At 34.1% G+C, this 230,686-nt stretch carries 234 protein-coding genes, 5 tRNA genes, 1 other RNA gene, 2 pseudogenes, 3 riboswitches and 1 other annotated feature (2 of these 246 cut by a window edge); of the genes and pseudogenes, 51 read left to right on the plus strand and 191 right to left on the minus strand.

The window, feature by feature from the left end:
- From ILYOP_RS07240 to ILYOP_RS07360, 26 genes are all read right to left on the minus strand, one after another.
- On the minus strand, positions 1–448 hold the 5' portion of the coding sequence (locus ILYOP_RS07240) for a polyprenyl synthetase family protein (RefSeq protein WP_013387885.1). Its footprint begins 437 nt before the window's first position; only the first 448 of its 885 coding nucleotides appear in the window; the start codon lies at positions 446–448; its stop codon lies off the left edge, out of view.
- A gap of 12 nt (positions 449–460) precedes the next feature.
- Entirely contained in the window at positions 461–676 is a 216-nt protein-coding gene (gene xseB / locus ILYOP_RS07245) for an exodeoxyribonuclease VII small subunit (RefSeq protein WP_013387886.1), read from the minus strand.
- Positions 677–1,265: 589 nt separating this feature from the next.
- Positions 1,266–1,814 carry a 16S rRNA (guanine(966)-N(2))-methyltransferase RsmD gene (gene rsmD / locus ILYOP_RS07250; protein WP_013387887.1) on the minus strand — a complete coding sequence of 183 codons (549 nt, stop codon included), beginning with the start codon at positions 1,812–1,814 and terminating at the stop codon, positions 1,266–1,268.
- A gap of 10 nt (positions 1,815–1,824) precedes the next feature.
- Positions 1,825–2,856 (minus strand): tRNA preQ1(34) S-adenosylmethionine ribosyltransferase-isomerase QueA, encoded by a 1,032-nt coding sequence (queA, locus tag ILYOP_RS07255; RefSeq protein WP_013387888.1) that lies wholly within the window; start codon positions 2,854–2,856, stop codon positions 1,825–1,827.
- A gap of 10 nt (positions 2,857–2,866) precedes the next feature.
- Positions 2,867–3,997, minus strand: coding sequence for a peptide chain release factor N(5)-glutamine methyltransferase (gene prmC, locus ILYOP_RS07260; RefSeq protein WP_013387889.1), 1,131 nt, complete (start codon positions 3,995–3,997; stop codon positions 2,867–2,869).
- The gene (gene prfA / locus ILYOP_RS07265) at positions 3,997–5,070 is read right to left on the minus strand and encodes a peptide chain release factor 1 (protein ID WP_013387890.1); all 1,074 of its coding nucleotides are present in this window, start codon (positions 5,068–5,070) and stop codon (positions 3,997–3,999) included. The genes prmC and prfA overlap by 1 nt, the downstream gene beginning before the upstream one ends.
- Before the next feature lie 134 nt (positions 5,071–5,204).
- Positions 5,205–5,636 (minus strand): hypothetical protein, encoded by a 432-nt coding sequence (locus tag ILYOP_RS07270; protein WP_013387891.1) that lies wholly within the window; start codon positions 5,634–5,636, stop codon positions 5,205–5,207.
- Positions 5,637–5,648: 12 nt separating this feature from the next.
- Complete coding sequence (locus tag ILYOP_RS07275) at positions 5,649–5,975, minus strand: hypothetical protein (RefSeq protein ID WP_013387892.1); 327 nt, start codon at positions 5,973–5,975, stop codon at positions 5,649–5,651.
- Complete coding sequence (locus ILYOP_RS07280; RefSeq protein WP_013387893.1) at positions 5,975–6,427, minus strand: RNA polymerase sigma factor; 453 nt, start codon at positions 6,425–6,427, stop codon at positions 5,975–5,977. Before ILYOP_RS07280 ends, ILYOP_RS07275 begins: the two co-directional genes overlap by 1 nt.
- Before the next feature lie 56 nt (positions 6,428–6,483).
- Complete coding sequence (locus tag ILYOP_RS07285) at positions 6,484–7,590, minus strand: hypothetical protein (protein WP_013387894.1); 1,107 nt, start codon at positions 7,588–7,590, stop codon at positions 6,484–6,486.
- Positions 7,591–7,603: 13 nt separating this feature from the next.
- Positions 7,604–8,014, minus strand: coding sequence for a hypothetical protein (locus tag ILYOP_RS07290; RefSeq protein WP_013387895.1), 411 nt, complete (start codon positions 8,012–8,014; stop codon positions 7,604–7,606).
- Complete coding sequence (ispG, locus tag ILYOP_RS07295) at positions 7,998–9,062, minus strand: flavodoxin-dependent (E)-4-hydroxy-3-methylbut-2-enyl-diphosphate synthase (protein WP_041921215.1); 1,065 nt, start codon at positions 9,060–9,062, stop codon at positions 7,998–8,000. The genes ILYOP_RS07290 and ispG overlap by 17 nt, the downstream gene beginning before the upstream one ends.
- Before the next feature lie 51 nt (positions 9,063–9,113).
- A complete protein-coding gene (locus ILYOP_RS07300; RefSeq protein ID WP_013387897.1) occupies positions 9,114–9,602 on the minus strand; it encodes a GDYXXLXY domain-containing protein in 489 nt (162 codons plus the stop codon).
- Positions 9,592–10,767, minus strand: a complete 1,176-nt coding sequence (locus tag ILYOP_RS07305) for a DUF2157 domain-containing protein (RefSeq protein WP_013387898.1) — start codon at positions 10,765–10,767, stop codon at positions 9,592–9,594. The genes ILYOP_RS07300 and ILYOP_RS07305 overlap by 11 nt, the downstream gene beginning before the upstream one ends.
- Positions 10,768–10,886: 119 nt before the next feature.
- Complete coding sequence (locus ILYOP_RS07310) at positions 10,887–11,864, minus strand: peptidoglycan DD-metalloendopeptidase family protein (RefSeq protein WP_013387899.1); 978 nt, start codon at positions 11,862–11,864, stop codon at positions 10,887–10,889.
- A gap of 3 nt (positions 11,865–11,867) precedes the next feature.
- Entirely contained in the window at positions 11,868–13,106 is a 1,239-nt protein-coding gene (gene rho / locus ILYOP_RS07315) for a transcription termination factor Rho (protein ID WP_013387900.1), read from the minus strand.
- A gap of 17 nt (positions 13,107–13,123) precedes the next feature.
- Entirely contained in the window at positions 13,124–14,113 is a 990-nt protein-coding gene (locus ILYOP_RS07320) for a sodium:calcium antiporter (RefSeq protein ID WP_013387901.1), read from the minus strand.
- A 21-nt stretch (positions 14,114–14,134) separates the two neighbouring features.
- A complete protein-coding gene (miaB, locus tag ILYOP_RS07325; RefSeq protein ID WP_013387902.1) occupies positions 14,135–15,448 on the minus strand; it encodes a tRNA (N6-isopentenyl adenosine(37)-C2)-methylthiotransferase MiaB in 1,314 nt (437 codons plus the stop codon).
- A 246-nt stretch (positions 15,449–15,694) separates the two neighbouring features.
- Positions 15,695–15,859 carry a hypothetical protein gene (locus ILYOP_RS15795; protein ID WP_013387903.1) on the minus strand — a complete coding sequence of 55 codons (165 nt, stop codon included), beginning with the start codon at positions 15,857–15,859 and terminating at the stop codon, positions 15,695–15,697.
- Positions 15,860–15,911: 52 nt separating this feature from the next.
- Positions 15,912–16,565, minus strand: coding sequence for an N-glycosylase/DNA lyase (locus tag ILYOP_RS07330; RefSeq protein ID WP_013387904.1), 654 nt, complete (start codon positions 16,563–16,565; stop codon positions 15,912–15,914).
- Positions 16,566–16,646: 81 nt separating this feature from the next.
- Positions 16,647–17,390 (minus strand): TSUP family transporter, encoded by a 744-nt coding sequence (locus ILYOP_RS07335; protein WP_013387905.1) that lies wholly within the window; start codon positions 17,388–17,390, stop codon positions 16,647–16,649.
- 147 nt (positions 17,391–17,537) lie between these two features.
- Positions 17,538–17,936: a cytidine deaminase gene (gene cdd, locus ILYOP_RS07340; protein ID WP_013387906.1), complete on the minus strand. Its 399-nt coding sequence runs from the start codon at positions 17,934–17,936 to the stop codon at positions 17,538–17,540.
- A 52-nt stretch (positions 17,937–17,988) separates the two neighbouring features.
- Positions 17,989–18,693 carry a purine-nucleoside phosphorylase gene (gene deoD, locus ILYOP_RS07345; protein ID WP_013387907.1) on the minus strand — a complete coding sequence of 235 codons (705 nt, stop codon included), beginning with the start codon at positions 18,691–18,693 and terminating at the stop codon, positions 17,989–17,991.
- Between the two features lie 69 nt (positions 18,694–18,762).
- Positions 18,763–19,938: a phosphopentomutase gene (locus tag ILYOP_RS07350; RefSeq protein WP_013387908.1), complete on the minus strand. Its 1,176-nt coding sequence runs from the start codon at positions 19,936–19,938 to the stop codon at positions 18,763–18,765.
- Between the two features lie 540 nt (positions 19,939–20,478).
- Positions 20,479–21,144, minus strand: a complete 666-nt coding sequence (deoC, locus tag ILYOP_RS07355; protein WP_013387909.1) for a deoxyribose-phosphate aldolase — start codon at positions 21,142–21,144, stop codon at positions 20,479–20,481.
- Positions 21,145–21,147: 3 nt separating this feature from the next.
- Positions 21,148–22,452, minus strand: a complete 1,305-nt coding sequence (locus ILYOP_RS07360; protein ID WP_013387910.1) for a thymidine phosphorylase — start codon at positions 22,450–22,452, stop codon at positions 21,148–21,150.
- Positions 22,453–22,584: 132 nt separating this feature from the next.
- On the opposite strand from ILYOP_RS07360, the gene ILYOP_RS07365 reads away from it, so the two are divergent.
- Positions 22,585–23,241 carry a Crp/Fnr family transcriptional regulator gene (locus tag ILYOP_RS07365; protein ID WP_013387911.1) on the plus strand — a complete coding sequence of 219 codons (657 nt, stop codon included), beginning with the start codon at positions 22,585–22,587 and terminating at the stop codon, positions 23,239–23,241.
- A 42-nt stretch (positions 23,242–23,283) separates the two neighbouring features.
- Here the strand turns inward: ILYOP_RS07365 and bioF are convergent, their stop codons facing one another.
- The 29 genes from bioF to ILYOP_RS07510 form a co-directional block, all read right to left on the minus strand.
- Complete coding sequence (bioF, locus tag ILYOP_RS07370; RefSeq protein WP_013387912.1) at positions 23,284–24,531, minus strand: 8-amino-7-oxononanoate synthase; 1,248 nt, start codon at positions 24,529–24,531, stop codon at positions 23,284–23,286.
- Between the two features lie 137 nt (positions 24,532–24,668).
- Positions 24,669–25,067: a transcription antitermination factor NusB gene (gene nusB / locus ILYOP_RS07375; protein WP_013387913.1), complete on the minus strand. Its 399-nt coding sequence runs from the start codon at positions 25,065–25,067 to the stop codon at positions 24,669–24,671.
- Between the two features lie 12 nt (positions 25,068–25,079).
- Positions 25,080–25,292: a DUF2273 domain-containing protein gene (locus ILYOP_RS07380; RefSeq protein WP_013387914.1), complete on the minus strand. Its 213-nt coding sequence runs from the start codon at positions 25,290–25,292 to the stop codon at positions 25,080–25,082.
- Positions 25,292–25,825: an alkaline shock response membrane anchor protein AmaP gene (gene amaP / locus ILYOP_RS07385; RefSeq protein WP_013387915.1), complete on the minus strand. Its 534-nt coding sequence runs from the start codon at positions 25,823–25,825 to the stop codon at positions 25,292–25,294. The genes ILYOP_RS07380 and amaP overlap by 1 nt, the downstream gene beginning before the upstream one ends.
- Positions 25,826–25,873: 48 nt before the next feature.
- Positions 25,874–26,245, minus strand: coding sequence for an Asp23/Gls24 family envelope stress response protein (locus tag ILYOP_RS07390; protein WP_013387916.1), 372 nt, complete (start codon positions 26,243–26,245; stop codon positions 25,874–25,876).
- Positions 26,246–26,311: 66 nt separating this feature from the next.
- Entirely contained in the window at positions 26,312–27,664 is a 1,353-nt protein-coding gene (gene accC / locus ILYOP_RS07395) for an acetyl-CoA carboxylase biotin carboxylase subunit (protein ID WP_013387917.1), read from the minus strand.
- A 26-nt stretch (positions 27,665–27,690) separates the two neighbouring features.
- Entirely contained in the window at positions 27,691–28,110 is a 420-nt protein-coding gene (locus ILYOP_RS07400; RefSeq protein WP_013387918.1) for an acetyl-CoA carboxylase biotin carboxyl carrier protein, read from the minus strand.
- Between the two features lie 97 nt (positions 28,111–28,207).
- A complete protein-coding gene (locus tag ILYOP_RS07405; protein ID WP_013387919.1) occupies positions 28,208–31,624 on the minus strand; it encodes a DNA polymerase III subunit alpha in 3,417 nt (1,138 codons plus the stop codon).
- 157 nt (positions 31,625–31,781) lie between these two features.
- Positions 31,782–33,542, minus strand: a complete 1,761-nt coding sequence (locus tag ILYOP_RS07410; protein ID WP_013387920.1) for a hypothetical protein — start codon at positions 33,540–33,542, stop codon at positions 31,782–31,784.
- A gap of 76 nt (positions 33,543–33,618) precedes the next feature.
- A complete protein-coding gene (locus ILYOP_RS07415) occupies positions 33,619–36,381 on the minus strand; it encodes a DEAD/DEAH box helicase (RefSeq protein ID WP_013387921.1) in 2,763 nt (920 codons plus the stop codon).
- 136 nt (positions 36,382–36,517) lie between these two features.
- Positions 36,518–37,321 (minus strand): Cof-type HAD-IIB family hydrolase, encoded by an 804-nt coding sequence (locus ILYOP_RS07420; protein WP_013387922.1) that lies wholly within the window; start codon positions 37,319–37,321, stop codon positions 36,518–36,520.
- 17 nt (positions 37,322–37,338) lie between these two features.
- Positions 37,339–38,235, minus strand: coding sequence for a GTPase Era (gene era / locus ILYOP_RS07425; protein ID WP_013387923.1), 897 nt, complete (start codon positions 38,233–38,235; stop codon positions 37,339–37,341).
- Between the two features lie 13 nt (positions 38,236–38,248).
- Positions 38,249–39,100 carry a tyrosine-type recombinase/integrase gene (locus ILYOP_RS07430; protein WP_013387924.1) on the minus strand — a complete coding sequence of 284 codons (852 nt, stop codon included), beginning with the start codon at positions 39,098–39,100 and terminating at the stop codon, positions 38,249–38,251.
- 9 nt (positions 39,101–39,109) lie between these two features.
- Positions 39,110–40,771 carry a DNA repair protein RecN gene (gene recN / locus ILYOP_RS07435; protein ID WP_013387925.1) on the minus strand — a complete coding sequence of 554 codons (1,662 nt, stop codon included), beginning with the start codon at positions 40,769–40,771 and terminating at the stop codon, positions 39,110–39,112.
- Positions 40,765–41,568 (minus strand): NAD(+)/NADH kinase, encoded by an 804-nt coding sequence (locus ILYOP_RS07440; RefSeq protein WP_013387926.1) that lies wholly within the window; start codon positions 41,566–41,568, stop codon positions 40,765–40,767. Before ILYOP_RS07440 ends, recN begins: the two co-directional genes overlap by 7 nt.
- 19 nt (positions 41,569–41,587) lie before the next feature.
- On the minus strand, positions 41,588–42,679 hold the full coding sequence (locus ILYOP_RS07445) for a murein hydrolase activator EnvC family protein (RefSeq protein WP_013387927.1): 1,092 nt from the start codon (positions 42,677–42,679) through the stop codon (positions 41,588–41,590).
- The gene (locus ILYOP_RS07450; RefSeq protein ID WP_013387928.1) at positions 42,676–43,548 is read right to left on the minus strand and encodes a cell division protein FtsX; all 873 of its coding nucleotides are present in this window, start codon (positions 43,546–43,548) and stop codon (positions 42,676–42,678) included. Before ILYOP_RS07450 ends, ILYOP_RS07445 begins: the two co-directional genes overlap by 4 nt.
- Positions 43,541–44,176 (minus strand): ATP-binding cassette domain-containing protein, encoded by a 636-nt coding sequence (locus ILYOP_RS07455; RefSeq protein WP_013387929.1) that lies wholly within the window; start codon positions 44,174–44,176, stop codon positions 43,541–43,543. The genes ILYOP_RS07450 and ILYOP_RS07455 overlap by 8 nt, the downstream gene beginning before the upstream one ends.
- A gap of 170 nt (positions 44,177–44,346) precedes the next feature.
- Positions 44,347–45,276 (minus strand): transketolase family protein, encoded by a 930-nt coding sequence (locus ILYOP_RS07460; protein ID WP_013387930.1) that lies wholly within the window; start codon positions 45,274–45,276, stop codon positions 44,347–44,349.
- 30 nt (positions 45,277–45,306) lie between these two features.
- Positions 45,307–46,140, minus strand: coding sequence for a transketolase (locus ILYOP_RS07465; protein WP_013387931.1), 834 nt, complete (start codon positions 46,138–46,140; stop codon positions 45,307–45,309).
- 75 nt (positions 46,141–46,215) lie between these two features.
- Entirely contained in the window at positions 46,216–46,809 is a 594-nt protein-coding gene (locus ILYOP_RS07470; RefSeq protein ID WP_013387932.1) for a hypothetical protein, read from the minus strand.
- 353 nt (positions 46,810–47,162) lie between these two features.
- Positions 47,163–48,347 (minus strand): elongation factor Tu, encoded by a 1,185-nt coding sequence (tuf, locus tag ILYOP_RS07475; RefSeq protein WP_013387933.1) that lies wholly within the window; start codon positions 48,345–48,347, stop codon positions 47,163–47,165.
- Positions 48,348–48,459: 112 nt separating this feature from the next.
- Positions 48,460–48,544, minus strand: a tRNA-Tyr gene (locus tag ILYOP_RS07480).
- A gap of 25 nt (positions 48,545–48,569) precedes the next feature.
- Positions 48,570–48,644, minus strand: a tRNA-Glu gene (locus ILYOP_RS07485).
- A 4-nt stretch (positions 48,645–48,648) separates the two neighbouring features.
- A tRNA-Thr gene (locus tag ILYOP_RS07490) sits at positions 48,649–48,724 on the minus strand.
- Positions 48,725–48,773: 49 nt separating this feature from the next.
- Positions 48,774–49,709: a radical SAM protein gene (locus tag ILYOP_RS07495; protein WP_013387934.1), complete on the minus strand. Its 936-nt coding sequence runs from the start codon at positions 49,707–49,709 to the stop codon at positions 48,774–48,776.
- A gap of 11 nt (positions 49,710–49,720) precedes the next feature.
- A complete protein-coding gene (locus ILYOP_RS07500) occupies positions 49,721–50,674 on the minus strand; it encodes a gluconeogenesis factor YvcK family protein (protein ID WP_013387935.1) in 954 nt (317 codons plus the stop codon).
- Between the two features lie 153 nt (positions 50,675–50,827).
- The gene (locus ILYOP_RS07505) at positions 50,828–51,265 is read right to left on the minus strand and encodes a hypothetical protein (protein ID WP_013387936.1); all 438 of its coding nucleotides are present in this window, start codon (positions 51,263–51,265) and stop codon (positions 50,828–50,830) included.
- Positions 51,266–51,302: 37 nt separating this feature from the next.
- Positions 51,303–51,932, minus strand: a complete 630-nt coding sequence (locus ILYOP_RS07510; RefSeq protein WP_013387937.1) for an L-threonylcarbamoyladenylate synthase — start codon at positions 51,930–51,932, stop codon at positions 51,303–51,305.
- 316 nt (positions 51,933–52,248) lie between these two features.
- Here ILYOP_RS07510 and ILYOP_RS07515 point away from each other — a divergent pair, with 316 nt between their 5' ends.
- Positions 52,249–53,256 (plus strand): omptin family outer membrane protease, encoded by a 1,008-nt coding sequence (locus tag ILYOP_RS07515; protein ID WP_013387938.1) that lies wholly within the window; start codon positions 52,249–52,251, stop codon positions 53,254–53,256.
- A gap of 30 nt (positions 53,257–53,286) precedes the next feature.
- Here ILYOP_RS07515 and ILYOP_RS07520 read toward each other — a convergent pair whose 3' ends face one another.
- From ILYOP_RS07520 to ILYOP_RS07540, 6 genes are all read right to left on the minus strand, one after another.
- Entirely contained in the window at positions 53,287–54,675 is a 1,389-nt protein-coding gene (locus ILYOP_RS07520) for a sensor histidine kinase (RefSeq protein WP_013387939.1), read from the minus strand.
- On the minus strand, positions 54,675–55,328 hold the full coding sequence (locus ILYOP_RS07525) for a response regulator transcription factor (protein ID WP_013387940.1): 654 nt from the start codon (positions 55,326–55,328) through the stop codon (positions 54,675–54,677). The genes ILYOP_RS07520 and ILYOP_RS07525 overlap by 1 nt, the downstream gene beginning before the upstream one ends.
- A 75-nt stretch (positions 55,329–55,403) precedes the next feature.
- Positions 55,404–55,535, minus strand: coding sequence for a hypothetical protein (locus ILYOP_RS16135; RefSeq protein ID WP_013387941.1), 132 nt, complete (start codon positions 55,533–55,535; stop codon positions 55,404–55,406).
- A gap of 53 nt (positions 55,536–55,588) precedes the next feature.
- Entirely contained in the window at positions 55,589–55,891 is a 303-nt protein-coding gene (locus tag ILYOP_RS07530) for a metal-sensitive transcriptional regulator (protein ID WP_013387942.1), read from the minus strand.
- A gap of 13 nt (positions 55,892–55,904) precedes the next feature.
- Positions 55,905–58,595, minus strand: a complete 2,691-nt coding sequence (locus ILYOP_RS07535) for a heavy metal translocating P-type ATPase (protein WP_013387943.1) — start codon at positions 58,593–58,595, stop codon at positions 55,905–55,907.
- Between the two features lie 103 nt (positions 58,596–58,698).
- Positions 58,699–59,070 (minus strand): DUF1622 domain-containing protein, encoded by a 372-nt coding sequence (locus ILYOP_RS07540; protein WP_013387944.1) that lies wholly within the window; start codon positions 59,068–59,070, stop codon positions 58,699–58,701.
- Positions 59,071–59,277: 207 nt separating this feature from the next.
- Between ILYOP_RS07540 and ILYOP_RS15800 the strand changes: the two genes are divergently transcribed.
- Positions 59,278–59,433: a hypothetical protein gene (locus tag ILYOP_RS15800; protein WP_013387945.1), complete on the plus strand. Its 156-nt coding sequence runs from the start codon at positions 59,278–59,280 to the stop codon at positions 59,431–59,433.
- A gap of 67 nt (positions 59,434–59,500) precedes the next feature.
- Here the strand turns inward: ILYOP_RS15800 and hflC are convergent, their stop codons facing one another.
- The 25 genes from hflC to ILYOP_RS07665 form a co-directional block, all read right to left on the minus strand.
- Complete coding sequence (gene hflC / locus ILYOP_RS07545) at positions 59,501–60,355, minus strand: protease modulator HflC (RefSeq protein WP_013387946.1); 855 nt, start codon at positions 60,353–60,355, stop codon at positions 59,501–59,503.
- Positions 60,339–61,328 carry an FtsH protease activity modulator HflK gene (gene hflK / locus ILYOP_RS07550; RefSeq protein ID WP_013387947.1) on the minus strand — a complete coding sequence of 330 codons (990 nt, stop codon included), beginning with the start codon at positions 61,326–61,328 and terminating at the stop codon, positions 60,339–60,341. The genes hflC and hflK overlap by 17 nt, the downstream gene beginning before the upstream one ends.
- A gap of 30 nt (positions 61,329–61,358) precedes the next feature.
- The gene (disA, locus tag ILYOP_RS07555; RefSeq protein WP_013387948.1) at positions 61,359–62,423 is read right to left on the minus strand and encodes a DNA integrity scanning diadenylate cyclase DisA; all 1,065 of its coding nucleotides are present in this window, start codon (positions 62,421–62,423) and stop codon (positions 61,359–61,361) included.
- Between the two features lies 1 nt (position 62,424).
- On the minus strand, positions 62,425–63,798 hold the full coding sequence (gene radA, locus ILYOP_RS07560; RefSeq protein WP_013387949.1) for a DNA repair protein RadA: 1,374 nt from the start codon (positions 63,796–63,798) through the stop codon (positions 62,425–62,427).
- Entirely contained in the window at positions 63,799–64,299 is a 501-nt protein-coding gene (gene coaD / locus ILYOP_RS07565; RefSeq protein ID WP_013387950.1) for a pantetheine-phosphate adenylyltransferase, read from the minus strand.
- 12 nt (positions 64,300–64,311) lie between these two features.
- A complete protein-coding gene (locus tag ILYOP_RS07570) occupies positions 64,312–65,778 on the minus strand; it encodes an Rne/Rng family ribonuclease (RefSeq protein ID WP_013387951.1) in 1,467 nt (488 codons plus the stop codon).
- On the minus strand, positions 65,775–66,803 hold the full coding sequence (locus ILYOP_RS07575) for an elongator complex protein 3 (protein ID WP_013387952.1): 1,029 nt from the start codon (positions 66,801–66,803) through the stop codon (positions 65,775–65,777). Before ILYOP_RS07575 ends, ILYOP_RS07570 begins: the two co-directional genes overlap by 4 nt.
- A complete protein-coding gene (gene rnc, locus ILYOP_RS07580; protein ID WP_013387953.1) occupies positions 66,790–67,503 on the minus strand; it encodes a ribonuclease III in 714 nt (237 codons plus the stop codon). Before rnc ends, ILYOP_RS07575 begins: the two co-directional genes overlap by 14 nt.
- Before the next feature lie 15 nt (positions 67,504–67,518).
- Positions 67,519–68,757, minus strand: coding sequence for a beta-ketoacyl-ACP synthase II (gene fabF / locus ILYOP_RS07585; RefSeq protein WP_013387954.1), 1,239 nt, complete (start codon positions 68,755–68,757; stop codon positions 67,519–67,521).
- Positions 68,758–68,890: 133 nt separating this feature from the next.
- A complete protein-coding gene (locus ILYOP_RS07590; RefSeq protein ID WP_013387955.1) occupies positions 68,891–69,115 on the minus strand; it encodes an acyl carrier protein in 225 nt (74 codons plus the stop codon).
- Between the two features lie 94 nt (positions 69,116–69,209).
- Positions 69,210–69,959, minus strand: coding sequence for a 3-oxoacyl-[acyl-carrier-protein] reductase (gene fabG / locus ILYOP_RS07595; RefSeq protein ID WP_013387956.1), 750 nt, complete (start codon positions 69,957–69,959; stop codon positions 69,210–69,212).
- 55 nt (positions 69,960–70,014) lie between these two features.
- Positions 70,015–70,920 carry an ACP S-malonyltransferase gene (fabD, locus tag ILYOP_RS07600; protein ID WP_013387957.1) on the minus strand — a complete coding sequence of 302 codons (906 nt, stop codon included), beginning with the start codon at positions 70,918–70,920 and terminating at the stop codon, positions 70,015–70,017.
- 83 nt (positions 70,921–71,003) lie between these two features.
- Complete coding sequence (locus ILYOP_RS07605; RefSeq protein ID WP_013387958.1) at positions 71,004–71,996, minus strand: beta-ketoacyl-ACP synthase III; 993 nt, start codon at positions 71,994–71,996, stop codon at positions 71,004–71,006.
- A 1-nt stretch (position 71,997) separates the two neighbouring features.
- Positions 71,998–73,002, minus strand: coding sequence for a phosphate acyltransferase PlsX (gene plsX, locus ILYOP_RS07610; protein ID WP_013387959.1), 1,005 nt, complete (start codon positions 73,000–73,002; stop codon positions 71,998–72,000).
- An 86-nt stretch (positions 73,003–73,088) separates the two neighbouring features.
- Positions 73,089–73,271 carry a 50S ribosomal protein L32 gene (gene rpmF / locus ILYOP_RS07615; protein WP_013387960.1) on the minus strand — a complete coding sequence of 61 codons (183 nt, stop codon included), beginning with the start codon at positions 73,269–73,271 and terminating at the stop codon, positions 73,089–73,091.
- Positions 73,272–73,304: 33 nt separating this feature from the next.
- Complete coding sequence (locus tag ILYOP_RS07620; protein WP_013387961.1) at positions 73,305–73,793, minus strand: YceD family protein; 489 nt, start codon at positions 73,791–73,793, stop codon at positions 73,305–73,307.
- Between the two features lie 189 nt (positions 73,794–73,982).
- On the minus strand, positions 73,983–75,077 hold the full coding sequence (gene ychF, locus ILYOP_RS07625) for a redox-regulated ATPase YchF (protein ID WP_013387962.1): 1,095 nt from the start codon (positions 75,075–75,077) through the stop codon (positions 73,983–73,985).
- 270 nt (positions 75,078–75,347) lie between these two features.
- Complete coding sequence (gpmI, locus tag ILYOP_RS07630; RefSeq protein ID WP_013387963.1) at positions 75,348–76,871, minus strand: 2,3-bisphosphoglycerate-independent phosphoglycerate mutase; 1,524 nt, start codon at positions 76,869–76,871, stop codon at positions 75,348–75,350.
- Positions 76,872–76,948: 77 nt separating this feature from the next.
- Positions 76,949–77,707 carry a triose-phosphate isomerase gene (tpiA, locus tag ILYOP_RS07635; protein ID WP_013387964.1) on the minus strand — a complete coding sequence of 253 codons (759 nt, stop codon included), beginning with the start codon at positions 77,705–77,707 and terminating at the stop codon, positions 76,949–76,951.
- A 270-nt stretch (positions 77,708–77,977) separates the two neighbouring features.
- Positions 77,978–78,589 (minus strand): hypothetical protein, encoded by a 612-nt coding sequence (locus tag ILYOP_RS07640; protein ID WP_013387965.1) that lies wholly within the window; start codon positions 78,587–78,589, stop codon positions 77,978–77,980.
- Between the two features lie 15 nt (positions 78,590–78,604).
- The gene (locus ILYOP_RS07645; protein ID WP_013387966.1) at positions 78,605–79,255 is read right to left on the minus strand and encodes a ComF family protein; all 651 of its coding nucleotides are present in this window, start codon (positions 79,253–79,255) and stop codon (positions 78,605–78,607) included.
- Positions 79,230–79,421: a zinc ribbon domain-containing protein gene (locus ILYOP_RS07650; RefSeq protein ID WP_013387967.1), complete on the minus strand. Its 192-nt coding sequence runs from the start codon at positions 79,419–79,421 to the stop codon at positions 79,230–79,232. Before ILYOP_RS07650 ends, ILYOP_RS07645 begins: the two co-directional genes overlap by 26 nt.
- Positions 79,411–79,770: a YraN family protein gene (locus ILYOP_RS07655; protein ID WP_013387968.1), complete on the minus strand. Its 360-nt coding sequence runs from the start codon at positions 79,768–79,770 to the stop codon at positions 79,411–79,413. Before ILYOP_RS07655 ends, ILYOP_RS07650 begins: the two co-directional genes overlap by 11 nt.
- Positions 79,771–79,849: 79 nt before the next feature.
- Positions 79,850–80,452: a ribonuclease HII gene (locus ILYOP_RS07660; protein WP_041921219.1), complete on the minus strand. Its 603-nt coding sequence runs from the start codon at positions 80,450–80,452 to the stop codon at positions 79,850–79,852.
- A gap of 20 nt (positions 80,453–80,472) precedes the next feature.
- Positions 80,473–81,414: an RluA family pseudouridine synthase gene (locus ILYOP_RS07665; RefSeq protein WP_013387970.1), complete on the minus strand. Its 942-nt coding sequence runs from the start codon at positions 81,412–81,414 to the stop codon at positions 80,473–80,475.
- Positions 81,415–81,523: 109 nt separating this feature from the next.
- Between ILYOP_RS07665 and ILYOP_RS07670 the strand changes: the two genes are divergently transcribed.
- The gene (locus tag ILYOP_RS07670; protein WP_013387971.1) at positions 81,524–82,240 is read left to right on the plus strand and encodes a protein kinase family protein; all 717 of its coding nucleotides are present in this window, start codon (positions 81,524–81,526) and stop codon (positions 82,238–82,240) included.
- A gap of 120 nt (positions 82,241–82,360) precedes the next feature.
- Here the strand turns inward: ILYOP_RS07670 and ILYOP_RS07675 are convergent, their stop codons facing one another.
- From ILYOP_RS07675 to ILYOP_RS07685, 3 genes are all read right to left on the minus strand, one after another.
- The gene (locus tag ILYOP_RS07675; protein WP_013387972.1) at positions 82,361–82,912 is read right to left on the minus strand and encodes a ferritin family protein; all 552 of its coding nucleotides are present in this window, start codon (positions 82,910–82,912) and stop codon (positions 82,361–82,363) included.
- Between the two features lie 144 nt (positions 82,913–83,056).
- Complete coding sequence (locus tag ILYOP_RS07680) at positions 83,057–84,853, minus strand: PTS sugar transporter subunit IIA (protein WP_013387973.1); 1,797 nt, start codon at positions 84,851–84,853, stop codon at positions 83,057–83,059.
- Positions 84,854–85,198: 345 nt separating this feature from the next.
- Complete coding sequence (locus ILYOP_RS07685; RefSeq protein ID WP_013387974.1) at positions 85,199–85,483, minus strand: DUF1294 domain-containing protein; 285 nt, start codon at positions 85,481–85,483, stop codon at positions 85,199–85,201.
- A gap of 449 nt (positions 85,484–85,932) precedes the next feature.
- On the opposite strand from ILYOP_RS07685, the gene ILYOP_RS07690 reads away from it, so the two are divergent.
- On the plus strand, positions 85,933–87,297 hold the full coding sequence (locus ILYOP_RS07690) for an aspartate-alanine antiporter-like transporter (RefSeq protein ID WP_013387975.1): 1,365 nt from the start codon (positions 85,933–85,935) through the stop codon (positions 87,295–87,297).
- Positions 87,298–87,363: 66 nt separating this feature from the next.
- Here ILYOP_RS07690 and ILYOP_RS07695 read toward each other — a convergent pair whose 3' ends face one another.
- Entirely contained in the window at positions 87,364–88,869 is a 1,506-nt protein-coding gene (locus ILYOP_RS07695) for a YifB family Mg chelatase-like AAA ATPase (protein WP_013387976.1), read from the minus strand.
- A 264-nt stretch (positions 88,870–89,133) separates the two neighbouring features.
- Here ILYOP_RS07695 and ILYOP_RS07700 point away from each other — a divergent pair, with 264 nt between their 5' ends.
- Entirely contained in the window at positions 89,134–90,114 is a 981-nt protein-coding gene (locus tag ILYOP_RS07700; protein WP_013387977.1) for a BMP family lipoprotein, read from the plus strand.
- 302 nt (positions 90,115–90,416) lie between these two features.
- On the opposite strand, the gene ILYOP_RS16045 is transcribed toward ILYOP_RS07700, so the two are convergent.
- The 20 genes from ILYOP_RS16045 to ILYOP_RS07790 all read right to left on the minus strand — a co-directional run bounded on the left by ILYOP_RS16045 (position 90,417) and on the right by ILYOP_RS07790 (position 105,023).
- Positions 90,417–90,539, minus strand: a complete 123-nt coding sequence (locus tag ILYOP_RS16045; protein ID WP_245546499.1) for a rhodanese-like domain-containing protein — start codon at positions 90,537–90,539, stop codon at positions 90,417–90,419.
- Between the two features lie 172 nt (positions 90,540–90,711).
- Positions 90,712–90,879, minus strand: a complete 168-nt coding sequence (locus tag ILYOP_RS15805) for a hypothetical protein (RefSeq protein ID WP_187288102.1) — start codon at positions 90,877–90,879, stop codon at positions 90,712–90,714.
- A gap of 48 nt (positions 90,880–90,927) precedes the next feature.
- The gene (locus tag ILYOP_RS15810; RefSeq protein ID WP_187288103.1) at positions 90,928–91,083 is read right to left on the minus strand and encodes a hypothetical protein; all 156 of its coding nucleotides are present in this window, start codon (positions 91,081–91,083) and stop codon (positions 90,928–90,930) included.
- Between the two features lie 282 nt (positions 91,084–91,365).
- Positions 91,366–92,325: a ribose-phosphate diphosphokinase gene (locus ILYOP_RS07710; RefSeq protein WP_013387978.1), complete on the minus strand. Its 960-nt coding sequence runs from the start codon at positions 92,323–92,325 to the stop codon at positions 91,366–91,368.
- Positions 92,325–93,674 (minus strand): bifunctional UDP-N-acetylglucosamine diphosphorylase/glucosamine-1-phosphate N-acetyltransferase GlmU, encoded by a 1,350-nt coding sequence (glmU, locus tag ILYOP_RS07715; RefSeq protein ID WP_013387979.1) that lies wholly within the window; start codon positions 93,672–93,674, stop codon positions 92,325–92,327. Before glmU ends, ILYOP_RS07710 begins: the two co-directional genes overlap by 1 nt.
- A gap of 118 nt (positions 93,675–93,792) precedes the next feature.
- Positions 93,793–94,677 carry a selenium metabolism-associated LysR family transcriptional regulator gene (locus ILYOP_RS07720; RefSeq protein ID WP_013387980.1) on the minus strand — a complete coding sequence of 295 codons (885 nt, stop codon included), beginning with the start codon at positions 94,675–94,677 and terminating at the stop codon, positions 93,793–93,795.
- 66 nt (positions 94,678–94,743) lie between these two features.
- Positions 94,744–95,211 (minus strand): DUF2721 domain-containing protein, encoded by a 468-nt coding sequence (locus ILYOP_RS07725; RefSeq protein WP_013387981.1) that lies wholly within the window; start codon positions 95,209–95,211, stop codon positions 94,744–94,746.
- A 10-nt stretch (positions 95,212–95,221) separates the two neighbouring features.
- Positions 95,222–95,743, minus strand: a complete 522-nt coding sequence (locus tag ILYOP_RS07730; RefSeq protein ID WP_222838849.1) for a J domain-containing protein — start codon at positions 95,741–95,743, stop codon at positions 95,222–95,224.
- Positions 95,744–95,910: 167 nt separating this feature from the next.
- Positions 95,911–96,471, minus strand: coding sequence for a tetratricopeptide repeat protein (locus ILYOP_RS07735; RefSeq protein ID WP_013387983.1), 561 nt, complete (start codon positions 96,469–96,471; stop codon positions 95,911–95,913).
- Between the two features lie 338 nt (positions 96,472–96,809).
- Positions 96,810–97,160 (minus strand): 50S ribosomal protein L20, encoded by a 351-nt coding sequence (rplT, locus tag ILYOP_RS07740; RefSeq protein ID WP_013387984.1) that lies wholly within the window; start codon positions 97,158–97,160, stop codon positions 96,810–96,812.
- A 62-nt stretch (positions 97,161–97,222) separates the two neighbouring features.
- On the minus strand, positions 97,223–97,429 hold the full coding sequence (gene rpmI, locus ILYOP_RS07745; protein WP_013387985.1) for a 50S ribosomal protein L35: 207 nt from the start codon (positions 97,427–97,429) through the stop codon (positions 97,223–97,225).
- Positions 97,430–97,458: 29 nt separating this feature from the next.
- Positions 97,459–97,971 (minus strand): translation initiation factor IF-3, encoded by a 513-nt coding sequence (gene infC / locus ILYOP_RS07750; RefSeq protein ID WP_013387986.1) that lies wholly within the window; start codon positions 97,969–97,971, stop codon positions 97,459–97,461.
- A gap of 14 nt (positions 97,972–97,985) precedes the next feature.
- Positions 97,986–98,127 (minus strand) — a sequence feature (ribosomal protein L20 leader region).
- Positions 98,128–98,201: 74 nt separating this feature from the next.
- Positions 98,202–98,278: transfer RNA gene (locus ILYOP_RS07755), tRNA-Arg, on the minus strand.
- Between the two features lie 56 nt (positions 98,279–98,334).
- Positions 98,335–98,424: transfer RNA gene (locus tag ILYOP_RS07760), tRNA-Ser, on the minus strand.
- 218 nt (positions 98,425–98,642) lie between these two features.
- Entirely contained in the window at positions 98,643–98,843 is a 201-nt protein-coding gene (locus ILYOP_RS07765; RefSeq protein ID WP_013387987.1) for a DUF1858 domain-containing protein, read from the minus strand.
- Between the two features lie 199 nt (positions 98,844–99,042).
- On the minus strand, positions 99,043–100,002 hold the full coding sequence (locus ILYOP_RS07770; protein ID WP_013387988.1) for a KpsF/GutQ family sugar-phosphate isomerase: 960 nt from the start codon (positions 100,000–100,002) through the stop codon (positions 99,043–99,045).
- Between the two features lie 103 nt (positions 100,003–100,105).
- Positions 100,106–100,948 carry a 3-deoxy-8-phosphooctulonate synthase gene (kdsA, locus tag ILYOP_RS07775; protein WP_013387989.1) on the minus strand — a complete coding sequence of 281 codons (843 nt, stop codon included), beginning with the start codon at positions 100,946–100,948 and terminating at the stop codon, positions 100,106–100,108.
- A 30-nt stretch (positions 100,949–100,978) separates the two neighbouring features.
- Complete coding sequence (locus tag ILYOP_RS07780; protein WP_013387990.1) at positions 100,979–102,415, minus strand: UDP-N-acetylmuramoyl-L-alanyl-D-glutamate--2,6-diaminopimelate ligase; 1,437 nt, start codon at positions 102,413–102,415, stop codon at positions 100,979–100,981.
- 153 nt (positions 102,416–102,568) lie between these two features.
- On the minus strand, positions 102,569–103,519 hold the full coding sequence (locus ILYOP_RS07785) for an ROK family protein (RefSeq protein WP_013387991.1): 951 nt from the start codon (positions 103,517–103,519) through the stop codon (positions 102,569–102,571).
- 10 nt (positions 103,520–103,529) lie between these two features.
- Positions 103,530–105,023 carry a carboxypeptidase M32 gene (locus tag ILYOP_RS07790; RefSeq protein WP_013387992.1) on the minus strand — a complete coding sequence of 498 codons (1,494 nt, stop codon included), beginning with the start codon at positions 105,021–105,023 and terminating at the stop codon, positions 103,530–103,532.
- Positions 105,024–105,422: 399 nt separating this feature from the next.
- On the opposite strand from ILYOP_RS07790, the gene trpS reads away from it, so the two are divergent.
- Positions 105,423–106,406 carry a tryptophan--tRNA ligase gene (gene trpS, locus ILYOP_RS07795; RefSeq protein ID WP_013387993.1) on the plus strand — a complete coding sequence of 328 codons (984 nt, stop codon included), beginning with the start codon at positions 105,423–105,425 and terminating at the stop codon, positions 106,404–106,406.
- Between the two features lie 81 nt (positions 106,407–106,487).
- On the opposite strand, the gene ILYOP_RS07800 is transcribed toward trpS, so the two are convergent.
- The 6 genes from ILYOP_RS07800 to ILYOP_RS07825 all read right to left on the minus strand — a co-directional run bounded on the left by ILYOP_RS07800 (position 106,488) and on the right by ILYOP_RS07825 (position 113,083).
- Positions 106,488–106,682 carry a hypothetical protein gene (locus ILYOP_RS07800; protein WP_013387994.1) on the minus strand — a complete coding sequence of 65 codons (195 nt, stop codon included), beginning with the start codon at positions 106,680–106,682 and terminating at the stop codon, positions 106,488–106,490.
- A gap of 134 nt (positions 106,683–106,816) precedes the next feature.
- Positions 106,817–108,583 (minus strand): TIGR03960 family B12-binding radical SAM protein, encoded by a 1,767-nt coding sequence (locus tag ILYOP_RS07805; protein ID WP_013387995.1) that lies wholly within the window; start codon positions 108,581–108,583, stop codon positions 106,817–106,819.
- 25 nt (positions 108,584–108,608) lie between these two features.
- Entirely contained in the window at positions 108,609–109,031 is a 423-nt protein-coding gene (locus ILYOP_RS07810; RefSeq protein ID WP_013387996.1) for an HD domain-containing protein, read from the minus strand.
- Positions 109,021–109,893, minus strand: coding sequence for a pseudouridine synthase family protein (locus tag ILYOP_RS07815; protein ID WP_245546500.1), 873 nt, complete (start codon positions 109,891–109,893; stop codon positions 109,021–109,023). Before ILYOP_RS07815 ends, ILYOP_RS07810 begins: the two co-directional genes overlap by 11 nt.
- The gene (locus ILYOP_RS15500; RefSeq protein ID WP_013387998.1) at positions 109,883–111,115 is read right to left on the minus strand and encodes a thymidine kinase; all 1,233 of its coding nucleotides are present in this window, start codon (positions 111,113–111,115) and stop codon (positions 109,883–109,885) included. The genes ILYOP_RS07815 and ILYOP_RS15500 overlap by 11 nt, the downstream gene beginning before the upstream one ends.
- Before the next feature lie 675 nt (positions 111,116–111,790).
- Positions 111,791–113,083, minus strand: a complete 1,293-nt coding sequence (locus ILYOP_RS07825) for an L-cysteine desulfidase family protein (RefSeq protein WP_013387999.1) — start codon at positions 113,081–113,083, stop codon at positions 111,791–111,793.
- Between the two features lie 150 nt (positions 113,084–113,233).
- Here ILYOP_RS07825 and pdxR point away from each other — a divergent pair, with 150 nt between their 5' ends.
- A complete protein-coding gene (gene pdxR / locus ILYOP_RS07830; RefSeq protein ID WP_013388000.1) occupies positions 113,234–114,700 on the plus strand; it encodes a MocR-like pyridoxine biosynthesis transcription factor PdxR in 1,467 nt (488 codons plus the stop codon).
- Positions 114,701–115,276: 576 nt separating this feature from the next.
- Here pdxR and ILYOP_RS07835 read toward each other — a convergent pair.
- The 7 genes from ILYOP_RS07835 to ILYOP_RS07865 all read right to left on the minus strand — a co-directional run bounded on the left by ILYOP_RS07835 (position 115,277) and on the right by ILYOP_RS07865 (position 122,614).
- Positions 115,277–116,257: an ABC transporter ATP-binding protein gene (locus ILYOP_RS07835; protein ID WP_013388001.1), complete on the minus strand. Its 981-nt coding sequence runs from the start codon at positions 116,255–116,257 to the stop codon at positions 115,277–115,279.
- A 12-nt stretch (positions 116,258–116,269) separates the two neighbouring features.
- Positions 116,270–117,265 (minus strand): ABC transporter ATP-binding protein, encoded by a 996-nt coding sequence (locus ILYOP_RS07840; protein WP_013388002.1) that lies wholly within the window; start codon positions 117,263–117,265, stop codon positions 116,270–116,272.
- Between the two features lie 42 nt (positions 117,266–117,307).
- The gene (locus ILYOP_RS07845) at positions 117,308–118,177 is read right to left on the minus strand and encodes an ABC transporter permease (RefSeq protein WP_222838850.1); all 870 of its coding nucleotides are present in this window, start codon (positions 118,175–118,177) and stop codon (positions 117,308–117,310) included.
- 183 nt (positions 118,178–118,360) lie between these two features.
- Positions 118,361–119,296, minus strand: coding sequence for an ABC transporter permease (locus ILYOP_RS07850; RefSeq protein ID WP_013388004.1), 936 nt, complete (start codon positions 119,294–119,296; stop codon positions 118,361–118,363).
- An 83-nt stretch (positions 119,297–119,379) separates the two neighbouring features.
- The gene (locus ILYOP_RS07855) at positions 119,380–120,960 is read right to left on the minus strand and encodes an ABC transporter substrate-binding protein (protein WP_013388005.1); all 1,581 of its coding nucleotides are present in this window, start codon (positions 120,958–120,960) and stop codon (positions 119,380–119,382) included.
- Positions 120,961–121,094: 134 nt separating this feature from the next.
- On the minus strand, positions 121,095–121,814 hold the full coding sequence (locus ILYOP_RS07860) for a gamma-glutamyl-gamma-aminobutyrate hydrolase family protein (RefSeq protein ID WP_013388006.1): 720 nt from the start codon (positions 121,812–121,814) through the stop codon (positions 121,095–121,097).
- Between the two features lie 512 nt (positions 121,815–122,326).
- Positions 122,327–122,614 carry a hypothetical protein gene (locus tag ILYOP_RS07865; protein ID WP_013388007.1) on the minus strand — a complete coding sequence of 96 codons (288 nt, stop codon included), beginning with the start codon at positions 122,612–122,614 and terminating at the stop codon, positions 122,327–122,329.
- Positions 122,615–122,790: 176 nt separating this feature from the next.
- Between ILYOP_RS07865 and ILYOP_RS07870 the strand changes: the two genes are divergently transcribed.
- Positions 122,791–123,318 carry a type 1 glutamine amidotransferase domain-containing protein gene (locus ILYOP_RS07870; protein WP_013388008.1) on the plus strand — a complete coding sequence of 176 codons (528 nt, stop codon included), beginning with the start codon at positions 122,791–122,793 and terminating at the stop codon, positions 123,316–123,318.
- A gap of 55 nt (positions 123,319–123,373) precedes the next feature.
- Here the strand turns inward: ILYOP_RS07870 and ILYOP_RS15175 are convergent, their stop codons facing one another.
- The 21 genes from ILYOP_RS15175 to ILYOP_RS07970 form a co-directional block, all read right to left on the minus strand.
- Complete coding sequence (locus ILYOP_RS15175; RefSeq protein ID WP_013388009.1) at positions 123,374–124,165, minus strand: GIY-YIG nuclease family protein; 792 nt, start codon at positions 124,163–124,165, stop codon at positions 123,374–123,376.
- 116 nt (positions 124,166–124,281) lie between these two features.
- Positions 124,282–125,022, minus strand: a complete 741-nt coding sequence (locus ILYOP_RS07880) for a sulfite exporter TauE/SafE family protein (RefSeq protein ID WP_013388010.1) — start codon at positions 125,020–125,022, stop codon at positions 124,282–124,284.
- A gap of 428 nt (positions 125,023–125,450) precedes the next feature.
- Positions 125,451–126,320, minus strand: coding sequence for a zinc transporter ZupT (gene zupT, locus ILYOP_RS07885; protein ID WP_013388011.1), 870 nt, complete (start codon positions 126,318–126,320; stop codon positions 125,451–125,453).
- Between the two features lie 86 nt (positions 126,321–126,406).
- Complete coding sequence (gene rbr / locus ILYOP_RS07890) at positions 126,407–126,943, minus strand: rubrerythrin (protein WP_013388012.1); 537 nt, start codon at positions 126,941–126,943, stop codon at positions 126,407–126,409.
- 113 nt (positions 126,944–127,056) lie between these two features.
- Entirely contained in the window at positions 127,057–128,847 is a 1,791-nt protein-coding gene (recQ, locus tag ILYOP_RS07895) for a DNA helicase RecQ (RefSeq protein WP_013388013.1), read from the minus strand.
- Positions 128,848–129,015: 168 nt separating this feature from the next.
- The gene (locus ILYOP_RS07900; protein WP_013388014.1) at positions 129,016–129,774 is read right to left on the minus strand and encodes a transporter substrate-binding domain-containing protein; all 759 of its coding nucleotides are present in this window, start codon (positions 129,772–129,774) and stop codon (positions 129,016–129,018) included.
- A gap of 234 nt (positions 129,775–130,008) precedes the next feature.
- The gene (locus ILYOP_RS07905; protein ID WP_013388015.1) at positions 130,009–130,347 is read right to left on the minus strand and encodes a zinc ribbon domain-containing protein YjdM; all 339 of its coding nucleotides are present in this window, start codon (positions 130,345–130,347) and stop codon (positions 130,009–130,011) included.
- 87 nt (positions 130,348–130,434) lie between these two features.
- On the minus strand, positions 130,435–130,719 hold the full coding sequence (locus ILYOP_RS07910) for a hypothetical protein (RefSeq protein WP_013388016.1): 285 nt from the start codon (positions 130,717–130,719) through the stop codon (positions 130,435–130,437).
- 215 nt (positions 130,720–130,934) lie between these two features.
- Positions 130,935–132,587 (minus strand): phosphoenolpyruvate carboxykinase (ATP), encoded by a 1,653-nt coding sequence (locus ILYOP_RS07915; protein ID WP_013388017.1) that lies wholly within the window; start codon positions 132,585–132,587, stop codon positions 130,935–130,937.
- Between the two features lie 234 nt (positions 132,588–132,821).
- Positions 132,822–133,835, minus strand: a complete 1,014-nt coding sequence (locus tag ILYOP_RS07920; protein ID WP_013388018.1) for a nuclear transport factor 2 family protein — start codon at positions 133,833–133,835, stop codon at positions 132,822–132,824.
- A gap of 26 nt (positions 133,836–133,861) precedes the next feature.
- Entirely contained in the window at positions 133,862–134,989 is a 1,128-nt protein-coding gene (locus ILYOP_RS07925; RefSeq protein ID WP_013388019.1) for an ester cyclase, read from the minus strand.
- A 61-nt stretch (positions 134,990–135,050) separates the two neighbouring features.
- Positions 135,051–135,728, minus strand: coding sequence for a YczE/YyaS/YitT family protein (locus ILYOP_RS07930; protein ID WP_013388020.1), 678 nt, complete (start codon positions 135,726–135,728; stop codon positions 135,051–135,053).
- Positions 135,729–135,810: 82 nt separating this feature from the next.
- Positions 135,811–136,836, minus strand: a complete 1,026-nt coding sequence (locus ILYOP_RS07935; RefSeq protein WP_049774858.1) for a LacI family DNA-binding transcriptional regulator — start codon at positions 136,834–136,836, stop codon at positions 135,811–135,813.
- A gap of 136 nt (positions 136,837–136,972) precedes the next feature.
- Entirely contained in the window at positions 136,973–138,514 is a 1,542-nt protein-coding gene (locus ILYOP_RS07940) for a sodium:solute symporter family protein (protein WP_013388022.1), read from the minus strand.
- A gap of 360 nt (positions 138,515–138,874) precedes the next feature.
- The gene (locus ILYOP_RS07945; protein ID WP_013388023.1) at positions 138,875–140,587 is read right to left on the minus strand and encodes a flavocytochrome c; all 1,713 of its coding nucleotides are present in this window, start codon (positions 140,585–140,587) and stop codon (positions 138,875–138,877) included.
- 153 nt (positions 140,588–140,740) lie between these two features.
- Positions 140,741–142,219: a potassium/proton antiporter gene (locus ILYOP_RS07950; protein WP_013388024.1), complete on the minus strand. Its 1,479-nt coding sequence runs from the start codon at positions 142,217–142,219 to the stop codon at positions 140,741–140,743.
- Positions 142,220–142,491: 272 nt separating this feature from the next.
- Positions 142,492–143,022: a permease gene (locus tag ILYOP_RS07955; protein WP_013388025.1), complete on the minus strand. Its 531-nt coding sequence runs from the start codon at positions 143,020–143,022 to the stop codon at positions 142,492–142,494.
- A gap of 1 nt (position 143,023) precedes the next feature.
- Positions 143,024–143,185, minus strand: coding sequence for a hypothetical protein (locus tag ILYOP_RS15985; RefSeq protein WP_222838851.1), 162 nt, complete (start codon positions 143,183–143,185; stop codon positions 143,024–143,026).
- Positions 143,152–143,487 carry a hypothetical protein gene (locus ILYOP_RS07960; RefSeq protein WP_222838852.1) on the minus strand — a complete coding sequence of 112 codons (336 nt, stop codon included), beginning with the start codon at positions 143,485–143,487 and terminating at the stop codon, positions 143,152–143,154. Before ILYOP_RS07960 ends, ILYOP_RS15985 begins: the two co-directional genes overlap by 34 nt.
- Positions 143,488–143,533: 46 nt before the next feature.
- The gene (locus tag ILYOP_RS07965) at positions 143,534–144,040 is read right to left on the minus strand and encodes a 4Fe-4S binding protein (protein WP_013388026.1); all 507 of its coding nucleotides are present in this window, start codon (positions 144,038–144,040) and stop codon (positions 143,534–143,536) included.
- A gap of 168 nt (positions 144,041–144,208) precedes the next feature.
- Positions 144,209–145,648, minus strand: coding sequence for a flavocytochrome c (locus ILYOP_RS07970; RefSeq protein ID WP_013388027.1), 1,440 nt, complete (start codon positions 145,646–145,648; stop codon positions 144,209–144,211).
- A 355-nt stretch (positions 145,649–146,003) separates the two neighbouring features.
- Between ILYOP_RS07970 and ILYOP_RS07975 the strand changes: the two genes are divergently transcribed.
- The gene (locus ILYOP_RS07975; RefSeq protein ID WP_013388028.1) at positions 146,004–147,314 is read left to right on the plus strand and encodes a CitMHS family transporter; all 1,311 of its coding nucleotides are present in this window, start codon (positions 146,004–146,006) and stop codon (positions 147,312–147,314) included.
- Positions 147,315–147,480: 166 nt separating this feature from the next.
- On the opposite strand, the gene ILYOP_RS07980 is transcribed toward ILYOP_RS07975, so the two are convergent.
- Complete coding sequence (locus ILYOP_RS07980; protein WP_013388029.1) at positions 147,481–149,703, minus strand: ATP-binding protein; 2,223 nt, start codon at positions 149,701–149,703, stop codon at positions 147,481–147,483.
- 130 nt (positions 149,704–149,833) lie between these two features.
- On the opposite strand from ILYOP_RS07980, the gene ILYOP_RS07985 reads away from it, so the two are divergent.
- The 11 genes from ILYOP_RS07985 (at position 149,834) to ILYOP_RS08035 (ending at position 157,751) form a co-directional block, all read left to right on the plus strand.
- Positions 149,834–150,526, plus strand: coding sequence for a response regulator transcription factor (locus tag ILYOP_RS07985; RefSeq protein ID WP_013388030.1), 693 nt, complete (start codon positions 149,834–149,836; stop codon positions 150,524–150,526).
- 198 nt (positions 150,527–150,724) lie between these two features.
- Positions 150,725–151,033, plus strand: coding sequence for a DUF134 domain-containing protein (locus ILYOP_RS07990; RefSeq protein ID WP_013388031.1), 309 nt, complete (start codon positions 150,725–150,727; stop codon positions 151,031–151,033).
- Between the two features lie 2 nt (positions 151,034–151,035).
- Complete coding sequence (locus ILYOP_RS07995) at positions 151,036–152,229, plus strand: iron-sulfur cluster carrier protein MrpORP (protein WP_013388032.1); 1,194 nt, start codon at positions 151,036–151,038, stop codon at positions 152,227–152,229.
- Positions 152,230–152,313: 84 nt separating this feature from the next.
- Positions 152,314–152,547: a DUF5320 domain-containing protein gene (locus ILYOP_RS08000; protein WP_013388033.1), complete on the plus strand. Its 234-nt coding sequence runs from the start codon at positions 152,314–152,316 to the stop codon at positions 152,545–152,547.
- A 67-nt stretch (positions 152,548–152,614) separates the two neighbouring features.
- The gene (locus ILYOP_RS08005) at positions 152,615–152,989 is read left to right on the plus strand and encodes a NifB/NifX family molybdenum-iron cluster-binding protein (RefSeq protein WP_013388034.1); all 375 of its coding nucleotides are present in this window, start codon (positions 152,615–152,617) and stop codon (positions 152,987–152,989) included.
- 2 nt (positions 152,990–152,991) lie between these two features.
- Entirely contained in the window at positions 152,992–153,849 is an 858-nt protein-coding gene (locus ILYOP_RS08010) for an ATP-binding protein (protein WP_013388035.1), read from the plus strand.
- Positions 153,846–154,706 carry an ATP-binding protein gene (locus tag ILYOP_RS08015; RefSeq protein WP_013388036.1) on the plus strand — a complete coding sequence of 287 codons (861 nt, stop codon included), beginning with the start codon at positions 153,846–153,848 and terminating at the stop codon, positions 154,704–154,706. The genes ILYOP_RS08010 and ILYOP_RS08015 overlap by 4 nt, the downstream gene beginning before the upstream one ends.
- 11 nt (positions 154,707–154,717) lie before the next feature.
- Positions 154,718–154,924, plus strand: coding sequence for a DUF1858 domain-containing protein (locus ILYOP_RS08020; RefSeq protein ID WP_013388037.1), 207 nt, complete (start codon positions 154,718–154,720; stop codon positions 154,922–154,924).
- A 48-nt stretch (positions 154,925–154,972) separates the two neighbouring features.
- Positions 154,973–155,488: a cob(I)yrinic acid a,c-diamide adenosyltransferase gene (locus ILYOP_RS08025; RefSeq protein ID WP_013388038.1), complete on the plus strand. Its 516-nt coding sequence runs from the start codon at positions 154,973–154,975 to the stop codon at positions 155,486–155,488.
- A 33-nt stretch (positions 155,489–155,521) separates the two neighbouring features.
- Positions 155,522–157,216: an FAD-dependent oxidoreductase gene (locus ILYOP_RS08030; protein WP_013388039.1), complete on the plus strand. Its 1,695-nt coding sequence runs from the start codon at positions 155,522–155,524 to the stop codon at positions 157,214–157,216.
- Between the two features lie 43 nt (positions 157,217–157,259).
- Positions 157,260–157,751: a GDSL-type esterase/lipase family protein gene (locus ILYOP_RS08035; RefSeq protein ID WP_013388040.1), complete on the plus strand. Its 492-nt coding sequence runs from the start codon at positions 157,260–157,262 to the stop codon at positions 157,749–157,751.
- Between the two features lie 97 nt (positions 157,752–157,848).
- Here the strand turns inward: ILYOP_RS08035 and sstT are convergent, their stop codons facing one another.
- The 3 genes from sstT to ILYOP_RS08050 all read right to left on the minus strand — a co-directional run bounded on the left by sstT (position 157,849) and on the right by ILYOP_RS08050 (position 161,567).
- Positions 157,849–159,087: a serine/threonine transporter SstT gene (gene sstT, locus ILYOP_RS08040; RefSeq protein WP_013388041.1), complete on the minus strand. Its 1,239-nt coding sequence runs from the start codon at positions 159,085–159,087 to the stop codon at positions 157,849–157,851.
- 364 nt (positions 159,088–159,451) lie between these two features.
- Positions 159,452–160,141 (minus strand): DUF554 domain-containing protein, encoded by a 690-nt coding sequence (locus ILYOP_RS08045; RefSeq protein ID WP_013388042.1) that lies wholly within the window; start codon positions 160,139–160,141, stop codon positions 159,452–159,454.
- Between the two features lie 181 nt (positions 160,142–160,322).
- Positions 160,323–161,567, minus strand: a complete 1,245-nt coding sequence (locus ILYOP_RS08050) for an NAD(P)-dependent oxidoreductase (protein ID WP_013388043.1) — start codon at positions 161,565–161,567, stop codon at positions 160,323–160,325.
- 375 nt (positions 161,568–161,942) lie between these two features.
- Here ILYOP_RS08050 and ILYOP_RS08055 point away from each other — a divergent pair, with 375 nt between their 5' ends.
- Positions 161,943–162,560 (plus strand): DUF6448 family protein, encoded by a 618-nt coding sequence (locus tag ILYOP_RS08055; protein ID WP_013388044.1) that lies wholly within the window; start codon positions 161,943–161,945, stop codon positions 162,558–162,560.
- A 148-nt stretch (positions 162,561–162,708) separates the two neighbouring features.
- Entirely contained in the window at positions 162,709–163,365 is a 657-nt protein-coding gene (locus ILYOP_RS08060) for an NAD(P)H-dependent oxidoreductase (protein ID WP_013388045.1), read from the plus strand.
- A gap of 126 nt (positions 163,366–163,491) precedes the next feature.
- Here the strand turns inward: ILYOP_RS08060 and ILYOP_RS08065 are convergent, their stop codons facing one another.
- Complete coding sequence (locus tag ILYOP_RS08065) at positions 163,492–163,785, minus strand: ATP-binding protein (RefSeq protein ID WP_013388046.1); 294 nt, start codon at positions 163,783–163,785, stop codon at positions 163,492–163,494.
- 44 nt (positions 163,786–163,829) lie between these two features.
- A complete protein-coding gene (locus ILYOP_RS08070) occupies positions 163,830–164,096 on the minus strand; it encodes a hypothetical protein (protein WP_013388047.1) in 267 nt (88 codons plus the stop codon).
- Positions 164,097–164,445: 349 nt separating this feature from the next.
- On the opposite strand from ILYOP_RS08070, the gene ILYOP_RS08075 reads away from it, so the two are divergent.
- The 4 genes from ILYOP_RS08075 (at position 164,446) to ILYOP_RS08090 (ending at position 168,593) form a co-directional block, all read left to right on the plus strand.
- Positions 164,446–164,727, plus strand: coding sequence for a putative quinol monooxygenase (locus ILYOP_RS08075; protein WP_013388048.1), 282 nt, complete (start codon positions 164,446–164,448; stop codon positions 164,725–164,727).
- 385 nt (positions 164,728–165,112) lie between these two features.
- The gene (locus ILYOP_RS08080; protein ID WP_013388049.1) at positions 165,113–166,582 is read left to right on the plus strand and encodes a bifunctional diguanylate cyclase/phosphohydrolase; all 1,470 of its coding nucleotides are present in this window, start codon (positions 165,113–165,115) and stop codon (positions 166,580–166,582) included.
- A 225-nt stretch (positions 166,583–166,807) separates the two neighbouring features.
- The gene (locus ILYOP_RS15180) at positions 166,808–167,758 is read left to right on the plus strand and encodes a CorA family divalent cation transporter (RefSeq protein ID WP_013388050.1); all 951 of its coding nucleotides are present in this window, start codon (positions 166,808–166,810) and stop codon (positions 167,756–167,758) included.
- 157 nt (positions 167,759–167,915) lie between these two features.
- On the plus strand, positions 167,916–168,593 hold the full coding sequence (locus ILYOP_RS08090; protein ID WP_013388051.1) for a YczE/YyaS/YitT family protein: 678 nt from the start codon (positions 167,916–167,918) through the stop codon (positions 168,591–168,593).
- Between the two features lie 52 nt (positions 168,594–168,645).
- On the opposite strand, the gene ILYOP_RS08095 is transcribed toward ILYOP_RS08090, so the two are convergent.
- A complete protein-coding gene (locus ILYOP_RS08095; protein WP_013388052.1) occupies positions 168,646–169,275 on the minus strand; it encodes a LysE/ArgO family amino acid transporter in 630 nt (209 codons plus the stop codon).
- A gap of 91 nt (positions 169,276–169,366) precedes the next feature.
- Between ILYOP_RS08095 and ILYOP_RS15185 the strand changes: the two genes are divergently transcribed.
- Entirely contained in the window at positions 169,367–170,185 is an 819-nt protein-coding gene (locus ILYOP_RS15185; RefSeq protein ID WP_013388053.1) for a MerR family transcriptional regulator, read from the plus strand.
- A gap of 164 nt (positions 170,186–170,349) precedes the next feature.
- Here ILYOP_RS15185 and ILYOP_RS08105 read toward each other — a convergent pair whose 3' ends face one another.
- Together ILYOP_RS08105 and ILYOP_RS08110 are read right to left on the minus strand one after the other, a co-directional pair.
- Positions 170,350–171,180, minus strand: coding sequence for a hypothetical protein (locus ILYOP_RS08105; RefSeq protein WP_013388054.1), 831 nt, complete (start codon positions 171,178–171,180; stop codon positions 170,350–170,352).
- 158 nt (positions 171,181–171,338) lie between these two features.
- Entirely contained in the window at positions 171,339–172,475 is a 1,137-nt protein-coding gene (locus tag ILYOP_RS08110) for an alcohol dehydrogenase family protein (RefSeq protein ID WP_013388055.1), read from the minus strand.
- Between the two features lie 239 nt (positions 172,476–172,714).
- On the opposite strand from ILYOP_RS08110, the gene ILYOP_RS08115 reads away from it, so the two are divergent.
- Positions 172,715–174,064, plus strand: a complete 1,350-nt coding sequence (locus tag ILYOP_RS08115; RefSeq protein WP_013388056.1) for an MATE family efflux transporter — start codon at positions 172,715–172,717, stop codon at positions 174,062–174,064.
- Positions 174,065–174,744: 680 nt separating this feature from the next.
- Here ILYOP_RS08115 and ILYOP_RS08120 read toward each other — a convergent pair.
- Complete coding sequence (locus ILYOP_RS08120) at positions 174,745–176,148, minus strand: CHAD domain-containing protein (protein WP_013388057.1); 1,404 nt, start codon at positions 176,146–176,148, stop codon at positions 174,745–174,747.
- Positions 176,149–176,388: 240 nt separating this feature from the next.
- Between ILYOP_RS08120 and ILYOP_RS08125 the strand changes: the two genes are divergently transcribed.
- Positions 176,389–177,909, plus strand: coding sequence for a Ppx/GppA phosphatase family protein (locus ILYOP_RS08125; protein WP_013388058.1), 1,521 nt, complete (start codon positions 176,389–176,391; stop codon positions 177,907–177,909).
- Positions 177,899–179,929, plus strand: coding sequence for a polyphosphate kinase 1 (gene ppk1, locus ILYOP_RS08130; RefSeq protein WP_013388059.1), 2,031 nt, complete (start codon positions 177,899–177,901; stop codon positions 179,927–179,929). Before ILYOP_RS08125 ends, ppk1 begins: the two co-directional genes overlap by 11 nt.
- Positions 179,930–179,996: 67 nt before the next feature.
- On the opposite strand, the gene ILYOP_RS15190 is transcribed toward ppk1, so the two are convergent.
- The 6 genes from ILYOP_RS15190 to ILYOP_RS08160 form a co-directional block, all read right to left on the minus strand.
- Positions 179,997–180,773, minus strand: coding sequence for an energy-coupling factor transporter transmembrane component T family protein (locus tag ILYOP_RS15190; RefSeq protein ID WP_013388060.1), 777 nt, complete (start codon positions 180,771–180,773; stop codon positions 179,997–179,999).
- Positions 180,754–182,427, minus strand: coding sequence for an ABC transporter ATP-binding protein (locus ILYOP_RS08140; protein WP_013388061.1), 1,674 nt, complete (start codon positions 182,425–182,427; stop codon positions 180,754–180,756). The genes ILYOP_RS15190 and ILYOP_RS08140 overlap by 20 nt, the downstream gene beginning before the upstream one ends.
- The gene (locus tag ILYOP_RS08145; RefSeq protein ID WP_013388062.1) at positions 182,427–183,017 is read right to left on the minus strand and encodes an ECF transporter S component; all 591 of its coding nucleotides are present in this window, start codon (positions 183,015–183,017) and stop codon (positions 182,427–182,429) included. The genes ILYOP_RS08140 and ILYOP_RS08145 overlap by 1 nt, the downstream gene beginning before the upstream one ends.
- Before the next feature lie 78 nt (positions 183,018–183,095).
- Positions 183,096–183,695 carry a YkoF family thiamine/hydroxymethylpyrimidine-binding protein gene (locus tag ILYOP_RS08150; RefSeq protein ID WP_013388063.1) on the minus strand — a complete coding sequence of 200 codons (600 nt, stop codon included), beginning with the start codon at positions 183,693–183,695 and terminating at the stop codon, positions 183,096–183,098.
- 138 nt (positions 183,696–183,833) lie between these two features.
- A riboswitch (TPP riboswitch) is annotated at positions 183,834–183,946 on the minus strand.
- A 288-nt stretch (positions 183,947–184,234) separates the two neighbouring features.
- A complete protein-coding gene (locus ILYOP_RS08155; RefSeq protein ID WP_013388064.1) occupies positions 184,235–184,822 on the minus strand; it encodes a nitroreductase family protein in 588 nt (195 codons plus the stop codon).
- Between the two features lie 260 nt (positions 184,823–185,082).
- Positions 185,083–186,327 (minus strand): amidohydrolase family protein, encoded by a 1,245-nt coding sequence (locus ILYOP_RS08160; protein WP_013388065.1) that lies wholly within the window; start codon positions 186,325–186,327, stop codon positions 185,083–185,085.
- Positions 186,328–186,633: 306 nt separating this feature from the next.
- Here ILYOP_RS08160 and ILYOP_RS08165 point away from each other — a divergent pair, with 306 nt between their 5' ends.
- Complete coding sequence (locus tag ILYOP_RS08165; protein ID WP_013388066.1) at positions 186,634–187,071, plus strand: MarR family winged helix-turn-helix transcriptional regulator; 438 nt, start codon at positions 186,634–186,636, stop codon at positions 187,069–187,071.
- A 358-nt stretch (positions 187,072–187,429) separates the two neighbouring features.
- Here ILYOP_RS08165 and ILYOP_RS08170 read toward each other — a convergent pair whose 3' ends face one another.
- Complete coding sequence (locus ILYOP_RS08170; protein WP_013388067.1) at positions 187,430–188,269, minus strand: LysM peptidoglycan-binding domain-containing protein; 840 nt, start codon at positions 188,267–188,269, stop codon at positions 187,430–187,432.
- 602 nt (positions 188,270–188,871) lie between these two features.
- On the opposite strand from ILYOP_RS08170, the gene ILYOP_RS08175 reads away from it, so the two are divergent.
- Positions 188,872–190,080: an MFS transporter gene (locus ILYOP_RS08175; protein WP_148223686.1), complete on the plus strand. Its 1,209-nt coding sequence runs from the start codon at positions 188,872–188,874 to the stop codon at positions 190,078–190,080.
- Positions 190,081–190,174: 94 nt separating this feature from the next.
- A riboswitch (SAM riboswitch) is annotated at positions 190,175–190,255 on the plus strand.
- A 96-nt stretch (positions 190,256–190,351) separates the two neighbouring features.
- Positions 190,352–190,498, plus strand: a complete 147-nt coding sequence (locus ILYOP_RS15635) for a hypothetical protein (protein WP_222838853.1) — start codon at positions 190,352–190,354, stop codon at positions 190,496–190,498.
- A 138-nt stretch (positions 190,499–190,636) separates the two neighbouring features.
- On the opposite strand, the pseudogene ILYOP_RS16300 reads toward ILYOP_RS15635, so the two are convergent.
- Together ILYOP_RS16300 and ILYOP_RS08180 are read right to left on the minus strand one after the other, a co-directional pair.
- Positions 190,637–190,864 (minus strand): annotated as a pseudogene (locus ILYOP_RS16300) (hypothetical protein); the annotation flags it as partial.
- Positions 190,864–191,304, minus strand: a complete 441-nt coding sequence (locus ILYOP_RS08180; protein WP_041921029.1) for a hypothetical protein — start codon at positions 191,302–191,304, stop codon at positions 190,864–190,866. The pseudogene ILYOP_RS16300 and the gene ILYOP_RS08180, both read right to left, overlap by 1 nt.
- Before the next feature lie 401 nt (positions 191,305–191,705).
- On the opposite strand from ILYOP_RS08180, the gene ILYOP_RS08185 reads away from it, so the two are divergent.
- From ILYOP_RS08185 to ILYOP_RS08195, 3 genes are all read left to right on the plus strand, one after another.
- Positions 191,706–191,984, plus strand: a complete 279-nt coding sequence (locus tag ILYOP_RS08185) for an ACT domain-containing protein (RefSeq protein ID WP_013388069.1) — start codon at positions 191,706–191,708, stop codon at positions 191,982–191,984.
- A 95-nt stretch (positions 191,985–192,079) separates the two neighbouring features.
- Positions 192,080–193,444, plus strand: a complete 1,365-nt coding sequence (locus tag ILYOP_RS08190) for a PFL family protein (RefSeq protein ID WP_013388070.1) — start codon at positions 192,080–192,082, stop codon at positions 193,442–193,444.
- Positions 193,445–194,408: 964 nt separating this feature from the next.
- Positions 194,409–194,489, plus strand: a riboswitch (SAM riboswitch).
- Between the two features lie 97 nt (positions 194,490–194,586).
- Complete coding sequence (locus ILYOP_RS08195; RefSeq protein ID WP_013388071.1) at positions 194,587–195,864, plus strand: O-acetylhomoserine aminocarboxypropyltransferase/cysteine synthase family protein; 1,278 nt, start codon at positions 194,587–194,589, stop codon at positions 195,862–195,864.
- A 181-nt stretch (positions 195,865–196,045) separates the two neighbouring features.
- On the opposite strand, the gene ILYOP_RS08200 is transcribed toward ILYOP_RS08195, so the two are convergent.
- From ILYOP_RS08200 to ILYOP_RS08210, 3 genes are all read right to left on the minus strand, one after another.
- Positions 196,046–196,609: a non-canonical purine NTP pyrophosphatase gene (locus ILYOP_RS08200; RefSeq protein ID WP_013388072.1), complete on the minus strand. Its 564-nt coding sequence runs from the start codon at positions 196,607–196,609 to the stop codon at positions 196,046–196,048.
- A 503-nt stretch (positions 196,610–197,112) separates the two neighbouring features.
- Positions 197,113–197,364, minus strand: a complete 252-nt coding sequence (locus tag ILYOP_RS08205; protein WP_013388073.1) for a hypothetical protein — start codon at positions 197,362–197,364, stop codon at positions 197,113–197,115.
- Between the two features lie 145 nt (positions 197,365–197,509).
- Positions 197,510–197,857: an MBL fold metallo-hydrolase gene (locus tag ILYOP_RS08210; protein ID WP_049774859.1), complete on the minus strand. Its 348-nt coding sequence runs from the start codon at positions 197,855–197,857 to the stop codon at positions 197,510–197,512.
- A 146-nt stretch (positions 197,858–198,003) separates the two neighbouring features.
- Between ILYOP_RS08210 and ILYOP_RS08220 the strand changes: the two are divergent.
- Positions 198,004–199,130 (plus strand): annotated as a pseudogene (locus ILYOP_RS08220) (IS3 family transposase).
- On the opposite strand, the gene ILYOP_RS15815 reads toward ILYOP_RS08220, so the two are convergent.
- Complete coding sequence (locus ILYOP_RS15815; protein WP_187288120.1) at positions 199,082–199,258, minus strand: hypothetical protein; 177 nt, start codon at positions 199,256–199,258, stop codon at positions 199,082–199,084. The pseudogene ILYOP_RS08220 and the gene ILYOP_RS15815 sit on opposite strands and share 49 nt — an antisense overlap.
- 170 nt (positions 199,259–199,428) lie before the next feature.
- Here ILYOP_RS15815 and ILYOP_RS16270 point away from each other — a divergent pair, with 170 nt between their 5' ends.
- Positions 199,429–199,569, plus strand: a complete 141-nt coding sequence (locus ILYOP_RS16270) for an integrase core domain-containing protein (protein WP_425364871.1) — start codon at positions 199,429–199,431, stop codon at positions 199,567–199,569.
- A gap of 358 nt (positions 199,570–199,927) precedes the next feature.
- A complete protein-coding gene (locus ILYOP_RS08225; protein WP_013388075.1) occupies positions 199,928–200,998 on the plus strand; it encodes a Fic family protein in 1,071 nt (356 codons plus the stop codon).
- A gap of 170 nt (positions 200,999–201,168) precedes the next feature.
- On the opposite strand, the gene ILYOP_RS08230 is transcribed toward ILYOP_RS08225, so the two are convergent.
- The 3 genes from ILYOP_RS08230 to ILYOP_RS08240 all read right to left on the minus strand — a co-directional run bounded on the left by ILYOP_RS08230 (position 201,169) and on the right by ILYOP_RS08240 (position 204,068).
- The gene (locus ILYOP_RS08230) at positions 201,169–201,642 is read right to left on the minus strand and encodes a malonate transporter subunit MadL (protein WP_013388076.1); all 474 of its coding nucleotides are present in this window, start codon (positions 201,640–201,642) and stop codon (positions 201,169–201,171) included.
- A 489-nt stretch (positions 201,643–202,131) separates the two neighbouring features.
- A complete protein-coding gene (locus ILYOP_RS08235) occupies positions 202,132–203,211 on the minus strand; it encodes an FUSC family protein (protein ID WP_013388077.1) in 1,080 nt (359 codons plus the stop codon).
- A gap of 293 nt (positions 203,212–203,504) precedes the next feature.
- Positions 203,505–204,068 (minus strand): PadR family transcriptional regulator, encoded by a 564-nt coding sequence (locus ILYOP_RS08240; protein WP_013388078.1) that lies wholly within the window; start codon positions 204,066–204,068, stop codon positions 203,505–203,507.
- A gap of 177 nt (positions 204,069–204,245) precedes the next feature.
- Here ILYOP_RS08240 and ILYOP_RS08245 point away from each other — a divergent pair, with 177 nt between their 5' ends.
- The 7 genes from ILYOP_RS08245 to ILYOP_RS08275 all read left to right on the plus strand — a co-directional run bounded on the left by ILYOP_RS08245 (position 204,246) and on the right by ILYOP_RS08275 (position 211,242).
- A complete protein-coding gene (locus ILYOP_RS08245) occupies positions 204,246–205,502 on the plus strand; it encodes an L-lactate MFS transporter (protein ID WP_013388079.1) in 1,257 nt (418 codons plus the stop codon).
- Between the two features lie 16 nt (positions 205,503–205,518).
- A complete protein-coding gene (locus tag ILYOP_RS08250) occupies positions 205,519–207,468 on the plus strand; it encodes an NAD(P)/FAD-dependent oxidoreductase (protein ID WP_013388080.1) in 1,950 nt (649 codons plus the stop codon).
- Between the two features lie 257 nt (positions 207,469–207,725).
- A complete protein-coding gene (locus ILYOP_RS08255; RefSeq protein WP_013388081.1) occupies positions 207,726–208,601 on the plus strand; it encodes an MBL fold metallo-hydrolase in 876 nt (291 codons plus the stop codon).
- A 193-nt stretch (positions 208,602–208,794) separates the two neighbouring features.
- Positions 208,795–209,199, plus strand: a complete 405-nt coding sequence (locus tag ILYOP_RS08260) for a helix-turn-helix domain-containing protein (protein WP_013388082.1) — start codon at positions 208,795–208,797, stop codon at positions 209,197–209,199.
- 208 nt (positions 209,200–209,407) lie between these two features.
- Positions 209,408–209,836, plus strand: coding sequence for a MarR family winged helix-turn-helix transcriptional regulator (locus ILYOP_RS08265; RefSeq protein WP_013388083.1), 429 nt, complete (start codon positions 209,408–209,410; stop codon positions 209,834–209,836).
- A 52-nt stretch (positions 209,837–209,888) separates the two neighbouring features.
- Positions 209,889–210,812: an AEC family transporter gene (locus ILYOP_RS08270; RefSeq protein WP_013388084.1), complete on the plus strand. Its 924-nt coding sequence runs from the start codon at positions 209,889–209,891 to the stop codon at positions 210,810–210,812.
- A gap of 22 nt (positions 210,813–210,834) precedes the next feature.
- The gene (locus ILYOP_RS08275; protein ID WP_013388085.1) at positions 210,835–211,242 is read left to right on the plus strand and encodes a GNAT family N-acetyltransferase; all 408 of its coding nucleotides are present in this window, start codon (positions 210,835–210,837) and stop codon (positions 211,240–211,242) included.
- Between the two features lie 503 nt (positions 211,243–211,745).
- Here the strand turns inward: ILYOP_RS08275 and ILYOP_RS08280 are convergent.
- The 11 genes from ILYOP_RS08280 to ILYOP_RS16140 form a co-directional block, all read right to left on the minus strand.
- The gene (locus tag ILYOP_RS08280) at positions 211,746–212,093 is read right to left on the minus strand and encodes a HepT-like ribonuclease domain-containing protein (protein ID WP_013388086.1); all 348 of its coding nucleotides are present in this window, start codon (positions 212,091–212,093) and stop codon (positions 211,746–211,748) included.
- On the minus strand, positions 212,083–212,376 hold the full coding sequence (locus ILYOP_RS08285) for a nucleotidyltransferase family protein (protein ID WP_013388087.1): 294 nt from the start codon (positions 212,374–212,376) through the stop codon (positions 212,083–212,085). Before ILYOP_RS08285 ends, ILYOP_RS08280 begins: the two co-directional genes overlap by 11 nt.
- A gap of 130 nt (positions 212,377–212,506) precedes the next feature.
- Positions 212,507–212,680 (minus strand): hypothetical protein, encoded by a 174-nt coding sequence (locus ILYOP_RS15820; protein ID WP_013388088.1) that lies wholly within the window; start codon positions 212,678–212,680, stop codon positions 212,507–212,509.
- 116 nt (positions 212,681–212,796) lie between these two features.
- Positions 212,797–214,446 carry a recombinase family protein gene (locus tag ILYOP_RS08295; protein WP_013388089.1) on the minus strand — a complete coding sequence of 550 codons (1,650 nt, stop codon included), beginning with the start codon at positions 214,444–214,446 and terminating at the stop codon, positions 212,797–212,799.
- 63 nt (positions 214,447–214,509) lie between these two features.
- Entirely contained in the window at positions 214,510–214,653 is a 144-nt protein-coding gene (locus ILYOP_RS15825; protein ID WP_013388090.1) for a hypothetical protein, read from the minus strand.
- 138 nt (positions 214,654–214,791) lie between these two features.
- Positions 214,792–215,061: a hypothetical protein gene (locus ILYOP_RS08300; protein ID WP_013388091.1), complete on the minus strand. Its 270-nt coding sequence runs from the start codon at positions 215,059–215,061 to the stop codon at positions 214,792–214,794.
- A gap of 58 nt (positions 215,062–215,119) precedes the next feature.
- Positions 215,120–217,450 carry a DEAD/DEAH box helicase gene (locus ILYOP_RS08305; protein ID WP_041921031.1) on the minus strand — a complete coding sequence of 777 codons (2,331 nt, stop codon included), beginning with the start codon at positions 217,448–217,450 and terminating at the stop codon, positions 215,120–215,122.
- A gap of 166 nt (positions 217,451–217,616) precedes the next feature.
- Positions 217,617–218,633: a hypothetical protein gene (locus ILYOP_RS08310; RefSeq protein WP_013388093.1), complete on the minus strand. Its 1,017-nt coding sequence runs from the start codon at positions 218,631–218,633 to the stop codon at positions 217,617–217,619.
- Between the two features lie 279 nt (positions 218,634–218,912).
- Complete coding sequence (locus ILYOP_RS08315) at positions 218,913–219,281, minus strand: hypothetical protein (protein ID WP_013388094.1); 369 nt, start codon at positions 219,279–219,281, stop codon at positions 218,913–218,915.
- Between the two features lie 162 nt (positions 219,282–219,443).
- Positions 219,444–219,716 carry a DUF960 domain-containing protein gene (locus ILYOP_RS08320; protein WP_222838854.1) on the minus strand — a complete coding sequence of 91 codons (273 nt, stop codon included), beginning with the start codon at positions 219,714–219,716 and terminating at the stop codon, positions 219,444–219,446.
- A 122-nt stretch (positions 219,717–219,838) separates the two neighbouring features.
- A complete protein-coding gene (locus ILYOP_RS16140; protein ID WP_280985334.1) occupies positions 219,839–219,973 on the minus strand; it encodes a hypothetical protein in 135 nt (44 codons plus the stop codon).
- On the opposite strand from ILYOP_RS16140, the gene ILYOP_RS15995 reads away from it, so the two are divergent.
- Complete coding sequence (locus ILYOP_RS15995; RefSeq protein ID WP_222838855.1) at positions 219,972–220,133, plus strand: hypothetical protein; 162 nt, start codon at positions 219,972–219,974, stop codon at positions 220,131–220,133. The two genes, ILYOP_RS16140 and ILYOP_RS15995, sit on opposite strands and share 2 nt — an antisense overlap.
- Before the next feature lie 87 nt (positions 220,134–220,220).
- Here ILYOP_RS15995 and ILYOP_RS08325 read toward each other — a convergent pair whose 3' ends face one another.
- From ILYOP_RS08325 to ILYOP_RS08340, 4 genes are read right to left on the minus strand one after another with little or no spacing between them, the layout of a single operon-like run.
- The gene (locus ILYOP_RS08325; protein ID WP_013388096.1) at positions 220,221–220,550 is read right to left on the minus strand and encodes a hypothetical protein; all 330 of its coding nucleotides are present in this window, start codon (positions 220,548–220,550) and stop codon (positions 220,221–220,223) included.
- A 1-nt stretch (position 220,551) separates the two neighbouring features.
- Complete coding sequence (locus ILYOP_RS08330; protein WP_013388097.1) at positions 220,552–220,779, minus strand: hypothetical protein; 228 nt, start codon at positions 220,777–220,779, stop codon at positions 220,552–220,554.
- Positions 220,776–221,048: a hypothetical protein gene (locus ILYOP_RS08335; protein ID WP_013388098.1), complete on the minus strand. Its 273-nt coding sequence runs from the start codon at positions 221,046–221,048 to the stop codon at positions 220,776–220,778. The genes ILYOP_RS08330 and ILYOP_RS08335 overlap by 4 nt, the downstream gene beginning before the upstream one ends.
- Positions 221,049–221,094: 46 nt before the next feature.
- Positions 221,095–221,601: a DUF1643 domain-containing protein gene (locus ILYOP_RS08340; protein ID WP_222838856.1), complete on the minus strand. Its 507-nt coding sequence runs from the start codon at positions 221,599–221,601 to the stop codon at positions 221,095–221,097.
- A gap of 239 nt (positions 221,602–221,840) precedes the next feature.
- Between ILYOP_RS08340 and ILYOP_RS08345 the strand changes: the two genes are divergently transcribed.
- Together ILYOP_RS08345 and ILYOP_RS08350 are read left to right on the plus strand one after the other, a co-directional pair.
- Positions 221,841–222,029, plus strand: coding sequence for a hypothetical protein (locus ILYOP_RS08345; protein ID WP_013388100.1), 189 nt, complete (start codon positions 221,841–221,843; stop codon positions 222,027–222,029).
- Positions 222,010–222,807: a phage antirepressor KilAC domain-containing protein gene (locus ILYOP_RS08350; protein WP_013388101.1), complete on the plus strand. Its 798-nt coding sequence runs from the start codon at positions 222,010–222,012 to the stop codon at positions 222,805–222,807. Before ILYOP_RS08345 ends, ILYOP_RS08350 begins: the two co-directional genes overlap by 20 nt.
- An 87-nt stretch (positions 222,808–222,894) precedes the next feature.
- Here the strand turns inward: ILYOP_RS08350 and ILYOP_RS08355 are convergent, their stop codons facing one another.
- The 5 genes from ILYOP_RS08355 to ILYOP_RS15195 form a co-directional block, all read right to left on the minus strand.
- A complete protein-coding gene (locus ILYOP_RS08355; protein WP_013388102.1) occupies positions 222,895–223,146 on the minus strand; it encodes a hypothetical protein in 252 nt (83 codons plus the stop codon).
- Positions 223,147–223,364: 218 nt separating this feature from the next.
- Entirely contained in the window at positions 223,365–225,650 is a 2,286-nt protein-coding gene (locus tag ILYOP_RS08360; protein WP_049774860.1) for a type I restriction endonuclease subunit R, read from the minus strand.
- A 193-nt stretch (positions 225,651–225,843) separates the two neighbouring features.
- Positions 225,844–227,523 (minus strand): BCCT family transporter, encoded by a 1,680-nt coding sequence (locus ILYOP_RS08365; protein WP_013388103.1) that lies wholly within the window; start codon positions 227,521–227,523, stop codon positions 225,844–225,846.
- A gap of 581 nt (positions 227,524–228,104) precedes the next feature.
- Positions 228,105–228,448: a transfer-messenger RNA gene (gene ssrA, locus ILYOP_RS15515) on the minus strand.
- Positions 228,449–228,541: 93 nt separating this feature from the next.
- On the minus strand, positions 228,542–228,949 hold the full coding sequence (locus tag ILYOP_RS15195) for a DUF2141 domain-containing protein (RefSeq protein ID WP_013388104.1): 408 nt from the start codon (positions 228,947–228,949) through the stop codon (positions 228,542–228,544).
- A 318-nt stretch (positions 228,950–229,267) separates the two neighbouring features.
- On the opposite strand from ILYOP_RS15195, the gene ILYOP_RS08375 reads away from it, so the two are divergent.
- Positions 229,268–230,266, plus strand: coding sequence for a PTS sugar transporter subunit IIC (locus tag ILYOP_RS08375; protein WP_013388105.1), 999 nt, complete (start codon positions 229,268–229,270; stop codon positions 230,264–230,266).
- Positions 230,267–230,331: 65 nt separating this feature from the next.
- On the opposite strand, the gene smpB is transcribed toward ILYOP_RS08375, so the two are convergent.
- Positions 230,332–230,686, minus strand: partial view of an SsrA-binding protein SmpB gene (gene smpB / locus ILYOP_RS08380; RefSeq protein ID WP_013388106.1) — the 3' portion only. The gene runs 89 nt beyond the window's last position; 355 of the gene's 444 nt are visible here — the last part of the coding sequence; its start codon lies beyond the right edge, outside the window — the gene reads right to left on this strand; it ends in the stop codon at positions 230,332–230,334.

Here is a 230,686-nt window from a genome sequence, read left to right on the forward strand (position 1 = left end):
CATTTACACCTGCATACTGAGATGTAAGCCTTACTATATCTACGATCTTTTGAGCATCTATCTCTTGATCTTTAGATGTTAGTACATTAAAGGCATGAGTCAAAAGAGCATCACCTATAAGTATCCCCTGAGCCTCTCCATATTTTTTATGTGTAGTGAGCTTTCCTCTTCTGTAGTCGTCATCATCAAGAGCAGGCAGATCGTCATGTACAAGAGAATAAGAGTGTATCATCTCTATAGCCACTGCAGCTGGTATCCCCTTTTCTTCCCTTTCTCCCAATAGCTTCAAGGTCATCAGGAGCAGAATAGGTCTAAGCCTCTTACCGCCGTTTAACACTGCATATTTCATCCCGTCTGCTATCACCTTGGGATATTTCAGGTCATCCAGGTAATTTTTTACACTTTCATCTATGATTTCTCTTTTTTCTTTCAAATAGTTTTTAAGCATAATTATCTCCTATTAAAACTCCTCTAATTTAATTTCTCCGTTTTCCTCTATAACTTTCATTATCTTCCCCTCTGCTTTTTCAAGCATATCTGAAGATTTTTTCAAAAGTTTCATGGCTTTTTCATATTCCTTGATAGAAGCAGAAAGTTCCATGTCTCCACTTTCAAGCTTGGATATTACTTCATCTACCTCAACTAAATTTTCTTCAAAAGTTTTTACCTTTGCCATATTATCACCTCATAGAAAATTATACTATATCAAAGGGCTCTTCACAAGTTAATAAAGTACTGAATTTACAAGAATATTAGAGTCAAAAGATTTTGTCACGAATGAAAACCAATAAAAGTCAAAAAAATTAACACGAATAAATACAAAACCTTTTGCCACAGAGGACACAGAGAAAAAGAGAGAGTTTCACAGAGTTAAAACCGAAACTATAAACACTCTCTTTTGCGAAAAGGGTTTTTTTATCCTTTTTCCCTTGCCATTGACAAAATCAGCGTTAAGAATAACTGCAGTGAAATCCTTAGAAAAAATCGACTGTCTGAGCGTAGCGAGTGACCAGAAAATAACGAGTTACACGAGTATATTTTCTGGTTCTCAGAAACTCGTTTTCTGAGTTTCCTTATTGCTGTTGGATTTTCAAGGTTATTTAGCTGATTTTTCACAGGCTTGAACTTTTGGTTATGCCCTGACCGAAGGGAGGAAATGCCCTTGGGGTGCTTTTCTTTCAAGAGAAAAGTAACGAATCCCGATAAATTCAATAATTCCTCACAAAAAATTTAAAAGCCGCCTGAAATAAACAGGCGGCTGATTATTATTTTGTATAAAAAGTAAGAGTTTTCTTTCCGTAGCTTTTTTCATCTACTTTTTTATATCCCACTATCTCCTGGTCAAGTCTCTCATGAAGATGATGTTCACATATAATAAGACCACCATCAGATAGGATACCGTTTTTTTCTATCTTTTTAATAACCTCTGTACATACATTTTCTCTGTAAGGAGGATCCATAAATATTATGTCGAATTTTTCTCCTTTTCTACCCAAGATTTCTATTGCTCTAGAAACCTCATTTTTATAAGCTCTGCATTTATTCTCAAAGCCAAGACTGTTTACATTTTCAATTATTACTTTGAGGGCTTCCTGATCTTTTTCTATCATTATAGCTCTCTTTGCACCTCTGCTTATAGCTTCTAGGGCTATATTCCCAGTTCCGCTAAAAAGATCTAAGATACTGCAATCTTCTACATAGGGCTGTATTTTTGAAAACAATGCCTCCTTTACTCTGTCTAAAGTAGGTCTTGTTTCTGTCCCTTTTCTGCATTTTATACTTTTGTTTTTAGCTGTTCCGGCTATTATTCTCATATCTCACCTCCTAATAAATGAACATCGCATCTCCAAAACTGAAAAATTGATATTTCTTTATAACCGCTTTTTCGTAAACATCCATAATCAATTCCCTGCTAGAAAATGCAGACACGAGCATTAAAAGGGTAGATTTCGGAAGGTGGAAATTTGTTATCAAGGCATCTACAATCTTAAATTTATATCCAGGATAAATAAATATATCTGTCGTTCCTTTTCCTGCTACAAGTTTCCCATTTTCATCTACCGAGGACTCTAAGGTACGTATAGAGGTTGTCCCAACCGCTATGATCCTTCTTCCTTCCTCTTTGGCTCTGTTTATTATCTCAACTGATTTTTCTGGAACCTCATAAGTTTCCTCATGCATCTTATGATCTAGCACATCTTCTGTCTGGACAGGTCTAAAAGTTCCTAGTCCCACCTCTAAAAAAAGATCAGCTATCTCCACACCTTTTTCTCTAATTTTTTCTAAAAGATCTTCTGTAAAATGAAGTCCAGCTGTTGGAGCAGCTACAGACTCACCTTTTATAGCATATACTGTCTGATACCTTTCTTTTTCTGAAAGTTTTTCACTTATATATGGAGGAAGAGGCATCTGTCCCAGCTTGTCTAATATCTCTTCGAAAACTCCCTCATAATCGAAAGTAAGTATTCTATTACCGTCTTCTTTTATCTCTTTAAGTTCAGCTACCAGCTCATTATTTTCACCGATAAATACCTTTTGACCTATTTTAAGTCTCTTAGCATTTCCAATAAGACACTCCCAGGTATTTATATCTTTTCTTTTCAGAAGAAATACCTCGAGAATAGCCCCTGTATCTTTTCTCCCCATAAGTCTTGCAGGTATTACCCTAGTAGAATTCCTTACGAGGACATCTCCCTCTTTAAGAGAATCTATTATATTATAAAATCTTTTATGCTCTATATCCCCAGTTTTCTTATTTACCAGCATTAACCTAGAGTGGTCTCTTGGTTCTGCAGGAGTTTGTCCGATCAGTTCTTCTGGAAGATTATAGTCATAGTCAGACAATCTTGTTGACATAATTTTCTCCTTACTTCTTTTTTCCTATTACTATTCTTTCTATCTGATGGTAATCTTTGACAATTACTATATTTTCAAATTCATTGTCTTCCATCATATTTTTTACTTTTTGAGCCTGATTATACCCAACTTCAAAGGCCAAAACTCCACCGTTTTTGAGATAATCCGAAGCTTTTTTCGTTATAAGTTTATAAAAATACAGCCCCTCATCCTCTGCTGTAAGTGCTAATTTAGGTTCATATTTTTTTACCTCGTGCATGAGAATCTTGTACTCTTTTTCTGGAATATAAGGAGGATTAGATACTATCATATCAAATTCCTTATAGCTTACATTCTCAAAAACATCAGATTTTATGAATTTTACATTTTTTACATTATTTAGTTCTTTATTCTGATTGGCTACTTCTAAGGCACCATCACTTATATCCACTCCAAGAACTTTTGATGTTGGGATCTTTTTTCCAAGAGTTACGGATATTGCTCCGCTTCCAACACCTATATCTAAAATAAATGGTGTTTTTACATCTGACATCAAAACAATGCACTGCTCTACAAGAAGTTCTGTTTCAGGTCTAGGTATAAGAACTCGCTCATCCACCTTAAATTTATAACCAAAAAATTCTTCTTCACCCAAAATATACTGAAGAGGTTTTTTGTCTCTTGCTCTTTTTATTATCATCTCTTTTATTAGCTTTTTTTCTTCTTCACTTATCTTTCTTGTAAAATCAAGAGTCAGAGTCAGTCTATTGGTTTTCAAAACGTGAGAAAATATATATTCTGCCTCAAGTTTGGGATTTTCTATGCCATTTTTCTCTATATACTCTACAGAGTGTTTGAGAAGTTGAAGGTTTTCTTTTTTATGATTTTCTTTCTCAACTGTTATCTCATCTACGTTTTTGTTTTCCAATTTTTCAAGGACTTTTCCAAAATCCATCCTGTTCCTTGCCATCTCTTTTAAAAAATTTTTAATCTGTACTTTTTCATCTTCGCTGAGATCCCTGTCAAAATATGCATAAAGGCTTATTCTGTCAAGCTTTAACACATAGGCAACCACTTTTTCTGCCTGAAGCCGGGGTTTGGAAAAGGAGTATTTTTTCAAATACTCCTCACTAAATTTAAGTATATTAATTAACTTTTCCATTATCCTGCTAAATTCGTAAGCATATCAGCTTGGTCAAATGTGATAAGGGCATCTATCATCTCAGTCAAATCGCCATCTAAAAAAGCATCTAGCTTATGAAGCGTCAATTTTATTCTGTGGTCTGTGATTCTTCCCTGAGGATAGTTGTAAGTCCTTATTTTTTCAGATCTAGAACCTGTTCCTACCTGAAGTTTTCTAGTACTCTCTACTTCTGATCTTTGCTTTTCAATTTCCATTTCAAAGAGCTTCGTTGCAAGTACTTTCATGGCCTTTTCTCTGTTTTTCAACTGAGATCTTTCATCTTGACACTCTACTATAACCCCACTAGGAAGGTGAGTTATTCTAACTGCAGAATCAGTGGTATTTACATGCTGACCCCCTGCTCCTGATGATCTAAAAGTATCTATTTTCAATTCTGATGGCTTTATTTCTACCTGTTCTACATCATCTACTTCAGGTAAAACAGCTACAGTTGCTGTAGATGTATGTATTCTTCCAGAAGACTCAGTCTCAGGAACTCTCTGTACTCTATGTACTCCAGACTCAAATTTAAGCTTAGAATATGCTCCCTGACCTTGAATAGAAAAAACTATCTCTTTTAGTCCACCAACTCCTACTTCACTCTTACTCATTACCTCTGTCTTCCATTTGTTTCTCTCTGCATATCTGCAGTACATTCTATAAAGATTGGCTGCAAATAAAGCTGCCTCATCTCCACCTGTTCCACCTCTGATCTCTATAATAACATTTTTATCATCATTGGGATCTTTAGGAAGAAGAAGTATCCTGAGCTCTTGCTCTAACCCTGGCAAAACCTCTTCTATATCTCTCATCTCTTCAAGAAGCATCTCTTTCATCTCGTGGTCTTTTTCAACTTTGAGACTCTCTTTGGTAAATTCCAAATCATCTGAGTATCTTTTATACTCTTTGTATTTTTCCACAACTGGAGTAATTTCATTAAGTGCTTTGTTGTATTCTATAAGTTTTTTGGGATCTTTTATAACCTCACTGCTACCTAGCAGTCCTGTAAGTTCCTCATGTTTTTTTACTACTTCCTCAAGCTTTCCAAACATGCTTTCTCATTCCTTTCGTCTCTTTTACTCTAACTTAGAAAGTATATCACACTATGAAATAAAAATCAATTTCACACTTTTAGGTTGATTTTTAATCTGAAAAATAAAAAATAGGGTAATTAATCCCCTATTTTTTATTGGTTCTCGTTCTTTTTTTTCTTATTTTCTTCAATTCTTTTTACTGCAATAGCTCTGGCATTATTGTATTCCTCTGGGTTTATATATTTTCTTACCTCTATCTGACTTTTAAGTTTATTCTTTAATATCTCAGCTTCTATTTTACCTACCTCATCAAAAACAAGGCTTATTTTGTTCCAGTTTTTCTCTGGGCTCTCCAAAAGATATTTATTTATTTCTAGCTCACGCTGCCTTCTGTCCAACAAAAGAAGTTTATGCTTCGTACTGGCATTTGATATTATTTCCTTAGCTTTAATTATATCCTTTTCAGGTACTCCGACACTTCGAAAATCTTCTTCATAAATTATTCCTATATTATCCACATTAGAAGCTCCAAAAGATATTACACATACAAGTAAACCAAGTAGTAATATTATTTTCTTTCTCATCTATTCCCTCCGTTAGATACCAAGGTCACTTACAAAAAGTTCCTCTGGATTCATTTCTATATCTCTTTCTTTAAATATATTATTTTCATAAAAGTTTTCCCATACAAGACCTTCTTTTTCATTTGATTTATTAAAATCAAAATGTTGCTCTAAAGCTACACTGTTTTTTAAAATATCATTTCCATTTACCTTATTAACCGCACTTTGGTATACAGTATCAGTAAAAATACCCATCACAAAAAGCGAAGCTCCCATTACAACTAGTTTCCTGTTTTTTTTCTTCTCCTCCTCGAGCAGAGATTTATAAACATTGAGCTTAACCCGGTCCTTTGGTGTCATTATCCTGTACCTCCCATATCTTTAATACCCTTGTAATAGATTGATTTAACTGTAGAAAGATTCATATTTTTTAACTTAGATATTTCACGAAACTTGTATCCATATATATCCTTTAATAAAACTATTTCACGTTCTCTGGAATTTATTTTTTTTAGTCTCTCTTCCAGTATCATAGTTGTGTGAGCATTGGTGTCGTCTTCTATTTCAAGGATTTCCTCATTTAGTTCAAAGGTAGTTTTGTTTTTTCTAAAAAAATCATAGGTCTTATTTATCGCTATCCTATATATCCAAGTATAAATATTACTCTCGTTTCTAAATTTTTTAAGGTTCTTATATACACTTACAAAAACTTCTTGAGCTATATCTTCAGCATCTTCCGGATTTTTAACCATCCCTAGGATTTTGTTGTAAACTCGTTCAAAGTATGTATCAAAAATTTTGTCAAAATCCATCTTACTCCCTTTCTTGTTTTCCTTGCCAATTTTGACGATAAAATAAGAAAAAAAGTCTAGTTTTTTTCTTCAATAAAAGAAAACTTTATATTTTTCCTAGAATTCCCAGGGATTTTTAGAGTGAATACAGCATTTCTTTCTTTCATTTCGTAGCTTTCTTCACTTCTAAGTTCATTCCATTTTTCGGGAAATTTATCATAGAAAATCTTTAATATTATATATTCCTTTTTATAATTTTTTACAGAATAACTTACTTTTCTTTGTTTTAATCTCGTACCTAGATTCTTCTCCACCTCAGAGGAAACTATATTTACATCCTGATCCAAAAGTCCCTTTATCTGAAGTTCTCCGTTTTTATTTACACCTGTAAATTCTCCCCTATACCCTTTTTCATCAAAAACTTTAACTTTATCAGAAGAAGATATGTCGACTCCTGCCACTGCCAGACTGAGTTCCGGGTTTTTTTTCTCTTTGCTTTCTAGATAAATATAATTTTTTGAAATACTAGCCTTTTTATAAAATATATTTTTATTTATACCTGCAAAAGTTTTTAAATTCAATTTACCTAATGGCTCGGTTCCTCTAGGAAGAATAAGAGAGATATTCTCAAATTTTCTGTCTGAATCATTCTTAATGAAAATATTTTTTTTCACACTATTCTTATTTAGGTAGACTTGATATTCCTCAGACCATGTGAGCCCTTCTAAACTATAATTTATTTTTGCAGATGAAATTTCTTTATTCCCGTGAAGAATCAAAGAATTCCCTTTATCCTTTACTCTAATCTCTTCAGAAGGATTTATTATCAATTCTCCACTCTTTATATTTTCTATGGTCAACGGCTCGTTAGAAATAAGCCTGTACTTCTCTCCCCTATAGGAAACTTCTTCACCTTGTGATAAGTAATAACTATTTTTAGAGTCCCCGTCCAAAATAAACTCCTCTATACCTTCACTTTCAACTATAAGTGAATCTCTGTCTACAGACCTTGAGAAATTAGTTATTACTATCTCTTTCTCGGCCTCAGGGATTATAAAATTCTCTCTAATTCTGATTTTACCTTCTGGCTGAAGTAACAACTCACCATCAACTCCCTTTGTAAAATCTATTTCAGAGCAATAAGCTGATGCTGCTACAAGCAAATAAATCATTATCTTTTTCATTATCCCTCCAAAATCAGTTGCCAGTTGTTCCTTCAATAAAAACTTCTATATTTTTTTCATCTAGAGTCATCTCTGTATCTTCATAAACAGCTATTAATTCTTTTTCCTTATCATCAATATATCTCTTGTCACGATTTTTATTATTTGTTTTATTGTTATAATTCACTGTCATATTAAAGGAAACTTTCGGTGCATACTCATAGGTTAAAATATAGTCACCAGGCTCTACATAATAGCTGCTTCCAGATTCCACAGGAACTCCCTGAAGTTTTACATTTTTTAGGGTACTTCCGTAATTAACTCTAAATAAATTATAATCTTTTCTATAAGAATCAACTATTCTAAAATCATCTACAATTTGTGTCTTCGAACATCCTGTAAAAACGAGAAGCATTACAACCAAAAGTTTAAATATCTTCTTCATCTTTAAAATCCTCCATTATCATTTTTTTCAGTTCATCCAATATATCTATTTCTTTAACCTGTTTAACAACTTTACCTTTTTTAAAGAGAACCCCTATACCCTTTCCACCAGCCACACCGTAGTCAGCTTCCCGAGCTTCTCCCGGACCGTTTACCACACAGCCCATCACAGCTATCTTGACCTTTTTTTCAAAGGTGCTAAACTCCTGTTCCACTTTTTTTGCAAGATCTATAAGATCTATCTCAGTCCTTCCACAGGTAGGACAGGATATTATCTCTGTTCCCTCTTCTCTCAGACCAAGTACCTTTAGTATCTCTTTGGCAACCTTGATCTCTTCCACAGGGTTTTCAGTCAGTGATACCCTTATGGTATCCCCTATATCATCTACAAGAAGTCCCCCTATACCTATTGAGGATTTCACAGTCCCCTGAAATGCAGTTCCTGCCTCTGTTACACCTAGATGAAGAGGATAGTCTACTATCTCCCTCATCATCCTGTAGGCTCTGACCATCATCTTCACGTTGCTAGATTTAAGTGATATTATTATATCCTCAAATCCGAACTTTTCCAGAAGCCTCACATGGTAAAGACCACTTTCAACCATGGCCTCAGGGGTAGGTCTTCCGTATTTTTCAAGTATACTCTTTTCCAGTGATCCTGCATTTACACCTATTCTTATGGGTATGTTGTATTCTTTGGCCTTTTCCACAACCATGGCAACTTTATCGTCGTTCCCTATGTTTCCAGGATTTATTCTCAGCTTATCTACGCCATTTTCCATAGCTGATATAGCGAGCCTGTAGTCAAAATGAATATCTGCTGCCAAAGGTATGCTTATCTGTTTTTTTATCTCTTTTATTGCTTCGGCTGCCTCTGTGTCATTTACTGTTACCCTTACAAGTTGGCATCCTGCATTTTCAAGTTCCTTTATCTGTTTCACAGTGGCCTTTATATCTGAAGTTTTAGTATTAGTCATCGACTGGATTATAACCTCGCTGTCTCCGCCAATATATATGTTCCCCACCTTTATCTTTCTAGAACCCGTCATTTTATTTCCACTCCATCCTTGTCTGTCTTCGCTAATTAAATTATACAAAATTTACTCCTCAATTTCAATGGACTCCAGCACATATCTTCCCTTATATATTTTCACCACAATATAAGATCTGTCTCCTTCAGCTATTTTCTTTTCTGTTTCTTTCGCCTTGCCTTCCTCCATGTAGAATCTTTTAAAGGGGTTTTCAAAATAGGTTTTGTTGTTATAAGTATTTCTTATTTTACCCTTTATATATTCCATATTTTCAGGTTTTCCATTGGAAAATTCAGTTATTTTGCTCCACTCTCCATCTTTTTTTAAGATGAGATAGCCATTTTTATTTTCAACATTTTCATAGTCTCCTGCAAGCTCTCTGTGATCTAGATTTATACTTAGATAATTCCCCCTCATATAGTCATAAGGATCCCTTGGGGCAACTCGAAATTTATGGGTGTTTCCCTTCTTAATTATAATCTCTTTATTTACAACCATAAGTAAAAATACTCCCAACTGAAAAAATACCATAACTGCAAAAATAATTTTATTTCTCAACAGAACCACCTCTTTTTCTGCTCATATATAGATTACCGGCTATAAGTGCTCCTCCGAGAAGAATAAAGACAAGTCCCCTTGTGAGGGTTGATATTTTGTAATCGAAAAACCTTGTTGCAATAAGCCCTCCTACTATTAAGCTTCCATTATTAAAGCTTCTTACATCTCCTCTTTTGAAACCCTCGTATATAAAATTACCTCCTATGATCAGAAAATATATATTATATACTATAAATCCCCAACTGAAAAATAAGGGTAATATAATAAGTGGCATGTTCCACAGAATAATATTTTTAAAGTCTTCTTTTCTTATAAAAAGTAAAACTAATACTATAATATAAAATAGGGCAGAAACCCAAAATACCTTGTCATAAACCAGTTCACTGCTGAATATATAGTCTTTTTTGAAGGTTAAAAAATAAGCCATTATTATAGTCAGCTGCTCCCCAATTTTTTTTAAGCCCAGTGGAAAGGTATAGACCCCTGCAAAAAGAGCACTGTATAAAAGCAGTCCCGCCTTGGAGTTATGAGAAAACTGACCATACCACGCCATAAGTCCTATCAAAAACAAAACTTTTGAAGATGCTTCAACTAATGCACCTATTCCCTCTTTTTTTCTGGAAAATAAAAATATAGGCAAACCTAGTAGCATATAAATCAGTATATATCCATCGGAACTCTGGTACCTGTATAAAACAAAACCGTAAATTAGTGTATTTATTCCTCCCTTTGTAAAATACAATACCGGAATACTTAGTGTAGCCCAAGCTAAATAAAACCCTTGATCCTCTCCTGAAATATTATACATCTGAGATATCATAGCTATCGATAAGCCCACCATCAGAATGAGAAAAACTCCGGTTCCAGATACAAACTCCCTTTTTTTCTCCAGTGAAAAATAAAAGATAATCTGACCCGTTATTATGGAGGATATAAGAATCCCGGTCTTGATACCTCTGCCTATTTTCGACCAGTTATATGCAAATAAAAGAATTATACCCAAGCCTATCAATAAGCATCCTGTAGTTATAAAAAAATTAAAAAAACCTTTTCTATTATCTCCTTTACCTGCATAAAAATTCTCTATATCATTGTAAACTTCATCTGTGATAACCCCCAGTCCTCGAAGTCTTTCCAGCTCTTTTAATATGATCTTCCCCCTCATAAATCCCTCCTGATCCCATATTTTCATAAACAAAAGATAATTCCATATAATAAAATCACATAAAATTATTCTGAGATCTAGGTTTCTTCCTTTAAAAAAAAGTCCTGCACATGGCAGGACTATTTTACAAGATATTTCATAGGGTTGTATGGTACCCCATTTTTTCTTATTTCAAAGTGAAGATGAGGACCTGTTACTCTTCCTGTCATCCCTGTTTTTCCTATTACCTGACCTTGTTTCACATACTGTCCAGGCTTTACATTTATATTGTTAAGATGTGCCGCTCTTGTCTCGTATCCTCCAGAATGTTTTATGATTATTATCTTACCATAACCACTCATCCACCCTGCATAAGTTACTTTACCGGCTTTTGCAGCATGAAGAGGTACATATTTTGCTCTCAAATCTACACCTTTATGGTATATATATCTCTTTAGCACAGGATGGAATCTTCTTCCAAATGGGCTAGTTATACCTTTCCATTTTACAGGCATACTAAAATTAACAGTTCTTTTTTTGGCCGCTGCTACCACCTGTTTTAGGTCTGGATTCGGTATATAAAGACTTTGTCCTACCTTAAGGGAACTGTTATTGAGTTTATTATAATTCATCATATCGTCAATTTTTACATTGTATTTTTTAGAGATTTTATAAAGGGAGTCGCCCTTTTTTACCTTGTAGAATATTCCGTTTCCAGAAATTATATTCAGTTTGTCTCCTATTTTTAAAACACTTCCCACCTGGGGATTGTTGGCTCTCAAAACTGCCAGTTCCTGATTAAACTTTTTAGCTATCTTATAAAGGGAATCTCCCGATTTCACCTGATAAATTTCAAAGGTAGGAATAGAATAACTCTTTTCTGCAGGTTGTTTTGAATCTTCAACCTTTTCAACTTTTAAGGTATACTCTTTTTCTATTGTTATATAGTTACTGTCTAACACTTCAAACCCACCGTTGGCAGCGTCTGTAGCTTCATAATAATCTGTAAACTTTTTTACATCCATGACCTCTCTCTTAACAACTCTAGCCACCTGTACAGAAAGTACCAGCACGATGACTACAAGAGCCGTCAAAAGGTTAGTAAATCTTCTATTCACTTTTTATTTATCCCCCTTCTGATAAGCTTTTAAAAGATCATCATTGCTTTTTGTGGACTCTATTGTATCTATAAGTTTCTTTGCGGCAGTAGCTCTGTCGTATTCAGAGAGGTATCTTCTTATCCCCCATATAAGGTTGAGCTTGTTTTCTTTTATCAAAAGTTCTTCTTTTCTTGTTCCTGATTTTTGGATATCTATAGCAGGATAGATCCTAAGCTGAGACAGGTTTCTGTCTAGGTGGATCTCCATATTTCCCGTCCCTTTGAACTCTTCATAAATAACATCATCCATCTTACTTCCGGTGTCTACCAATGCTGTAGCCACTATGGTGAGGCTTCCACCTTCTCTTATGTTTCTTGCAGACCCGAAAAACTTTTTTGGATAATATAATGCAGTAGGATCTATTCCTCCTGATATCAGTTTACCACTTGAAGGTATGACTATATTATAAGCTCTTGCAAGTCTTGTAAGAGAGTCCATAAGTATTATTATATCTTCACCGTCTTCAAGCTTTCTTTTTGCCTTTTCCAAAACCATTTCAGTTACCTTGATGTGATTTTTAGGATCTTCGTCAAATGTAGAGGAGAACACCTCTGCTCCCTTTACTGTCTCCCTTATATCTGTAACCTCCTCAGGTCTTTCATCTATAAGGAGTATCCACACTTCGGAATTTTTGTTGTTTTCGATAATGGAGTTGGCAATACTACTTATGAGCATAGTTTTACCGGCTTTTGGAGGTGCTACTATTAGACCTCTCTGACCTTTGCCTATAGGGGCAATAAGATCTATTATTCTTCCAGACAGATTTTTTCTTTCTGTCTCAAGGATAAGTTGCTCAGTTGGGTAGGCAGGTACAAGTTCATCAAAAGGAACTCTAGATTCTGCCTTTTGTATGTCTCCGCCATTTACCAAAAGAACTTTTCTCAGAGCATAATTTTTTTCATCTCCAACTGGTTTCCTTACTTCTCCCAAAATAAGATCACCGGTTCTTAACTTAAATCTTCTGACCTGAGAAGCAGAGACATAAATATCTTTTTCTACATTTGTGTCTCTTAAAAAACCATAGCCGTCTCCTAGAACGTCTAAGGTACCCCAGGCTATTGTATGCCCAGTGAGATTTTCATAATATTCCTCTATTATATCCACTAATTCTTTTTTCTTGTATCTGTTCCAGCTCTCTATACCTAGCTGTCTTGCGATCTCTTTAAGCTCTGTTAATAAAAAGTTATTTAAATCATCCATAATAAACATACCACCCATTAATATCTTTTTAAATAAAGTATATACATCGCCAAAATATAAACTACACCGATAATCCAAGAATCTATTTTAATTTTCTTTTTCCTGAAAAGAACCCCAATCATAAAAACCATTAACACCACAAGAGACATCACCGATGAAATAATATGAAACTCTGTGAGGCTTTGAAAAATACTGCCCTTTCTGTATAAAAGATCAGCTATAAAAACTATAGTAATATTAAATATGTTACTTCCTAGTATATTTCCAGCAGCCATATTAAAGGACCCCATTCTTATGGCCTGTATAGAAACTGTCAGCTCAGGAAGGGATGTTGCCAGGGCTAGCAGTATGACTCCTACGAAACTCTCCCCTAGGCTAATTCCAAAAATAGGGGTATTAGCTATTTTATCAGCCACATAGGTTAAAGCAATTCCTGTAGTTATTACCGTTAGTCCACTTATTACAAAGCCTTTTTTTGCCTGATTCATATTCATGATGATGGAATCTTCAGGGTTTATCTCATCTGGATCATTAAAATCATAATTATGTTCAAATTCATATATAAGTTTAATTGCAACAAAATATAATATAAACAAAATTATTGATATAAAACTGACTTTAAATATCGTAATCTCACCTAAAACAAAACCCAACAGAAAAATAGTTGTCAGAAGGATAGAAAAAAAAGCACTCAAATAATTCTTCATACTTATTGAAGATGAAAAAGAATTTTTTATAAAGAAGACATCCAGAATAAATATTATGAAAATATTAAAAAGGTTGCTTCCGAAAATATTTGAAATTGCCATATCTGGATTTCCCATAAGGGTTGAGCTTGCACTGGTAATAAGCTCTGGAAGTGATGTTATCGATGCTAGCATTATTATCCCTACCCAGCTTTTTTCAAGGCCCATTTCCTCACCTATTTTGTCTCCGCAGATACTTAGCTTTTTCCCTGCCATTATTATTATATATGCCAAAACAAAAAATACAAAGATATAAATCATTTTATCTCAAAGCCCCCTCTGTTATTCTACTATATCCCCGTAAAGAGTCCAAGTATTTGCATCTGTTATCTTTAAGTTTATAAACTCTCCTTCTAACTCAGGGTCGCCTTTAAATAGAACGACTTTATTGGTAGATGTTCTTGCACACATTACATCAGGGTTTTTTCTGCTAGGGCCTTCTGCCAATACTCTCTGTATAGAGCCTATATAACTCACACTTTGCTCTTTAGAAATAGCATTTTGTACCTCTATAAGTCTATGAAGTCTTTCTTTTTTTGTCTTCTGGTCAATCTGCCCATCCATTTCAGCAGCCTTAGTGCCTTTTCTAGGTGAATACATAAACATATAGGCATTCTCAAACTTTACTCTTTTAGCCACATCAATTGTATCTAAGAAATCTTCCTCTGTTTCTCCAGGGAATCCCACAATAACATCTGTGGTTATAGAACTTCCAGGAATAGATCTTTTTATCTTTTCTGCAAGAGCTATATACTCTTCCTTTTTATATCCTCTGTTCATAAGTCCTAAAACTCTAGAAGATCCAGCCTGAATAGGAAGATGCATCGATCTTGCTATTTTATCATTTTTAGCTATGACCTCTATCAGCTCATCTGTGAAATCTCTGGGATGGGGAGACATAAATCTAACTATAAACTCTCCTTCTATTTTGCATATTTCCTCTAAAAGTTTTGCAAAGTTATCTTTGTTTTCAAAATCTTTTCCGTAGGAGTTTACATTTTGACCTAGAAGTATAATCTCCTTAGAACCTTTTTCTACAAAACCTTTTATCTCATCTAAGAGTTGGTCCATTGGAACAGATCTTTCTCTTCCCCTAACATATGGGACGATGCAGTAAGTACAAAAGTTGTTACATCCGTAGGTAATTGTAGAATAGGATGTTTTTTTAGAATCAAAATCTGCATCTAGCCTCGGAGGAAGTTCATCCTCATCTCCTACATAGATGACATATTTAAAATCTCCTGACTCTATTTTTTCAATAGCCTGTGGTATTTTTCCTATGTTCTGGTTACCCATAACTATGTCTATTGCCTTAACTTTTTTTGCAAGTTCCTCTCCCTGCTCCTGAGCGAAACATCCAGTAACACCTATTATCATTCCTCTTTTTTCTTTTATATGCTTTAATTCTCCTAATTTACCATATATTTGAGTGGCAGCTCCCTCTCTCACTGTACATGTATTCAGAAACACAGCATCTGATTCACTTACATCTTCTGTGATATCATATCCCATATCCTGTAATATTCTTTTTATTTTTGCACTTTCATTTACATTCATTTGACAACCATATGTTATAATTGCAGCTTTTTTCTTCATCTATCCTCCTAAAACATTAAACATTCATTTTTTTTAAATACCAAATATTATAACATAATCAAATTCTTTTATCAATGTAACAATTTATCTCACAGCTTAGGAATTATAGGGTTTAAGATCATATACCGAAGGCTTTTACCGACTGTTTTAAGGGATTTTTTTAATAGAAATTATTATTATTGTTACTATTCCTACTGAAAAAAACATCTTTTTTTTAAAAATAAAAAAGACCTCAATAGGTCTTTTCTACTGGAGAAAAACTTCGTAATCTGGTTTCTCCTTCAACTCTCTTTTTTTGACTTTAAGTTGCTTGTCTTTGGAGTTTGATTTTTTTCTTTTTCCCAACATCCCCTTGAACTTCACCTTGCTTTTCTCAAACATCTCCTTAAACTCATCTTTTGTAACAGACATAGACATCACCTCAAAAATAAAAATTTGAAAGCCACTATATTTCTTAAGAAAATCATTTAAATATTTCTCCAGCCTCAAGATACCACAGAAGAAGATCAAAGTTGTCCATGGGAATACTGGTTTTACTGCAGTATTTTCTCATTTTTTCCTCTATCTCCTTGTATCTTTTACCGTTTATCGTCTTGGGAATCTCTTCTATTACTCCCAACCTTACAAGATTTCTCAGTATATGTCTGTCTAAAATAGCTATATCATCCCCAAAACCCACATTTCTCAAAAAGTGACTCGCCTCTTTGTAAGCTATACCCCTAACATGCTTTACAAGCCACTCTCTCATTTCAAAAACATTACCTATTTTTGAAATAAAATCTTTTGTTATTATTTCTCCGCCACTATTTTTCATCTGTTCTCTCAAAAGAACCAAATTTTTTGCCTTATTATTTTTAAATCTGACAACATTTAGATATTCTACGATGTCCTCTTCTTCCCCTGTAAATAAAAGACGATTATCTCTCAATTCTGTTATTGCTTTCCATGCATTTCTGGCCTTCGACTGTGGTGTCAGAATACAAAAAGAAAGCTCTATATGAATATCTTCATTATTCCCAGAAAACCAACTCTCCTTAAACTCTTCTAGTCTTTTCTCTATATCGTCTTTTATATCAGTATAAACTTTATATATTTTATCAAAATACTCTTTCTCCATAACTCCCCCTATACCATCTATATTACTCCAATAACTTCCTTCTTCAAAAAAAATTTAAGAAAACTGTCTATAATTTTGTTTTTAAAAGTTAATAGCCATTTTAAATGCCATCACTAAAGACATAATCACAAAAATAGGTTTTATAAATCTAGCTCCATTTTTTATGGCCATCTTAGACCCCATTTTAGAACCTACAATTATAAAGATTGCCGAAATAGCACCATATTTTAAATTTACCTGACCATTAAATATAAATGTCAAAAGAGCTGCAAATCCAGTTGTAAAATTTAAAACTTTTGTATTTGCAGTGGCAACAGTAAAGTCAAATTTAAATATTTTTACAAGTCCGAACATAAAAAATGTACCTGTACCAGGTCCGAAAAATCCGTCGTAAAACCCTAGAGCCGATGTAAGCAGTTTTCCGAGAAAACCGTTTTTACTGTCTATTCCTGCATATTCATTTGACATCCCAACTTTTTTTGATATCACCGTATATATTGCAACTGCAAAAATCATAAAAGGAATCAGTATCTCCAGAATCTTAGGTGAAATATACTGGACAGTTACCACTCCTAAAACAGCTCCCATAAATGCAAAAGGAATAAGCATTTTAAGTAACTGCTTGTTTAACTTATTGCTTTTAAAAAATTCATAACTACTTGTAAAACTACCTAAAGCGGCTGCCATTTTATTTGTCCCCAAAGCCATGTGGGGAGGCATTCCTGTCATTAAAAGTGCAGGTACACTTATGAGTCCTCCTCCTCCAGCGATAGAATCTATAAATCCAGCTGCAAACATTCCAATTCCCAGAATAACTATTTCCATTTTTTACCCCTTTTTCCAATTATTTTCCCTTATTCTATATTCTGAGTTACTTTTTTTCAATATATTTCTCTTTTATTTTAGAATCAATTTGTATTTAGAAGATATTTTATGATCTAAACGATAAAAAGAGTGGAATTATTCCACTCTTTAAAGTTCAAACCCATAGGGAAGTAGATCCTCTATAGACAGAATCTTATACTCTTTTTTTAGATTGGCCAGTATAATTGCCGTGTCCTCATAGGCAAACTCTTTTATAACCTGTCTACAGGCCCCACAAGGGCTCACAGGTCCTGTTGTATCTGCAACTATGCATATTACAGCGATATTCTTCATGCCATTTGTCACAGCTGAAAATATTGCAGTCCTTTCTCCACAGTTAGTAAGACCATAGGAAGCATTTTCCACATTTGCCCCTCTATAATGATTACCTTTTTCATCGATAACAACCGCCCCTACCTTAAATCCAGAATATTTTACATAGGCATTTTCCCTGGCCTCTATAGCTTCGTCAATCAGTTCTAATATCTCTTTTTCATTCATAAGCATCGCATACACCTCCAAAAGAGTAACCTTTATTGCCTATAGATTTTTTATAATACTATTTTTCCAGCGTTCCGAGAGCAATTTCCATCATCTCATCAAATGTACTCTGTCTCTCTTCTGAGGTAGTTTCTTCCCCTGTCACGAGAGAATCAGATATTGTGAGGATGGTAAGAGCGTTTACACCGTATTTAGACGCAATAGTATAGAGGCCTGCAGTCTCCATCTCTACACAAAGGACTCCAAAAGCAGCCCATTTTTTATAGTCTTCAAAGTTATCCTGATAAAATTCATCAGAAGTCATTACATTCCCAGCTTTTATTTTTATTCCCTTTTCCTTTGCAGTATCCACGGCCTTCATGAAAAGCTCAAAAGAGACAGTAGGAGCAAAATCGGCCCCGTTGAATCTAAGCTTGTTGACACCTGAGTTGGTAGATGAAGACATGGCTATGACTATGTCTCTAACCTTTACATCTTCTTGATATGATCCTGCTGAACCAACTCTTATTAGGTTTTTTACTCCATACTCTCTGATAAGTTCATTCACATATATAGATATCGAAGGAACTCCCATTCCAGTTCCCTGGACTGATACTCTTTTCCCCTTGTAAGTTCCCGTATATCCATACATTCCCCTTACTGTATTATAGCATTCTGGATTTTCTAGGAAAGTCTCTGCAATCCATTTTGCCCTCATAGGATCTCCAGGTAAAAGGACTGTCTCTGCTATATCTCCTTTTTTTGCAGCTATATGTACACTCATTTCATACCTCCAAATCTATTTTTATATATTTGATTTAAGTTTTTTATTATTGTTTATGTACACTTAAGATCAATAAAGCTCTTTTGCAAAACTTCCCTCTATACTCTTTCCTAGCAGAAGCTCCTCTAAAGTAGCAGCTATATCCCCAAAGCTTTCTCTTATCCCGAGATCCACTCCGCCCTTCACTTCTTTACCATAGACTAAAATAGGAATATATTCTCTTGTATGGTCTGTCCCTTGGTAGGTCGGGTCACATCCGTGATCTGCTGTCACTATAAGTATTTCATCATCTTTCAGATTTTCCATTATCTCTGGGAGATATCTGTCAAACTGCTCTATAGCCTCTTTATATCCCTGTGGGTCTCTTCTATGACCAAATTTCATATCAAAATCCACTAGATTGGTAAATATTAGGCCTTTGCTGTCTTCCTTAAGAGCGGTTATTGTTTTTAGTATTCCGTCTTTATCATTTTGATTCGTTCCTCTTGTGTCAGTTATACCTTCCCCTGCAAATATATCACTTATCTTTCCTATTGCCACTACATCTTTTCCAGCAGATTTCAGTTTATCCAAAAGGGTCGCCCTTGGGGGTTTTACAGAATAATCATGTCTGTTGGAAGTTCTTTCAAACTCCCTTTTAGCCTTCCCCACATAGGGTCTTGCTATAACCCTTGCTACAGGTGATTTTTCCATACATATTTCAAGTGCTATTTCGCAGGCTTTATATAATTCATCTAAAGGAATGATCTCTTCATTGGCTGCTATTTGAAGTACCGGGTCTGCAGAGGTATAGACTATCCAAGCACCTGTTTTAAGCTGTTCTTCCCCGTATTCATCGATTACTGCAGTTCCAGAGTATGGCTTATTACAGAGTATTTTCCTACCAGTTCTTTCTTCCAGTTCTTTTAAAACCTCTTTTGGAAATCCGTCTGGATATGTCGGAAATGGTTTATCCCCTATAACACCTGCTATTTCCCAGTGTCCCGTAGTTGTATCTTTTCCCTTTGCTTTTTCTGCCGCTTTTCCATAGGCCCCTATAGTATTTTTTATTTTACCAGCTCCAACTATTTCAGTTAGATTTCCTATACCCATTTTTTCCATATTAGGTATATTTAGCCCACCACATTTTTTAGATATATTTCCAAAGGTATTCGCCCCTATATCTCCAAACTCTGCAGCATCAGGAAGATATCCCACACCTGCACTGTCTAGTACGATTATAGTGGCTCTCTCTATTTTTTTCATGACCATTCTCCTTTCTTACTGTGTGTTTAATTAAATTATTGAATTTATCCAAAAACCTGTGTTACTTTCTTTGCTTGCCCAAAGAAAGTAACCAAAGAAAAGGCACCCCTAAAAAATACCTAAAATCACTTCTGAACTAACTTTCTATTGAAATATAGTCGGTAAACCTCCTTATTTCAATGAAAGTGGATTTCACAAGATGATTTCTTAACGGTATTTTTTAAAGGGGAATTTAAAATCTTTAAATAATTTTTTTAAATCTTTTGAAATTCTTTCGGCCATTGACAAAATCAGCGTTAAGAATGACTGAAAGAAATCTCTAGAAAAAATCAACTGTTTGAGCAAAGCGAGTTTTGATTTTTTCTTAGATTTCCGAAGGCATTTAGCTTATTTTTCACAGGCCTTGATTTTTGGTTACTTTTCATCAAGGAAAAGTAACAGAACTTTGGAAAAAGTCAGTAATTTATTATAAACCCTTCTCTTATTTTTTAAAAAAATAGTAGATTAAAAAGTGGGACACAGTCCCACTAAATAATATTTTTAATATTCTCCCTCTTTGGCCTTACCACTTGTCACAAGCATAACCCCAGAAGATGTTCCTAATCTTGTAACTCCCATCTCAATGTATTTCATGGCAGTTTCTAGATCTCTTACTCCTCCAGACGCTTTAATTTGTGCTTTATCTCCTACCACTTCCTTCATAAGCGCCACATCTTCAAATGTTGCTCCCCCTGTACCAAATCCTGTTGAAGTCTTTACAAAATCAGCCTTGGCATTCAAAGAAAGCTGACATGCAGTTCTCTTTTCCTTTTCAGTGAGATAACATGTCTCTATTATTACCTTTAATACATTATCCCCTATAGCCTCTTTTATCGCTCTTATCTCATCCTCTACCAGTTTGGTTTCTCCTGATTTAAGAAGGCCTACATTTATCACCATATCTATTTCAGACGCTCCGTCCTCTATACACTTTTTTGCTTCAAATACCTTTGCCTCAGAACTCATAGCTCCTAAAGGAAATCCTACTACAGCAGCTATTTTCACATCTGTTCCTTTTAGTTCTTCTGCTGCAAGAGATACATAACATCCGTTTACACATACAGAAAAGAATCCATACTCCTTCGCCTCCTGACAAAGCTTTACTATATCTTCCTTAACTGTTGTAGCCTTTAATACTGTATGATCTATATACTTGTTGATTTCCATCTATTATCCTCCTATAATTTCTAAAATTATTTCTTGTTTATCTATCTTTTCTTCAGAGATTACAACTGCTTCTGCAAGAGTCTCTAAAACTTCATCTCTTAAATTCCCATTATGGAATATCTCTAAGATTGCAGCACCTTTTTCAAGTTTATCTCCCACCTTAGAACACATTATTATTCCAACAGAGTGATCTATTATATCATCTTTTGTTGCTCTTCCTGCTCCTAACATCATAGCAGCCCTTCCTATGAGTTCTGCATTAAGGTGCTCTATGTATCCATCTTTTGTTGCACGAAACACATCTTTTTCCTTTGCTTTCGGAAGAAGTGAGTAATCATCACAGACGCTGGGATTTCCACCGCTTCCCTTTATGAATTTTCTCAGCATGTCTAGGGCCTGGCCGTTTTCAATAACTTTCCTTACTTTTTGTTTCCCACTTTCAAGGTCAGCTGTATCCCCTTTCATCACAAGGGCCTGAGATGCCAGAGTATAAATTAAGTCAGTAAAATCTTCTGGACCATTCCCTTTGAGAGTTTCTATGGCTTCTATCATCTCTAGGGAATTTCCCACCGCTTCACCTAAAGGCTGATCCATATTTGTGAGAAAACAGACTATGTTCCTATCAAAAGCCTTTCCAAGCTCATACATAGTCTCAGCAAGCTCCCTTGCTTCATCTATATTTTTCATAAAGGCCCCTGAACCTACCTTTACATCCAATATTATGGCATCTGCGTGCACAGCAAGCTTCTTCCCCATGATTGAACTGGCAATAAGAGGTATACTCGGTACAGTGGCTGTGACGTCTCTTAGGGAATAAAGTTTTTTATCTAAGGGAACTATTTTATCTGAATATCCCATTATTCCGGTACCTGTTTCATTCACAAGTTTTATAAGTTCTTCTTTTGTTCGGGAAAATTTAAATCCCTCTATGGACTCAAATTTATCTATGGTTCCTCCTGTATGCCCTAGCCCTTTTCCCGAGAGCTTAGCAGTTCCCATTCCCAGTGCTCCGAATATAGGTGCAAGGGCTATTGTCGTCTTGTCACCGACTCCACCTGTAGAGTGTTTATCTACCAAGAATTTGTGGGTTCCTGGAAAATCTATGGTATCCCCTGAATATATCATCTTTTCAGTAAAATATTTAAGTTCTTCAGTTGTCATTCCGTTAAAGTAAACCGCCATCAAAAAAGATGACATTTGATAATCAGGAGTATTTCCCTCTAGATATTCTTCTAGTAAAAAATTGATCTCCTCTTTTGTAAGAATCTCCTTATCCCTTTTTTTTTGTATTATATCAACTGCCCTCATAACTTACCCCCTTTAGATAGAAGCCTACAATCTATTATACATTTTTTTTAATTTTAACCTGTTTTTTATATATTTTATCCCAAAAATATGATATAAAATTCTAATATAAAAAAATAGGACAGGTGGCATTTTATGATAAAGAATTTAAGTAAACTGGAAAACTACATACAAAAATTTGGTCTTGAGGAGGTTTTCTCTCCTGAGATCAGAAGTTTCCTAAAAGTAAAAAAATATACTAAGGGAGAAATAATATTCAACGCCTATAAACCGGTGCTGTATATCTATTTTTTAGTGGAAGGACTTGTGGAGATAAACAGCATAATGATATCAGGGAATAAACTCTTTATAAACAATCTTTTCCCTCTTGAGCTTATAGGAGACCTTGAATATATGAACAAACAAGAGGCTATGTTTGACGTGGTAGCTGCTGATGACTCTACTGTCATCCTACTTCCCTTTGACATTGCCGAAAAATATCTAGAAAATAACCCGCAATTCTGGAGACTGCTTGCAACTGAATGCAGTAAAAAACTCCTTAGAACAAACAAAGCTATCATATTGAAGGGAAGCTATTCTTTAAAAACAGTCCTTGCAAACTACCTTATAAAAAATAATTATGAGATTAATTTTACGTCTTTGGTTGATCTAGCTGCCCACTTAAATGTAAGCTATAGAAATCTTTCAAGAGTAATAAAGTCATTATCTGAAGAGGGAATAATAAAAAAACAAAGAAAAAAAATAATAACTCTTAAAAAAGAAGAATTAAAAAATTACTCGGTTAATGTGTAAAACCTAAAAAAAAGCCGCTCTTTAAAAAGGGCGGCCTTGAAATTATTGAATATTTTTTTTATCTTTCTTTTCCTGGTTATGAGTCTTATGCAGTACATTTTTAACCCATTTTATTACCTTATCTTTCTTACTACGTTTTCTATTAGTGTATTCTAACACCGTTTCCACAAGAAAATCTATATCCTCTTTGCTGTGATTAGAGCTGAGAGATATACGTATTCTTGGAGTTGTTACAGTAGGCTTTCTTATTGCCGGAGCCATTATTCCATGATCTTTTAAAAACACACTGAGACCTAATGTTTCGTCATTATCTCCAACAACCACAGGAACTATCTGAGTAGTACTTTCTAGGGTATCTATCTCGGCTTCGTTGAGTCTAGAACGAAGATAGTCACCTAAATATTTCAAGTGATCTCTTCTCTCTTTTTCATTCTTTGTAAGCTTCATAGCTTCTAAACTGGCCCCGACCACTACCGGTGGCATAGATGTTGTGTACACAAGACTCCTACAGTGGTTGATAAGATAATCTATAATCTCCTTTGAGGCTGCAACATAAGCTCCCTGGGAACCATAGGCTTTTGAAAATGTACCCATATTTATATCTATCGCTTCGAGTATACCTAATTCTTCTGCTAGCCCTAGTCCCTCTTCCCCTAAAACTCCTCCACCGTGGGCCTCATCTATCATAAGAGTAACATCATATTTTTCTTTAAGCCTCACTATCTCTACCAGATTAGCTTTGTCTCCATCCATACTAAATACAGAATCTACAACAATTAGAGCACGCTTATAACCTTTCCTAAACATTCTGAGTTTATTTTCTAGGTCTTTCATATCATTATGCCTAAACCTAATCATTTTGGCACCACTCAGACGTATTCCATCATATATGCTCGCGTGATTTAACTTGTCACAAAACACCACGTCATTTTTCCCTATTATAGTAGATATTATACCTAGATTGGCGTCATATCCGCTGTTAAAAATAAGTGCAGCTTCTTTCTTTTTCTCAGATGCAATAAGTTCTTCTAATTCTTTATAAAGAGATGCAGTTCCTACAACTACACGACTTGCTCCACTTCCCATTCCATATTTTTCAAGGGCATCTTTTGCAGCATCTATTATTCTCCTATCATCTCTAAATCCTATATAATTACTAGAAGAAAAATCCAGGTATTTATTTCCTTCCATCCATATATGTTTTCCCTCCAGTTTATCTATATCTTTAATCTCTCTGAAAAGCCCCTCCCCTTTCAAGGAAATCAGCTTTTCTTTTATCTCCTTCATCATACTTGACCTCCGTTAGTCCGTATCTGCCAACACAGATTTTTCACTATTATAACTAAAGTATAACCCCTGGTTCTTTTTTTGTAAAATCTTTAATCAAGTTTGTATATATCATAAAAAAAGAAGCCTTCTAGGGCCTCTTATTTATTTACTATTTTAGCCAAAACTCCGTTTATGAATTCGTGAGACTTTTCTTCACCGTACTTCTTGGCAAGTTCCACGATTTCATTTATGACTATTTCATAACCTACATCTTCTTTTAAAAGTTCGTATGTTGCAAATTTCAAAAGTGTCCTTTCCACATTTCCTATTCTGTCTAGTGTCCATCCAGTCATGTTTTCATCGATAGTTCTTTGGATTTCAGCTTTATTTTCTGTCACTCCATTGGCATATCTTTCCAAAAATTCCTGTCCTGCTTTGCTTAGTTTAAAATCATCTCTTGAAATAAAATCCTCAAGGACTTCAGTTGCATCAACCTCATTTAATTCAGCTTCAAACAGAAGTTTAAAAAATTCTTCTCTTGCTGTTTTTCTACTCATATTCCTACCTTTCTAGTCTTCTTTTAATCTTGTAATCAGTACCTTTTTTATTCTCTTTATTTTTTCCATATCTCCAAGATTATACCCTAGACATGTTATTGCCAATACGATAAGCATCTTCACAAATCCATATTGTATCAGAATAAGTCCAAAAAGAAAACCCCCTATAGCTCCTAAATATTTTTTTCTGTTTACCAAAAGTCCCTCTATAAATTCTGCAAGCACTACTCATCACCTCTTTCAGACCTAAAACCAGAAGCAGCTTTCCTTTTAACAAGCTTAGAAACCTTAACTTCTACGTTCTCCACCTCTACACCAAGATATTCAAAAACATAATCTTTAATCTGACTTTGCAGATCTAATATATTTTTAGATATTTCACTGTCTGTATAAGCATCTACCTTTACAGTAATAAATAGTTTTTTTCTTTTTATTTTATTCGAAGGTCTTATATTTTTTATGTCCGGGCTAGACCCCACTATTTCTTTCACCAGATTATTTACTGAAGATGATGATACAGTGAGCTTGCCATTTTCAGTCTGTATCTCATAATCTTTTGGTTTTTCAAAATTAGAAAGTAATTTTTCAATAGCTAAAAGAAGATAAATAGTAGATAGACCTATGAGGGCTCCCCTGAAAGCATAGCCATAAAAATCTACATTGTAAAAATATTCTGGTATAATTCCCAAATAGATTCCTCCAAGAGAAATTATAAATATACCTACCCATGCAAGGGCAAATATTAATTTTCTAACCATTCTCATCCCTCCAAAATTAAAAGATTAGAGGCGGAAACCGCCTCTATTCTAATCTAAAATTTCAATTTCTTCTTCTGCTTCTGCTTCTTTTATTTTAATATCTTGTACATATATACCAACTTCTACAACCTTTAGTCCAGTTAGCTCAGTTATGCTTTTTATAACTGCTTCCTGTACCTCGCCTGCCACTTCTGGTATAGAGTATCCATACTCTACAACTATAAACAACTCTATACTGCACTCTTTTTCTCCGACCTCTACCTTAACTCCATGAGTTGGTCTTTTTTTACCTAATATCTTATTTACTTCGTCCGCTACTCCTCCAGCTAGTTTAAATACTCCGTCTACATCCACAGCGGCCTTTGCAGATATTACTTTTACTACGTCATCAGCAATTTTTATATTTCCTAATTCGCTCATAAAACTACCCCCCCATAAATTATATCTCTAAAAAGTTCTTTAAAAAAATAAGTTGTTTTCCTTTATTTATTTTTTATTTTTATCAAAATACTCTTCTATGAAACTCGTATACACATCACCTTTTTGATAGGCGCTATTTTCGATAACCTGAAGATGGAAAGGTATAGTAGTATCCACTCCTTCTATTACATACTCTTCAAGGGCTCTTTTCATTCTTATAATAGCTTCTTCTCTGTCTGATCCGTGAACTATGAGCTTAGCAATCATAGAATCATAATAAGGACTTATCACATAACCCTGGTATGAATGAGAGTCGATTCTTACTCCTATTCCCCCTGCAGGGATATAGGTCTCGAGAGTTCCTGCTGAAGGCAGAAAATTATTCACAGTATCCTCTGCGTTTATTCTACATTCTATGGCATGTCCCTTTATAACTACATCATCTTGAGTAACAGTAAGTTTTCCACCAGCTGCAGCTATAATCTGCTCTTTGATGATATCCACTCCCGTTACCATCTCTGTTACAGTGTGTTCTACCTGTATTCTTGTATTCATCTCCATAAAGAAGAAATCATTTTTTTTGTCCACTAAGAATTCAAGGGTTCCTGCTGAATCATAATTTATTGCTTTAGCAAGTTTTACTGCGGCTTCACCCATTGCAACTCTCACATCCTGAGGCAGAATAGCAGAAGGTGCCTCCTCTATAAGCTTTTGGTGCCTTCTCTGTATAGAACAGTCTCTCTCTCCCAAGTGAACTACATTTCCATGCTTATCCCCTATGATCTGTATCTCGATATGTCTAGGATTCTCCACGAATTTTTCTATATATACATCTGGATTACCAAAGGCAGCTTCAGCCTCATTTTGTGCAGCTACCATATTTGTTGCAAGTTCATTGTCATTTCTAGCGATTCTCATTCCCTTTCCACCGCCTCCGGCAGTGGCTTTTATCATTACAGGATAGCCTATTCTTTCATTTACCTCTTTTTTTGCTTCTTCTATATTTTTAATAAGCCCGGTACCTTCAGTAAGAGGAACTCCGTTTTCAACTGCTGTCTTTCTCGCAGTTGCCTTGTCACCCATATTTATTATACACTCAGGGCTAGGACCTATGAATACTATGTTGTGCATCCCACATATTTTTGCAAACTGAGCATTTTCTGCCAAAAAACCGTATCCTGGATGTATCGCATCTGCACCTGTAACCTCAGCAGCAGATATTATATTAGGTATTTTAAGGTATGATTCTGTGCTTTTGGTAGGTCCTATACATACTGACTCATCTGCTATTCTTACATGAAGACTGTCTCTGTCGGCCTCTGAAAATACTGCAACTGTCTTTATTCCTAACTCTTTTGCAGCTCTTATAATTCTTACGGCTATTTCTCCTCTATTGGCAATCAAAATCTTATTGAACATTATTATCCTCCTAAATCAACTTTTTACTAGTCTAACTCTACTAAAACAAGATTCTTTCCGTAATCTGCTAGGCTTCCTTCTTCTAAAAGTATCTCTTTAACAGTACCTGCATAAGGAGTTGTCACCGGGCTATTTACACCAATTGTAGAGATAGAACCTATCTCCTGCCCCTCTTTTATCTTATCTCCGACTTTTATTATAGCTTTTCCACTTTTATTACGGTAAGAAAACTTACCTACATTATAAGATTTTACCTCTTTATACTGTTTTGTTTCTTTTACCTCATTTTCAGTCTCTGAGACTTCAACTTGCTGTGGTGCGACAGGTACAAGTTTAGGTCTTTTAAGCACTATCTTCAGATCCTCACTTTCAAAATTGATCTCAGTAAGGTTAGTATCATTTAATATCTGCATTAAATCTTCTACATTATTTATATCATCCTTCATAAAAAAGATCCTCCTATATGTCTGTTTTACATTTCATTTTATCACAAATAAAATACTGTTTCAAGAAATTATTACACACGTAATCTTAACTGCTTTATTATTTTATAACTATGTTTTCGATTCCTAAAAGTCCCACTACCTCACTTATAAAATACTTAGATGGAGTTACACGGTACTTATTCGCCAGCTCCACTGTTTTTTTCTCACCTTTTTCTCTAAGAGCCAGGTATATTCTGTGGTCTCCCTGGTGTCTGGATATTATCTTTTTTAAAGCAGGTAATTTTGGCTTGTCTTCCTCCTCTATGAGAATATATACTTTAAACTTTAGAATCTCTCCTATCTCGTCTAAGGGCCTAAGTTCTCTTATTATGATCTTTTTTTCCTCATGTCCTCCGAAGTGATCTGTCTGCACTACCCCTTCTACATAAAGAGGTGCTCCGTCTAAAAGATAGTGACCCATCTTTTGATAGTCTCGAGGAAAAACAACCGCTCCTATTCTACCATAATAATCTTCTAAATCAAAAACTCCCATTACCTGACCGCTTTTTTTTGTTATAACCTTCTTCAAGTTTCTAACCATTCCATAGGTTTTTATATGAACAGGCATATCACTGACTATATCTTTTATCTCAGTAAGCCTGTAGACTTTTAGCATCTGACGGTATTTATCTAAAGGGTGTCCCGTAAAATAAAACCCCAGAAATTCTTTTTCTCCAGTCAGAAGATTTTCCATTTTATACTCTTCCACAGATGGCATCTGGAATTTTTCAATAGTTGCTCTAGCTTCACCAAAGAGATTCATCTGTTGTATATCGTCTTCTTTCATAACCTTGGTGGCATAGTTTAAGGCCTTTTCCATACTTTCATATTTTTGCCTTCGGTTACCTGGAATTGAATCAAGAGCCCCTGAAAGTATAAGAGCTTCCAGTGCTTTTTTATTTACTCCCTCTTTTTTGCCTCTTGTTACAAAATTTTCAAAGGTTGTATAATCCCCGTTTCTTGCATGTTCAGCTTTTATTCTTTCTATAAGGGTTTCTCCTACATTTTTTATTGCAGACATTCCAAATCTTACCAGATCTCCGTCAACTATAAACCTAGTGCTTATTTTGTTTATATTCGGAAGTGCCACCCCTATACCGTGTTCCTTGGCATCTTCCACATAAACAGCCAGTTTTTCGATATTATTCCTTTCAGAAGTCATCAAGGCTGCATAATAGTGTTTTGGGTAACATCCTTTAAAATACGCTGTCCAATATGCCACAAGAGCATAGGCAGCCGAATGGGATTTGTTAAATCCATAGCCTGCAAATTTATCGATAAGGTTAAAAATCTCAGTGGCTTTTTCCTCTGAATAACCCTTTTTAACCGCTCTTTTTACAAATTTATTTCGGTTTTCTTCCATTATAGCCATGTTTTTCTTTCCCATGGCCCGTCGCAGCAAATCTGCTTCTCCTAATGTATAATCAGCCATTATATTGGCTATCTTCATTACCTGTTCCTGATAAAGTATTACACCATAAGTCTCTTTCAGTACATCTTCAAGGGATTGGTGTGGATATTTTATTGCCGCCCTTCCGTTTTTAACCTCTATAAAGTCATCTACCATCCCTGAACCTAAAGGCCCCGGTCTGTATAAAGCAAGTACGGCAATTATATCTTCAAACCTGTCCGGTTTCAGCTTCATTAGAAGTTTTCTTATTCCGTGGGACTCTAGCTGAAACACACCTAAGGTATCACCCTTCTGAAGAAGTCTGTACACCTCTAAACTATCTAGCGGTATTTTATTAAGATCTATCTCCTCATTGGTATCTTCCCTTATATAGTCTACAGTTCTCTGAAGTATAGTTAAATTTCTGAGACCTAAAAAATCCATTTTTAGCAGCCCTAGCTCCTCTAACTCCTTCATCTGATACTGAGTGGACACAACTTTTGTTTTTGTATCGCTGTATAAAGGCACATCATCTGTAAGGGGATCCTTTGTTATCACCACTCCGGCTGCGTGTATAGAGGCGTGTCTTACTGTATTTTCAAGCCTTTTAGAATATTCTATTAATTCTTGTGACTCACTGTCCGTCTCATATACCTCTCGTAGTTCTTCCACCTCTTTTAGAGCTCTGTCAAGACTAAAAAATGGAGGAATTAATTTGGCTATTTTATCCACCTTGAACAAGGGAACATTCATCACTCTTCCTACGTCTCTTATTGCAGCTCTAGCTTTCATGGTTCCAAAGGTTATTATCTGGGCAACTCTGTCTTTTCCATATTTTTCTCCCACATAGTCTATAACCTCTTGCCTTCTTTCCTGACATATATCTATATCTATATCTGGCATGGAGATTCTTTCAGGATTAAGAAATCTTTCGAAAATAAGATTATATTTCATAGGATCAAGCTCTGTTATTCCAAGGGAGTAGGCCACCATACTTCCAGCAGCAGAACCTCTTCCTGGACCCACAGGTATCCTGTTCTTTTTTGCATAATCAATAAAATCCCACACTACCACAAAATAGCCAGCATAATCCATCTTGTTTATGACATCTAGCTCATATTCTACTCTTTCTATGACATCTTTTTCCAGATCATTTTTATATCTTCTCTTTAATCCTTGATAAACCAATTTCCTTAAAAATTCCCTTATACTGTCTACACAGGTTGGTATCTTGTATTCTGGAAATTTGAATACTCCAAATTCTAACTCTAAATTGCACTTGTCAGCTATCTCCACTGTATTGTCAACAGCTCTGTCGTATTTTCCCAGCTCTTCTAGCATCTGCTCCCTGCTTTTGAGAAAAAGCTGGTCTGTTTCTATCTTCATCCGTTTTTCATCTGAAATTTTACTACCTGTCTGGACACATATGAGAATATCCTGGAGGGTGTGATCTCCGTAATATACATAGTGAGTGTCATTAGTAGCCACAACTTTTAAGTCATGTTTTTTAGCAAGGGTATAGAGGGCATCGTTTAACTTCTCCTGCTTCTTTATCCCGTTAGACTGAAGTTCTACATAAAAATCTTCCTTACCAAAAATTTCAACATATTCATTTACCGCCTTGTCTAAATCTTCTTCACTCTCTTCATCGAGTATTCTTTTAGAAAGTTCTCCCTGCATACAGGCAGAAAGTGCTATTATTCCTTTACTGTGCTGTGCAAGGATCTCCTTGTCTATACGGGGTCTATAATAAAAACCTTTAAGATAAGCCTCTGATGAAAGCTTCATAAGATTTTTATATCCAGTTTCGTTTTTGGCAAGCAGTACCAGGTGAAAGTTTCTTCCGCTTTTTTCCTCCATGGAGAATTCCGAAAGATAAGCCTCCATTCCTACTATGGGTTTTATCCCCTTTGAAAGCGCCTTTTTATAAAACTCCACAGCACCGAACATATTTCCATGGTCAGTAATAGCCATGGACCGCATACCAAGCTTCTTAGCCCTATCTAGGTATTCATCTATCTTACCCACTCCGTCGAGGAGGCTGTATTCAGTATGTAAATGTAGATGTACAAAGTTATTCTTCATATGCATCCTCTCCTATATTTTTCAGTTAGATTATACCTCATATATTTTTTTTTTGCACTACATAGTTGAGTCATAAAAAACAGCTGTAAAAACTAAAACAGCTAAAAATAAAGACCGCCTCATAATGGGCGGCCTAATTATGGATACTTTTAATACCCTATACTTCTACAAAATATCCGTAACTTTTTAATATTTCTAAAACTCTCTGTCTGTTTCCCTCTTTTAAAAGAATATGAAAATCCTCAGCCTTCAATATCATTTTTTTCAATTCTCCATCTCTTCCCAAAAGATTCACCAGTTCTTTGTCTTTTTCTATTTTCAGCACAACAATATTTTCTACCTGTTTTATTGATTTTGCCTTTTTCAGAAGACTTTCAAAAAATTCACTCCATATGCCAGGAATTTCATGGGATATTTTTTTACGGAATTCCTCTATTCTTCCCTTTAGTTCCCCTATATTTTCTATTCCCTTTAAAAAAGCTTCACTTGTAAATTTAAATTTGTTCGGTCCTATTTTGTTAGATACCTTTTCAAGAAACATAATTTTTACAGGGGCTTCCCCTATAACACTCATAATCAATCTGTCGTCATCCAACAAGATCTCCGCCTTTTCTTTGGCATCTCCAAAATCATAATCATCCACTCTTCCTAGGACAAATCTTCCTAGTTCTGTAAGTTTTACATACTTCAATCCGTCATACTTACTTAGATAACCATTTTTCATATAAAGGCCGTTACTAGCAGAAGGTAGATTATAATGAGCCTCTAAGACCCCTAGTGAAGATAGTATAAACAACACTGATTTTATAAAGGGAACTATCACATAGTTGTGATATCCTTCATAATTAACTATTTTAGTTCTTCCATAATTCGCTTCATTTATATAGACATAATCATAAACATCCTGAGGATCTATTATCTCTATAAATTCATCCCTGTAAGTAATGTATTTTATTATGTTTTCTACACTTACTATTCCGTCATCTGGGAGTTCTTCCATCACTTTTTTTATACTCTGAAGAGCCCTTTTTATATTTTCCTCTTTCTTCCAAATATTCCTTAGACCTTTCAAATAGTTAAGATAAAGACCTGTGTAATGATATCCCTCATCTTTAACACTTGTACCAGATAAAAAGTCTAGAATTATTTTTTTAAAGTTACTTATTTCAAAACTTTCACTTTCTAAGTATTTTTCTTTCAGCAGAAAGAAAAACAGCCCTATTGTTTCTGTCTTCAGATAATCTAGATCTTTACTGTCAGCATAAAATTCCTCTATATCGCAATACTTGTTCATGTTTCTTTTTGATTCTTTTAAAACCTTTCCGCTAGAGGAAAGATTCACATTTCCCTGTTTATAAAAACTATAGTAAAGAGAAAGCTTATAAGCCATCTCTCTCTCGCTGTTCTTTTTAAATGCAGCATCTATATTCTTTGCTCCGTGAATATAATAATCCTTAGGTTTAGGAAGAAATTTCCTTATCATTCTCAATATATCATTATTTATATATAGGTATCCGTTTTTTTTCCCGTCTTCTGCATAACGAAAAAAAAGATATTCATCTTTAAGTTCCTTAAAGATACTGTACCCTTCTTCACATACAGTGTAATCCTCTTTATTTTCAACTGGATATTTCCCGTTCCAGGCTATATATTCCAAAATATCTTTCACCTTATCATCTAAGGTAGAAACTACCATGGTAAAGGTTTCTTCCTTTGTAAAGGCCTGTTCCATAAGGTCCAAAAAAGTCTGCTTATTGGAATTTTCAGATATCAGAGATATTTCAAATAATCCCAGGCTACTTCCTATATAGCCTTCTGCAATCCAGTCTATAAAATACCTGTTATAAAGTTTAAAAAGTGTTTCCTGAGAATAAAACTCGTTTAATGCATGCATAAATTTTTCTTTGCTTATAGCCATAGTTTATCTCCCATCACAGAATTTCAAACTGTTTAAAGTTTTTATTCAAAATATAACAAAATAACATAATTTTACCCTACTCACTCAAGATATATTCAATATCTTTTTCAGTAAGAGATTTTACTGAGGCACTGTCGCTAGATATTAATTTTTCAAAAAGACGACTTTTCTCTTCCTGTAGTTTTAGTATTTTTTCCTCTATAGTCCCTTTAGTTATAAGTTTATACGAGAATACCGTTCTGTCCTGTCCCATTCTGTGAGATCTGTCTACAGCCTGGTCTTCCGCTGTCTTGTTCCACCAAGGGTCATATATAAATATAGTGTCTGCAGCGGTCAGGTTAAGGCCGACTCCTCCTGTTTTCAAAGTCATTACAAAAACCTTGCACTTTTTATCATTCTGAAATTTTTCCACAAGAGACTGTCTGTCTTTTGTAGCTCCAGTCATATAAAGATGTTTTATATTATGCTTATCAAGATCCTCACATATATTTTCTATAGATCTTATAAAATTAGTGAATATAAGTATTTTATGCCCGTTATCCACAGCTTCTCTTATATTTTCTATTAGTATCTCCCTTTTGGTAGATGAAACTAATCCCTCTGTCTTCATTTCCGGGCAGCTTGCAAGCTGTCTCAGTTCATTTAAAGCCTGCAGAATAAATATTTGACTCTTACCTATACCGTGCTCTTTTATCTGATTATGTATCAGATCATAATAGAAAAGTCTTCTTTCGTCATAGATTTTCTTTTGTTCGTCATTCATTTCTACAAAGTGTACCTTTTCTATTTTATCAGGAAGATCCTTTAAAACCTCTTTTTTAGTTCTTCTCAATATAAATGGATATATTTTTTTCCTCAATTCCTCTACGACTTCCATATCGTTGTCCCTTTGTATAGGGTTTGCATAAAAAGAATTAAACTCGTCTATACTCCCAAACATAGTGGGATTCAAGAATCTAAAGAGTGAATAAAGTTCTCCGAGGTTATTCTCTACTGGAGTACCAGAAAGAGCAACCCTGTTTTGGGAATTTAAAAGCATAACTGCCTTGGTAGTCTGGGAATTTATATTTTTTATATTCTGAGACTCATCTAGGATTACAAGCTCAAATTCCATTTCTTTCAGTGTTTTTATATCATTTCTTACTGTACCGTAAGTTGTGAGTACTATCTGAGACTCTTTGATCTCATTTACATCTCTGTTATTACCATAGTAAATTTTTACATTTAGATTAGGATTAAACTTTTTTATCTCGTTTTCCCAGTTATAGATAAGACTTTTAGGCATAGCCACAAGACTAGGTTTTCTAGGTGTTTCATATATTCTAGAAAGTAAGGCTATTGCCTGGAGTGTTTTCCCAAGACCCATATCATCAGCAAGACATCCTCCTATTTTATTGTCTATAAGATAGCTAAGCCATCTGTATCCATAATCCTGATACTCTCTGAGTACAGCTTTTATAGGTGGCACAGACACAGGATAATCTTTTAAGCTGTTGAAGCCCATAAAGAGTTCCTTGCTTTTTTTCATCTCTCCTGAAAAAAGTTTATCCTCTATAAGCTCTTCCACTAGAGGCAGATCAAAAAAAGAAACCTTGGCCTTTTCATCCTTTCTTTTAAAAATCCTCTCTAATTTTTCAATATATTTTTTATTTATAAGGGCGTTGGTTCCATCACTCAGCACTATATAGGAATCTTTTTTATAGGCCTTCAAGACATCAAATATTGTAAACTTTTCACCCTCTATCTCTAATTCTACATCTCCTTCAAGGAAATCTATAGAGTGCTGAAGGTTTGCCACCAGCTTTGGTTTTACGGTTCTTATCCTGTATTTTTTTAATTTGTCAGTACCTACTATCTTGTACTTCCCCACCATCTGAAGAAGTTCTTTGGTGACAAATTCCTTAGCAAGTTTTTCCTGCATTATTATAAGGTTTCCATCTAGGTAATAGCCCTCTCGTAACTTCAATTTTCTTTGATGCTTTGTGAGAACCTTCACTACTTCCTCTATAGCTTCCCCAATATTCCGAAGCTCTATATCACAAAAAAATATTTTTTTCTCCATATGATTTACAATTGCAGCATTATTTATATTATATTCACTCAAAAAATCATAATTCATTGTAGATACAGTCATACCAACCTTCAGGTATAGACTGTTGTCCCTAGAAATCTTTTCAATTATTATCTGTGGCTGGAGTTTTTTCTCTTCCCCTATTTCCACCGTATAATCCTTAAAATCTATATCTATATTATCAAAATAAGACATGGTAACTGTAAGAAAATTTTCAAGATCACTCTTAGGAAATTGTGAATTGATCTCTGACGCACTTATAAAACTTTCTCCTATATCAGCTATACTATAAATCTTTTTATTATAAATAACTGTCTTTTCATTTATAAATTTAAAATCTTTGTACCTTCCTTTTAAAAGTAAAAAAGAATTAAGTTTTTTACTTTCCTCTTCGGGAGTTTCTATTTTGAGAGTCAGGTTACTCTCTTCATGGCTCCACTCTATATTCTCTAAATTTTCATCTACGAAATACTTGCTCTTTTTTAGGAGTTCTATTAGGTGCGGATGTTCGCTGAGATATATCCTATCTCCACAACTGTCCCAGGATATTAAAAAGAGACTGTTTTCTCTTATATGATCTATACTTTTCAGAATTTCTCTTGTATTTCTGTCATATTGCAGGGATTCTACTTCACACAGTATTTTACCCGTCTCATCCACTGTATCCAAATAAGCTCCTTTTTCATCAAAGGAAAGTTTAAAATATACTTTTTCTACTCTTATACCAGTTTTTTTTCTTTCTATATTTCCTTTTAACTTCTCAAACATAAAACTTCCTTTCTATGATTTTAGCTAGACTATATTATATCAAAAAATACATTTTTTTACAAACTTCAAAAGCTTCAGATAAAATAAAAATGAGCTGCCTAAGAGATCCTAGACTGCTCATTGTCTTTTTATAAATCTATAACTCTACTTTAGCCAAAAGCTCTGACATTACTTCTCCTATTCCGTTAGAGTCATTGTCTTTTGTTACTATGTCAGCTACTGCTTTAAGTTCCTCATAAGAGTTACCCATAGCTACTCCTAGACCGACTGTTTTTATCATTTCAAGGTCGTTTAGTCCGTCTCCAAAGGCTATTACTTCTTCTAAGCTTATTCCTTCTGATTTCATTAGTTTTTTCAGAGTTTCACCTTTGTTTACACCTTTTTTCATAATTTCTAGAAAAAAAGGTTTCGATGCTGTCACATGAACCAGTCCATCTAAATCAACTAATATTTCATTTCTCAGTTGATCAAGTTTTTCCTTCTCCGCTATAAATAAAACCTTTGTAGAAAAATACTCTTCTAAATTTTCAAAATCAGCCTCTTCAGGACTTAACCCTGATATTTCTTCATAAACTTCACTTTCCTTGTTAAAAGGAGACTCAACAAGCCATTTTTCATTTTGATAAAGATTAAGATGTATCCCGGTTCTTCTAGAAACATCTATAAAATATTTTACCAAATCATCCTCCATTGGGTATTCAAGAATGGAGTCTCCCAAACAAGATACAACTTTAGCCCCGTTATAAGCTATAACAGGAGTATCTAAACCTAATATATCATAATAAGGTTTTAGAGAAAGATACGTCCTTCCAGTTGCTATATAAACCTTTCCCCCTATACACCTAAACTTTTTAAGTTCCTCTGCTGTTTTTTCATCTATTTCAAGTTTGGAATTAAGAAGCGTCCCGTCCATATCTAATACTACAGCTTTGTATTTCATAATTATGCCTCCTGACTTTATTCCTCTTCCATATAATAACCCATCTCTTTAAGGAAAGGTTTTTTCTTTCTCCATTTTTCCTTTACTTTTACCCAGAGATTGAGGTATATTTTTTTCCCTAGAAGCTCTTCGATATCTTTTCTCGCTTCTGTTCCCACCTCTTTTAGCATCTCTCCTCTGTTCCCTATTATTATTCCTTTTTGAGAATTTCTCTCTACATATATGTTTATGTCAAATTTATCTTTTCCGTTTGGTCTTCTCTCTACATTTATTATTTCTATTGCTATAGAATGAGGTATTTCATCTCTTGTCCTAGTTAATATTTTTTCCCGTACAATCTCACATATAACCTTATAAGTAGGCATGTCAGTATACATATCTTCAGGATAGTACATTACTCCTTCTTCTAGAAAAGGGTCTATGGCCTCTATTACCCTGTACATTCCTATTGAATATTCTGCAGAAAGTTCTACAATTCTGTCAAATGTTCCTAACTTTTCCTCGATTTCAGCTTTTTTAACTTTTATCTCTTCATCGCTCATCTTATCAATTTTATTAACAATCAGTATTCTAGGAGTTTTATCAGCTTCTAAAATTCTGTCCATCACATATTTATCCCCTGTGCTTATCTCCTGACTTCCGTCTAGGACAAACATTATAACCTCTACCTCTTTTAGCGACCTTACAGCCACATTGGTCATATGCTCACCTAAAAGATGTTTAGGTTTATGTATTCCCGGTGTATCAATAAATATATACTGATTCCCACCATGGTTTAATATCCCTTTTATAGAATCTCTTGTTGTTCCCGCTTTGTCAGATACTATGGCTACTTTTTCATTTACAAGTTTATTTGTCAATGTTGATTTCCCAACATTAGGTCTTCCTACTACTGCTATAAATCCTGATTTCATATGTCATCCCTTCCTATTTATCGCCTATTGCGATTTCCATATATAGTTCTCTTATTTTATCTAAGTTTCTTGTGATGTATACACCTGTTCCTTCAAGCTTTTCAAGATGCATCTTATCTTTGACATCATCTATACTGCTATCTAAGTATTTTTTTGCCAAGGTATTTCTCAGCATATTCGGATATATATTTTGAGATATCCCTGCCTTCTGGCCATATTTTTTAAATCTTGCACCAAAATTCTGTCTTGTCACTCCCTGAAATAAAAAATCATCTTCGCTATTCACGACTTTTTCCCTGTCTTCATTAACAAAAGATTTTATCTTTTCAGAAAGCTCATTTCCTATTTCTATAAAATGAAGTCTGTTGTTCTTTACATACTTTATTTTCTTATATTCAGTTGATATTATATCGCTTATTTTTATCTCTAGAACCTCTGATATGAGAAGCCCGCTCTGTAAAAGCATTTCTATGACCAATTTGTCCCTTTCTCCCTTAGGCTGATTACCACATTGGTTTATTATTCTTTCTACTTCTTCCCATTCAAGTGTTTCAGGCATCTGTACCGTAGGTTTCACAGGTTTTAAACCTTCTGTGGGCAATTTTTCCACAATACCTTTTTTATACAGATATTTGTAGAAGGCTCGCAGTGAGACCAACTTTCTATAGATACTATTTTCAGAATATTCTTTTTTCATTGTCTCTATAAAAGACATCACATCCAAGTCTTCTACTTCCACATAGTCTTTTCCCATCAAAAAAACTGTAAAGTCCTCAAGGTCCTTTCTATAGGCCTCTATACTGCTCTCAGAAAAGCCTTTTTTATCTTTTATAAATTTTAGAAACTCTATCAATAATTCCCTCATAACGACCACCTAAATCTCATCTAAAATTTCTTTGGCATGCTTTAAAACTGCTTCTGTTATATTTTCTCCTGCCAGCATTCTTCCTATCTCTTCTATACGTCCCTTGTAGTTAAGTTCTCTCACAGTTGTAACAGTTTTATCTGCATGAGTTTTCTTTTCTATATAAAACTGCTGCGTAGCCTTAGAGGCTATTGCAGGAGAGTGAGTTATACATACCACCTGGGAATTCCCGCCTATATCTTTTAACTTGCTGGCAATCTTCCTCACTGTTTCCCCACCTACCCCTGTATCTATCTCATCAAATACAAGGATAGGGACATTATCCACCACAGAAAATATGGATTTCAAGGCAAGCATAATACGGCTCACCTCTCCTCCAGAAGCAATTTTAGACAGTGGTTTAGGACTCTGTCCTTTATTGGTGGTGATAAGAAATTCCACCTGATCAGAGCCGTTTCTCCCCATCCCTTCTATAAGCCCAAATGATATTTTAAACATACTGTCCTTCATATTTAGATACTTGAGCTCATTTTCCATCCTGCTCTCTATAAGAGCTGCACTTTCCTTTCTTGCTGCACTTAGTTTTTCAGCATATTTTTTGTATAATGCTGTCAGTTCATCCCGCTCTTTTATTAGCTTTTTCTCTTCAAAGTTACTCTCATGAAGTGTATCCAATTTTTTCTGTAGGTCATCTCTGTAGTCTAGAATTTCCTCTATTGTAAATCCATACTTTTTTTTCAAAGAATTTATTTTGTCTAACCTGTCTACAAGTTCATTTAGTCTAAACTCATCGGTGTCTGTATCCTCTTCTAAGTTTTCTATTATATAGACAACATCTTCTAAATCATAATAAATCTTTTCAAGCTTATCCTGGGCCTCTTCAAATTCTTTTCCGTATTTTGAAACAGACTCCAGAAATTTCTTGGAGTTGTAGATAAAGGACATGGCATTATGCTCACCGTCTTTTAAAAGCGTATAAGAGTTTATAAGATTTTCCTTTATTTTACCAGAATTAAAAAGTTTTTTATATTCATCTTCTAGCTCTTCATCTTCACCCGATTTCAATGATAAAGAATTTATCTCGTTAAGCTGAAATTCATAAAAATCTTTTTTCTCCTGTATCTCTTTTTTTATCTCTTCAATTTCAGAGATTTTTCTGCTTATTTTCCCATATCGTTCCACTGTGTTCTCAATTTTTGATCTTATATCCTGTGACTTATCACCGAGAAATTTGTCCAAAAGTTTTATATGATTATTTTTGTTTAAAAGCATCTGATGTGAATGCTGACCCACTAAATCTACGAGGGTACCCATTATCTGCTTTAGGCTTGATACAGGAACCCTTTTACCGTTTACAAAGGCTTTTCCTCTTCCATTTTTATCGAGCACCCTTCTCACTATGAGTTCTCCCTCTTCCACCTCTATACCTAGCTCTTTTAGTTCCTCAGTCTGGTAGTCACTGGTTTCAAATACTCCCTCTGCCATTAGGTATTCCTCTCCGTCTCGAAGCATTTCAACATTTGCCTTTTCTCCGATAAGAAGGTTTATTCCGCTGAGTATTATGGATTTTCCAGCACCAGTTTCTCCGGTCAGGGTTATGAGCCCATCTCCAAACTCCAACTCAAGTTCCTCTATTATAGCAAGGTTTTCTATCCTTAACTCCCTTAACATAATCTATCGCCCCACTTAAGCTTTTCTCTCAAAACTCCATAATAATCTCTGTTCTCAGAAAGAACTAGTTTCAAAGTCTTATCTGAATATCTAACTCTTACCTTCTCACCGTATGATATTTTAAATGACTTTTCTCCGTCTACTGTGAGATAACCAACTCTTTCCATATCTTCTATTATAAATTCCAGTTCTTCGTCTCCATCTACCACCACTGGTCTTGTACTTAGGTTATGAGGAGCAATGGGAGTTATAAGCATAGCCTTGATATTAGGCTTTATTATGGGCCCTCCTGCAGAAAGAGAATAGGCTGTAGATCCTGTAGGAGTTGCTACTATTACTCCGTCAGCTCTGTAGGTATTTACATATTCGTCATTAGAATACACACCTATTCTAACCAACTTTGTGAGCATACCTCCTTTTGATATCACAACTTCATTTAAGGCATGAAAATTCCTATCACCTAAACTTATTTCAAGAACTCTTCTTTTTTCAAGCTGATAGTATCCATCTAAAACCCTGTCATAGGTGTCAAAAGCTTCCTGCTCCTTTATCTCAGTTATAAAGCCCAAACTGCCCATATTTACAGCTATTACAAAAATATCAGGCTTTTCTATCAGCTCTTTGGCAGCTTTCAAAAGAGTTCCGTCTCCTCCTATAACCACTGCAAAATCACACTGCCAAGCATCTTCTAAGGAGTAGATTTTTAGTCCGTTATCCATAAAGTATTTTTTTGTCTTCCTGTAAAATTCAAGGGCTTTAACCTTATCCCTGTTGTATATCAAGCATACTTTTTTCATACTTTTCCTCCGATGATTGTCAAAACATAAGCAATGGATTTATAGCCTTTAGGTTAAATCTAAGTTCATAATAAAGACTAGGTTTACCGTCTGTAGACATTCCGAGTATTCCTATGTCCTGTCCTTTTTTGACTATGCTTCCTACCTTTACATAATGACTTATTAGATTTCCGTAGATACCTATCATGTTGTAGCCATAGTCAACCATTACCACTTTACCTAGACCCTGAAATTTCCCGGCATAGATAACCTTTCCAGATGCTGCTGACTTTACCCTGCTTCCCAGGCTAGAGGCTATCTCTATACCACTGCTTGTGACATTTCCTTGTTTTTTCTGTCCAAAAGTAACAGCATATCTGCCGTTTAACGGTTTTTTCATTTTTCCTATTTTTGATTTTGCAGTTGAAATATCTATATTTTTTACCTTTCTTGCTCTTTCTATTATTATTCTATCTATCTCTTTCGCTATATTTTTTTTCTTAATCTCAAGAGTTGAGATATTTTTTTTGTGATATATCTCTTTTTTGTTGAGCTGAGCAATAAGAGTATCTTTCTCTCTTTTTTTCCTTTCACCCTGTCTCTCTTTTTGTGCTAGGATATTTTTAAGTCTGGTCTGTTCTCTTCTGTCTTTCTCTATATCATTTTTTACCAAATCTATATCTTTTTGAACTACCCTTATATGCTCTAGGGTTTCAAGATCAGCATATAAGAGCTCTTTAAAGTTCCTCTTTTTGCTTTGGACATAATCTTTCTCAGTTTTATTTTTTTTCACCCTGTTCCAGGCCTCTAGTTTAGCGTTATATTCTCTGTTCTTTATCTTCAGTTCTTCAGAACTGAAATTTAAATTTCTTTTACTGTAATCTATTTTTTTTGACAAACTCGATATCTTTATCAAAAGTTCTTTTTTTTCGCTTTCAATCTTTTTTAATTCATTTTCTAGATCACTTATCTGTTTTTTTATGAGTTCTCTGTTTTGACCTATTACTTTTATCTCTTTGCTGCTTTTTTTTATTCCCTTCTCTATGTCTCCCATCTTTTTTTTCATGTCAGAAAGCTGGTCTCCATATGAAATTGAAGAGATTATAAAGAAAAAAACCACCCATTTTTTCACTGATTATCACCTTTAACTCTGTATATTTTTCTTGAAACAAACGGAAATACGCAGATAATTACAAGAATAGTCACAAGGGCTAAAACAAGCATCTGTTCTGTACTACTTAATATATAGTCTCTGTCATAATTTATAAACTCTTTTCTGAAAACTTCATAAAAATTTAGAAATATAAGCGTTCCTGTAAAGGCGGCCCCTGTAAATATGGCATCACTTATAAAATAATAAGGTTTAAGAACATTTTTTTTATTATCTCCCATATATATCTTCGAACTTATATCCCTGCTGTGTTTTACTATATTTGTATGAAGAAGATTAAATATTATTAAAACCACAGGCAGAAAAGCCCCTAGGAAAAAATATCTTATAAATGTTTGATTTTTGGCTATTCTTTTATTTAAATTTTGTAACTGTTCATTGTCTACATATACCTCTTTTATAAAGTTATCTTCCTTATCTAGATTTTGCCTTAATAGTTCTAGTTTATCATACCCGTCAAAAGTAATTGAAATGCTGTCAGAAAGTGGATTGTTTCCCTTAGGAAGCCTTATTCCTAGGTCATCTTCTAGCTCCCTCAACTCAACCTCTTTAGATTCATACTTCATATGTCTCACTTCTGGCAACTCAAGTAGTTTCCCCTCAAATTCATTTATTGATTTTTCGTCTGGATTTCCCTTAAGATATACCCTTACTTTATAATTGTCTTTTAAATTTTCAGTATTCTGATGTAGATTTAAAATAACTCCTCCAACTGCATTTAAAACTATAAAAGCAGAAATAAGAGTAAAAAAATTCATTCTATAACACTTAAAATCTCTATCTATTATTTCATCTAATTCATTCAAAAAGCTTTTTAACCATTTAAACATTTTTAATAACACCCTCTCCAAGTATATTTAAGTCTTTTGGATATTTTTCCAAAATAGTAACGTCATTTGTGATATACATTATACCTAATCCATTTTTACAAAGTTCTTCTAATAGTAAAAATACTTTTTTTATAGTTTGATCATCCAACCCTCTGTGAAAATCATCCATCACAAGATAAGAAGGTTCTGAAGACAATGCTCTTGCTAAACTGAAATAGTGCTTCTCCTCTTGAGTTAGATTTTCCAAAAATTCATCTTTTTTGTGCGCAAGATCAAAAAATTCCAAGACCTCTAGTGACAATTTACTGGCCTCTTTATCGGTATAGTCCCTCAAATTAAGGTAATATTGTAAATTTTCCATAATAGTTTTATAACTTATAAATTTATAATCATCGTAAGTTATTCCAAGTTTCCTAATAATAATTTTACATCCTGCCTTCGAAGATGTAAAATCTTCCCCTCCGATTATTATTGTCCCTTTTTTAGGAAGAGCGACTTTAGTCAGCATTTGTAAAAATAAATTCTTCTCATTTTTATCTTTATAAGAAAGATAAGAGAATTCACATTTATTTAATTCTAAATTAACTTCAGTTTTTCCATTTAAATTTACATTTACAAATTTAACCAAGATAAAACCTCCAAAAAAATTTTAGCATCTCTGATTTTTTTCACTATTTATTTTATATTGATATTTATAGTATATCAAAAAAAGAAAAACTTTCCCATCTAATCTGGAAAGCATTTTTTTATTTCTAGAAAAATAAATATAGAGGCAGAAATAACTCCGCCTCTATACCTCTATAAATTCTCTTTTATTACTGACACTATTTTTTCAGCAGTAAGTTCGTACTTCTCGAGAAGTTCCGCTCCCTTTCCACTTTGTCCAAACTTGTCGTAAATTCCTATTTTCTTCACCTTTGTAGGATGAACTTCTGAGAGAAACTCAGAAACTGCAGAACCTAATCCTCCTATTACAGAGTGCTCTTCAGCAGTAACTATAAACTTAGTTTCCTTAGCTGCTTTTAAGATAGCTTCACCATCTAGAGGTTTTACTGTTCCTACATTTAGGACTCTTACTGAAACTCCATCTTCTGCAAGTATTTCAGCAGCTTTCATAGCTTCTGCCACCATAAGTCCAGTAGCTGCCACTGTTACATCTGCTCCATCTTTTGCTGTATTTATTACACCTATTTGAAAATCATAAGTTTCTTCATCAAAAAGAACAGGGACATCTAATCTTCCAAGTCTTAGGTATATAGGCCCATCATAATCTACAGCAGCCTGAACCATCTTTTTAGTTTCCACAGCATCTGCAGGTGAAAGAACTACCATTCCAGGTATAGCTCTCATAAGTGCTATATCTTCTACAGACTGGTGTGATCCACCGTCTTCTCCCACTGATATACCAGCATGAGTAGGAGCTATTTTTACATTTAATTTTGGATATGCCACTGTGTTTCTGATCTGCTCAAATGCTCTTCCAGCTGCAAACATAGCAAATGTAGAAGCAAATGGTATCTTACCGCAAGTAGACATACCAGCAGCTGTACCGATCAAATCAGCCTCTGCTATTCCAACATTTATATGTCTTTTTGGGAATTCTTTTTGAAACATTGCAGTCTGAGTAGATTTAGAAAGATCTGCATCTAAAACAACAACATTTTCATTTATTTTTCCAAGTTCAACAAGAGCTTCTCCATAAGCTTTTCTTGTAGATTTTTTTGCCATCTGTTCAAACCTCCAATTTATAATTTATGATTAATCGAGAATTTCTTCTACTTTTTCAAGTTCTTTTACAGCTATTTCAGTTTCCTCAGCTGTAGGGGCAACACCGTGGAATCCACATACATTTTCCATGAAAGATACACCCTTACCTTTTGTAGTTTCTGCTATTATAACTGTAGGCTTACCTTTGCACTCTTTAGCTTTTTCCAAAGAATCCAAAATCTCTTCAAAACTATGTCCGTCAGCCTTTATAACATTCCATCCAAATGACTCCCACTTTTTATCAAGAGGAGCGACACCCATTATTTCGTCTACATTTCCATCTATCTGAAGATTATTATAATCAACAAATGCGCAGATATTATCAAGCTTGTAGTGAGCAGAAGTCATAGCAGCTTCCCATACCTGACCTTCTTGTAATTCTCCGTCTCCCATCAAAACATAAGTTCTGTAGTCTTCCCCTGAAATTTTAGCTGACAATGCCATTCCGTTTGCTACCGAAAGTCCTTGCCCTAATGAACCTGTAGATATTTCTATCCCAGGTACCTTTTTCATATCAGGATGTCCTTGTAATATTGAACCGTACTGTCTCAATGTCCCTAGAAGTTCTCTGTCAAAATAACCTTTTTCAGCCAAAACTGCATAAAGAACAGGTGCAGCATGACCTTTAGAAAGAACAAATCTGTCTCTTCCTTCCATTTTTGGATTTTTAGGATCTACATTCATCTCAGAAAAATAAAGTGTTGTAACTATATCCGCCGCAGAAAGAGACCCCCCCGGATGTCCAGATTTTGATTTACAAATCATCTGAACGATATCTTTTCTAACTTGTGTTGATTTTTCTTTTAAGAGTTTAATATCTGCCATTTCCATCTCCTTTCAATTTTAACTTTCTTTAGTAAGTATATTAAATTTAACTTAGTATTGTCAACAAAACAAACTTTATATCGTTGTCATCATTTCAGAGACGACTCTTTGCAAGGCAATGATTCCCTTTGTAAAATATTTAAAAAGTATTTCATACTTTACCGATCCCATTATAATATAAAGCATTCCAAAAGCAGCAAAAGGTCGTATAATCTTTTTTTCTTTCTTTCTATTAAAAATCAGTGAACATAATCCTAAAAAAAATAAAATTATAAATTCAGTAAAATTTTTTGTATAACTTACAGCTATAACTACACAAACTATCGTAGAAGTTAATAGCCAAACTATGCTCCCCACAGGTGAAAGAGTTTTATTTATAACAGGAATTTTTAAAAGTGCTCCTCCAAACCACCCCTTAGGGAATAGATCAAATGTAAAATGAAGAGCAAGGGCTATAGAAAAACCCATTATAAAAAACCTGAAATCTATATTATTTTCCAATTTTAAAATTTTATAAAAAAATATCATAATAATAGGACTATGGGTGAGTATGTTTCTGTGTTTTAATTTTAACTTTAAGTCCCAGTCTGGAAATTTCATTCCCAAAAGAAATGATGCGAATAATATAAGAACTCCAGTAAAACTAATTTCGCTGATTGAAAATTTCAAAATTCTTAATCCCCTCCTATTCTTTGAAATTATAGGAGCATTATAACATCTATTGACTTTTATAAATATAATTAATTGTATAAAAACTAAAATCAGTGTACACTAAAATCTTTTTGTATTTTTATATTTTTAAAAGATTTTATTTCGGGTACATTATAACACTTATTTCAATCTATTACTACCAAAATAATGTAATTATTTAATTTGATTTTTATTTAATTTACAAGAATAATTAACCTGTAAATTAGTGTACTCTAATGATTTTTGATTCTTTTATTTTACAAAAAATATTTAAAACTCTTTAGATATTAATAAAGAGGACAGATTTAATCTGCCCTCTTTAGAATAAATTATTATTTAGTAATTGTAGCAACTACTCCAGAAGCTACTGTTCTTCCACCTTCTCTTATTGCGAATCTTAGTCCTTCTTCCATCGCGATTGGGTGAATCAGTTCTACTGTCATCTCTACGTTATCTCCAGGCATTACCATCTCTACTCCTTCTGGTAAGTTGATTGCTCCTGTGATATCTGTTGTTCTAAAGTAGAATTGTGGTCTGTATCCTGTAAAGAATGGAGTATGTCTTCCTCCCTCTTCTTTTGTTAGTACATATACTTCTGATGTGAATCCTGTATGTGGAGTGATTGTTCCTGGCTTAGCAAGAACTTGTCCTCTTTCTACGTCTTCTTTCTTTATTCCTCTTAGTAGTGCTCCGATGTTATCTCCGGCTTCTCCTTGATCAAGAAGCTTTCTGAACATCTCTACTCCTGTACAAACTGCTTTTTGTGTGTCTTTGATTCCGATTATTTCAATCTCTTCTCCGACTTTGATTATTCCTCTTTCTACTCTTCCAGTTACAACTGTTCCTCTACCTGTGATAGTGAAAACGTCTTCTACTGGCATTAGGAATGGCTGATCTACTGCTCTTTCTGGTGATGGAATGTAAGAATCTACTGCATCCATAAGTTCTTCGATCTTAGCTACCCATTGAGCTTCTCCGTTAAGAGCTCCTAGTGCTGATCCTGCTATCACAGGAATGTCGTCTCCTGGGAATCCGTAGTCTGATAGAAGTTCTCTTACTTCCATCTCTACTAATTCTAGTAACTCTTCGTCATCTACCATATCTGCTTTGTTTAGGTATACTACGATGTAAGGTACTCCTACCTGTCTTGAAAGAAGGATATGCTCTCTTGTTTGAGGCATTGGTCCGTCTGCTGCTGATACTACTAGGATAGCTCCATCCATCTGAGCTGCTCCTGTGATCATGTTCTTTACATAGTCAGCATGGCCTGGACAGTCAACGTGAGCGTAGTGTCTGTTTGCTGTTTCATACTCGATATGAGCTGTATTGATTGTGATTCCTCTTTCTCTCTCTTCTGGTGCCTGGTCAATGTTTGCAAAGTCTACTTTCTTTGCTAATCCTTTGTCAGAAAGTACTTTTGAGATTGCTGCAGTTGTTGTTGTCTTTCCATGGTCAACGTGTCCTATTGTTCCTACATTTACATGGGGTTTTGATCTTGAAAATTTTTCCTTAGCCATTTCAATCCTCCTGATTTTGTTTTATATAAATTTCTTTAATATCTAAGTTCCAGTAAAAAAAAAATCCACACAAATTTCCCAAGATTAAAGGATCAGTTGTGTAGTGGTAAAGTGGTGGTGAGAGAAGGATTCGAACCTTCGAAGGCGGAGCCGGCAGATTTACAGTCTGCTCCCTTTGGCCACTCGGGAATCTCACCATATTTAGTTGTGTCCATAATTTCTTGGTACCCCGTAGGAGAATTGAACTCCTGTCTTCAGAGTGAAAATCTGATGTCCTCACCACTGGACGAACGGGGCATTATGGTGCCGCTTATCGGAGTCGAACCAATCACCTACTGATTACAAGTCAGTTGCTCTACCAGATGAGCTAAAGCGGCGACAGACAAAGTAATTATATATTACCCGCTGTTGTTTGTCAATTTTTTTTTAAAGTTTTTTTAAAAAAAATGACCCCTCTGTATATATGAACTCAACTTTCTTCTCTTTTTCCAATATTTCCAAGTATTTATAGAGCTGTTTCTTTTTTCCTCCCACCATCTCACAAAGTTCTTCGATAGAATAAGCTCGTTTAGATAGCATGTTTAAGATCAACTTTTCTTCCTCTGGAGAATATTTCTCAATTTGATCTCTATTTTTATATTTTTTTATTATCTCTACCCCATTTATTCCAAAAGATTCAAAATATTCTTTTATTTCCTTAAGTCTTTTAAAGGTAGCAGGCTGTATCCAATCAACGGCTCCTGGTCTTGCAAGAGTATTTAGTTGTATAGCCTCTATACCAAGTTTTTTCAAAAACTCAGCAAAAAGTTTTAATTCCTCTGGAGTATCATTCACCCCTTCTACTATAAATATCTCCAAAAGTATCTTTCCCTTGAATTTTTCAGATAATTTTACCAGCCCTTCTAAAATATCCTCTGACCTAAGAGTTGCATGGGGTCTGTTTACTTTTACAAAAATCTCTTCACTTATAGCATCTAATGAGGGCATTATCACATCTGCCTCTATTATATCCTCTATAACTTCATCATAATGAAGAAGGGTTGAGTTTGTTATCACAGCCACCTTTGAATCAGTATTTTCCTTTACCCAAGTTATAAGTGTTCCTATGTCACTATTCAGCGTTGGTTCACCACTCCCTGAAAAGGTTATATAGTCAGGTTTTATTTTTTTCAAGGCATTTTTCAGCTCTATCTTGACCTCTTCAAGATTTACATAACTTCCTCTCTCGCTGAAAGTTTTGCTGTTTCCACCACATTCACAGTATATGCAGTTGAGGTTGCAGGTTTTTGCCTCTACAAGATCAACTCCCAATGAGACTCCGAGCCTCCTAGACGGAACTGGTCCAAATACATATTTATACATAAGTTTCCCCCTTAATATTCTACAAGTGAGTAAATAGCTCCTGCCAACCTGTAAGGATGATGCCTTACTGTACCTTTTTCACTTATCTCAAGAAGTTTTTGCTCCAAAATATCTATTTTCATTTTTTCTAGATTTTCAAAGTCGACCTCTACTCTTCCGGCACCTTCATCATTATATTTTTCCATTATACATTCAGGTATCTCACTGGAATCGGTGACAACTACATCCAAAAATTCTCCACCAACATGCTGATTTATTGCTTTTATATGATCTGATACAGTATAACCTCTGCTTTCTCCAGGCTGCTGCATTGCATTACATATATACACTTTTTTAGCCTTTGATTTTATAAGAGACTCTTTCATCTCTGGTATAAGAAGATTTGGAATTATGCTGGTATAAAGACTTCCTATTCCTAGTACTATCAAATCAGCATTCTCTATTGCATCTAAAGCCTCTTTTACAGGTTGTGGATTTTTTCCAAAAAACACCCGTTCTATGCTCTTATGAGTTTTGGGAATCATAGATTCACCAACTACTATTTCTCCGTCTTCCATCTCTGCCAAAAGTGTTACACTTTCACAGGTAGATGGCAATATATTACCTCTGATATCAAATACTTTTCTGAGACCCTTCATAGCACTAACCAGGTCCCCAGTAACTCCCACCATAGCTGTAAGAAGCAGATTGCCAAGAGGATGCCCCCCTAGGCTGCTGTCTCCTTTAAACCTATACTGAAGAAGTTCCTCTACCAGAGGCTCCACTTCACTTAATGCCACCATCACATTTCTCAAATCACCAGGAGCAGGCATATCAAACTCATTTCTTAATTTACCGCTGCTTCCTCCATCGTCTGCCACCGTTACTATAGCGGTTATCTCTACAGGGAAATGCTTTAACCCTCTAAGGAGAACTGAAAGCCCTGTACCTCCGCCTATTACGACAACTTTTGGTTTTATATACATAAAATCTCTTTTCCCTTCCAAAATTAATTTTTACATTATTTCCACATAATTATACTACTTCTCAAAGGATATTTTTTCAAGAAAAACATTTAAAGAATACTAAATTATAAAGTATCCCAAAACAAAAGGAGCCTATAAGGCTCCAAATAATTCTTACTTTTTAAGTTCTTCTAGCAGATATTTATATTGCTTAAGCATTATATTTAAAAATATCTTTTTGGGGAATTGATACCATTTAAACTTCATTCCCTCGATTCCTCTAAGGGAATCTGATAACATTTTTTTCAGAAATTCAAGTTCTTCAAAACTAACTTTAAATTCCTTTTTATCCTTCTTTTCACACTCATTTTTTAAATAGTCCAAAAATGACATTACTCCCTGACCTTGAGGTATAGGAGAGCTTCCAAACTGTTTTTTTATCTCGTCTATAAATCTAGATAAAAACTTTTTGTTGGATTTATCTAGACTAACTGTATATTTTCTTTTTGATTTACCTATCTTTTGCATTGTGTTCATCATACCCGCCATAGAACTCATATTGTTCATTTGCATAGGGTTTAGATTATTAGGGTTAATCCTTTGACCTTTCATTAATTCTCCTCCATACATAACAAGTTTTTTGCTTATTTTAAAATTTTCCTATTATTTTCTCTATCTCTTCTTTTGATATGCCTCCATGCCTCAAAATAAATGGCTTTTCTCTCATATCTATAATAGTAGACTCTATTCCGAGATTACATGCTCCTCCGTCTACAAGTATATCCACTCTTTTTTTGAATTCTTCACTTACATCTGAAAATCTCTTTGGACTGGGTTCTCCAGATATGTTAGCACTTGTAGTTGCCAATATACCACCACAAGCTCTTATTATATCCAAGGCAAGAGGATGATTTGGCATTCTAACCCCTATACTCTCTCCTCCAGATACCATTACAGAAGGTACATTCTTTTTTTTACGAAGAATTATAGTTAATGCTCCCGGCCAGAAAGACTTCATAAGTTTTTCAATCTTTTCTTTATTTTTATCAATATAAGCTATCTTTTCTACAATATTCTCATCACTTACAAGAGCTATAAGAGGAGAAGAAAACGTCCTTTCCTTAGCCACATATATCTTCTTAAGTGCCTCTTCTTTTTCGATTATCCCTCCCACACCATAAACTGTATCTGTAGGATATATAATCAGTTCTCCAGACTTAACTTTTTTTGCCACAGTAGGAAGATCCATGTTTTTCAAATCAAAAACAATCTGTTTCATACATCTCCACCTCGTCTGTTTATTTCGTAAAATATAAAGTATTTTAACATATAAAAAAAAAAAAGCTAGTATCCTGACAACTGCTTTTACTCTTTGTTGTGATATTTTTTACAAAATTTTTACCTATGACATTATCATAAAAAGTACTTATATTCCGAAAAAAAGTATCAAAAAAATATCTATTTCTGTTGGAAATCAGACTTAATTTTGATTTTCCTCTCATTTTAAAAATCAGGCGGCCTTGAAATTACCAATTTTTAAGGCTATTATCTCTATTGAGGGGATTTTTATATCAATGTAAAAGGGGAGAAATTTTATGCTAATGGTAAATACCAAAAACAAAAGGCTGGCTCTGCTGGCAGCTTTTTTTATGTTCACAGTTTCCAACAGCTATTCCATGTCTGCCACTTCAAATGAAGTTTTCATGGTAGAAAGTGAGAGTAAAATACCGGTATCCATTTCCATTTCAACAGGAGTTTTAAACGGTGAGTCAGAGGAGTATGTTTATGATGGTTCAAGTAAATTAAGCAAACTTACCTGGGATTTGGATAATGTTCCTGTAATCGGAATTGATACTTCTGTAAAGTTTAAGGAAAAATTTTCATTAAATTTTTCAGGTTGGACAAAGATTTCTGAGAGTAGTGGAAACATGGAAGACTATGACTGGTATAATGGAGATGACAATCCTTGGACTGATTATTCATCGCACAATACTGAACTTGATGAGGCCTATATGCTAGATATCAACATGAGCTATCTTCTTTATAAGGAAAACAACTTTTCTCTAAGTGGAGAATTGGGTTTTAGACACGACTACTATAAATGGAATGCCTACGGAGGCTATGCTATATATGATAGTGGCAGTGTTGATGTTGATTTTGATGACGAAAAAAACATTTCTTACGATCAAGAATTTTATGCTCCATATTTGGGTTTGACTTTCAACACGAAAAAAAATAAATGGATTATTTCTTCCTATATTAGAGGATCTTTGTGGGCATGGGGAGAAGCTGAAGACACTCACTATTATCCCGGACTTACTTATGATACTGGGTCTTCTTCTGGATATTTATCCGGTAGTGACTCGATAACATTCAAAGATGAATTTGAAAATATAGCCTATCTTTCATTAGGGTTAAATATTGGTTATATGGTTATGGAAAATCTAATTATAAATCTTTCTACAGATTTCCAAAAATATTTCAGAGAAACAGGTGATGATACTGCATATTATTCCGATGGAACTACTGAGTATTATAAGGACAGTGCAGGTACTTCAAACTACTCTTACACTGTGTCTATAGGAGCATCATATCTATTTTAAATTTAAAAAGGAGTCCATCGGACTCCTTTTTCATATCATTTTATCAAGTTCAAACCAAAATATAACTTTACCATTTTCAAGATAAGCACCATGATTACTGCTATGCTTTTCCAAAACTCCTTTCACTATGGCCAGACCAAGGCCTGTCCCCTCACTGCTTCTAGACTTGTCACCCCTATAAAATGGAGCCCATATTTCCTTCAAGTCCTCCTCAGTCAGATCACTGCATGTATTAATAACCTTCACCCTGTATTTTTCCCCGTCTTCACCTACGTCGACTTTTATCTTTCCATTTTCCGGAGTATATTTAAAAGCGTTACTCACGAGGTTTTCCAAGACCCTTTTTATATATTTCCAGTCTCCCAGAGCCCATATGTCATCTTCAGGATAATATATAACGTATTTTTCAAATTCCATGTAATACTTATCCATTACCTGTCTTATCATCTTTCCAAGATTTATTTTTTCTATATCCAGTTCCAAATATCCAGCCTCTATCTGGGATATCAGAAGAAGTTCTTTAACCAGTTCATCCATTTTTCTGCTTTCGTCCACTATGACCTCACAGTAAAAATTTCTATCCTCATCTGTGGCGATGCCTTCCATCAACCCTTGAGCATATCCTTGTATCAAGGCTATAGGGGTCTTTAATTCGTGACTCACACTAGCAACAAACTCTTTTCTCAGACTTTCCAGTTTCTTTTCTTTTTCTATATCTTTTTTTAGTTCCAGGTTTGCAATATTCAGATCCTCTATAGTTTCATGAAGAATATCTCCCATCCTGTTTATGCTATTCCCCAGTTCACCTATCTCGTCTTTTCTCTCTGATGAAAATTTTAGAGAAAAGTTCAGATTTGATATTCCCTTTGTTATCTCCTTCAGATGAAGAATGGGCTGGGTTATCTTTTTTGAAAATATAAAAGCCATAATAAGTCCAAAGGCCAAGGCATAGGCAATAATTCTCATATAGTATCTGTTTGCCACATGGACAGATTCTTGTATAGAGCTTATAGGGGTTCTTATCTCCACAAACCTATTGTGCTGATAAGGAGTAAATAAAATCATAAATTCACCTACAGGCTCTTCAATCTTTATCTTCTGAAAAACCTGCTTCCCATCCCTTACATCCTCAAGTATCCCTTTGTTCTCTAGCCCCTTTATATACAAGTCTTCTGAAGACACAAAGAGATCATTGGAAAACTGCCTTATATATATTGTTACGTTGTTTTCTCTCTCTAACTGTTCAAAATCTAATGAATGTTCTGGATTTGAGATAATCTGTGCCACTGATTTCAGATTTTCTTTTTTACTGTCTATATAAAATCTCTCAAGATAAAATTCTGTAATCACATAAAAACCCATCATTATAAAGAGAACCACACTGAATATCAGAAAAAAAATCTTACTTCTTATTCTCATTATCCCTCCTCAAAACGATAGCCAAATCCTCTTATTGTTTGTATATATATTTCTCCTATTTTTTTTCTCAATCTTTTCACATGGGTGTCCACAGTTCTCACATCTCCAAAATAATCCCATCCCCATACAGAGTTCAGTATCTTTTCCCTAGAAAGAGCAATGCCTCTATTCTGAACAAAATAAAGCAGCATTTCAAACTCCTTAGAAGTTAACTCCACCGCCTCGCCTTTTATCTCTACTTTCCTGCTTCCTTCATCTATCTCTATATCTCCGCGGCTTATTTTATCAGGTTTACCAGCTCTTCTGAATATAGCTTTTATTCTCGCCACAAGCAGTCTAGGATTAAAAGGTTTGGTTATATATTCATCCGCTTCCAGCTCAAATCCAAAAATCTGATCATTTTCCTCACTACGGGCTGTCAGCATTATAACAGGAACCATAGACTCTCTTCTTATTTCACGGCATACACTCCACCCATCCATTTTAGGAAGCATTATATCTAGTATTACGAGATCATATCCACCTTCCTGAAACATTTCTAATGCCTGCATCCCGTCTCCTGCCTCGTCTACATGATATCCTTCCTTCACCAGATAATCTTTTATCAGCCTTCGCATCTTCCATTCATCTTCTACCACAAGTATCTTTTTCATTCGTCATCACCTATTTTCAAGTTTAAAAAAGAGCCCTTAATTAGGACTCTATTTTCTTTTATATACTATAGTATTTTATTTGATTATTCCTTTTGTTATTTTTACTTTCGCAGTTTCTCTTTCGGGTTTTGAAAGAACTTTTTTTCTGAAATAAAATGCCATTCCCAACATAATAGTTAAATATAAAGATAGTTTTAGAATTTCCATATTACCCACCTCCTAAAAAATTTTAGCATTTTTTTATGGCGTTTCTGTGTCTTTTACTTGAGAAGTTTTTTTATTGTATAAAAGAGTTCCTCTATAACCTCATCATGCCCCTCTCGTATCTGATCCGCTACACAGCTTTTCATATGAGCTTCCAAAAGTTCTTTTGCCACTCCGTCCATAGCAGATTTTACAGAAGCCACTTGGTTCAGTATGTCATCACAATATACATCTTCATCCACCATTCTCTTTATACCTCTTATCTGACCCTCTATACGGTTCAGTCGGTTATTTAATTTCTTCTTGAACTCTACCGAGTGATGAGCATTCCTCACCTGGCAACATTCTTTTCCATCCATCTTTTCCACTCCTTCAAAATTTAGGTTTAAAAAATCTAAGTCTTAAGGCATTGGTTACAACAGATACCGAACTCATAGCCATTGCTGCACCAGCTATCATGGGATTCAAAAGATGTCCGGTGATAAGATATAAAACTCCTGCAGCTACAGGTATTCCCATGCTGTTATAAGCAAATGCCCAGAAAAGATTCTGCTTTATATTTCTTATTGTAGCATGACTTAACTGTATTGCAGAAGCTACATCTTTAATATCACTTTTCATAAGAACAATATCTGCACTTTCAATTGCTACATCTGTTCCACTTCCAACGGCTATTCCCACATCTGACTGTGCAAGAGCAGGTGCATCATTTATTCCATCCCCTACCATGGCAACTCTTGCACCATTTTTCTGAAGTCTTTTTACCTCTATAGACTTATCTTCTGGCATAACTTCTGAAAGAACTATCTCTATCCCCACCTCTTTTGCTATGGCCTCTGCAGTAAGGGCGTTGTCTCCTGTTATCATGGCTACTTTTATCCCCATCTCTTTTAGGATTTTCACAGCCTCCTTAGATGTCTTTTTCACAGTATCAGCCACTGCCACTACTCCCTGGAACTTGCCGTCTGCTGCCACTAACATAAGGGTTTTCCCCTCTTTTGATAACTGATCTTCTTCTGGTGTGAAATTTACCTCTATACCCTTTGTCTTCATCAGCTTCTGATTTCCCACTAGAATATTCTTCTCGTCTACTAAAGCTTCTATTCCCATTCCTGTTATAGAATTAAATTTCTCTATCTTTGCAAATTTTAACCCTTTTTCTTTGGCACCTTCCACTATTGCGTCTCCTAGAGGATGCTCAGAATGGAGTTCTGCCGAAGCCGCCAGTTTTAGTATCTCATTATCTGAAAGCTCTCCTGAGCTGATGACATCTGTTAGTTTTGGTTTTCCTTCTGTTATAGTTCCCGTCTTGTCAAAAACTATTGTGTCTACTCTGTGGGTCATTTCCAGAGCTTCGCCCCCTTTTATTAGGATTCCGTATTCAGCCCCTTTTCCTGTCCCTACCATTATAGCAGTAGGAGTAGCGAGCCCTAGAGAACAGGGACATGCTATGACCAGTACCGCTATGAATATACTGAGAGAAAATATTGCCGGTGTTTCCGAAAGAACAACTTTTCCTGTTGTTCCGAGAATATACCAAGTAATGGCCGATACAATTGCTATTCCTATGACCACCGGAACAAAATATCCTGATATGACATCCGCCATTCTGGCAATAGGAGCCTTTGACCCCTGGGCATCTTCCACAAGCTTTACTATTTTTGCCAAAGCTGTATCAGACCCCACTGCAGTTGCCCTTATCTTTATACTACCGTTTTTATTTATACTAGCTCCTACAACCTTTGATCCGGGAGTTTTTTCCATTGGAATGCTTTCTCCTGTAAGCATTGATTCATCTACACTAGAACTTCCCTCTGTTACCTCACCGTCTACCGGGATACTTTCACCCGGTTTCACAAGGAGAATATCTCCTTTTTCTACATCCTCTATATCAACTTCCACAATGTCGCCATTTTTTATTAGACTGGCTTTTTTAGGCTGGAGTCCCATAAGCTTTTTTATTGCTTCTGAGGTTCTTCCCTTACTTACATTTTCCAGATACTTCCCCAACATAATAAGAGCCAATATCACAACGGCAGATTCATAATATAGAAAATGGACATATTCTATATTACCGCTGCTAATCATATAGGTCCCGTATAGACTGTAAATCATTGCAGCCCCTGTTCCCATGGCTATAAGTGAGTCCATATTTGGTGAAAATTTAAAAAGAAGCTTTATTCCTGTCACATAAAAACGTTTTCCTATTAATATTACAGGAATAGAAAAAAGCAGTTGTATCAAAGCAAAATTCATAGGATTATTTTCAGGATTTATAATTCTAGGTACAGGCATCCCCATCATATGTCCCATGGATATATAGAAAACAGGCAAGGCAAATAATATAGCTATAATAAATTTTTTCCATTCATTTTGAAGCTCTTTTTGCTTTTTATCACCGTCTAAATCTTTGACAGTATCTTCTTTTACAGCCTTATATCCAAGTTCATTTATAAACTTCACAATTTCTGAAAGTTTTATTTCATTTTTTCTGTACTCAACCAAAGCTTTCTCTGTTGCTAAATTTACATTTATAGTTTCGACTCCTAGTAACTGTGAGGTTTTTTTCTCTATCCTAGACACACAGCTTTGACATGTCATTCCATCTATACTGAGAGTCACAGTGTTTATTTTTTTCTCTTCCTCTATACTGTATCCTGCATCTACGACAGCCTTCTTTATCTCATCTAGACCTACAGAATTCTCATCATAACTCACTGAAAGTTTCTCTGTTGTGAGGTTTACGTTCCCATCTAATACTCCCTCTAATTTATTAACCGCTTTTTCTACTCTTTTTACACAGGCCTGACAGGTCATCCCGTCTATTTTAAGTGTGGCTTTATTTAATTTAGTTTCTCTTTCCTTTATACCATAGCCTAGATCAGATACAATCTTTTTTATATCTTCTGACGACACTTTTTTTTCATCAGCTTCAACTGTAAGTATCTCAGAAATAGGATTTACAGTTGTCGAATCTACACCTTTTATTTTCCCTACTGCTTTTTCTATTCTAGCTACACATGCCTGGCAACTTATCCCATCTATTTTAAATTTTTTATTCATAAAAAAGGTCTCCTTTCTTAATTATCAAATTTCTTTATAAAAATACCCCTATACCCTATTTAAAATAGTATCCTTCTTTTCTTTATCTGTCAAGTAAGAAATTTTATTTGTCCTGTTTCTGATTTTTATCCGATTTTGGTTTTTCAAAAATACTTTCAATATCTCTCAATAAAAAATAATTTAAAAATGTTCTTATCAATATTGTCGCTGCAAGCTTACCTATATCTGTCCAAGTAGGTGCCAATATAGTTTTTAGTATACTTGCACCTATGAGAAAAGATAATCCCAGGGAAAAAGAGTTCCCTATTTCCAATCTGCTTCTTTTCATAGCAACAAAGCTGTGCTTTCTAAGAAAAAAATCTTTTGAATATATGATAACCGAGTTTATTACTCCAAAAAAGATTACAATTGTAGCTAAAAACTGACAAATATTTATAATTATATTGTTTATAAAACTTATAAATTCATGCATCATTCCCACTCCCTTAGTTAATTATAAATTCCTTAACCTATATATTTTATAATCTTTCAAAAAATCCTCTAAATATAATGAATACCAGACTTATTACAGTTCCTCAAGGCCATATACCCCACAGGTTGAATATTGACAAAGTTTGAAAATACACATAGAATATTCAAAAGATTAAGATAAAATTTAAAAATAATTTTGAAAGGAGAAAAAATGAGCTGTAATAAAGAAAATTGTACTTGCCCAAATACTGAATGTATCCGTCATGGGAAATGCTGCGAATGTATAAATAACCATATGCAAAATGGAATTACTGTTTACTGTATGAAAGACAACGACTCTTCATACTGGGATAACCTAAAAAAATAGAAATATTAATTAAGTTTTGATTTAAATAAAACAGAAGCCGGCGTAATTGCCGGCTTCTGTTTTATTATTATTTTTCATTTAATATTTTCCACAGCTCAGATTCTGTAGACATTATTATTTTCGTTTTCCCACTTCCCGAAAGAATTTTATCATAAGTCGATAATGTTCTTGTGAATTTATAAAATTCAGGGTCACGGTTATAGGCATCTGCATATATTTTTAATGCCTCTGCATCCCCTTCACCTTTTATAGATTCTGATTTTTCATAGGCCTCAGCCAGAATAACTGTTCTCTCTTTCTCTGCTTGAGATGTTATTTCAAGGGCTTTTTCCTGACCTTCTGCACGATATTTTTTAGCTTGCTGATGTCTTTCAGCTTCCATTCTTCTATAGACATTTTCCTCGTTTTCTTTAGGCAGTTCTGCTCTTTTTATTCTTACGTCTACTATTTCTATTCCAAACTTCTTGGTTTTTTCCCAGCTTTCACGTGTTACTGTTTCCATTATCTCATCTCGTTTGAATGCGATAATATCTAAAAAAGTGTACTGTCCAAGCCTTTCTCTTATTTCAGAATATATTATATCATCTAGTCTCGCCTGGGCTCCTTTTTCATCTTGTACCGTCTGAAGAAATAAAAGTGGATCAATTATTCTCCATCTGGCATAATTATCTATCACTATATTTTTTTTGTCTTTTGTAATGAGGTCTTTAGGTTCTGCGTCATAATCCAAAAGTCTTTTATCAAAATATACAACATTGTCGATAAAAGGAACTTTAAATTTTAGTCCAGAGGTATTTATCTCTCCTCCTACAGGTTTACCAAATCTTAAAACTACTGCTCTTTGAACTTCAGAAACCTGAAATACAGAAGATGCAAAAACAATAACAATTAGGATTAGAATAACATTAATTCCCTTTTTCATTTGTCTTCCCCTCCTCTTGAATCAGGTTCAGTACTCCGTTTTTAACATCAGAGTCTATGATTACCTTGTCAACATCTTTAAGATTTCTCTCAAGATTTTCAAGATAAAGTCTTGTTTTTGTCACTTCTTTACCCAATTTATAATTTTCATAGAGTTTCAAGAACCTTACTACGTCTCCCTGTGACTCTTTTACCCTCTTTTCTTTATACCCTTCAGCATCATTTAAAACTTTAAAGGCTTCACCTCTAGCCTTTGGTATTATATCATTTCTATAACCATTGGCTTCATTTATATAACGAATTCTGTCTTCTCTGGCACTGGCTACATCTTTAAAGGCCTGTACAACCTCTTCAGGTGGTTGTACATCCTGAAGCTGTACATTTAAAACTGTGATTCCACTGTCGTATTTTTTGAGTATTTCCTGCAGTTTCTCACGAGTCTGCATCTGTATATTTGATTTTCCCTCTGTAAGAGTTTCATCTATATTGTATTTACCAACTATCTGTCTCATACTTGATTCTGAGGCATCTTTTATTGTTTTATACGGATCTCCCAGGTTGAATAAATACTTTTTTAGATCTGTTATCTTATATTGGACACTAAAATCTACATCAAGAATATTCTCATCCCCTGTTAGAATAAGAGATTCTTCTCTCATATCTTTATATTTTGCAGGAGGTCCAGGACTCACAGTTCTGAATCCTACTTCTACACGGTACACTTTTGTGGTTTTTACCTTAATCCGTGAAGCTATCGGTACTGGAAAATACCAGTTTATACCCGGTCCAGCTGTCTTTTGATATTTACCAAACAACAGTATTGCCGCTTCTTCATCTGGTCCTACTACAAAAACTCCAGTGAGAAGGTAAATAAATAAAATAGGAACAAAAATAAATTTTCCAAATCCTCCCAGACGGGTTTTTATTAGTTCTAGCAATTCTTCTAAAGTGTACATATTATCTTCTTTACCCATTATAACTCCTCCCCTTTTTTAAAGATTATATTATCTTTCCAGTTCAAGGGTAAACTTAAGCCGCTTCAAACCGTTTTTTATGGACCTTGCTTTAAATTTACTTATTCCCCTTATCTCGTATAGATCTTCCACACTAGCATCTTTTATAGAAGCCAAGTCATCATATTCAGTTATTATCTTTTCTATGTCACGCTTGTTTAGTCTTGTTATCTTACCCAGAATTCTATATCCCTTAGGACTTACTTTATTATCCAGTGTTGAATAATTTTTCCCGTATCCCAGAATAAAGGATAGTTTTCCCTGCTCTAAAAGTTCCTCATCTGTCAGCTTGTCTAATTCCAAATTAATGTGATTAATATCAAACTCACCTTTCTCACTGTTATAATAGTCTTTTATGAAATTCATTTTTTCATCTTTTAGACCCTGAAGTAATTCTTCTAACTGAAGATTTATAAGTCGCCCCTCTACTCCTAGCTCGGCTACATAATTTCTAACTTCTTGCTTTATTCTGAATATCATTTCAAATCTTTGAAGTATTGTAGTCACTTCATAAAGAGTTGCCAGGTCATCGAATTCCATTATTGTTAGATTTGCAAGGGCTTTATCCAAAACAGTTTTGTATCTTTCAAAAGTCTTAATAGCCTGAGTTGCTTCTGTCATTATCTCCCCTATATCTCGCAGCTTATACCTCAGTTCACCTTTATACAGAGTTATCCTGTTTCTTTTTTCCGATATTGCTATAACCAGCTTGTTACACTGTTTGGCGATTCTTTGGGCGGTCCTATGTCTTGTTCCGCTTTCATCTGTGGTATAATTTTTGTCAGGCTGCATATGGACATTTGCATAAAGTATTCTGTCAGCTGTATAGTCCAAAATTATTGCTCCGTCCATTTTTGCCAGTTCATATATCCTCTGGGAATTGTATTCACAGTTTATAAAAAATCCACCGTCTAGCATAGCCTCTATATTTTCATCTATTCCTATGATCAAAAGCGCCCCTGTTCCAGCATCTAGAATATTGTCCAAACCCTCTCTGAGAAGTGTCCCAGGAGTGACACTCGAAAGGATGTCTATTAAGTTTTTTTGATTTTTCATACTATCTCATCCTCTCCAAAAGCTCGTCTATACTCTTTAGATAGATAAGCTTCAGTTTATAATTATTTTTTTCTATATCTTTTCTATTGGATTCCGGAACATACACTCCTGTAAATCCAAGTTTTTCAAGCTCTCTCAATCTTTTATCCATAAAAGAAATTTTTCTTATCTCACCCCTTAAGCCAAGTTCTCCCACTGCTGCGATTTTTTGACTTATCTCTATTCCGTTACATACCGACAGCATAGATATCAAAAATGCCAAGTCTGCAGATGGGTCCTTTACCGTTATCCCACCAGGAATATTTACAAAGAGGTCCTTTGTGGAAAAAGCTACTCCTGCCTTTTTCTCAGCCACAGCACTTAGTATCTGTACTCTATTTTTATCCAGACCCTGGACAATCCTTTTAGGTATCCCAAAGGGTGAGTCTGTTATAAGAGACTGAATTTCCAAAAGAAATACTTTTGAACCTTCTAAAACCGGTACAATCATACTTCCTATATTTTTTTCTTCACGGTCGCTCAGAAAAAATTCAGATGAGTTTTTTACTTCCCTCATTCCATCCTCTTCCATATTGAAAATACCAAGCTCATTGGTAGAACCAAATCTGTTTTTTATACTCCTTAGTATTCTGTAGAAAAGTCCCTCTTCTCCCTCAAAATTAAGCACAGCATCAACCATGTGTTCTAGCATCTTAGGGCCGGCTACTTTTCCGTCTTTTGTTATATGCCCGACGATAAAAAATGATATGTTATAATTTTTTGCAAGTTCTACTATCCTTAGAGTACTTTCTCTTATCTGAGTTGGAGTTCCCGGTATAGAATCTGAGTTAGAGCTATAGAGAGTCTGAATAGAATCCACTACCACAACTTTGGGTTTTTTGAAAGATAAATGCTCATATATGGTTTCTATCTCTGTTTCAGACATTATAAAAAGATTGTCTGAAACAATCCCCAACCTCTCCCCTCTGTTTTTTATTTGGGATGGAGACTCTTCACCAGATATGTATATAACATCTCCATATTCGGTGTATTCTTTGGCTGCCTGTAAAAGAAGAGTAGACTTACCTATCCCGGGATTTCCAGTTATAAGGATAACTTCCCCCTGGACAAGACCCCCTCCTAGGACTCTGTCAAACTCTTTAAGTTTTGTTTTATACCTGTAATTTCCCTCTACTTCAATCTGAGAAAAATTCAGTATTTTTACGTTGGACTTTGCAGAAGATGACACCTTTGATATACCTTTTCTAGCAGCAGAAGTCATGAGGGTTTCCTCTTCTAAGGTTCCCCATTCTTCACACTCAGGACACTTCCCGAGCCATTTTACACTTTTATATCCACAGCTGCTGCATACATAGAGACTTTTATCTTTAGCCACTTACTTCCCCTCTTTGATCATTTCATCTACTTTTCTACTTATATCTTCTACGATTTTTTTATTCACAAAATGCTCTAAATTTCCTTTATTTAAAGCTACTTCTCTTACAAGGCTAGAGCTTAAATAAAGATTTTCCCTTGAAGCAGGTAAAAATACTGTTTCAAGCTCACCGCCTGATAAAACAGAATTTCCTAAAGCCATCTGGAGTTCATACTCATAATCCGAGACTGCCCTTAAACCTCTGAAGACTATATTTGCATTATTTTTTCTCATAAAATCTACAAGAAGTCCTTCAAAACTCATTATTTCTACGTTATCCAAGTTTCCTATCACTTTTTTTATAAGCTCTCCTCTTTCTTTCAGATCAAACCAATAGTTTTTCGAAGCACTATTTAAAATACCTATAATAAGCTTATCTGTGAGGTTTGCAGCTCTTCTTATTATATCCTCATGTCCCTTTGTTATAGGATCAAAACTACCTGCATAAACTCCTATTTTCATCTATCAACCCACCTATACTTCAAGTAAAATTTCATAATCATAATTATCTTTAAGAGGATCTACTTCCACTTTAAAAAACTTCCCTTTAGATTTTAGATAAACCTTTATAAATTCATCGTATATCCCCTTAAAAAAGCCGTTCAATTCTTTTGATATTTTAAGTCTTACAGTAGAGATATCTTTTTCATCTGAAACGATTTTTATTTCAGTTATTACTTCATTTATAACCGAATCTTTAGATTTTATCTTACCCGTTCCATTACAGTGGACGCACTCTTCCTGGTAATAATGACTCAGTGGTTTCCCGACTCTTTTCCTTGTCATCTCGATAAGCCCTAAATCTGTAAAATGAATAATATTATTTTTTATTCTATCTTTTTTTAGATGCTCTTCGAGAACCTCTGTAACTTTTAGCTTGTCCTCTTCGTGCTTCATATCAATAAAATCTATTATTATTATACCACTCATGTTTCTAAGTCTCAGCTGTCTAGGTATCTCTTTTGCAGCCTCTATATTGGTTTCAAAAACCGTATCCTCTAGATTCATACGTCCTGTATTTTTTCCGGTATTTATATCTATGCTTACCAAAGCTTCCGTCCTTTGGATTACAAGATAACCACCACAATCTAGCCATACAACCTCTTTTAAAGCCTTGTCTAACTGACTGTTTACCCCGTAGGTTTCAAACACAGGAAGGTTTTCATTGTAGAGTTTAATTTTAGTCTTCATAGAACTTTCACTAAAAGCATTTATATAATCTATAATCTCCCAGTATTTTTTTTCATTATCTATTACAAGCTCTTCTATATTTGAGGAAAATATATCTCGCAGAACGGTCTTAACCAATTCATTATCTCTGTAAATTATGTCTCCTGGCTTAGAGGTACTTATCTTCCTCTCTATATCATGCCATTTTTTTACTAAATATTCTACTTCTCTTTCAAAGTGAAGTTCATTTTTACCCTCTGCCGCTGTTCTTATTATAAAACCCATATTATCTGGCTTTATCTCTTTTAGCAGTTCTTCTAATCTTTTTCTCTCTTTATCATTCTTTATTTTCTGAGATATGGCTACATAATCGTTGTTTGGCATAAGTACCAGATATTTACCTGGAATAGTATAGTGAGTCGTTACCCTCGCTCCCTTTGTTCCTCTAGGATCCTTTAGTATCTGTACAACCACCTCGTCTCCTACATTTAGAAGGTCTTCTATTGGCCTATCGCTGTTCTCTATACCATCAAGATACATCTCTTCAAATTCTCTTAAGTCCTTGACATACAAAAAAGCATTTTTTTCAAGTCCTATATCCAAAAATGCAGATTCCATACCAGGGAGTACATTAGCCACTCTCCCTTTATATATATTCCCTGTGACTTTTACCTCATCACTTCTTTCGATGAAAAACTCAGTAAGTTTATCATCTTCTAGTAAAGCTGCTCGGGTTTGAAAATCATCAACATTTATAATTATCTGATTCATCTTATTATTACTCCGTTCAAAATTTCTTCTCTCGTTATCAGATTTCCATTTACACTTATCTTTTTTAAACTTAAATTGTTGTCGATAGATATCTTAAAATTCTTGCCCAGATTTTTTTTGTTAATTCCCCTGTTACCAACAATCTTTGATATGTTTTTTTCATTTGCTTTTATATGCAAATTTCCCTCTTTATCTTTTTTCTGACTCAAAAACCTAAAGTATATCTCACCTTCTACCAGTTCACGGAATGAAGGATGAAAGGGACCGGATACTATAACTCCGTCCTCTCTTATATCTTCTGAAGGTTGCAGTCCCACTCTGATTATGTTTATTCCTTCTTTTTCAAAAAGTGCGTAAATAGGAACCACTCTTTCGACTGCCTCCTTCAGTGTCATAGGAACAAAGCTGCCCTTATAATACAATTTTTCCATTTGTGTCCCGTTTATGACAAGAGTGGGGTATATTCTGACCATATCAGGTCCTATCCCCACTACTTTTTTAGCACTTATAAAATCTTTCTCATCTGTAGATCCAGGAAGTCCAGGCATAAGCTGTATTCCTAAATTTATACCAGATTCTTTGATCATTAATGAGGCTTCATAAACTTTCTCTGGGCTATATCCCCTGCCTGAAAGCTCTAAAACCTTTGGATCCAAAGACTGAACTCCAAGTTCTATTGTAGTTACACCATACTCCTTAAGCATAAGAAGTATTTCTCGTGATATATAATCAGGTCTAGTAGACATTCTTATTCCATCTATCAGACCTCTATCAATATACCTTTTAACCACTTCTAAATAATTTCTTTGAAGGTCTATTGAGATCCCTGTAAAAGTTCCACCAAAGAAAGCTACTTCTTTTCTTGATTCCTTTGGAAGAGTTTTTAAATAATCTTCAATAATTCCCTCTAATTCATCCAGAGTCACATCTGTTTCTATTCCTGTAATTTTCTTTTGGTTGCAGAATACACATGAATTAGGGCATCCAAAATGACTAATAAAAACCGGAATATTATAGTGCTTCATATGCTTTTACTCCCAGCTTCCTACAGGCATTTCTAGCCGCTGACTGCTCTGCACTCTTTTTATTTCTCCCTGTTCCTAGACCCATTAGCTCATCGTTTATTTTAACAGCTATCTCAAAAGATTTTCTGTGGTCAGGCCCCATCTCTTTTATAACTTCATAAGAAGGAATAACCTTGTATTCTCTCTGACTAAACTCTTGAAGAATCGTTTTAAAATCTATAAGGTCTTCATTTTCATCAATGTGATCTATAAATCGCTTAAGATGCTTTATGGCAAACTCTTTAGCTAGCATAAAATCAGAGTCAAGATAAACTGCACCTAATATAGCTTCAAATACATCTCCTAGTATAGAACTTCTGTCTCTTCCCCCTGTAAGCTCCTCTCCCTTACTCAAAAGAAGATGATTCCCTACTCCAAGTTTTCTAGAAATTTTAGCAAGTACAGGCTCACTGACAATCATTGATTTCAATTTTGCCAGATCCCCTTCACTTGAACTGGTAAAGTGCAAATAAAGATATTCTGTAACAACAAGATCTAGAACTGCATCTCCTAGCAGTTCTAGTCTCTCATTGTTTACCTTTTTGTAATCCCAGTTTTCATTTCCATAAGACCTGTGAATAAGGGCATGCTTCAGAAGTTTTTTGCTTTTAAATGTATACTTTAACTTTTTTTCAAGTTCTACAAAACAACTTTCTCCCACTGTCCTTCACACCTCTTATTTATATTTTTTCATTGCAATAACTGCGTTGTGTCCTCCGAAACCTAGAGAGTTTGAAAGACCTACTCTTATTTCTTTTTCCACAGCCACATTAGGTACATAATTAAGATCCAAAGCTGGATCTGGAGTATCATGATTTATAGTAGGAGGTAATATTCCTTCGCTTATAGCAAGTGCTAAGAATGCTCCTTCGATTCCTCCTGCTGCCCCTAGACCGTGTCCAGTGGCTCCTTTAGTTGAAGATACTGCAAGGTTATATGCATGATCTCCAAATATTGTTTTTATTGAAGCTGTTTCATTTCTATCATTTGCAGGAGTAGAAGTTCCGTGGGCATTGATATAGTCCACTTCAGACAAGTCTATTCCACCTTGTTCAAGGGCCATTTTTATAGCTCTTGCTCCGCCTTCTCCACCTTCTGCTGGTGATGTTATATGGTATGCATCACAAGTTTCACCATATCCTACAACTTCAGCATAGATTTTGGCTCCTCTAGCCTTAGCAGATTCAAGTTCCTCTAGTACTACTATTCCGGCTCCTTCTCCCATTACAAAACCGTCTCTGTCAGCTGTAAATGGTCTAGATGCTTTTTCTGGCTCATCATTTCTCGTTGAAAGGGCTTTCATATTTGCAAATCCGTTAATAGCAAACTTAGTAATGCAGGCTTCTGTACCTCCGGCGATCATTGCATCTGCTTTTCCGTTTTTGATAGTCTCAAAAGCATCCCCTATAGAGTGTGTTCCTGCCGCACAAGCAGTTACAACAGCTTTATTTGGTCCCTTTGCTCCTGTGTATATAGCCACATTTCCTGCTGCCATGTTTGATATCATTGCAGGTATTGTAAAAGGTGATATTCTCTTTATCCCCTTATTCAGCATTATTTCATGCTGCTGCTCCATTACCTCTATACCACCTATACCAGAAGATACAATAACCCCTACTTTTTCTGCATTTTCAGCAGTAATTTCAAGTTTTGAGTCCTCAATTGCCATTTTTGAAGCTGCAATAGCAAATTGAGAATTTCTAGCAAGTTTTTTTACTTCTTTTTTTTCAATTCCAAAATCAGCAGGATTAAAATCCTTTACCTCAGCTGCAACCTTTACAGGATTATCAGTAGCGTCAAAAGATTCAATCTTTCCCACTCCAGTTTTTCCTTCTTTTATTGATTTCCAAGTTTTTTCTACCCCTGTTCCCAAAGCAGTTACAAGGCCTATTCCAGTTACTACAACTCTTCTCACTTTATCCTTCACCTCTTCATGAAACTTTTTTTATTTTATCGTAAATGAGAGAACCCACTATAATAAGCGGTTTTTTCAATTTTCTATAAATACAATTATAGGGGTAATTAATTACCCCTATAATCTTAAAATATTACTTATTAGATTCGATGTAGTTTACTACGTCTTGAACAGTTTTGATCTTTTCAGCTTCTGTATCAGGAATTTCTACGTCAAATTCTTCTTCAAAAGCCATAATTAGCTCAACTGTATCTAGTGAATCCGCTCCTAAATCGTCTACGAAGTTCGCCTCAAGAGTTACTTGATCCGCGTCTACACCTAATTGATCTACTACTACTTCTTTAATTTTATCTAACATTCTTTTTCCTCCTTGGATTTTTTCATTAATTTTTTCTATTATGATAGTATCAAATTTAATGTTATTTTTCAAGATTTTTATATCTTAAACGCCTTTAAGGCATTAACATTCCGCCATTTACACTTAAAGTCTGACCTGTAATATAGCTAGAAAGGTCAGAAGAAAGAAACAGTACAGCATTTGCAATATCTTCAGGGGTTCCCATTGAACCCATAGGAATGTTTTTTGCAAATTCCTTCTTTACATCTTCACTTAATACATCTGTCATTTCAGACTGAATATATCCTGGAGCTACAGCATTTACTCTTACTCCTCTTTTTCCTACTTCTTTTGCTAGAGATTTAGTCATTCCTATCATACCTGCTTTCGAAGCAGAATAATTAACTTGACCGGCATTTCCCATTAGTCCCACAACTGATGCCATATTGATTATACTTCCAAATCTTTGCTTTACCATTGTTTTAAAGAAAGCCTGTGTACAGTTGTAAGTTCCTTTGAGGTTGATATTCATAACAAGATCAAAATCTTCCTCTTTCATTCTCATGAAAAGTGTATCTCTTGTAATTCCTGCGTTGTTAACAAGAATATCTATTTTTCCAAACTTTTCTAGAGTTTTGGAAGCAAGTTCTGCCATGCTCTCACTTGAAACAACATTTCCAGGAACGAATATAGCTTCTATCCCGTATTTTTCAGAGATCTCTTTGGCAGTTTTTTCACCTATTTCTGCAAGTATATCAGTAATTACAAGATTGGCACCGGCCTGCGCCAACTTTTCGGCAACAGCTCTTCCGATTCCTCTTGCAGAACCAGTTATTACTGCTACTTTTCCTTTTAAATCAATCATTTGTTCCTCCTTGTTAAAGGGATTTAATTATTTTATTTTAAACTTAAAAATAAACTTATGCTAGGTCTTCTAATTTTTCTATATTTTCAACCACTAAGGTCTTGTCTATTTTTCTGATAAGCCCTTTGAGAACTTTCCCAGGACCTATTTCATAGATCTTTTCAACTCCCTCAGATTTTAGCTTCTCTACAGTTTCAACCCATCTTACAGGTCCAAAAGTCTGGTCATAAAGCTCTTTTTTGATCTCTTCTGCATCAGTTGTAACTTCTGCAGTTGTATTTGCTACAAGCTTTGCTGTTCCTGTTTTGAATTCGTAATTTTCAACTTCAGCTTTAAGTTTTTCTCCAGCTGGCTTCATAAGTGAAGAATGGAAAGGTCCAGATACAGAAAGTATTAATGCTCTTCTTGCTCCTGCAGCTTTTAGTGCTTCACAAGCCTTTTCAATAGCAGCTACCGAACCGGCTATAACTGTCTGTCCAGGTTCGTTAAAGTTTACAGCTTCTACCACGCCGTCAACCCCTGCTAAAACTTCTTCGATTTTAGCTGCTTCCATTCCTATAATTGCAGCCATAGTACCGTTAACTTCCTGAGAAACTGTATTCATAGTATCTCCTCTGAATGCAGTTAGTTTTACGGCATCCTCTAGAGAGAGGTATCCTCCAGATCCTAGAGCAGCGTATTCTCCTACTGAATGTCCAGCTACATAGTCAGCTTTAATCCCTTTTTCTTCCATCAATTTAGCAAGAACAAGACTCATAGCCACAATAGCAGGCTGAGTATATTTAGTCTGTTTCAAATCCTCTTCAGGTCCTTCAAACATAACTCTTTTAAGATCAATTTCCATATTCTCAAAAATCTCATCAAAATACTTTTTAGCTATTTCATTGTTTTCATATAAATCTTTTCCCATGCCAACGTATTGAGCTCCTTGTCCAGGGAAAACAAATGCAATTTTAGACATAACTTCCTCCTTAATTAATTACACATGTAATCTCAATATATCATAAGGTCAACTTGATGTCAACCTCTTAAAAACACTCTACTTTAATAAGCCCACTTTATAACTGCAGAACCATATGTAAGACCAGCTCCAAATCCTGTGAGGGCTATAACGTCTCCCTTCTTTACAAGACCTTTCTCTAGAGCTTCTCCTAAAGCCAGTCCGATAGAAGCTGCAGATGTATTTCCAAATTTATTTAGGTTTATATAAAATTTATCTACTGGAATTTTCAATCTTTTTGCGGCAGACTCTATAATTCTTTTGTTTGCCTGGTGTGGGAATACCATATGAAGATCGGTAGTCTCTTTGCCTGCAAGTTTAAGTGCCTCACGTGTAGCTTTGGGAAGTGCTTGAACTGCAAACTTAAATACGTCTTGACCTTTCATTTTTAAGAAAGTTTCTCTATTTTCAACCTCTTCAATTGTTGCCGGCCTCTTAGTTCCTCCAGCAGGCATTCTCAAGATTTCATCGTCTTCACCTTCAGATTTTATGTAGCTAGAAAGAATACCATACCCCTCTTCTACTTCTCCTACAACTGCTGCTGCTGCACCGTCTCCGAAAAGTATACAAGTATTTCTGTCTTGCATATCTACAACTCTTGAGAGGGCTTCTGCACCTATCACAAGTATTTTCTTATACATTCCAGCCTTTATCATTCCAGACGCTATTGTGAGCCCATATACGAACCCACTGCACGCAGCTTGGATATCAAAGGCAGCTGCATTAACTGCTCCTATTTTTTTTTGTACTATACAAGCAGTATTTTGTATCAGATAATCTGGAGTACAAGTTGCAAGTATAACCATATCAATATCTTCAGGTTTCATCCCAGCTGATTCTAAGGCTTTCTTGGAAGCTTCGGAAGCTAGGTCCGAAGTTGCTTGGTCGTCAGCTACAAATCTTCTTTCCTCTATACCTGTTCTACTTTTTATCCATTCATCACTTGTGTCCAACTCTTTTTCAAAATCAAGGTTGGTCATAATTTTTTCAGGAACATAAATACCCATACCTAATATTCCTGCACTTTTTACATTCATTCTAGGCCTCCTTATCGATTACTTTCTTAAGTTTCGCTGTTAGATCTGCCTCAGCAAATTTTTCTGCTACTTTTATAGCATTTTTGAATGCTTTCCCATCGGAATTTCCATGAGCCTTTATAGATATCCCGTTGAGTCCAAGGAAAAGTGCCCCACCATATTCTGATGAATCCATTTTTTCTTTCATTCTTTTAAAAACAGGCTTCAAGAGAAGTGCACCTATTTTCAAAACAAAACTGCTCTTTATCTCTTGTTTTAAAAAATCGAAAACAAATTTTACAACTCCCTCTCCTGTTTTCAAGACAATATTTCCAGTAAATCCATCTGTTACAACTATATCAACTTCACCTTCCATCATATCACGAGGTTCCATATTGCCTACAAAGTTTATTCTATCATTTTCTTTCATCAGAGTATAGGCTTCTTTTGTAATTTCATTTCCTTTACCCTCTTCTTCACCTATATTGAGGAGTCCTATCTTAGGATTTTTAATATCTAAGAGCACATTAGCATATACTTTTGACATAAGTGCAAACTGATTTAAAAACTCAGGCTTGCAGTCTGCATTTGCTCCTGCATCTAGCATAACAAGATGACCGTGTTTTGATGGGAATATAGTCGTAATAGCCGGTCTTAAAACGCCCTTTATACGTCTTAATTTCATCTGACTAGATGTCATAAGAGCTCCTGTATTACCTGCTGATACTATAGCATGGGCTCTTCCCTGAGTCACACAATCTATAGCAATATTCATTGAGGCTTTAGGTTTCTTCCTCACTGCCATAGCCGGACTCATTTTTTCATGCATCTCTATTGTTTCATCAGTATGTTCTATTGATAATCTACTTTTATCATAATTGTGCTTTTTTAATTCTTCATCTATTAAAGTCTTGTCTCCTACAAGTATTATCTCAAGGTGGCTCATCTCATTTAGCGCCATTACAGCTCCGTTCACCGCCTCCATAGGAGAAAAATCTCCTCCCATAGCATCTAATGCTACTTTCATCTATACCTCCTAAAATATAAAATCCCTTATCATTCTATCAAAATAAAAAAAAAGACAAGATTTTCATCCCGTCTTTTTTTTAGAAATTACTCAGCTGTGTTAGCTAATACTTGTTTACCGTTGTAATCTCCGCACTCTAAACAAATTCTGTGAGGTCTTCTAGGAGCTCCACATTTGTCACAAGTAGCTAATCCTGTAACTGTTAATCCATCATGAGCTCTTCTCATGTTCTTTTTAGCTTTAGAAGTTTTCTTCTTAGGTACTGCCATTCTTAGTCCCTCCTAATCAATTCTTATTTAAATTTAGTTTTTTAATCCCAACAACTCTTTCCATCTAAGGTCTACACCATCATCTTTATATTTTTCCATCTCTTCCAAACCATCACATTCAGGTTCACACACCGGGTAAGGAGACATTTCCAATATAATATGCTCTCTGACAAGTCTAGCAACATCAATCTCGCCATCGACAGCTTCTCCTAGTTCCACTTCATCAATCTTACACTCAGCTTCTAGGGAGTTCAAGTATTTTTTAAAAGATTTAGATTCTACAAAGTATCCTTGAAACTCTCCGGAAACATCTAAAGATATATCCTTCAAACATCTCACACAAGGTGTTTTCAATTTTGACCTGTATTCACCACAGACAAAAAAACCTTCATTTTCAACTTTTGCATAACCTCTGATTTCAGTTGGAGCTGCAAGTGTAAGTCCTTCAATTTTACTTATTGTAAAATCAAAGTCAACTCTTTGGTTTTGACTAGCCCTTATTTCATCTATTTTTATAATCAAGGTTACCCTCCTCATTATAAAACACTCAGTTATTTTACTGATAATTTCGAAAATTGTCAAGTAATTTTTCTTAACAAAGGTTTTAAAACTATTTAGCAGTTCATTCTACCAAAGTTTCCATTTTTTTTCAAGCTTTCTAAAAAATAATATTCCCGATATTAAGAAATAAAATAATAAAAGATGATCACATTATACGTTAAAAAGAAATTCCATAAGATCTCCATCTTTAACAATATACTCTTTTCCTTCAAGCCTTAATACTCCAGCCTCTTGTGAGCCCTTCCAGCCGTTATTTTTCACAAATTCCTCATAAGCCACAACTTTTGCTCTTATAAAGCCCTTTTCGAAATCAGTATGAATCTCACCAGCCGCTTTAGGAGCAGTATCTCCTATTTTTATTGTCCAGGCTCTTACTTCTTTTACGCCAGCGGTAAAATAAGTCTGAAGCCCTAGAAGTTTGAATCCAGCTCTTATTAGTCTATTAAGACCTGGTTCCGTTACACCTAGTTCTTCTAAAAACATGGCTTTGTCTTCTTCATCCATTTCCTGAAGTTCAGCCTCTACTCTCGCAGATACGATTGCAACTTCTGCATCTAAACTTTTAGCGTATTCCTTGACCTTTTCCACATACTCGTTTCCTGATACAAGATCATCTTCTGCAACATTAGCTGCAAACATCATTGGCTTCAATGTAAGAAACTGATATACCTTAAGTAACTGAAATTCCTCTTCTGAAAAATCTAGCGTTTGTAAAAGTTTAGATTCTTCTAAGTGAGCTTTTGATTTTTCAAGAACCGGCATTATTTTTACCGCATCTTTATTTTTTGCCTTGAGAAGTTTTGATTGTTTTTCTATAGCTCTTTCTATAGTTTCTAAGTCAGCTAAGATAAGTTCTGAGTTAATAACCTCTATATCTCTGATAGGGTCTACAGATCCCTCTACATGAACCACATTTTCGTCCTCAAAACATCTTACTACCTGGCATATAGCCGCTGTCGATCTTATATTTGACAAAAACTTGTTACCGAGCCCCTCTCCGTTTGCTGCCCCTTTCACAAGACCTGCTATATCTACAAATTCTACTGTTGCATGTTGAACTCTCTGAGGGTTTATTATCTCTGACAAAGCATCTAGTCTGTTGTCAGGCACTGTAACCATACCGATATTCGGTTCGATTGTACAGAATGGATAATTTGCAGCCTCTGCAGCCCCTGCCTTTGTTATGGCATTAAAGAGTGTCGATTTTCCAACATTAGGAAGACCCACAATTCCTATTCCAATCATTAAATTTCTCCTCCTAAAATATCAAAATTTTTCCTATCAATTTTATCATACATTCAAAACTTTGTAAACCTGATCAAGTTTTCCAGAAACCTTTCCTTACAAAAGAGCTACACCTGTGATAGTCACACAATGATTCATTCTAATAGTACGGATCCATACAAATCCGTTGAAATATAATTATAATTTATTTTTCTATTTTTTCATCTTTTTATAAAAAAGCTTGTGAAACATAAAAATCCCCGGGAGTATCCCAGGGATTTTTATGTTCATTTATTTCACTATAAGTGTTTCTCCTGTCATCTCTGCAGGTTTTTCTATGTTTAATATATCTAGCATAGTTGGTGCAAGATCAGCTAACTTACCCTCTTTCACCTTAGAGTTTTTATACCTGTTTGAAATAAGTAAGAAAGGTACATCGTTTGTTGTATGAGCCGTGAAAGGTACGTGAGTCGTAGGGTCTTCCATAAGATCTACGTTTCCATGGTCTGCCGTAACAAGAAGTGCCCCGTCTTTTTGGATTACCTTATCGGCTACCTTCCCTAAACATTCATCCACAACTTCTATAGCTTTCTTAGCAGCCTCGTAGACACCTGTATGTCCTACCATGTCAGGATTTGCAAGGTTCACAACCACTACATCGTAAAGATCATTTTCAATGGCATTTACTAACCCTTCAGTTACCTCATAAGCTGACATTTCAGGCTTAAGATCATATGTAGCAACCTTCGGAGATGGTACAAGTTTTCTTTCCTCACCTTCATACTGAGCCTCTTTTCCTCCGTTAAAGAAGAAAGTTACATGAGCGTATTTTTCAGTTTCGGCTGTTCTAAGTTGCTTAAGTCCGGCTCTAGATACAACTTCACCGAAAGTATTAACAAGCTCTTCATCTGTGTAAACTACTGCAGCCTCTATAGTAGAATCATACTGTCTCATACATGTAAACTCAACACCGATATAATCTCTTTCAAATCCTGTAAACTCTCTATCATTTATAGCTCTGGTTATCTGTCTTGCTCTATCTGGTCTGAAGTTGAAGTTTATAAAAACATCTCCCTCTGACAATGCCGCCCCTTCTACAACAACACTCGGGATCACAAATTCATCCGTTTCTCCCTTAGCATAGGCTGCTTCAACTGCAGATTCTGCAGATTCTGCTTTTACCCCTTCTCCCTTAGCTATTGCATCATACGCCAGCTTAGTTCTGTCCCAGTTTGTATCTCTGTCCATAGAATAATACCTTCCAGAAACTGTAGCAATCTTACCTACTCCAATCTCCTTCATTTCATTTTCCAATGTCTTAATATAACCTATAGACGACTGAGGTGGTGTATCTCTTCCGTCTAAAAATGCATGAACATATACTTTTTCAAGATCATATATTTTCGCCATTTTTACAAGCCCCACAAGGTGGTTTATATGAGAGTGAACTCCTCCGTCTGACAAAAGTCCCCCTAGATGAAGTGCCTTTCCACTTTCCTTCACAGAAGAATAAGCTTCTTTTAAAATTTTATTTTCAAAAAAATCTCCCTCTTTTATATCTTTACTTATTTTTACCAATGGTTGATATACCACTCTTCCAGCTCCGATATTTAGATGCCCTACTTCAGAATTTCCCATCTGACCTTCAGGAAGACCCACAGCCTCTCCTGAAGCTTTCAATTTAGAGTTAGGATATTCTGCTATTAGTTTATTAAACACTTTAGGATTTACTTCTCTGATGGCGTTTTTTTGGTCTAAATTATCGTTTAAACCCCAACCATCTAAAATCATTAAAACTACGGGTTTTCTACTCATAATTCACCTCTCCTATTCAAGAATTAAGTGGTGCCATATTTTTTAAAATACAACACCACTTTCTGGTTGTTTAAATATTATTTTACTCCTGCTTCTACTATTTTAGAAAAACTAGAAGCTTCTAATGATGCTCCACCTACAAGTCCTCCGTCTATGTCAGTCTGACCCATAAGTTCAGCAGCATTTGCAGGCTTCATAGATCCTCCATACTGAATTGTTATCTCTTCTGCTACTTCTGCTCCAAACATATCAGCTAAGAAGTTTCTTATGGCCTTATGAGTTTCCTGAGCCATCTCAGGAGTAGCTGTTTTACCAGTTCCTATAGCCCATACTGGTTCATAAGCAACTACAACTTTTGCAGCTTCTTCCGCTGTCAAACCAGCCATTCCGCCTCTTAATTGTTTTTCATTAACTTCATCAGTCTTTCCACTTTCTCTATCTTCTAATTTTTCCCCTATACAAAGAATAGGAGTTAGTCCGTTTTTAAGAGCAGCCTTTACCTTTTCATTTATGAATTCATCACATTCTTTGTAATATTCTCTTCTTTCAGAATGCCCTAGAATCACATATTTAACCCCTATAGAAGTTAACATACTTGGAGCTATCTCTCCTGTAAATGCACCTGATTCATTTGGATTCATGTTCTGTGCAGCTATTTCTATGCCTGATCCCTCTACAGCCTTCACTGCGTCTGAAAGTGCGGTAAAAGGTACACCTAAAACTATTCCTACATTATTCATTCCCTTTACTAATTCTTTTAATTCTGTCAGCATCTCCACCGACTCTGAGTTTGTTTTGTTCATTTTCCAGTTTCCTGCTACGATTGTTTTTCTCATTAATATACCCCCTAATAATTATAACTTCTCAAAGAAATTCTAACACATTCAATGGCTTTTTTCAATTTATGCATATGGTTATATTTTAACCTCATTGTGTCCTATTTTTACTATTTATCTGAATCTTGTCATATTAAGTTAGAAAATAACTTTATTGTTCAACTTTCCCTTACAAGGATAATTATTTTAATATTCTTACTTACACCACATACTTATAAAGGATCAGAGATCTTTTTTGCAAAAAAATTATGAGTGGTAAAAACCACTCATTTATGCAAATTTCCTATCTCTCATCTCTTCTTTCAAGATATTTTCATAATATCCTTCTATATTTTCTTTTAGCTCCATTAAAAGATCGCTCATTTCGTATTCTAAAATCTCCTGTAGAACATAAGTATCTTTTGATTCCATTGCCTGGGATATATTGTTCATACATCCTTCATAGTCTTTTATTATCTCATCAAAATCTTCATACAATAGGTCCAAGGCTGTATTTTCCTTTATAGACATAAGAATATTATATATCCAGTCCAGTCCTGCCACCACTTCAAAGGATACACTAATCATTCTCAGATCATTTTCCACTTCCATTTCAAGGTCTAAAAGATCTATAGTTTCAAAATATTTTTCAATGTAAATTTCCATATCGGAAATAGCTTCTAATATTATGGTTTTAGGGCTCTTTGTGAGAATTTCAACAACATTTATTTTTTCTCCCCCCACCATGTTATTTTCAGCCAGCAACTGCCCGTTCACATAGATGTTATATAGCATTTTACCTTCTTTTTCCAGAAGTCTATTAACCTCTTCTATTACCAGTCCTAAAGTTTTAAAATCTTTTTTTTCAAAATTTATTTTCTTGTTGTCTATCAATATATCCATAACGTTTACTCCCATCTAAAAAGATACCTTGTTATTCACTGCTGTTTTAGCTGCCGCTAAAGAGAAAACCAAAATCTTTTTAGGCTCCCCGCAGGTTTTTAAAATTTTAGTAAGCTCTCTTACTGTGCTTCCTGTGGTAACTATGTCATCTATCAAAAGAATTCTTTTCCCATGAACCTTCAAGTTACTTTCAAAACTATTTTTTATATTTTCTTTTCTCAGCTCTTCATCAAGTAACTGGTGCATAGGTTTTGTATTTTTAACTCTTTCAACAGATTCATATGGTATTTTCAAATATTTCAAAATATCTTCTACCTGGTTAAATCCTCTTTCTCTTTTCCTTTTTATACTTATAGGTACAGGTATTACTACATCTATTTTTTCAAATTTTATTATTTCTTTCAGATATTTTCCAGTTAAATCACCAAAAATCTGGCTTATATACCTTCTGTTCTGAAGTTTAAAAAAACCAATTAGTCTTTTTATATCTTTGTCATAATCAAAAACATAATAGTAATTTCCAGAGTTTCTAAGCGATATTTTCCTCTCTAATTTCTTATAACATTTGTGACATAGATATCTGTATTTTTCTTCAGATTTTTCACTGCAAAAGACACAGTCATTTGAAAAGAAAAAATCTCTAATATTCAGGTTTAAGCTCTTCATCCTTATCCAACACCTTTGCAGAATACATCTCAGTATAGCCACAGTTAAGACATATTTTAAGATAATATGTACCAAGCTCAAGTTTCAATCCAGGCGTTTTTTCCGCACAAAATGTTGTTCTCACTTGATATTTTTCATTGCCGCATTTAAGACATTTAAAATCCAATACTATCCCCCCAAATTACATTTCTATTCCATATAAGTTCTTCCCTGTCAAAACTTATAAGGTCAAATCTAAACTCTGCATCCTTTAGATTTTTTTCCTGGATATACTTCATTGCAGTCAGGTATATTCTCCTTTGTTTCCTCGTGTCTACAGCATCCATCCCACTTCCAAACCTATTGCTTTTTCTATATTTAACCTCCACAAAAATAGTGACTTCATCTTTCCCCACTATAATATCTATCTCTCCATATTTACTACGAAAATTTTTTTCAAGGAAAGCATATCCCTGTTCCTTTAAAAATTCAAGTGCTTTAGCTTCATATATGTCACCCTTTTCCCTATTGTGCATACAATTTCATCCCCTTATTATTCCAAGGATATTCTTTTATAAATTATATACTATTTAACCATGTATTTCAAATAATCTGCTAAAAAAGAGTGGGCTTTAGTATGTTCCCTAGAAAAGTTTTTCTGTGACATTGACAGGCTCCATTTTTTAATATAGCTTCCCTGTGTTGTTTTGTTCCGTAGCCTTTATGCTTTGCAAATCCATATTCAGGATATTTTTCATCATACTTCACCATGATCCTGTCTCTTGTCACCTTTGCAATTATAGAGGCTGCAGCTATAGCTAGACTTTTCCCATCCCCTTTTATTATAGGGGTTTGTCTATTGTTATATTCTCTTATTTTATGATTTCCGTCAACCAAGACATTTTCAAAAGATATCCCCTCTTCTGAAATATCTTCTATAGCCTTTATCATCCCCATAAATGTAGCATTCAAAATATTATAATTGTCAATATCTTTTTCATTGACAACCCCTACTCCCACATGGCAGTTTTCAATTATAACATCAAAAAGAAGTTCTCTTTTTTTCTCACTTAATTTTTTAGAATCATTTATCATATCAAATTCTTTTACATATTTTTTTATCTTTACGGCAGCTGCTACTACTGGTCCTGCAAGGGGCCCTCTCCCTGCTTCGTCTATTCCTATTATATCGCCGTATTCCATGTCAAACTCATACATAGTATTCAAATGGGTTCCTCCTAAATGTTAACTTTATTTATATCCAAGCCTGTTTTTTTTGCTGCGTTTTTAAAATCTTCAGGTATCTCCCCAAATACTGTCATTTTTTCTCCACTTAAAGGGTGATGAAATTCTAACCTGTAAGCGTGAAGCATCTGCCTTTTGCATATTTTACTAGGCTTTCCATAGACCTCGTCTCCAAGTATAGGATGATTAATACTTTTCATATGAACTCTTATCTGATGAGTTCTTCCTGTTTCTATCTTTACCTCTACAAGGGAAAAATCACCAGCCTCATCTAAAATTTTATAGTTTGAAATCGCATTTTTACCATTTTTTTGAACCACCGTCATAGTTTTTCTGTTCTTGGGATTTCTTCCTATAAGATTTTCTATTCTTCCAGTTTTTTCAGAAAATATACCCTTACATATACAAATATAAGTTTTTGAAATATCTTTATTTTTAAACATGTCTGATAATTTTAAGTGTGAAAAATCATTTTTTGCTATTACTATAAGACCACTCGTGTTCTTATCTAGCCTGTGAACAATCCCAGGTCTTATTACTCCATTTATGTTAGACAGATCTTTTATATTGTGCATAAGGGCGTTTACCAGTGTTCCGGAATAATTTCCCGGAGCAGGGTGAACTACCATGTCCGGAGCCTTATTGATTACGACTAGATCCTTATCTTCATAAACTTTTTCTATGGGTATATCTTGAGGTTCTATATCCAACATCTCGTCTTCAGGTATTCTCACAAGAATTTTTTCATTCCCTTTTAATTTATTTCCACTTTTATTTTTTTCTTTTCCTTCTATTATTATATCTCTTTGCTCTATCAACTTCTGAATATAGGAACGTGTCAGGTAATCAAAAGATTCATTTACGAAGGCGTCTAATCTTTTTCCTTTATCACTGTTCTCTGCATAAATAGTGTCTTGCTCCTTATAATTTTTCATTGTTCACCTCTTTACTTTTATAAGAATCTAGTTTATTATAGTCTGATAATACTAATTTTATAATACGGTTTTTAAACCAACCACAATTAAAGTCAGGAGAATATCAATAATGATCAGATTAAACAATTATATCATTAAACTTTTAAAAAATAAACTTAATAGAACAGATATCGACGAGAGTAAACTCACACTTTTGAATAAGGGAAAGTTTGCAAATGCCTATGTTTTTAGATATTGTCAAGAAAATACCGATCTCACAATAAAGGATTTTTCCCATTGTCCGTGGCCTGTGAGAATAACTGTCGGAATAATTATGACAAAGTTTGAATGTAATACACTCAAAATTTTAGAAGGTATGTCAGGAGTCGCTTCAGAAGCCTTTCTCCTAGGAAGATATACAGTTGCGTTTTCTTATATCAAAGGAACCCCCTTAGCTGAAATCCAAAAGAAGGACACAAAACTCCCTAAAGAATTTTTTATAGAATTGGAAAAAAGAATCCGAGAGATACACAAGAAAAATCTTGTACACTTAGATCTGAGAAACTTGGGAAACATTATAAAAGGTGAAGATGAAACCCCATATATAATAGATTTTCAGTCTAGTCTTGGTACAAAATATCTCCCAAAAAAATTTAGAAAAATACTAGAAGATTCTGACATTTCCGGAGTTTATAAATCCTGGAAACTGATATGTTCAGAAAATCTTGATCCAGAAAAAGAAAAATTCCTTGAAAATTTCAATAAAATTAGAAAAATCTGGATCTTCAAAGGATATCCACTTCAAAAGGCCATAAGAAGAATAAAAAGAAAAATAAATAAAAGTTAAGAATATTTTTAATGACCCGCTTTGATTTCAGAGACAGGGTCTTTTATTTTTCCATTTATAACTTCCTGTTCACAATAATAAAAAAAGCCCCTGAATTTCAGAGGCAGTTTAAAGCAAAAATTATTTTTTTGTGAAATGTCTTTCAAGTAATCCTTTAAAAGCTTTTCCGTGTCTCGCTTCATCTTTTGCCATCTCATGAACTGTATCGTGAATAGCATCAAATCCAAGTTGTTTTGCTCTTTTAGCTATATCAAATTTACCTGAAGTTGCTCCGTATTCAGCTTCTACTCTTCTTCTAAGGTTTTCTTCTGTTGAATCAGTAACTACCTCGCCTAAAAGTTCTGCAAATTTAGCAGCATGTTCAGCCTCTTCAAAAGCGATTCTTTTGTAAGCCTCTGCCACTTCTGGGTATCCCTCTCTGTCTGCAACTCTTGACATAGCAAGATACATACCTACCTCTGTACACTCTCCAGAAAAATGAGCTCTTAGATCCCCTATAATCTGCTCGTCACCGCACGCAAGACCCTCTCCTAAAATATGCTCAGTTGCCCAAATCATATCACCCGTTTCTTTTATTTCTTCAAATTTATCTTTTCCTGCCTTACATACTGGGCACACCTCTATACCTGCATCTAAAACTTCCCCACATACTGTACATCTGAATTTTGACATTATACCCTCCCAATTTTCCATTTTTGTTATAGTTACATTTTTGTACTTGTGTCAGGATTATATCCTCTGATAAACTTTTTGTCAATATATTTTTTGATTTTATACATAAAAACGAGAAAGCTCAGCTTCCTCGTTTTTATGTCATTAAGTTAACAGGATATTTCTTAGAAGATCATGATTGACTCTGCCGTCCAAATCCAGTTTTTTTATAGTTGTTATTATAGCTCTTACCACCTTGAGATATTCTTGTGGTTTCTCCTTTGGAGTTATCACGAGAAATACTATATCTACAGGTTTTCCATCTGGTGAATCCCACTCGACAGGATTTTTAATAAGTCCGCATACACATATTGTCTCATTTACCTCATCTGTTCTGCAGTGAGGTATAGCTACGCCTTTTCCAAGCGATGTACTTGCTAGTTTCTCTCTTGCCATTATGGCATGGGCGACCTCATGGACATCCTTTACAACACCTTTTTCCCCTATTATATCTGCCAGATTATTTATGGCTTCTTCTTTATTTCCAGCTTCAAGTTCTATAACATTTCCTGTTAGTATCTTTTCTATTGAAAAATGATCTGATTTTTTCTCAGACTTACTCTGAATACTTTTAATATACTCTTTCCATTTCAACAGTGTTCTTTCTGAAAGCCACGCTCCTCCGATTTCAAATATTACCAAAGCAGGAATGATAGTATTAAATATCATTTCGCCACCATGTCCCTTTAACACTGTAGCTACTAGAATAGTTTCAACTGCAGCCATTCCAGCCTGAGGAAGCATAAGTTTTGGTAGACTGTTGGTTATCTCTTTTTCCTGTTTTGTAGCATAGCACCCTATCCAGGTACCTATAAATTTTGCCGAACCTCTTACAACAAGATATCCTGCTACATATATAAAAGTTTCCTTAGAAAAAGTTTCCAACTTCACACTTGCACCTATAAGGGCAAAGAAAAAAAGATTTAATGCAGGCATTATATTACTTAACTGCAGAGAATGAAATATTGCGTGGAAATGATAATTTGATACCAACGCCCCTGCTACAACTGCAGTAACTAAAAACGGAACATGAAAATGCAGTGCCGCTGCAGATCCAACTGCTACAAAACCAACAACTATAAAGAATAATTCAATAGAGGGCATAGGACCGTAAAAACTATCTACATCTACCTCAAGTCCTTCTTCGCTTTTGACTTTTCCAGGTTTCACCGTAAATTTAAGAAGCATAAATATAATCCACCCTATAACAAAGGCAAGAATCAGTTCCCTAACTACTTCATAAGCCAGATGCCCTATCGAAAGTGATTCTCCCTCCATGGTCATAACGGCTATCCCAAGAAATACCGAGAAAAATACGACTTCAATAATATCATCTAAAACTACTATATTTGCCAAGAGATTTTTGAGTTTCCCCTCTACTTTTAGTTTGTTCATAAGAACAAAGGTTAGTGCAGGGGCAGTTGCTATTCCTATAGATCCAACCACGAGAGAGTTTATAGCTGTGAAGTTAAACACTTTCCAAAATACAAGGGAAAGTGATATCCAGGTAAGTAAGGCCTGTCCCACACAGATCACTGTAGACTTAATTCCTACTTTTTTCAATCTGTCAAAATGTAGTTCTTCTCCAAGGGAAAATGCTATTACTCCCAGAAAGAAAAATACAAAAAAATGACTTTCTTCTATAACCAGAGAATAACTTTCAAATCCATGGCTATAAAGTTCTTCCATTTTATTAAAAAACGATGCCGATCTCACAAATTCATTTTTTACTACCCAGTCGTGAACCAAAAACCAAAAGTGTGGTCCTATAAGCATTCCACCTATTATCTGTCCAATCGTCTCACCTATATTTAGCTTTTTGGCAAGAACTCCAACTGCATAAGCTCCCAATATCAGCATACCTATTGCCAGTATCTGAACTTTCATAAATTCTAATCCCATTTTTTCCTCCTATATTTTTGTTTATATTAAAAGGATTCAATTCAAAATAAATTTTTGTAATCACATTACTATAATACTTCATTTGCAGGGTGTTTTTCAATATATATTTAACAATGTTTAATAAGAATTATCACAACCAATTATTTCATTGTTTATAAAAAGTTTTTATGATTATAGTTTATAATAGAATTATTTTCAATGTTTTTTACAAAACCCCCTTTCATAAATCATTATAAAAAGTCAAATACAATACATATTTCAAAGAGCGTTCCATAGAAAATTCATATTTTAGAATCATATATTTTGGCAATAAAAAAAGGTAGCTTCAAAGTCTACCTTCCTGCCTTATTTTTGTCTAGCCCATATAAATATAACCAAGGCAAAATGAATCAACGCCATAAGAGGGATACCATATTTAAAGTACCATTTTCTCGTCTTATGATTAAAAAATTTCATGCTTATAAAAGCCCCTATACTTCCTCCAAATAAAGCCATAAGCATAAGCCTTAGTTCAGAAACTCTATCTCTGTCATTTTTAGCCTGAACCTTGTCAAAGGAATATACGGTAAATGTAGAAATATTCATTACAGCCAGAAAAATAAAAAGTATTTTTAAAAAAGTAATTTTCATTAGTTGTCTCCTTTAAATTATTTTATAAGTCATTCTAATATACATCAAAATAATTTTTTTTCAATATTTTCTTTTGTTTCTGCCAAAGCAGTTTACCAAAGACCTTAAAAAAAATAAAAGAACCTATCCTTTTTATCCTGTATTATTAGAACATATTGTTCTGTTCACAAAAGATTTTTATTGATTTTATATTTACAAACACAAAAAAATGTAATATATTTGTGTTGTAGCAAGGTCTTCAATAACATCTATTTATTATGTTCTGTTATTTAGAGGACCCTTTCAAAATTTTGGGTTTCATCCATTGAGACCTTTTTTTAATTCTAAACTTTATACTAGGAGGTGCTCAAGGATTTTCTAACTGTAGCTAGTCAAAGGTTTTTTTCTGCCAATTGACAAAATAATTACAAATTTTAAAAAATGAAAGTAAAAATTAAAGGAGGAGTTTAATGAAATTTGATTTGATTGCTTTTATGATGGACCAGTTTGTTTTAATGTTTGTTGCTGTTGTTACAGGAATGATACTCGGTAAGATTCTAAAAATAGGAACTTCAGGAACATTGTTTACAGGACTTGGAATGGGATGGGCAGTACGAAAAATGGCAGTGGATACTGTCGCTGCAGGGGATGTTGCAGGTCATGTAAAAGCGGCCGAAAAGCTTTTAAAAATATCTGTTGTAGATAAGATGTTCTTTTTACTTTTCTTGATACTATTCGTTGCAGCTGTTGGACTTCTTGCAGCGGACAAAATCGGTATTATTATTAAAAAATATGGTGCAAAATTCATAATTCTTGGATTTATCATCACTCTTTTAGGAGCGGCTACTACTTACGGACTTACTCTTATGAGTAAAAATGCTAGCCCTTATGAGGTTTCAGGTGTTTACACAGGGGCACTTACAAGTTCTCCGGGACTTGCAGCCGCCATCGAGACAGCTAGAGAGCACGCTAAAGGATGGGCTGAAGAGTATAGTGAATTAGATGATCATGATAAAGGAAGAATATTAAATATCCTTGGTGAAGAGGGAGTAACTCTTGACAATACAACATCTCTTACACCTGCACAAATTGATGAATTTGTAGTAAAAGCAGAAGCTGGAGTTGGAGTAGGACACGCTATTGGATATCCATTTGGAGTAATAATAGTTATCTTAGCTATGAGATTCTTTCCAATTTTATTTAGACTTAATGTAGATGAAGAATATAAAAAGTTTAACGAAGAGATGGCAGCAGCAGAAGCAGCTGGCGGAGTAAAAGAGATAGAAACAGTAACTTTCGACCTTACAGCATTTATACTTGCATGTGCAGTAGGTTACTTTATCGGTAAGATCAAAATATTCTTAGGACCTCTAGGTTACTTTGGACTTGGTTCTACAGGAGGAGTACTAATAGCATCTCTAGTATTTGGTTACATCGGTAAAGTTGGAATGTTCCACTTTAGAATGGATAAGAAAATCCTTGCAGCTATAAGAGAAGTAGGACTTGCTCTTTTCCTTGCCATAGTAGGGCTTAGATATGGATTTGCAGTTATCGATTCACTTACTGGATCAGGACTTTTCCTAGCATTTGTTTCACTAATGGTTGGAGTTGTCGCAATGACAATCGGATTCATCGTAGGTAAATACGCTATGGGAATCAACTGGATCATGCTTTCAGGAGCTATCTGTGGTGGTATGACATCTACTCCTGGACTAGGAGTGGCAATCGATGCAGTAGGTAATGATGACCCAGCAGCAGGATACGGAGCTACATATCCATTTGCACTCTTTGGAATGGTATTATTTACAATAATTCTACATAAATTACCAATGTAATACCTATAAAAATATCAAAATGGCAGTGAATTCACTGCCATTTTTTATTTTCTTATTTTTTTATATTTATTTTTTCCGATAGGATAAAGCCTCTAAAATATCCCCTTTATCTATAGATTCTCTTTTCTCAAGATCTGCTATTGTCCTTGCCACTTTCAAAGTTTTATCATAACTCCTAGCAGAAAGACCAAGACTTTCAATGGCATCTTTCAATAACTTCAGACTTTCTTCATCTAGTTTACAATATTTTTTTATCTCTTTTTGGGTCATATTCGAATTTAGCTTCCCTTCTCCCATTCTCATGATCTGCTTTTCCCTGGCTTCCTCCACTCTGTTTCTTATAGTTTCAGAAGATTCCCCTTCACCATAATTTAAAAGCTCTTCTGTTTTGAGTTTTTTAACTTCAACATAGAGATCCATCCTGTCAACAATTGGACCTGAGATTTTTTTCTTATAGTTATTTATCTGATGTTGAGTACAGGTACATTTTCCTCCATCTTCAAAAAGCAAACCACAATTACATGGATTACTGGCCAATACCAAAATAAAATCTGTTGGGAAATCAACCCTATAAGATGCTCTTGTAATGGAAATTTTCCTGTCCTCCACCGGCTGCCTTAGTGTTTCCAATACATTCTTTGGAAACTCTGTAGCCTCATCTAAAAAAAGTACCCCTGTATGAGCCAGAGTTATCTCTCCTGCTTTAGGAACTCTTCCTCCGCCTACCAGTGCAACAACCGATGATGAATGGTGGGGATTTCTAAATGGCCTTTTGTTCACAATGGGGAAGGTATCATTTAAAAGTCCATTGCTACTATATATTTTTGTCGATTCTACAATCTCTTTCTGGGTCATGTTTGGCATTATTGTAGGAAGTCTTTTGGCCAGCATTGACTTACCTGATCCCGGGCTTCCCACCATAAAGAGATTGTGCCCTCCTGCTGCAGATATTTCCAGAGCTCTTTTAGCAGCATACTGTCCCTTTACCTCTTTAAAATCAAAACTATAATTATTTTTTTTACATTCATCTATAAGTTCTTCATTGTAGATTTGGATCTTGCCGTCATCAATGAACTCTAGGACCTCTTTCAGATTTCTCACCGGTACAACCTCTATACCCTCTATCATTGAGGCTTCCCTCATATTTTCCCTTGGAATGATTATCCCCTTCATTCCCTTTTCTTTTGCACATATCACTGCATTTATGACTCCACTGGTTCTTTTTACGCTCCCTCCCAAAGACAGCTCCCCTATAAACATATAATCCGAAAGTCTAGTATCATCTTTGATATATTCAAAAGACCTCATTATTCCTATTGCTATAGGCAGATCAAACTGTGGTCCCTCTTTTTTAATCCCTGCAGGAGAAAGGTTCACAAGTATTCTTTTTGGATTCATACTAAAACCGCAGTTTTTGATTGCAGCCTTTACCCTTTCACGACTTTCTGATATTGCTGCATCTGCAAGACCAACTATATTAAAGACCGGTAGCCCATTGCTTATATCTACTTCCACTTCCACCTGGTATGGATCTATACCCAGGAAACCCGAACTTAAAACTTTCGCAAGCATTTTATCACCCCACTATATACTTTTCCCTATGTTTTTTCTTTTTCTCATAAACTTTCCTTTTTTATTTCTGCAGACTAGATAAACAAAAAATATCTAACTGAATTTGAAAAATTAAAATAACTATAAAAATATAGTATTAGGACTAAAAGCATATTTTTTTACAAAAAGATTAAAGTTAATAAAAAAAGGATTTAAAAACACTTTTTTTTATTAAAATCCTGTGTTAAAATTGTGTGTAGCTACTTTTATTTAGGAGGAGAATATATGAAAAAGATTTTTGCATTTCTGATGGTTGTAATGATGCTGGCACTAACTGCCTGCGGTGGTAAAGAAGAAGCGGCAAAAGAAGAGACTTTGAAGGTTGGAATAGTTCTTTCCATAGGAGGACTTGGAGATAAGTCTTTCAACGACTCTGCTTATAGGGGGCTAGAGCAAGCTAAAAAAGACCTAGGAATCGAATTTAAATATGTAGAACCTGCATCGCCTGCAGAAGATGAGCAGTTTCTTAGAGAGTTCGCTGAGAATGGTTATGACTTAGTTGTTGCCACTGGATTTCTTATGAAAGATGCCACTGAAAAAATGGCTAAAGAGTTTCCTGATGTTAAGTTTGCAATTATTGACGAAGTAATCGAACTTCCAAATGTATCTTCACTTGTTTTCTCTGAAGATGAAGGTTCATTCTTAGTAGGAGCCTTAGCTGCTATGATGAGTGAAACCAATACTGTTGGATTCGTAGGTGGGATGGAAGTTCCTCTTATCAAAAAATTCCAGAGAGGATACGATATGGGTGCTAAGTATGTGAACCCTGACATAAAAGTTCTTGGATTGTTTACTTCAGGACCTAACCCGTTCAACGATCCTGTTAGAGGTAAAGAAAATGCTCTTTCACTTATCAAGCAAGGAGCAGACGTCGTATATCATGCAGCAGGAGGAACTGGTGTAGGGGTTATCGATGCTGCAAAAGAATCTGGTGTTTACGCTATCGGTGTAGATTCAAACCAAGATGATGTTGCTCCAGGAACAGTTCTTACTTCAATGATCAAAAATGTTGATGTAGCTGTATATAATACAGTTAAACAGGTTTTAGACAATGATTTTAAAGCAGGTATCAACAGATTTGGAGTAGCTGAAAATGGAGTTGGTACAAGTGACTTTGCAAATACAAAAGATGTTATCGGAGAAGAAAAATTAAATAAATTAAAAGAGATAAGAGAAAAAATTATAAATGGTGAAATTAAATTCTAATAACACTATTTGGATTTTTAGGTTTCCAGGTTAGATTGTCTGGAAACCTTTTTTTGTTCTGGGGCTTTTTTCCCATCCTCTGATTTTTTAGTCCATTTTTTTACATGTTTTAGAAGTAAGATAAAAAATTGGATAGACTGCAATAATTCGAGTAGTTTTCTCAAGATCATACAAAATAAATAAAAAGATTATTCGAAGGGATTTTCATAAAAATATCATCCTTAATTACCTCAAAAAATATTGAAAAAAGAGGCGTAGATCACTCTCTACACCTCATAAAATATTTATTTTAACTTAACTATTTATTTCTCCATTGGCATAGTTGCATCGCCACACCATTCGTAAATAGAACCTTCATAATTTTTTACATTTTCAAAGCCACCGGCTCTGAGGATCATAGTTGCATAACCTGATCTTATTCCCATAGTTCAGTAGAGCGTAAAATCATCTTTTTTATAAATTCCAATTTTAGCCCTCATTTCTTCCATCTCTTCTGAAGTTTTTAAAGTTATGTTTTCATTTAATAGATTTGTTCAAAGAAGATGCTTCGACCCTTTTATATGGACGCCTCTAGGCTCTCCTGAATTCTGAGATCCATCAATTTTTTTTAGTTCTTACATCTACAAGTATTGTTTTTCCTAAATTTTCAAAAACTTCATCTTTTGTTGCCATAAAACTTCTATCGTAATCTTTTAAAATTAACCTATTACTAGTTGTCGGTTCAGATGTAACATCATTTGTCATCTCGTAACTGAGTTCTTTCAATAAGTAGATCCACCATGAAGAATTTAACATTTTTCATTCCAGCTAATCTTAATTGCCAAGCTGTACGTCCTCTGCACCGGGACCTTTGAATATATCAGAGTAAACTACTGCTACCTTTTCATTATCTACTCTCAATGAAATAAGTTTTTTAGTTAAAGCTTCCTTTGATTTTACTGTTCCCCAACCTGGGTCTCTTGGTTTCACTACTTTTTCTGAAAAAGCATGAAATCCAATGCTTATTGCTCCTTTTATACGTTCTTTAGCACATATCGCAGGATTATTATCGATTTTTTTCTTTGTTACTTGATGCCTTATTACAACTACTAAATAAAATATATTCTACTTAATCAATAGTTCTAATGACTAGTAAGAGCATATTAAATTTAAACTAAATACCGGATACTACTTATTCCAGAATAATTACAGCCAATTAATCCAATTAAAAAAAGGACACTCCTACATGGAATGTCCAAAATTTTAAAATTATTATCTTTTATCAAAAAGTTCAGAAATGGACTCGTTATTTACAATTCTTTTTATCGCTTCTGCAAAAAGTAGATCTACAGAAAGTACTTTTATTTTTCCTATTTTCTTTTCTTCAACAAGGTTTATAGAGTCTGTAACAACAACCTCTTTAAGCGGTGACGCTTCAAGTCTCTCCATTGCTGGTCCTGATAGAATTCCGTGTGTACAGCAAGCATAGGCTTCTTTAGCACCTCTTTTTATTATAGCTTCGGCACCATTTGTTATTGTTCCAGCTGTGTCTATCATATCATCAATAAATATTGCTGTTTTTCCTTCTACCTCTCCTATAAGGTTCATAACCTCAGACATGTTTGGCTTTGGTCTTCTTTTGTCGATAATTGCTATTTTACAATCAAGCCATTCAGATAATTTCCTTGCTCTTTTTACTCCCCCTACGTCTGGTGATACTACTACTACGTTATCACCACTTAAACCTTTCTCTATAAAGTACTTTGCTAAAATAGGTAAAGCTTGTAGGTGATCTACAGGAATATCAAAGAATCCTTGAATTTGATTAGCATGAAGATCCATAGTTAAAATTCTAGAGGCTCCAGCTACAGTTAAAAGGTTAGCTACGAGTTTAGATGTAATTGGTTCTCTTGGGCTCGCCTTTCTGTCTTGTCTGGCATATCCATAGTAAGGGATAACCACATTTATAGTTTTTACAGAAGCTCTTTTTAGTGCATCAATAAATATCAAAAGCTCCATAAGATTTTCATTTACCGGTTCTGAAGTAGGTTGGATAATAAATACATCGCATCCTCTTACCGTTTCATTAATTCTTGCATAAATTTCACCATCTTTAAACCTTACAATGTTTGCATCTCCTAGAGGAAGTCCACACTTTTCAGCAATTTTTCTGGCCAAGTTGATATTTGAATTCCCAGTAAAAATCTTTACATCTCTCGCTTCTCTTATCATTACTTTTTATTCCACTCCTTTTTAATTATCTGCTTACTTCTAGTTACCCCCAATGCATTTGAAGGAATATCTTTTGTGATTACGGAACCTGCTCCTGTAAGTGCTCCATCCCCTATATCTAGAGGTGCCACAAGCATACTATCACTTCCTATAAATACATTTTTACCAATTTTTGTCTTGTGTTTGTTCTTACCATCGTAATTGCATGTGATAGTTCCAGCCCCTATATTAGTGTCTGTCCCTATCTCAGCATCTCCCAGATAAGTAAGATGCCCAGCCTTAACTCCTGTTTCTAGCACAGATTTTTTCACTTCCACAAAGTTACCTATGTGTACTTTTTCTTTCAAGTGTGATTTCGGTCTGATATGGGCAAAAGGACCTATAGTCACTCCCTGTTCCAAAATACTTTCTTTGATCACTGAACTTTGTATATTAACATTGTTACCAATTTTGGAATCTAAGATTCTTGTGTTTCCTGTTATCTCACAGTTTTTTCCGATAGTAGTCTCACCCTGAAGCAAAGCTCCTGGATAAATTACAGTGTCTGCACCTATTTCCACACTTTCTTCTATATATGTATTTTTAGGATCTATTAGTATAACTCCGTTATTCATTAGATCTAAGTTTTTTCTGTTTCTAAGTACTGCCTCTGCCTCTGCAAGCTGGACTTTGGAATTTACCCCCAAAACCTCTTCATTGTTTTCAAGTGTATATGTCTCAACCTTTTCACAATTATTTACATTGATACTGATAACGTCAGTCAGATAGTACTCATCTTTTTCAACGTGTTTCTCTATCTTAGAAAGAGCTCTGAAAAGTTTTTTAGAATCAAAACAATAAACTCCCGCATTTATCTCCTTTATTTCCTTTTCACTCTCTGTTGCTTCCTTTTCCTCTACTATGGCACTGACCAAGTTGTTTTTCTTTACTATTCTTCCGTACCCATAAGGATCTTCTACTATAGATGTTAGAATAGTTGTCACAGCACCAGATTCTCTATGTTTTTTATACATTTTTTCCAATGTTTCAGAAGTTAAAAGTGGTGTGTCCCCACATACTACCATTATGTCTCCGTCATAATCCTTAAGCTGTTCTTCTGCCATCATTATGGCATGCCCTGTTCCCAGTTGCTTATCCTGTACTACGTAGTGTACATCTCCTAGGGAATCAAGAATCATCTCTTTTTCATGACCTAAAATCAGAATGTTTTCCTTAGAATTTAGTTTATCAAGAACCTCTATAATCTTCTTTATCATAGGGATCCCGTTTACTTTATGCAAAACTTTTGGTAGATCTGACTTCATTCTAGTGCCTTTTCCTGCAGCTAAAATCAAAGTTTTCAAATTCATAAAATTTCCCCCAGTATAAATTTTCCTAAACAAAATCTAGAAAATTATAACACAGTTGTCAATATTTTTCAATATATACAAAATTCTCATATAATCATACAAACTGTGTCTAAAAGCATTAAATCCCTTTCTCCTTCCCCTTTCTTATAAACTCTTTCATAAGAGGCGAGAAATGCTTATCCTTATGATGTATCAAATTAAATTCTCTATCTATTTCAAAATTCTTCAATTTATAGCCTTTGAGTTTTCCTTCGTCTAACTCCTTTTTTACAGTTAATTTAGAGAGACAACTTATTCCCAATCCCGTCATTATAATCTCTTTTATAGCTTCAGTATTCCCAAGAGTAAAAGATTCCTGATATTTTATATGGTTATTTTTCATAGCTGCCTCAAAAACTTTCCGGGTTCCGCTTCCCTCTTCTCTCAAAATAAATTTTTCAGATTTAAGTTCACTTTCATCTATCTTTAGATGTTTTCCCCACTTATGTTCAGGGTGTGTAATTATTATGAGCTCATCCTTCCATATCTCTTCACTTTTTATTTCATTCATATCCACTTCAGCTTCTACAAAGGCCAAATCTATATCATTTTTTAGAATCATATTTGCAATATCTTCTGTATTCCCTATTTTTAATGATATATCTATTTCTGGATAATCTCTTATAAATTCCTTTATAAGCTGTGGCATTACATATATACCTATTGTAGAACTTGCCCCTAATTTCAATTTACCTTTTTTTAAATCTTTTTTCTCATCTAAAACCTCTTCAAATTCCTGATAGAGGTTCATCATTCTTCTTGAATAAGTCTTAAAAAGTTCTCCTTCGTCAGTAAGATAAAGTCTTTTCCCCAGGCGATTAAATAATTTAACCCCTAGTTCTTCCTCCATCTCTTTTATCATCTGACTTATAGCTGGTTGACTTATATACATTTCCTTTGATACCGTCGTCATATTTAGCTTCTCTGCAACACAATAGAATATCTGCAATTTTCTAAGGGTCATCACTACCTCCGTATTTATCCAAAATCACAACAAAACCCTCTGAATTACAGAGGGTTTTAATTTTTATTATATTTTACCTTTCAACATTTCATAAAATGTCTGTTCATCCAATCTCTTAAAGTCGTCGATAGAACAGCTGTCCCCTATACAATGAGTAAGCTGTATAGTAAGAGCTGAGACAGAGAGCTTTATCTCCATAGCCGACATTATAAGAGAGCACACCAAAAGAACTAGACTGATAAAAAAGAACGCCTCACCTAAAAATATCTGGTTTAGAAAAAGAGCCAAAATTGATAATACTGATAAAATCAATGCCAGTATGGCTACAAATTGCATATTTTTTGTGAGTCTCACTCTCTTTTTTAAATTTACTATCTGTCTTAAAACTCCCTCGGTAGTTTCTCCCTGAAGCATGGCCTTTTCATGGAGCTGTCTTATGAGAGCTGCCATGGCTAAAAACCTGCTTGTATAAGCTATCATCAAAAGAGATACAGTTGAAAATAAAAGTGCTGGTGTAGTTAAAGTAAGTTTCATTTTATCCCTCCTATAGAGCCCCTCTCGTGAGTTTTTCATAGGCTTCATTTATTTCCTTAAATTTTTTTTCGTGATATTCTTTTACATCGTCATCAGCAGTTGCATATCTGTCTGGGTGATGCTTTCTCGCCATTTCTCTGTAGGCTTTTTTTATCTCTTCCTGACTGGCCCCCTTATTTATTCCAAGTAAATTATAGTATTTAGTCGTGTCTTCAAAGCCTCCGAAGTTATTTCCTGGGTATCCGTTTCCAGTCCTTTGATAATGACCACCACTTTGACCACCGGTTCGTCTAAAAAACTCATCAAAATCTGCATTTCCTCCAAAATGGTAATAATGGGTTCTCCCCGTACTCTTTGGATTATTCTTATTTCTAAAATAACTGATAATAAGAAGTATAAGTATAACCGGGAAAAAATTTATAATGATAAATCCGAAAAAAGAAAATAATAACCATAAAATAACTATAAATGGTAAAGCCCTAAATGCATTAGTTGGGCCCAAAAATAAAACGAATATTATAAATAGACCCATAAACAGTAATATCATCAAATAACACCTCTTTTTTTTAAATAATTAGAAAAATTATAATATATATTTTAAAAACCATTATAACCTTAGTTATAGCAAAAGTCAAATCACATTAGTTCGACGAAAAATATATATAATAAGTTTAAAAACCTCCCAAAGGGAGGTTTTTTCTAAGCGCATTCAAGTTCTTTTTTTAAAAAGATTATTTTATTTTTTATTTCTTCATCTCTAGGGTCTATTTCATATGCTGTTATATATTCTTTTAGAGCTCTCGGAATTCTTCCCATATCCTCGTATTTTTTGGCAAAATCAAGATGTGCCGTATAAATATCAAAGTCTAAAAATATCGCAAAATCATAACTCTTTATAGCTGATATAACATCACCGTTTCTAGAATATGCATTTCCTAGAAGAAAATAAACAAATGGTGCATCTGGAGCTATATCTAAAGATCTATTAAAATATTCTATCGCCTTAGGTTCTATATCCAACTCATAATAAAGATACCCTAAAAAAGCTAAAAAATCTGCATTTTCAGGCTCTAGCCTTATGAGTTTTTCATAAATTTTAATGGCTTCCTTGGCTTCTTTTTTATAATATAGAATTGCAGCCAATTCTCTGAGTAGCTTAATATCAGTAGAGTTTTCAAGCAAAAGCATCCTAACTTCTTCCTCTCTGCTAGAGAGGTCTTTATTCACACAATAATCTTTAAAAATTTCTGTCCTCAGCATAAGATTCGCTACTAACTAGCTTTCCCCCCTTTAAAGTTATACTGCCTGTACCCCCCTTAACCATATGATTCATTATAGCACGAAATGATAAAAAGTAAAATGGTTTTATTTCAACCTAATTTTGCCTAGAAATGTAAAATAATAGACCTATTCTAATATTTTTTTCATATCATAAATGAATGTACTCAGAGTTAAATTATTCTCAGGATAACTAACCTTTAATATCTCAAAAATATATCATCTTTTATCTATTATGGATCGTTCACACAGAAAGTTAAAATGATTCATAATAGATAAAAAAAAGTCTCTGCACAAGGCAGAGACTTTAACATTTGCTATTAAGCATTTTTTGCAGTTTCAGCTAATTTTGAAAATTCAGCAGCATTATTTACAGCAAGGTCAGAAAGTACTTTTCTGTCAAGCTCGATCCCTGATTTCTTTAGACCGTTCATAAACTGAGAATAAGTAAGTCCGTTTAATCTAGCAGCAGCATTGATTCTTATGATCCAAAGCTGTCTCATTTTTCTTTTTCTTACTTTTCTATCTCTAGTTGAAAAAGCCTCTGCTCTCATTACAGCTTGGTTAGCTTGTTTGAAAACGTCACCTGAAGCTCCTCTATACCCTTTAGCAGCATCTAAAACTTTTTTATGTCTTTTTCTTCTTACAACACCAGTTTTTACTCTAGACATTCTTCTAGTCCTCCTCTTTACAAAAATTTGATATTAAACATTAACTTAAAATAAGAAATTTATTATCTACCTTCTCCAGTTGGAAGTAGTACTCTTAACTTTCTAGCTGATCCTTCTCCAGCTACGAAGTCTTTTTTAAGTTTGTTTTTCTTATTTCTTTTTTTCTTAGTTAAGATATGGCTTGTACCAGAATGTTTAACAACAAACTTCCCTTTAGCAGTTATCTTTACTCTTTTCTTCGTTCCTTTATGACTCTTCATCTTTGGCATATTAATAATCCTCCTCTCAAATATTTAAACTATTTTTTAGGCGTCAACATTAGATGCTTTTGCTTATCAAAATATTTTTTATCAACATCTGCAGTTTCAGAAAATCTTTCTGCAATTTGATCTAAAATTTTAATACCAAGATCAGCATGCATTCTTTCCCTTCCGAAAAGCATAAGAGTTACCTTTACCTTGTTATCCTTAGAAAGAAACTTTTCAATCTTGCTCGCCTTTGTTTCAAAATCATGTTTATCGATTCTAGCCTTAAATTTAACCTCTTTTACAACAACAAGTTTTTGATTCTTTTTAGCTTCTTTGGCTTTTCTAGCCTGCTCGTATTTAAATTTTCCGTAATCCATTATTTTACATACTGGCGGAGTAGAATTCGAAGATACTTCTACCAGGTCAAGATCTCTTTCCATTGCCATTGAAAGAGCTTCTCTTGTGTTCATAACTCCCAATTGTTCCCCTGAGTCAGATATAACTCTTACTTCTCTAGCTCTTATTCTTCCATTAATTCTAGTTTTATCAGAAATAATAGACACCCCCTAGGATTGATTAAACAATAAAAAAACAGGACACAAAACGCCCTGCTCATTTTTCATAAAAAAATTACAGCTGATTTGAAAAAATCAACTAGATTGACCTTATGTAGCTACTTTGGCTAGTAAGGTGAGAAACGGGCGTTTCTTCTTTGACTATAACATTTAAGTTATCCATATTCAATTTACAAGCAATTTTACATTTAAAATCATCTTTTGTCAAGATTTTTTTGTGGCGCACCCAAGAGGAGTCGAACCCCTAACCTTCTGGTCCGTAGCCAGACGCTCTATCCAATTGAGCTATGGGTGCTTTTTTATTTATTTAGAAAAAAAAATGGCAGTCACCTACCATATAGTCAACGTAAATGGCGGAGAATGAGGGATTTGAACCCTCGATACCGTTCCCGGTATACACCCTTAGCAGGGGTGCGCATTCAGCCGCTCTGCCAATTCTCCATTATAACTTTAAGAAAAACTCAAGATAAAATATAAAACAAAATTCAACATCTTTTTATTTCTGATGACTTTTATATCTAACTTTTCCTCTTTGGTCTTTCCTCTAGACAAGATTAAATATATCATAGTTTTTGGGGGGTGTCAACGATTTTTTTATGAAATTGATTTTTTTAATTTCAAAGTATTAAAAAAGCTGCCTAAAAAAGGCAGCTGATTTTTTATTTAGTTTCTTCTATTAATTTATTCATTTCTTCTACTAGTGCATCAGCATCTAAACCATGAGAAGCTATACCGTCTCCCAAGCTTTCTCCTGAAGCTACCATACAACCAACACATCCTAATCCATATTTTTGAAAAACTTGTACGATCTGAGGATGTTTTTGAACTGCTTCTAAAATGTTCATATCTTTAGTTACCATTTTATTACCTCCCACACTTTTATTATTATCGTGATAATATTAGTTTATTTAGCCAACAATAATATACAAGATATCTCAAAAGACTTCGGTAACTTATGTTACCAAGAATCATTTTTAATGAGTTATTCTGTAAAAATAATAGTTGCAATACAGTAATTATAGTATAACAATTTATCTTTGTCAATTTTAGCTTAACAAATTATCCTACTACTTTTAACAAGTCATGAACCCTTACCAGTCCCACAAGTTCTTCTCCTTCCATAACCGGAAGCACTGATATCTGATTTTCTCGATTTTCCATTAGTTCTAAGGCATCTATGGCCATCTTGTCCTTATTTATATAAGTGAATTTCTTTGTCATAATATCTCCGGCATAAAAATCAAAAAATTTATTTTTTTCTTGTAGGGCTCTTCTGATATCTCCCTCTGTTATTATCCCAGACATTCTCCCGTTATCTACCACACATACTGCTCCAAGTCTTTTATTGGTCATCTTTAAAAGCACCTCGTCAACCGTTGCTCTACTGTCACACACTGCAACCTCGTTTCCTTTGTGCATAACATCCTCTACCTTCATAAGAAGACGCCTTCCAAGGCTCCCACCAGGGTGATAGACTGCAAAATTTTCAGGCTTGAAATCCCTTAGTTTTATAAGTACAGATGCCATCGCGTCTCCCATTACCAAAGTGGCTGTAGTTGAAGTTGTTGGTGCGAGATTATTAGGACAGGCCTCTCTCTCTACTCTTATATCCAAAATACAGTCAGATGCCTGCCCCAGACCAGAACCAGGATTGCCGGTCATAGCTATTATTTTTGCACCTATTTTTTTTATTGATGGGATTATTGAGAGTACCTCGTCGCTGTTTCCGCTGTTAGATATTGCTATAACCACATCTTCAGGGTGAATCATTCCCAGGTCTCCGTGTAAACCCTCAGCTGAATTCATAAATACAGAGTGAGTTCCAGTTGAGGCAAAGGTAGCAGCCATCTTTTTACCAATAAGTCCAGATTTACCTATCCCTGTTATGACAACTTTACCCTTTGAAGCAAGTATTATATTTACAGCTTTTTCCATCTGGTCAGAAATCCTGTCTCTTACTTTTTTTAACTCTCCTATCTCTATATCAAATACCTCTTTTGCATAATTTATAATCTCCATTAAAAGACCTCCTTATTTTATTTTCACAGTATACCATTTTACTCTTGACTTTGAAAAAATTTATTATAAAAAAATAAAAACCCCGAAAAAACGGGGCTTAAAATTAATTTTTCTTTACTATATCATCAATTTCTATGGCTGCCTTTAAAATCTCCTCTAAATCTTCTAATTTCAACATGTTTGGACCATCACAAGGAGCATTGTCAGGATCCTCGTGTACCTCTGCAAATATTGCATCTACTCCCACAGCAAGAGCTGCTCTCATTAAAGGAAACACATATTCTCTGTTTCCACCTGTACACGTTCCCTGGCCACCAGGAATCTGAACAGAATGAGTTGCATCAAATACCACTGGATATCCGAATTTTCTCATTTCAAGAAATGATCTCATGTCTACAACAAAGTTATTATACCCAAAAGTCGTACCTCTCTCACACAGAAGAAGCTTATTATTACCAACTTCTTCAAACTTAGTTACTATATTTTTGGCATCCCACGGAGCAAGAAACTGTCCTTTCTTTACATTTACAGGAAGTCCTGTTTTTGCAGCTGCAACTATAAGGTCAGTTTGTCTGCAAAGAAATGCAGGGATTTGGAGCATATCTACAAACTTCGCCGCCTCAGCTGCCTGCCAAGGTTCATGAATATCTGTAATCACAGGTACCCCTACCTCTTCTCTTACCTTTTTTAAGATATTTAGTCCCTTTTCCATCCCTATTCCCCTTGCAGAAAATACAGATGATCTGTTGGCCTTGTCATAAGATGACTTGAAGATGTAATCAATCTCCAAGCTCTCACATATATCCTTTATTTTCTTGGCGACTCTAAGACTCATCTCTTCACTCTCTATGGCACACGGACCTGCAATAAGGGTGAACCTGTTTTTCCCCCCTATATCAAATTTTTCTCCTATTTTTATCTTACTAACTTCATTTACTATCGACATTTTTTTCTCCGTCCTTTTTTTATTAAGTTTTTATAATTTTTTACCTTGGATATATTTTAGAGCCACCTCTTTATCGTCAAAGTGTATTTTATCTTTTCCTATTATCTGATAATCCTCGTGACCTTTTCCCGCTATTAGCACAATGTCGTTCTTTTTGGCCATTCCCACTGCCTTTTCTATCGCCTTTTCTCTATCTATCTCCAAAAGACTGTCTTTCAGACTGCTAAGTCCTTTGGAAACCTCATCTAATATCTTGACTGGATCTTCTGTTCTCGGATTGTCCGAGGTTACGATTACTATATCACTAAGTTTTTCTGCTGTCTCTGCCATAGGTTTTCTTTTACTTAGGTCTCGGTCTCCTCCGCACCCGAATACAGTAATAATTTTTTCAATTTTAATTTCGTTTAAAGCACTCAATATATTTTCAAGGGCGTCTGCAGTATGGGCATAGTCAACTACCACCATGAAATTCTGACCCGCCTCTATACATTCGAATCTTCCCGGCGCACTTTCCAATTTTTCAAGTCTATCTGTTATTTCTTCTAGAGACAATCCCAGCCTTATGGCAACCCCTACAGCTGTCAAAAGATTATATACATTAAATTTACCTTGAAGTTTTATATTTATCTTCTTTTGAAATTCTTTAAAAGACAGTTCTATTTCCTGAGTTTTTAGGGAGTGACTTATCATACTTGCATTTAAATCCCCTGACTCTATACCATAAGATATTCCTCCGAATTCATCAAAAAGTCTCTTTCCATAAAAATCATCTGTGTTAAATACTGTATTTTCTTTATTTTTGGTCTTATAAAAAAGTTTTCTCTTGGCACTAAAATACTCTTCCATATCTTTATGGTAATCTAGATGCTCAGGAGTAAGGTTTGTAAAAGCAGTGACATCAAAATCTATCATTTCTACTCTACCCATCTCAAGAGCATGAGAGCTTACCTCCATTATGAGATATTTTATTCCTCTATCAACTGATTTTCGGCATATTTTTATAAGGTCAAGGGATTCTGGTGTCGTATTAGGTGCAGGTATTATTTCGTTTCCTACCTTATATTCAACCGTACCTATTCTCGAGACTTTATCTTCTCCCAAAATTTGCTCTAGCAAATAAGTGGTCGTTGTTTTTCCGTTGGTACCTGTTATACCGACTATTTCTAGTTTTTTTTGAGGCCACTTATAAAAATTTGACGCTATTACTCCAAGCTTCTGCCTCAAATTTTTTACAACTATGTATGTGATATCATGATTTACCTCTATCTCTTTAGACCCTATCACTGCAGAGGCTCCATTTTCTACAGCCATATCTATAAACTTATGTCCGTCAAAAGCCGCCCCCTCGAGAGCCACAAATATATCCCCTTTTTTTACTTTTCTAGAATCATATTCCATTCCAGAAAAAGGCCCAGTTTCAAATTTTTTAAGAATTTTATAATCTATTCCATTTAATATTTCTACCATTTATTTATCACTCTCTTTATTAAATTCATTTATTTTCCTATTATATTATGTTATCACAAGCTGCTTTTTTTTTCATCTGCCAATTTTAAAAGCAAATTATAAATGCCAAAGTCTTCTTTTAAAAATAAGACTTTACAGCAATAATAAAGAACTTTATTTTTCTAGAAGCAAAGCCGCTGCCCCTTTTATACCTGCATCATTTCCCAGATTTCCGGTTTTTATTATGATATTCCTGACAGCTTCAGAATAAGCGTATTCCGGTAATTTCTCTCTCACCTTGTCCAAAAGAAAATCTCCTGCCATAGCCACTCCTCCCCCTAGGACAACTATCTCTGGATTTATTATACTTATTATGTTACCTAAACCCATAGCCAGATGCTCAGCCTCATAATCCACAAGATCTATGGAAAAGCTGTCTCCCTCTAGGGCAGCATCAAAAATATGCTTTGCCTCTAGATTCTCTACTTTTCCCCCTATACTCTTATAAAGAAGGTTATTTTTATTTATATACAGTCTGGAAATAGCCTCTCTCACAAGTCCTGTTGCAGAGGCATAAGCTTCAAAACACCCTTTTTGACCGCAGCCGCAAAGTTTTCCATCTCTTACTAGCTTCATATGACCCACTTCTCCACCAGAACCAGTAGCACCAGAAAGAACCTTGCCGTCGATGTAGATTCCTCCCCCTATACCTGTCCCTAAAGCCACTGTTACACTTATTTTATATCCTTTCGCCGCACCGTATACAGCCTCTCCCAAAGCTATGACATTGACATCATTATCCACCTTTGTCTTTTTCCCTGTTATTTTTTCCATCATATCAGCTATATCAATATTATCGTCCCAAGGGAAATTGGCAAAGGACGACACTACGCTGTTGTCTACAACAGGTCCTGGTATTCCAAGACCTATTCCTTGAAGATCGTCTTCATCTATATTTTTTTCTTGAAGCATTTTTTTTATAGCAGCCCATATTCTTTCTAGGGTTTTCCAAGGACCATTTGATGAAAGGGTTTTTATAGAGGTTGATTTTATGATTTCTCCATTTTCATCCAGCACACCTATTTTTGTATTTGTTCCTCCTAGATCTACTCCTGCCAAATACATAAAATACCCCCTATACTCCGTATATGTTTCCGTATTTTTCTTTTAGATAGTCCACAAAGTATTTTGCATTGAGTCCTTCACCTGTTATATCCATTATTAATTCTTCAGGCTTTTTAAGCTTTCCGAATCTGTGTATCTTTTGATTTAGCCACTCTTTGATTTTGTAAAGTTCTTTATTTTCAAGAGCCGCATCGACATCCATATCTTTTTTCATAGAAGTATGTATTTGCGAGGCATAGACATTCCCTAGGGCATAAGACGGAAAATATCCCATTAGTCCTGCAGACCAGTGCACATCCTGTAAAACTCCCTCCCTATCGTTAGATGGTTCTATACCGAGGTACTCTTTCATCTTTTCATTCCATACTCTAGGAAGTTCTCTTACTTCTATATCTCCTCCTATAAGTGCCTTCTCTATTTCATATCTTACCATTATATGAAGAGAATATGTTAGTTCATCTGCTTCTACTCTGATGAGACTGGCTTCACTTTTATTTATCCCTTTATAAAATCCATCTATATCAACATCTTTCAAGGCTTCAAATTTATCTTGCAGCTCCCTATAAATAGGTTTCCAGAAGGCTCTACTTCTTCCTAAAATATTTTCATAGAATCTAGACTGAGATTCATGTATTCCCATAGAAGTCCCCTCACCTAGTATTCCTCCGGCTATATCATTTCCTATACCCTGCTCATATATGGCATGCCCGCCTTCATGTATCGTCCCAAATACCGATGAGCTAAGCATATTCCTGATGTATCTGGTAGTTATCCTCACATCATTTTTGTCATAATTCAGTGTAAAGGGGTGGGCACTTTCTGAAATTATACCTCTTTCAAAATCAAAGCCTATATACTCAGCTATAAATTTAGAAAATTCCATCTGTTTATCTTCTGGAAAATCCTTTTTCAAGAAAGTTCCGTCTACAGATTTTCCCTTTTCTTTTATTTTTTTTATAAAAGGAACCAGCTCTTTTCTCAGATATCCAAAAAACTCGTCTAGTTTTTCCACTGTCATTCCAGGTTCGTAGTCATCTAAAATAGTGTTATAAGGATGTCCCTCATATCCCCTATACTTTATAAACCTCCTTTGAAACTCCACTATCTTCTCAAGAGACTCTGAGAATAAACTAAAATCATTTTTCTCCCTGGCTTCTGCCCATATCCCCTGACCTTTTGCAGTAAGTTCATTGTACTCTCTGTATTCAAGTACAGGTATTTTCATAAGTTTCTCTATATCTTTTGCCACCTCTTCTAAGGTTTTCCCCTCTATCTCTGTGAGCTCTTCCTTTTTTTTATCGAGCTCCTCTATTAGAAGAACCATCTCGTCAGAAGTCACCACTTTATAGCTTTTTGAACTCAAATACCCCACTACATCTGAAAGCAACTCCTGCCCCTTCTTGGGAGCTTGGGTCTCTAGATCCCAGTGAAGTGCAGCTATTGCAACATCTATCAGTTTTTTCTCTCTTATTATCTCGTTAAATCTTTCGATACTTTTTTTCATTTAAAATCCTCCAATATTAAAATTCTAACTGATTAGATTATAACTGCCCTTCTAATAAGTTTCAAATTAAAAACTCAATTATTGAAAAATATCTTCTGTTATGCTAATATTGTATTTATTCAGACAAACTTTAAGCTCATGGTAAAGTCGTGGGATAACTACTAATTTTTCAGATGGTGGTATATATGCTTTCATTTAATAAAAACAACAAAAATTGGATACACTGGTGGTTTTAGCCTACAAGGATTGTCTTTAAAAAAGATACAATCCTATTTTCAGCTATAAATGAAGCCATGGGAGTTGTATCTAAAAGATGTGAAATCGTTTCCCCGTGGATATAGTCTGCGGGGTTTTTTATTGTAATTAATACACTTGATATATATCTAAGGAGGAAATTATATGAGAAGAAGCTTATCCGGTATACAGCCTAGTGGAGTACTTCATTTAGGAAACTATTTTGGAGCAATAAAGCAATTTATAGAAAATCAAGATAAATACGAGGGTTTTTATTTCATAGCCGACTACCACTCTCTTACCTCTTCTCCCGACCCGAAATCCCTGAGAGAGAACTCTTACAACATTGTTTTAGACTACCTAGCACTTGGACTCGACCCTGAAAAGGCGACTATTTTTCTTCAGTCAGATATGCCTGAGCATGCAGAATTGGCCTGGATTTTGTCAAATGTAACTCCAATGGGACTTTTAGAAAGGGCTCATTCATTCAAAGATAAAACTGCAAAGGGAATAGCCGCCAATGCCGGACTTTTTACCTATCCTGTCTTAATGGCTGCCGATATACTTATGTATGACCCTGATATCGTTCCTGTAGGAAAAGATCAAAAACAGCATCTTGAAATGACCAGAGATATAGCTATGAAGTTTAACCTTCAGTATGAAAAAGAGATATTCAAGCTTCCTGAACCTGGAATACTAGAGTCCCTGGCAGTGGTACCTGGTACAGACGGTCAGAAGATGAGTAAATCCTATGGAAATACCATAGAGATGTTTGCCTCAAAGAAAAATCTAAAAAAACAGATAATGAGTGTTGTCACAGATTCAACTCCATTAGAAGATCCAAAAGATCCCGACAACAATATAACTATACTTTACAAATTATTTGCTTCAGAGGAAAAAGTAGAAGAAATGAGACAGAAGTTTATGGCAGGAGGTTACGGATACGGACACGCCAAAAATGAACTTTTAGAGGCTGTTCTAGAATACTTCAAGGAAGCCAGAGAAAAAAGAGAAGAACTTGCAAAAAATCCTGAGTATGTAGAAGCTGTCCTTAAAAAAGGAGCTGAAAAAGCCAGAAAAATAGCCCATAAAAAGATAACTCTTGTTAAAGAAACTGTTGGACTTTTAGGAAATATGTATAAAAAATAATAAAAAATCGGAAGTTTATCTTCCGATTTTTTATTTACAAAAGCATTCATTTGTCATCAGTGAATAAAGTTTTCCCTAGATTTACATTAATTTTTTCAATTTTTCATACTCTTTTTCCTGTATCTCCACAGCATTATTTAATTTTTCTTCTGTTTTTTTATATATTTTTCTGTGACTATCTATACCGATATCCCTCTCCCTTGAAGACATACCTCTATAAAACTTAAAGGCCAAAACCATCAAGGCAAACACTATCAAAATTTTTATAAATTTCATTTTACACCCCCTGTAAGGTTACATAAAATTATCACCTATAAAAATTCAAAAATCAAACTCAGTTAAAATATCAGATTGATCTTTTAATTTTATTTCAAGAAAAAAACAACAAAATCAGTATTCTTTGCCATAAATTATAATTTATCTGCCACCATATTCCCACACTCTGCAATTCTTGTCTTAATCCCACAATCATTACAGTTATTTCTACAGTCAGAGGTCAGAGCTTCTTTTTCTGCATTTTCAAGTTCTTCTAGAAGATACTTTTTTGTGAATCCCATGTCCATTATATCCCATGGAAGCTCTTTTTCAAGATCTCTTTCACCTAAATAATTTTCTTCATCTAGACCCAATTCATCCATGGCTTCTTTCCATATTGAAAAATTATGTCTATAGTCATCTAGCTTTGCTCCTTTTTTCCATGCCAGTTCCACTAGATCGCCTATCTTCTCATCTCCACGGGAAAGAAATCCCTCTAGGTACGATTTTGCCTTACTGTGTATCTTTATATTCATGAATCTGGCTCTGTGAAATAACTCTCTGAGAAGAGTATGCTTTCTGTCCATTTCCTCAAAATTCATCTGTCTAGACCACTGGAAAGGGGTATGAGGTTTCGGTACAAAATTTGATACACTTACAGTAATACTGAGCCTTTTAGAATGTACTCTGCATTTTTGAACCACTTTATAAACCAGGTCATATATTCCTTTTACATCTTCATCTGTTTCAAAAGGAAGCCCTATCATAAAATAGAACTTCAGTGTATCCCATCCAGCTTTTACAGCGGCCTCTGCTGTTTCTAATATCTCTTTTTCTGTAACACCCTTATTTATAACATCTCTCAGCCTCTGAGAACCAGCTTCAGGAGCAAAGGTAAATCCAGTCTTTTTTCCACTTGTGATCTGCTCAGCTACTTTTACAGAATAGGGATTCATTCTGAGAGAGGGAAGACCTATCCCAACATTATTTTCACCGTATTTTCCCTGTATATTTCCTAAAAGATCACCGATCTTAGAGTAATCGCTACTGCTCAAAGAAGATAGAGAAACTTCAGAATATCCTGTGGCTTCTAGAGTTTTTTCTATCAGCTTCATATTATTCTCAAGAGTCCTCTCTCTTACTGGTCTGTATACCATTCCAGCCTGACAGAATCTGCACCCTCTGGTACATCCACGCTGTATCTCCACTGCTGCTCTGTCGTGGACTATAAGCATATAGGGCACGATCTGTTTATCATAAAACTCTGTCTTATTTAGGTCTCGTACAATTGCTCTTTTTATCTTTTTCTTTCCCTTATGAATTTCAGGAATATAAACTCCCTCTAGTCCATCTAACATCTGAAGTTTCTCTTTTTTACTTTTATCTGGATTACCTGCGAAAATTTTTGCAATTTCCACCATAGTATCTTCACCGTCTCCGATTACCATAAAGTCAACAAATTTTTCCATGGGTGCAGGGTTCATCATACATGTCCCCCCTGCCATTATAAGAGGGTGTTTTTCTGTTCTTTCCTCTCTGTGAAAAGGAATTCCTGCTAGATCAAGGGCATTCAAGGCATTTGTATAACTTACTTCATATGAAAATGAGAATCCTATAAGGTCAAATTCAGATAAAGGAGTTTTGCTTTCAAGTGAAAACATAGGTATTTTTTCTTTTCTCATAACCTCTTCCATATCACCCATAGGAGAGAAGCCTCTTTCAAGATAAAATCCATTTACCTTGTTCATTATATCGTAGAGTATTCTTATTCCCACATTGGACATACCAACTTCATATATATCAGGAAAAAACAGACACATATGGGCGTCAAACTCTTTTTTATGGACGCTGTTAATTTCATTTCCCAGATACTGGGCCGGCTTTTCAACTGATAAAAGGTGATTTCTTATATCTATCGTCATTTTTTTCCTCTCTTTTCAAAAAAAATTAGTTTCTGTCGTCTATTTCTTGAAATCTTTTCATTTTTTCATTGGTTTCTGTCATATGGTGAGACCTTGCAAGTTCTGCCACCACTCGGTTTAACTTCAAAAGTTTTTTATATGACCTTTCAGGATGATTTCTCATTACCTCATCCCCTATACTCACCTGCTTTATCCTAGAAAATAGTCCCGCCTCCTCTTTCCCACAATCGTGTAAAAGGGCAAGTTTTAGGTAATTTTTATCATTTTTAAGCAGCTTATCCTCTATAGCTTCCTTTAGAAGGTTCACAGAGTGAATCTTGTCGTACTCCTTCATTTCTGAAAAAACTTCATACTCCTCTTCAGAAAGTATCTTTCTTACAATCTTATTATTTTTCTCTTCATATTTTGCAAATATATAAGTGAGCACCTGTCTTATCCTATAAAACATCTGCTATCTCCCTTACAACTATATTCCCATATTTTTTACGGAGATTTTTTATATTTTTCCCTTTTGTACCTATAAACTCACCTTTTTTAGAGGACTTTACATAAAAAATATAGAGGTTTCCCATTTTTTCTGCATAGAGAAGATTTTCCTCTTGTATTTCAAGGGCTTTTTCTATAAACATATCCTCAAGATTTTTCTTGAGAAAGATTTTTTCAAGATTTAGATATTTTCCAGGAAGAGGGGTCTTTTCCCCTGTAAGTATATAACCAGACATTATTCTCACCTGTTTCGGCATGAATGAACTGCCTTTAAACCATAGTCCCTTATCTTTAAAGGAAATTTCTACACTTCTAATCTTTTCTTTTAGCTTTTGTCCCTTGAAATCCGTAAATTCACTGACATCATATGTCCCGCTTAGTTCTCTGCAGAGACTCTCTATCTTTTCTTCATTATTTTTTATCTTTGCCGCAGGGTATCTATAGCAGTATTCTCTGGCTTCTACCAGATCAGGGATTACAAGATCAGATAGAGTCTTTTGTATTTTTTTTATTTTCATCTCTTTTTTAGATATCTCATTAAATCTTGCTTCTATTTCTTCCATATCCCCAGAGTAGCTGCTACTTACATAGAGGATATTCTCTCCTGCACTTACCTTGGCATCTGTTCTCCCTGCCTGCTGTATCCCTTTAGCCCAGGTAAAACCTATAGAATTCATTATCTCCCGAAACCTTTCCTTTACACTTTTTTTGTTTTTTACCTCATCAAAGGAGTCAAAGGAGCCACCTCTATAAGATATATAAAAAAGGTATCCAAATTTTTTACTCTTTTCCAATTTTCTGAGATTTATCAATTTATTCTCCATATTCATTTTCAGCCAAGATCTCCACCTTCCCGATCCTTTTTACCGTCTCCACATTATTTTTCAAAAACTTCTTATCTTCTATATTTTCTTTGTTATTAAATACTACACCTTTTATCTTTATATCATTTCTTTTCAACACATCTATGGTTAACAAAGTATGATTAATTGTTCCAAGGACATTTCCTGAGATCAGTATAACCTCTGATTTTTTTCTATAGTCTACAAGAAGATCTAGATACATATAATTTTCCACAAAAGGTACTAAAAGTCCTCCAGCTCCCTCTACAAATACCACATCATTTTCAAGGAGTTCTTTGTCTATCTTTTCTTTTATAGTTTTTATATCCACTGATGTTTCGTCTGCTTCTGCAGCAGCATCAGGAGACATAGGCTTTTTATAGAAGAAAATATTTACATCCTCTACGTTTTTTCCCAGTAGCCTTGCATAAGCATAAGAATCCGATCCTTCCAGATTCTCAGGAAAGGTTTCACTTCCTGTTTCCACAGGTTTTATAGCTGTTACCTTAAGTCCTTTATCCATCTCTTGTTTTACAAGTTTTAGACCTGCATAAGTTTTTCCTATATCAGTGTCCGTCCCCACTATAAAGTAGAGTTTCCCCTCTTTGTTATCCTCTCTCTTTACCACATGACATTTCCTGCACCTTGCTTCATAAGATTCACTTGCCCCTACCAAAACCACTGGATCATTGTAGTATGCAGGTTCTCCGTTTACAAGCCTCTGAGTTCTAGATGCCGGGTTTCCACACACTGCACATATAGCACTTAGTTTATCTACATACTCTGCTTTTGCAAGAAGAGAATCTATCGGTTCAAATGGTTCACCTCTGAAATCCTGATCTAAACCTGCTACTATTACTCTTTTTCCCATATCTGAGAGTTTCTCACAGAACTCAACTACAGGCTCTCCGAAAAACTGTACTTCATCTATACCAATTACTTCGGCATCGCTATATTTTTCATAAAATATCTTTTCCATCTCTTTTACCGAAGCAGCTGGAACTCCCTCTATGAATATGCTGCTGTGAGACACAACATTGCTTTCATCATATCTTTTATCTATAGAATGTTTAAATGCCACTACCTTTTGACTGGCATATTTAGAACGTATAAGTCTTCTTATTAGCTCCTCACTTTTTCCAGAAAACATTCCTCCTGTTATTACCTCTATCCAACCCATTCCCTCTGTGAGTAAAAAGTGCACCTTATTCACCTCGAATATATTTATTTTTGTTTATATACATATGCTTCTATAATCTAGAGTACCCTTGATTATATCATATCTCATATCTTATTACAATCTTGCCAAACTCCACTAAATATAAATAAAAACCAGGTTTTATCTAACCTGGTTTCTTAGAATTTATGCTCTTTAATCTATATTTTTTCATCTTTTAAATTAACCCGATTTGCTTTCTTTATTTAAAATTAAATTATTGAATTTATCTGAAAACCTGTGTTACTTTCTTTGCTTGCCCAAAGAAAGTAACCAAAGAAAAGGCACCCCTAAAAAATACCTAAAATCCCTTCTGAACTAACTTTCTATTGAAATATAGTCGGTAAACCTCCTTATTTCAATGAAAGTGGATTTCACAAGATGATTTCTTAACGGAATTTTTTAAAGGGGAAAGTAGTTTAAAAATTAAAATATTTTTATTTTCACTCTGTGAAACTCTCTCTTTTTCTCTGTGCCCTCTGTGCCCAAAAGGTTTTATCCTTATTCGTGTTAATTTTTTTGCCTTATATTGATTTTCATTCGTGACAAAATCCTTTGACTCTAATATTCTTGTAAATTCAGTAATTTATCAGGGATTATTTTAAATAGAAACTTAAATTAAATTATTCAAACTTAAGAAAAAATAGAATGTTTTTACTTTATTTAGATAGCTGACATGATATCTAAAATCACCTTATCTGTCTCAGCCATCCCCTCTTGTGATAATCTACCGATGTTTTTTATTGTTTCCTCAATATTTTTACTTACTATTCCATCTGCAGGATTAAATACCCTTCTGTCTAGAGCGAGCAGTGCAGAATCAAAAGCTGCGTAAATTCCAGTTGCTATCTTAAAAGCACATGAAGCCTTTGCACCGTCACAAATCAACCCAGAGATATTTGCTAAGGTATTAGTAAGAGCATCCTCAACTGCTTTCAGATCACCATTTTCTAAAAATGCCAACGCCCCGCTGACACCTGCTGCTGCACAGACGGCTCCGCAATAGGCAGATAATCTTCCCACATTGGTTTTAATATGAATAGTTAAAGCATGTGATAAAAATAAGGCTCTTATCATTTTTTCTTTAGAAATATTTCTATCTCTGCAGTAACTTACGATTGGCAGAGAAGCTGTCATTCCTTGATTCCCACTTCCACTTGTAGTCATAACAGGGAGAGGGCATCCACTCATTCTAGCATCACTTCCTGCAGCAGCAAAACTTGCCGCTCTGTTTCTAGAATCATCACCATAAATTCCTTTATTTATATTTTCCTGAATCATTGTACCTATATTAGCACCATAGACTTCATTAAGACCCTCGTTGGCTATAGCAGAATTTAATTCGACTACCTTTGAAAAAATAGGTTCTATCAGATCAATATCAAGTGTTTTTGCCAGGTCATAAATTAATTGCACACTCAGTACCTCTCTGTCTGATAGGGATGAATTAAAATCAGCATCATTACATGGCCTACTAATAATAACTTTTCCGTCCTTTGTAACTTCTGTTATATTGGTATGAATATGTTTTATTTCAACACTTGCACTTTCTTCCATATGGTGTGCTACTACTTTTACATATAACTTAATGTCACTATCAATTAGTTTGACATTAACATTTCCCTCTTTGATAAATCCTCTTGCTTTTTTTACATCTTCTTTTTCGACATTGCTGATTACAAGAAGTTTCTTTTTTGAATTTCCTCCAAAAGCCCCCAGGGCAGCAGCAGATTCAATTCCAGACATTCCACCGCTATTTGGAACTATAGCGCTTTTTACATTTTTAACCATATTTCCTGAGACATAGATATCTAGTTTATCAGGTAAGTCTCCTAAAATATCCACAGCCCTAGATGCTGTGTAGGCAATTGCAATAGGCTCTGTACATCCTTCGGCAGGTATAATCTCCTCATGCATAATATTTAACACTTGCTTAATAATCAAATCACTAGTCATATAGACCCCCTAAATAAAAAATATATAACACTTGATTTACTGTTTTACTTTATGATAATATAATATTTAAAAATAAAGAGTTTGTCAAAGGTATATTAAGAAAGTGTTGTATAACAGAGATATCTACTCTGTATTTTGAAAGGGACAATTATGAAAAAGTTTGATTTAACCGTAGATAAAAAATCACCGATACCTGTTTATAAGCAGATATATGAGTGTATCAAAAATAAAATTGACAGAGCCGAGCTAGTTGAAAATCAAAAGCTTCCCTCTATAAGGCAGCTCTCAATAAAACTAAATATAAATAATTTAACGATACTAAAGGCTTATAATCTCCTTGAATCTGAAAATTACATATATAAAAAACAGGGAACCGGTGCCTTTGTAAAGAAAAAAGAGATGCTCTTGTACTTTACCCCTCCGAAAGAGCTCATGGAAAGTTTTCAGTATCACGAGGCAGAATCACCCTCTTCTGAATACAAAAAATATCATATGTTCATCGATTTTGTAAGTGGGAGTCCATCAAAGGATATCTTACCCTATGATGAATTTAAAGAGCTCACAAAGGTAGTTTTTGAGAAAAATGGAGCTGAAATGTTTGGCTATCATGACACACAGGGTTATAAAAGACTTAGGTGTTTTTTAAGTAGAAAGCTTGAAAAACAAGGGATATCTGTATCTGATAAAAATATCCAAATAACATCTGGCTCCCAACAGGGAATAGATATTCTTATTAGAACACTGGTTTCAAAGAGAAATAATAAAATAATTACGGGAAATCCCACTTATCATGGAGCTCTCAACAATTTTAAAAAAGAGTGTAAAGTTTTTGGAGTGTCAGTTGAAAAAGACGGCTTTGACATGAAAGAACTAGAAGAGATACTGTCTACTGAAAATATTAACTTCATATACACTATGATAAATTACCAATCTCCAACTGGAATATGTTGGAGTGAGGAAAAAAAGAAACAGCTAATAAAGTTGGCTGAAAAATACAACACCTATATAATCGAAGATGACTGTCTCTCTGAGATATATTTTGGTGACAAACAAAAGTCAACATTAAAATCTCTAGATAAAGATAATACAAGAGTAATATATATCAAAAGTTTTTCTAAGGTTATCATGCCCGGCCTTCGAATGGGATATATGATAGTTCCAGACGAATTTATCGACCAGGTTGTTACGGCAAAATTCACCTCAGATATATCGTCTTCAGGTTTTGAGCAGAGAATGTTATTTGAATTTTTAAAAGACGATTATATTTCTGACCATTTTAAAAAGTTAAGAAAGATTTATAAGGCTCGATATGAGTTTACACTTGATCAGATAAATAAAAGCAAATATTTGGATTTAGTATACCCTATCCAAGGTGGTGTCCATTGCTGGATAAGACTCCCAGACAAAATAAACAGTAACATATTTTTTATAAAATGCCGATCTAAAGGGGTTTCCATACTCCCTGGAACAGTTTTTTTCTTTGAACAGATGGGACATGAGTATTTTAGACTTAGTTTTGCTTCTGTTAATGAGAACGAGATTAAAAACGGAATCGATACAATGAATAAAGTAATAGAAGAGATGCTTTATTATAATCAATCAAAAGAAAATTTATAAAATAAACTACTCTTTTATTTTAAATTAAAGTATTGAATTTATAAGGATTCGTTACTTTTCTCTTGAAAGAAAAGTAACCAAAAGTTCAAGCCTGTGAAAAATCAGCTAAATAACCTTGAAAATCCAAGAAAAACTCGAAACTCGCTACGCTCAGACAGTCGATTTTTTCTAAGGATTTCACTGCGGTTATTCTTAACGCTGATTTTGTCAATGGCAAGGGAAAAGAGACCGAAAACCTCTCGCAAAAGAGAGTGTTTATAGTTTTGGTTTTAACTCTGTGAAACTCTCTCTTTTTCTCTGTGTCCTCTGTGGCCAAAAGGTTTTATCCTTTATTCGTGTTAATTTTTTTATCTTTTATAAGATTTTCATTCGTGACAAAATCTTTTGACTATGATCTTTCGATAAATTCAGTAATTTACAAGAATTTCTTTCAAGTGGAAATTTTAATTAAATCATACGTTAAGCTAATCTTAGATTTTTACTAAATTCTCTTTATGTCAAAAAAAGAGCCTCAAAAAGGCTCTTTTTTTACACAGTTTTTTGTGTGGCAAATATTATAATATATATTTTAATTAATTATTCAACATTGTTAATTTTTCTCCAGTGGTGACAGGCAATCTGATGCTCTCCCTCAACAATTTCAAGTATAGGTCTTTTCTCTTTACATAAATCATCTGCATATTTACATCTTGTAGAAAATTTACATCCTACAGGAGAATTGAGAGGTGAAGGAATCTCACCTTGTAAAAATTCTCTTTTTCCTTTTTTCCCAGGCTCGGGGACAGGTATACTTGCAATAAGTGATTTTGTATAAGGATGAAAAGGCTCTGAATAAAGTTTTTTTGAAGGGCTAATTTCCATAACGTTTCCAAGGTACATTACCACTATCCTGTCAGAAATATGCTTTACAACTGATAAATCATGTGCAATAAAGATATATGAAAGGTTTAACTCTTTCTGCAATTTCATCATCAGGTTAATAATTTGTGCCTGAATGGAAACATCTAGTGCTGACACAGGTTCATCTGCAATTATAAGTTTAGGTTCTAATGCAAGAGCTCTTGCAATACCTATTCTCTGTCTTTGACCTCCTGAGAACTCATGGGGATATCTCTTTAGATATTCCTTCCTCAACCCTGTTAACTCCATGTATTTAATTACCAGTTCAGTTACATCCTCATTTTTTCTATGAAATTTCAGAGGTTCCCCTATTATCTCCCCAACTGTCATTCTAGGGTTTAGAGATGAAAAGGGATCCTGAAATATCATCTGAATATCTGGTCTTAATTTATTAAATTCCTCATCTTTTAATTCAGTAAGGCTTTGCCCATTATAATATACCTTTCCTTCATGAATCGGATTAAGCCTCACCAAGGCTTTTCCCGTAGAAGTTTTTCCGCATCCTGACTCACCTACAAGTCCAATTGTTTCACCTGGTTTCAAATCAAATGATATCCCGTCAACGGCCTTTATGTAACCGACAGTCTTCTTCAATATCCCTTTTTTAACAGGAAAATAAACTTTCAAGTCTTCTACTTTCAAAATTCTTTCTTCCATATTTATTCCCCTTTACTCAGATTCATTAGAATCACTATACAAGAAGCATCTTGCATAATGTTCTTTTCCAAAATAAACAGCCTCAGGTTCCTTTTTTCTGCAAATCTCCATTACATATTCACAACGATCGGCAAATTTACACCCAACTGGCAAATTCAAAGGATTTGGAACCATCCCTTCTATAACGTACAATTCCTCAACTTTTTCTGAATCAAGTCTTGGCATAGATTTTTTTAGCCCTTGAAGATACGGGTGTTTTGAATCATAGAATATATCATCCACCCTGCCATACTCGACTATCTTCCCACAATACATTACCGCTACCTTGTTTGCTGTTTCAGCTACAACACCGAGATCATGTGTGATCATCAATATGGCCATACCCAACTTTTCCTGCATCTCTTCTACAAGGTTAATTATCTGGGCTTGAATTGTAACATCAAGTGCTGTAGTTGGTTCATCTGCGATGAGAAGCTTAGGGTTGCATGCAAGGGCGATAGCTATCACTACTCTTTGTCTCATACCTCCACTCATCTGATAAGGATACTCTTTAAATCTTTTTTCAGGTGAAGGAATTCCCACTAGCTTTAAAAGTTCAACAGCCCTTTCTTTTGCTTTATTTTTACTTAATTTTTGATGTAATCTAAGAGGTTCCATAATTTGGTATCCGGCAGTTAATACAGGGTTAAGCGAAGTCATCGGTTCCTGAAAAATAACTGCAATATCGTTCCCCCTAATTTTTTCCATCTGTTTTTCAGAATAATTTACAAGATTATCACCATTATATAAAATCTCTCCTTCAACGATTTTTCCAGGTGGACTTGGAATAAGCTGCAAAATAGACATGGCACTTACAGATTTTCCAGATCCTGACTCACCAACTAGTGCCAAAGTTTCACCTTCGTAAACTTTATAACTTACACCGTCACAACCCTTTACCACTCCATCGTCAGTATAAAAATATGTTTTTAGGTCTTTTATTTCCAAAATAGGCTGTCTGTTATCCATTAGATCTAATTCAACTCCTTATTATTCGCCTTGACAACTTCTTTAATCTATAAGTTTCGAATCAAGTGCATCTCTCAATCCGTCACCAAATAAGTTAAATCCAAATACTGTGAGCAATATACAAATTCCAGGAATCACTGACATCCAAACATTAACACTTAGATACTGCTGTCCAGAAGATAACATCTGACCCCAGGATGAAGTTGGGGGCTGGATACCCAATCCAAGAAAAGATAAACCAGCAACAGTAAGGATAATATCACCTATCCTCAAAGTTGATAAAACGATTATAGGTCCTATACAATTTGGAAGAATGTGTTTTGTTATTATATGCAAGTCCGGTATAGCCATAACCCTTGCAGCAGATACATAGTCCATCTCTTTAACAAGTAAAACGGAACTACGGACAACCCTTACAAATCCCATTATACCCGTCAAACTAACAACAATAATTAAGTTTATCAGTCCTGTCCCAAAAGTTGACATAAGAACTATCGCCAGGAGAATAAAGGGAATCGAATTCCAAATCTCAACTATTCTCATTATTATATTGTCTACTTTTCCTCCATAATATCCAGCTGTTAACCCTAGTATGGTCCCTATTAAACTGTTTATCATAACCGCAAGAACACCTACACCCATAGCCACTCTCGAACCATACAAGGTTCTAGAAAAAAGATCCCTACCAAATTCATCAGTACCAAACCAATGAGCCTTACTAGGACCTTGTGATATAGAGCTCCAGTCAATTTCTACAGGATTATATGTGGCTAAAAAAGGTGCTAGCATAACAATATAAATCATAAGAGTGATAATCCCTAGACCAAGCATTGAATTCTTATTTTTCTTTAATTTTTTTAAAGCCATATCCCACTTAGACTTTATCTGTTCTTGTTCCCTGATTTTTTCCATCAACATTTTTTTCCTGAAAACAATTGAATACAGAACAGTAAAAAGTACAAATGATAAATATGATATTTTCGTGTCAGTGTTCAAAAGAGCTTTTTTAACAAAAATAAAAAGAAAGAAAACGTTTAAAGTTAAGATAATTATATGTAAATAATTTTTCTTTATAATATTTTTCACATTGCCCTCCTATTCGTAACTTATTTGCGGATCAATAAATGCGTAAAGTATATCGACAAAGAGATTAACTATCACATAAACTCCTGCAAGCATGATAACCGCTCCAAAAACAAGAGGTTCGTCTCTACGAAATACTGCATCAATAGCAAGCCGACCTACACCAGGCCATGAAAATACAGTTTCAGTTAAAACAGCCCCTGAAAATATTGTGGCAACCTGGTTTCCTATATTTGTAACAATTGGAATCATGGCATTCTTTAAACCATGTACTATAATTATCTTCATTTTTGTAAGACCCTTTGCCTTTGCCGTTCTCATATAATCCTGGTTGATAACATCTAGCATGGCAGAACGGGTTAGACGTGTTGTTGATGACATCAATACAAAGGATAAAGAAACACCAGGCAAAATGAAATTTTTAAATCCTCCTGTCCAGATATGTCCCCCATAACCAGATGCAGGTAATATCCCAAGTTTAACAGAAAAAATATACATCAGTATAATACCTGTAAAAAATACTGGGATAGATATTCCAAGTAGAGCTGTGGACATTGCTAAATAATCAAAAATTGAATTCCGTTTAACTGCTGAAATTATACCTACCGGAACTGATACTAAAACAGCTAATATTATTGCAAAAAATCCCAACTCAAGAGTTGCAGGTAGTCTTTGTATAACGATCTTAATTACATTATCCTTGTAATAAATTGATTTCAACTCTCCTGTAAAAAAATTTGTTATCATTTTTATATACTGAATATGTATCGGTTTATCTAAACCGTATTTTGCATTTACTTCGGCTATTGCTTGTTTAGTTGCATTTTCTCCAAGTAAAACTGTAGCTGTATCACCTGGTGCTGCCTTCATAATAAGGAATATTATCAATGACGCTGAGAATAGTATTACAACAAGCATGAGAAGTCTTCTCATAATATAGTTCACCATAAGTTTTCTCCCTTTCTCGTAATTATATTAAAAAATAGAGACTGCTTGGTTAAAAGCAGCCTCTTAAATGTTTATGACAAACCTTATTGTATATCCACATTATTTTCAGGTGTATATAAATATATATATCCCTGAGGCGATGGCTTAAAATTCTTAACTTTATTAGTATGAACCACGTTGATATTTTTGAATATCAATGGAATATGAATATAATCCGTTCCGATTGCTTGTCTCATTGCCTTGACATACTCTACTTCTCTTTTAGCTATATCTGCTGTATTTCTACCGTTTACCAGTGCTTCATCGACCACTTTGTTTGAATATTTTGATCTATTTTGTTTACCTGCGTCAGTATGGAATAAAGCATATGTCCATCTATCAGGATCAGGCACAGAACCCCATCCAAGCAGATAAATTCCTGCTTTACCATCTTCTGTAGATGGAAGTAAAGTTCCAAATTCAAGGGTTTGAACTTTTGGCTTGAATCCGTATTTAACTAAGCTCGATGCCATAGCTGTTGCTATTTTAGATCTAAAAGCATCTTGAGGTGATAGAATAGGAATTTCCATTCCTTCTTTTAATACTCCTTCTGCTTTCAATTCATCAAACAAAGCCTTCGCCTTTGCTTCATCGTATGGAAGTGCTTTAGATTTCATGTATTCTTTATCATTTGAAAATACCACAGGAGGTATCCAAGAATACGCTCTCTCTCCTGTGCTACCATAAATTCCCTTTATTGCACTGTCAAAATCAGTTGCATAGTATATGGCTTTTCGAAATCTCACATCAGAGTAAGGCTTTTGTACCGCTGAAAAACCAACATATTGAAATGACAGTCCAGGTGTCTGTTGAACTTCAAAATTTGAATCAGACTGAAAACTCATAATATCCTGAGGCAATAAACTAGATGCAAGGTCTATACCTCCGGACTTAAGCTCAACAGAAGCTACTTCGGCTTTTGGTATAGGTCTAAATATTGCCTGGTCAAGATTTGGTTTTCCTAAAAAATAGTCTTCATTTTTTACAAGGGTAATATGATCGTCTGGAATCCATTCTTGAAATTTAAATGGTCCGGTCCCTATAGGATCTCTGTCAAAGGCTTCCATTCCGACTTCTGCAATATATTCAGACGGTAAAATTCCAAATTGTGGTGATCCAAGTAAAAGCATAAAAGATGCATATACATTTTTTAGCGTAAATTTGACAGTGTAGTTGTCAACTACTTGCACTGATTCAACATCATTTAAATACTGCTTGCTGGCCGCTGCATTTGCAGGATCCATAATAGCTTCAATAGTAAATTTCACATCTTTTGCAGTCAGTTCCGTCCCATTGTGGAATTTGACTCCTTTTCTCAAATAAAATGTGTATGTTTTTCCATCTTCTGATATTTCCCATTTTTCAGCAACTCCCGGAGCTGGCTTAGACACATCATCTTTGTAGCTTACTAATGTATCAAATATATTTGCTGCAAACATTTCTCCAGTTAGGTCTGTAACGAACACAGGATTTAAATTTGTAGCATCCTTATCAATTGCCACCTTTAAAACTTTTTCTTTTGTAGTTTCTGCACTTGTCTCTTCTGTTTCTTTTTTACCACCACATCCAGCGAATAACAACACCAAGATAAATGTAAGTGATAAAAATTTTAATATTTTTTTCATCTTATCCCCCCTTTTTTCATTCTTAAAATTTATATTGATTAAACTTATATTTTATATACCCTGGTTTATCTTTAAAAATCAGCTAAATGATTTTCAAATAAGATTATAAATTTCAAAAAAAATTTGATTAATCACTATAATTTTTCAATAAATTTTTTAAATAATTCTAACATCTTATCATTTCCCCGTGCTGCCATCATTTCAGGATGCCACTGAACACCCAGCATAAAATAATCTTCAGATATTGATTCATACGCCTCAATAACCCCGTCTGATGATTCTGCACTTATTTTAAAACATGACGCAAGTTCTTTAATGGATTGATGGTGAAATGAATTTACCCATGCCTCACCACCTAAAATACTTTTTAAAAATGAATTATTTTGAATTTTTATTTTGTGAGATGGTTGAGCTTGATTTATTTCCTGCTGATGCTTCAAGAAAGCTTCTTCTTCCATATATGATAAATCCTGATACAAACTCCCACCTAAAATTACATTTAGAAGCTGCGTTCCTCTGCAAATACCTAAAATAGGTATCTTTAGCTCTAGGGCTTTCTTGAGAAACAGCATATCTGCTTCATCTCTTTCCGGTGTAATTCTACCACATTTAGAAAGGGTTTCCTCACCATACAGGGCAGGTGAACAATCTTCTCCACCTGTAAAAATAATCCCGTCTAAATTTTTTAACTGCTCTTCAATTATATTTTCATTTGCAATACAAGGCAAAACAAAAGGAACTGCCCCAGCCAGTATAACTGAATTCATATAATTATTTGCAACACATGTCATTTTATAATCATTAAACATCTTATTATTGATGTACAGACCTGACGATATCCCAATTTTTTTCATACTCCACCTCAAATCAATCTGACTTTATTATATAAGCCGACAAAATTAATATCGTTATTTTATCACAACTTAAAAATTTTATAAAGACATTGTGGAAAATCAATCCTAAAACTGTAGTACAACAGTCATAATTTACTGGGACAAACTATAAAAAATTCTGAACAATTCTTTATAACCTCTTGGTTCTTATTTTTTATAGACTTAAAATAACCTGGTTTTTTCGAAGAATTTTTAACTTTATCTCAAAAGACCACCGTTATCATTGGCACCGAGTTTAAAACTCTTCCATTAAAATCTATTTTATCTAAGACCTTTTTTTATCATTTTTTAAACATCTCGGAATTATATCATAAAAGGCTACTCCATAAACCATAATTTTAACTTATCATCCCTATATAAAAATAAAATCAAGCATTTATATGTTTTACGTTTCCACTTTTTTGATCTTCTAACTAAGGAATCTAGGACCTGTTATTATTAAATTTATATGTTGAAAAACTCTTGAAATACAACTATAACTTTTCAATTTCTATAACCATAGGAAGGAAAGGTAGTTTAACTTGCGAATAAACCCTGAACCCATTTTCTTCAAGGAGGGAGTTCTCTAAAAAAACAGAAAATTCATCTACCTGAAAACTTTTATAGCTGTTTTTATTGGGATACTCTTTAAAGGCCTTTACCTGAACAGCGGGAGTATAGGGGGTACAGCATCCTTTAGGATCGTCATAAGTTATTTCTAAAATCATTTTTTCTTTTTTGATCAAATATTTTTTTACATTTTCTTCTATTGATATTTCCATAATTACCTCCTATTATAATATCTTTTATTATACATTTAAATTAATTCAATAACTATAAAATCTCCCTAAAAATAAATTTTATTAAGTAACCTTAATTAAAATCTAGAATTATTTAGGTTTATTCCTTTAATTTTTTTGATTTTTGAGTAATACTTAATAATAGGAGGTGTTTATTTATGAAATTAAAAGGCATCAATGTACTTGCTGTCTTAAGTGACGATTTTGAAGATTTAGAATTTTGGGTGCCTGTTATGAGACTTCGTGAAGAAGGAGCAAATGTTGTCATAGCAGGAATTGAAAAAAATAAAAAATACATCGGTAAATACGGTGTACCAGCTGAATCAATCCACTCTTTTTTAGACCTTTCCCACGATGATTTCCATGGAATTCTAATTCCAGGTGGATGGTCCCCTGATAAACTCAGAAGATATCCGGAACTTTTAAAAATTATAAAAGACATGAATAAAGAGAAAAAAGTAATAGGTCAGATATGCCATGCTGCATGGGTCACTATATCCGCCAAGGTTGTAAATGGAAAAAATGTGACCAGCACCCCTGGTATAAGAGATGACTTGGAAAATGCCGGAGCTATATGGCATGACGACGCTGTGGTGGTTGATGAAAACTTTGTTTCCAGCAGAAGGCCCCCAGATATTCCCGATTACAACAGGGAACTGGTAAAAGCTTTTTTAAAGCTTAAATAACTTCCAAAAAACATAAAATAGACCGTTCTAGATTTTCAGATCGGTCTATTTTTTATTAATTTTTATAAAAACATATCTTTTTTCCAAGGGATACGACCTTTACCTTATAGCCTGCATCCATCCAGTTTTTTGAGTGGGAATGTCCACCATTTGACCACCAGGCCTTATAAGCACGGGCTGACTTTGGAAGTTTAAATCCTAAAATATCCTCTAGTTTTGATAGAGACACCTCTATACTCTCTGCCTTTTCATTTTTTAAAAAGTTGAATATTTTCCAGTATTTACCATACTTACTGTCCTTATTTTTAATCATATCTATGTCGCTGTCTTTCGGTATTCTTGGAGACTCTAAAATTTCATCAGAACTAAAAACAACTTTTTTTTCATTCCACACAGGTTTAATTATTCTCCGTAACTCTTTTTTTAATTTTTTCCTATTGGAGGTTTTTAAAAAATAAAGTTCTAACTTTGACTTTTCTTTATATGACCTCAATATAAGACTATTTATCTTGCAGTTCACAGTCTGAAACCCTTCAAAACAATTTCTAGAAGATATTACCCCATATCCAGAGTTGAACCTTAGTCCTAAGTTGAGACATTCACCTATATAAACCACCTTATTATCTTCCATTATGCAGTATACCCCGGAACTTTTTATCTTTGGAATTCTAAACTTACAAAATTTTTCTTTCCCGTAGGGGTTAAGCTTCTTTTTTTCCAAATTACTAAATTCATCTTGATGAGAGTGTTCAATTAAGTCACCCTTTTCAGTCTCGAGATTTATTTTGCATATAAATTTAAAATTATATCCTTCAATTTTCTTTATATTTCTTTTTTTATCTTTCATTTTCACCTCCAATTTTCTACAGAAATTTCTTTATTTTAATTTCTTTCATTATTTTTGGTTATATCCTTTTTAAAAAAATAAAAAGACCTGAAAATTCAAGTCTTTTTTTCTAAAAATCAATAAAATACATCTTTCAGAACTATTGCCATACAGAGAGTCAAAAAAACAGGTTTTACAAGTTTGGAACCTTTCTTACTTGCATATCCACTTCCAAAACGACTTCCTAGAATTCTAAAAACAGTTATAAATAAAGCATATTTATAATCTATCAGACCTTCTGCAGCATAAAAAAATATAGAAGTCACTCCCATGAGAAAAAGGAGAGGCTTCACTGTAGCAACTGCCTCCAAAAAATCAAATTTAAATATATAAACAAGGGCAAGGGCAAAAAAACTTCCTGCTGCCATACCGAAAAATCCCATATAAACCCCTATAATAAAGGTGACAATTATTCCCATGGCAATGGTCTTTTTGGTGAACCCTTCAAAATTGCTTTCTATCCCAACCTTTTTAGAGGTAAGGGAATGTATCACAAGGGCTATAAGTATCATAGGAATTAGTCTTTCAAGGACTTTTCCGTCCATCATAGCCAGCATCTTTGTCCCTGCTATGGTTCCTATAGCACCAGGTATAATTGCATATTTCAAAAATGTTTTATTTACATTACCATTTTTATTGTAGTGATACGCACTGGTACCGTTATCCATCAGGGCACTTAGCCTGTTGGTCCCTATTATCATTTTTATAGGCATATCCACCATCATCAGAATAGCCATTATGAGCATTCCTCCGCCCCCTGCAATAGCAGTTATAACTCCTGCTATCAAGGCTCCCACTGCGAGAATTATATATATCATATTCCACTCCTCTTAGCATATTTTTATAAAAATTAAAACTCTTGTATACAGTATAATTCTATATTCTTTATATGTCTACAAAAAATAATTAATTCTCAATTTTTATAAGTTTATTTTTAAAGTTCTGTATTTCTTAACACTCAGATTCTATAGATTTTACCCTGAAACGACAAAACAGCTGTCGGGGAGATGACAGCTGTTTTTCTAAGGAGAGGTTTTTAAATTATGCTTAATTTTTTATGTTCTAATCTTTTGACTTAAGTTTTTTAAAAAAAGTTTAAAATAAAAAACTTTAAAATTAAAAAAGTTATATGCCATATTAAATTATAAAATAATACAAACACTTTTGTCTTTTTTATTGTTTTTCATTTCCACTTTATTTACTTTTATGATAAACAATCTTTTTTATCATATTTTTGGATTTTGATTTAAACAAAGAGTAATAAGCTCACTGCCATGACTGCCATACCGCTCACCAGTCCGTAGATCGAAAGATGATGCTCTCCGTATCTTTGTGCTGCTGGAAGTAATTCATCCAATGAGATAAATACCATTATACCTGCTACCCCTGCAAAAAGTATCCCAAATACAAAGTCATTGAAATATCTAAAAAGTAATACATACCCCACTAAGGCTCCTACTGGTTCTGAAAGTCCAGATAAAAACGAATAGAAAAATGCTTTCTTCTTATCTCCAGTAGCGTAATATATCGGTACAGACACAGCTATCCCCTCAGGTATGTTATGAATGGCTATAGCCACAGCTATGGAAACTCCTAGAGTTGGATCCTTAATTGCAGAAGCAAAGGTAGCCAGCCCCTCTGGGAAGTTATGAATACCTATAGCCAAGGCAGAAAATATACCCATTCTATATAGAGAACCTGATTTATGTTTATGACCTGTGTGTTCACTGGCCTCCTCAGCTTCCATCTCTTCTAAATGGTGTTCCATATTTTCTATTTCTACCATCTCCTCTATACCTGCCACTTCATGTGGATTTTCAAAAGATGGGACAAGTTTATCTATAATAGCTATAACCATTATCCCCCCAAAAAATGCCAATGTAGTGACCCAATATCCATTTCTTGTCCCTAGCTCCGCCACTAGAGCGTCCTTTGCCTTTACAAATATCTCTACAAAAGAAACATAGAGCATAACACCTCCTGAAAAACCCAAGGCAATGGAAAGAAACTTTGTGTTTGTTTTTTTGGCAAAAAAGGCCATGGCACTTCCTATCCCTGTTGAAAGCCCGGCAAAAAGTGTAAGTCCAAAGGCGAACAATACCGTACTATCCCACATAACAATCCTCCTTTTATTTATCGGTTTTTATTTATTATAGTATATAAAAAGAGCCCCTTTGGACTCTTTTATAAGTAAAAGGTTTATTAATAATTTTTAGCCTGAACTTTAAAGTGTGCTCTTGGATGGTCGCACACAGGACACATTTCCGGTGCCTTTACTCCTTCAACTAAGTATCCGCAGTTTCCACATTCCCATACTACTTTTTCTTCTTTTTTAAATACATTTTCATCTTTTACATTTTTTAAAAGCTGCAAATATCTTTCTTCATGCTCTTTTTCTATTTTACCAACTTCACGGAAAAGAAAAGCTATTTTAACAAAGCCTTCTGCCTCTGCATCCTTTGCGAAATTTTCATACATATCAGTCCACTCATAGTTTTCTCCCTCAGCTGCATCTTTTAGATTTTCAGCTGTAGAAGGCATCCCTTCATGAAGAAGTTTAAACCATATTTTTGCATGTGCCATTTCATTGTGTGCTGTCTCTTCAAAAAAAGATGCAATGTGGTTATATCCCTCTTTTTTAGCCTGAGAAGCATAATATGTATATTTATTCCTAGCCTGTGATTCCCCTGCAAAAGCAGAAAGTAGATTTTTTTCTGTCTTAGTGCCCTTTAAATTCATAATTCCCCCTTTTATAAAATTTAATATATTTAAATCTTAGCATACAGAAATTTATTTTTCAAATATCTAATTATAAAATTTTTTAAATTAACTATGACATTTAGTTTCTCTCATCAGATTTGTTCCGGAGATAAAGAGGATTTTATTTTTTCTATTGCCTCTATAAACTGTATTCCGTACCTTTCAAATTTCACCTCTCCGACTCCGTGTATATCAAGCATATCCTCCTTGTTCAGAGGAAGATACCTGGCCATTTCGTGAAGAGTCTTGTCTGAAAAAACAGTATAGGGGGGCTTCCCCTCCTCTTTTGCTATTTCGTACCTCAGTTTCTTGAGAGCATCAAAATACTGCTCTCCCTCATAACTTATTTTTTTATCTACCTGTGCTACCTTCCTTACAAAAGTTTCCCTATTCTTTATAAATGAATAAGCTTTTTTAGTCAGCTTTAAAGTTGGAAATTCACCTTTCAGAACCTCTATATATCCGTCACCAATAAGCAAGTCTATAATAGCTCTTACCTCCTTTTGCTTATACTCTTTCATAAGTGAGTAGGTACTTATTTTATTTAAATTCCACTTTAATATATTTTGATTTTTAGATCCTGCCAATATCCCTACTATCATATTGACCCCAAATCTCTCCCCGGTTCTTCCTATGCAAGAAATTACCTTTTGTGCTTCGATAGTTATATCCTCTGTCTGACCTGTATCTAGACAGTTGCTGCAGTTGCTACAGTTTTCTATTTTCTCGTCACCAAAATATTCTAGTATATAGGATCGTATACATTTCGAAGTATGACAGTAATTCACCATGGCATTTAGCTTCTCATATTTTACATCCATGATCTCACGGGAGTTATCAAACTGATTATTTTCAATAAAAAATCTCTGAGTCAGTATATCTTTAGGATTAAATATAAGAATGCAGTTAGCTTCAAGTCCGTCTCTTCCTGCCCTTCCTGCTTCTTGATAATAGCTTTCTATATCTTTTGGAAGGTTATTATGTATCACAAATCTTACATTAGACTTGTCTATACCCATCCCAAAGGCATTAGTAGCAACCATTATGTCTAGCTCATCTTCTACAAATCTGTTTTGATATTCTTCTCTTTCAGAGTCCTTAAGACCTGCATGATATTTACCTACCTTATATCCCCTGCTCAAAAGTTCATTATAAATAGAATCCACCTCTTTACGGGTGGAGGCATAGATTATTCCTCCCTCACCACTGTGCTCTTTCAGATATTTTTTTATATATGCCAGACTGTTTACGCCTTTTACAGTAGTAAATTTAAGGTTTTTTCTGTCAAATCCATTTAAATATATATCGGGATCAAAATTCAAATTCCCAACTATATCATTTCTTACCTTGGGGGTTGCTGTGGCTGTAAATGCCGATATAACAGGTTTAGACTGAAGTTTTTTCAAAAACCTGGGTATCCCCAGATAACTTTTCCTAAAATCATGACCCCACTGAGATATACAGTGAGCTTCATCTACTGCAATCTGAGATATGTTCTTAGATTTTATCTGTTCCAAAAAATATTCATTTTCCAGCCTTTCTGGTGCCACATACACAATTTTATATTGATCTAGACTTATATTTTTAAATATCTCATTTGATTCTCTCTGGGATAAGGAACTGTTTATATATACCGACTCTATCCCTAGGGAATTCAAGGCAGTAACCTGATCCTGCATAAGGGATATAAGCGGAGAAATCACCAGCGTAATACCGTCAAATATCAGTGCAGGTATCTGATAGCATATAGATTTTCCACCTCCTGTAGGCATTATCCCTAAGGTATCTTTTTTATTTAAAATATTTTTAATTATTTCTTCCTGACCTTCTCTGAAATCAACGTAACCAAAATATTTTTTTAAAATTTCACGAATATTATTCATCTTACCTCCATATTTTATGGTGATTTTTTATTTTCCCTGATTATTCATTATATTCTTTAACTACTTTATAGTCCACAATAAAAAAACCTGTAAACTGACAGTTTTTGACACTGTCTAGTTTACAGGTACTTATTTCTTTGGATTCTTTTGTTATAAATTTGTGTAAAATTATTTGATATTTTCTCTTTTGAGTTTATCCATAATACCTTTTAATTCCATCTCATCCATTATAAAGTTAATCAAATTCAGCATTTCATTATCTCCTTTTGGAATTAAATAACCTAATTGACTTTTCGTCATAGGATTTGCTGTCATTGGAGATGCCAGTTCTTTATATTCGTTTGCATAATGCATCGCTTCAGGAGTCTCTGATATCATAACATCTACCTCTCCTTTCATGACAGCCACCGGTACATCCAGATTTTTCTCATATCTTATTATTTTAGCCGATTTTATATTCTGATCAGCAAACTTTTCATTGGTTCCCCCTATATTCACTCCCACCTTCACACCTGGCTGGTCTATATCTTCTAGAGACTTATATTTTTGTTCGTCTGCTTTTCTAACTATAGGGCATTTACCAAATACTAGATATGGTCTTGATATTTCAGCTTTTAATTGCCTTCCTGTCCTTCTTGTTATTCCTCCCATGGCAATATCGAATTTGTCAGCTTCCAGATCCGTAATAAGATTTTTCCATGTAGTAGAAACAAATTCCAACTCTACACCTATTTCAGATGCTATATATTTTGCCACTTCAATATCATACCCCTCATAGTCCTTCCCGTTATAGTAAGTAAAAGGTTTATAATCTCCAGTTGTTCCGACTCTTATTTTTTTATTCCTTAAAATACTGTCTACTCTTCCTTCAGCAAATGAAATCGCAGAAAATACCACGACCATTAGTATTAATAATATTTTTTTCATTTTATCCCCCCGATTAATTATTTAATAGTTAGATTTTACTTAAAAACACCATATAAATATAGATGACAATTTTATTTAATTTTTGTTCGATATAATTGGTTATAGAGCAAACAAAATCATACTAAATATCTATTTTCATACAAAAGATCTGAAGGTAAAAATAGAATTTTTGTTTATAAAATGATTAAAAAAAAAAAGAAACCAGGCACTTAGCTTGGTTTCTTAATTCAGTATTTATATTTTTTTTACAAATTCAGTTTTAAGTTCCATAGCTCCTACACCATCGATCTTACACTTAATATCATGGTCAGCATCAACTAATCTTATATTTTTAACTTTAGTTCCTTTTTTTACAACAAGAGAACTTCCCTTTACTTTAAGGTCTTTTATTACACTTACTGTATCTCCGTCAACAAGTACATTTCCGTTGGAATCTTTGTATATTTTTTCTCCCTCTTCAGAATTTTCAAGTTCTGGATTCCATTCATAAGAACACTCTGGACATACTAATAGGTTTCCGTCTTCGTAAGTATACTCCGAGTTACATTTTGGGCAATTTGGTAAATCAATCATAATTCATTTTCTCCATTCTTTTTTAATATTATTAACTTAAATAATCACAGGGTAATTCTCAGTCTTTTGAATATTTTTTTATAAAGTTTACCTAAAAGGAATTTCTTCCCATTTTTCATTTAACATGAGTGATATTTTTACACTTCCTAAAGGTAGTTCCTTTATCTCTGTGGGATCTTCTAAATCATCTGGATTTTTAAACTTTTCAAACCACAGTGTTTTTTCTCCCTTTTCTGGGTTTATTCCCTGAGTAGTTACATAATAACTATTATCAGGAACTTGAAATTCAACACATCCATCTTCATAAATATTGAGAGAGGTTACTTTTGTTTCTATAACCACTTCTTTTCCTTGGATAATCTTTATCTTCATGAGCTTCCCCCTTATTATTTGTTAATTGTTATTTTACAATTATAAACCTTTGTCAAAAATAAGTCAAAATATATAAGAATTTAACTCATTCAAAATATTATTCCTGTCTAAATCATACCACTATTTTTGTTTTTTTTTAAAAATCTAAAAAATGCAGTACAGAAAAAAGACCAGAGAATAACTCTGGTCTTTTTTCTGTACTTTGAATTCAACTATTATTTAATTGACTCAAGTTTTTCAAGGATTTTATAAAGTGACTCACTAGCCTCATATGGAAGTCTGTTAAATTCTCTAAGTTCACCTATAAAATCAAGTCTAGTCTGGATTCTGCTTTGTACTAGATTTATATAGTTTACATCATCAAAATTTGGATTATACCCTTCTATCTCCATGTATTCAATATTATCCACAGGTCCAAACTTTTTGAATCCGCCTTTTTTCTCAATTATAGACTCTATAATCCCTAATGTAATTTCCGGTGTTATCTTCCTGTGAAGAAAAAAACCTGTATTAAGTATATAGCACTCTATTTCTCTCTCTTTAAATAAAGACTTGAACTTTTTATAGTCATTACATAAAGGATAGGTCCTAAATGGATTTGCATAAGGCTCTATCACCAGTTTATTACTGTCTACGCCCTTTAATAAATGCTCTGCAGAAGACCTTTTGGTGGCTAGGGTAGCCCCTAGAGTTGCTGCCAGTGTAGAAGAATTTACTTTCATTACAGGAGGCATACTCTCGTCTTTCATTAGCCAGAATATAGCATCACATTTTTTTTCAAATTTATATGCTCTGTTTGGTGACCAGTACTTTGATTTGATAGCCCTTCCATTTCCGTTTCTTATATCTTCTGTAACAGGGACTATCTTACCCTGGTCATCCATTGTAGCGGCACAGTTTTGCATAGTAAGAAGATATTTATTGTCAGGAGAATCTGTAGGATAATCCTGGGTTTTATCAAAATAAGATGGCTCCATAGAGATTGATGAACCGTCGTCATTGGATATAATAAAGGCATCATCATGAAGCACAGTTACATCATATTTATCCTTATGTTTTGCATGGGTGATGGTAGATTTCCCAGAACCTGACAGACCGAAGACTCCAGCCACAAACTTGTCACCATTTGGAAGGTTGTATCTCTTTTGCCCCCCGTGACACGGAGTATATCCACATCTTGTGGCAATGGTCCATGCCAGTGTAAGTGTTCCTTTTTTATGTTCTCCGAAGTATCTCATTCCCAATAGGGCAGCACAGTTGTGATCTGAGTCAAAAAATGTGAGACCAACTGGATGATCTTCATGAGACCAGTCTGGATCAGAGTATACAAAGATATCTCCCTCTTCTATCGTCTCAGAATTATCATACTTTACCTTTATTTCATCATTAAAATCTTGGAAGTTGAGCATCCATGAATAAAGAACATTTTCATAACCTTCAGGAATAAGTAAGTGTGCCCTTACCATAAAGTCTTCATGCAGACCTACACATACTGAGGCTCTGTACATCTTCTTTTTTCTAGAGGAAAAAACAGCCTCCCTCAGCTTTCCTGCATATTCATTTTCATCAACGCCTCTGTCTCCAAGGATTTTTCTTGCTGCTGCAGTTCTTCCCGTTCTGTCTCCGTCGTTGAAGATAAGAACTTTAGAATCTTCCTCTAGACCTATTTCTTCAGTTTTATATATTGGCAGATCAGTTACTACTGTTCCCGGAGAGTTCTTTGCGAGATTATAAGCTTCTTTTAAAGTCCCCACGTTTATAACATTATTTCTGTAAAATGCTGTTTCCAGTATTGTACGTATTTTAGAGTACATCAATGGTGTGTTTGTCCCTATATCTTTTTTATTTAGACCTAATAGTGTAGACATCTCATTAACCCCCTGTGAACATTGTTAAGTGTAGTAGAATTATAACTACTAAAAAACAGTTTGTCAATGTTTTTTGGTTTTTTTTTGAACATAAAAAAGGCAATGTTTAATCAAAATGTGTACACTATTTAGTTTTAATGATATCTCAACTCTCTTTATAAATTAACAAATACCTGATTTTAGAGAATTTTTCCAAAAAAAAATGGGGAAACCCCATTTTTAATCATTAAAAAACTATAATTTTGGATTTAAAATTTGTTGAGTACGTTGAAAAATATCTAGCCCCTGCTGTTTTAGCCAAAAAGGTATATCTATGAGAACCCAATTTTCAGACAATTTATCTCCTTTACGGTAATAAACATCTACCACCTGCATATCTGCCTTTATTTCTCCGCCAGGTAGACCTAAAAAACCTCCGATTGGTACATTTGATAGATTTGGCCATCCAAAAAAACATGCAAAATTTCCTTCTGCAAATCTACATACATGTCCGTTGAATTTTTTATCCTTTAAATTATTCCTAAAAGGCAATTGGTGCTGGAGCTGATACCTAGGAATAGTATAACTGGCTCCTATACCTCCCGGTCCATACCAGATCATATCTTTAGACCAAGACTTTTCAAGAACTTCCGGTGGGCATCCCATGGCTCCGCTGTCATTTAAAGCTGAAAGATCATCAACCATCTTATTTACCAGGGCCAAGGTTTCTATTCCTTCATTTTCTGGAGCATCTTCAAAAAGTAAGCCGTTGTGATCCCTCGGTCCTGGATATACAAAGCATGACCCTGTTGAAGGTGGTAAAGGGTTGGCTCCAGCCTGAATCATAAATCCAATGATATCTATAAATATTCCTGTTTTGGTTATTTTATCGTTCTCAACACAACTAAATTCAGCATATCTTAGATTTATCATTTTACCAGTAGGTCTAATACCCATCCACTCTTCATCAAAAAGTCCCATAAAGTGACCCATAGACATTACCCATTTCTCTCCACTGATTTCATTTGTGCCACCGATGAATATGTCCTGCCTTCTCTGCATTCGCTTCAAAGATTTTTTTAAAGGTATCCAAAAATTTTCTGCTGTCGCATCAGTTCCATGTTGTTCCCTAAAAGGATACACTCCTCTAAATAAGTAGTCTTCACTCATATACTCTTTTAATACATTTTTTATATCTTCCACTCTTGCACTTTCCAGTGCATCAAAATAATCTCTGACTTTCTTCTTTGCCTCTTGATATTTTCCCATTAGATCCTCCAATAATTATCTGAATCTTAATTCTCTTCTTTAACCTCATCCCCTATACCCTCAATATGAATTTGTCTGTATACATCAAGTCCATCATAGGTCATCCACTCTTCTACAACCTTTCCATCTATCATCGTAAGATGAGAAATCCCAAGAATTTCTACCATCTTATTGGTTGGCTTCCCAAAATAACCAAGGCCCTCATGCACGCCACACAGTCTCCACCTGACAGCAACATCAAATCCATTTTCCTCTTCTCTGTCGTTATATGTTATCCGTTCTACTATAAAATTTGCATTGGGAAAAGAAGCAAATAAGCTTATGAGCATTCCCTGAATCTGCTGATGCCCTACCAGGTCTTTATCACATATATAATGCACAACTGCATTAGAAGCATAATAATTTTCGACTTCATTAAATAGCCTGTAATTATAAATCTTAGAGATCATCTCAAGACAAATTTCCCCGATCTCATCTGACTTTGCAGTGTACAGGCTTGGAGTCAACTGTCCCTTCATATTTTCATTTATTCCCATACTTTCCATCCCTGAGGTAAGTTTTAAAACAGAATTATTTGCCATTTTCTTAGCTACTTCTACAGGATCGAATCCAAGTTGCTTTACAATCCATAAGTTGTCCCTTACAAGCCACTCTTCATAAATTTTATTATTTTCAACTGCACAGTCTACAGTAGTCCTGAAGCTTACCTTCTTTCCTGTTGCTGGTCCAAAGGAACTGTCATTCATGTTTGTAGCTGTAGATTGTATTCTGTGAGATGACATGTATCCTCTCTCACCGTGTCTCGACCAGATGACATCCTGACCGACGAGTCTTCTGTCTGGAAAAGAGAAAAGCGTCTCTAGGGTTCCTGCAATTACTGATTTTATACCGCTGACGTTAAAAGACCCAAAATGCATATTCACATTGTTGGAGTAGGTATCATAAATAATGCCTATGCCTTTTTCTTCCCAAATATTATGTGTTATTCGTATAATGTAATCTACAAAATCCTTATATTTTGAATCAAAACCCTTTAAATCCTGATTTTTACTGTCTAATTTTTTATAGTCATTATAATCTAAGTTCCGCACACTATTTACCTCTTTTGAGTCACCATAAAAAATTATATTTTCAATATTCATCTTTTCTTGCATCTAATATCCCCCTTCTTTGAAAACCCTCTATAAAGATATTTTACCTATGTCCCATTTAAGATTAATTTTCCTCAAGATAAATTATTAATCTCTCACCAATAAATTTATCTATCAAATCCATGGTAGTCCCAACTCCCAAAGCGCATAAAACCGTACCTATCCCAACACCATATACCCCCTTTAGAAATACAAAGGATAATAGCACCGAAACAAATGTACAAAACAGATCAAAGCTTACCTTAAGTTTAGTAAATTTAAATCCACTTTTTATTGCAAGGGCAGTTACAAATCCGTCACCGGGACTGATTGTGATATTTGTCTTGATCATCAGATATATACCAAGAGATATTAAAAAGGTTCCCAGGGCAAGATGAAAAAACTGCATTACCAAGCTTCCCTTAGAAATAGTTGATATCATGAATATAGACATATCTACAAAAGTTCCAAATACTATAGCAAATATTAATTGGGATAAGTTTCTTATTTTAAAATCTTTTCTAAGTATGATCCATTGAAACATTATAAGCCCTATAAAAAAAACAATACTTATAAAACCTACGGATCCTTTTGTTATTAAGCTCAGCACAAAAGAAACAGAACTTACAGGAGACACACCTAAATTTGATTTTATAGAAAAGGCTACTCCTAAAGCAAATATAAAAACACCAATTATATATATCAATATTCTTTTTAATATAGATTTTTTATTAAGAAGTTTAATTTTTTCAAAACACTCCATATATTTCCTTCCACCTAAATACCTTTATAAAAATATATACACTTTTATAAAGGAAAACTACTGCTCTAAGTTACAGAGATGCTCAATTCTTATTCAGGATTTTACAAGAATTTCTTATTAATAACTCTCCCTCTAGTTTAATATTAACCATTTTTTCTGTTTTTTTCTCTATTCTATCTACCATCTCTTTAACAGTATAGTCCACCAACTCCCTAATAGGTTGTTTGTACGTAGTCAAATTATAATTGATATTCCCTGCCTCATCAATATCATCAAAACCCACAACTGAAATATCTTCAGGAATTCTGATAGAAGTTTTATTTTTTATATAATCAATCACTCCAAGTGCTATTGAGTCTGATGCACAAAATATACTGTCAATATTTTTATGGGAATTAATCAGTTTTTCTGCTGACTGAAATCCCGATTCATAACTAAATTCTCCCTGGATTTTGGTATAACTCATATTTTTAATTTTTAAAAAATCTGAAAATCCTGCCTCTCTTCCCTTGTTGGTTGAAGAATTCTCATTTCCTGAAATATAAGCTATTTTTTTTAAACCATTTTCATAGAGAAGTTCCGCTATTTTTTTGCCGCCCAGATAATTGTCACAAACTATAGAACTCAGTTTGTGCTCCTCATGGTTGATTCTGTTAAACATGAAAATAGGTATTTGATATCTTGTGCACCACTCTAAATATTCATCACTCAAAATTGCATTTGTGATTATTAACCCGGCAACTTGATATTCTAGAGCCTTCTTTAACTTATTTTCCATATTCTCAGATTCTTCCACATTGAAAATCATCAAATTATAGCCCCTCTCCTGGAATGTTTCAGCAAACATTCCAAGGGCCTTCATATAATATGAGTTTTTAAAATCATTTATCTCTATACCAATTATTTTAGTGGATTTTTCCTTTAATGACCTAGCTATCAAGCTTGGTCTGTAGCCTAGTTCATTGGCTGCTTTTGTTACCTTGTTTCTTGTCTCCTTTGAGATCAAATTGGAATTTTCACTGAATACTCTCGAAACTGTAGACTGAGAAACTCCTGCTAGTTTTGCAACATCTTTTGAAGAAATTCTTTTACCTGGATCTTTCATCATTATACATCCCCTTAAGATCATTCAAATTATAAGATAATTAGTTGTTAATCTCTTTGAAATGACCTACTGTTATTTTATCTTAAAGGTTTATTATCATCAAGAAAATGTATTGGGATAAAAAGAAAATCAACAAAGTTCATGTATATTTATCCATTTTAAGTGGTACTATTGATACGCCGTCTTCTTCTACAAGACCGCTATCTAAAAGTTTTTTTCTAAGGCCGAGTACGGTGTATTCTTTGATCTCTTCTTCAGTTTTTGATGAAGGCAGAATCAGGCTCAATAGATATCCTACACTGTATGTTGATACCAGTCCCACTGCTGGCTTCCATATCCAGCTTGCCCCTGCGTACTTTCCAAACATTAATGTGATAAAAAATCCTAAGACTACTCCTCCTGTTACCCCTTTGTCATTTGCCTTTGTGGTAAACAAAGCAAGGAAAAATGCCCCACACATAGGTCCCGATATATAGGAAATATAACTACCTACCGTCTCAAGAACTGATTTTGTCGTTCCAGAAAATCCAAGAAGCGTAAATATTATTATTACAACTCCCCATACTGCCGACACAGTCATAGACATTTTAAGAGAAGCTTCCTGATGATCTTTTGAAAAAAATCTTTCATAGATATCTTTTACAAATACTGTTGACATGGAGTTTAGCAATGAGTCAATACTAGACATGGCCGCTGCAAAAGCCCCTGCAATTACAAGACCTACAACCCCAACTGGAAGATGATTTACTATAAAGTCTATCATTATATCATTTGAACTTGTAAATTCTTTCCCCTTATAAAATACAAACAACAGAATTCCTATAGTTAAAAATAAAAAGTATAAGATGTTCATAATAAAGGCACTTACCATAAATGAATTTTTTACACCTCTTATAGATTTTGCTGTAAGTATCCTCTGTACCTGCCCCTGATCAAATCCAAAGTAACGAATCCACATGATAGTTCCTCCAAAAAGTGACGCCCAGAATGCATTTGTCTTGGAGATATCCAATGAGAAATCAAGTGCTGCCAGCTTCCCTGATTCTTTTGCCACAGCAATTGTTTCAAAGAATCCCATACCAATTCCCTTTAAAATCAGTCCTATCGAGAAAATAAGTCCACACCACATAATAACCATCTGTACAGCATCTGTCCAGATAACGGCTTTTATTCCACCAAGAAGGGTGTAGATTATCGAAGACAACACAACAATTGGAACTATAAGTTTTAGATCCCAACCTGTGATTCTCTGCAAAATCAAAGCTGGAACAAAAACCATAGAGCTAATTTGAATTATAGAATTGACAAGAAATCCTATTACTGTAAGCATTCTAGAACTTATCCCCAATCTTTTTTCAACGTACTCATAAATCGATGTTAGTTTGAGATGATATAAAACTGGTATAGTAGTATATACCACAAAAAATATAGCTAGAGGTACACCTATGTTTACCATAAATGGAGCTATCCCTGCGTTATAGGCCCACCCTGGAGCTCCTACGAAACTGTTTGCACTGATCATTGTAGCTGCTACTGAAAGTCCTATTGGTAACCAAGGCATAGATCTTCCAGCTAAAAAGTAGTCCTCCTGATCCTTATTTTCCTTCCCTAAAAACCACCCAATTACAAGTAAACCTAAAATGTAAATAATAATAATTGCCGAGTCAATCTTTGAAATCATAAAATCCCCCCTGTAAATTTAGTCAACATTTATGCATACGTATGCATAAATCTGTAAAAAAATATATATCATGCCCCCCCTAAGGCTTTTTAATGAAAATAATGAACTCTGCATTTCTTCATATTTTTAAATATTTTTTAATTTCAGCTATTATAGTTGATAAAGCAGGGTCTGTCAATTTATTTTTTATATGATTTTTTGATTAATCATTGATCCTATTTAACTTATGTTATTTTGATGAGTTTTAGTATCAAATTTTTGGACATTTTCAAAACAAATAAAAAAGGTACAGGGAAATATCTTCCCTATACCCAGAATAATTGAAAAGGATAAATTTAATTATCCTTTTCAATTTTTCATTTAATCATTCATTATATTCTCTCCGGCTCTTTTTCCGAATACAAGTATGTCTGTAATGGCATTTCCCCCGAGTCTGTTGGTTCCGTGTATTCCTCCTACTATCTCACCTGCTGCAAATAGTCCCGGAATTGGCCTTTTCTCTATATCCATGACATGGTTCTTGTCATCAACTGTAACTCCACCCATTGTGTGGTGTACTGCCGGAGCCACGGCCTGTATATAATAAGGTCCCTCTTGTATCGGAAGAAGGTCTCCTCTTCTAGAAAACTCTTCATCCTTTCCTGAAGCGACAAAACCATTGTATCTTTCTAAAGTTTCCACTATAGCTTCTGTATCTATGCCCATAAAATCACCACACTCTTTCAAGTCTCCCTGGCAGAAAAGGTTTTCTCTTTTTAGGGCAGCCACCTCTGTTTTGCAAGACTGGGTTCTGTTGGCAACTTTTTCTATCTCCTGTCCCCAGAGAAGGTAAGCTACTCCGCCTTCCTGAGAAAGAATCCCATTAGAAACTACATCTCTTCTTTCAAGCTCCTCTACAAATCTTTTACCCTGTTTATTTATAAGGATGGCTCCGTCAAATCTAGATCCGCCCACATGAGAAAGGGCTCCTGTCCTTGGATTTGAGATTGGGAAGGTCTGAATATAGTCCATGTGCACAAATCCAGCCTGTACTTCTTCACACATAACATGACCGTCTCCGGTTATTCCACTCTGATTTGTAGTCTTGTATCTTTCATCTAATTCAGGATTATATTTTTTCCTCATCTCTATATTTCCAGAGAATCCACCAGTTGTCATTATGACTCCTTTACTTCCCATGAAGTTTACCTTAGATCCCCCTATACTGGCAGTTATTCCCTCTACTCTAGAATCTTTTACTATAAACTTCTCGGCCTTGACACCTGTTCTTATGTCAACTCCTAGAGATAAGGCTTTCTTTTTTAATTTTGTGATAAGCTCTACTGCATATTTCCCCTTGAAAACTGCAGCTCTAGGAACACTGTGTCCTCCAAAATGTATAAGTTCCCCTTCCTTAAATTTTACGCCTACCTCTTCTTTTAGCCATTCATAGGTAGGTAAAGCATTTTCACTCAATATCTTTAAAAGTTCCTGATTATTCTCTCCGTCTCCTCCAGTAAGGGCATCATTAAAGTAGATTTCATGTGAATCATTTAACTTTTTTAGCCTCTGAGCAGCATTTCCAGGTATATTGACTCCACCCATAGACACTAGAGTGTTTCCTCCGACTGCCGCTGTTTTTTCAAGGACTACTACACTAGCTCCCTTTTTGGCAGCAGATATAGAGGCAGCAAGTCCAGCTCCTCCTGCTCCTACTATTACCACATCAAATTCTTCTTTTTCCTTTAGTATATTTTTACCCACTGCTATCTTCTCTAGATTTTCCGACTGTAGGATCTCATTTTCTAGAGTTTCTATATCTCCACCAGCTTCAACCAGGGCATTTTTAACAGCTTCTCTTATTCCTCTTGAGCTCACAGAACACCCTGATACATTTGGTACCAGTATGGAGTTTTTTTCTATGATTTTACTGGGCACGTTGTCAAAGGCCGGATCTGAGATCACCGGAGTTTCGTTGTGCTCTAAAAAATCAATTTTAGAAATTTTCCCATCTTTTATATCTAGAGATAATTTTATATCTCCGCCATATCCTATTCCACTTCCATAAAACTTTCCATCATTTAATTTCTTCAACTTCTACCTCCAAAAGTACGATTACGTATTATTTTGAAGGCCATTATATATTTTTTTACAAACTTTGTCAATTTATATCAAACATTTTTGTTTTAAAATTTAAAAAGTTTGCACCGGTAATTTAAATTTTAAAGTTTTCAATCTATTTATAGATTAAGCCTGTTGTTTTTCATCTGTAGAATTTATGGTTTCTAGTGCCTTGGTGATATAGTTTTCGATTTCCTCTGAGCTTTCTCCTAGAATATAGAGCTCATCCCCTGTTTCTATTACGGTATCTCCCTTAGGAAGTATATGCTTTCCTTTTCTGTTTATGAGGATGAGAAGAATGTCCTTAGGCAGTCCGATTTCACTAATTTTCTTTTCTGCCACTTCTCCTTCATTTCTTACTTTTACCTTAACAAGACTTTCCTCAAAATACTCTAAGTTTTCTAAATCACCCTTTTCAAAAACTTTACTTTTAGTCTCTTTTAATCCCAGATAACTAGAAGCAAAGGGAAGGGTCATCCCCTGAAAAATCACAGAAAGAAGAACCACGAAAAAAACTAAATTGAATATGAGTTCTGCATTAACTATCCCCTCTACCAGGGGAAAGGTTGCAAAAACTATGGGAACCGCACCTTTAAGGCCTCCCCAGGCTATAAAAAGTTTTTCTCTCTTATCAAGTCCGCTTTTAGAAAGAGTTATAAAAACACTTAGGGGTCTGGCCAGAAATATAAGCACCAATGACACTGCTAAGCCTAGCTTCCATATGGCTAAAAATCTACTTGGGAAAACCAAAATCCCTAACATGACGAACATCCCTACTTCTACCATCCATGAAAGGGACCCGAAAAAACGCCCCATATTCCTCTTGTAACTCAATCTAGTATTTCCAAGAGTTATTCCTAAAATATAGATGGCCATAAAACCGTTTCCCTTTAAGATATTTGTAAATCCATAGGTAAAAAGTATCGACCCAAGTATAATCAGCTGATGGAGTTCCTGCATTTTTATTTCAAATTTATTGATAAATTTAACTGTTAGCTTAGAAAAAATAAATCCCGCCACGGCTCCCACCAGTATCTGAAGGGATAGAAATACCAAACCTTGAATAATACCTATGTTTCCTAATTTTATTATATTTATAAGAAGAATTATAATGACGTTGGCCATGGGGTCATTGGTTCCTGACTCAAGTTTCAATATCCCTCTTACCTTGTCTTTGATATTGAGCCCACCAAATGACAGTATCGACATCACTGCAGAGGCATCTGTAGAAGAAACTATCGCCCCAAAAAGAAGTGCACCAAAAAAGTCAAAGGGAGTAAAAAAATATATGGGCACAGCTACTAAAACGGTATTGAAAAATACTCCTGCAAAAGCAAGAGCCAGACCCTCTTTTTTTACTGCTGACACCTCTTTTATATCTGTATTATAGGCTCCTGAAAAAAGAATAATACAAAGTGCCAGATTCCCAATAAACTGGGCTAGTCCTGCATTGTCAAATTCTATTCCCCCAAAACCTTCTGAGCCTGCAAGCATCCCCACTCCTAGATATATTATCAAGGTGGGGATATTAAACTTCTTAGAAAGTTTCAGGGAATAGATACTAGAAAATATTAAAGCGGCTAAAATTATACAAACTTTTTCCATGGTCACAACTCTCCTCAGACTGAAACTAAAATGGCATTTTTTTATTTATAGAGCCATATTAATAACTTTACTTTATCCACACTTCTTTCAAAAAATCTTTGACTTCTTTGCCTCTATAATAATACTCAAAGAATATTATTGCAATTTTTTTCAGATGATTGTATTTCTAATGTCGAAAAATATCAATTTATATCGAACAAAACTCAAAAAAAAGATCTAGACATTGAGACCAGATCTTATCTTAGCTTAAAGAAGAAAATTTACTACTCTTACTATAAATTTTCTGCATTTATATATATCTTTTTTATCTCATCCTTAGGTATCAGATTTGAAACTATCCTGGCCATTATTATTATACCAAAAATATCTATTACCAACCTGCTAAAGGCAAATTTAGATCCTAAAGATGCCATTTCAAACAAAAACATAGGTATTTTGGTAGTGGACCAGGCCCCTAAGAATACTATTACGTTGCTGAATTTAACCCCTTTTTTCATGAATACCGCCGCCACAGGGAAAGCCCCGTATAAGGGTCCTGCCGCTGCAGACCCTATAAATAAAGCCAGTACAACTCCTTTTATTCCTGAATCTTCACCCATGTATTTAACCATAGTTTCCTTTGGAACCCAGTTATCCAAAAGTCCAAGCAATATAAATACAGGAGGGATTACAAGGACCATCTCCTTCAGGGAATAAACGGTTATTCCCACGGCTTTTACTCCCATTTCATGATTCACAAAGAATAATGCAGTCAAAATCAAAAGTGTAATGGTAAAAAATTTATATCTTTTAATAAGTTTCATTTTACACCACCACTATTCCTATTATAAAAGCCACAACAAAGGAAAAAATAAAGGCCATTAAATTTCTAAAAATTGCCAGACGTTTACCAAAATATTCAACCTCCACAGGAAGGGTCACAAGACCTACCATCATGAGGGTGGATATAAAGGCTGCAACCTGCATATAGCCTGCTCCGTTTTCCAACAGTATAGAGGCTGTGGGAAAGGTATCAAAGTTACCGATCCTATTATTCCAGAGACTAAAACTCCAATCCATCCTGACTGATTACCTATAACCTTTGATATTGTTTCAGGGTTAAAAACTGCCAAAAGTACTCCTACAAGAACTATTACTCCTAAAAATTGAGGAAGTATATTTTCAAAAGACTTCAACGCTTTTTTTAGAGATTTTTTAGTCTTATTTTTATCTTTAAAATATGAAAGAGTTAAAAGAAACAAAGTTACACCATATAAAGCTAAATTCAAAGATTTCACCGCCTTTAAGTTATATATTAGATAGGTTCACAAACAATTATTTATTTTTCGTCTTTATCTGATTTATAAGTCCGGCAATGTTCCCTGCATGACATAGCTCCCCACAGTAAACTCTTGGTTTCATAAGTATCCCCATTGTAATGGCCAATATACTAGTGGCTACAAAACCCATATACATGGCAGATCCCAGCTGATATATATTCTGGGATTTTACAATACCAGAAACCACTTTCACAGTCAAAAGTAAGGTAAAGCCGTACCTGGTGATCTTGTTTGTTATAAATTTCGGTGTTTTGTACCCCATACTAAACCTAGTCAAAATTTTCTGAAGACCTCCACCTCTAGGACAAAAATAAGCACAGTGAGGTTTTCCCTTGCTGAATATCGATAAGATTACCGCCATAGACATGGAAACAAGTCCTAAAATACCAAATCTTATATCAAAAATTGGCAGTATCCACATAAGTAAAAATATTATCCAGGTATAATTTTCATAAAAATTCTTTTTCTTTTTGGATGATTTAATCAATTGCTTTGAAAACACCCAGTCACCTCCATGATTTTAAAAAATTATATATAAGCTTGTTATAAAATAATTATATTATAATTTACTTATATAATACATCGATTTTTTCTCAAAGTCAATTTTTTAGGCTACTATTTTAAAATTTTAAATAAAAACATGTTTTGACTGAATGTTTCAAATAATTATCTAGATTTTAATTTGATTCACTATATTTTTCCCGGCAATTTTTCCAAATACCATACATTCAGTAATGGCACAACTTCCTAGTCTAGACGCTCCGTGGACTCCTCCTGTAACTTCTCCTGCTGCATATAATCCTTTGATTACATCACCCTCTATACTTATCACCCGGGCATCAGCATCTATCCTTATTCCCCCCATGGTAAAATGAACCTTAGGCCACAACCTCATGGCATAATAAGGTGCCTCACAAATTGGAGAGGAGTTTTCAATAAGGGGTTTACCGAAATCCCTGTCCACACCCTCTTTAAAATTTTCATTAAATCTGTCTATCGTTTCTTTTATCTCTTTTGCTGATATTCCATAAAAATTCGCCACTTCTTCTAAACTATCAAACTTTCTAACCACTTTTCTCTTTAAGCCAGAATCTATGTTCCACCCAGCCTCTCTCACAGCTTTTGAGTCGGCGATACCGATACAAGGATGTCCTATAGAGAGCAGTTTGTCTGAGAGAGTCTTTCGGTCTGCAAGTTCATTTACAAATCGTTTTCCAATAGCAGGATCTACAATAACTCCGTACTGAAATACTATATATTCTGAAAACATAGGTCCTACTCCGTAGCCTGCCTCATCAGGAGATGCCCATGGTCCTAGCTGGATGTGTGACAGCTGAACCGGCATAGCCCCTATATTTATAGACTCCTTAATAACTTCCGATGTTGCAAAAGGCTTATTAGTGGTACCTATTTTTCCTGTGAGCCTAGGATCCTGAGAGGACCTGAAGTCCACATCAGCTCCAAAGCCTCCAGTAGCCAAAATAACTCCTTTTTCTGCCTTTATATATCTGTCCTTACCCTTTTCAGGATCTTTATAATCATAATCTTCTCTAACTACCACACCGCAGACCCTTTCATTTGAGTCCACAACTAGATTTTTCAAGTAGGACTTAAATCTTACTTCAATCCCCAGTTCGCTTATCTTTTCCATCTGTTTTTTTATAATTGTGGCCCCTGTGATATTTTTTGCTGTATAACAACGATGCACCGAATGTCCTCCGAAAATATCTATTCTGTCAAGATACTCTACTTCTAGATAATCAACTGACCACTGAAAGACGTCACGGGCATTGTCTACAACCACTCTCACTAGTTCAGGGTAATTTATCCCAAGACCTGCTTTCATCATATCCTCATACATCATATCGGGACTATCTACAAAACCGTACTTTTTCTGAAGCTCGGTCCCAGGTGCTGCAATTCCACCGTCACTGATAATAGAGTTTCCTCCTGCTGCATTCATTTTTTCCAAAACCAAGGTAGAAGCTCCGCTGTTGTGTGCCTCTATTGCAGCTGTAAGCCCAGCGAAACCACTACCTACAACTATTACATCTATTGTTTCATCCCATCTTTCAATATTTCCCTCAAAAATATGAGCCTTACCAGTCATAATAATTTCCTCCTAAATTTCTTAATATTATTAAATGTTAAAGCATCAATCTGTAATTGTAAAGAAATTTTAATAACTACAAAACGACATTTTTATTTTCATAGTTCATAATGAGCTTAATAAAAGAACATTGAGACTCACATAAGAACAATAAGATTTAAATAATTATAATAGCTCAACATAAAGGAGGGGGAGGCATTAAAAACTTTTATAAAAAACAATAAATTTATATCAAAAAAAGCTTACAAAATATTATGAGAGAGCATATTTGAAGAGGTCAAATTGTATTGTGCTGTTAGGAAAGTTAAGTTTAAATTTATAATTTAAGATTAATTAAAAAAAATAGGAGGTTTTTATGTTACTTGCTGTAGTAGGATTTTTAATGTTGTTTGTAATGATGTTTCTTTTGTTTAAAGGGAAAACCATTCCATTAGTTGTTTTCATTACCGTACCTGTAATAGCTGCTTTTATAGCTGGATTTTCAGTTCCCGAGGTCGTGGAGTTTATTCAAAAAGGGATAACTAAAACCAGTCCAATGGCTGTATTGTTTATTTTTTCAGTTACATTCTTTGGGCTTATGTCTGACGCTGGTATGTTTGATGCTGTAGTTGATAAACTAGTTGCAAAAGCTGGTACCAATGTAGTTAGTATAGCGGTTGTTACTGCTCTAGTGGCAATTTTCTCACACTTGGACGGAGCTACTGTTACTACTGTACTGGTTACGGTTCCTGCTTTCCTTCCTCTATATAGAAAATTAAACATTCGTCCTCAGCTTCTACTTTTAATTGTAGGTGCTGGAATGGGCGTAATGAATCTTCTTCCTTGGGGAGGTCCTGTAGCTAGAGCTTCAACTGTTTTAGGTATGGACCCCAATAAGTTATGGCATGTTATGATTCCAGTTCAAATACTAGGAATTGTAACTACTATCGCAATAGCTGTTCTTGCTGCAATGAGAGAAGTTAAGTACCACGGAGCTGGTGTAATAACACATTCAGAAGAAGTCGCAGTTGATGAAGTAGAGAAAAAAGATGACAAGGAAAACCTTAAAAGACCTAAGCTTCTTTTCTTTAACTTTGCATTGACAGCAGGTGTACTGGCCTTACTTCTTATAGATATATTCCCTACTTACTTTGTATTTATGATCGGTTGTTGTGTTGCACTTATAGTTAACTATCCTGATCCAAAAGAACAGAAAAGACGTGTTAAAGCTCACGCTCCTGCAGCTCTAGATGTATCTGCAGTTATGCTTTCTGCCGGTATAATGGTTGGAGTTCTTGGAAAAAGCGGAATGCTAGAAGCTATGACAAAGCCATTACTTGTAATAATACCTTCAGCATTAGCAAGTCATTTGCATATTTTATTAGGTACTGTTGCTTTACCACTTGGAACAATGCTTGGGACAGATTCTTATTTCTACGGTCTTATGCCGCTTGCAATAGAGGTAGGAAAAAACTATCAAATTACAGGTCTTACTATGGCTGTAGCAATGATGATAGGAAAAAATTTAGCTTTATTTATAAGTCCACTGGTTCCAGCCACATTTTTAGGTATAGGGCTTGCTGACATTGAATTAAAAGACCACTTAAAGTATTCTTTTGGATGGTTATGGGCTACAGGAATGGTTATGCTTGTCTTTGCTGTAATGATTGGTATGATTGGTCTTTAATCAAAAATTACTGTATAAGTTTTTGATTCCTTCCCTCACGATGTTATAGCTTATATTTTAGGTAATGAGATCAACAAATCCAAAGAATTATATATTTCAAAAAATTTTTTAAGTGATATAATTTTAGAAAGATCCGAGGATATAAACCTCGGATCTTTTGATTTATTTAAATATTATCCATCACTCCTCTTATACTTCTACTTAACTTGCTAGCGCTAACAGGTTTCATCAGATAGTCATCTATTACACCCTCCTGCATATACTCCTCTAAAGGTTCATCTGAATAAGCCGTCATCAAAATAACCTTGACCTCTGGCTTACTCATCTTTACTTTCTTAGAAAGCTGTATCCCGTTTATTTCAGGCATTGCAAGGTCAGTAATCACAACTTTGAAGTTATTTTTTATATAATCAAATCTTTTTAAAATTTCACTTCCTTCCGTTATGACTGCAGTCTGATAGCCTAAATCACACAAGCCACTTTTAAGCATTTCTGCTACATATTTGTCATCGTCTATAATTAATATACTCTCATTTCCCAGTATATCTTCATTTTCCACATTTTTATCAGGGTCTGATATTTTGTTAGTGCTTATTGGAAGGTAGACATCAAATCTGCTGCCTTTCCCTATTTCACTAAATACATTTATTGTTCCTCCATGTTTAATCACTATTCCCTGAACAATAGAAAGACCCAGACCACTACTTTTTTCTGAAAGTTTCTTTGTAAAAAAAGGATCAAATATTTTTTCAACTGTATCTTCATCCATTCCGCATCCATTGTCCTCAAAGGATATTTTCACATAGTCTCTTTTTATAAGTTCGGTCCTCTGAAGTACTTCATCCTCTTGATATTTTACTCTATCCGTGCTGATTTTTATGACACCGTCATCTCGACCCCTCATAGCATTACAGGCATTGGTGCAGAGATTCAATACCACCTGATGGATTTGTGTCTCGTTTGCATAGAGATACCATTCCTCTTTTTTTATATCTTTTATTATTTTTATATCTGTAGGAAATAAAGATTCTGAGAATCTCAAAGCGTCCCTTAAAACTTTATTGATAGAAATTACTTTGTATTTTATCTTTATATTTTTATCCCCGCTAAACAGCCTTATCTGATCTATGATTTCCTGGGCTCTCTCTGAGGATTCATATATGTTTTTAGCATAATCATAACTTTTAATATTTGGATCTAAAGTTCTCAAAATCAATTCTGAATATCCCATGATAGGTGTCAGCACATTATTAAATTCATGAGCTATTCCTCCGGTCATGGTACCTATAGTTTCTAGCTTTCTTCTGTGATGCAGTTCGGCATCTTTTTTTCTCAGTTCCTCTGTAGATTTATTAATCTCTCTTAGGTAGTTTGTCTCCAGTTCATAGGCTTCTTTATTCTTTATCATTCTCATAGTCAAAAAAACAACCCATGAAAATATGAGTATGATCACAGACGCAATGATAATACTGCTGTAAAGATAGTTTTCTATAGGCTCCTTTATATCGTCATAAGATATTATTATTGAGACAACCCAAAATTCGGTTCCTATTTGTACCCGTGAAAAAACATTGATTTTCCTGACTCTCTCTAGATTTTCTTGAGGCCACCAATAGGAGTTATATATATAAGATCCTTCCTCTTCTGTTTTCCGCTTAATCAAAAGCCCTTTAAGCTCCTCTAGATCGAGATCTGGATATTTTTTTTCTCTGAATTTAACGACGTGTCCCCCTATATGCGATTTCACAGGATGCATTAAAATGTTACCATCAATGTCAGTGACAACTGCATATCCATGTTTCCCGGCTTTTACAGGCCTAACTAGAAGTTCATGCATATTTTCCAATTTTATTCTTCCAAAAATAACTCCGATGATATTACCCTTTACAACAACCGGTTCAGCCATATTAAAAGAGAAACCATCACTGCTATCTAGATAAGGCGTCCCCACATAAGATTTTTTATTTTTTCTTATGTAATCCAGTTCATTATATAAAATTTCATAATTTACAAGAGAATCTATCTTGGGATAACTCAAAGTATTTTTTTTATCTAAACTCACATAAAATAACTCCGACACCTCCTTTCCTTGTGTGTGATAAAAGACTTCCAGAGTTTTTAAAATTTCATCATTTATAAATTCCTTATCCGTTTTTTCTAAATAACGTCCAAGATTTATAGTCATATCTTTCAAGCTTTTTTCTTTTTCATCCACATATAGTTCCAGACTTTTCCCTATAGATTTAGAGGAGGTCAAAAGATGCTCTATCTGCTGAGTCATTATAGTGTTCTGATAATTTAAAAATCCCCTATAGCTTATATTTCCCACTATTAAGATAATGAAAAATATGATCGCAAATGAAAATGTTTTCAGACTATTTTTTTTCAAAAAAGATCCTCCTTTATCCCTATAAAATGTTATAATAAATAAAAATAATTTATTATAACTGTATACATTTAATATATTACCATATTTAGCCGTTACTCTGTCCTTAAATTTTAGAAGGAGGTTCCTCAATTTGAAAAGTCATGAAATATTGATCGTCGATGATGACATTAAAATATGCAACCTAATAAAAGAAGTACTCGAACCTGAAAATATAAGCACTACTGTTGCAACAACAGGAAAAGAAGCTCAGTCTCTTCTAATATCTAAGACCTTTGACCTGATAATCTTAGATATAATGCTAGAAGATACCGACGGATTCCAACTTATGAGGAATATCCAGGTAGAGAAGATAGATACCCCTATAATTTTTCTGACTGGAAAACAGCAGGACTATGATAAAATTTTGGCCTTTGGAATGGGTGCTGATGATTATATCACAAAACCATTTAGTGTCTCTGTTTTAATTGCCCGTGTCAAGGCACACCTTAGAAGGGGAGATCGTGTAAAAGAACTCCAACTGTCTTCAAAAAAACTGGTGAAAGAACCTTTTATTTTAAACCTTGATACTTACCAGCTTTTTAAAAATGGTAAAGAAATTTTTCTATCTGCAAAAGAGATTAAAATCATGAAATTTTTTATGGAAAATCCAAATATAATATTCACCAAGGACCAGCTCTATGAAAAGATCTGGAACGACGTTTTTATCGACAATAATTCTGTCAGAGTTTACATCCTCAATCTGAGAAAAAAAATCGAAGATAACCCTCAGAAACCAAAATATCTTAAAACTGCCTGGGGAATCGGGTACAAGTTCACAGTTTAAAAAAAATCAAATATATCACTCCCTCAACAAAAAATTATTTGTGAGTATCGGCACCCTTTATATATCTCAATAAATCCTTCTTTGATGAGGGATTTTTTTTATTCTGAAATTTAAAATAATCTTTTTGTTGACAAAATAAAAAAAAAGGAGTAGATTTTAAATGTGCATATGCACAAAATGAATTTAGGAGGAGGTTTTATGCCACGTTTTAGAAAAAAGAGATGCTGCCGAATACTAGATGGAGAAAAAACCTTTAAACCTAACGGAATTAAAATGAGAGAATTAGAGATAGTAAACATCAATCTAGATGAATTTGAGGCTATTCGGATATGTGACTACGAGAACAAAAACCAGATAGAGGCCAGTGAAATTATGGGTGTCTCAAGAGCCACTGTCCAGAGGCTTCTCCAGTCAGGGAGAAAAAAAATCGTCGATGCATTGTTAAATAATAAGGCAATAAATATTAAAAATAATTATATTGATACTGAAAATGAGGAGGAAGTTTAATTATGAGTTGTCAAAGCAGCAATCTAGATGAACAAGAAATAAGAATAAAGGATAACATGGATCGGATCAAACATAAAATAGTTGTAATGAGTGGTAAGGGTGGGGTAGGAAAATCAACTATGTCAACCAATATAGCCTATGGTCTCTCTTTAGCTGGAAATAAAGTAGGGATTTTGGATGCAGACCTTCACGGTCCCAACATACCTCTTATGCTATGGGTAGAAGGAACAAAACTCCCCTCTTTGGAGAAACCTTTAGAGTTAAGTGAAAATTTAAAGGTGGTTTCCCTTAGTTTTTATTTGGAAAACTCCAACAACCCAATTGTTTGGAGAGGACCGGCCAAAATAGGTGCTATCAAACAGCTTTTGGGAGATGTAGACTGGGGAGACCTTGATTACCTCGTAGTGGATCTTCCGCCTGGTACAGGGGACGAACCACTTACTATAGCTCAGAGCCTTGGAAAAGTTGACGGAAGTGTAATTGTCACAACTCCTCAGGATGTCGCCATCTTAGACTCGAGAAAATCTGTAAAGTTTTCAGAAATGGTAAATATGCCTGTACTGGGAATAATCGAAAATATGAGTGGTTTTGTATGTCCTCACTGCAACCAAAGAATAGACATCTTTAAAAACGGTGGAGGAGAAAAGGCAGCTAATGAGATGAATGTCAACTTCTTAGGTAAGATACCTATGACTGCTGAAATGGTAGAAGCTGGAGATCAGGGAAAACCTTATATTTTCTCCCAAAGAGAGGGTGTGGCCTTTAGTGCTCTTAATTCGGTAATAACAGATATTATAAATAAAACAAAAGGAGAGGAAAAAATTATGAATAATCTGAAAATAGCTTTTCCTACAAACGACGGTGAAACTGTAGAGTCTCATTTTGGACACTGTAAACAATTTGCAATTTATACTGTAAAAGGAGAAGAAATTCTAACCAAAGAATTTGTAGATGCACCTCCACACGAGCCTGGACTACTTCCAAAATTCCTTGGTGAGCTCAATATTAACACTATAATAACAGGAGGAATGGGACAAAGGGCCATAGACCTTTTCACAGCTCAAAATATAGATGTCATTCTCGGGGCATCTGGAAAAATTGATAATAACTTAAAAGAATTTACTGGAGGAGAACTGTATTCAAAGGGTTCTGCTTGCAGCCATGACCACGATGAGGAACACAGCTGTAGTCACTAATTAATAAAAACCGGATTTCCGGTTTTTATTATAATGATAATATTGGATAATCAAATAATATTATTTGCAAATAGGAGGTTTATTATGTTTGGAAGAAGATCAAGATTTAACAGAGGTTTTAGCAAGCTTAGCTCTTTAGAAAATGAAAATCAATTTGGAAGATGTGTCAGAAACAGAGAAGACAGATTTTTCTGCAGAGAAGGATTTGGATATTCTGCAAGAAGCAGAAAGGACAGAAGAGAATTTTTAGAAGATAAAAAAGAATACTTTAAAAATAGATTAGAAGATCTGGAAAATCTCATATCTGAGCTAGATTAGTCTACCATGACTTTAAATTTATTTATTAAAAATTAAATTAAAAATGATTCCAAAGGAGGAATATATAATGAAAATAGCCGTAGCGTCTAAGGGTGAAGGTTTAAAAGCAGAAATCGACAACATGTTTGGAAGAGCAGAATATTTTGTAATAGTGGATTCAGAAAATACAGAGGTGAAAAGCATAGAAAATACTGCAAAAAATGAATCTAATGGTGCAGGTGGAAAGGCTGTAAAATTACTTTCAAATGAGGGAGTAGAAATAATTGTAGCTCCTGAGCTTGGACCAAAAGCAGTGACAGCAGTGGAAGCCTTCAAAATAAAAGCATATAAAAAAGACAGCCTTAAAACAGTGGAAGAGGCAGTAAAAGCTTATAAAGAGGGAAAATTAATAGAGTTTGAATCTGCCTCTGTAAGAGAACATTCTGGACTAAGAAGGGCATAACAATGAAAATAGCTGTACTTAGCGGAAAAGGTGGAACAGGAAAAACTACTGTAACCTCAAATCTAGCTGTTAATATCCCGGGTTGCACTTTAATAGATACTGATGTAGAAGAACCAAACTTACATATCTTCTTTAATTTTAAATTTAATCAGGAATACAGCATTAAAACAGAATATCCAATAGTTGATATGGAAAAATGCAATCTCTGTGGAAAATGTGGGGATTTTTGCAGATATAACGCTATTCTTCCTGCAAAAGACAAAGTACTTATTTTCAAAGAGATATGCCATAACTGCGGAGGTTGTGAGATCGTATGTCCTACAAATGCGATACAGTATGAAAAAAGAGAGATTGGTAAAATATATAGAAACAACTCTGACTCCTCTATTCATATGAAATACGGAGAACTAAATATTGGGGAGATGTCAGGAGTAAGAATAATAGAAAAGTTAAAAAAATCTGTAGAAAATGATCCCATAGTTTTTATAGATTCTCCTCCTGGGACTTCGTGTGCCACGGTAGCAGCTGTGGAAGATGTAGATTATGCAGTTATCGTATCAGAGCCTACGCCCTTTGGTGTTAGTGATATGAAAATGGTTGTTGAGATGCTAAAAGAGATGAAAATCCCCTTTGGTGTGGTTGTAAACAAAGCCGGACTTGGAAATAATGAAATCTACGAGTACTGTAACGATGAAAATATAAAAGTTCTTGAAAATATACCTTATAGCAGAGAAATCGCTGAATTTTATGCCCACGGAGTTGTTTTTAGTAAAAATATGCAAAGTTATAAAGAACTCTTTATAAACTTATTTGAAAATATAAAAACAATATTGGAACCCGTTCAGGAGGGAGGGCAATGATAAATGAAATAGTAGTAATTTCAGGAAAAGGTGGTACAGGCAAGACTACTCTTACTGCATCTCTTATCCCTTATTTTGAAGATACTGTGATAGCAGACTGTGATGTAGATGCACCGGATCTAAATATACTTTTTGAAAGTAATGAAAAATCTCAAAAGAACTTTGTCGGTCTGCAGAAGGCTTTTTTGGATAAGAGTAAGTGCATTATGTGTAAAAAATGCTATGAGTTATGCAAGTATAGCTCTATCTCATCTAATATTGATATAAATGCCGGAAAATGTGAGGGCTGCGGACTCTGCGAATATATATGCCCTGCATCTGCAATTACAATGAAAGATACAGTGATAGGTAAGTTATCTGTTTCAGAAACCTCCTTTGGAGACATGGTACATGCAAAACTAATACCAGGAGAAGATGCGTCTGGAAAACTTGTAGCCGAAGTGAGAAAAACTGCAAAGAAAATAGCTGAAGAAACTAATAAAAAAACTATCTTAATCGACGGGTCACCAGGAATTGCGTGCAATGTCATAAGCTCAATAACAGGGGCTAAAAAAGTGATTATAGTTACCGAGGCAACTTCTTCTGGAATACACGATCTAAAAAGGGTCTATGAGCTTACAAAAAAATTCCGATTGAAAATATACGTGGTTATTAATAAGTATGACCTCTCTATATCTCATTCAAAAAAAATAGAAAAATATTGTGAAGAGATGGGAATTGATGTGGCCTTAAAGATTCCTTTTCAAAAGAAAGTGGTAGAAGCTATAACTCAGAAAAGAATACCTTCTGTTGCAGAAAAAGATTTCTTTGAAAAACTTGGTTTTTTTGAATTCATAGAAAAACTTAAAAGTGAATAGGTGTGATGGCTATGTTAAATAAAAAAATAATTTTAGAAATGAATATTCAGGAGATTTTAAAAAAATATCCATCTCTTATCGAAATATTAAAAAAACATGGAATGCACTGCAATGAGTGTTTTTTTTCTGAAAAGGTTAATCTTAGAGAAGCTTTAGAAAGTTCTAGACTCCCCACCGAAGAAATTATAGAGGAAATCATAGTATATCTGGAAAAGTGAAGTTGAAATAAAGCTCATGATTTATGAAAATCTATATGGGAGGTATAAATGAGAGGTTATATACAAGTCTATACTGGAAACGGCAAGGGTAAAACGACTGCCAGTCTCGGCCTTATTCTGAGGGCGTTGGGAAACGACCTAAAAGTCTATGTGGGTCAGTTTATGAAGGGTCAGAGATATGGTGAACTAAACACCCTAGAAAAACTTGGTGTTTTAGTGGAACGATTTGGGACTGAAGAATGCCTCATGTCCCGTGACGATGTAAGTGAACTAGATATTAAAAAAGCAAAAGAAGGTTATAAAAGGGTTTTAGAGATCATCCTCAGTAAAAAGTATGATCTTGTGATACTCGACGAAATATGTGTATCTACGTATTTTAATCTCATAACAGAGGAAGAGATTCTTCATCTTATGAAAGTTAAACCCTTAGAAACAGAACTGGTTCTTACTGGAAGGTACGCACCTGAAAAGGTAATAGAGCAGGCTGATCTCGTAACAGAAATGAAAGAGATTAAACACTATTATGAGCAGGGAGTCATGGCCAGAGACGGGATAGAAAGATAAAATTACATTACTAAATTTAAGGAGTGGTTTTTAATGGGCAAAAAATATTTAGTTGTCGGTGGAGTGGCAGGAGGTGCCTCAGCTGCTGCTAGACTGAGAAGATTGAATGAAGAAAGCCAGATAATCATATTTGAAAAGGGACCCAATGTGTCTTTTTCAAATTGCTGCCTTCCATATCATCTGAGCGGAACTGTAAAACAGGCCGAATCTCTGATCCTAATGTCGCCTCAAAAATTTGCATCCCAGTATAATATCGAGGCGAGAGTCAATAACGAAGTTTTAAAGATAGACCGGGCAAATAAAGAGGTGGAAGTTTTAGATATTACGAGTGGAAAGACATATAGGGAGTCATATGATAAGCTAATATTATCCCCAGGTGCCAAGCCCATCGTGCCATCTATACCTGGGATAGAAAAAGTAAATACTTTTACCATTAGAAATGTTGTGGATATAAAAAAATTAAATCTTTTTATCAACGATGTAAACCCTACTAGAATAACCGTAATCGGTGGAGGATTTATAGGGGTTGAGTGTGCTGAAAACCTTGTGGAAGCAGGTTATAATGTCTCTCTTGTAGAGGCTATGCCTCAGATATTAAAGCAGTTTGATTATGATATGGTTCAGATTTTGAATAAGGAGATCGTGGATCACGGAATAGATCTAATCGTAGGGGACAGGGTAAGTTCTTTTGATGAAAACAAGGTAATACTGGAGTCTGGGAAAAAACTGGATTCAGAAGTGGTTGTGCTGGCTATAGGGGTAAATCCTGAAACAGACCTAGCTGTAAATTCAGGACTTGAGATAGGAAAGACCGGAGCTATGAAGGTGGATCCAAACTTTATGACAATCGATCCTGATATCTATGCTGTAGGGGATGCTATAGAGGTCTACAATCCACTTATGCAGGACTATTTTAAACTCCCTCTTGCTGGTCCTGCCCAAAAACAGGCACGTTCAGTGGCAGACCACATTCATAGCAGATGTATCAACAATACAGGATATATAGGGTCTTCTGTAATAAAAGTCTTTAATTACGGCGCTGCAGCAACAGGATTAAATGAACATCTATTAAAAGATATGAAGATTGAATATGATTCTGTAAAAATAATTCCTAAGGACAAAGTTGGACTTATGCCTGATTCTGAAGAAGTTCACTTTAAACTCTTATTTGAAAAACCAACAGGAAAAATATTAGGTGCCCAAGCAATCGGTAGAGGAAACGTAGATAAAAGGATAGATGTTATAGCTACTGCAATAAAGTTTGGGGCTACCATTGAAAATCTAAGGGACCTTGAACTTTGTTATGCTCCACCTTTTGGTACGGCCAAAGATGTTGTAAACTTTGCCGGATATGTGGCTTCTAACCTACTTCACGGTTCTTTCAGACAGGTGCCCGCTCAAAAGGTTAGAGAACTTGTTGAAACTAAAAAATATATAATCGATGTGAGAGAAAAGAAAGAGTATGATACAAGTCATATAAAGAGTGTAAAAAATATACCTCTGTCTGAGTTAAGAAAAAGAGTAGATGAGATACCAAAAGATCAACCTGTTTATCTGCATTGTAGATCTGGTCAGAGATCATATAATGCAGTTTTAGCCCTTCAAAATCTAGGCTTTAATAATGTATTCAATATCTCTGGGGGATTTATGGGAATATCATTCTACGAATATTTTAACGATAAGACAACAGGAAGAGAGCCTATAGTAACAGATTATAATTTTTTATAATCCGAAATTTAAAAATAAACAAGGATCATTTAAGGAGAAGAAGTTGAAAACTACAATTTTATTGGGAGACAGCATAACAGAGCTAAACCCTTTCAAACATGACAAAGTTATCAACCTAGGAGTCTATGGAAACACCACAATGGATATTACCTCTAGAATAAACGGAATATCTGAATTTAATTGTAAAAAAGTAATACTTAAAGTGGGGATTAACGATATACTAAAGGGATTTTCTTTGAAAAAGAGTTCCGAATATTATGGAAAAATATTCCATACTTTAAGGCAGCACTTTAAAAAAATTATTGTTCTGTCAATACTTCCCATAGAAGATAGGTCAAAAATAAATATGAAGGTAAGAAAGTTAAATAGAATTATCGAAGAAAATGCTAAAATAAATAATTTTAATTTTATCGATTTACATTATTTATTTTGTGATGAAAAACTCAATTTAAAGAGCGAATACTCTATAGACGGAATCCACCTTTCCCCAAAGGGGTATGAAATATTAAACCGTGAAATAATAAAATTAATATAAATTAGATTTTTCTAAATTCATAAAACTATAGTTATATGCGAAATTCACCATAAATAAAAATCCCCCGAGTTTTTCGGGGGATTTTTATTTGACTATTTTATGCTTTTTTAATAGCGATTTTTTTTCCTTGTTTTCTCCATTCTGACATCTCAGCCACAGCTGTGAAAAGTACATCTGTAGATGAGTTCAGACCTGTTTCAACTGAATCCTGGATAACCCCTATAACAAAACCTACAGCCACCACCTGCATTGCAACTTCATTTTGAATTCCAAATAAACTACATGCTAATGGGATAAGAAGCAGTGATCCACCTGCTACACCAGATGCTCCACAAGCACTTACAGCTGAAAGTATACTGAGGATCAACGCTGTACCCATATCCACCTGTATACCAAGTGTATTAACTGCAGCTAGAGTCAGTACCGATATTGTAATGGCAGCTCCAGCCATATTAATAGTAGCTCCCAAAGGAATGGAAACAGAATAGATATCTTTTTCTAGTCCCAGCTCTTCACACAATTCCATATTTACAGGAATATTTGCAGCTGAACTTCTAGTAAAAAAAGCTGTAATTCCACTTTGTTTCAGACATTTTATAACAAGTGGGTAAGGATTCTGACGAATCATAAAGAATGCAATCAGAGGATTTACAACAAGAGCCATAAAGAACATACATCCAAGAAGCAGCCCTAAAAGACGTCCATAGTCTACCATAGAACCTATTCCATTTTCCGAAACTGTAGAAAATACCAGTCCCATAATTCCAAGAGGTGCTAAGTTAATAACCCATTTTACAACCTGTGACAAGGCATCTGAAAAATTAGAAATCATTGTTTTAGTTGTTAAAGGAGCATTTTTAAGTGCAACTCCTAGTAATACTGCCCATGATAAAATACCTATATAGTTTGCACTAGCTAAAGCATGTATTGGATTGTCTACGACATTTAGAAGCAGTGATTTTAAAACTTCTACAACACCAGCAGGAGGTGTTACACTGTTTCCGGCACCAGCACCCAATTTAATAGCAACGGGAAACATAAAACTTCCAACAACAGCAACAAGTCCTGCTGCAAATGTTCCCACAAGATATAAAGTGACAACAGACTTCATATTTGTCTTTTGACCTTTTTCATGCTGGGATATTGCCGACATAACAAGAAAAAATACTAAAATCGGTGCAACTGATTTTAAGGCTCCTACAAATAATGATCCAAATATTGATACCGGTTGGGCCAGATCAGGAACTGTAATTGCCAACAGTGTTCCAACCACTAAACCTGCTATAATTCTTTTAACCAAACTCAATTGATTCCATTTGTTAAATAAATTTTTCATCTTATCCTCCATTATAATTACACAATTTTTTTCTTTGATAAAAATAGGTTTTAAAAATATTTTTAAATCTGTTATAAGTTGAATACCTACTTCTTTAATATATTTATTTTATTTCAGAATTAAATTTTAACACATATTTAATTATTTTTAAAGAAAAAAATGTATTAAATTCGTTTTGAAGTCCTGATATTAAACATATGTACCTTTTTGTATTTCTTGTCACAAAAAAATGGTACTTTCACTCTATAAAAAAATTGTTGTTAATTTATTTTTAATCTAAAATCAAAAAACAGACAGAGGATTAACCCTGTCTGTCTAAATAAATTTTAAATTAGTGATCTTGGATATAATTTTTAATCAGATACTATATAAATAAATATATCAATATCGGTATAAATGGAGCCAGACTTAAATTGGCAACTTTTATTTTTGTGATTCCCAAAATGTTGAGCCCGATGGCCATAATCACAAGAGATCCTGCACATGTTATCTCATCTATAACTACTGCTGATAAGAAAGGTGAAATAGTTCCTGCAAAGAGTACTATGGCTCCCTCATAAAATAAAATCATAAATGCTGAGAAAAACACACCTATTCCCATGGTTGCAGACATTGCAAGAACCACAAAGAGATCTATAAATGCTTTTGCATAAAGCACCTCATGATCCCCTATAAGTCCACTCTGAAGAGATCCAACTATTGCCATTGCTCCCACACAGACTACCATGGTAGAATTTAGAAATCCGTCTACCAAAGACTCCTTTTTATCCTTACCTGAACTGAATTTTGCCTCTATTGTAACACCTAGTTTTCTGAGCTTGTCGTCTATATCAATTATCTCTCCAATGATTCCTCCGATGGCTATTGCAGCTATAACTACCAGTATGTTTTTTCCTTTTAAAGAGCCTGATATTCCCACATAGAGCACACATAGGCCCATGCCGTTCATGACAGTATCTATTATTTTTTTATTGAATCTGTTTTTGAAGAAAACTCCCAGCAAAGACCCCAAACCAACTGCTGCAGAGTTTGCAAGCACACCGTTTAATATCATTGTTTCACCTTCTAGAATATGACTTTAGGCAAGTCTAACAGTTCTTTTTAGTTTTGTAAATGATAAGTTCATAATGTATGCATACAAATCTACTGAGAAGTTCAAAGTATAAAATAAAGACTTTCTTTTTCTAAGAGTAATAAAAAAGATTTTATTCCACTATCTGATGTATATATTAATTTTAATTGTTTTTTACTTTTTGATCTAAATACTCTTCCATCTTCTCGGCTATATTTCTAGATATATTTACGGCTTCTACCACTGTTTTGGCTCCCGTAACTACGTCTCCTCCGGAAAATACACCTGACATGGTTGTATGGCCGTCCTTGTCAGTAATAATTAGCCCGTTTTTATTTACTTTGATAGTGTTTACATTCGAAACTATTCGAGATTTCGGACCTTGACTTACAGCAATAATAACAGAATCACTTTTAAAAAGCCTCTCTGATCCCTCTAAAGGAGTGAATACAGGATATTCATCATCAGAAATAGCTTTCTTCATATCCACAATTTTTACTCCATCGTCGGTGATTTCCGTAGGTCCAACACGGTACATGAATTCCACTCCGTCAATTTTTGCATATTTTACTTCGTGTTCTCTAGCCTCTATAAATTCTTCGGCATCCCTAAATAAGATGGTAGCCTTTTCAACTCCATGCCTTATAGCTGTCCTTGCTGCATCCATGGCAACATTCCCCGCCCCTATAATGGCGATCTCCTTCCCAAGTCTGTAAACATCTGGATTTTTAAGATAATTCACAGCAAAATGTGTATGTCCCAAAGACTCTCCCTTGATACGTAACCTTTTTGGTTTCCATGTACCTGTTCCTATAAAGATAGCCTCATATCCGTCTAAAAAAAGATCTTCTACAGTTATGGTAGAACCTATGGAGATATTAGGTCTTATTTTTACTCCAGCCTCAACCAGTTTTTCTTCTAGCTTATCCAGCAGTGTTCTAGGAAGTCTGAACTCAGGTATTCCATACCTCAGCACTCCTCCGATCTTGTCATGGGATTCAAAAATCGTTATATCAAATCCTTTTTGGATAAGTATAAATGCCAGAGTTATCCCTGCGGGACCACCACCTATAATGGCGATACTCTGATTTCTCTTTTTTGGTTTCACAAGCTTCATCCTATCTAGATAAAATGAAGATATATAATTTTCTATATCCCCGAAATTCAGGCCATCACCTTTTATTCCCAGAATGCAGTTCCCTTTGCACTGGGTTTCATGAGAACAGATAAGACCACAGACAGAAGAAAGTGGATTATTTTCAAATAATATCTCTCCGGCTTCCATAATTCGATTTTCTTTAAATAATTTTATAATCCTCGGAATTTCAGTTGAAGCAGGACATGCTGCTACACAACGGGGATTTTTACACATTAGACACCTTTCAGATTCTTTTAATATATCGGCCATAAAAAACTCCTTTATTTCGTTATTGTCCAAATAAATTAACCTTTATTCAAATAAATGTCAACAAAAGTTAAATAAGTAATTTTTTATAAATTTACAGAAAAAATAAAAAGTGTTCAAATAGAATTTTATTGCCACTTTGTGAACTATACATACTAAAAAAATATAAAATAAGTCTTTAACAAGATCAAAATATAATTTTATTTTGATCTTTGTGATATAAGTGTTTTTCTGATATTTTAAAATTCAAGGCATTTTTTCATAGTTTTGGAAATTAGAATTCCCTTTATTTATTTTGTGGAGGATAAGTTTTAACGATTAAGAATATTTAAGTATAGAGGATGTATACAGTTAAAAATATTTAAAGGAGGATATCATATGAAAAAGAAATTAATTATTTTTTTGGGTCTAGGAGTATTTGCAGCTCTTGCAATTACACATAAAAGTCAAATATTTATCATTCCTCTTTTAACTCCCTTTATTCTCGCACATTGTGACACCATGGACGGCCCCCTAGTAGCAGATATAAAAAAATCTCTAAAATCTAAAAATATAATGCCGGTTTTAAAATGGATAAAAAAAAGTGATGAAGAAGAAGTAAAGAATATGTTCAAAAAAGTTTCATCTTTTTCTAAAGAAAACTCGGAACAGAAAGAATTGTTGGACCTGTATTTTATAGAAACAGTGGTAAGAGTCCACAGAAAAGGAGAAGGTGCTCCCTATAATGGTTTAAAGCCTTCAGGATTTCCCATTGATCCAATTATAAAGAAAGGTGACCTGTCTATTGACAGCGGAAAAATAGGTGATCTTGCAGAAATATTGTCTAAGGAGATTAAAATAAAAATAAAGAATAAGTTTGAAAAGGCTTGGGAATTAAAAAAAAATGCAAACTTAGATGTAGAAATTGGACGAAAATATACTGAAGCCTATGCAGACTATATACATTTTATAGAATCTTTACATAAATTAATTGAAGATTCACATCACCATCATTGAAAATTACATAGCCATCATATTATAAATTTTCCCTTACTTTCCAAAAAGTAAGTACTTCACTAAAGAAAAGTAAAGTGCTAATATTATATCAAATAAAAATTTCTTGTTAAATTTTCAAGTGAAAATATTTTAATCGGAGGTAGTAATTTTGAAAGAAGCATTTTTAAAAGCAATGAAGGAAAGATATGCCTGCAAAGAATTTGATGTCAATAAAAAGATCAGTAAAGAGGACTTTGACTTTATATTAGAGGCTGGAAGACTTTCTCCAAGTTCATTTGGATTTGAGCCTTGGCAGTTTTTAGTTGTAACTACTCCAGAAAAAAAGTTAGAGGTCACAGAGCATTCTTGGGGTGGAAGAGACAGAGCCACAGGTGCTAGCCATTTTATGGTAGTTCTTACAAGAAAAGGTGATATGAGACATGACTCTGAATATTTAAACAAGTTCATGAAAAATATTCAAAAGCTTCCAGAAGAAGTTATTGAGATGAAAACAAAGTTCTACAGGGATTTCCAGGAAGAGGACTTTAATTTATTAGAAAACCACAGAGCCCTTTCTGACTGGGCCGCCAAGCAAAGCTATATCGCTCTAGGTAACATGCTCACTGCAGCAGCATTCATTGGTATCAACTCATGCCCAGTAGAAGGTTTCCACAAGGAAAAGACAACCGAAATATTAGCTGAAAAGTTTGGAGTAGACACAGATAAATTTGATTTAGCATATATGGTTGCCTTTGGATACGAAAAAAGACCTCAGGAGTTTCCTAAGACTAGAAGACCTATAGAGGATATTGTAAAATTTTTCTAAAAATACCAAGTAAAATTTATTGTAATTAATTTTAAGATAATTTGTTAAAAACAAAGAGCTTAGGATTCACACCTAAGCTCTTTATATTTGAAAATAAATTTTCGATCAGTATACGGGAGTACTTCATTAAAATGTAGAAGAAATTTCAATAGCATCTACCGGACATACTGTAATACAGTCACCGCAGTCGTCACACCTTTCAGGTCTTACACGGTAGGGAGTCCCTTTTTCTATGGCTTTAAAACTGCATTTTTTATAGCACTTTCCGCATTCAATACATTTTTCAGTTATCTTTGGACCAGCTTCATTAAAGGTCATTCCTCCGAAAGCCATTCTTGTTCTTAAGACTTTGTGATCTCTGTTTTTACATTCAAAATCAAAGTCAAAAATCCCGACATAAAAAAAGAGCCAAAATTTCATTTGGCTCCCAAGATCAAAAACTACTTATAAATTTTAAGTTCATATCAATATCTAAATATCAAATAAATTCCTATTGCAACAACTGTATAAATCACATTATTTTTTATATCTTTTGATTTTAGACTTAAAGTATATGAAATCTTAGATTTGTTTGCACAGCAAGTTATACACTGAGACTGGGCCTTAAAAATTTTGATTGCAGTTGGACACTTTCTCTCACAGAAACTACAATTTTCACAGTTTTTGTTATTATTAACAGCTATAGACGAACTTTGCATTTCACATCTAGTTTTTCTAAAATTACTCTTCATCCTTCCCCCTAAAACATAAAAATATTAGAATTTTATGTTTTATTTGTGTCATTAATGTGACACAAATATAATATTATTTCATCTATATCTTGATTCTGGCAGTTATTTATAGAAATAAATTATGGAAAAATACCTCTATATTTTATAAAGTCTTTAATTTCATCTTACCAATACTTTCTTAACACTCTATCTATATGTATAGTATCTATCAAAAAAGTGCACACTTGCCAAGGTTATGAGTTGATGATAATATTTGAATAATACAATTAAAACTCTGAAAAAAGTTTTATTTGAAAAAATTTAATTTTTGAATATTAAATCAAAAATATACTAAAAGGGAGTTGTTGTCATGATATTAATTATTGCAAAGGCCACTGTGAAAAAAGATAAGTTAGATGAGTTCAAAAATACCGCTGCCAAACTTATAAAAAATACCAGATCAGAAGACGGATGTATAGAGTATGCCCTCTATGAAAATAACGAAGATCCAAATATCCTTACATTTGTTGAAAAATGGCGTGATCAAGAAGCTGTTGACAAACACGGAAGTACAGATTTTTTCAAAGAAAACATCAAAAAGATAATAAGCTACTCTGAAAATTTGGACATTTCTTTAAATACTGAAGTATAGGAAAAAGAGCTCGGGAGGTTATCCTGAGCTCTTTTTAGTTTGGCATATTAACAAATGAAATACAACATCTGAAATAAATAATAAAATCCCAGTTGAAAACTCTAATTTCATCTTATCGATACTTAAATCGCACAATCAAATCATCTTTTAAAATTACACTCTTTCAATAAAAAATATTATATCTTAATAAAATAATCCTTATAAATAAAAGGTTCCATGAATTCTATTTAAAAATATTAAAACACTTACTAGATAATTTAAAGGATATTTTAAATTAATATGTAGATAATTTACATAATAAATTTTTCAGAACTTTATATTTATTGAATTTTCAAAAAAACTATTATTTATATTCTCAATATAAGGTAAAAGGAGATGAAAAAGTATGAACCCATTTAAGTATGTTTCAAAAAAAATAATTATAGCTGAATTAATCTTGGCTTACTTCCTATTTTTCATTATGGAGAAAACACTAAATAACGACTTATTTAATGCCTCGTTGGAAATAGGCTACATACTGGTTGGATTCTTGGGACTATACTTTTTCATCAATCTAAATATGTCCATTCCCATAATAGGATTTAGCATAATCTTTTTAAGCTTTATTTTGGATTTTCTAGATGAGTTTGAAGCTTATTTCCAATTGCCAGGTTTTTTAGGAAACAACTTTGACGACATCTCCTTTTTGGTGGGATTATTAATTTTTGTTTCTGGACTATATATTATGACCAAAAAAAAGCAGGAATCATCAGAAAAATTAGAGTATTTGGCAAAATACGATTCTCTGACCGATACTTACAGCCGTCAATATCTTCCAAAAATTTTGGAGCAGATACAATCTCAGGACTCTTATCCTTTAGGTCTTCTCATTATGGACTTTAATGGTTTAAAATTCATCAACGATTCATTTGGTCACGATACAGGGGATTATCTGATTAAAGAGTCTGTGCTTCTATTGAAGAACTGCATGAACCCCGCTTCGGATACACTAATCAGGTTAGGTGGTGATGAATTTCTAATTATATCGCCTAAATCATCTCAGAAAACACTGTCTGATCTCACCAAATATATTGCTGATACTTGTGAAAAAACAAGCTTTATGGAAATCCCCATTTCTTTATCAATTGGCCACGCATTAATAGAAAATCCTAAGGATAATTTTGAAAAATTTCTTAGACTTGCTGACGATCGAATGTATCTAGATAAACTTATAAATCGCAAATCCATAGGAGGCAGCTATATAGAATGCCTCAAGAAAACCCTCGAAGAGAAAAGTTATGAAACCAGTGCCCATGTAAACCGAATGATCTCTATAGTCAAAATATTTGGTGAGTTTATGAAAACCAGCAGGGAATTTCTAGACGCATTGGAGTTGGCAACCTCCCTGCATGACATTGGAAAAATAGCAATTCCAGAAAGTATAATTTTAAAACCTTCAAAACTCGATGAACACGAATGGCAGGTTATAAAACGTCATCCTGAGATCGGAAGCCGTATTGTAAACGGTCTCTTTACTCTCCCACATGTTGAACAGGGTATCCTAGCACACCACGAAAGATGGGACGGAAAGGGATACCCCGCAGGATTAAAAGGTGAAAAAATCCCTTTAATTGCCCGTATCATAAGTATAATTGATTCTTTTGATGTTATGATTCAAGGAAGGTCGTATCAGAACTATAAATCTGTAGAGGAAGCTCTTGAAGAAATTCATGTCTGCTCGGGAAAGCAGTTTGACCCTACCCTCGTAACGGTATTCAATGAGATTATCACAACCGACTATGGAAAAATATCTGATGTAATAGGAATTGATAAATACGATGATTTTGATCTCTTACAAAAATTAGATGCAATTTAAATTTTCAGCATGAAAGAGGGCCTTCACCTGGAGCCCTCTTCTTTATTATTTTTTATATTCAACTGCTTTTTATACATCTTTTTACTGGCATGGAAAAAATTTCTTCTATGATTAGAGTCAAAAGATTTTTCCACGAATTAAAAACAATAAAAGAGGTTATAAATAATTTTTAAGAATATATTTTTGTATGATAACATATGTCAATATCGTCAACGGGAGGAAAACATGATTGAGGTTTTATTAGAAAATGGAGAGATCAAAAAAGTTTTAAGTATAGATGAGCTTGATGTGGACAGATCTAAAATACTAAGTATTCAGCTGATGGAAGCCAGTGAAAAAGAGATTACCACATTGGCCAAACATTTTGATTTTATTATACAGCCCTTAGATAAAAGAAGTGAGATAGAGATAAGCTCTAGATACGTGGAAATCGACTCACAAATATTTTTAAATTTAACCTTCCCAAATTTGACCAAAGATCAAACAATCGAAGAAGCCTTCATCCATGTAATAATCTTAAAGGACATTCTTATATTAAATTTAAACGGAGTCTCTGATATTTCACTCATACAGATTTTAAAAAACAGAATTTTCTATACAAGCAATATAAATTCTGACCAGGAACTCCCCCTTCTTTTTCTGAGCTCTCTCACAGATTATTATGCTGACCTCATTGAGTTGGTTTCAAAGAAGGTAAAAAGATATTTCAAAGAAGTTCTAGATCTGAAAAATATTTCGGTAGAAGAACTTGATAATCTAACAAAAATAAAACTTGATAATATTCAACTTAAAGAATGCCTTATAGAACTCCAAAGGATCATATTACAACTGAGAAGAAGTCCTGCCATGAACGAAAGAAGTCAAGAACTCTTAATTTCTGAGAGTAAAGATTTATCAGTAATAAACGGACATATAAATTATAACTTTGACAGGCTTAATGACCTCAAAGATAATATTTCCAGCAAGATCGAATTAGAGCAAAATCATATAATTAAAATTTTTACCGTAGTCACAGTGTGTATCGCACCGCCAAGCTTGATAGCCGGTATTTACGGAATGAACTTTGATATTATGCCTGAATTGGGATGGAACCTAGGTTATCCTTTTTCTGTAATTATCATGATTTTGTCTATAATTATAACCCTTGTCATACTAAAGTTCAAAAAATGGATTTAAAATTTTAAAAATAGCAATCTTATTCTTTTTATAAAAATTATTTTACTGCAATAAATATATTTACATTTTTCTTTATTTGGAGTATTCTACATAGAATATTTATTGCTGACTTTTCTATTAATAGTGATATGTGTAAAGTCTCTAAAGGGGGAAAATTTTGAAAAAAGAGATCTTCAGATATTTAAAATTAATTTTAGGATTCTTTTGCTGCTCTCTAGGTGTGGTTATAATAATAAAATCCAACTTGGGATTCTCACCCTGGGACGTACTTCATCAGGGAATATCAAAGGTTGGAGGGATAACTATAGGCCAGGCTGCCATTCTTGTGGGAAGTACTGTTGTGACCCTAGATCTTTTTTTAGGAGAAAAAATAGGCAGCGGAACAATACTCAACACACTGTCTATGGGAATATTCATGGATGGAATTCTTTATCTAGATATAATTCCTCTGAGTACTAATATTCTTATGGGGATACCGATGATGTTTTTGGGATTATTTATATTTAGTATAGGCTGTTATCTCTATATATCCACAGGCCTTGGATGTGGTCCTAGAGATGCCCTCATGGTGGCTCTCACCAAAAAAACCAACTTTTCAGTGAGAAGCATAAGAAGTGTTATGGAGGTAGGTGTTTTGGTGACTGGATATCTTTTAGGAGGATATGCCGGTATTGGAACTGTTATGGTAGCATCCTTCACAGGGAGTTTCATGCAAGGGGTATTCAGATTGTTTGATTTTGATGTGAAATCAGTTGTTCACCGGGACATAAAAATGGAAGCAGTTTTACTTAAGAATTATATTTATAGGGGAAAACATCTAAAAAAACCAAATTAAACAGAGTGGACAAAAATAAGAAGACCTCTCAACAGGGGTCTTCTTTTCTAATCTAAAAATAATTTTTCATGGCAAACTGTATCAGTCCCAATGAAATAGAAAGCATAGTTATACCGATTATAATATCTAAAATTTTCCACGTAACTTCTTTTTTGAATATGGGAATAAGAATTCTTGCTCCATAAGCCAATCCGAAAAACCAGACAAAAGATGCCAGGCAACTACCTATTACAAAATCCGGTCTCTGATGTATGGGAAATTTTGAACCTACACTTCCTATGAGAATAACAGTATCCAAGTATAAATGAGGATTTAAGAGGCTTAAGGCCACAAGTGTTAATAGAGTTTTTTTTACTGACTCATTCTCCCTGTTTTCCTCAAGCTCCATAACTTCACTTTTTTTTATCGCCCTAACTATTGACGAGATCCCATAGTAGCTTAAAAAAAGAACTCCAAAGGCTGTGGCAGAGAGCATAAATACCTTATTCCCCTCTATAATTCTTCCTAATCCCAGTGTCCCCAAGCATATAAGCACAGCATCTATTAAAGTGCAGGTTACGGCAACTGCAAATACATTATTTTTTAATATCCCTTTTTTTAGAACATAACTATTTTGAGCCCCTATAGCTGCAATCAAGCTGAGCCCCAATCCAAATCCCTGTCCTGCCACTGCAATATCCATATTATTCCTCCTGAAATGATTGTAATATCTTTATATATAAAGTATTATAAACTATAACGTATACGTAACAGTCAAGGAGTTGATAAAAAAAATGAGAGAAAGTTATAAAATAAGTGAAATAGCAAAAATTTTCAATATATCCCGGAGGACATTGATCTATTATGATGAGATAGACTTATTCAAGCCCTACTATATAGATGAGGAGAATGGTTATAGGTATTATTCAGAGCATCAGACCTATGTACTGAGGTTTATAATCGCCTTAAAAAATTCGGGATTTTCATTGAATGAAATAAAAAAATATACTAACTTCAAGAGTATAGAGGAGAGTCAGGAATTCCTGGAGAGTAAGATTGAGGCAATGAAAGAAAAGATAAAAAATCTGGAAAAATCAATAGAAATTGTTAAGATAAAGTATGATCAACTGGAAAAAGTAAAATCTTCCGAAGGTCTAAAACCTGGCATCGTAACTGATATAAACTTTAAGATGATTATTATTGATGTAAAAAAACCTTATGGATATGTCCAGACAGAAAAGGCATTTAAAGAACTGTCTCAGATAGAAAAAAATCTACAATTAAAAGAGAAAAAGCATGTTGCCATTGTGGGCATGAAAAATCTTAAAAAATTGAATGTTTATCCTCTGAAGTTCGTGGGTTCTGTTATTCCTGATGAATTAGAGCATAGTGCAGCAATCAATGTAGAAGAAAAAAAATGTGCGACCATCACCCACAAGGATTCATTTGAAAATTTAAAAAACAGTTATAAAAAGTTGATGGATTTTATAGAGGATAATTCTTATAAAATAATCGGAAATTCACTGGAGATATCAAGTGAGGAAAAAATACAGCTAGAAGGTGGTATAGGGGAGGTCATAGAAATAATAATTCCCGTAAAACAGGTTTTATAGCCGCCTTGAGGCAAAAAATATTCTATACTTTGACTCAAAGTATTTTAAACTTATTCTGTCAGGCGGCTATTTAAACAAACGTAATCTCTAAAGATGCGATGATATTACTTTTCAAAATCGATATTTCTGTTTTTTAAAATATTCTGATAAACTTTTTTTTATACTTATTTCAGAAAATAAGTATAATCTCTGATATACTCTGGCATCAAAAACAGAACATAGAAGCCCCACACAATCAATATAACGTGCAGTACATCGTTCTCAGAGAACCACTTGCCTTTTGCCCATAGTTTTTCAGTAATTCCAGCTTTATAGTACTTATCATACCCCCACCAGGATGCATAAATAAGTACCCATGATCCAATCAAAACCAAGTCCATTGTATATCCAAATTGAAAGTATCTGACTACATTTAATACACAGAACAGTATAAAGCTAGGTAAAGATGCTAACATCATAAATTCAAAGGTGATAAGAGACTTTTTAGGTATAAATGCCCCAACGAAAGTAACAACAGTATATAAAACAGAAAGTATAATCGAATACCAGATAAGTACTTCTCTAAAAACCCCTGTCGTACATGAATAAGCTATTGCAACTGTCATTGCATTCATACTAACCTGCTGAAAAATAAGGTATATTACTTCCCACCAGCTAGTCCATTGACATACTTCTTTCCTTGCACATTTTAGTTCATATCCAAAAGCCTGGTAGCTCGTACCGGCTATTACAGCTCCCACTCCCCATAAAATAAGTGAGATTCCCCACCAATATCTTGATATTTCTTTTCCTTGTATCTGTAAAAATTTCACACCGGCCAGCGTCACTATTATTCCTAAAAAATATACCCAAAATGTGGAACTAGGCTGGTTTAAATAAAATTCTATAGCTCCTATTTTTATCTTTTTTACAGGCTGCTTTTCAAACCAATTATCTTTATTGAGTTCTGTATTCGGTATTGTTTTAACTCTACCAAATAAGTCTTTTAAATCCATCTAAATTCTCCTTCTTATATTACTCATAACTAAGGAGCCTTACATGACAACTAAAAGTTAATGATAGTTTTTCATGCAAAGCCCCTATACAGTATTTTATCTGATACAATAAATCTTATTAACCTTATATCCCGTTACCATACACATTGCTACACAAACTATTGATGATCAGGAACTAAAACAAATTTTCCAACGTGCTTTTTCAGAGCAAATTCTTTCTGGGCTTCTACAATGTTTTCCAACGTGAATGTTTTTGCCAAAAGAGGTTTGATTTCGCCTTTTTCAATATACGAAATAAGATTTGGAAAAACAGGTTCATCCCATGCAGTGCACCCGATTAAAGTCAGGTCCTTTAAGTAAAAGTCACGCATATCAAGCTCCACAAGTGGACCGGCAATAGCTCCAGAGGATACAAATTTTCCGCCTCTTTTCAGTGCCTTTATCATTCTGGGGAAATTTGCTCCGGCAACATTATCCACTACAACATTTACAGATTTTTCACCCAAGATTTCCAAAACATCATCATCCCTTGATATAACTTTATCTGCACCTATCTCAAGTAATTTTTCAAGTTTCGTCTTCCCGGCGATGGCTATTACAGTTGCTCCTCGACGCTTTGCCAACTGAACTGCAGCAGAGCCGACACCGCCTGAAGCTCCGGCTATCAACACACGGTCACCTTTTTTTACCTTTGCTCTATGAATCATATTCTCCGCTGTACCATAGGCACAGGGAATAGTCCCTAACTCTGAATCACTCCAGTCACAGTCAACAGGAAAAACTTCCTCTGCAGGAACCTTTACAAACTGGGCAAAGGCTCCGTCAAAATCAGAAGCCATCCAGATGTTTTCTAGGGAATCCCAGCCTTGACTACGCATACAAGGACGGACCAAAACCCTTTTATTTATTAATTTTTTATCATTTTCTGAAAAAGCAGCCACCACACGGCCGCAGCAATCTGTTCCCTGTATAAATGGGAAAGGAGTAGCTTTATTCCATCCACCATCTGCACTTTCTTCTGCAGCCTTTTTTTCTTTTTCTTCAGAATCAAGCGATGTGGTGCTGGTTGTAACTTTTGACGAATACCAACCAAGACGTGTATTTATCTCAGTATTATTGACCCCGGCAGCAAGAACTTGTATAAGAACTTCACCAGGCCCGAGTGTTGGAACAGGAACGTCACGGTAATCAAGCTTTTCATAGCCTCCGTTTCCAGTTGTAACAACTGCTTTCATAGTCTCTTTACAATCACTTATATCAAAACGATTTTTTTTTAATATTTCTTCGTTTTTCATAATAATCTCTCCTTTTTTTATAAAAATTTTGATATTTTTACACGAGAAATCATTTATCTGAAATCCCATTAAATATAACCTTATAATATCTATATACTTGGTAGATGTATAACATTATATCATCTTTTTAAATTATTTCAAAAGAAGCTAAAGATTTCATACCTGTTTCTCTGTTCTTGTACCAGATTAAAAAGCGTGATATAATGTCCTTTATTACATCTATAGAAACAGGAGTAACTATGAAATATAAAAAAAATAGAAAATTAATCACAGAGGGAAACCTTTACCGGGTCATCTTTTCCATTGCCTTGCCTCTTATGGTAAGCACCCTTGTGCAGAGAGCGTATACTCTCACAGATATGTATTTTTTGGGAAGGTTGGGAAGTCTGCAGGTGGCTGCAATTACCTTTGTCGATCCTATTATTACTGCGATATTAAATATGGGACTAGGCTTATCCGTACCTATGATTGCCACAGTATCACAGAGTATAGGGGCTCAAAAGTACGACACAGCAAAAAAAAGCATAGGTAATCTCATATATGTCGCTTTTATAACGTCATTAATTATAGGGGTATCTGGATTACTTTTTTCCACTGCAATTCTGAAACTTTTAAACCTTGAGGGAAGGCTTTTATCACTGTCTTCAGATTATCTGAAAGTAGTGCTTTTAGGAACAATTTTCACCTTTATAAATACCTGTTATATATCTATAAAGCAGGCTGAAGGAGATTCTATGAAGCCCCTCTATATGAATGTGACAGCTCTTATGCTGAATATACTCCTTAATCCTATATTTATCTTCCAGATGAATCTTGGGATAATAGGTGCTGCCCTTGCCACAGTTCTGTCTAAATGTCTTTTATCCATCTATGGAATCTGGGACACTTTTAAGGGAAGTGGATTAAAGATTGAAAAAAAACACCTTACTATAAACAAAGAGGAATTTAAAAGAATGGTTGCCCTGGGGTTGCCGGCTATAATAACCAAGATAGCTTCTCCCTTGGGAAATATGCTTATTAATTCCCAGGCCTTGTCCTACGGACCAGCTCTTATAGCATCTGTCGGATTGGGAAATAAGATAAATTCTATAGTCTTTAGTCTAAACAGCACCCTCTGTACTGCAATGACAACCATAACAGGACAGAACCTTGGAAATAAAACTCCCGAAAGAATAAAAGAAGCCTTCAAAAAAATGTTAATGCTCATATTTTTTCTTGGAACACTGGGCTTATCTGTTGTCCTGCTTTTTTCTAAGGAAATAGTCGGTCTTTTCTCAAATGATCCAGAAGTCATAAAAACAACAACAGAATTTCTTAGGGTTACTTTCCCCACTGTATTTATGTGGGGTATTTACCAGGCTATCTCTGGAATTTATCAGGGGGCAGGCTACACAAAGATATCTATGTATATTACCCTTATAAGGTTATGGATAATAAGAATTCCGTTAATATTTATTTTAGCTGTATTTATAGGAGAAAAATCTCTTTGGTATTCTACGGCCATAGCAACAAACTCAATAGGAGTAATCGCCATTATATTTTATCTCTCCAATAGTTGGATGAAAAATAATAAATATATCACAGTTTAAAAGCCAATAAAAATTTATAGTTATTTAGATCCGAATATAAAATTTAAAATCTAGACTTTTTAACTAAGCAGCTTAATATCATACTTCTATATATAAGAGTAATGGCTCTAAACAGCTATTACTCTATTTTTTTGAGGAGATCCTAATTACTTTAGCAATCATCTCACAAGTTAAAAATCAAGCTTTCTTCCCTATTTTTTTTTGCCTTATACCTATGTCCATGCAAGCTAAACTAATCTTTTATTTCAAATTAAAGTATTGAATTTATCGGTATTCGTTACTTTTCTCTTGAAAGAAAAGTAACCAAAAGTTCAAGCCTGTGAAAAATCAGCTAAATAACCTTGAAAATCCAAGAAAAACTCGAAACTCGCTACGCTCAGACAGTCGATTTTTTCTAAGGATTTCACTGCGGTTATTCTTAACGCTTATTTTGTCAATGGCAAAAGAAAAAAGATCGAAAACTTCTCGCAAAAGAACTCGTATCTAGTTTTCGTCTTAACTCTGTGAAACTCTCTATTTTTCTCTGTGCCCTCTGTGGTCAAAAGGTTTTATCTTTATTCGTGCTAATTTTTTTTATCTTTTATAAGATTTTCATTCGTGACAAAATCTTTTGACTCTAATATTCTTATAAATTCAGTAATTTATCAGGATTGCTTTCAAGTCGCAATTTGAGTTACGTGCTACTTTATCTTTATCTTCTTAAAATCCTTTTTAAAATTTTCTTTTAAAAGATCGGATTTTTTAGAAAACCTCTCGGTGAGAGCCTCAGAAATATCTCCTAACTCAAATACAAGTTCTCCGTCACAGACTTTTATATCAAAGTTTTCAACATACTCCAAACTTTCAAACTCCATCCCGTCAGCAGCCTTTACTATCCCAGACAGCTTGTTTATCCTACTTACCTCCTTAGATGGAAGGACTCTGTCTAATCCCTTTACCAGACTGAATTTACCCCTATGATTTTTTGCAATCATAGATGTCACTACTCTTTCCTCTAGGGAAAAGGGCAGGTAATCACTAGAAGCTATAATCTCATAGGAGTGATCGTTATGCTTTTTTTCTGAGATGGAATAACCGATATCGTGAAGAAGGGCTCCGGCCTCTAAGAAAAAAATATCTTCTTTATTTAGATTCATGACCTCTCTTATCTCACGAAATATTTTTACTGATTTTTCCCTTACCCTCTTTATATGATGGGGATCCGGTGATAATTCTACAGCAAGTTTTTCAGCCATGGAAATTTTTTCACTCTGTGAATATCTCATAGATCTGATATCTTGTCTGTTTTCAAACTCAGTTATTGAATTTATGGCTGCTATACTCAAAACATTTCCCAAAACTAGTGGTACCTCATGAAGAACTTCTTTGAATTCAATAATTTTTTTATGTCTTTTTTTTCTCAAAAATAATTTCAATTTTTCCAATTCCCATATTTTTTTATTTAAAATATCTAGCCAGACATCTATATCATGTATCTCTCCAAGGCAGTCTTGATATTTTTTGAAAAAAACTATCAATTCGTTATATTCTTGGCTTTCAACAGATAAAGCCTCTAAAATATACCTTATTTTTTTTATTTTTATTCTAAGTTCATGGAGCTCTTTTGAATTTATATTCACAGGATGATTAATTATAATTTCCTGAATTTTTTTATATAAGTTACGGTAAATTTCATACTCATAAACTTCTTTATCTTTCAGAAAATTAGTAACCTCATAAAGAAATTTTTTTCTGGAAAATTCAGGAATAGATTTTACCAACTCTCTTTTCATTATCTCCCTTTTAAATAAAAAATCATCTAGTATACCTCCTAAGGAGCTGTCTACCTCTACCCTATTCATAAGAAAATATATCTGAACCTCTAGATCCCTTAAAGGTCCTAACATGGAAGCAATTTTTTTTATAGGAATCTCTAGTTTTTTAGGGCAGTTAAAAAGCTTCAGTATCCCTCTTATCTTACGAATACTTACCCTGCACTTATGGATTGTTTCCAGGTCGTTGCTTAGAGATATTTTTTCTAGGTTTTCTTCTAATATTTTTGACATCTTTTTTATCTCATGATAAAAAAATTTAAATTTATACATCAAATCCCTCCTGATAATAAGCTTTAATAATCAATATTATTTTTCTTTAGACTATGTGATTATCCTCTAAGATTTATCTGTCTATCACTAAAATCTCCTCATAAACAATAAATAAAATACATATTTAAAAGTATACTTTCTCAGTATATTTTTATTTACAGCTTTTCAATTGGAACTTTGACTTTTGAAAATATAAATCTTATAATTTAATGAAGAGTAAGTAGATTTTAGGAGGTGTATATGCCTGTTATTTCAGTTATCGAAATATCACCCACATCTGTGGAAATGATCATCTGTGAAAAATCAAAGGATAAAATTAAAATTTTAGAAAATGTAATGGAAGAACTTAACATTTTTTTAGATTCAGAAAAAAACAACTATATCTCATTTGGAAAAGGAAAGAAACTTTGCAACATCCTAAATAGAATGAGATCCCTTTCTAAAGATTACGGTGTAAAAAATATCCTTACACTGACTACCAGCAGTTTTAATTCTGTAAAGAACCTTCTTTTTATTTTAGATCAAATCAAGATAAAAGTAGGCTTAGAAGTAACTGTTTTAACTACCTTTGAAAAGAAAAAACTTCTGTTTAAAAAATTTCTCATTAAAAAAAATGAGATCATCCCTCCAAGAAAAAATACCTTACTACTGAATATAGGATCAGCCACAACTGACTTTTTTATCATCAATGGAAAAAAACTTATGATAAATGAATTTATATCAACAGGGGGCTATAAGTTTGCAGAAATTATAAATAACTACGAACTCACCCCAAAGGAAAGTAATAATTTCATTCAAGAGTATATAGAAAATTATCTAAATCAGATAAAAAAAGAAGTAGGAAGAAAAAAAATAAATAGTCTTATTTTATTAGGAGAATCAGAAAATATTCTTACAAAAACAAAAGGTCAATTTTCAAACTTATCCTATGAAAAACTTGAAGAAATGATGGAAAACTTAAATGAAGAATCATTTAAAAATATAGCTCAAAAATATTCCTTAACACCTATACAGGCCAGAACAACATTTGCAAGACTCTCCTTATTGAAGTATATTTCGGCTTATTTTGAAATACCTGCAGTAAAAATATTTTATTATGATACAAAATATCTCATGGCCTATGAGCATTTTTATCCAAAAGAAAAAGATCTTATGGAAAAAGAATTGTGGGAACTTACCATTCAGGCTGTAATAGATAAAGCAAATAAATTTAGCTTTGATAAAAATCACTCTACTTTTGTCCAAAACGTCTCAAAAAATCTTTTTGATATTCTAAAACCTCTGCATAATATGGATGAGGTCGAAAAAAGACACCTTGAACTGGCTGCTTTTCTTCATGATATAGGTAAGTATGTCAATTTTAGCTCACATCAAAATCATTCCCAGTATATAATTGAAAATTCTTTTATACCTGGACTTACAGAGGAAGACCTTAAGGTTGTGGGACGCCTTTGTTATTTTCATAATATCGCTGCCTCCAAGTATTCAGAGAATATAGACAATCTAAGTGGAAAAAGGCAGATGGATATCATGAAGCTTGCTGCAATACTAAAATTATCTGTAGCTCTAGACAGAAGTAAAAGACAAAAAGTAAAAAATATAAAATTTGAGTTAAAAGATTATGAAATAATTATAGATATAACAACCCTAGAAGATTACCGTATAGAGACTATATCTTTTGATCATCAAAAAGCATTTTTTAGAGATGTTTTCGGTATTAATCCAGTACTGAAGATAAATAGGAGGCTTTATGGGGAATAATTATGAATATAACCATTTTTACAATAGAGAACTCAGTTGGTTGGAGTTTAACCAGAGGGTTTTAGAGGAAGTATCTGATTCCATAAATCCACTTTTGGAAAGACTAAAATTTTTGGCCATTACTTCTTCAAACTTAGACGAATTTTTTATGGTCAGGGTTGCAGGTCTTATAGCTCAGTATGAAGAGGGACTTATAAAAAAAGATATATCTGGTTTAACTCCTGAAGATCAGCTAAAGGCAATTAATAAAAGAGTTAAAAAATTTGTCCAGGATCAATATACTTCCTACAAAGAAGTCCTTAATACATTAAATAAAAAAAATCATCTCAAAATAAAAAAGTATTCTCAACTGGATAAAAAGCAAAAAATTTATGTGGACGAATTTTATAGTGAAACTCTTTTCCCTATTCTGACACCGATGGGTATAGACGTCTCGAGACCCTTTCCACATATTTTGACAGGTTCATTAAATATTGTGGTTCATCTTCAACATGAATCAGAAAAACATATGTCCATTGTACAGGTCCCAAGAGTTATAAACAGAATAATCGAACTTCCCAGTAACTCTGGAATAGAATTTATTCTGATTGAGGAAATAATAAAATCTAACCTACAGGATCTTTTCCCTGGATGCAACATTTTGGACACAGGGTTTTTTAGAATAACAAGAAATGCAGATATGATAATTGATGAAGATGAGGCAGATGATCTCCTTATCGAAATAGAAAAAGAACTTCAAAAAAGAAAGTGGGGAGAGCCTGTCAGGATAGAATACGATAAGGATATTCCCAAAAAATGTCTCGAATTTCTCACAAGAAATCTAAAAATTCAATTTTCCAATCTCTATGAGATAGACGGCCCCCTTGATCTGACTTTTATCTTTGAACTTATGGACCACGATGGATTTAAGGATATAAAATATGAAAAATACACTCCAAAAAGGTATGCTCAGCTTGAAAAAAATACTATCTATACAACCCTTAAAAAAGAGGACGTGATACTTTCTCATCCCTATGATTCTTTTGATCATATATCAGATCTTATAGAGGCTGCTGCCACAGACAAAAATGTCCTTGCCATAAAACAGACTCTATACAGGGTCAGTGGTGATTCACCTATAATAAGCTCGCTTATAAAGGCTGCTAGATCCAATAAGCAGGTTACTGTGATGGTAGAACTGAAAGCTAGATTTGACGAAGAGAGAAATATAATGTGGGCTAAAGAACTTGAAAAATCAGGATGCCATGTTATTTACGGGATAAAGGGACTAAAGACCCATGCCAAATGCCTTCTCATTGTCAGAAGAGAACCTTCAGGTATAAAGAGATACCTTCATTTAGGAACGGGAAATTATAATAATTCAACGGCAAAATTATATACTGATCTTTCCCTTCTTACTACAAATGAAGAACTTTGTGCAGATGTCAGCAACCTCTTCAACATCCTTACAGGATTTTCTCAAAATCGTAAATGGAAAAGGCTAATAACAGCCCCCAAGGACATGCGGAATGAATTTTACAGGTTAATTGATCGAGAGATTCAGCATACAGCCAACGGTAAAAAGGGAAAAATAATCGTAAAAATAAACTCCCTTGTAGATGAAAAAATTATTAAAAAGCTATATGATGCCTCTCGAGTCGGGGTGGAGATAGTTCTTATTGTAAGGGGAGCCTGCTGCCTAAAGACAGGTATAAAAGGTATTAGTGAAAATATAAAAGTTTTCAGCCTTATCGGAAGATTTTTAGAACACACTCGTGTTTACCATTTTGAAAACAACGGTGACCCGGAACTTTTTCTTTCCAGTGCCGACTGGATGAGTAGAAATCTTGACAGAAGAATAGAAACCCTTTTCCCTGTTATAAAGTCCGGTCCTTATAAAAAAGTTATGGAGACCATAGATTCCATCTTAAAGGATAACATAAAGTTAAGACAATTAGATGAAAAGGGCACTTATTTTAAAGTAAAAAATGATAAAAAGAATTTTTCTTCTCAGGAATATCTTTATGGAAAAAAACAATAAAAAAGCACACGGGGATTGATTTCCTATGTGCTTTTTTCAGTAAAGTTTTAACTATATTTAATTTTTTCTAAAATCCCTGCCAGCGTTTAAAGCCAATCAGCCAACCCATATGATAAGAAAATATAATAATCGAAACAACAACTATTCCCGTCCCCAAAACAAATAGCGTATCTTTTTTATACCAGTTGATTGTACGGTAATATGTTCGTTTCATATCTGTCTGAAATCCCCTAGATTCCATGGCAATAGCCACTCTTTCTGCTTTTCTTATATTTGTTGCCAAGAGTGGTATCGCATTTCGATACCAGGGATTTTTCTTTTTATACCATTTTTTCTGTTTAGAACTACGTATTCTATGGGCTGCATTTATCAATCCAAGATCTGATTCCATTGAGGGCAAGAAACGTAAGGCCGTCAATATACCATAAGCGATCCCGGGGTTAAGTTTGCACTGTTTGATAAGACTCAATATTAAAGCATCTGGTTCAGTGTTAAAGGTAAATAAAATAGATGTGACTCCAATTGTTAAAATCCTGAAAAACAAGACAAAACCTACAATAAGACCTTTATCTGTAAAGGTCAAAGGCCCGAGGCTTGCAATAATTTCAGGATTTTCAACCCTTGCTAGTGAGGCGTTCATCCAGAGCATCCCAAAGGCAAAACAGACAAGTGGTATAATCATCTTTAGATTCTTTCGATTAAATGATTTTGTGACAAGGGCAAAGAAAAAACTCACCCCAAACAGCATAACCATTGTATAGGGGTCAAATACCATAAGAGATGCCAATACAATAATGAAGTTGGCAAGAAGTTTTGCAGCTGGATTAAAATGTCTCATGTCCATAAATATTCACCTCATTCATGAGTTTCATTCTATAAGGCAGATCAAGTCCACTCTTTCTGATTATTTCATTTTCATTCCAAAGCTCTTCAGTATCTCCGTTGTATAGAATTTCACCCTGAGACATGACAGCAATTCTATTTGCATAGGAATCTACTAAATCTAAATCATGAGTGATCATAAATATAGTCATTCCTTGCTGATTTAGTTCAGTAAGTTTTTTCATTAGCATGATAGTGTTCTTCTCATCCTGACCAAAAGTAGGCTCGTCCAAAATTAAGATTTTTCGATCTCCAACTAGCATCGTTGCAACAGAAAGGCGTCTTTTCTGTCCTCCAGAAAGGCTAAAGGGATTATTAGCAGCATAGTTATCCAGATGAAAAGTTTTTAATAAACTGTTCACCTTTTCATTTCTGTTTTTTTCATCAAAATATAGTTGATCTATGCTATATGCAACTTCTGACCATACTGTGTCTTCTAAAAATTGGTGTTCAGGATTTTGAAAAACGTAACCTATCAAGTCATAAAGTTCTCGTTCTTTGTATACAGTTAATTTTTTCCCAGAGATGGAAAGGCTGCCACTAGATATGTCCACAAGCCTAAGTATAACCTTTGAAAGTGTCGATTTACCACTCCCATTTCCTCCGACCAAGGCAAAAAAATCCCCTTCATTCACAGTTAGATCGATTTCTTTTAAAATCCTCCGATCTTTTGTATACCCAGCGGATAATTTTTCCAGCTCAAGTATCGGTCTCTTTCCAATATTTGCTGTCTTATTGGGAGTTTTATAGTTGTCTTCTATTACTTTTTTTAATAACGTCTGAGATATCTTCTCTTTTTTTAGTTCCCCTATACTACAGGGAACTCCATTAAAGATATGCCCCTTATCCTTTAGCTCCCAGTAGATTCTTAGACTGTGAGGACACCATATTCCCTTTTCCCTAAGCAGCTCACCGTGCTTATAGAACATCTCACGAATATCCCCGTCACAAAGTATTCTGCCACCTCTATCAATAACAATAAGACGGTCTAGAAATGAAATCCAGTTTTCCAGATTATGTTCTACCACCATTAGCCCCTTGCCCTTGTCACCGGCCTTTTTAGAAGACTTTACCACCTGTCGTCGACCTTTGGGATCCAAATTTGCCGTCGGTTCATCTAGCAAAAGCATCTTAGAATCAATAGCCGAAATAGATGAAAGTGCAAGTCTTTGCAGTTCACCGCCAGACAGGGTATTAATAAGATGATTTACCTTTTCCTTTGGAAAGTCAAAGTCTTCCATTGATTTATTTATTATCTCAGGCATAATATCCGGATCGATACATTGGTTTTCCAAACCAAAAGCTACCTCGTCCTTTGGGTATAGGGAGCAAAACTGACTTTCAGGATTTTGAAATACTATGCCAAAAATACGTGCTGTATCAGATAACTGCATATCATTAACTGATATACCGTCTACTAAAATATCTCCAGTTACATCGGCATTGTCATCTCTTTGAATAATCCCCATAAGAGATAAAAGCAGCGTGGATTTACCACTGCCGCTTTCACCTAAGATAAGAATTCGCTCTTGAGTATTAAATTTTATATTGATGTCTTGCAGAACAGTCTCCCCATTGATTTTAACCGATAAGTTGCGAACATCTATTATTGCCATTATGCATTTACTCTCTTTTCAGCTCTTTTACGCCCTAACGGGAATGAAGACAATGCACCTGTAGCTGCAAGTCCGTCACCGATCCATTTACCAAGTAAACCAGAAAGTACAGCACCTGATACTAAACGTACAGCTAGCATAGCTGCTAGCATCCCCAATGCAAATTTTGAATATCCATAGGCAAAATAATTATAAATAAAACTTGTTACACTTGCCCCCATACCTGCTAAAACCAAAACAGGTGTTGAGTACTTTTTCCACCCAGTTGCAGCAAAAACTGCCTCACAACCAAGACCTTGAATGGCGGCACCCACAAATACCATTATACCAGAAGGTGTCCCTAATATAACCTCACCTAAAGCAGCCATAAGCTCAGCACCAAGGGCAATCCCAGGCTTACGGATAATGTATGCCCCTGTAATTGATGCTGTGAACCAAATACCATACACTATATCAAGTCCGATAGGTCCAAATGCGGCATTGGCAAAGGCCCAGATAGTGATACCACCTAGATACATAGCCCCAAAGGCAACGCCTAGTACACACAAAACTATAATGTCTTTTAACGTCCAACCAAATTTTTTAGTCATTTTTTTGTTCCCCCTTTAATTTTTGCTTTCTCTTTTATTAAATAGAAAAATAATTAAACTACACTTTAATGATATGAATTATACCTCAATTTTTTCTTTTGCCTTTGATGGGCTTCCCTTTGAAAATGTTGCATGAATAATTGTATGGGGAATCCTTTTAGATACACCTTCAAAAGATGTCTCAAGTAAATTAAAGATAGATTTTGCAGTTCCGTCAAGTCTTGTACAATAATGATAACTTTCCACATCTACATTAGAAAGAGCCATGGCTTTTTCAACCTCCTCTACAATCACCGGAAAATACTGGTCACTCCCCAAAGGATAAAGAGACCAGGCACAGGCCACCGGCATATCTTCCATAGGAAGATCCACATATTTAGGCTCAGAATCAAAATCAAAATCTTCCGGCACATCACCAGGACATCCTACTGAAAATAAAACATCGGCAACAACATGCCCCCCGGCATCAGATGCTCGTAAAAAAAGTTCTTTTACATAAGCAAAGACACGCTCTCTGTTTCCTTGTATTGTAGTTCCTAGATCGTCTGTCATAACAGCCAGTCCTGTAGAGTCTGTTTTTTTTATCGCCCCTAAGATCACATCTACAAAATTATCCTGCATAGGATAGATTCCTATTCTCGCACCAACAACATCACTTGTTCCACATTTTAAATTCAACTGTCATTCCCCCTATTTTTCCCTGTATATTTTATAAAATTAATTTAAATCCTATTTAAAATATAAACTAAAGCATAAAAAAAAGTCATAAACCATAAGTTTATGACTTAATCTTTGCAGTATAAATAGCATAAGTGCTCGATTAATTGTCTAAAATCCCTACGGTAGCATTACCTACATCAGGTTATAAGGGTTCAGAACTAACAAAGTTCAATCTCAGCACGCTTTCAGCAGCTCCCCAATTACTTGATTTTATTAAATTTAATATAATTCATACTACTACAGAGAAGTAAATAAGTCAATATAATATACCATTTAAAATACCTAGTGTCATATAGTTTCTATGGAATCTTTACCTATGAAATAATTCTAATTTTGATACTTATTTTGTGCTCTATTTACTCCTTTGATTCAGTTAGATTGAATAATCGATCTAAGTTGGTGCCTTTATTCAAATTAAAATATTTAATTTCTAAAAAGTAATACTAAATAAAGAAGTTAATTTATGAAAGTTTCCAGCAATTATCAGCTTGAGTTGACTAATAATTATCGGCCTTATTATAGTGAATTACCTGAGACAGATCCTTTACATTTTTCGGAGAAATATTCATATCTGTATAACCTACTGCCATCATCTCAAATATCTCAAAATACTCAGGAATACCCAAAAGCTCCTTTGTTTTCATTTCTACCTTGGGATTTCTAAAAGCTGACACCCACATAGAAGCTAGACCTAAACTCGTGGCAGCAAGCTGCATACTCATAAAAGCACTGGCAAGGGTACTAGAGAATGTAAAATTCCACCAATTATCGTTATCTTTTACAGAAACAGGACCACGTTCTCTCACTCTAGGATCACCGTATAACAGAATATAAACAGGGGCATCTACAAACCCCTTAGAAGTTTTTCCTTCACCTATTCCATCAATAAGATACTGAGTAACTTCATTTTTATAATTTTCATCATCTATTACGACAAATTCCCAGGGCTGAGAGTTGAATCCAGAAGGAGACTGTATTCCGACTTTTATAATTTTTTCAATATCTTCCCTTGAAACTTTTTGAGTGGTAAACTTTCTTACAGATCTTCTCTTAGTTGCTATCTCCAATAAATTATCATAATTCATAGTTCTCTCCCTTTCATCAATTAAAATATGCCTGACGTGTTCAAATCACACTGCTTAACTTAGTAGACGTGTCTACTAAGTTAAGTGTGAAACTATTTTAACACAAAATAGTAGACGTGTCTACTAAAAAAGAGAACGTCTAAATTAATGTTTAGATAAAATAATTAATCACACAGTAATAGAAAATAGTTCAGAAAATAAATATTGTAAATTCACCAGTGAAAAAGTTTATAAATAGGCTTTTTTTATCATTTAATTATCTATTTGATCTTCAGGAATTTTTTAGGGTTGTTCACTGTCAAATTTTCAATAAATTTCCTCTTATCATTTTGATTTAATTTTTTAGATTTATTAACAAGATTTTCCAAGTGTTTATAATAGTTGGCATATGAGCTGTCATAACACTCTTCAGAAATAACCATAGGAACATCAGATCCCCATAAAAGTTTCGAACTGACACTGTACTTACCTTCTTTGAATTTCTTTAGATAATCTAGCTCTATTACTTTTTTCAAATTTTTAGAATAATCATTGATCTTACCAAAACTTTTTCCATAATTATAGGCAGATATATCAGAATAGGTATTTGGGTATCTCTGTAATAATTTTATTATTGTGTAAGTCCAGGTATTTTTGTCAATTCCGTCAGAAAAAATTCTACCTGGATCAAGCATATCTTCTACTCCGTCCTCACCTCCAAAATGTGCAAAATTTATTCTTAAGTTTTTAAGTTGGGGGTTTTCTTCTAAAAGATTCAACCAGTTCTGAGGATGAGTCATTCTATTTATGTCTTTACTTGAAAGTTCGGCACTGTAAGACCCCTTCTGACAGTGGACAGTTATTGGAATATCCTCTTTTATACACCATTTGTAAAATTCTATATATTTTTTTCTTTTATTCTTCTTAACTGGATAAGGATTAAAGCCTATTGGAGGATATATCTTTATCCCTAGTATACTCCCAGATATTAGGTTATTTATACTTGCATTTTTATTGGAAGAATCAGAATATTTTTTCCAAAGTTTTTTTACCGCATCAAGTCCGTTATCATCAAGCACAAGTTTCCTTAGATCAAAACCGATAAAAGGACATATTTTAATTTTATTTTTTGAAGCTTTTATTCCTTTAATCAGCCTTTGAGTCTGGAATTCCAAATTGGAAATTCCTAAACTATTTTCTTCTACTTCCTTTATACAATCAAAATCCATTATCAGTGGGGTTATGAGTGTTTTTGAGAGATCAATTTCTGGGATTTTGGATAAGTGTTCCTCAAATTTTATTATAGAATCTTTTAAATCTCTTTCAAAGAAACGAATAAAATCTTCTTTCGTTGCGACAATGTCGTCCCCCTTTTTTATGAGATTAAAAGGAGCGAACAGCGTTATCCCTAGACTTTTTGTAAAACGGTTAATAGTATTTACATTGAGTTTTCCTTGGATAGTAGCGTATAGAGGTATATCTACAATGTTGAATATATGACAGTGGCAATCGATAAACTCATTCATATTTTTTCCTCCTAACAATAATCTTGATATAATCATTGAATACCTGATCACTGAGGTCTTTTACTTAATTTATTGCTTCTATTTAGATTGTTCCAGTGAGTAAATAATATTCCTTCTAATATTGAAACAGGGTAAAAAAACACTTTTTTAATGGAGAATTATAAAAAATTTAGAAACTCTTTTCCCTGCCATTGTCTTTCATATGTTTACATAGTTCATCTTATTTTTTTCTTTTAAAATATGTTTGACATAAACCATCTATACTGTTAAAATTTAGTACACGTGTCTACTAATAAAGGAGGGCATATGGATAAACCTTTAGATAAAATTATGAATGATACAACAAGAGATATAAACAAATTTTTATCTCATCATATGGATCAGTATTCACTGGGAAATGGTCAGTTTGGTATTCTCTATGAAGTATCAAAAGAAGAGGGTATATGGCAAGAGGCAATAGCTCAGAGAAGAAATGTAGGAAAATCAGCAGTGGCAAAGTCTATAAAAAGGCTTATTGAAAACGGCTATCTTTACAGGAAAAAAGATGAAATAGATAAGAGAGCTTGGTGTCTATACTGTACTGAAAAAGGGAAGGATATGATCCCTGTAATAGTAAACCTAATTGAAACTGTAAAAAAACTACTAACTAAAGGTTCTAGTGAAGAGGAGATAAAAATATTCAGGAAAGTTAATGAAAGGATGAGGAAGAATATAGAGGATTATTTTAAGAGTATAGAGGGATAATCTAAAACTTTATCTATTCCATAATTACATATAAATTAACTTTTGACCCTTGGTGAAAGTTCCGTCAGAATATCCCTTAAATCAGATATTTATCCGTTATTTCCTTCTATATAATAAACTAAGAAAAGCACATAGGATTACCCTATGTGCTAACTAATTTTTACCCGAAATTTATCACCTATTTTCTTTAAAATATACAAATACTAAATTTCAGGTTTATGTACTTTTATCTTCACATATTAATTTTATCTGTCTTAATATTTACCTTTAGCCTTTTCTTTAAGTTTTTAGGATATATCATTTTTTATTTTATTGGTATTCCATAATGATTTACCTGATATCTCTTGTAACCAGTAATTTAGTTTTCAGGAATTCTAATCTCTTGACCAACATGGAGATAATCTGGATTTTCTATATTATTTTCTTCAGCTAGTTTTTCCCAAGACATATTATATTTTTGTCCTATTTCAAATAAACTATCCCCTTTTTTAACAATATAAGTAGAAGGAAGTTCTTCCATTGCAGCAGTTTCACTAGTTCCCATCATTTCTGAGGCTTTCTCACTTACTGCTTCTGTCATTTCAGACGCTTTCTCTCCTACTGCCCCGGTCATTTCTGTTGCTCCTTCTTTCATTTCTGTGGCTTTCTCAGTTACTACTCCTGTCATTTCAGACGCTTTCTCTCTTGCTGCCTCGGTCATTTCTGTTGTTCCTTCTTTCATTTCTGAGGCTTTCTCGGTTACTGCTTCTGTCATTTCAGACGCTTTCTCACTTACTGCCCCGGTCATTTCTGTTGCTCCTTCTTTCATTTCTGAGGCTTTCTCGGTTACTGCTCCTGTCATTTCAGACGCTTTCTCACTTACCGCCCCGGTCATTTCTGTTGCTCCTTCTTTCATTTCTGAGGCTTTCTCACTTACTGCTCCTGTCATTTCAGACGCTTTCTCTCCTGCTGCCTCGGTCATTTCTGTTGCTCCTTCTTTCATTTCTGAGGCTTTTTCACTTACTTCTTCTGTCATTTCAGACGCTTTCTCACTTACCGCCCCACTCATTTCTGTTGCTCCTTCTTTCATTTCTGTGGCTTTTTCACTTACTTCTTCTGTAACCACAGGCGTATTTTCTGTTGCGGTCTCTTCTTTAGGTTTTTTATCACCACATGCCAGTATTGAAAGGACAGCTAATAATATTAATAATTTTTTCATAAAAAGTCCTCCTTATTAACATAACCTCTATAATATTTAGATTATATTTTAGATGGCGACCTTATTTTCTTTATGCAAACAATTAACAATTCCCAAAGCTTAGGTATTTTTCCCGGTTCATTTAGAATATATTTTTAAAACGTCGTCACCTTTTGTCCGTTTCTATGCAACTCACAATTGACTAGTAACATTTGAGTTAATTCTACTTATAATCCCTCCTTAATATTATTTCCGAACTGATAACTATTTGACAATAATCTCTACACCAAACCAAACAAACAGATAAAATCAATTTTAAGTATCTCAATATATATTTACAAGTCAGTATTAAAAAACCCTTTTTTATCATTACTCATGTAGTTAAAAGATCTCAAATAGAAATAAAACATATTCCAACTGTAAAAATTAAAATTCAACACCTTGTTTGTCCTTGAAATTTAACCTGATAGAGAGTATACTTTGTGAGTTGAATTTTTATTCAAAAAAATTAAAAGTAAAATAAGCAGCAAAAATAATATTTTAATCTTGACTACAGATCCAAAATTAAAAGGGACATTATATTGCTGGGACTGTAAACTCCCATAATCCAGAAAAGAGGTTTTATGAAATGGTCAGAGTTTAAACTAATGAAAAAAGAAGTGAAGATATATTTTTATATCTTGATTTTTACCGCTTTAGCCACAGGTATGAGCCAGGGAATACTTTCCAACTATTTTAAAGATGCTTATAACATCACCGCATTTGAAAGGGGAGTTATCGAGTTCCCACGGGAAATACCTGGAATGATATGTGTACTGGTTATTGCATTGCTAGCAGCACTGAACGATATACGTGTATCGATGTTTGCACAGATACTAAGTATTTTCGGTATTGTTGTGCTGGGCTTTTTCACACCTCAATTTTCAATAATGCTTGTCTTTTTATTTATAAATTCTTTAGGTACTCATCTGTTTATGCCACTTTCTGATGGTATCGGAATCTCACTGGTAGATCAGGATAAGTTGGGAATGCGTATGGGGCAGTTTAAAGGAACATCTGTTAAATTCTTAATGGTATCCTCAACCATTGTCTTTATCTGTTTCAAATTGAATATTTTTAGCTTTTCAACTGCTATTAAATGGCCGTTTGTACTGGCCGGCATGTTCTTACTGATAGTACTTGGGTTATTGATCTTATTGGACCGAACAATGCATCATCCGGTGATTCATCATAAAAAAACAAAATTTGTTTTTAGAAAAGAATACAAACTTTATTATATATTGGTTATCCTGTATGGTGCCCAAAAGCAGATTATGTTAGTTTACGGTCCGTGGGTACTCATTGAAATATTAGGGAAAAAAGCAGATACACTGGCTTTACTGGCAATTGCAGGGGCATTTATAGGAATTTTCTTTATCCCGGCTTTAGGTCGATGGCTGGATCGATACGGAGTTAAGAAGTTATTGTATGCCGATGGTATATCCTTTGTAATGGTATATTTTTTATTTGGATTACTAACAACCGGTTATGTTACCGGGACATTATCAACAATAGGATGGCCAGTACTGTTAGGATATTTTATGGTGATCATCGATAAGATGTCCACACAAATGAGTTTTATCAGGACGGTTTATCTGAAAAATATAGCAGTTAATTCCTCAGACATTATCCCTACACTTTCTCTTGGTATGAGTATGGACCACTTTGTCTCTATCACCTGTGCCATTTTAAGCGGCCTTGTCTGGAGTGTTTGGGGACCTCAATATATATTTTATTTTGCAGCTTCTATTTCTCTTGGGAATATTTATGTTGCTTACAAAGTAAAGCTATAACCGATCTCTAATCTAAAAAATATGGTAAGGCAGAACTAAAACTTTATCTTGGCATTTAAATTTAAAAGTTGTAGAATCACTACAATCAAATATTTTCTTATCTAGAGAGAGGGAGGGACTGGCCCTTTGACACCTCAGCAACATGCTTTTATGGTTTGTGCTAAATAGATAAGGGTGGATAAATAAAGCAGTCTCTTGCATGAAATGACCTCATATTTGGGGTCGTTTTTTTATAAAAAATTTTAAAAATTCGTTTATGGAGGTAAAATATATGAGTAAAGAAAAATGGTCTCTGGAAACCAAAACTATTCAATGCGGATGGCAGCCGAAAAATGGTGAACCCCGTGTACTTCCTATTTATCAGAGCACAACTTATAGATATGATACTGCCGCTGAAGTAGCAAAACTTTATATTTAAAAATGTATAACCCATTAAAAATAATAGAATTTTAAGTTCAAAACATCTAGAAGTAACACTGTGAATAGACTTTGGCATCAATCTATTTATAGAGCTTCCTACAGTTTCAATCAGTTTTCTTTTTATATGATCTATGAATTCTTGACTTTTATTCTTGGAACGCTTTGAATTTTTACGTCTCATGGGTGAAAGGTAGATATCAACATCACTTAAGACCTCTTCAAGAACATAATCATTATAGGCTCTATCGGCATAAATAATAGAGTCTTTAGGCAAATCAAAATTGAAACCATTAAGTGCAGTAATATCAGCAATGGATCTAGGTAATATTTTATATTCCACAGGCAAGACCCTCTCATTTGTCATCAAATAAAGTCTTGCTCCGAAAAAAATTTTCTTTTACTTGAAATGTATCCTCTGTAAAGATCATGATCCAAGTATATTTTACATCTAGGAATTCTATAATTGTCACATGCAGAAATAGAGAACGAATCAACCATAAATTCTTTGGTTTTAGATCTATTTTTATTATATTCCATAATGAAATCCATTATTTTACTCAAGGTAGATCCCAAGTTTGCAAGTCTTCTAGAAAATCTACTTTTAGAAAGGATATAATCAAAATGAGGATAATCTTCAAAAAAAGTCAAAGTCTTTTGAAAATTGCAGTTAAAATAGATTCCTGCGACTATAGCAGTTGTAATAACTTTAGCATCTTTCATTTTGGTTTGAGAACTTTCTTGGTGCCCAGTAAGGTTAAGAATTAATTGAATAAATTCTAGTATATTTTTAAGGTTATTTTTCATATTTATGCTCTCCTGAAGTTGTTATTTTAAGAGTGTTTTAACGTATAATTAAAAAGGTAGCAACTTAGGTTATATAATTCATTATTTCATCAAAAATTTTAAATCCTCTGACAAATTGCCTTTTTCATGGTACACTCTCTGCATTTTGAATTTTGAAGCCCATCCATTTTAACTTCCCAGTAAATATTTCCGAATCAAATTTTTTATATCCTTTAATTCCACAATTAAGAACAGTTGTTTAACTGTTCTTTTTTTTTATCAAAAGTAGTAAATTTTTAAGATTTAAGTTAAAATGAATATGTAAAATAGTGATTAGTTGTAGATAATTTTATCAGTAATTTAAAAAAATAGATTTATGTAAAATTTTTAAATCTATATTAAATCATTAGGAGGAAGTATTTATGCAAGGGAAAATTGTAGTAACTGTAATCGGAAATGACAAAGTTGGAATTGTAGCCGGAGTAACTAAAAAACTTCAAGATTTAGATGCCAATATTGTTGATATCTCTCAAACTATTTTTGAAAATGAGATATTTGCAATGATTATGCTTGTTAATGTGGAAAAATTCAAAGGAAACTTTGACGAGATGAAAAAAGAATTATCTCCTTTAGAAGAAAAATTAGGCGTTAAAATTTATGTTCAACATGAAGATATTTTTAAAGCAATGCACAGAATTTAATTGGTAATCGAAAATCTGCAATTGATAATTTTAAAAATAAAATTGTTTTAATTTTCCATTGTCAATTATTACTTTAATTTTTTAGGAGGAATGTAATGCACATAGTAGCAAATGAAATATTGGAAACTATTCAAATGGTTGATATGCAAAACCTTGATGTAAGAACAGTTACAATGGGAATCAGCCTTTTGGACTGTATAGACAGAGACCACAAAGTAACATGTGAAAATATCTATAACAAAATCATAAAATATGGAAGAAACTTAGTTGAAATAGCTGATAAAGTAGCTGCAAAATATGGTGTACCTATTGTTAACAAAAGGGTATCTGTTACTCCAATCGCTGTAATCGGAGGAGCTACAGATGCAGAGGACTATACTTGTTTTGCTGAAGCACTTGATAAGGCTGCAAAAGAGATTGGAATTGACTTTATAGGTGGATTTAGTGCCCTTGTAGAAAAAGGATTTACTCCTGCAGATAAAAAACTTATTGCATCTATCCCAAAAGCTCTTAGCACAACGGACAGAGTATGTTCATCTGTAAATGTCGGTTCGACTAAAGCAGGAATCAACTTAGATGCAGTTGGGATGATGGGGAAAACTGTTAAAGAGTTAGCTGAATTATCAAAAGACACTGACGGGTTAGCGGCAGCTAAATTTGTAGTCTTTACAAATGCTGTAAGTGATAATCCATTTATGGCTGGAGCTTTCCATGGTGTTGGAGAAGCTGAAATCATTCTTAACCTCGGTATAAGTGGACCAGGAGTTGTGAGGGCGGCCCTTGCAAAAGTTGATAAAAAAGCTCCTATTGATGAAATAACTGAAACTATTAAAAAAGTAAGTTTCAAAATTACTAGAATGGGAGAATTAGTAGGTAAAGAAGTTGCAAAAGAATTAGGAATAGATTTCGGTATAGTTGACTTATCATTGGCACCGACTCCTGCTGTTGGAGATAGTGTTGGTAATATATTAGAAGAATTTGGTCTTGAATCTGTAGGAGCTTATGGTACTACTCTTTCTCTGGCAATCCTTAATGATGCTGTGAAAAAAGGAGGAGCTATGGCTGCTACAAGAGTCGGAGGACTTACTGGGGCATTCATCCCTGTCAGTGAAGATCAAGGAATGATTGCTGCTACAAGTAAAGGATATTTAACACTTGAAAAGCTTGAAGCAATGACATGTGTTTGTTCTGTAGGTCTTGATATGATTGCTATTCCAGGAGAAACTCCTGACTATGTAATCTCAGGAATTATCGGTGACGAAATGGCAATAGGTATGGTTAACAGCAAAACAACGGCTGTAAGAGTTATTCCTGTACCCGGTAAAACTGTTGGAGACAGAGTTGTATTTGGAGGACTTCTTGGTGAAGCTGACATTATGCCGGTTAACTCATTAAACTGCTCTACATTAATCAACAGAGGTGGAAAAGTTGCGCCTCCTATTCAAGCTATGAAAAACTAGTGAGAGAAGTAGTAAGTAGTAGATAGTAAAAATCTGAAAAGGTAGAGTCAAAAGATATTTTTACCGCGAATTAATGCTGATAAAAATTTTAAAAGGACGTTCGTTTAACTAAACTGAACGTCCTTTCTTTTATTCTTCCAATTTTTCTTTAAAACCTAATTTTCTTAAGAAAATAGGATTTCTGTAATGGAAGGGACTAAGGATATTATTTTTCTTATCCCCTATACTTTCAACTGAATTCATAAGGTGTTGCAAAGTTGCTAAAAATTATACCGTACTTTTGCAACAGCCTATTTAGAAAAGAATATAAACTTTATTACATATTGGTTATCTTGTACGGTGTCCAAAAGCAGATTATGTTAGTTTATGGCTTTATTGCCCCTAGGTATTAATTGAAATCTTGGGGAAAAAAGCAGACACCTTGGCTCTTTTATCAATTGGAGGAGCCTTTATCGGGATTTTCTTTATTCCGGCCTTGGAACGATGGCCGGACAGGTTCGGCGTCAAGAAATTATTATATGCCGACGGAATCTCTTTTGTGGTAGTCTGCCTATTATTTGGATTATTGACGACAGGTTATGTTTCCGGTGCACTGGCAACGACAGAATGACCCGTGTTGTTAGGATATTTCATGGTAGTTATTGATAAAATGTCCACCCAGATGAGTTTCATCAGGACGGTGTACTTGAAAAATATAGCAATTGATTCTTCAGAGGTTATCCCCTCTCTTTCCTTGGGTATGAGCATCATTACCTGCGCTATCTTGAGTGGTCTTGCCTGGGGACTCTGGGGCCCTTAATATATATTCTATTTCGCAGCATCTATCTCCCTTGGGAATATTTATGTTGCTCACAAAGTAAAGCTATAAATAACCCATAGTATGGAAAAACACTTCTCAAAGGGAACTGAAATTTTACCTTGACATTTAAATTTAAAAATTATAGAATCACTATAATCAAATATTTTCTTATCTAGAGAGGGGGAGGGATTGATCCTTTGACACCTCAGCAACCTACTTTTATGGTTTGTGCTAAATAGATAAGGGGGGATAAATAAAGCAGTCTCTTGCATAAAATGATCTCTTATTTGAGGTCTTTTTTTTTATAAAAAATTTTAAAAATTCGTTTATGGAGGTAAAATATATGAGTAAAGAAAAATGGTCTCTGGAAACCAAAACTATTCAATGCGGATGGCAGCCGAAAAATGGTGAACCCCGTGTACTTCCTATTTATCAGAGCACAACTTATAGATATGACACTGCTGCTGACGTGGCAAAACTTTTTGATCTAGAAGCTGAGGGGCATATGTATTCTAGGATAAGTAATCCTACTTGTGATGCCTACGAAAAAAAAATGGCTGCCTTGGAGGGCGGAGTGGGAGCTTTGGCTACTTCTTCCGGTCAGAATGCTTCTACAATCGCCATAACAAATATTGCTTCATCTGGTGATCATTTTATAGCAGCCGGAGCTCTCTACGGAGGGACTGTGGCCTTATTCACAAATACCTTAAAAAAGATGGGAATAGAAACGACTTTAGTTGATGCAGAGCTTCCTTTGGAAGAACTTAAAAAATATTTCAAACCTAATACCAAGGCAATCTTTGCAGAAACCATTGCTAATCCTGCAATGGACATCCTAGATTTTGAAAAATTATCAACACTGGCAAAAGAAATGGGAGTACCTCTAATAGTAGACAACACCTTCGCAACTCCATACTTGTGCCAGCCTTTAAAACTTGGAGCAGATATTGTTGTTCATTCATCTACCAAATATATTGACGGACATGCAACAAGTGTAGGCGGTGTGATCATTGACGGTGGAACTTTTGACTGGTGTAACGGAAAATTCCCAGAATTCACCGAGCCTGACAAAAGCTATCACGGTGTCATCTATACTCGTGATTTTGGAAACCAGGCCTTTATCATTAAAGCCAGAGTCCAGTGGATTCGTGATTTAGGATCATATCTGAGCCCAATGAACGCCTTCTTATCAAATTTAGGACTAGAAACCCTTCATGTGAGAATGGACAGACATTGTGAAAATGCCCAAAAACTTGCAGAATTTCTTGAGAATCATCCTAAGATAAGCTGGGTAAAGTACCCAGGACTAGAAAGTCATAAACACTTCCAACGTGCAAAAAAATATCTAAAGGGTTGTAGTGGAGTACTCACATTCGGTGTAAAAGGTGGATCTCAAGAAGGAGAAAAATTAATGAATAGTCTTGAATTAGCTGCAATTGTAGTCCATGTTGCAGATGTTCGTACAAGTGTCCTTCATCCAGCCAGCATGACTCACAGACAGCTGTCGTCAGAGGAACAAATTGCCGCAGGAGTAAGCCCCGACCTTATCAGGGTTTCAGTGGGAATTGAAAATATCAAAGATATTATTAGTGATTTCAATCAAGCCTTGGAAAAAATATAGTAAATTATAAACAGCCGGGAATTAAATTCCCGGCTGTTTATTTATTATTAATAAAATAATATCTGAGTTTGTTTCAAGCTTTCAGCAAACCATTAATTTCTTCTGAAATTTAATATTTTTTATTCAGAATACAAAGTTTTAATTTTGGTTTTATGCCGCAATTCATTGAAACTTTTCATGCTTATTTTTCATACCACTGGGCAAACTTATTTATGGCCGAGTCCTCTTTTAATGTCTGATATTTTGCAAAATCTTCTTCTGAAAACTCAGCTAAAGTTTTGTCAAAATTTTTCGGAATAAAGACATACCATAAATCAGACCATTTTTTATGAGAATCTTGCCCTCTGATACTTTTAGATAAAGTCCCAGAGGATTTACTTTCAAAAAATTCCATATGGCTGCCATCATAAAAGGCAAGACAAGACCTAAATTCACATTCTTGTTCCGTTTTATCTTCCATTAACTTCAGGATTCCTTCTACTCCAATGGTCTCCAAAGCATGATTGACATAGGCTCTGGGAAAACCATTTAGGGCTTTTATAAAAAACCCGGCATCCAATGCTATACACGGTTCATTAACTATATTATACGCTTGAATTACTTTTTCCTTTGCTATTTTTCGGATATCGTCAGACCTAGGTTCTATAAGTTCTGCATTATAAGGAATAAGTTTAGTAGTATTCAGATATTCCTGTGCTGAGGCTATTTTACCTTTATTGGTAGTAACAAAAACAATTTCTTTCATAATCAAACCCTCCAATCCATAACTTATTATAGCATAAGAATAATAAGTTTATTTCCATAGGAGATTTTATCAAATCTAAAAAGTATTTTCTAGGTTCAAATAAAAACAAGCTTTTTAAAAAAATGCGGTATGATGGGATTTTGAATCTTGGGATATGCATACCAAAACACAATCAATTCTGAATATTTTAGTTATTAGACTCTCCAATGACAACTATATCTATCTGCCTCCTCTTATCGGAATAGGTCAAATTTGATTTTATAAAAAGAGTAAAAAAATTTGGATATAAAAAAAAACACATAAGATTTTTTTCCTATGTGCTATTGTATTAGTTCTTACACGAAACTTGTCATCTTTTTCTCTAAAATAGAAATACTTACTTTCGGGTTTTCATATGTTATACCGATACAAATTCATTATACTACTTTCTCTATATCTCCTTTAATTATAAAAAACTTAAAGCTGTTTTCCTCAAAATCTCTTTTAAACTCTTTCCCCTATACTTATTTTGATTTACTAATATTACATTTAAAAAGATACCCGAAAGCGATTATAGAAATATAGAACAAAGATGCTCTCATCCCCACAAATGAGCTCATTTTTAATAGGTCAAGAACTTCAAAGCTATCTATACGAAACATATAAATAGGCAATATACCTACAAAGCTCAATGGAAAACTCCACAAAAATATTCTTATAGAATGTTTCGATGTTTCTTTTATACTTCTTGCTTCTAAAAAACTATTTTTATCCAAACAAATACTCCTTTCTATATTTTATGAATTTTTTTTAATTTTGTTTTAAGTACTGTTCAAAAAATATCAGTTTTTCCTTTTTTAGATTCCAGAAGATTATATTAAATTTACACTAAATTTAATATATGCTCTCTATATATATTTTTTATTCAGATATCTTCAACTTCATTAAATCTTCTCCAAATATAACTTTGCCACTATAGTTTTTATTTATTTTTTCTAAACTAGCTTTCTCATCAACTACCCCTTTAGTAAAGTGAGTATAGACAAGACTTTTTACTCCTGCATCTGCAGGTATTTTACTGGACTCATCTAAATTTAAATGTGCACGTTCTCTAGATGAAACCTTTGACTTACTCTTCTTTCTAACTTCTTCTGATCTCTCTCTACCCTTATCCATGATCATTCCACCAGAATCTATAACCATAAAATCCGCATTCTTTGCAAATAAAGCTAATGAATCAGTATACGTTAGATCTCCGGTTACAACCACAGAAACCCCAAGGTATTCAAATCTGTAAGCTATAGTATAAATAGTATGAGGAACCTTTAAGGTCGTTATTGGATAGGCTACAATAAGTTGGACAGTTTTCTTAAGGTCATATAAAATAAATAAAAATATTATGCGGAGGTATTTTAATGACCAAGAAAACCAAGTCGAGACGTAGCTTTAATGAAGAATTTAAAACTCAAATTGTTCAACTTTATCTCAACGGAAAAAGAAAATGTGAAATCATCAGAGAATATGACCTTTCTCCTTCTATTCTTAATAACTGGATCAAGCAGTTTGATAATACTGGCTCTTTTAAAACAGAAGATAATATTGATCCATTAGAAAAAGAACTTCGTGCTCTTAAAAAGAGAAACGAGCAGCTTGAAATGGAGAATGATATTTTAAAGCAGGCGGCGCTGATCTTAGGACAAAAGTAGATGTGATTAAAGCCAATTCTCACAAATATTCTGTATCAGCAATGTGCCAAGTCCTTGGAATTTCTAGAAGTATATATTATTACAAGTCTAAAATTAAAAATAATATCTCTCTTCTAATAGAACTAATAAAAGATATTTTTGAAGATAGTAGAAGAAACTATGGAACTAGAAGAATAAAATTTGAGATTTTTAAACTGGGACATAAAGTTTCCAGAAGACGTATAAGCTCAATTATGAAACAAAATGGATTGATATCAAAATATACAATTGCAAATTTTAAGCAACATTACGACAAAGTCAATGAAGAAAAGTTAGCTAATTTAGTTGAACGTAATTTTAACAAAAAGGATCATCTACAAATTGTAGTTAGCAATTTAACCTACGTCAGGGTAGGTAAGGCCTGGAATTATATCTGTGTCTTAATAGATCTTTTTAACAGAGAAATCATAGGTTATAGCTCTGGGAAAAATAAAGATGCCCAGTTAGTAACAAGAGCTTTTTCAAAAGTGAAGGGAAACCTACAAAAAATTAAAATTTTCCATACGGACCGTGGAAATGAATTTAATAATCAATTAATAAAAAGAACGCTAGAAACCTTTAATATTAAGCGTTCTTTAAGCATGAAAGGGTGCCCATATGATAATGCAGTGGCATAAGCAACCTTCAAAACCATAAAGACAGAATTTATAAATGGAATTTATTTTGATTCCTTAGAAGAATTAAATTATGAATTATTAGATTATGTTAACTGGTTTAACAACCATAGAATCCATTCTTCTCTTGGTTATCAAACGCCAGTAGAGTACAGAATGAATAACCTTAAAAAAGTTGTCTGAAAAAGTGTTGCCATTCCAAAAAGAGGTGGTTGACCTTTATATAGACCAAGTTTATCTAATTTAGCATGAGATTTTATTAAAGATAGATGACCTACTTTATTCATCAAAGGAACAATATGCTTTTTCATCCTTCACCTCCAACGTGTTAGCCAACTAACACTAGTTTATAATTTTTTTTAACATCAAACACTTCAGTTTTTTTATATCTTCATGTGTAGCACGTGATATAATCCCATCAATCAACAAAAATTAAGTGTCCTTTTAAGTATAGTTTTATTGAATTTAGAAACAAATATGGATAGAAAGGTTTTGGAGGACGATAAAGTATGATTTTCTATTTTTGTATGAATTCAAAGGAGGAGGGAGCCTATATAGTGGTATAAAGTGGTTTATTGAATATTATAACGATGAAAGGTGTCATAGCTCACTGGAAATTTAACTCCAAGTGAAGCATATGAAACCTCAAATTTAACATTCAAAAAAATTGCTTAGGAAAATGGAGAAACTGTTTGACAAACCGACCCACCATATATCATTGAATTAAATAACATAATAAATTAAAGGATAAATCTTGTTTTAAAGGTTTATTCTTTTTTTTAATAAACTGTAGTAATGTGTATTTAAGTAAAAAAAATAAATTCTACCACAAACCTCCAATTAAAATCTTTATTACTCATAAAAAATATATTATGGTAAAAAAATAAAAAAATTACCATTTCATAAAATATAGTGGTATAATTAACTCATATTAAATGATTATGGTAATTTATCATTAATTTTACCATTTGGAGGAGAAGATGACACCTAATAATGATTTAAAAATTTTGCCACCTAAAATAGATATAGAAACTGTTTCAGTATTAAAGCAGCTGAACAAATCAAGTAGAGCTCTTGCAGAATTAAAAGCATATTCAGAATTAATACCCAATAAAGAAATACTAATAAGTTCATTAGCTCTGCAGGAAGCAAAAGCCAGTTCAGAAATAGAGAATATAGTTACTACTAATGACAGTTTATACAAAGCAATCGCTATTGATGAAAAGAAAATTGATCCAAGCACAAAAGAAGTTTTAAACTACAGAACTGCCTTATGGAGAGGAGTAGAATTAGTAAAAGAAAAAGGGTTTATTAGTACCAATCTTATTATAGAAATTCAAGAAACTCTTGAAAATAATAGCGGTGGGATCAGAAAAATTCCAGGGACAGCTCTAAAAAATGCACTAACAGATGAAGTAATCTACACTCCTCCGTCAGGAGAAGAACTTATAAGGCAGCTATTAAGAAATTTAGAAGAATATTATAATATAGAAACTGATATCGACCCCTTAATAAAACTAGCTATATCTCATTATCAGTTTGAGGCTATCCACCCTTTTTATGATGGAAACGGAAGAACAGGAAGGATTCTTAATATTCTTTATCTTCTCAAAGAAGGACTGTTAGAATCTCCGATACTATATCTAAGTTCATATATTATCAAAAATAAAGGATTATACTATAAACTTCTAGAAGAAGTTACAATAAATGAAGCCTGGGAGAAATGGGTCTTATATATTTTAAAAGCCATTGAAATTACTTCCAGAGATACCTTAGAACTTGCCAAGAATATTAAAAGTCTTATGGACATAACAACCCAAGAAGTAAAAAATAAACTTCCTAAAATATATAATAAAGAGTTAATAGAATTTATCTTTACAGAGACCTATACTAAGGGATCTCACCTTGTTGAACAGGGTTTCGCTACTAGAAAAACTATGACTAAGTATCTTAGAGCGTTAGAAGAAATTGGAATTTTAAAAAGTGAGAAAGTTGGAAGAGAAGTTATATATATAAACGTCCATCTTTTCAATCTTTTAAAAGGAAGTTAATACAAAGAAGTTTATTTTTAATTTATACCTTTCCAAAATGAATTAATATAATATTCAAAAGATTAGGCACTCCGAAGAGTGCCTTTTTGTGGTTAAAATCTAGGTGCTATTACGTTTAGACCTTGGCTGAAATATTATGATTTTTATATGACTTTAAGAAAACTGTCAAACTATCCATTTAAGATCAAACACCAGTAGAGTACAAAATGAATAACCTTAAAAAAGTTGTCTAAAAAAGTGTTGCCATTCCATACTTTTTCATTAACGCTATCAGTATATCCATCTTTACCTCCTACTAGTTTCATTATAATTGGTATTAAAAACAGAGATCCTATTGTCGCTATTCCACCAGCTAAAAAGGCCACTGCACCTCCATTTATAGCCGCCACTACATTTTGAATACTTGACATTGCTACCACTACTGGAATGTAAAGACTACTTAATAAAAGTATACCTTTTTGAGTTTTTTCGCTAAATCCATTACCAGATTTCTCTAAGTAATTAGTAGCTATAACCATAATAAGCATTGCAAAACCTACCCCACCGACATTTCCACTGATACCTAAAATCTTCCCTAGAGTAACTCCTATTGTGGATCCTAAAAACATGCAAAGACCTACAAATGCCAAACCGTAAATTTCCATACATTTCCTCCTTACTATTTATTTTTTAAGTTACAACAACTTTTAAAAATCATATTTCAAACAAAAAAAGAGCAGACCATAAGAAAAAATATAAAACATATTTTTTCTTAAATTCCTACTCTCGTAATCTCGTATAACTATATTATATTTTTTGTTTGTTAAATAAAAATAATTTAATAAAATCTCGGATACTTCAATTCTAAAAACATACTAAACGTCTATTGCTGTTTAAAAAGTTCGTTTACAATACACTCTGTCTCTCAAGTTAATTTTATAACATTTTTTTTAAAAAGTCAATTTTTTTATTTAAATGTCGGTATCTTTATTTTAATCCTCTTAGTTCTAGCTATTCCGACTTCCAAAAGGATCTAATTTTTTATTTGCTGACTTTTCTTAATTAAAATCTTATTTACTATAATAAATCTAATACTTAAACTATTTTGCTTTTGTAATTAGTCTTTAAAATACAAAAATATCTATGTTGACCTTCTAATTTAGTGAGCCAATCCCCAATAACTTCAATTTCTTTTTCAGTTCATATTTCAATTTTTCATGATGAATTACCACTCCACCAAGTGCGCCTATTAAACAACCAATAAGAGTATTAAATAATCTTAATTTCATAAATGTTGTTGTGCTCATTGTAAATAAAGTAGAAGCATCTGCAAGTAGTATTGTTAAAGGTGTAGCAAAAATAATTCCAATAGCATAGTTCCTTTGAACTGTAGCTTCAAGGATAAACTGGAGTATTACTATAGAAATCAGTATTAATTTGATATCTTCATTAGCAAATATTAAGGTAATCCAGCACAGACCTAACCCCATAAATGTTCCTGCTATTCTTTGGGTCACTCTTTGAATCACATGGTCCTTAGATGCTCCCTGTAATGCTGCTACGCATGAGACTGAAATCCAGTATGGATTAACTACCTTTAATAGATGCCCTACCAATAATGAAATAAACATGAATATTCCAAATATTATTGCTTCTAATAAATCTGTATCTTGATTATATTTAAAATTAACATGAAATATTCTTCCACTTATTGAGGGTTTATTTTTGTTCACAATAATACTATAAACAAAAGCAACAAAAGTAACTATTATAGATCCTAAGGCAAATAATCCTAAGCTTTCTGCTATTTTATCGGGTCTGTGTGGAATACAACTTGCTGTAGCAGCTATCATTACAAAAAAAAAGCTCTTTGGAGGTCTTACCATTAAATAAGATGTTAGCCAATGAATAATTCCACAATACATTCCAAATACAATAGACGAAATTATATAATTAAAACTAAACATAAGTCCTAAAGCATATGAAAAAATAAAAGCAAATGAACAGGCTAATAATGTTATGATTCTTTCTCCGGTTGTTGCATAAATTGGAAAATAAACTAGTATCAATCCTGCCAGAGATGCTGTTAATCCTGCCTTGATATTATTGAGATAAAATCCTATTGTAAAAAATGTTCCCATTAGAAACGTTAATATTAATGGTATATGGAAGTTAATTTTATTTTTGTTTAATACAAAAATAGATTTAAACTTTCCTTTGAAAAAATTCAACATATTTTACATTCACCTTCCCTTATTATTTTAAAGTTTATAAAAATTTATTATAACTTTGTCTGGATACCTTTTAGCATCACAAAAAATATGTTTTTAGTCAGCCACTGGTATTTTTCATTATAAGTTTCGAATGTGGTGAAAGTTTTAAAATATCATACATAAATCATGGTCAATAAACTCACCTTCGTTACTTTACCCACATATTAATCAGGGACACTTCTAGTATCACTATTTTCATTATATACCGATTCTATACTTAACTTAAAAAATATTTATGTCATGCCTTTACTAAATCATTTATTTTTCTTTTCCTCTTTTTGAGCTTTTTTGCAATAACCAATACACTTATCAAGCCATTTAATGACACTTTCTTGCCTCATAATAGCTCCCTCCAAGACAATAAAATCACCGAAACGATCAGTATTATGGTCAGGAATTTCAGAATACTGTTCTGCTGTCTTTTTTAGTATATCGAGCTTCTCTTTATGTTGTACTTTTTGATTTTCAAGAAGATGAATTCTTGACTCTAAATCTAAATTATTAGAAAAATACATACGTAATCTAAAAACATCTTTTGGAGTTTGTGAAATATTTTCATCTTTATGCAACCAGATCAAAAGTTCTTTCTGCCCCTTTTCAGTTATAGAATATAGTTTTTTTTCTAAGATATCTCCACTTATTTTAATATCATAAGTTACAAACCCCTCTTCTGCAAGACGTTTTAATTCTGGATAAATTTGGCTGTGTCTTGCGTGCCAAAATTTGAATAATTCATATTTAAATTCTTTTGCTATATCATAACCAGTCATATCTTTTTTATTAAGAAGTCCTAAAATTGCATATTTTAAAGTTCTCATGATCACCCCTATTTAGACTTTTAATCTCGATTTTCATTGCAATTATAGCATATTTTGTATGTATAAACCACAAACAAATTGTGACTTTGACAACATGTCTGTATTGACATGTTGTCAAAGTCATGGTATAAATGATTGTTACTAAAATAACAATCAAAAATTAAAAGGAGGCTTATTATGAATTATTCAAAAAAAAGGTGGCTTGTGTTAATCGCAAGTTGTTTCATCAACCTTTGTATAGGTTCTTTATACGCATGGAGTGTGTTTGCTGGCCCTATGGCAGAACATCTGACTCAACTCAATGGAGTAGCACTTACTCCTGCTAATTTATCAATTGTCTTCATTATCGCTAACTCAGTCGGACCGGTTACTATGATCGGTGGAGGAAAGGTCAATGACACTTTTGGACCTAAAATTGTAATTTTTGTGGGCGGACTTATGTTTGGTGGAGGTATGATTTTATCAGGATTTGCCAAAAGTGTTGGAGCTTTGATATTGTCTTATGGTCTCCTCACCGGATTAGGTCTTGGAATGGTTTACGGATGTACTATCAGTAATTCAATTAAATTTTTCCCAGACAAACGTGGATTCGTCGGTGGAGTTACAACTGCCTTATTTGGTATAAGTTCAGTTATTATTCCTCCAATAGCAGCGGTTATTATTTCCCAAACTGGTGCTACAGCTGGTTTTAAAATCATTGGAGCTGTATTTACTGTCATTGTGTGTACAAGTGCTTTCTTTATAGATAAATGTCCGGTTGGTTTTGTTCCTGAAGGCTGGACACCACCAGTATCAAATAACAAAAGCGGTATAGAAACTGATAAAGATTGGAAAAAAATGTTACAAACACCTGTATTTTATGTAATGCTTCTTTTATTGACTTGCGGTGGGTTTGCTGCACTCATGTTTATACCTTTGGCGGCTCCCTTAGCTAAAAAATTAATAGGAATGTCCCCGGTTGCTGCAACCGCTGCCGTATCAACAATAGCTTTGTTTAATGTATTTGGTAGAGTTCTTGCAGGTTCTATTTCAGATAAAATAGGTAGAATCAATACCCTTGCATCAGCTTGTGTTTTGTCAATTATCGGATCAGGATTCTTATATGTTTCTGGTGAAGGAGATATTACAACCTTCTACATAGGGATATCAATTATAGGGATATGTTTTGGATCATTTATGGGAGTTTTTCCTGGATTTACAGCCGATCAGTTTGGTGCTAGAAACAATAGTGTGAACTTCGGGATAATGTTTATAGGATTTGCTATTGCAGGTTATGTTGGACCTACAATTATGGTAAAAGTAGCTAAAATGACAAATTCTGCTTTTCTAATTGCAATGGGATTCAGTTTTGCAGGCCTCATTCTAACTTTTATTTATCGTGTAGTAAACAAAAGTACAAATAACGTAGCAGTGTCTATTGAAAATAAATTATAAATGGAGGAATTTAATAATGGAAAGAAAATATCCTAATCTTTGTAAGCCGATTAAACTAGGAAATGTATATTTTAGAAATAGAATGTTTGGAGCTCCAATGGGCGGGACAGACATAACCGCAGATTGTACAGTAGGGCCAGCTTCTACAGCGTTCTATGAAAATAGGGCAAAAGGGGGAGCAGCAAACGTTACGGTAAGTGAACTGGTAGTCCACCCTGAAACTGAAGGTTCTCACATGTATCACTTAGATCTACAAACTGTTGATTCTTTATCAAGCTTTACTTATACAGCTGATGCAATCCGTCGTCACGGTGCAATTGCAAGTGTTGAGCTATCACATTCAGGACAATATGCAGGAACTTATCTTGTGGATAAAGAAAAAAAACAAGGTATGGGACAATGGGGACCAAGTGCAGGAACCCGTCCTGATGGAAGAGAAGTGCATGAGCTTACAAAGGAATTAATAGATGATATTGTTAAATCTTACGGAGAAAAAGCAGCATTAGCTAAAAAAGCCGGATTTGAAATGATAATGGTTCATGCCGGTCACGGATGGTTAATTAATCAATTCCTTTCATCTCATTTTAATAAAAGAACAGATATATATGGTGGTTCATTAGAAAATAGAGTGCGTTTTTTACAAGAAGTTTTAGATAGTGTCCGTAATGCTGTTGGATATGGATTCCCTATTGAACTCAGAATGAGTGGTTCTGAACTTTTTGAAGGTGGATATACTCTTGAAGATGGTATAGAAATTGCTAAATTAGTAGAAAGTAAAATTGATTTACTTCATGTTTCTGCAGGTACATACCAACGTGGATTTGGTATAACTCACCCTTCTATGTTTATACCACATGGAGCAAATGTTTATTTAGCTGCAGAAATTAAAAAACACGTAAGTGTTCCCGTTGCAACTATTGGTGGATTAAATGATCCTGAAATGATGGAAGAAATTATAGCGTCTGGAAAAGCTGATGTTGTTGAGATGGCAAGAGCTTTATTAGCTGATCCTGAGCTTCCTAAAAAAGTAATGTTAAACAAAGATGAGCATATCATCCACTGTTTACGTTGTTACACATGTATGGCGGAAAGAGCTGAAACAGGAACTAGACGTTGTACTGTAAATCCAATTATCGGCAGAGAAAGTGATGGTTTAGAAATTAATCCAGCACCAGTTAAAAAGAAAGTATTAGTTGTTGGAGCAGGTCCAGGTGGACTTAAAGCAGCAATTACTGCAGCAAAAAGAGGACATGAAGTAGTTTTATGTGAGCAAAATTCAGAAGTAGGCGGAATACTAATAGGTGAGCAGGCAATTCCATTTAAACATGAAATGTATCAATTGGGTGTTACTCTAGGTAAATTAGCTGAAGATGCAGGGGTAGATATTCGTCTTAATACTAGAGTAGATAAAGCATACGCTGATAAAGAAAATGCAGATGCAATTATAATTGCAGTAGGTTCAGAGCCATTCTTACCTCCTATTGAAGGATTAACTAGAGATACTGCTATATTAATAAATGACTACCATGAGAAGGTAGATCGAGTGACTGACGAAGTTATTGTCTTAGGAGGAGGACTTGCAGGATGCGAGGCCGCTATCCATTTCGCTAGAGAAGGTAAAAAAGTTAGTCTAGTAGAAATGAATGAAGAGTTCTCACCTGATGCAAATATTCGTCACAGACCTCTTTTATTAGCTGAAATAGATAAAAGCGATATAGCAATTTTTAAAAGTCATAAAGCTATTAAAGTTAGTGAAAATGGAGTTCTTTGTGTAAATAAAGAAGGGAAAGAAGTATTTGTTTCCGGAACAACTGTTGTATGTGCATTAGGACAAAAATCAAGAAGAGCAAGTGTTGATGAATTATGGGATTCAGCATTAATGGTTTCTCAAATAGGTGATTGTGTAAAAGTTTCAACAATTACAACAGCTATTTATCAAGGTCACCATGCAGCATTAGATATTTAAAATATAACAATAACCATAAAGTAGCTGTCCAATGTCAGCTACTCTTTTACTTTGAAATTTGCTGTCATTGCAGATATGTAGATAAATATAATCAGGTAAAAGTCAGGAATTTATCGATCACATAATTGAAACTATAGGAAATTCTATAATAGATTTATGCATCAATCTATTTATAGTGACCCTTCTAGGTGTTTTGAACTCAAAATTCTATTATTTTTAATGGGATATATATTATAAAAAAATATTGGAGGACTTTTATGTACAAGATTTTAAAAAAAGTTATATTTAGTATTATTACCGCAGTCACTATCTTTTCATATGTTTCAGAGATAGCAATGGCTTCGGAACCACCAGCGGATATAATGAAACTTCTTCACAATAATAATCCGTTAGAGCCTACAAAAGTTTTTGACGACCTATACTGTGTAGGAAGTGTTAGTGTTGTGGCATGGGTACTAAAAACTTCAGATGGAATTATTCTTATTGATTCCATGTGGGATGACCATGATGCTGAAACCATTATAAATGGAATGGAGAGCCTTGGATTAGATCCCTCAGAAATAAAATACATTCTTATAAGTCATGGACATGGTGACCATTACGGAGGTGCTAATTATTTAAGAGATAAATTTGGAGCTAAAGTAGTTATGACAAAGGTTGATGCTGAATTTATGTATTCTTTAACAACAGGTCCCAACTCTTCTCGTTCTCCTAAACCTCCTGTAGATATCTATGTTAAAAACGGAGATGAAATAACTCTGGGAGATAAAACAGTTAAAATATTAGAAACTCCTGGACATACACCTGGTGGAATTTCTTTCATATTCCATATTGTAAATGATGGTAAGGAACATACTGCTGTACTTTGGGGAGGAACAGGTATTCCCAGAAATGCTAAAGAAAAACTAACTTATAAAACTTCTGTTACTCATTTTGAAAAAGAATCTAAAGAGGCTGGAGCAACTATTGAGCTTACTGCACATTTATTTGTAGGTGATGGATTTAAAAACTTAGATACTGCAAGGAATAGAAAAAAAGGGGAAGCCAATCCTTTCATTCTTGGAAAATCTGGTATGGATGATTATTTTAAAGCTCTTAATAAGTCTATCGATGATGCCATTTTAGTAAAATAACTATTTGATTATTGATAAACAAAATTTGTATTTTATCATAAAATCAATATACGAATTTAGAAGGTTAAAACCATTAATTCTATAGGATACCTGTTACACTATCAGAAAAATTTATCCGCATTTAAACACCAAACTTAGAGATTATTAGTTACTCCTTAACAATAGGTAATTTTAAAAAAATTATCGTTAAGAGTTGAAAAAAACCAACATTGTTAAGGATCTCGTAGAAAAATCAGAAAGAAAAGATTACGTAAAGTTAATAAAAAACCTGAATTATAAAAGAGTTGTTTTATTGATTCTTACAGAAAGTTGTTATGAATTGGTTAAGAAACTGAAAACCTTATATGAAGAAGCACTTATTACAATTTGTAAGGGATTAAGTGAAGATGAAATTCGAATTTTAAAGGAAGTTTGGAAGTATCCAAATTTAGACTACCACAATATACAAAAGAGAGTAAGAATATTAAATTCTTACTCTCTCTATTTCAATACCCCAAAGGCTCTAGAAACCTTTGCAGTCGTGGATTCCTTGGTGGAAGTGATTCATCACTATCCTAGCCCACGACTAGAAACATATCTTATCCCTTGCACTTCATAGCTTAAGTAAAGTTTCTAAGTTAATCCAAAAAATAGAAAAATATAAAGATGACTATTATACTTAGACCTTGGTTATAATGTAAATTTTTAAAGAATGAAATATGAGAGCTTGCAAAGAGAAGTGTTAGAAGAAAATAGGGAAATAAAAATTATCTTGACAGCACGTACGGATTCGGATACTATATAGATATGAAATTAAGAGGTGAATTATGACAAAAGCAAGTAGAGTAGTTGGAATTATTTATCATTTAAGAAGCAGTTTTGATAAATATATTAAGAAGCAAATTCTCAAAGAAAATATCCCAATAAAATGGAATCATGCTGGATTATTTATGATCCTTTCAACTTTAGGGGAAGAAATAGAATATCGAGAGGTTGCAGAACTTTGGAATAAACCGAAATCTACTCTTTCAGATATCGTTAATAAATATGAAAGTTTAGGTTTAATAGAAAAAAATTGCTATGATAATAGTACTCGTATACTCTTTATAAAACTTACTGAGGAAGGAAAAAAGTACAGTGATAGATTTGAAGAAATATCTCTAGAGTTTATAACAAAAGGTTATGAAGGTGTTACCCCTGAAGAAGCAGAAGTTTTTATAAAAGTTATTTTAAATATGAGGAAAAATTTAGACTGATGTCTTTATTTTTTTGTCTATAGTGTACGGATTCGTATACAAGGAGGAAATTATGATTCTAATCTTTAAAATTTTATTACCAATATTTGCAATTATTTTTATAGGCTTTTATTCAGGTAAAAAGAAATTTATAAATAAAAATATTTCTAAGGAACTAGGAGATCTTATAATGAATATAAGTCTTCCGGCATTGTTGTTGACTTCTACTTCAAAGATTAAAGCAGAGGTTCTATTTAATGCTCAAGTATTATTAGGTTTTGCTATATGTCTTATTATTATATATCTGGCTACTTACTTCATCTATAGATTTTCTTTGAAAAAAAATAATAGAATAAGTGCTCTAGCATCTTTAACCACTTCCCAACCTAACATAAGCTTTATGGGAATAATAATATTGTTAAAGCTCTATGGAGAAGAATCTATTGTCCTTATAATTCTTTCTAATTTAGTGGTTTCTTTTATCCTTATGCCACTAACTTTGTCGTTATTAGATGAAAAGAAAAACAACAAGAAGACAATTAAAGGTATTCTTGTAAAGATAAAAAAAACTATTTTAACACCCATAGTTATAGGACCAATTCTAGGGATAATCCTATCACTATTTAATATTACCATTTTTGAGGAGTTAGACTCCATATTAATCTATCTCGGTGATATAGCTCCAGGTCTATCATTATTCACAATGGGACTTACTATGTCGGCAAATAAAATTATTTTTAATAGAGAAATTTTAATTCAGGTATTAATTAAAAACATAATTGCCCCTGGATTAATGGTATTTGTAGCTTTAATACTAAATATAGGTGAAACTATAGTTGGAGGGCTTGTAATATTAGCATCTCTTCCGCCTGCAAGTACCTCTACAATGTTTTCTTTAAAATATAATGTCTATAAAACTGAAACATCTAGTGCGGTTCTCTTAGGTACAGTCTCTTCTTTAATCACCGTAGGGATTTTTATTATAGCTTATCAATAAATTGTAAAAAAGGAGTGAAATTATGAAAAAATATGAACTAGCAAAAGGAACACCTAGCGTAGAGGATTATCTTAATATAAGAAAAAATACCTTGGGAGAAAAAACAAGATCAGCAGGAGAAATGGCTGTTAAAAATTCATGGTTTGGAGTACATATAGTATATGAAGGAAAAGCAGTAGCTATGGGAAGATTTATAGGAGATGGAGGATGTTCATTCTGTATTACAGATGTTGCTGTTTTACCAGAACACCAAGGTCAAGGTCTCGGTAGAATAATTATGGAAGGGTTGATGAATCACTATAAAGAATTTGGTCCAAAGGACGGATATCTAACATTAATTGCAGATGGAAATGCTAAATTCCTATATGAAAAATACGGATTTAAAATGACAGCACCCTATGCAGTAGGGATGAAATATAAAAATTTATAAATACAATTAGGTATAATTTTTATTGGGATCAAGCACTCTTCGGAGTACTTTTTTTGATATACCTTTTAATTTATTTTAATATAAATTAAAGTAAACAAGCTTAGACACTTTTAGATTAGATTTAAAGTTTTTCAAGTATACTACTTATATCTATAAATAACCACTATTATGTTTCTCTTCATTTTGTAATTCAAAAGTTAATTTTTATATGTAGTTTTTCCCCTTATTTTACTATTTTGTAGTATTTGGTGGAGGTAGCTATTCCTCACCTAAGTCACTATGTAAAAAGAAGAGGCTCAAGGCCTCTTCTTTACTTATGTTAAAGACTAAATGTTTTTAGTCGTGGATTTGTTGGTGGAAGTGAAGTACGACCAACCTATATCACTACCATAAATATATTATTTATGTAAGATTTAGCTAATCTTATAACAACTTTCCTCCATTATACACATAGTCTTTAAATAGCATAACTTTATATTGAAAAGTTGATACAATGATAATTACTATTCTTCTAATTCATTATTTTTAATTTCTATTAAACCCTCCTTTAAACCTTCCAAATCATTAGTTATAATATCCCATTCAATATCTTGGGATACTTGAAAATATTGATGTATTACAAAGTTTCTTACTCCTATAATCTCTCTCCAAGGTATTTTTGGATATTTATTTTGAATATCATCAGGAATCCTATTTAAGGCTTCACCGATTATTTCTAAGTTTCTCTCTACTGCTTGCCTTACTAATCTATTATCCTCAAAGTCTTCATAAGTCATATTTTTAGTATCTTCCTGAATATAATAAATAGATTGTAAAGCGTCCTCTACTCTTAATTTCCACTTACGAGACATATCTAACGCTCCTCAATATTTCATCTTTTATCTCTTTACGGATATCTTTTTCTCTACATAAATCAACTTCTTTGTTAAATAAATTTTCAAGGTAAAATTTCAATCCAAAATAGGATTTTGATATTCTAGGAACTTCGCCAAAATTAACCAGTATATCTATATCACTACTTTCAGAAAAGTTTCCATTCGCATAAGAACCAAAAACACCTATTTTTTTTACTCCGAACGCTTTTATTTCATTTTCATGATCTTTTATAATTTGAATTATTTCATTCATTTCCATTTCTTACCCCCTATTACTTTGTCTTCTAATTCTGAATCTATTAACACCAGGGCTGACTTATAATCTCTTTAGGATTAAATTCTTCTAAGTGTTCTCGTAAACTTTTTCCTCCCACTGTTATGCCATCTTCCTATATTACTTTTGTTTCATATATCGTAAGGGTATTTCCTTCAATTGCATTAGAATTATATGTAAACCTAACTTTCAAATCTTCTCTTAACATTTTTGCTAAGTCCTCATTGAAAGGCCTATATTTGTCTAATTCTTTTTTTAGATTTTCTATTTTTTCAAAATCTATTTTCATTCTTTCTCCCATGCTTATTTTAATTTATTCGTTTTCCGTAGAATAACAATCTTTATTTCTTTCAAAATAAAGTATATTTTAATTATATCTTATCTAATTTAAATACACAAATTTCTTTAGCCCTTTCCGTAATTACTTACCTCCCTACTATATTCATATCCCTTTTCTCTCAAAAATCTATGATAACAAGCCTGGCTATTTTTTACATACAAATCTTCTCTTTTCTTCTTGATTTTGTCTCCTTCATCCAAACCTTCAAAAACAAAAGAAACCATGTTGAGTTTTACCTCAACATGGTCTTCATATACTATTACCTCTTTGACAAAGTCCTTGATAAGCTTTCTACATTCTGGCAAATTCCTTGTCTTAACATATTCCCTTAAATGATTAAGCTTCTCTCTAACTGTCTTTACGTCTATTTCTGGGGCTGTTACTTCTTTGGAATATTTAATTTTTTCTATCTCCAATCTTCCTTTTTCTTTTTTAAGCTCATCCAACTTTGTTTTCAATTCTTCAGAAGAGAAACCATCCATGACAGCCTTTATAATATTTCCAATCTGGCCATCTATGGTAGTTACTTCCTTCTTTATATAGCTCAGTTTCTCTCTGTAAACATTATTCTCTTGATCCACATACTTATTAACATTCTCTACAATGCTAGAGGCTACTTCGTCGTTCACTAAGAAATTCTCAAGTTCTGTTAGGACATAATCCTCTATATACTCTTTGCGAATTTCTGGCGTTTTGCAATCGCTATTTACTCCTTTTTTATGCCTTGCTCCGCATCTGTAGCTCACGTATAAAGGTTTCCCCTTAGGTTTTCTTCTGTTACCATACATTGCATGCCCACATTTACATTTTATAATACCTGACAGCAAATAAATTTCCTTAGCTTTTTGTCTTCCTCCTCTTCCGTTCCTTTTAGATTCCATCAAGGATTGGGCCCTATTATAATCATCTTCTGTAACGATAGCTGGTACCCCTCCTTTAATCCTGATGATGTCCTTATCATCCTTGGTCTTACTTCCATTTCTTCTTCCAAAGGCATCTTTAGAAGCTGATTTATTAAATACAAATGTACCACAATATTTTTCATTTTTGATTATGCTCCTTATGCTGTTTGTCCCAAACAACACACCCTTTTTAGTCCTATATCCCCTATCATTAAGCTCATTGACTATACTCATTACAGTATGCCCCTGTAGATATTTTTCAAAGATCAACTTTACTGCTTCAGCTTCGTTTGGGTTAATGATATATTTTCTAGTTTCCTTATCTACATCATAACCCAAAGGTGGCGTCCCTCCTGTATGCTGGCACTTATATGCTGTTTCTTTCATACCTTTCATTGCTTCTCTAGCGAGGTTTTTGGAATAATAGTCTGCCATGCCCTCTAGTACACTTTCAAGGATCACTGACTCTGGGCTGTCATCAAGTTGCTCTGTCACACTAACGACTTTAACACCATTTTTAAGAAGTCTCTTCTTATAGTATACCGAGTCGTATTTATCTCTTGAAAAACGATCAAGCTTATGAACAATTACCATGTCAAAATTCTCTTTTTCACTGTCTTTGACCATTCTCTGAAAATCAGGTCTCTTGTCCGAAGTTGCACTCCTTGCTCTATCTGTATAAATTTCTATTATCTCAATGTTATTTCTTTTTGCATACTCTTGTATTGCTCGAATTTGGGCATCTATACTTTCATCTCTCTGATTTTCTGAGCTAAATCTTGCATAGATAACCGCTTTTGTTTTCTGGTTCATTTTTATGCTACTTTCTTTTTTCAGGGGATAAGCTTCTAGCCCATCCCCTATTTATGTTATTTGTTAGCCTTTAGATATCATTTGAGCAACTACTCTTGAAAGACTATCGTGAATACATCCACCACTACTACTCCCTGTGGCTTCCTGCATTCCCTCTCTCTCATAGTTCCTTTTATATAGTCTTTCTCTTCCTATTGATAATATCATTACCTATCCCCCCATTAAAATTTTTGATATCATAATTATGATATATACTTATTTTTTATTTATAAACGCTTCCAGTTGGTCGTTGTCCCATAATCCTAAGTATTTTCGATATATTTTGGTCGTCCTAACGGCTGACTCTCATAGTCCTTGATTTGAAACCTGGCTTAATTTTTTTACTTCCATATAGCCAATCCTGTTCATAAGTATTTCTGCCTCAACAAATGTTCCACTTAGTTTTTCGACCAAAACTCTATGTTTTAAAGGAATAGAATAATAAGTCCCATCTATATATGCATAAAAAGTTTCATCATCAAAATCCTCTATAAGGTTTTGAAGTTTCCCTTTTACAGCAAAAATCCAATTACTACCTTGCATTCTAACATTCATCATTTTTTTAATATTTATCATTTAATATCCTCCTATTATTTTTTTATTTAGGGAGCCATAAATTGACCCCCGCTGTAATCTAGTCAAAAATGGGTGTTTCATCTACTTCTAGATATCGATCTTGTATTTGAGTATTATTTTCTTTTATTTGATCTTCTTTTTGCACTATCTCTACTATATCGTGGATTTCTGAGCTTTTATCATTACTCACATCTATCTTCGTCCCTGTAACTTTCTCAACGTCACTTATAAACTTTTCCGCCTCAAAATAAGGAGATGCTATTGGATATTGTTTACCTTCCTTTTCTAGAGTTACCTCATATAAATAAAACTGTGTTGAAAATTTCACTTCATAAGCTTTTTCGAAAATATTTCCAATCATTCTTTCGGGTCTTGAGGCTTCATCAATTTTATCTATATATAATTCAGTAAGCTTTAACTCAATTTTTTGATCTAAAAGCTTTTGAAACTCTTCAACATACTCTGGCTCATCTAATTTAAATTCTCCTAGTATGCTTTTAGCTGTACGTAAACCTTTATTTACCTTTGAATGAGTAGTCTTTCCATCCTTTTTACTGGATTTATCGCTAAGAATAACTAACTCTTTCCCCCTCGTTGTTAAGGCATTTCTTGTATATTTTTTTCCTAGGAGTTTACTATACTCGTCTAAGGATTTATCTTCGTCTTCTTTAGTAATCACCTTATTTTCTTCACTTGCATACAGATTATAGAGAATTTCAAAAGCCTTATAGCCTTTATTTCTCTTTTCTATACTAGGGTCATCTTTTAAACCTGAATAGACGTATGCCTGAATATAGTTTTTTATTTTCCTCCTCTTTGGCTTACTAGTAAAGGTTTTCAGCATAAGTTCATATGCTAATTTATAATTGAATCCCAAAGCTATATACATTCCAAAAGTCTTAAAAACATCGAAAGGCACCCTCAGATTTTTCCAGAACTTATTGTTATCATAGTACTTTTCTGGATCTTTATTTAAATAGCATTTTAGGGCTTGCTTTTGATATTCCATTCCTTGTAACTTTTTTAAGTGTTCTGAAAGAAGTTCTATCTCTTTATCAGTAGACTCTTCCCCACCTTTAGAAAACATAAAATTCCCTTCAACTTTCATTGAATATTCTTCAATTATCGGAGACAGCTCATAAGCTTCCAGCTCTTTCTTCAATAGCTCTGGATTACTTTGAAGACTTTTATAGTACTTTTCATACTCTGAATTTCTTATAGCCTCTACATCTACATAAAAACTATTCTGCGTATCCATTTTTACAAAGTATTCTTCATCAAGAGAATCCTCTATCAAACTGAACTTATACATCAGAAACTTCTTTGTTTCCCCTCCTACACTTCTGATACAATTTTTCATGTCATTCATTATATTATTAGCCGTCATCATTCTACGTTTAATTGCCTCTTCCACTTGTGTTGATGTATATGGTGGCTTAGCTGTTTCGTCTTTTTTTAATGGTTTAGCTCCATTTATAATTACATAATGCTCTTTTAATGATTTTCGAGGTCTTGCTGATAATTGCTTTATGGCATTAGGGTCACCATTTTCAACATCTATGATGACATCTACTTCTTTTAGGTTTACACCTGCGTCTAAAAGTGAGGTACATAAAATAACTTTATATTTATCAGATAATTCATTTTCATTTACTATCTTCAACATGACATCTGATTCATTTTTATTATCAGCAGTTAAAATAGTTGATGAAACCTCATTCTCCTCAAGACTCTCTTCCATTTTTCTAAGAGTGCTTTTATTGTTCACCTTAACAAGACACCTCTTTCCCTCGTCAATCTTTTTCTTGATAAGATCTAAGGCGACAGCTCTATTAGAATTTTTCCCCGACATTAGTATCTTAGATGAACCTATGATATTTTTAGGTTCTTCTTGCTTAAATCTAACCACTTCTCCGTAAAGATCATGTTGTAAATGATTGACTGTTGCGGATAGATATACAACTTCTTTTGCTTTCTTTGTAAGCTTTTTTACTCCCAATATGGCGTCACTTCTAAAGTTAGCCTGTGCTTGCAAATTATGAGCCTCGTCTAGCACAACCAATAAATCAGATAGATCGCCTTTTAAGAGGCTGACTGCCTTATCATATGTGGCTACAATTACATTTCCCTTTTCCCAAATGTTCTCTGTTACTTCACTTCCATGAATTCCTACTATCTTATATTCTTTAGAAATTTGCATAACATTGGAGACATTTGGTACTAGAATGATAGTTTTACCTTTTCTTTCTTTACCTATCTTAATAAAAGTATAGGTTTTCCCACTCCCTGTAGGAGCTTCTACGATGACCTTCCTATGATTGCTTATACTCTTCTTAATCACATTTGTTGATTCATCCTCTGAAAGATATTTTTTAAACTTATGAACCATGACTATACCTCCACAAAATTTATATTTAGTTTTCAATGTCCAAAGAAACCATCATCTGATTTCCCTGCTATTATTTTGTGGATCCACTTCTGTTAACAATTAAATAGTATCATCTCTTATAAAAAGAATAACGTCCGAAACTTTTTGACAAAAAAAAATCTTGCTTTTAACAAGATTTTATGTTTTCTAATTTTTTTCTAGATTTTTCCTTTTCTCTAAGTTCTTCTTCCCTACCTAAAGGCCAATTATCAATTGTATAATCTATTAATAGGTTGGTAACTTCTGTTAAATCAATTAATTCACTTAAATACTTATTAATTTTTTCTTCTTTTGATGTCAACTTTCTATAATCCCCAAAATACCGATTTACAACAGCATTAGCTCTAGTTTCATTAAAGTTTTTCTTCGTTTTAAAAAACTCTTTAGTTTTCTCTTCCAGCTCCAACAGACTTTTCTCATTCACTTTTTTTCCACTTATAATTTTTTTTAATGCAGCATTGTCAACTACTTCCTCCAAGAGAAACCGTAAATCCTCTTCCCCTGCTTTGGATATTTTCCTATGACTGTAATTATTTTGATATTTTTTAGATATCTCTTTATATATTTCCTCTATCGGAGTGCTTTTATTTGTTACATCTTCAAAATCACATTTTATGTATTCACTTAAAATGAAATCTTCTTTCTTGGAGTATAAACCTTCCACTCCTGTTAAACCATTTATTTTATTAAGTCTTTTTTCTATTTTGTAATAATACTTCTTATATTCTTTATCTTCTTCAGTAATTTTAATTTCTTGTGCTAAATTTTCTTTGATGAAATTAATGCTTTTATTCTCACCATATCCTTTTTTTATGAAATCAGCAAAAGTAATACTTCCTTCGTCTTTTTCTGAAGGTGCTAAGCTCTGATAATAATGATCAATTACATAGTCAGCTATTTTATTTAGACCTATTGTTAGTTCATCACTTTCGCCATCTGTTATAATCTTTGATAATTTTCTTATATGTTGCTCATTAAATTCAAGGTCTTCTGTTGCGTATACAAGTTCTTTCACATCTGAAAACCTCGAAGTATCCATTTTTATTCCGTCTATTGAGTCAATTTCCTCCTCTTTCTCACAACAATCTAAATCTTCAAATATTTCTCTCAAAAGTTTTTCTTTTGAGAATTCAGTATTGCTCAAATCATTTCCTCCTATTTACTATATTGACTTATAATCCATATTATATCATCTCTAGGTTATACTAGACCCAAAACTTAGAATTTATTTTCTTTAGAATCTACAATTCTTACTTTCGGGTATCATCTTATACTGATATTTTTATGATTTTTATAGGTAGTTTTGAAAAGGTATTATACCTTTAGGTATATGTTTTTACCTTTTCAAAACTAGATAGAAAATATCATGCCCGAAACTTAGGATATTTTGTTTTAGGATTATATATCCCAAGTTTCGGGTTTTTTATCTACTGTATTTCAACGAAAATAGCTCCATCACTTCATCTATACAGCCTGAATTATTTACCTGATCCATCAATTCTAGTGTATCATCTGAAACGAAATACTCTGTTTCATCTTTTAGGTAGAACACTATGTCCACATCTTCAATCTCTCTTAGTAGATCTGTAGTAGTTACTTTTTCCACTACAAACTTTTCAATTGATTCCACTCTTTTTTCTATAGAATTCCAAAGATCGTCTACATTACGATTTTCCCATATCATATTTTCCAAATCTTCAATATCCCAATTCTTAGAAATATACTTTTCTATTTCCAATTTTCCAATTTTATCTAGTATCTCTTTTGGATCTAGTGACACAAAAATATTCATTCTTAGTCTCCTTTTTAGAGTAGCCACCCTTGACCTCGATATAGGTCTATCTGGCTATGCTATTTTTTAACGTTACCTTTCTATCATATTTAAGATGACAGCTTATCACGACTTGCAGATTTGGCTCTCTGATATCTATTTCAGCCTTCCTATTAGATAGATTCAATATTCCTCTGCCAACATAGCAGTAGTATGATCTCCATCATCTATTACGAATACCATTGCTGTTACGGGTCTTGTGAATACAAACCTGTACTTCTTTTTGTATTCAGGTGACTCACTTCTATGTTCAAGTCTCTGGATGAACTCATTCTCTGCTTCCAACTGAAATACCTGCAAATAGTCCATATTCCCTTTTGTATTCAATTCGTCAATCAACTGGAATATTGTCAATTGTAGTTCTAGTGGGATCTCTTGTTGAAATCCTCGTGTCATGTACCTATTATTCTCAAACATTTACCCTCCTATACTATATCTTGATATATTTTATTTTTATATATGTACATATTGTGTTTTTGAAAATGTTTTCTCAAACAACCCCGTTGTAGTCGTTAGTTCTACATTATATTTTCATCTTCATGATTAGAACTCTTCTGTATCCTTGAAATTAGATCTATATCTCCAATATTTGCAATTATCTCTTTCATTTCATCAACCAATATTCTCTCCTCTATCAACTTCGACGTCATCATGTCTATGGCAAAAGAAAAAAGAGATAGTCTGTTGACTATCCCCTATCAATCATCTATAGATTTCCCTATTACTGTTAGTGCAGTACCAACAGCTACAAGTACAGTTCCAAACATTGTATCACCTCCTTATAGTGAATATTCCCTTCTATCTATTCAATAGATCCCAAAATATCTCTTGTGGTGTTCTTGGTCTTTGTGTCCATAATATCATCTTTCATTCCTCCTTTTTCTTTGGAGATCGACTTTCTCAAGATAGCCAATCATCGTATTTCTTTCTCCTATCTTCTTCCTTTTTCAACATGTTCAAATACTCTGCTATTAGCTCATCTACCTCCGCTATCTCTATTTCAATACCCATCAATTCATAGTTTTCCACTGTTGTTAGGTCTTCCTCTTCCTCCTGACACTCTAGCAAGTAGAGCTTTGCGAATTTTTCTGAATAGTAGATTCCTTTACATCTATCTACACTCACTACCACCCCGTAGCCCATCTTCAGCTTCTCCTTTACCTCGTCAATAGTTGCTGCTTCATCAAACTCTATTTCCTCCTCGAATCCCAATTCCTCAAATTCTACCATTCTATCTATACCTCCCTATTATCTCCTCAGTGTATTTTTCTAGTTGCTCAACTCCATCTTTCCAGTAGAGTTCCCTTAGCTCAGATACCTCTACTTCTTCATCTGCTACTATACCTTTATAGTTCATATCCCAAGCTTTATTCATTGCTTGATCATGTGTATAGTATTGCTTATCCATCAGTACTTTTGCTTCCCATACAAGCCCCTTATGCCATTCCCTTAGGTTCATTTATCCTCCTTATAGATCTTTTCTATACTTCCATCTTCAAGCATGAGAAAAGATACAAGTACCTCCTCATCCTCCCCAAGAATATGAACTACAACCTTGTCTTCTCCTATTGGATTTAGATATGTCAGATATTCTTCTTGGTCTATCAAGAATTGGTGTAAGACTTCCTCTATCTCCTCAGGTTGAAGATATATTCCCTCTATGGCTTCAAATATTACTTCTTCTCCTGATATTTTCTCTGCAAGCTCTTTCGATTTCTTCACGTCCATTTTTTCCCTCCTTGAAATAGAAAAAGGCAACCCCGTAGGATTGCCTTTAGTTATTGTTATTCTCTTTGAAATACGGTACTAGATTCCATTTCAGCCTTACTGAAGGTACTAGAGGATGATACAATATCTCTCCTCCAATATCTGTCAAATAGTAGACTTTATCCTTGTACGCCTCTAGGCTAGATAGCAAATCGTCTATTCTTGCTTTTACAGTCTTATTACTCTTACCAATAGCACCATATGCAAGGATTATTTGCGTTGCTTTATCTACACTTTGCATTATCGCTTTCAAGTTTTCTATCTTGGCTTCTTCTGTTTCAGATCTAGTAGATAGCCTACCTATCATAGAATATAGATTCAATATGTCTACGGAGCCATAGTCTAGTTTAGAAAGATTATTTACAACCAGTTGAGTAGTCATATCTATGACTATACCATCTGCATCACTTGGATTGATCATCAGGACACATGCCCTGGGTTTTGCCTTATCCCATTCCTTCCTCAATAGATATCGGTGTTTCCTATCTTCTGAAAAATGTACTTCCGTTCTCAATACTGTTTTTTCTACTGCCATTATTACCTCCTTGATTTTTGAATTTTATATCAAGGAAATAATATATTTTCGAAAATGGAATATTTACAGATTTCTAACAACGTTAACAGGGTATTCATACAATCTTAATTGACTTTTCATAGCGTATCCGTGGGTATTAGGTTTCAAGCCTTAATACACTCGAATTTGCTCAAGTCTTAATAACATTACATTAATAATGTTATTAAGGAGGTATTCAGATGAATACAAAATTAGTTAGCTTCAAGAGAGACGCACATCCATACAAATTAACCCTAATGGTTGATAGATCTATTTACAAATTACTGAAGGATTACTCAGGGGATCATAGACTTACTATGTCGTGTATAGTTGAAAACCTTATCTATACCAACTTAGGAGGTGATTCTCATGGAACTACAAACTTATAGTATGAATAGTGTTACTGAAAAAAGGGCTATGGATATAATTTCTAAAGTTGGCTCTCTTGCTATGATAGGTGAAATAGGTGCTACAAAGGAAATGGTTGCTGATTTCTTTGATGTTAGTGAAAGGACTATTGAAAGAGTACTAGAAGGAAATAGAAGAGATTTTCTTATGTATGGTGACTACAAAAAATCCAAGAGTGATATTAAGATGCAAGTGACCGACAAATCTGTCGGTAGCTTATTACCGAAAAGAATTAGCAAGATTAACCTCTTTAACCGAAAACATATCATGCTATTCGCTTGTCACTTGGGTCAAACTTCTGATGTTGCTAAGAAGGTTATCCAATATTTGATTGAAGTTGAAAGTAGTGCTAGTAAGGAAGATAAAGTTACTGCCATATTTGAGCAGCTTATCAAGTGGAATGAATTGCCTGAAAGTTCCAGATCGACTGTTTATTTGCAAGCTATCAATGCTATCAGAGAATCTAAGGGTCTTATTGCATTTGCTGAGAGTATTGAGGATACTACTAGTATCTCTATCAATGGTTTTGCCAAAGCTACATATAGTACTTTAGAATTAGGTCAAAAGAAACTATTTAAGGAACTTAGATTTTTGCATATTCTTAACAGGAAAAATATCCCTTATCAATATTATATTAGCATGGGGTATTTCAAGGTTATTACTCACAATATTAGGGGGAAAGTAGTCCATCAACCTATGCTTACTGGAAAAGGTGAGGTATGGTTACTGAACAAGATGAAAGATGTATTAAGGAAATAGAAAAAAGCACATAGGATTGATTTCCTATGTGCTACTACTAGTTCCTTCCCGAAACTTACCATCTTTTTTTTATTCTTTCTTCCATGATTATTTTGATTTATTAATCTTCCATTTAAAAAGACACCCAATACTGATTATAACAATGTAGAACAACGATGCTCTCATACCCACAGTCGAGCTTATTTTTAATAGGTCGAGAATTTCAAAATTATCTATCTGAAACATGTAAATAGGAGATACGGCTACAAAACTCAATGGGAAACTCCAAAAAAATATTCTTAGAGAGTGTTTTGATATTTCTTTTAAACTTCTTGCTTCTATAAAACTATTTTTGTTCATACAGATACACCCTTCAATGTTTTCTAAATCTTTTTTAATTTTATTTCAAATATTGTTCAAAAAATATCAATTTTTCCTTTTTTAGCTTCTAAAAGATCATATTAAATTCTGGATACACCCCAAAAGCACATAGGATTGGTTTCCTATGTGCTACTACTAGTTCGTACCCGAAACTTACCATCTTTTTTCTTTAGAATACAACTTTCGGGTTCCATCTATCATCCCGATATGAATTCGTTGTACAGCTTTCTTGCTATCTCCTCTATTATGAAAGACTTGAAGCTACTTTCACTCAGGATTTTATTGAAGATGTCCTCATTTGCTGATTTTCTTTTCAAAATACCACGTATGAAGTCCTTCTTAGCAAAACTATCTTTGAATTCCTCATAGGAATTTACCATTGCCTTATCTTTCAGGCCCTCTATATTCTTGTAGTCCTCTATCACCTGGTCAAATAGAAGTCTGTCATTTTCGGTTAGGTTCATTTCAAAAATTTTGTTTATCTTGTTTATGATATCATCAAGGTGCTCCAAATCTTCTTCTTTCTTTCTAGATGCCCCCCCTGCTGTGAATCCTGGCAGAGGTTCTCCGATTTGATCACCCATTAGTGATATGTTTGCTCCCTGCTTTCCTTCTCCTGCTATCTGTTTCAGCTTGTAGTAGTCAAGACTCAGGATCTTATCAAGCTCTAGCTTTGAACTTATTCGATCTACAGGTAGTTTTTTTATCAATCCTATGAGGTAGATTTGAAGTTTGTACAAGTTTACATTTTTCAGTGGATAGATCTGTATGAGGAAGTTGTATGCCCTTGTGTACTTCACAGCAAGAGTTTTGTATTCTTCTTTCTCATCCTCTGACAATTTTAAGTACCTCTCTACACCTTTGTCCACAAGATTGTTCATGATCTCTTGATCTCTGTTGCTCTTCTTCTCCTTGAGGTACAGCGTTGTCACTTTTTCTACCTCTTCAGGAAGGTACACATGTATTGCATTGAGCTGATAGTACATGTCAAATACTATATTTGGGTCTGTTACTTCCTCTATACTTGTTGCCTGAAAATACGGTGCAAAGGATTCAGTTATCTTCTCTGTATCATTGAAGAAATCTAGAATGAAAGTATTGTCCTTTTCAGGGTATGTCCTGTTGAGCCTCGACAGCGTTTGGACAGCTTTTACACCGTCTAGATTTTTATCTACATACATTGCACACAACTTAGGTTGATCGAAACCTGTCTGATACTTTTCAGCTACAATTAGGAACTTTGTGTTGTCATCCTTGTCAAATACCTCTGTCAGACCAGTTTCTTTTATTCCGTTCATAGTTGCTTCACTGTATTCTTCATCATCAATTTTCACTGTTCCTGAGAAAGCTACAAGGGATTTTATCGGGTATTTCTTTTCCTTGATGTATTCGTCTATCGCCTGTTTGTATCTTACCGCATGAAGACGACTTCCTGTTACTACCATACCCTTTGATTTGCCTTTCAGCCACATGGAACGATTGTTCATGAAATCTTCAACCATTACCTCTATCTTTTGCCTAATGTTGTACTCATTGAGAGATACAAATCTATTGACCGCTTTGTTTGCCTTTCCCTTATCAAATTCAGGGTTGTCCTGTATCTTCTTACCAACTTTGTAGTAGACATCATAGGTAGAATAGTTCCTCAGCACATCAAGTATGAACCCCTCTTCTATAGCCTGTCTCATAGAGTACAGATGAAATTCATGAGGTTTCCCGTCTGATCCCATTCTTCCAAATATTTGAAGTGTCTTATTTTTAGGAGTTGCAGTGAATGCAAAGAAGCTGATATTCTCAGTGTTGGTTCTTTTCTCAAGGATTTCATTTATCTTATCGTCATCATCCTCAACATCAGATTCTATTACCTTTGATTCTTTCAAAGTTTTCCCATTCAGAGTTTCTTTCAGAGAAGACATGTTCTCTCCTGCTGTACTGGAATGAGCTTCATCTATTATTACTGCATATCTACCTTTTTCCAGTTCATCTATCTTTTCTAGAGCAAAGGGGAACTTTTGGATGGTTGTTATTATTATCTTTGCCCTGTCTTTGATAGCCTGTGCCAGATCACCAGATCTTTTGGTATCGTCTATCTTTTCTACAACGCCTTTCTTGTGCTCTAGCTGATAGATTGCATCCTGAAGCTGTCTGTCTAGTACCTTTCTGTCAGTTATTACTATTACGCTGTCAAAGATGTTCTCATTGGATTGACTGTGAAGCCCTGCCAGCCTGTGTGCTAGCCATGAAATAGAGTTTGTCTTTCCACTTCCTGCACTGTGTTGTATGAGGTACTTCTGACCTGTACCATTCTCAAGAACATCTTTCTCTATCTTTCTTACCACATCCAGTTGATGGTACCTTGGAAAAATAGCCCTTTGTTTTTTCTTTATCTTACCTTTGTTATCTTTTTTTTCTTCAGTTTGTATGTAGTAGAATCTTTTCAGTATATCTAGAAGGCTGTCTTTCCAACAGATGACTCCCTTCAAAAGGTTCTTTATCCGGCCTCTAAAAACATGTTAAAAAAATGGACTCAAAAGATCAGGGGATGAGAAAAAATACTTAGAATGTTGGTAGTAATTTATCCTGAAAAAATGGATAAATATTTAATTTAAAAGGTGCTCCATCAGGAGCACCAGTTAATGACTAGGAATCTAATTTACACGTAATTAGGGAAAGACTCTATTTATTCATTCTTTCTTTTATTTTTTCATCTTTTTCAAATTCTCCGTGTATTTTTTCATTGAAAAATTTAATGGCCCATTTATCTTCTCTATATATTTTCAACTTATTTAGATCAGTTCTCAATCCAACATGGAGACTATACATCATAATCAATAGGATAATTGTAAATGGAAATCCAGAGATTATTACTCCTGTCTGAAGCGCACTTAGAGCATTGCTTCCTCCTGCAATAAGTAGAGCTACTGCAATAGTCCCCTCCATAACTGCCCAGAAAACTCTCTGTGGAACCGGTGAATCCAACTTACCCCCAGATGTAAGATTATCAACTACAAGAGAACCTGAATCAGATGATGTAACAAAAAATGATATTACTAAAAACGTTCCTAAAATAGATAAAACATTCTTTAAAACTCCAGGAATGTCAAGTCCCTGTATCATCGCAAATAGTGCTGTGGAAACATCTTGTTTTACAGCTTCTAATAACTGTCCTCCTATTGCTGCATCTTGAAAAATGGCAGTAGCTCCAAATGTTGACATCCATACAAAGCTTAGAATAGTTGGCACTATAAGAATAGCTGTAACAAACTCTCTTACGCTTCTTCCTTTGGAAACCCTTGCTATGAACATTCCCACAAATGGAGACCATGATATCCACCAAGCCCAATAGAATATCGTCCAGGAACCCTGCCAGGCATTTCCATTTTCACTGAAAAGACTAATCGATACAAAGTTGTTAAGATAAAATCCTACTCCATTGTTAAATGATCTTAATATAAACAATGTAGGACCTAGAATAAGCATTAACAGTAGAAGTATGGCTGCTATTCTCATATTTAATTCCGAGAGAATCCTTACTCCTTTTCCTATCCCTGATACAACTGATAGTGTTGCAATAAAAGTTATCACAATTATTATCCCAACCTGAATCTTGGTGTTTTGAGGCACTCCAAAAAGATAGTTCAGTCCTGCATTTATTTGCTGTGCACCAAATCCGAGGGATGTAGCCAACCCGAATAGGCAAGAAATTACCGCTGTTATATCTATAATATCACCTATCCACCCAAAAACCTTGTCCTTAAGGATTGGATAAAAAACTGACCTAAGAGACAGTGGCAATCCCCTATTATAAGCAAAGAAAGCTAGGGCTAAGGCTATAAGGGAATAAACACCCCATGGATGAAATCCCCAGTGGTAGAATGTAATTCCTAGAGCCTCCTCTGTAGAGGTCGTTCCTGTCATGGGAAGGGCACTGTTAGCATGATATAACGGCTCTCCCACACTCCAAAACATCAGTCCAATTCCCATACCGGCACTTATTAGCATAGAATACCATGCAAAGTTAGTAAATTCAGGCTTTGCCTCTGGTCCCCCCAATGTTATCTCTCCAAATTTACTAAACATTAGGTATATAGGGAATACTAAAAACAAATTGGTACTTAATATGAAGAACCAGTTAAAGTTGTCAGTGATTTTATTCTGGATATTTATAAGTATTTCATTTACTGCCACAGGATCTTTCAGTGTCAATCCTATGAATATTAATACAAATACTCCTGAAATTATAGAAACCTCAGGATGGAAATCAAAGCCAAATCTGTTAATATTTCTTGCATGAAGCAGTTTGGTTTTCTCTTTAAACTTATCTGTTTCAAACTTTGGGTGTTTTAATTTTTTCATATATTCCCTCCTTCTTATCCAAAATTTCTGTTAGCTTAAATTAAGTTTTAATCATGCCAATCTTGGAAATATAATGATTTATAAAAATTTAGAAAGGATCACCAAAATCTTTAAAAATATAGCTTTAAATACTGTCCGATAAAATTTACATTCACTTCTTATAAATTTATTTCATGTGCAAATTTTATCTAATTTATATTGTTTGTTGAAGAGTGAGTACTATACCATGATATTTTATTTTCTATGATTTTGTTATTTCTTATAATAGTTTTCAAAAGAAAAAACAAATCTCCTTCTTTAATTTCACTTATTTTCCTTCCAATATTTAAATTAAATACGGTATACATAAATTATTTGCAGACCTTAACTTATTCTGGATTATCAACTAGAGGATTTTTCAAGCTTAGTGTAAATTCAATATTAATCTTCCTAATTTTTTAATAACTTCCGCTAAAAGAGTTCTTTTTTATGATTTTTTCTATCATATATCATACAAAAAAGAGTAAGAATTTTAAAATTCTTACCCTTTCTCTATTTCAACACCCCAAAGGCTCTAGAAACCTTTGCAGTCGTGGATTCCTTGGTGGAAGTGACGGGAATCGAACCCGTGTCCAAGATCACCAGTATCATAAGCTTCTACAAGCTTAGTCTGCGATTTGATCTCACATTATCGGCCCACACAGACATGGTCAGATAATGCCAGCCTCTTAAATTTCCCCTATACATCGAGACACAGTATCGGGTAAGCCGTATATTAGTTATACTCCGTAAGGATTCCTAAACGGCCTCGGAAACCTGGAGCAAGCTGCGTTAGGCAGCTAAAGCGTAATTGTTGTTTTCATCTAAACGATGTTTGGCCTCTCACAGCGACCAACCTGGCCTGCTACCTACAACCTGATAACCCTGTCGAAACCTTGGCACTCCCATTCATATACCCTATTATAGCATTTTTTATACATTATTTCAATTTAATATATTTCTTCAACATACCTCTAAATATAAGGTTGGTTGCTTTATGTCAAGGATTCCATAGCCTAATCTCAGTTACACTATTGCCGTCTAAATCCATAGCTCCATCCTGGAATTTAGGTCTTCTTCTGGGTTTTTTAATGGCTTTAGAAATTCCGTAGGGTTCTTTTGGCTTTCCCCAAAACCATCTGTCCATTTTTCCATTTCCATTACTGTCCTGAAATATAACTATGGAATACCTCCCTTCTGAAAGATTTGTCACAACACCTTTTTTAGCCTCTGCAGGAGTACCGTTCCAGACAAAAATTCCTCTTTCCACCTCATAGGGAAACCCGTCTTCTGTTTCAAATACTGCCATATACACAGGAGCTTTTTTTTCCTCTATACCAGTCACCCTTACTGTAGAGGAATAACTTCTAAAGTTCATCAACATCATAATTATAAATATATATTTCATATTACCTCCATGTTTATTATCTATTTTTTCTTCACAACAACTCTCCTTCCTCTAAAAATTAGGAAAATCCCAAAAAATATTTAGTTATTTTTTTCACTTTAACTCTCTGTTTATTCACACTCATCACAGCATTTTATCTATTTTAACTTCAAAAATCATTTTTTTCATATTGTGAATTTTATGTACAAATACCTATGAGCCCTTATTTTTCTGGAATTTTTATTTGTATTTATTTGAAAAATATATTACTCTATATGTGTACATCTACAAAAATAAAATAATTATATCAAAATTAATTTTATTTAAAGGAGAAAAAATATGTCTAATAAAAAACCTGGAAATAGTTATATTACAAAGGTGTTAAACGGAATGGCCCTAGGACTTTTTGCATCTCTTATTATAGGTCTCATATTAAAGCAGATCGGTAAATACTCTGGACTTGAATCTCTCAGTCACTATGGTCAAATAGCCCAGTACATGATGGGACCGGCCATAGGTGCAGGTGTCGCCTATACTCGTACTAAGAGTCCTCTTGGTATATTTTCTGCTCTTATCTGCGGAGCTATAGGTGCAGGTACTATAAAGGACGGTGGCATATTCATCGGAGAGCCTGTAGGAGCTTTAGTGGCGTCACTTATAGGAGTAGAAGTGTCTAGACTTGTAGAAGACAAGACCAAGTTAAACATAATCATTGTTCCTGCTGCAACAATAATTGCCGGTGGACTAGCAGGGTCTTTTATATCTCCTACCATCAGTAACTTTATGAAAATGCTGGGAGAATTCATAAATTATCTCACAACTCTTCATCCTGTTCCAATGGGGATACTTATATCTGTTATAATGGGAATCATCCTCACACTTCCCATATCAAGTGCAGCTATCTCCATATCCCTAGGTCTTTCAGGACTTGCTGCCGGTGCATCAATAGTAGGATGCTCGTGTCATATGATCGGATTCGCTGTCTCTAGCTTCAGAGAAAATAAAGTTAGCGGACTTGTTTCACAGGGTCTTGGTACATCTATGCTTCAGATATCAAATATAATCAAAAACCCTTGGATAGCACTTCCTGCGATAGTATCCTCAGCAATTTTGGGACCCTTAGCCACTGTGATTTTCAAAATGGAAGGCAATAAAATAGGTGGCGGAATGGGTACCGCCGGTCTAGTTGGACAGATAGCTACCCTTGAAACCATGGGAAGCAGTGCCCTTGTGAAGGTTGCTATACTTCACTTTATCCTTCCGGCTATACTTTCCTTTACCATAAGTGAGACTATGAGAAAAAAAGGAAGAATAAAATTTGGAGATATGAAAATATAGAAAATACCGGCTGAATTCAGCCGGTATTTTCTATTCTTCTTTGTCAGATTAAATATTATTTTATTCTAATATCTTTCTTTTATTTCCCTATCCATCTGTCTTTGCTGATCTCTCTTTGCTAAACTTTCTCTCTTATCGTAGTTTTTCTTACCTCTGGCTAATGCTATTTGTACTTTTACAAATCCTTTTTTAGTATATACAGATATAGGAACTATGGTACATCCCTTTTGACTTACATTTTCATGAAGCTTTTTTATCTCCTTTTTATGAAGAAGAAGTTTTCTCACTCTTTTTTCATCTGGGTTATATACACTTCCATAAGCCCACGGGGTTACTGACATACCCATTATAAAAATTTCATTATTTATAATTCTCACAAAAGCCTCTTTTATACTTACTTTTCCGGCTTTTATTGATTTT

Origin of the sequence: Ilyobacter polytropus DSM 2926, from assembly GCF_000165505.1 — a bacterium.
In the GTDB taxonomy this organism is placed as follows: Bacteria; Fusobacteriota; Fusobacteriia; order Fusobacteriales; family Fusobacteriaceae; genus Ilyobacter; species Ilyobacter polytropus.

Excerpts from the sequence above, each read along its gene's own strand:
- ILYOP_RS07735 (WP_013387983.1), bottom strand. The coding sequence starts at position 96,471 with ATGCTGAGGACAGAAATTTTTAAAGATTATTGTGTGAATAAAGACCTC.
- ILYOP_RS07690 (WP_013387975.1), top strand. The coding sequence starts at position 85,933 with ATGAAATTTGATTTGATTGCTTTTATGATGGACCAGTTTGTTTTAATG.
- ILYOP_RS07645 (WP_013387966.1), bottom strand. The coding sequence starts at position 79,255 with ATGAAGAGCTTAAACCTGAATATTAGAGATTTTTTCTTTTCAAATGAC.
- ILYOP_RS16135 (WP_013387941.1), bottom strand. The coding sequence starts at position 55,535 with ATGGAAATTCTAAAACTATCTTTATATTTAACTATTATGTTGGGAATG.
- coaD (WP_013387950.1), bottom strand. The coding sequence starts at position 64,299 with ATGAAAATAGGAGTTTATGCAGGTAGTTTTGATCCTATAACAAAGGGA.
- ILYOP_RS07685 (WP_013387974.1), bottom strand. The coding sequence starts at position 85,483 with ATGAAAATTACTTTTTTAAAAATACTTTTTATTTTTCTGGCTGTAATG.
- ILYOP_RS07925 (WP_013388019.1), bottom strand. The coding sequence starts at position 134,989 with ATGCAAGAAAAGATGAATATTGAAAATATAATTTTTTATGGTGACTCA.
- ILYOP_RS07655 (WP_013387968.1), bottom strand. The coding sequence starts at position 79,770 with ATGCACAATAGGGAAAAGGGTGACATATATGAAGCTAAAGCACTTGAA.
- ILYOP_RS07575 (WP_013387952.1), bottom strand. The coding sequence starts at position 66,803 with ATGAAGCACTATAATATTCCGGTTTTTATTAGTCATTTTGGATGCCCT.
- ILYOP_RS08180 (WP_041921029.1), bottom strand. The coding sequence starts at position 191,304 with ATGAAAAATAACCTTAAAAATATACTAGAATTTATTCAATTAATTCTT.
- ILYOP_RS07590 (WP_013387955.1), bottom strand. The coding sequence starts at position 69,115 with ATGTTAGATAAAATTAAAGAAGTAGTAGTAGATCAATTAGGTGTAGAC.
- ILYOP_RS07305 (WP_013387898.1), bottom strand. The coding sequence starts at position 10,767 with ATGAGGGGGAAGATCATATTAAAAGAGCTGGAAAGACTTCGAGGACTG.
- ILYOP_RS15195 (WP_013388104.1), bottom strand. The coding sequence starts at position 228,949 with ATGAAATATATATTTATAATTATGATGTTGATGAACTTTAGAAGTTAT.
- ILYOP_RS08350 (WP_013388101.1), top strand. The coding sequence starts at position 222,010 with ATGGAACTACAAACTTATAGTATGAATAGTGTTACTGAAAAAAGGGCT.
- ILYOP_RS08250 (WP_013388080.1), top strand. The coding sequence starts at position 205,519 with ATGGAAAGAAAATATCCTAATCTTTGTAAGCCGATTAAACTAGGAAAT.
- ILYOP_RS07320 (WP_013387901.1), bottom strand. The coding sequence starts at position 14,113 with ATGATTTATATCTTTGTATTTTTTGTTTTGGCATATATAATAATAATG.
- ILYOP_RS07440 (WP_013387926.1), bottom strand. The coding sequence starts at position 41,568 with ATGAAAAAAGTATGCTTGATATACAACAGGGATAAGGTTAAAGCCCTT.
- ILYOP_RS08030 (WP_013388039.1), top strand. The coding sequence starts at position 155,522 with ATGGGCAAAAAATATTTAGTTGTCGGTGGAGTGGCAGGAGGTGCCTCA.
- ILYOP_RS07505 (WP_013387936.1), bottom strand. The coding sequence starts at position 51,265 with ATGAAAGGTCAAAGGATTAACCCTAATAATCTAAACCCTATGCAAATG.
- ILYOP_RS07430 (WP_013387924.1), bottom strand. The coding sequence starts at position 39,100 with ATGAGGGAATTATTGATAGAGTTTCTAAAATTTATAAAAGATAAAAAA.
- ILYOP_RS08120 (WP_013388057.1), bottom strand. The coding sequence starts at position 176,148 with ATGTATAAATTTAAATTTTTTTATCATGAGATAAAAAAGATGTCAAAA.
- ILYOP_RS07390 (WP_013387916.1), bottom strand. The coding sequence starts at position 26,245 with ATGAGCGAATTAGGAAATATAAAAATTGCTGATGACGTAGTAAAAGTA.
- ILYOP_RS08165 (WP_013388066.1), top strand. The coding sequence starts at position 186,634 with ATGGATAAACCTTTAGATAAAATTATGAATGATACAACAAGAGATATA.
- ILYOP_RS07410 (WP_013387920.1), bottom strand. The coding sequence starts at position 33,542 with ATGGCTATAAGCAAAGAAAAATTTATGCATGCATTAAACGAGTTTTAT.
- ILYOP_RS08255 (WP_013388081.1), top strand. The coding sequence starts at position 207,726 with ATGTACAAGATTTTAAAAAAAGTTATATTTAGTATTATTACCGCAGTC.
- ILYOP_RS07695 (WP_013387976.1), bottom strand. The coding sequence starts at position 88,869 with ATGCTTGCGAAAGTTTTAAGTTCGGGTTTCCTGGGTATAGATCCATAC.
- glmU (WP_013387979.1), bottom strand. The coding sequence starts at position 93,674 with ATGAATTTGAAAACTTTGATTTTAGCTGCAGGAAAAGGCACTAGAATG.
- ILYOP_RS07660 (WP_041921219.1), bottom strand. The coding sequence starts at position 80,452 with ATGTATGAGTTTGACATGGAATACGGCGATATAATAGGAATAGACGAA.
- ILYOP_RS08345 (WP_013388100.1), top strand. The coding sequence starts at position 221,841 with ATGAATACAAAATTAGTTAGCTTCAAGAGAGACGCACATCCATACAAA.
- ILYOP_RS07675 (WP_013387972.1), bottom strand. The coding sequence starts at position 82,912 with ATGTCAAAATTCAGATGTACAGTATGTGGGGAAGTTTTAGATGCAGGT.
- ILYOP_RS08245 (WP_013388079.1), top strand. The coding sequence starts at position 204,246 with ATGAATTATTCAAAAAAAAGGTGGCTTGTGTTAATCGCAAGTTGTTTC.
- ILYOP_RS08015 (WP_013388036.1), top strand. The coding sequence starts at position 153,846 with ATGATAAATGAAATAGTAGTAATTTCAGGAAAAGGTGGTACAGGCAAG.
- ILYOP_RS07495 (WP_013387934.1), bottom strand. The coding sequence starts at position 49,709 with ATGTATAAATATGTATTTGGACCAGTTCCGTCTAGGAGGCTCGGAGTC.
- ILYOP_RS07790 (WP_013387992.1), bottom strand. The coding sequence starts at position 105,023 with ATGAAAAAAAGTATCGAAAGATTTAACGAGATAATAAGAGAGAAAAAA.
- ILYOP_RS07665 (WP_013387970.1), bottom strand. The coding sequence starts at position 81,414 with ATGAAAAATTATAAGGAGCAAGACACTATTTATGCAGAGAACAGTGAT.
- ILYOP_RS07810 (WP_013387996.1), bottom strand. The coding sequence starts at position 109,031 with ATGTTTTATAGGATAAGACAGGTGCTCACTTATATATTTGCAAAATAT.
- rpmI (WP_013387985.1), bottom strand. The coding sequence starts at position 97,429 with ATGCCAAAGATGAAGAGTCATAAAGGAACGAAGAAAAGAGTAAAGATA.
- ILYOP_RS07605 (WP_013387958.1), bottom strand. The coding sequence starts at position 71,996 with ATGAATGTAAAAAGTGCAGGAATATTAGGTATGGGTATTTATGTTCCT.
- hflC (WP_013387946.1), bottom strand. The coding sequence starts at position 60,355 with ATGAAAAAGGGAATTAATGTTATTCTAATCCTAATTGTTATTGTTTTT.
- ILYOP_RS08375 (WP_013388105.1), top strand. The coding sequence starts at position 229,268 with ATGTCTAATAAAAAACCTGGAAATAGTTATATTACAAAGGTGTTAAAC.
- ILYOP_RS07535 (WP_013387943.1), bottom strand. The coding sequence starts at position 58,595 with ATGAATAAAAAATTTAAAATAGATGGGATAAGTTGCCAGGCATGTGTA.
- ILYOP_RS08320 (WP_222838854.1), bottom strand. The coding sequence starts at position 219,716 with ATGACACGAGGATTTCAACAAGAGATCCCACTAGAACTACAATTGACA.
- ILYOP_RS07865 (WP_013388007.1), bottom strand. The coding sequence starts at position 122,614 with ATGGAAATATCAATAGAAGAAAATGTAAAAAAATATTTGATCAAAAAA.
- ILYOP_RS07520 (WP_013387939.1), bottom strand. The coding sequence starts at position 54,675 with ATGAGAATAAGAAGTAAGATTTTTTTTCTGATATTCAGTGTGGTTCTC.
- ILYOP_RS07730 (WP_222838849.1), bottom strand. The coding sequence starts at position 95,743 with ATGGGTCTATTTATAATATTCGTTTTATTTTTGGGCCCAACTAATGCA.
- rpmF (WP_013387960.1), bottom strand. The coding sequence starts at position 73,271 with ATGGCAGTACCTAAGAAGAAAACTTCTAAAGCTAAAAAGAACATGAGA.
- ILYOP_RS07880 (WP_013388010.1), bottom strand. The coding sequence starts at position 125,022 with ATGATATATATAATTCTCGCAGTGGGAGCCTTGATAGCAGGAGTTATA.
- ILYOP_RS07285 (WP_013387894.1), bottom strand. The coding sequence starts at position 7,590 with ATGAAAAAGATAATGATTTATTTGCTTGTAGCAGCATCAGCTTATTGC.
- ILYOP_RS07510 (WP_013387937.1), bottom strand. The coding sequence starts at position 51,932 with ATGAAACAGATTGTTTTTGATTTGAAAAACATGGATCTTCCTACTGTG.
- recN (WP_013387925.1), bottom strand. The coding sequence starts at position 40,771 with ATGTTAAGGGAGTTAAGGATAGAAAACCTTGCTATAATAGAGGAACTT.
- ILYOP_RS08300 (WP_013388091.1), bottom strand. The coding sequence starts at position 215,061 with ATGATAAATATTAAAAAAATGATGAATGTTAGAATGCAAGGTAGTAAT.
- hflK (WP_013387947.1), bottom strand. The coding sequence starts at position 61,328 with ATGGGTAAAGAAGATAATATGTACACTTTAGAAGAATTGCTAGAACTA.
- ILYOP_RS07805 (WP_013387995.1), bottom strand. The coding sequence starts at position 108,583 with ATGACGATAGATATAAGAAATCACCTTTTATCAGTTGAAAAGCCGGCC.
- ILYOP_RS07450 (WP_013387928.1), bottom strand. The coding sequence starts at position 43,548 with ATGTTTAAATGGTTAAAAAGCTTTTTGAATGAATTAGATGAAATAATA.
- sstT (WP_013388041.1), bottom strand. The coding sequence starts at position 159,087 with ATGAAAAATTTATTTAACAAATGGAATCAATTGAGTTTGGTTAAAAGA.
- ILYOP_RS08305 (WP_041921031.1), bottom strand. The coding sequence starts at position 217,450 with ATGGTTCATAAGTTTAAAAAATATCTTTCAGAGGATGAATCAACAAAT.
- ILYOP_RS15820 (WP_013388088.1), bottom strand. The coding sequence starts at position 212,680 with ATGAAAATAGATTTTGAAAAAATAGAAAATCTAAAAAAAGAATTAGAC.
- ILYOP_RS15185 (WP_013388053.1), top strand. The coding sequence starts at position 169,367 with ATGAGAGAAAGTTATAAAATAAGTGAAATAGCAAAAATTTTCAATATA.
- ILYOP_RS08025 (WP_013388038.1), top strand. The coding sequence starts at position 154,973 with ATGAGAGGTTATATACAAGTCTATACTGGAAACGGCAAGGGTAAAACG.
- ILYOP_RS07330 (WP_013387904.1), bottom strand. The coding sequence starts at position 16,565 with ATGGAGAAAGAGTATTTTGATAAAATATATAAAGTTTATACTGATATA.
- trpS (WP_013387993.1), top strand. The coding sequence starts at position 105,423 with ATGAGAAGAAGCTTATCCGGTATACAGCCTAGTGGAGTACTTCATTTA.
- ILYOP_RS08005 (WP_013388034.1), top strand. The coding sequence starts at position 152,615 with ATGAAAATAGCCGTAGCGTCTAAGGGTGAAGGTTTAAAAGCAGAAATC.
- tpiA (WP_013387964.1), bottom strand. The coding sequence starts at position 77,707 with ATGAGAAAAACAATCGTAGCAGGAAACTGGAAAATGAACAAAACAAAC.
- ILYOP_RS07840 (WP_013388002.1), bottom strand. The coding sequence starts at position 117,265 with ATGGATAACAGACAGCCTATTTTGGAAATAAAAGACCTAAAAACATAT.
- ILYOP_RS07870 (WP_013388008.1), top strand. The coding sequence starts at position 122,791 with ATGAAATTAAAAGGCATCAATGTACTTGCTGTCTTAAGTGACGATTTT.
- ILYOP_RS07855 (WP_013388005.1), bottom strand. The coding sequence starts at position 120,960 with ATGAAAAAAATATTAAAATTTTTATCACTTACATTTATCTTGGTGTTG.
- ILYOP_RS07835 (WP_013388001.1), bottom strand. The coding sequence starts at position 116,257 with ATGGAAGAAAGAATTTTGAAAGTAGAAGACTTGAAAGTTTATTTTCCT.
- ILYOP_RS08010 (WP_013388035.1), top strand. The coding sequence starts at position 152,992 with ATGAAAATAGCTGTACTTAGCGGAAAAGGTGGAACAGGAAAAACTACT.
- ILYOP_RS07335 (WP_013387905.1), bottom strand. The coding sequence starts at position 17,390 with ATGGAAATAGTTATTCTGGGAATTGGAATGTTTGCAGCTGGATTTATA.
- ychF (WP_013387962.1), bottom strand. The coding sequence starts at position 75,077 with ATGATTGGAATAGGAATTGTGGGTCTTCCTAATGTTGGAAAATCGACA.
- ILYOP_RS07850 (WP_013388004.1), bottom strand. The coding sequence starts at position 119,296 with ATGGTGAACTATATTATGAGAAGACTTCTCATGCTTGTTGTAATACTA.
- ILYOP_RS08020 (WP_013388037.1), top strand. The coding sequence starts at position 154,718 with ATGTTAAATAAAAAAATAATTTTAGAAATGAATATTCAGGAGATTTTA.
- ILYOP_RS08050 (WP_013388043.1), bottom strand. The coding sequence starts at position 161,567 with ATGGCCGATATATTAAAAGAATCTGAAAGGTGTCTAATGTGTAAAAAT.
- ILYOP_RS07680 (WP_013387973.1), bottom strand. The coding sequence starts at position 84,853 with ATGGGATTAGAATTTATGAAAGTTCAGATACTGGCAATAGGTATGCTG.
- ILYOP_RS07540 (WP_013387944.1), bottom strand. The coding sequence starts at position 59,070 with ATGATGCATGAATTTATAAGTTTTATAAACAATATAATTATAAATATT.
- ILYOP_RS07720 (WP_013387980.1), bottom strand. The coding sequence starts at position 94,677 with ATGACCCTTAGAAAATTGCAGATATTCTATTGTGTTGCAGAGAAGCTA.
- ILYOP_RS08315 (WP_013388094.1), bottom strand. The coding sequence starts at position 219,281 with ATGAATATTTTTGTGTCACTAGATCCAAAAGAGATACTAGATAAAATT.
- ILYOP_RS08080 (WP_013388049.1), top strand. The coding sequence starts at position 165,113 with ATGAACCCATTTAAGTATGTTTCAAAAAAAATAATTATAGCTGAATTA.
- ILYOP_RS07935 (WP_049774858.1), bottom strand. The coding sequence starts at position 136,836 with ATGATGAAAGATCCAGGTAAAAGAATTTCTTCAAAAGATGTTGCAAAA.
- ILYOP_RS08190 (WP_013388070.1), top strand. The coding sequence starts at position 192,080 with ATGCACATAGTAGCAAATGAAATATTGGAAACTATTCAAATGGTTGAT.
- rho (WP_013387900.1), bottom strand. The coding sequence starts at position 13,106 with ATGGATGATTTAAATAACTTTTTATTAACAGAGCTTAAAGAGATCGCA.
- ILYOP_RS07860 (WP_013388006.1), bottom strand. The coding sequence starts at position 121,814 with ATGAAAAAAATTGGGATATCGTCAGGTCTGTACATCAATAATAAGATG.
- ILYOP_RS07420 (WP_013387922.1), bottom strand. The coding sequence starts at position 37,321 with ATGAAATACAAAGCTGTAGTATTAGATATGGACGGGACGCTTCTTAAT.
- ILYOP_RS15985 (WP_222838851.1), bottom strand. The coding sequence starts at position 143,185 with ATGCAGGTTGCAGCCTTTATATCCACCCTCATGATGGTAGGTCTTGTG.
- ILYOP_RS08270 (WP_013388084.1), top strand. The coding sequence starts at position 209,889 with ATGATTCTAATCTTTAAAATTTTATTACCAATATTTGCAATTATTTTT.
- cdd (WP_013387906.1), bottom strand. The coding sequence starts at position 17,936 with ATGCTTATGAATGAAAAAGAGATATTAGAACTGATTGACGAAGCTATA.
- ILYOP_RS08170 (WP_013388067.1), bottom strand. The coding sequence starts at position 188,269 with ATGAAAAAATTATTAATATTATTAGCTGTCCTTTCAATACTGGCATGT.
- recQ (WP_013388013.1), bottom strand. The coding sequence starts at position 128,847 with ATGAATAATATTCGTGAAATTTTAAAAAAATATTTTGGTTACGTTGAT.
- ILYOP_RS07940 (WP_013388022.1), bottom strand. The coding sequence starts at position 138,514 with ATGATTTCAAAGATTGACTCGGCAATTATTATTATTTACATTTTAGGT.
- ILYOP_RS07350 (WP_013387908.1), bottom strand. The coding sequence starts at position 19,938 with ATGAAAAAAATAGAGAGAGCCACTATAATCGTACTAGACAGTGCAGGT.
- ILYOP_RS08265 (WP_013388083.1), top strand. The coding sequence starts at position 209,408 with ATGACAAAAGCAAGTAGAGTAGTTGGAATTATTTATCATTTAAGAAGC.
- ILYOP_RS08145 (WP_013388062.1), bottom strand. The coding sequence starts at position 183,017 with ATGACTAAAAAATTTGGTTGGACGTTAAAAGACATTATAGTTTTGTGT.
- ILYOP_RS08195 (WP_013388071.1), top strand. The coding sequence starts at position 194,587 with ATGAGTAAAGAAAAATGGTCTCTGGAAACCAAAACTATTCAATGCGGA.
- fabD (WP_013387957.1), bottom strand. The coding sequence starts at position 70,920 with ATGTCTAAAATTGCATTTGTTTTCCCTGGACAAGGAGCTCAATACGTT.
- rplT (WP_013387984.1), bottom strand. The coding sequence starts at position 97,160 with ATGTCTAGAGTAAAAACTGGTGTTGTAAGAAGAAAAAGACATAAAAAA.
- era (WP_013387923.1), bottom strand. The coding sequence starts at position 38,235 with ATGAAATCAGGATTTATAGCAGTAGTAGGAAGACCTAATGTTGGGAAA.
- ILYOP_RS15180 (WP_013388050.1), top strand. The coding sequence starts at position 166,808 with ATGATTGAGGTTTTATTAGAAAATGGAGAGATCAAAAAAGTTTTAAGT.
- ILYOP_RS08140 (WP_013388061.1), bottom strand. The coding sequence starts at position 182,427 with ATGGCAATAATAGATGTTCGCAACTTATCGGTTAAAATCAATGGGGAG.
- ILYOP_RS08355 (WP_013388102.1), bottom strand. The coding sequence starts at position 223,146 with ATGAACAAAAATAGTTTTATAGAAGCAAGAAGTTTAAAAGAAATATCA.
- ILYOP_RS07280 (WP_013387893.1), bottom strand. The coding sequence starts at position 6,427 with ATGGATTTTGACAAAATTTTTGATACATACTTTGAACGAGTTTACAAC.
- ILYOP_RS15815 (WP_187288120.1), bottom strand. The coding sequence starts at position 199,258 with ATGAAAAAGCATATTGTTCCTTTGATGAATAAAGTAGGTCATCTATCT.
- ILYOP_RS08160 (WP_013388065.1), bottom strand. The coding sequence starts at position 186,327 with ATGAATGAGTTTATCGATTGCCACTGTCATATATTCAACATTGTAGAT.
- ispG (WP_041921215.1), bottom strand. The coding sequence starts at position 9,062 with ATGACGGGTTCTAGAAAGATAAAGGTGGGGAACATATATATTGGCGGA.
- ILYOP_RS08000 (WP_013388033.1), top strand. The coding sequence starts at position 152,314 with ATGTTTGGAAGAAGATCAAGATTTAACAGAGGTTTTAGCAAGCTTAGC.
- ILYOP_RS08045 (WP_013388042.1), bottom strand. The coding sequence starts at position 160,141 with ATGATATTAAACGGTGTGCTTGCAAACTCTGCAGCAGTTGGTTTGGGG.
- ILYOP_RS08325 (WP_013388096.1), bottom strand. The coding sequence starts at position 220,550 with ATGGTAGAATTTGAGGAATTGGGATTCGAGGAGGAAATAGAGTTTGAT.
- prfA (WP_013387890.1), bottom strand. The coding sequence starts at position 5,070 with ATGTTTGGAAAGCTTGAGGAAGTAGTAAAAAAACATGAGGAACTTACA.
- ILYOP_RS08055 (WP_013388044.1), top strand. The coding sequence starts at position 161,943 with ATGAAAAAGAAATTAATTATTTTTTTGGGTCTAGGAGTATTTGCAGCT.
- ILYOP_RS07900 (WP_013388014.1), bottom strand. The coding sequence starts at position 129,774 with ATGAAAAAAATATTATTAATACTAATGGTCGTGGTATTTTCTGCGATT.
- ILYOP_RS08295 (WP_013388089.1), bottom strand. The coding sequence starts at position 214,446 with ATGAACCAGAAAACAAAAGCGGTTATCTATGCAAGATTTAGCTCAGAA.
- prmC (WP_013387889.1), bottom strand. The coding sequence starts at position 3,997 with ATGGAAAAGTTAATTAATATACTTAAATTTAGTGAGGAGTATTTGAAA.
- ILYOP_RS07995 (WP_013388032.1), top strand. The coding sequence starts at position 151,036 with ATGAGTTGTCAAAGCAGCAATCTAGATGAACAAGAAATAAGAATAAAG.
- ILYOP_RS07465 (WP_013387931.1), bottom strand. The coding sequence starts at position 46,140 with ATGGCAGATATTAAACTCTTAAAAGAAAAATCAACACAAGTTAGAAAA.
- ILYOP_RS16045 (WP_245546499.1), bottom strand. The coding sequence starts at position 90,539 with ATGGGAATAAGATCAGGTTATGCAACTATGATCCTCAGAGCCGGTGGC.
- ILYOP_RS07700 (WP_013387977.1), top strand. The coding sequence starts at position 89,134 with ATGAAAAAGATTTTTGCATTTCTGATGGTTGTAATGATGCTGGCACTA.
- ILYOP_RS07570 (WP_013387951.1), bottom strand. The coding sequence starts at position 65,778 with ATGAATCAGATAATTATAAATGTTGATGATTTTCAAACCCGAGCAGCT.
- ILYOP_RS07415 (WP_013387921.1), bottom strand. The coding sequence starts at position 36,381 with ATGTTTGAGAAGTTAAAAGGAAATATAGAAAGAAAAAAAACTGGTATA.
- disA (WP_013387948.1), bottom strand. The coding sequence starts at position 62,423 with ATGAAAAATCAAAAAAACTTAATAGACATCCTTTCGAGTGTCACTCCT.
- nusB (WP_013387913.1), bottom strand. The coding sequence starts at position 25,067 with ATGAGTAGAAAAACAGCAAGAGAAGAATTTTTTAAACTTCTGTTTGAA.
- ILYOP_RS07920 (WP_013388018.1), bottom strand. The coding sequence starts at position 133,835 with ATGGGAAAATATCAAGAGGCAAAGAAGAAAGTCAGAGATTATTTTGAT.
- ILYOP_RS08125 (WP_013388058.1), top strand. The coding sequence starts at position 176,389 with ATGCCTGTTATTTCAGTTATCGAAATATCACCCACATCTGTGGAAATG.
- ILYOP_RS08335 (WP_013388098.1), bottom strand. The coding sequence starts at position 221,048 with ATGGACGTGAAGAAATCGAAAGAGCTTGCAGAGAAAATATCAGGAGAA.
- ILYOP_RS07950 (WP_013388024.1), bottom strand. The coding sequence starts at position 142,219 with ATGGAAAAAGTTTGTATAATTTTAGCCGCTTTAATATTTTCTAGTATC.
- rbr (WP_013388012.1), bottom strand. The coding sequence starts at position 126,943 with ATGAATTTAAAGGGCACTAAGACAGAAAAAAATCTACTTTCTGCTTTT.
- ILYOP_RS15825 (WP_013388090.1), bottom strand. The coding sequence starts at position 214,653 with ATGATATTATCAATAGGAAGAGAAAGACTATATAAAAGGAACTATGAG.
- ILYOP_RS07910 (WP_013388016.1), bottom strand. The coding sequence starts at position 130,719 with ATGAAGATAAAGATTATCCAAGGAAAAGAAGTGGTTATAGAAACAAAA.
- ILYOP_RS07905 (WP_013388015.1), bottom strand. The coding sequence starts at position 130,347 with ATGATTGATTTACCAAATTGCCCAAAATGTAACTCGGAGTATACTTAC.
- ILYOP_RS07525 (WP_013387940.1), bottom strand. The coding sequence starts at position 55,328 with ATGAAAAAGATACTTGTGGTAGAAGATGAATGGAAGATGCGAAGGCTG.
- ILYOP_RS07765 (WP_013387987.1), bottom strand. The coding sequence starts at position 98,843 with ATGGTAACTAAAGATATGAACATTTTAGAAGCAGTTCAAAAACATCCT.
- ILYOP_RS07785 (WP_013387991.1), bottom strand. The coding sequence starts at position 103,519 with ATGTATTTGGCAGGAGTAGATCTAGGAGGAACAAATACAAAAATAGGT.
- zupT (WP_013388011.1), bottom strand. The coding sequence starts at position 126,320 with ATGTGGGATAGTACGGTATTGTTCGCCTTTGGACTTACACTTTTTGCC.
- rsmD (WP_013387887.1), bottom strand. The coding sequence starts at position 1,814 with ATGAGAATAATAGCCGGAACAGCTAAAAACAAAAGTATAAAATGCAGA.
- ILYOP_RS08280 (WP_013388086.1), bottom strand. The coding sequence starts at position 212,093 with ATGTCTCGTAAGTGGAAATTAAGAGTAGAGGACGCTTTACAATCTATT.
- ILYOP_RS07770 (WP_013387988.1), bottom strand. The coding sequence starts at position 100,002 with ATGGAGATTATAAATTATGCAAAAGAGGTATTTGATATAGAGATAGGA.
- ILYOP_RS07270 (WP_013387891.1), bottom strand. The coding sequence starts at position 5,636 with ATGAGAAAGAAAATAATATTACTACTTGGTTTACTTGTATGTGTAATA.
- ILYOP_RS07725 (WP_013387981.1), bottom strand. The coding sequence starts at position 95,211 with ATGAAACTTACTTTAACTACACCAGCACTTTTATTTTCAACTGTATCT.
- ILYOP_RS16140 (WP_280985334.1), bottom strand. The coding sequence starts at position 219,973 with ATGATGACGTCGAAGTTGATAGAGGAGAGAATATTGGTTGATGAAATG.
- tuf (WP_013387933.1), bottom strand. The coding sequence starts at position 48,347 with ATGGCTAAGGAAAAATTTTCAAGATCAAAACCCCATGTAAATGTAGGA.
- ILYOP_RS07360 (WP_013387910.1), bottom strand. The coding sequence starts at position 22,452 with ATGAGGGCAGTTGATATAATACAAAAAAAAAGGGATAAGGAGATTCTT.
- ILYOP_RS07640 (WP_013387965.1), bottom strand. The coding sequence starts at position 78,589 with ATGGATATATTGATAGACAACAAGAAAATAAATTTTGAAAAAAAAGAT.
- plsX (WP_013387959.1), bottom strand. The coding sequence starts at position 73,002 with ATGAAAGTAGCATTAGATGCTATGGGAGGAGATTTTTCTCCTATGGAG.
- ILYOP_RS07460 (WP_013387930.1), bottom strand. The coding sequence starts at position 45,276 with ATGGCAAAAAAATCTACAAGAAAAGCTTATGGAGAAGCTCTTGTTGAA.
- ILYOP_RS08200 (WP_013388072.1), bottom strand. The coding sequence starts at position 196,609 with ATGAAAGAAATTGTTTTTGTTACTACCAATAAAGGTAAAATAGCCTCA.
- ILYOP_RS08075 (WP_013388048.1), top strand. The coding sequence starts at position 164,446 with ATGATATTAATTATTGCAAAGGCCACTGTGAAAAAAGATAAGTTAGAT.
- ILYOP_RS08175 (WP_148223686.1), top strand. The coding sequence starts at position 188,872 with ATGAAATGGTCAGAGTTTAAACTAATGAAAAAAGAAGTGAAGATATAT.
- ILYOP_RS07915 (WP_013388017.1), bottom strand. The coding sequence starts at position 132,587 with ATGTCTACACTATTAGGTCTAAATAAAAAAGATATAGGGACAAACACA.
- ILYOP_RS07825 (WP_013387999.1), bottom strand. The coding sequence starts at position 113,083 with ATGACTAGTGATTTGATTATTAAGCAAGTGTTAAATATTATGCATGAG.
- ILYOP_RS07290 (WP_013387895.1), bottom strand. The coding sequence starts at position 8,014 with ATGAAGAAGATATTTAAACTTTTGGTTGTAATGCTTCTCGTTTTTACA.
- ILYOP_RS08240 (WP_013388078.1), bottom strand. The coding sequence starts at position 204,068 with ATGAGAACTTTAAAATATGCAATTTTAGGACTTCTTAATAAAAAAGAT.
- ILYOP_RS07515 (WP_013387938.1), top strand. The coding sequence starts at position 52,249 with ATGCTAATGGTAAATACCAAAAACAAAAGGCTGGCTCTGCTGGCAGCT.
- ILYOP_RS07815 (WP_245546500.1), bottom strand. The coding sequence starts at position 109,893 with ATGGAGAATAAATTGATAAATCTCAGAAAATTGGAAAAGAGTAAAAAA.
- ILYOP_RS07275 (WP_013387892.1), bottom strand. The coding sequence starts at position 5,975 with ATGACACCAAAGGACCGGGTTAAGCTCAATGTTTATAAATCTCTGCTC.
- ILYOP_RS07845 (WP_222838850.1), bottom strand. The coding sequence starts at position 118,177 with ATGGAAAAAATCAGGGAACAAGAACAGATAAAGTCTAAGTGGGATATG.
- ILYOP_RS07710 (WP_013387978.1), bottom strand. The coding sequence starts at position 92,325 with ATGATAAGAGAAGCGAGAGATGTAAAGATTTTTACTGGGAATTCAAAT.
- deoC (WP_013387909.1), bottom strand. The coding sequence starts at position 21,144 with ATGGAAATCAACAAGTATATAGATCATACAGTATTAAAGGCTACAACA.
- ILYOP_RS08095 (WP_013388052.1), bottom strand. The coding sequence starts at position 169,275 with ATGGATATTGCAGTGGCAGGACAGGGATTTGGATTGGGGCTCAGCTTG.
- kdsA (WP_013387989.1), bottom strand. The coding sequence starts at position 100,948 with ATGTCGATAGTAAATGAAGTTAGTAAGATAAAAATAGGAGAAAAATTT.
- ILYOP_RS08275 (WP_013388085.1), top strand. The coding sequence starts at position 210,835 with ATGAAAAAATATGAACTAGCAAAAGGAACACCTAGCGTAGAGGATTAT.
- ppk1 (WP_013388059.1), top strand. The coding sequence starts at position 177,899 with ATGGGGAATAATTATGAATATAACCATTTTTACAATAGAGAACTCAGT.
- ILYOP_RS08285 (WP_013388087.1), bottom strand. The coding sequence starts at position 212,376 with ATGGAAATGAATGAAATAATTCAAATTATAAAAGATCATGAAAATGAA.
- ILYOP_RS07500 (WP_013387935.1), bottom strand. The coding sequence starts at position 50,674 with ATGTATATAAAACCAAAAGTTGTCGTAATAGGCGGAGGTACAGGGCTT.
- ILYOP_RS08155 (WP_013388064.1), bottom strand. The coding sequence starts at position 184,822 with ATGAATTATGATAATTTATTGGAGATAGCAACTAAGAGAAGATCTGTA.
- amaP (WP_013387915.1), bottom strand. The coding sequence starts at position 25,825 with ATGGTTAGAAAATTAATATTTGCCCTTGCATGGGTAGGTATATTTATA.
- ILYOP_RS07670 (WP_013387971.1), top strand. The coding sequence starts at position 81,524 with ATGATCAGATTAAACAATTATATCATTAAACTTTTAAAAAATAAACTT.
- accC (WP_013387917.1), bottom strand. The coding sequence starts at position 27,664 with ATGTTCAATAAGATTTTGATTGCCAATAGAGGAGAAATAGCCGTAAGA.
- ILYOP_RS08235 (WP_013388077.1), bottom strand. The coding sequence starts at position 203,211 with ATGTTGAATTTTTTCAAAGGAAAGTTTAAATCTATTTTTGTATTAAAC.
- ILYOP_RS07530 (WP_013387942.1), bottom strand. The coding sequence starts at position 55,891 with ATGGATGGAAAAGAATGTTGCCAGGTGAGGAATGCTCATCACTCGGTA.
- ILYOP_RS08225 (WP_013388075.1), top strand. The coding sequence starts at position 199,928 with ATGACACCTAATAATGATTTAAAAATTTTGCCACCTAAAATAGATATA.
- ILYOP_RS08115 (WP_013388056.1), top strand. The coding sequence starts at position 172,715 with ATGAAATATAAAAAAAATAGAAAATTAATCACAGAGGGAAACCTTTAC.
- ILYOP_RS15190 (WP_013388060.1), bottom strand. The coding sequence starts at position 180,773 with ATGGACATGAGACATTTTAATCCAGCTGCAAAACTTCTTGCCAACTTC.
- ILYOP_RS15800 (WP_013387945.1), top strand. The coding sequence starts at position 59,278 with ATGAGCTGTAATAAAGAAAATTGTACTTGCCCAAATACTGAATGTATC.
- ILYOP_RS08230 (WP_013388076.1), bottom strand. The coding sequence starts at position 201,642 with ATGGAAATTTACGGTTTGGCATTTGTAGGTCTTTGCATGTTTTTAGGA.
- ILYOP_RS07955 (WP_013388025.1), bottom strand. The coding sequence starts at position 143,022 with ATGAAACTTATTAAAAGATATAAATTTTTTACCATTACACTTTTGATT.
- fabG (WP_013387956.1), bottom strand. The coding sequence starts at position 69,959 with ATGATTGATTTAAAAGGAAAAGTAGCAGTAATAACTGGTTCTGCAAGA.
- ILYOP_RS07975 (WP_013388028.1), top strand. The coding sequence starts at position 146,004 with ATGTTACTTGCTGTAGTAGGATTTTTAATGTTGTTTGTAATGATGTTT.
- ILYOP_RS08065 (WP_013388046.1), bottom strand. The coding sequence starts at position 163,785 with ATGAAATTTTGGCTCTTTTTTTATGTCGGGATTTTTGACTTTGATTTT.
- ILYOP_RS08330 (WP_013388097.1), bottom strand. The coding sequence starts at position 220,779 with ATGAACCTAAGGGAATGGCATAAGGGGCTTGTATGGGAAGCAAAAGTA.
- ILYOP_RS07990 (WP_013388031.1), top strand. The coding sequence starts at position 150,725 with ATGCCACGTTTTAGAAAAAAGAGATGCTGCCGAATACTAGATGGAGAA.
- ILYOP_RS08110 (WP_013388055.1), bottom strand. The coding sequence starts at position 172,475 with ATGAAAAACGAAGAAATATTAAAAAAAAATCGTTTTGATATAAGTGAT.
- ILYOP_RS08365 (WP_013388103.1), bottom strand. The coding sequence starts at position 227,523 with ATGAAAAAATTAAAACACCCAAAGTTTGAAACAGATAAGTTTAAAGAG.
- miaB (WP_013387902.1), bottom strand. The coding sequence starts at position 15,448 with ATGAAGAAAAAAGCTGCAATTATAACATATGGTTGTCAAATGAATGTA.
- ILYOP_RS15635 (WP_222838853.1), top strand. The coding sequence starts at position 190,352 with ATGAGTAAAGAAAAATGGTCTCTGGAAACCAAAACTATTCAATGCGGA.
- ILYOP_RS15795 (WP_013387903.1), bottom strand. The coding sequence starts at position 15,859 with ATGTCTGTTACAAAAGATGAGTTTAAGGAGATGTTTGAGAAAAGCAAG.
- deoD (WP_013387907.1), bottom strand. The coding sequence starts at position 18,693 with ATGAGTGTACATATAGCTGCAAAAAAAGGAGATATAGCAGAGACAGTC.
- ILYOP_RS15995 (WP_222838855.1), top strand. The coding sequence starts at position 219,972 with ATGTCTATGGCAAAAGAAAAAAGAGATAGTCTGTTGACTATCCCCTAT.
- gpmI (WP_013387963.1), bottom strand. The coding sequence starts at position 76,871 with ATGAGTAGAAAACCCGTAGTTTTAATGATTTTAGATGGTTGGGGTTTA.
- ILYOP_RS07780 (WP_013387990.1), bottom strand. The coding sequence starts at position 102,415 with ATGGTAGAAATATTAAATGGAATAGATTATAAAATTCTTAAAAAATTT.
- ILYOP_RS08185 (WP_013388069.1), top strand. The coding sequence starts at position 191,706 with ATGCAAGGGAAAATTGTAGTAACTGTAATCGGAAATGACAAAGTTGGA.
- ILYOP_RS08105 (WP_013388054.1), bottom strand. The coding sequence starts at position 171,180 with ATGGATTTAAAAGACTTATTTGGTAGAGTTAAAACAATACCGAATACA.
- queA (WP_013387888.1), bottom strand. The coding sequence starts at position 2,856 with ATGTCAACAAGATTGTCTGACTATGACTATAATCTTCCAGAAGAACTG.
- ILYOP_RS15175 (WP_013388009.1), bottom strand. The coding sequence starts at position 124,165 with ATGAAAGATAAAAAAAGAAATATAAAGAAAATTGAAGGATATAATTTT.
- xseB (WP_013387886.1), bottom strand. The coding sequence starts at position 676 with ATGGCAAAGGTAAAAACTTTTGAAGAAAATTTAGTTGAGGTAGATGAA.
- pdxR (WP_013388000.1), top strand. The coding sequence starts at position 113,234 with ATGAAAAAGTTTGATTTAACCGTAGATAAAAAATCACCGATACCTGTT.
- ILYOP_RS07970 (WP_013388027.1), bottom strand. The coding sequence starts at position 145,648 with ATGACTGGTAAGGCTCATATTTTTGAGGGAAATATTGAAAGATGGGAT.
- ILYOP_RS07930 (WP_013388020.1), bottom strand. The coding sequence starts at position 135,728 with ATGGAGTGTTTTGAAAAAATTAAACTTCTTAATAAAAAATCTATATTA.
- ILYOP_RS08070 (WP_013388047.1), bottom strand. The coding sequence starts at position 164,096 with ATGAAGAGTAATTTTAGAAAAACTAGATGTGAAATGCAAAGTTCGTCT.
- ILYOP_RS07405 (WP_013387919.1), bottom strand. The coding sequence starts at position 31,624 with ATGAAGAATAACTTTGTACATCTACATTTACATACTGAATACAGCCTC.
- ILYOP_RS07365 (WP_013387911.1), top strand. The coding sequence starts at position 22,585 with ATGATAAAGAATTTAAGTAAACTGGAAAACTACATACAAAAATTTGGT.
- ILYOP_RS07400 (WP_013387918.1), bottom strand. The coding sequence starts at position 28,110 with ATGAAGGATGATATAAATAATGTAGAAGATTTAATGCAGATATTAAAT.
- bioF (WP_013387912.1), bottom strand. The coding sequence starts at position 24,531 with ATGATGAAGGAGATAAAAGAAAAGCTGATTTCCTTGAAAGGGGAGGGG.
- ILYOP_RS07800 (WP_013387994.1), bottom strand. The coding sequence starts at position 106,682 with ATGAAATTTATAAAAATTTTGATAGTGTTTGCCTTGATGGTTTTGGCC.